A 230,686-nucleotide genomic window follows, 5' to 3' on the forward strand; every position below is an offset into this window, starting at 1 on the left:
CAACCTTCATGCATAGACTTTTTATACAGTAAAATGACCGAATGACAAAAATGGTCACATAGTATTTAGGAGATGATAATTTGTTAAAAGCAGAATGGTTGAAAATTTTTAAAACGAGAAAAATGCTTATTCCAATCATTGCGATTCTATTCATTCCTGTTTTATATAGTGGTATGTTCTTATGGGCATTCTGGGATCCTTATGCTAATCTTGATAGCATTCCAGTAGCCATTGTAAATGAGGACAAAGGAGCTGTATTGGAAGGGGAAGAACTTAATCTTGGTGATACACTGACAGAGAATCTCATAGACAGTGCACAGTTTGATTTCCAAGAAGTTGATGCAGATAAAGCTGAAAAGAAATTAAAGAAACAAGATTATTATATGTTAATTAAAATTCCTGAAAACTTCTCACAACATGCAACAACATTACTTGATGAAAAGCCTGAAAAGTTAACAATTGAATATGTTCCAAATGAAGGTTACAACTTTTTAAGTGCTCAAATCGGTGATACAGCAATGGAGCGCATTAAAGCAGAGGTCAATAAACAAGTATCAAAAACCTATGGAGAAAAATTATTTGCTTCTATTACTAAATTAGGTGATGGAGTAACGGAGGCAGCAGATGGAGCAACAAAGATTGATGATGGTGCTCAAAAAATTACATCTGGTGTTGAAGATGTACATGGTTATTTAGAACAGCTTGCAGCAAGTACAATTGAGCTTTCTGATGGCTCTAAGTCATTACAAGAAGGTACGCAATCAGCAAATGACGGTGCGAACCAATTATCTGATGGTCTTAAACAATTACAAAATGGTATGGCTCCATTATCAGAAGGTGCAAATGCAGCAAAAGATGGGGCTACTCAATTGAAACAAGGTATAACAGATTATACTAATGGCGTAGCTAGCATAGCTGAAGGACAACAACAGGTTACAGCTGGAGGCGAGAATTTAGCTACTAATTTAGAGAAGTTAGCTCAAGGTACAGCTGGTCTTGATGATAATATCGCATCCCTAAAAAATGGATCACAAAGTGTTACAGCAGGCTTAGATCAATTATCAGCTGCTCTTCAACCAGTGCTAGCTAATTTACCTGAAGAAAGTAAACAACAAATTGAAAAATCGTTAGTTGAACTTCAAACAGGCAGTGCACAAGTAAGTGGAGGGTTATCGCAATTAGCGGAAGGGACAGCAGGAATTGATGATAATATTGCAGCTTTATCAAAAGGTGCATCAGATTTAAACAATGGTCAGCTTGAAATTGCTGCTGGTATTAATCAATTAAAAAATAACTCTGCTGCTTTAGTAAAAGGAGCTTCAGATTTAGCGAGTGGTAATGAACAATTAGCAGCTGGTATTCAAAAGGTAGCAGCAGGTACAAATAGTGCTGCAAATGGTGCAAATTCGTTATCAGATGGTCTAAATCAATTAGTGAATGGTACTACTAAATTATCAGATGGTACATCTCTATTATCAGAGAAATCAAATGAGCTTGCACAAGGTACAACAACATTAGTAGAAGGTTCTAAAGAATTATCTGATGGGACATCTGCTTTAGCAAGTAAATTAACAGATGCTAGTGGAAAAGTTGATATGAATGTTTCTGATGACAACTATGATATGTTAGCGCAACCGGTTGAAGTAGAGAAATCGTCCGTTAACCATGTTCCAAACTATGGTTCTGGATTTGCTCCATACTTCATTTCATTAGGGTTATTTGTTGGTGCATTATTAGTGTCAATTGTCTTCCCATTAGTGGAACCAGCTATTCGCCCAACAAGTGGATTTAAATGGTTCTTAAGTAAAGTATCTGTATTAGCTGTAATTGGTATTATTCAATCAGGTATTACAGCGTTTGTTGTGATTAATTGGTTAGGTTTAGAAGTAGATAATTTACTATTGTTTATGGGTACATCATTTATCACAAGCTTTGTATTTTTAGCTTTAATTCAATTGCTTGTATCTATTATGGGAGACCCAGGTCGTTTCGTAGCAATCCTAATTTTAATCTTACAATTAACTACAAGTGCTGGTACGTTCCCAATTGAGCTTGTACCAAGTCAATTACACATCTTTAATGTGTTCTTACCAATGACATTCTCAGTACAAGCATTTAAATCAGCTATTTCAACTGGTGATACTTCATTCTTAATGTATAACTGGTCAATTTTAGGTATATATCTTGTTGCTTGTCTAGTGTTAACTTTAGGATATTTTGCTTTAGTATTTAACAAACGATATTCAAAACAAGCTGAACAAGCATAAAAAAGATTCGCAAAGCATTGCTTTGCGAATCTTTTTTCTATTTACTCTGCATTTGGATAAATCATTTTCTTTGGATCTACATATTCAGTGAATTGTTCTTCTGTTAAAAGACCAAGAGAGATAGCTGCTTCTTTTAAAGTAGAACCTTCTTTATGAGCCTTTTTCGCGATTTTCGCAGCATTTTCATAACCGATATATGGGTTTAATGCTGTTACTAGCATTAAAGAATTTTCTAAGTTTTTCTCAAGCACTTCCATGTTTGGTTCAATACCAATTGCGCAATTATCATTAAATGATTTCATTGCATCTGCTAATAAACGAGCAGATTGTAAGAAGTTATAAATTATAACAGGTTTGAAAACATTTAGTTCAAAGTTACCTTGCGATGCAGCAAAAGCAATCGTAGCGTCATTACCAACAACTTGTGTAACAACCATTGTCATTGCTTCACTTTGAGTTGGGTTTACTTTACCAGGCATGATTGAACTTCCTGGCTCATTTTCTGGAATTGTAATCTCCCCAATACCACTACGAGGACCACTTGCTAGCCAACGAACATCATTAGCAATTTTCATTAGGTCTACGGCTAATGCTTTTAATGCTCCGTGTGCAGAAACGATTTCATCATGACTAGTTAACGCATGGAATTTATTTTCGGAAGAAGCAAAGTTCTTACCTGTTAATGAACTGATTTCCTCAGCTACCATTTCCCCAAATTTAGGGTGAGCATTGATACCAGTACCTACAGCAGTACCACCAATAGCAAGATCTTTAAGGAATTCTGTGTTCACCTTAATCATTTTTTCACTTTTTACAAGCATATGGTGCCAACCACTAATTTCTTGACCTAAAGTTAATGGTGTAGCATCTTGTAAATGGGTACGACCGATTTTAATAATGTCGTTAAACTTCTCTGATTTTTCCTTTAATGTTGTTTTTAATAATTCTAGTCTTGGCATTAAATAATTCTCAACGATTTCAACTGCTGCAATATGTAAGGCAGTAGGGAATGTATCGTTAGAACTTTGAGATTTATTTACATCATCATTTGGATGAACTCTATCACTTACACCTTGTGCCTCTAGTAATTGATTTGCACGGTTAGCAATTACCTCGTTTACATTCATGTTGGATTGTGTACCACTTCCTGTTTGCCATACAACAAGAGGGAAGTGCTCATCCCATTTACCTTCTAAAATTTCATCTGCTGCAGCTACAATCGCATCTGCCTTAACTTCAGCAAGTTTACCTAATTTCTTGTTTGTAATGGCTGCTGCTTTTTTTAAGATTGCAAATGCGCGGATGATTTCATAAGGCATTTTTTCTTCCCCAATTTGGAAGTTTTCTTTACTTCTTTGTGTTTGGGCGCCCCAAATTTTATCCGCTGGTACTCGTACTTCACCTAAAGTGTCTTTTTCAATACGATAATCCATTTTATCTACTCCTTTGTATAGTGTATGTAAGCGAGATATTAATATAGAATTTATAATATAAGTGGCAAATCTATTATAGATTTGCCACGTTTAGAGAAATTTATTCGAGAATCTGAGGGGTTCTCTCGAATGAAGAGGTTATACGATAATGATAATCATTATCACTTATTTTGTCAAACGGAAAATGGGATTTTTTGTTTTTACGTAAAAAATTAAACACCGCTTGTTTGATAAGCTGCTTTTGCTTAACGAAACAGGCGGTGTTTTAGTTGGTATTCACCTTATATGTCACCTCTAAAGTATTAAATTATTTTAACGTAAAAGTCTTTACCGTTATAAATACCATTCACATTCATGTTTTTCCGATTTTGATAGTAGTTTGCAATAGACCTACCCAAACTAGAATGACCGTTTAAATATGCACCAGGCTCAATTTTTTTCCCAGGATTATGGAAATCGAAATACAGCCTCGTATCATGACACATGTTATCTAGAATATCCACAAAATCTTCATGGGGAATATGGATTCCTCGTGTATAACGACATTCTCTTCGATACGTATCATGCGATACATTAACTGGGGTAGTCTCATTAACAATTCTTAGTTGTGGCATAAAATCATCTCCTTTATCTATAAAAATATTATACCAACAAAATGCAAAAAAGTCAGAAAATTTAATCTGGAATTTACCAATCTTGTTGCTGCATCTCTTCTGCAACCATTTGGAGGTCGTATGCATTAATCTCAATGATTTCATAAGAATGTGTTTCACAAAAGCGTTGAGCTAACTTTTTTACGTATTTTGGTGATGCCTCATTGTCTTCGTCATATATAAGAAGTAGGGCATCTGTGTTTTGAATAATAAATTTATCCTTTTCGATAAACTGCCAAGTTGCTTCATAAGGTCGCTTTGAAACGCTTGTGACAAAATCAGCTTGTGCAACGATGGATTGGTATTTTAATTGTTTAATTTCATTCCAGTTTTTCTCTTGGTCTAAAAATGGGGTAATAATGGAGTATTTTATATTATATTCCTGTTTTAGTTCGATTATGACTTCAGCTGCCCAAGTTTCTACACCTTGTTGACCACTAATTACTACCCATTCAAGTCCATCATCTAATAAAATGCGTAGCTGGTTTTCAATGGCCTTTTTAATAATGGGTATTCCTGGATGTTTGTCATTAAAAATCCCTAGCTCGTGGGGTCTATATCCTGTTAAATAAATTGTTTTCATACCTTTCACCTCAAGCCTTATCATAACGTAAAAAAGGAAGCATCCGAAACAAATCGAACGCTTCCTTAAATTGTATATAATTGTCAGAATTGTTTGTGTACCGGGTACACGATTTTAAGCAAATACTTTTCGGATTCGCTCTAATGCCCAATCGATATCTTCTTTAGAAATGATTAATGGAGGAGCGAAACGAATTACGAAGTCATGTGTTTCTTTACACAATAATCCTAATTCCTTTAATTCTTCACAATATTTACGTGCTGGTTCGTTTAATTCCACACCGATAAATAATCCACGACCACGAACTTCTTTGATAGAAGGGTGGTTGATTGTACGTAATTGTTCTTGGAAGTAGTTTCCGAGTTCAAGGGATCTTTCAGTTAAGTTTTCTTCTTCAAGTACTTCTAAAGAAGCTAAAGAAACCGCACAAGCTAGTGGGTTACCACCAAAAGTTGAACCATGAGAACCTGGGTTTAGTACACCAAGAATATCGTTATTTGCTACAACAGCTGAAATTGGGAATACACCGCCACCTAATGCTTTACCAAGAATAATGATGTCAGGTGTTACTTCTTCCCATTGGTGAGCGAACATTTTACCAGTACGTGCTAGACCTGTTTGAATCTCGTCTGTAATGAATAAAACATTATTTTCTTTACAAATTTGTTCTGCAGCTTTTAAGAAGCCTTCTGGTGGCATAACAATTCCAGCTTCACCTTGGATTGGTTCAAGTATGAATGCAGCAGTATTTGGCGTAATAGCTGCTTTAAGTGCTTCAATGTCTCCATAAGGAATTAGTTTAAATCCTGGTAACATTGGTCCAAATCCGCGTTGGTATTCTTTTTCAGATGAAAGGGAAACAGCACCCATTGTACGGCCATGGAAGTTACCGTTACAGCCGATAATTTCAGCTTTGTTATCTTCAACACCTTTTACTTCATATGCCCAACGACGAGCAACTTTGATAGCAGATTCAACAGCTTCTGCACCTGTGTTCATCGGTAATACCATGTTTTTACCAGTCAATTTTGTTAATTTTTCATACCAAGGACCAAGTTGATCATTGTGGAAAGCACGTGAAGTTAAAGTAACACGGTTTGCTTGATCAATTAATGCTTGAATAATTTTTGGATGACGGTGACCTTGATTTAGTGCTGAATAAGCAGAAAGCATATCCATATATTTATTGCCTTCTGGATCCTTTACCCATACACCTTCCGCTTCAGAAATAACAATTGGAAGTGGGTGATAGTTGTGTGCACCAAGGTTTTCAGTTAACTCAATTACTTGTTTTGATTTTGTAGTCATTTAATTTCCTCCTTATTATGTGAACGTTAAATTTCATTGCCGCTTTCGACATTGCTGATTAACAGAAATCTTTTATTAACTTAATAATACCCCATCAATCGCAAATTATAGAATTGTCTTAAATATGCAATCCTTTACACTTTATATAAGCAAATTTCATGCCAACTATTAAATGCAATAGAATTGAATAATAGTGTGTCGTTTGCAAAATAATTTTGCGCAAAAAAATTAAAGATTGGACTTTTCGCAAAATTATTTTGCTGTATGATAGAGTTAGAGGTGTAAGGATGAATTTAAAAAAATCAATTTTAACTAACTTGTATGAAGAAATTATTGAACGTGTTAGTGTGGGCATTCATGCTGTAGATCATGAGGGAAAAACAATTATTTATAATAAAAAAATGCGTGAAATGGAAGCGATGGATGAAGAAGATGTTTTATATAAAGATGTTCGCGATGTGTTTCAATTTCAGGAAAATCAAAGTAGTACACTCTTACAATCTCTTGAACAGGGTGAAGAAATTGTCAATGTAAAACAAACTTACTTCAATAATCGTGGGGTAGAAATTACAACAATTAATAATACATTTCCTTTAAAAATTCACGGTAAAATTTGTGCTGCAGTTGAGATTGCAACGGATGTTACAAAAATGGAGAAGCTTGTACGGCGAAATTTACGACAAACGAAGACGGATTTTACCTTTGAGCATATTATAGGGGCGAGTGATGAATTAAAGGAAGTTATTGCATTAGCTATGCGTGCAACTCGTACCAACTCCAACGTATTAATCATCGGAGAAACGGGTACAGGAAAAGAGCTATTTGCACAAAGTATTCATACAGAAAGCGATCGAGCGAATGGTCCTTTTATTTCTCAAAACTGCGCGGCACTACCGGATTCGTTAATTGAAGGTATACTCTTTGGTACAACAAAGGGAGCTTTTACGGGAGCTATTGATAGCCCAGGTTTATTTGAACAAGCACAAGGTGGAACGCTTTTATTAGATGAATTGAACTCATTAAATATTGCACTACAAGCAAAACTATTACGCGTTTTACAAGAAAGAAAAGTACGCCGAATAGGTGGGACAAAGGAAATTCCTATCGATGTACGTGTTATTGCGACAATTAATGAAGATCCAATTGATGCGGTTGCCAATAACCATTTGCGAAAAGATTTATATTATCGATTAGCAGTTGTGACCCTTTTTATTCCTCCATTAAGAGAACGCAATGGAGATATTCCAGTTTTAGTTGAGGAATTTATTAAGAAGTATAATCAATTATTTAATTTGGATGTACAAGGGGTTTCAAGTGAGGTACTCAAATTTTTCGAATCTCATAGTTGGCCGGGGAATGTACGAGAATTAGAGCATGTAATAGAAGCTTCTTTAAATTTACTCAACCATGAGCAAATAATTGAGTTCCATCACCTCCCATACCAATATCGTAAAAATGAGACAAAACAAAAATTTACTTCAGAATCAATTGAATTTAAAAATAATGCTAAAACAACTTTACTCGATCAACTAGCTTCCTTTGAAAAGCAATATATCGAGCAATCATTAAAAAAACATAACAACAATATTACGAAGACTGCCCAAGCACTAGGAATTAGCCGACAAAGTCTTCAATATCGAATGAAGCGTTTAAATATTAAAGTTTAGTTAGGGGGTGCAAAAGTGGATTTGTCGATGGGATTGCAACAAAAATTAGAAACAAAGATGGTCCTAACACCACAGCTAAAACAATCATTAGAGATATTGCAATATTCATTACAAGAGCTTGAAATGTATATTCGAGAAGAAGCGAATTCAAATCCACTAATTGAACTAAAAGAACCTTCAACGATACAGATGGCTCGTCTGCCTGAAGGTGATTATCCTAAAAATTATAACTCTGAAAATGATTACGACCCTTTAAATCGTATAGTAAGTAATGAAGATTCCATGGAACTGTACTTACTAGAACAACTTGCTATGCAAAAGGGGTTGACCCGTATTGAAAAAGAAGTACTTGTTTACTATATTCATAGCTTAAATGATATCGGGTACTTAGATTGTGATTTAGAAGAGGTAGCTGAACAATTCAATTTAACGATTGAAGAGTGTGAAAGCATACTGCAAATTTTACAAAGCTTCGATCCAATAGGGATAGGGGCAAGGAATCTAGTAGAATGCTTAACTTTACAATTACACAAAAAGGCAGATGCCCCCCCATTAGCGGTATTGTTTGTTCAAAATCATTTAGAGGATTTGGCAGATCGTAAATTTCAATTACTATCTGATCAATATGACATTGAAGTGAAAGATGTTGAGAAGATTTTTACATATATTCAACAGCTAAATCCACACCCAATAATTGATAATGTGCAACGAACGGAATATATTATCCCCGATATTATTGTGGAGAAGTTCAATGGGGAATATATCATTCGTGTAAATGATATTTCTTTACCGGAAATTTCTATTAACACTTATTATGAAGAATTACTAAGAGCAAATGCGGATGCAGAAACAAATCAATATTTAAAAACAAAACTGTCTGATGCTGTTCTATTAATGAAGGGAATTAAGCAACGTCATGAAACCCTCTATAAAGTAACGAATATTATCTTGAAAAAGCAAAACGACTTTTTAGAAATGGGCAAGAAGGGATTAAAGCCATTACGTTTAAAAGATGTCGCGAGTATTGCTGAACTCCATGAATCTACCATTAGCCGCTCAATACAAAAGAAATATATACAAACGCCAAGAGGTATTTTCCCTATTAAAGAATTATTTGTACGTGGTGTTGCCACAGAAAAGGGAGAAGCGGAGTCTACTATTGTAGTCAAAGATAAAATTAAATGGATTATCGAAAATGAAGATGCACATAAACCAATTTCAGATCAAAAAATAGCCAATCTATTATTAGATGAAGGGATACAAATTGCTAGAAGGACCGTTGCAAAATATCGAGAAGAACTTGGTATTTTGCAATCTACTAAGAGAAAAAAAGTTAAAAGTTAAAAAAGACCATCAATATAGATGGTCCTTTACGCTTTTGTAATAGCTTTAGCAGAAGGAAATAACTCATGAATATCATCAATAATGATATTGTAAGCTTCGATTTTCGCTTCGCAATAATGAGTTAACTCTTTATAAGTTGAAAATACATCTGCTCGATCCAAACATTTTTTATAGTATTCCTCTACGAACTTTTTCTTAAATTCTATTCGTCTTAAAAGTTCTTCAATATTTTTCTCCAATGCAATCAACTCCCTACACAAAATTATGAGTAAATATGTGGTAATTTATACAATTTATACAGAAAAATTTTCTATATAATAATGAAATGCTCTTTAAGGGAATACTAACTAGAAAAATAATGATAGGAGCGTAATCATGCCAAGAAAGTCTTCCCAGTCAAATGAAGAATCAGACATAGAGAAAGTTGTTCAAGTTCCTAGTAGCCAACAAGAAGAAATTGACAACCTAACACGTATGTTAGCTGCCGTGTTGGATTACTTAACAGACGAAGACAATGAGGAAATTGATGTTGAGTTTATGTTAGATAATACAGAAGGTCTTCGTGAATGGCATAAACAATATCGAGAAAGTAATAGAAAACTCATTGAAGAGGAAATTAAAGAATCCTTAGAAGATCTTTCTTTTGAAGAACTTCAAAAAATTCGTGAGCAAATTAAAGGTAGACCAAACTGAGTTAGAGAAAAGTTAATGTATATAGTTAATCTACGGCTTAGTTCTATTTGAATAGAATTAAGCCATTTTTATTTTCACTAAAACTATGAAAAGCATTTTAATGTAAAATGAGAGTATAAAAAAGAGGGGAAAGTAAATGAAGTTACAAACACAAAGGTTGATAATTAGACCCTGTACAGAAGAGGCGTTGCAAGAGATTTCCACAACGGATGAAGTTAAAATTGGTCCACATATAGATATGTATCTAGATGATTTAAAAAAGGATCCTTCTCTTATAGGCTGGGGCGTTTGGCTAGTTCTTAATAAAGAAGATAACAAAATCATTGGCGATATTGGATTTAAAGGAAAGCCTAATTTAGAAAACACTGTTGAAGTGGGATATGGAATAATTGCTTCTGCTCGAAACAAAGGCTATGCAACAGAAGCAGTTAGTGAAATTATTAAATGGGCTTTCTCTTTTGAAAATGTAGAGAGAATAGTAGCTGAATGTCTTAAGGATAATCATGCTTCAATTAAAGTTTTAGAAAAACTGCAAATGAAAAGAATAGAATCCGATAATGAAATGTTGAAATGGGAATTGAATAGATCTTCAATAACGAAAGATGTATAAAGTGGGGCCTAGTTCCCTGATAAAGAAAAGAAGCCGTATGAAAACGTACGGCTACTCCTTTAATGGACGTAAAGCGTTCGTATGCTCAATGTAAATAAAAGCATCGTACCTACTGCCAACTCTAGAAGGGACGTAATTTCCATAAACTTCAAATTCAGGATCATAGACAACACCAATTGCACGATGGCCAATCCAATCATTAAATAAATCCCGATTTTCTTCATTAAAAATCAATATTTTATCTTCTTTGCTAGCAGCATGAAGCTGTCCTTCCCAGGTTCTAAGCTTTGAGGGTGGGACATCAATCACTTTATACGGGTCTCCCCAACGATCTGCGGCGATAACTGTACCGTAAAAAGTACCGAAACCTACGGCAAATGTATTTTCTTTCCCATAGTGTTCCCTGATCAATTGGCCCACATTGATCATGCCATCCTCTTTCATAGAGGTTTCAGAAGCATCACCAATATGCGTGTTATGCTCCCAAATGATAATTTTGGCATCTTCTCCGTGATATTTTAATAATTCATTAATGGCTTCAACCATATGCCTGTCCCGAGTATTCCAAGAAATCGCATCTTTCATCATCTCTCGATAATATGCTTCGGCATTTTTGGCAACAAGGGCATTCATTATAAGGTTTAAATCTTCTTCGTGTTGATCAGAATACCGTTCTTCGTTTTTGCGTAATGATGTCAATAAACTGGATACTTCATTGATACATTCATCCGAAAAATGCGCGGTTGAAAGGGCATAATGTTCTGGCATTCTATTATATGGTTCGAAACAAGTGAAAGCTTTCTTTGCGTGTTCCAAGTCTACTTTATACTGTGGATTTTTTGATAAAAAGTTCAACACTTCATCAATTGATTCAAATAAACTATACAGGTCGATGCCGTAAAAACCGACTTTTTTATCTAATGAAGCATTCTTTTGTTTTAGCCATTCTGTAAACTGTTCCACTTCTTCATTTGCCCACATCCATGTTGGCCAACGATCGAAAGAATTTAGTAGTACATTGCGAGCCGTAGTATTTCCATTTCCATAACCTTTAACATAGCGATTTGCTGCTTGTGCTGAGGGCCAATCACCCTCAACTGCGATAATATTAAAGTTTTTTTCATTAATTAATCTCTTAGAGAGTTCTGCGCGAATAGAGTAAAATTCGGAAGTGCCATGGGATGCTTCACCAATCATGACAATTTTGGCATTGCCAATTGCTGCAATAATCTTGTCCAATCCATGATCGTTCAATGGATGGGCATGTTCTTTAATGGCTGTGATTAGTTTTCTTGGCATGGTTTTGATACACTCCTCTTACATTTAGCTTAACCAAGTGTCCTTACTATCATGTGAACGAGAGAATTTGAGAAGTGATCTAAACCATCTATTAAGCTGAACGAGGTTGTCTCCAAAATAGAGAGATGATAATCCCAAATACGAGAACGATTGTTGCAAAATAATAGGGGAAGTTAAAGTTAAAATCAAACAACAAACCACCAATGACTGGTCCAAAAATATTCCCCATACTTGTGAACATAGAATTCATGCCACCAATAAACCCTTGTTCATTATCAGCTACTTTTGATAAATAGGTCGTAAGGGCGGGGCGAATCAAATCAAAACCGATAAACACAATACAAGATGTAATCATGACTGACAAGTAAGAGTTCACTACGGTCATTGCAAAAACTAATAATGCTGAAATTATAAAACAGTACAATGTAAGCTTTATTTCCCCAAAGTTTTTCGTTAACCAATCAAATAATACTACTTGAGCAATCGCACCAACTAATCCTCCACCAGTTACAAAGATTGCAATATCTGTCGGTGTGAATTGAAACTTATGGTCAACAAATAAACTGAATAGCGATTCAAATGAAGCTAAACTAAATGAACTAAAGAAAAGTAACAGAAAAGCAAAAATATAGATGGGTGCAAATATACGCTTAAAACTCGTTTTATTTTTAATAGTGTTTGTTTCCTCATATATATGTCTTTCAGGTTCTTTTAAAAATACAAGGGAAATCACAACGGCAACCCCACCTAATATGGCTGCTGCAAAAAAGGGAGCACGCGTGCCGAAACCTACTAAAAACCCACCAATTCCTGGACCGAAAATAAAGCCGGTATTAATTGCTGCAGACATATAACCCAAGGCTTTAGAACGTTGTTGTTCTGAAGTGATATCTGCAATAAATGCTGTTACAGCTGGCATGATGAAAGCACCGCTTATTCCACCTAATATCCGAGAAATAAACAACACTTCCACGGCAGTCCCTAAACCGAACAATAACTCTGAAAGACTAAAAATGATTAAACCAATAATAATCATAATTTTTCGTCCATATCGATCTGTCCATTTTCCAGCGATAGGCGAAACGATTAATTGAGCAATGGCAAATGTAGCAACCATATAGCCCATAATGGAGCCATTTAAATCCATTTCATTCATTATAGTTGGCATGACAGGTATTACAAGCCCGATTCCAACAAATACAATAAATAAATTGCTTAATAAAATGGCTAATGAAAATTTTGTATTTTTAGCTATCACTACAGAATCTCCTTCAAAAACTATGTATGTCACTAACATAACAGAAAAAGGTAACAAAGCATATTATGGTGCTGTTTAGGCATTATCAGTTGGATAGAGGTTTTTTGTTTAATATGGAGTAGAGTATAGGAAGAGAATTCATTACATCTTATCTTATACACTAAAAAACAGTTGCTCTAAATTAGAACAACTGCTAAGACAGTGAAGAAGGATTATTGGATATTTCTGTTATTGTTGCGGGTTGTTTTCGATCATTTAACCCTTTCCCAATAAGTAAAATGGCTAAGCCGAGGACAACGATTATCCCAGCAAATGCTAAAGGAGCTTTGAAACTATTAAAATAGGATTCAAATTTACTTGCAAAAATTGGTCCAATAATTTGTCCAAGGGCGTATACAGTAGTGAGTGCGGAAACAACAGCACCACTTTGCTTTGGAAAGAGCTCGCGAGCATATCCTGTTGAAAGTGAAACGATACCGATAAACGTAAAGCCAAACAAAAAAGCAGATAAGAAAACACTCCATGCCGTTTGGAAAAATACCGGTAGTAATATCCCGAAAATTTGTAGGATATATGCTATAGAAAGAACTCTAACTGTAGAAAATTTAGAAATCAGCATACTCCAAATAGGGGAAGCAATAGCTGCCGCAATTCCCGTTACAACCCAGCTATAACCGGCAAATTGACGCAACCCTTCAATATTGTAAATAATATCAACTAAGAAAGTTCCCGTTATGATATAACCAAGACCTTCAAGACCATAGGCTAAAATTAGCCAAGGCATAAACCCTTGAAATATTTTTGTATCATTTGATTTTTGAACTTTTTCACTATCCTTTATGGAAACTTTTCTCCATAACACAATGGTCGTTACAAGAAACAGCGCGGATAGAATTCCTAGGCCAATCCAAGTGCCCTCCCATTGATAGAACATTTCAATAAATGGTACAAGTAAACCTGATAGAGCTATACCAAATCCAATACCTGTAAATAAAAAACCTGACCATTTTGTTAAGAAATGTGATGCCAAGTAATCCATCAAGATGCTTGAAGTAAGAACAAAAATATATCCCCCTGTAGCACCAGCAATAAAACGTAAAATAATCCACAGCCAAAACGAGTGCGTAAAGCCCATAAAGAAAATAGATGCTACATTTAATAGTACATTTAACAATAAGATATTTTTTTTATTTCGAAAAACAAACCCTGCACCAAGAGCCCCAACAAAGTAGCCAATGTAGTTACTTGAAGCAAGATAACCACCTGTTTCAAAGCTAAGTCCTTCATCAATTCTCATAAATGGTAAAATCGGTGTAAAAGCAAATCGACTAATCCCCATGGCTACCGCCAATAACAATAATCCCCCAATAAGCACCCCTAAGTGTTGACGAGTCATATAACAACCCCTTCAAATATCTATAAATTTAGAAAACTTTGTTTATAATTTTAACATTCTAAAATTTGGAATCAAGATTAATATTATTAATTAGAACTTGAATTATTCTACACTTCGTTTGATTACACCCAGAAAAAGTGGTGCAATAGTTGTAGAAACAAACAATAGAGAAGAGGAAAATCCATGATAATAAAAGAAGTTATGATACGGCATTTAAAAATGCAGTTAAATAGCCCGTTTTCCACAAGCTTTGGCACAATTACAGATAAAGAATTTTTACTTCTAGAAGTAAAGGACGAACTTGGAAGAATCGGCTGGGGTGAGTCGGTTGCCTTTGTTGCCCCTTGGTATACTGAAGAGACTCTAAAAACGACTTGGCATATGCTAGAAGACTTTCTTATTCCCCTCATATTAAATAAAGAAATTAAACACCCTGATGAAGTGGGTAGGTTATTTGCGACAGTTCGTAAAAATTATATGGCTAAGTCTGCAATTGAAGGAGCAGTATGGGATCTTTATGCGCAATCAAAAAATCAATCTTTAACAGAAGCTCTTGGTGGGAAAAAGGACAAGATTGAAGTTGGGATAAGTATTGGCATTCAACCAACAATTGAGCAACAAATAGCCGTTGTGAATCAAGCAATCAAAGATGCTTATAAACGAATTAAAGTAAAGATAAAACCAGGTTGGGATGTAAATGTTATACGAGCTCTAAGAGAGGAATTCCCAAATCTCCCGATGATGGCTGATGCAAATTCTGCCTATACTTTAAATGATGTTGATTTATTAAAAGAATTAGACAAATACAATCTTATGATGATTGAGCAACCTTTAGCTCATGATGATATTATCGATCATGCTATTTTACAAAAACAAATAAAAACGCCAATATGCTTAGATGAAAGTATTCAATCATTAGAAGATGCTAGAAAAGCCATTGAATTAGGCAGTTGTAAAATTATCAATATTAAAATTGGACGTGTTGGCGGAATATCTGAAGCAAAAAGAATCCACGATTACTGTGAAGACAAAGGGATCCCGGTATGGTGTGGGGGTATGTTGGAATCAGGTATTGGACGAGCACATAATATAGCGCTAACTACACTATCGAACTTCTCATTACCTGGTGATACAGCAGGATCTAGCCACTATTGGAAACGAGATATTATTCAACCAGAAGTGATTGTTGAAGATGGGTATATTAATGTTCCGAAAAAGAGCGGAATTGGTTATGAACCCGATTTAGAAGCAATTCATCATTATACTGTTTCAAATAAAGTATATAGATAGAAAAAATTCGAGAGTGCATTTTTCGACTCTCGGATTTTTTAGGTCCACCATGCAAGTAATAGAAAATACCTAAAACTCAACGTATGAATAAAAAAAGAAATCATATCCATAAAGTAAGGGCTTTTTTTAGAATTTCTAAATTTGGAAATGAGGGAATGAGTGAAAAAGAGTTTTCAAATTGGTGCCGCCTTTGTTGGTCTTGTAGTAGGTGGCGGCTTCGCTTCTGGACAAGAGATTATGCAATTCTTTACTGGCTTTGGTTTGTACGGGATATTAGGAGCAATTATAGCCACCATTGGATTTGCCTTTTTAGGTATGAACATTGCTCAGTTAGGCTATGAATTACAAACTACATCCCACAAGGAAGTTGTATATCATATTGCTGGTCGCCCATTTGGGACAATCTTGGACATTTTAATCACATTTTTCTTATTTGCTGTAACAGTAGCAATGTTTGCGGGTGCTGCATCCACCTTTAAACAAATTTTTGGTATTGACCCATATTTCGGAAGCTTATTTATGGCAGCAATTACTGTTTTTACTCTCATGTTAAATGTTAATAGTATTATTAATGTCATCGCAGTTGCCACGCCTTATTTATTCATCGTAATGTTACTGATTGCCATATACTCCATTTTTACAATGGATCTATCACTCGCTGAACAGTCCGCGCTTGCACAACACCAATCAACCGCAGCACCGAATTGGTTAATGGGTAGTTTTCTTTATGTTTCGTATAATCTCGCCACAAGTGTTGCAATGCTAACAGTCATTGGAAGTACCGCGCACAGTAGAAAATCAGCAGGAATGGGCGGAATCATCGGAGGTATTTTATTAGGGTTTTTAATTTTAATAATTAACGGTGCAATGTTTGCCAAAATGGACATCGTTTCTGGTGTTGATATGCCGATTCTTGAAATTGCAAAAAGTCTCCATCCAATAGTGGGGATATTAATGGCTATTGCTTTACTTGGAATGATTTATAATACGGCAGTTGGACTTTTATATTCATTTATTATTCGTTTTGTCTCACCAAAAGATGATATTTATAAGCCAACTGTTATTCTTGTTGGCGCGGTTGGATTTATAGCGAGCTTTGTTGGCTTTACAACATTAGTAGGAAAAGTTTACTCACTAATGGGATACTTAGGATTTGCACTTATGTTAGCGATTATTATTTCTTGGATTAACAGACGTTAATTATCCCTCGAAGGCACCCTTTTCTAAAAAAGTGCATTAACTATGGAAAGAACCTTCAGAAAAGGGGAATGGTTATGAATAATATGTTTCCATATATGCAATTTATCGTTGCAAGTAAGATGGGAGACGTCACAGGTGATGGAATTCCAGATTGGATTTACTTGACTGCATTAAAACAAGATCCAAATAGCCCGTATTGGGTAAATATTACGTTGCATATTAAAAATGGACGAACAAATCAAATAACGACTTTACCACTTACTGAAAATCAAGGTTATAATCCTACAATCTGGTTAGGGGATTTCACTGGTAATGGTGTAAACGATATCCTTGTAGCCATCGACTCAGGTGGAAGTGGAGCAATAATTTTTGGCTATGTATATTCCTATATATATGGAAGAATGACAAATATTTTTGATTCTATTCGCTTTAATGAACAACATCCATATACAGTGAACTATGCAAATAATTATAAAGCGAATGTAATTAGCGAAACTCCTCATAAAAAATACACAATAGATCTTCAGTATAAAGGTCAGGAATATTTAAATGAAATTTATCATCCAGATGGTACGTTAAAAAAACCAATTGAAGGTTGGGTTGATCCAATAAGTGGACTTTATCCAATTGATATTGCGAGAAATGGTAAATATTATTTACAAACTCTCCAGCTCATCGCAGGTCAGTATCATGCAGATGGATTAGGTTTGGTTGAAAATTTATTGAATTGGAATGGTTCTCAATTTGATATTGTGCGTCAGACAGTTGCAATTTATGGGGAAGATTTAAAATAACTTCGCGTATAACCTCTTTAAAACAACACAAACTACCTCTATCAAGTTTAAGGAGGTTATTTTGTGAAGAAGTTTTTAGCAATTCCTTTTGCATTCCTTTTAGCAGGTGTTCTAGCTGCTTGTGGTATGACAGATAATGCAGGTGAAAATGATAATGGTGTTATAGACGAAGATTTATCAGATATGAACGACAATGCAGATTTAAACAATGGCATTGAAGAAGATGGTGCACTAGATGGTACCTTAAATAATGATGGAGCTATTGAGACAGAAGATGGAATGGGAACAAATAATAATGGTAATACAAATGGTACTATGAATGGTACAGGTGGAGACGCTACTGGTGTTCCTGACACTGGTGCAGGTACTGGTGGAATGGGCACTGGTGGTAATGTAACAGATGAAAATGTAAATAGTGATGATCACAACCGAAAAAAATAAAGAAATAATTTAATTAAAACTGTAGTTATGCTCAATAAAATTGAGTTGAACTACAGTTTTTTTCATTCTAAATAAAGGGATAACTCAGTATCTTAAAGAAAGAGATATTAGGAAGTGGGGGAATTACATGATTACATATCCAGTATTATCAGAGCCAGTAAAAATTGGGGTAACTGCACCATCTGCGGGATTACATTTTGATCAGTATTCTTTACTTGAAAGAGCAGTAGAGAGAATGATTAATAAAGGATATAAAGTAGAGATAGGCAATACATGCTGGACACAATTTAAAGGGAAATCGGCTCCAGCAAAAGTCAGAGCGGCAGAACTAAATCTATTGTTACATGATGACACGATTCAATTCATTTTTCCTCCCTGGGGTGGCGAATTATTAATTGAGATTTTAGAGTATGTTGATTTTGATTTGAAAAAACCAAAATGGATTTTAGGATACTCGGATACAAGTGTTTTACTCCTTGCTATGACAATAAAAACAGGTCTAGCCACTGCTCATGGAGTTAACCTAGTGGATTTAAGAGGAATACGATCAGATCCTACTACAGCTATGTGGGAAGAGGTTTTACATACAAAACCAGGTGAAGAAGTAATTCAATATCCATCAGAAAAATATCAGTTATATTGGCAACATAATATCGAAACCGATTGGATTTATCACCTTACAGAACCTACAAAGTGGAAAACTATTACCAATGAGCCGATGTATATAAAAGGTCGTTTATTAGGTGGTTGTATTGATGTAATACGACATTTAATCGGTACGCCATATGGTGATGTTCGAAACTTTCAAAATCAATTTATTCAAAATGAACCAATTATTTGGTACTTTGAAAATTGCGAACTAAACGTTACAGACTTACGAAGATCCTTAGTACAAATGAAGTTAGCAGGATGGTTTGATAATTGTAGTGGTATTCTTTTTGGTAGAAGTGGAGCCAATGAGAAAATGGGAGATTATCATGTAATGGATGTTTATCTCGAACTTGCAGAGGAGTTAAACATTCCAATTGCTTACGACATCGATTGCGGACATATGCCACCACAACTCACATTTGTAAATGGAGCTTATGCAGAAGTTAGAATATACCATACAGGGGGAAGTGTGGTATTGCAGAAGTTCATTTAATTTAATAGTAGCAATAGCACTTGAAAATGGACAAGTTAAGAGGGGATACTTTGTGCATTTATAGATGTAGAAATTCGAGCAGCAATAGAGAATAAAAAAGCATTCCTAAAAGATTAGGATATATATATGAAGGTACGCTTAGACAAGCAGAATCGCTATACGATCATTATGTAGATCACGCTGTTTATGGTATCTTAAAGAGTGAATGGTTAGAAAGGAGTTGTCTGAAAAGTCATTTTTGAGACAACTCCTTTGCGACGAGGATAGTGGAAATTTATTTCGACTACTGCAGGAGCATTTTTACTGTGGCGAGGATGGTGACAACCACCGCAGGAACAATAATTCATAAGAGATATTTATCAAGAAAGAAAGGAGGTGTCCAAAAAATTATTACTTTTTGGACACCTCCTTTTGTGTCTTATTTGACTATTAGCGCTGGGCAGTTAACACGCTTCATTACCTTGTGACTTACACTACCTAAAACCATCTCTTGTAACCCATTTAGGCCACGACTTCCAATGACGACTAATTCAACTTGTTGTTCATTTGCGTAGCGGACAATCTCTGGACCAGGAGTACCTCTTAAAATTTTCACTTTATATGTTACATTTGCTTCTCGAAGAAGTTGTTCTACGGGAGCGATCTTTTTACGGCGTTGCAATTCTAACGCTTCACTTGAGGATGAATGTAACACGTCAGATTTTGATTTTTCAAAGTCTGCAACATAGACAACTTCTATCATTCCATCAAAGCATGTTGCAATCTTTATCGCTTCCTTCGCTGCGCGGATTGCATTTTCAGAACCATCTGCAGCCAATAAAATATGTTTATACATCGAAATCCCCCCTATATCCCTTGTAATTTTGAAACCAGTTCCTTACTTGGTGCATCTAATTCCGCTACATCTACGTCTATTCCTTTTTCTCGCAATAATTCTTGTACTTTCACTAATGCACCTACACCCGATTCGTCCCAAATGCGGCAATTAGAAAAGTCTAATTGGATTTTTGTACGATTTATTTCATTGTATTTAAAATAATCCACAAAAGAATCGGTCGAGGCAAAGAATAATTGGCCGGAAACAAAATATCGGTTATCTTCATGTTTTATCTTCACGGAAGAAATCTTAACAACAAAGAACACAGCACTTAAAATAACCCCAGCTATAACGCCTTTTGATAAGTCATGTGTCCAAACAACAATGACAACGGTTGTTAACATAACAATGGCATCAGTTCGAGGTGCCTTTACTAAATATTTAAACGAACTCCAATCAAATGTACCGATACTTACCATTACCATAATGCCGACTAATACGGGCATTGGAATTTTTACAACTAGCTCACCTAGAACTATAATTAAAAAGATTAAAAATAACCCGGCAATTAGTGTAGATAATCGGCCACGGCCTCCTGATTTAACATTGATGACTGATTGACCAATCATTGCACATCCAGCCATTCCGCCAAAGAAACCATTGATCACATTAGCAATACCTTGACCGCGGGCTTCACGGTTTTTATTACTTTCTGTTCCTGTCATGTCATCTACAATTTGTGAAGTTAATAAAGATTCTAATAATCCTACTATTGCTAGTGAAATGGAGACTGGTAAAATGATTCGCAATGTTTCTAAGTTAAAAGGAACGTCTGGAATGATGAAGGTTGGTAATGTTTGTGTGATTGTTCCTAAATCCCCAATTGTTCTTAACTCCACACCACTATAAATTGCAATGACAGATAATAATACAATTGCGATTAATGGAGCTGGTATCACTTTAATAAATCGTGGTAGTGTGTATACAAGTATTAAAGTGAGGGCAACAAATACATATGTCATAGTTGAAATACCGATAAAATGCGGTACTTGGGCCATAAAAATTAATATCGCAAGGGAATTAACAAAGCCGATCATGACAGCATTCGGAATAAACTTCATTAGTTTTGCAATTTTTAATATACCGAAAAGAATTTGTATAAACCCTGTTAAAATAGTTGCGGCAAATAAGTATTGCAAACCATAATCTCGAACTAATGGTGCTATTACAAGTGCCATCGCGCCAGTAGCAGCAGAAATCATTCCGGGACGGCCGCCAGCAAATGCAATAATTACCGCTATAATAAATGATGCATATAATCCTACCATTGGATCAACGCCTGCAATGATTGAGAAGGCAATTGCTTCAGGGATAAGTGCGAGTGCTACGACAATACCTGATAAAATATCGCCACGCACATTGCCAAACCATTGTTGTTTTAAACTTTGCATGGTAATCTCCTTTATATATTCATTTGTTTTTATACGAATAAAACCTTGATTATCATAACACTTGCATTCCCAAAAAGGAACCTTTTTGGGAATGATTTTGGGAGCGATAAAATGATTTATGGGTATATGAGACCTTTATATAATGATAAGCAATGTTTGGACCAGCTAAATTCGTTAAAACCAGTTTGTGACAAAATATTTCAAGAAGAGCACGGTGCACCCAAAAAGCGAACAGAGCTGGAATCGTTACTAATGCAATTAAAAGCTGGGGATGTCATTTTAGTGCAAAGAATGTTCGCGCTTGCTGACACAACAAGTCATTTATTTGAATTACTAAAATTATGTGAAAGAGATCAAGTGACCATACAGTTCTTACTAGAAGGGATTGTCACAAATGACAAATTACCGTTTAACCTCACTGAACTGGTAAAGGAGTTTTTAAGTTTCCAATCGGACATCGTAAAACAATCAACCACTTTAGGGATTGCCGATGCAAAGGCGCAAGGCAAGTCTATTGGTCGACCAAAAAAATCCGATGATAACGTGAAAAAAGCAATATCCATGTATTACTCTGGAAACTACACACTACTGGATATTAAGAATGAGACAGGTATCAGCAAATCCACGCTTTATCGATATTTAGAAGCAGTGGAAGAAAAAGAATAGTAGTTTATAAAAGTGGCTAAAGCTATGCTGAAAGAGTGGGGATAATCGTAGCCTTTCTTGCAGGAGTGAGGGATATAGTTTAATTAATTAGCATGATGAACACCAAACTGGCTATGAAATTTGGTTGTAGTGACTTTCATAGAGGCGATGAAGGACAAATTAGCTGATGATTTTGATTGAAGTGTCTTTCATACGGCTGATAAACGGCAAACCAGCAAAGAAAATTGATTGAATTAACTTTCATATGCTGGATGAAAGCGAATACTACTGTGAAACTAGATTGAAATCTTTCTCATCCACCTAATATTCAACAAATACATTAAAAGACTTGGCCGCTAAACCAAGTCTTTTAAAATACTTATTGATAAACACTTCCACTAGAATTTTTGAATTCCTCTGCTTTTTCTTGCATACCTTTTTCGATTGCCTCAGCAGTATCTAAGTTATTTTCTTTAGCGTAGTTTCGGATATCTTGTGAGATTCTCATACTACAGAACTTTGGTCCACACATTGAGCAGAAATGCGCAGTTTTTGCTCCTTCTGCAGGAAGTGTTTCATCGTGATATTCGATCGCACGTTCTGGGTCTAATGATAAGTTAAATTGATCTCTCCATCTAAATTCAAAACGGGCTTTTGATAAAGCGTCATCTCTAATTTGTGCTCCAGGATGCCCCTTTGCTAAGTCAGCAGCATGAGCAGCTATTTTATAAGTAATAACTCCTTCACGAACATCGTTTTTATTCGGTAGACCAAGGTGTTCCTTTGGTGTTACGTAGCAGAGCATGGCTGTACCGTACCACCCAATCATGGCTGCCCCGATAGCAGAAGTAATATGATCATATCCAGGGGCAATATCTGTTGTTAACGGTCCTAATGTATAAAAAGGTGCTTCCTTACATAATTCTAGCTGCTTATCCATGTTTTCTTTTATTAAATGCATTGGTACGTGTCCAGGTCCTTCAACCATCACTTGTACATCATGTTTCCATGCGATTTCTGTCAATTCACCTAAAGTTTCTAACTCCGCGAATTGTGCTTCATCGTTTGCATCTCGGATGGATCCAGGACGTAACCCATCACCTAGAGAGAATGCAACATCGTAGGTTTTCATAATTTCACAAATTTCTTCAAAATGTGTATAAAGGAAGTTCTCTTTATGATGGTATAAGCACCATTGAGCCATGATTGAACCACCACGAGAGACAATACCTGTCAGACGATTTGCTGTTAAAGGAATATAATGTAATCTTACTCCAGCATGAATCGTGAAGTAATCTACACCTTGTTCTGCTTGTTCAATTAAGGTGTCGCGGAAAATTTCCCATGTTAAGTTTTCTGCAATACCATTTACTTTTTCTAGTGCTTGATAAATAGGAACCGTACCAACTGGGACAGCTGAATTACGGATAATCCATTCGCGAGTTGTATGAATGTTTTTACCAGTTGAAAGGTCCATTATCGTATCTGCACCCCAACGAGTAGCCCAGGTCATTTTTTCTACTTCTTCCTCAATTGAAGAAGAGACAGCTGAATTCCCAATATTTGCATTAATTTTTACGTGGAAATTGCGTCCAATAATCATCGGTTCTGTTTCAGGATGATTAATATTAGCTGGAATGATTGCTCGACCACTCGCAACTTCATTTCGTACAAATTCCGGGTCCATATTTTCTCTAATTGCGATAAACTCCATTTCAGGGGTAATAATGCCTTTTCTTGCGTAATGAAGTTGTGTAACATTTTTTCCTTTCTTTGCTCGTAATGGTTTGCGTTTTAAACCTGGGAACACCTTTTGATTTGCACGAGGGTCATTGATATCCTTAAAACCATTATCCTCTGGTTTGATTTCCCGACCTTCATACTCCTCAACATCCCCGCGCTCAAGTATCCAGTTGTTTCTAATAGCAGGTAAACCTTTCGTAATGTCTACCGAATAATTACTATCCGTATAAGGACCACTCGTATCGTATACACGTACAGGTGCATTTTTTTCATCACCGAAAGTTCCTGTAGTAGGACTTAGTGAAATTTCACGCATTGGTACTTGAATATCAGGACGTGAACCACTAACATATACTTTTTTACTTCCTGAAAAGCTAGACATAATGGAAATATTTTTTTCGTTTAATGAGGTTTGTGACATTTGACCAATCTCTCCTTTTGAAATAAAGGACAAGACCTAGATAGTAGTGGATGAAAAAACGAAGTACATAAAAAAGCCGGACCCTAAAAAAGGTAGGACCCGGCTAAAAATGTAGAAGTTCGTATTAATAGTTTTCTAACTTCCCCACGCTGGTATAATCCAGATCAGGTCCAAAGAGTCAAGAAACTTAAACGCGTTTCTTTCTCAGCCCAAGCTATTGGGCACCCCTAGTTATTTCGATTATTAAATTACAACGTTAGTATACATGAACGGTTTTCGAAAGAGAAGGGAGTTTTGTCCTGTATTCTCATAAATTAAAATAAAATTCAGAAATCCGCTATAATGGTAATATCAAAAATACTGATAGGGGATAGGTTATGTGGCGTTATGAACATCCAACAGAAATCATATTTGGAAAAAGTGTATTGCAAAATTTAGGGGACTATTTAGAACAAAACAATATTCAAAAGGCACTTCTCATTGCAACGAATTCATCGGTGAAAAATGGAACAACAGCAGACATTGTGAATAAAAGTGCTGGGAGAATATTAGATGTCGTAAGTGGAATTGAGCCAAATCCAACCATCGAAAACGTAGAAATGTGTGCAAAAAAAGCAAGGGAATTAGAAGTAGATTACATTATTGCACTAGGTGGGGGAAGTGTAATAGATTGTGCGAAGGCAGTTTGCGCGGTTGTGGCGGAAAACTGTACAGCTATAGACTTGATGGAAGGAAAGAACATCACAAAAGCGTTACCACTTATCGCCATACCTACAGTCAGCGGAGCAAGTAGTGAAGTAACGGGTACTTCGGTTATTAGTTGGAAGGAAAAAGATTTAAAAAGATCTTTTACTTCGCCATTGTTATTTCCCAAAACAGCTGTTATCGACCCTGAGCTTACATATAGTTGTCCAAAGCATGTAACAGCAATTTCAGGAATCGATATCATTGCGCATTCTCTTGATTCTTTAGGTAGTGTGAAGTCAAATCCATTAACAGAACATTTTGCTGTTCAAGCTGCGAAACTAGCATTTGAAAACTTGGAAGCTGCTGTTAATGGGAACGCTGAGGCAAAAGATCAATTGGCATTTGCAGCAGTATTAGCAGGTTTTGCATTTTCACAAACTGGTACAACTGCATCTCACGCTTGTTCTTATATTTTAACGGCCAAATACGATATCCCTCACGCAGAAGCATGTGCTTTTACATTAGATAGTTGGTTTAAAATAAATGCAGAATATAAACCGTTACTAGAAATTCATGCAAAAAATATTGGGTTTAGTAATGTTGATGAATTAGTAAATGCATTAAATGATTTAAAAATTAAATTAGGGTTACGCACTATTTTAGGAGAGTTAGAAATACCAATAGAAGATTTAGAAATCATTGTTCAACATTCTTTAGACGCAGCAAATATGAAAAATAACATTGCACCTGTTGATGAAAAAATGATTCGAAATGTTTTTCTATCCAAATAAGGTAAAGGGTCATTCAATTTGAATGACCCTTTAATAATTAGTAAGCTGTCCAACCAGCATCCGCAGTAATAACTTGTCCATTAATGAAGCTTGCCTCATCAGATGCTAAGAATAGCGCTAAGTTTGCAATTTCTTCGGGTTGCCCTGAACGAGGGTTAATTGCCATTCCGAGTTGTTGACGTGCAAAACCTGTTTGACTAAGATTTGTCATTGTACTTCCGATATTTGTAATTACCCCACCTGGAGCAATTCCGTTACAACGTATATTTTTATCTGCATACATAAATGCTGTATTTTTTGTTAAGCCAACAACAGCATGTTTTGAAGCCGTATATGCAGCGCCAGCACGAGCTCCGTATAAGCCGCCAGCAGAAATGTTGTTCACAATTACACCGTGACCTTGTTCAAGGAAGAGATTTATTGCAATACGCATTGATTGCATTACTGCTTTTGTATTTACAGCAAATACTTTATCCCAACGCTCATCAGAAATTTCTCCCACAGGCTCCATGCCATCCATAATACCAGCGTTATTGACTAAGATGTCTAATTTTCCATAAGCGTTCTTTGTTTCATCAAACAATCTGTTTAAATCATCTAAAGAGGCAACATTCGTTTGCACAGCAATTACTTCGCCACCGTTTGCTCTAATGCCTTCCACTACGGCTTGTACTCCTTCTAAGTTTAAGTCAGAAGCAACAACCTTTGCACCTTCTTTAGCATAGACTTCTGCAATGGCTTTACCCATACCAGATGCAGCACCTGTAACAATAGCAACTTTATCTTGTAATCTCATTTGTAAAACCTCCCAATAATTTATAGAACAGCTGTATAATACTCAGTATAAATAGCTAGAGTAAACGCTTTTAATAAGCAGAAATTATAGAAGTGTTCAATATTAAACACATTTCGTAAAAACTGTTCAGTAAGAGGTGAAAAATGTTGAAGACGGATCTACGTGTCATGAAAACAAAGGAAGCACTTCAACAAGCATTAATCAATTTATTAGAAATTAAACCATTAGAATCTATTTCAATTGCTGAATTATGTAGAGAAGCAAAAGTGAATCGAGGGACATTTTATTTACATTACGGTCAAATAGAGGATTTATTTGAAGAGTACTTTCGTGAAATTATGAGAGATTTAGCTAGAAGTTATCAAGAACCGTACCGTCATGTGGTGAAATTAAAAACAAGTGAATTGGATCCTAAAACAATTAAAATTTTCCACCATATTGAAAAATATAAACCTTTTTATCGCATCGTTTTTTCTAAAAATATGCCTCTTACATATTATTACTTATTGTTTGAAGAAATTAAGATCCTCTTGAAAAAGGATCGGGAAGCGAATTATCAAGTGGATAATACAATTAATCTAGAATACTTTTCTTCCTATCAAGCTAATGCAATTTTAGGAATGATTATTCAATGGAGTATGAATGATTTCGAACAGCCAGCACACTTTTTAAATGAACAGCTTGTAAAGATTATTAATCTCGAATGATAAAGATTTTTAAATAGAGTATGAATCGTGTAAAATGGGGAAGAATATTCGGATTCCGAAATGAGGAGGCTTCTATGCTATCAAAATTTTTCTCCTATTATAAACCGCACAAACGCTTATTTATTATAGATTTCGCCAGTGCGATTATTGTAGCGATTTTAGAGTTAGCTTTTCCTATCGCTGTACAATGGTTTATTGACGAACTACTGCCAACAAATGAGTGGAATACCATTGTCAAAGTGAGTATTCTATTACTTTTAGTTTATGTTTTAAGTACAATACTCAATTTCATCGTGAACTATTTAGGACATAAATTAGGAATTAATATAGAAACTGATATGCGACAGGATTTATTTAACCATTTCCAAAAGCAATCCTTCCGCTTTTTTGATAACAACAAAACTGGCCATTTAATGAGTCGCATTACAAATGACTTATTTGACATTGGGGAATTTGCTCACCACGGACCAGAAGATTTCTTCATTGCTGTCATGACGTTCATAGGAGCTTTTGCCATCATGTTTAATGTTAATCCAACATTGGCTTATGTTGCACTAGTGGCAGTTCCATTGTTAATTGCTTTAGTTACGTTTAGTAATAAAAAGATGAACGCCGCATGGAAAGAAATGTACGGAAAAATTGCAGATGTCAACGGACGAGTTGAAGATAGTGTCGCTGGGATTCGTGTAGTTCAATCCTTTACTAATGAACAATTTGAGATGGAACGTTTCCGTGAGCAAAATGGATTCTTTAGAGCAGCAAAGCTTTATGCATATAAAGTGATGGCTGGAACCCATTCTGGTATTTATATGATGACCCGTCTTTTAACATTAGTTGTGTTAGTAGTAGGGGCATGGTTAAGTTTTAATGGAAAACTTTCTTACGGTGAGTTAGTCAGCTTTGTCCTTTATACAAATGTGCTAATTAAACCAATTGATAAAATTAGTGCATTACTAGAATTGTATCCAAAAGGAATGGCAGGTTTTAAAAGATTTCAAGACATGTTAAATGAACAACCAGAAGTACAAGATCGACCAAATGCTATTGATGTTCCTTACTTACAAGGTGATATTACTTTTGAAAATGTTAATTTTAATTATGAAAAAGATAAAACGATTTTAAAGGATATTAGCTTTGAGTTAAAAGCAGGGGAAATGACGGCATTTGTTGGACCTTCCGGAGCAGGGAAAACAACCATTTGTTCTCTTATTCCACGCTTCTACGATGTAGATAGTGGTTCTATTAAGATTGATGGAATAGATATCAGAGACATAACAAAACGATCGCTGCGTGAGCAAATTGGGATTGTTCAACAAGACGTGTTTTTATTTACAGGTACGATAAGGGAAAATATTGCCTATGGAAAACGTGGTGCAACAGAAGAGGAAATAAGAGATGCTTTGAAAAAGGCACACTTAGAGGACTTTGTGAATAATTTACCTGAAGGATTGGAAACGCAAATAGGTGAACGGGGATTAAAACTTTCTGGTGGTCAAAAGCAACGATTAGCCATTGCACGAATGTTTTTAAAGAACCCGCCTATCTTAATCTTAGATGAAGCTACATCGGCATTAGATACAGAAACAGAGAGAATCATTCAAGAGTCTTTATCTGAACTTGCAGAAAACCGAACAACACTTGTCATCGCCCACCGCTTGGCAACAATCAAAGATGCCGATCGAGTGTTAGTAATAACGCCAAATGGAATAGAAGAAGATGGATCTTACAATGAGTTGATTCAAGAGAATGGTATCTTTGCGAGACTACATCAGTATCAGTATAATTAATTAGGAGAAAGGAGTTGTCTGAAAAGTCATTTTGAGACAGCTCCTTTGTAACTGACGCTACCGCTTTCGTCACAGATAAATTGCGACGAGGATAGTGGAAATTTATTTTGACTACCGCAGGAACAATAATTCATAAGAGATATTTATCAAGAAAGAAAATAGGTGTCCAAAAAATTATTACTTTTTGGACACCTCCTTTTTTTGCACATCGAAGGAGGTAAAGATGAACAAAAATTCAAAAGTACCAAAAGTTAGTATAAAACCGTTTATTTCACTAATAGCTGCAACAAAAATACCGAAAGCACCCCTTATTTTTGGGTTGATTTTGAGTATTTTTACAACAATAGTTGGACTTGGAATTCCTCTTTTAACGCGAGAACTTGTTGATGGATTTTCCTTTGCATCATTAAGTGTGCCACTTATTTTAGCTATCATCGCATTTTTTATTGTACAAGCAGTTTTTGATGGTGTATCGATGTATTTGCTTGCTTATGTTGGGCAAAAAGTGGTGGCAAGACTCAGAGAAATGATGTGGCTTAAACTAGTTCGCTTGCCTGTTTCGTACTTCGATAATCAGAAAAGTGGGGAGTCTGTTAGTCGACTTATCAATGATACAGGAATCGTAAAAGATCTAATTACACAACATTTCCCACAATTTATTTCAGGTTTAATCTCAATCATAGGTGCAATTATTATTTTGCTAATTATGGATTGGAAAATGACATTGATTATGTTAATTTCAGTTCCAATTACTGTTGCGGTTATGATGCCTTTAGGATCTAAAATGGCGAAAATCTCTCGTGGCTTGCAGGATGAAACAGCAACCTTCACTGGAACGATTCAACAAACAATCAGTGAAGTACGATTAATGAAATCTTCCAATGCAGAAAGCTTTGAAGAGACAAGAGGAATTCAAGGGATCAATACTTTACTAAAGTTCGGATTAAGAGAAGCAAAGATCTTTGCTCTGGTAGGGCCAATTATGCATACGGTCATCATGATTGTTATTGTTATGATCATTGGTTATGGAGGAATCCGGGTTGCTAACGGAACAATGACAACAGGTTCACTGGTGGCGTTCTTGTTGTATTTATTCCAAATCATTTTCCCAATTACATCCTTTGCGATGTTCTTTACTCAGCTACAAAAGGCTAAAGGGGCAACAGAGAAAATTATTGAGATTTTAGAGCTCCCATTGGAACAGGGACAAGATGGAATTGAAATGGATATTAAAGATAAACCTATTCGCTTGCAGGATGTTTCGTTCTCTTACGATGGGGAAGAACCAGTGATTCAAAACGTTACTTTCGAGGCGAATCCAGGGGAAATGGTGGCTTTTGCAGGCCCAAGTGGTGGCGGAAAGACGACTTTGTTTGGGTTATTAGAACGTTATTACGAACCAACATCTGGTGAAATTTTTGTAGGAGATACGCCGATAAGTAAATTGTCACTAGTATCTTGGCGTAAACAAATCGGTTACGTTTCTCAGGAAAGTGCCATGATGGCAGGGTCGATTCGTGACAATCTCTGTTACGGGTTAACAGAGGAAGTATCAGATGAAAGACTTTGGGAAGTTACAAAAATGGCCTATGCTGATCAATTTATTAAAGAATTTGAGAATGGATTAGACACAGAAATTGGCGAACGTGGTGTTAAACTTTCAGGAGGACAAAGACAACGAATTGCCATAGCCCGTGCATTTTTAAGAAATCCTAAAATTTTATTAATGGATGAGGCAACAGCAAGTCTAGATAGCGAGTCCGAAAGTATTGTTCAGCAAGCTTTAGCTCGACTTATGAAAGGACGTACAACGTTTGTCATTGCTCACAGATTATCTACTATTGTCGATGCAAATAAAATTATCTTTATAGAAAAAGGTAGAATTACTGGTGTTGGAAGTCATGAGGAATTAATAGAAAATCATGAACTTTATCGAAAATATGCAGAACAGCAACTAACATAAAAATGAAAGCTAAAGAGGCACTTGCTTCTTTAGCTTTTTTCTATAGTAATTTATCCCTAATTTGCAGAATTGGAAAATAGATGCAAAATCTTAAAATTTTCTATCAATTTATATGTTATAATTTCTATATAATGCACCAATTGGTATCAGATACATAATTATACATTTATAGTTTCTGAGATTGGCGTAATAAATTTATAAGGAGGAACACATGAAGAAGTCAAAAATCTTTTCGGTACTTTTTACGTTAGTTTTACTTTTATCTTTGCCTCTTCAAGGATTAGCTGCAACATCATTTACTGATGTGAAAGGAGATTTTTGGGCAGAAAAAGAAATTAGTAATTTTGTAGATTTAGGGATTGTAAAAGGATACCCTGATAAAACATTCCGCCCGGAAAACACAGTAACACGTGGACAAGCTGCTATTATGATTGCACGCGGTTTAAAACTTGATGTATCTAATGTTGGCGCTGTAAGCTATGAAGATATTAAAGATGCTTCAATTAAAGAAATTGCTGCTGTAACAAAAGCAGGAATTATGAAAGGTACTAACGGTAAATTTGAACCGAATAAACCTCTTACACGTGCTCAAATGGCTACAATTTTAACAAACGCATTTAAATTAAAAGGTGATGGTTCAACAACTTTCACTGATGTAGCGAAAGATCACTATGCGTATGAAGCAATTGATGCAATTGTATCAAACAAAATTGCAACTGGTTTAGAAGATGGTTCATTCAAGCCAGAAGAAGCAACTACACGTGCTCAATTTGTAGTATTCCTTTCAAGTGCTTTAAATAAGCAAACGGATGTGACAGAAGAGCCAGCAGTTGAAGAAGAAACTGAAGTAACAAATGAAGCAATTACAGAATTATTAAAAGAAGTGTATGCAAATGAATTAGCTTTAAATAGTTATGAGTTTGATGGAAGTATGAATTTAGGTCTTAAATTCCCTAAATCATTAACTTCAACTCCTGAAGATGCTGCAATCTTTAAAATGTTTGAAGATATCAAAGTAGATATTAAAGGTGCTTATCAAAAAGATCCAATGAAAATGGAAATGACAATGGATCTTACACTTCAAGGTGAAGTTGAAACAAAATTCAGCATCCCAATGATTATGACAACTGATAAAATGTGGATTAAATTACCGCAATCACCACTTCTACCTTTACCAGAAGAGCTTAACGGTAAATATATTGAATTAGATCTTAATGAACTAACTGAACTTTCTGGACAACCAAGTGTTTCAATGGATTTAGCTTTACAAACAGAATTTACAAAAGCTATTTATGATATCTTCTTCGATGAATTTGGTAAATATTATGAAGAAGTAGATCAACAATCAGTTGCAGTTCCAGCTGATATCAAAGTTGATAAAGTATTAAAATTCGAATTATCAAATGAAGATTTAAAACCATTTATCGAAACATTATTTAATAACGTATTACCAAAGTTCCTAACATTATTAGAGAACCCAGAATACGTGAAAGCTTTAGGTTTAACTAGTGAAGACATCGCTTTACTAAAAGAAGGATTAGCAAGTGCTGATGTATCAATTGGTGAAGTAGCAGGGGAAATTAGTAACTTCGTAGATATTAATGAACTTAGCGAATACATTGCAATTAATGAAGATAAATATATTGGATATGACAAATTCAATTTAGATATCACAATTACAATGGAAGGCGAGTCTCTAGGTCTTAAATTATCTTATGATTTAGGAAAATCAAAAGTAAATGAGACAGTTGATTTCAAACTTGGTACGCCAAAAGCTTCAGAGGTAATTCCATTTAATAAATTAATGGAAATTGAAGCTGAAGCTGTGGATGCAGTACTTCCACAAAAATAAAATTTTAAAAGCTAAAGAAGCGACTATCGTTTCTTTAGCTTTTTTTGTATCTTTTAAAATTAATTTAAATAAGGTAACACTTTTTCTTCAATTACTTGTTCTCCTACACTAATCCATTTGTTTTTATCCTCAATGGATCCATCTTTATCAATCGGTTCTTGGAATTGACTAAATCCTGTTGCATCCATCATTGAACTGCCATCATGTTCTAACCCTAAGTTTGCAATATGTTTAATAACATAAGGAGTTTCAAAACGAATGTATGCATTTGGCGAATCGAGCATACCTTGAGTCACGATAAACGGCAGTCGTAAATAAATTGTTTCACCTTGATCTTTAGAAAGGATTGCGTCAAAAATTCCGCGATCATAATCCCAGTATCCTCCTAATGTAAAACCTGCATCTTTAATGGCGTTTTGTATCTTTCCAAATTCAGTATATTTACCCTCTATATTTGATTCTAATTGTAACATTTTGAAGTCTCTCCTAATGCTTTTTTTCTCAGTTTAGACAGACAACCAAAATGTAATACGGTATTTGTAAAAATTAATCAGTTAAAACTAATGAGTGCTCTAATATTTGGCATTGAAGGGATCTTAATGCGTCCACTGCACTGTTAAAAGGCTCTCTTATAATTAAGAGATGTTCAATATACTCTATTAACGATGGTGGTAATTGTAGTTCTTCTTGCCAGCTCCGTTCTTTCTTTTGAGTGGGTGAATAGTTTGAATAAAGAAGGAATAGGAGGAAGTGCCCGATAAAATAGAGGTCACTTATATGATTTTCAGCTCTTTTAGGGTTGTCAATTTCGTTGAAGTCAACATCACACTTCATATAGACAGCTAATCCAAAGTCGATAATGTATAATTGTTCGTCTTTCATTAGGATATTTGGAATACGTAAATCTCGATGCACAATTCCTTTTTGATGAAAAAGAATAACATTTTCCAGCAGTTGACTAGCAATTTTTAATGATTGTTCAACAGAAAAGGTATTCCCTTCTATAAATATCGACTGCTCAAATGTCTGTCCGCCTATATAATCCATAATATAAAAAGGAACTTCTTCAATAACACCCTGTGAAATAACAGAAGGAGTATTAGGTAAACCAATCTCCTGAAGTAGTTGAATCTCTAAATGGAACTTTTCTCGAAGCTTGCGACTTTTTCGATGTTTTGCCTTCATTCTTTTCAGTACAAATTTTTCTCCTGATGAAAGCTCTTCAATTAAATAAGCAACTCCATAAGATCCACTACCTAATTGTTTAATAAAGCGATAACGGGTTTTGGTTTCAATATAGTTTTTAACCAAGGCATCATATTTATTTTCCTTTAATGAGTTAAACATGTTTAACTACCAAAGAAACTACCTGAGCTGAAAAAACTTTTTGAACTGAAAAATCCAGAACGACTTTTATAACTTCTTTTATAATGTTTATGGCCATAGTAGTTGTGTTTATTAGAGTATTTTCTTCTGCTACTACTATAATAATGGCGTTTACTATTGCTTCCGCCTAACAACTTCTTTAAAAATTTATCTAACATCAAATCAATCCTTTCTAGAATGAATAAAAACAAAGGTAAACTTACTACTAATGTATTTTACGATTTAGGTTAGTAGAAGTTTCAAATGGGATGGAAGAAGACAAAGAAAAGTACCAGATACAGAAACAATTTTGAATTGCTTCTGTACCTGGTACGTTAAAAATTACTCATTCATATATACTTCGCCGTCTTTGTATGTCATTTGCTCTGGATAGCGTAAGTTAATAACGGCATCTTGAATTTCTTGTGAAGGTGGCTTCGTTGCAAGGGATACGATGATATTTGCAGCAAATGCAGCAATTGCACCGAATACCCCAGCTCCTGTATCAATAATACCGAGTATAGTAAATCCACCATATTTAGCTGCAAAAATGTAGGATAATGTTACAGCTAAACCTACAAGTAAACCAGCAATTAAACCTTGCGCATTCGCTCGTTTCCACCATACACCAAGTACTAAAGCAGGGAAGAATGTACCGGTTGCAATGGCGAATGCCCAAGCAACTATTTGCGTGATCGCACCTGGTGGGTCAAGGGCAACGATACCAGCAAATAACGTTGCAACTACGATTGTAATACGTCCAACTTTAAGACGTTGTTTATCTGTTGCATCTGGTTTTAAAACTCGATAGTAAATATCATGCGCAAAAGCTGATGAAATAGCAATTAATAAACCACCAGCTGTTGATAAAGCTGCAGCCATCGCACCAGCTGCTACTAAACCAATAACGAAGATTCCTAGATTTGCAATTTCAGGTGTTGCCATTACGACAATATCGTTTGCAATAATTAATTCATTCCATTGAAGAATTCCATCGCCACTTGTATCTGCAACTTTTAATAATCCTGTATCTACCCAAGTTTTTGTCCAAGCAGGGAGATCAGCAATTTTACTACCAGCTACTTGTGTCATTAAAATGAAGCGTGAGAATGCCGCATAAGCAGGTGCAGAGAAGTATAATAACGCGATGAATAAAAGTGCCCATGCTCCTGACCAACGCGCAGCCTTCATTGTAGATACTGTGTAGAAACGAGCAATTACGTGTGGAAGCCCTGCAGTACCTGCCATTAAAGTGAACATAAGCGCAAGGAATTGCCACTTAGTTCCTTTTTCAAAAGGAGCAAAATACTCAGAGAGCCCCAGTTCACGATCTAATTCCCCAAGCTTACCAACAATTTCACCGTAAGAAAGCCAAGGTAGAGGATTACCTGTAATTTGTAATGACATGAAGATTACAGGAACAAGGTATGCCACAATTAATACAATGTATTGTGCAACTTGAGTCCATGTAATCCCTTTCATTCCTCCGAATGCTGCATAAATTGCAATTAAAACTACACCGATCATTGTACCTAGTTTCGCATCAATTTCAAAAAGTCTTCCGATTACTACTCCAGAACCTGATAACTGTCCGATTGAGTAAGTGAAACTGATGATCATTGTACAAATTGCAGCAATGATAAGTGCAGTATTACTTTTGAAGCGATCACCGATAAATTCAGGAACTGTATAACTTCCTGACTTTCTTAATTGAGGTGCAAGTAGGAATGTTAAGAGTAAATATCCTCCTGTCCACCCCATGATATATGCTAAACCATCGTATCCTAGCATCATAATAGTACCGGCCATACCAATGAAGGAAGCCGCACTCATCCAATCGGCACCAATTGCCATACCGTTCCAAACTGGTGGTACTCCACGACCCGCTACATAGAAATCAGATGTTTCTTTCGCTTTATTATAAATTGCAATAAATATATACAAAGCAAATGTGGCTAAAATAATGGCTAACGATGTTATAAATTGCGTATCCAAAAATCATCCCCCTTTATTTCAAGATTTACTTTAATGGTCTACCGTTGTAGATCTACCAATTTCTTCATTTCGTTTTTCATCAATGCCGTACTTTTTGTCAATTTTGTCCCCCACAAATGCATTAACAAAAAGTAAAATAATAAATACTGCTAAAGCCCCTTGAGCCCCCATAAAATAGTGGAATGGGAAGCCATTAAAATAAACATCACTAAGTGGCTCTGCAAATAATACGACCCCATAAGAAACAATCGCCCAAATGATAAAATAGATAATCATATAGGTGTTTTTCTCACGGAAGTATGCATCAGCCTTGCTTTTATTGATCTTTTTCACCATTTCACCCCTGTTCTAAATTTCCCCAATCAGCAAATGTTACAGATTACACAAATAAAGAGCTGTAAATTACTCCTCCTTTTTATAAGAGCTTATATATTGCTTTGTCTCTTAGAGGAGACAAAGTAATCACAGAATTAAGCGGAAAGAAGGTTAATAGGATAATTTAAATAGTTGTGAATTAGAAGGGATAGTGATAATTTGTCCAAATCAAAAGGATAAGAAATAAGCTATTGTAGACTAAAGATAAACTTAATTGTTTCTAATAGTGGAGCTGGAACGAGGAGAATTTCAACTATAATATAAACTACGATTACAACTACTGGTACTAGTAATAAAATGAATCGCTTTTTCCATAATGCAATAGTAAGACAAATAAGAGTAATTATGAGAAAGAAGTACTGAATGTTCATTACCTCCTTTACCTGTGATTATCATATTTTTTTTTTTTAAAACTTATGTATAAAACTTTAACAATATTATCGATTTATTAAGAAAAATTTACCTATTTTAATAAGTGAATGGTGATTTTAATAGTAATTCATTCCCTTAATACAAGTTCATTTTGGAATTTATTCCGGGATGAAAGGTACATTTTAGAATAAAAGAAGCTGTGCAGTAAGATAGACTTTCTGCACAGCTCTTTCAAATACTCATTAAATAAACCTAAAAAATATTCCTCCTGGGTGATGAACACAATCCACGTTGTAAATTAACTTTGAGGAAAGTTTAAGCGTCAGTCACAAAAGGGGCATCTCAAAATTCTTTTGAAGTTGCCTCTTTATTCAGGAGTTAAATAATATATTCCATAAAGTATTCTGCCATTTTAGGTAAGGGGAGATTTAGTTTCATCATAAGGGCAACACAATTTGCAATGATTATTTCAGCCCCTTCTGAATGTTCTAATTGTATTCCGTATTCTGATTCGATAAAGTTAGTAAACTCCCATTTTTTTAACGAATTTCTATTTTCACCACGATAATAACTGTCCATTTCCGAATAAAGGTTATCTAAGAAATCTTCAAATAATTCACTTTGTTGGATTAGTTGCTGATAAATCGGATCATCAACAGGTGCTTTTGATGCATAGATATCATTTGCCACAAGTTGAATGATATCTTCCATAGCAATTTGCTCATTTGAAGATTCTTCTATTTGCCAAATGGAGTTAGTGAAAAATGGGTGAGCATCAATCGTTATCATATTCTTCATTTTTCTTCGAATAAACTTTTTAAGAACAATTCCTTCTTCACAAACAAAAAGTACTTCATAATTAAATGTTGTATCGAAATTATATGAATTCGATTCTTCTAAAATTGCATAACTTTCACCATAAAGAGTATCGATGTACATTTGAATTGGTTCAAATTTATAATAAATATTTCCTTTAGTTGTATGACCTGAATATTTTAAATAAACTTCTTGAACATCCTCTTTACTAGGATTTACAAGACAAAGACTGTACTTTTCTTTTGAAATAACAAATTGAAGCAAGAATTCAGCTCCTTCTATGTTGTTAAGCCAATAGGAGGGAGATTGGCAATTGAAAAAACATGGTCGTTAAAAGATATTCATAAAAATACATATTATTCGTACTCCGATAGGGGATAAGGCTTTTGTATTAATCATTGGGAATTTTAAAAGGGGTCAAAAACAAGAGTTATTTATAAATATCAATTCTTATAGGGATGGACAACCTACACGTGCTCCTTTTTTCTACATACATTGTAGGTAGTTTATTATGAAGGGAGGATTTAAGTAGTGAATCCTTTTGATTTTACTGGTAATCAATTTGATGAATCCCCACGCCGTAGAAGACGCCAACCTGGATTCCCTGGAGGAGGGCAAGGGCAATTTCCTGGCTTTCCAGGCGGGGGTCAACCACCATTTGGTATGCCAGGTGGAGGTATGGGACAAATGCAACCTCCGACAGCACCACCACCAAGTTTTACACCGCAAATGACAACATTTCAACAACAAGAATTTTCTCGCAGAGGCGGAGTAGGAAGCATTAGACGTTGTATGTTCCGAAATACCTTTATTTGGTTGAGAAATGGAAATGCATTTTGGTTCTTCCCTATGTTTGTTATAGGAAATCAAATTATTGGTTTCCGTTGGAGAGGGAATAGAGGTTGGGTTTATGACTCTCTAAATCGAAATAGTATTATGTTCTTCCAATGTTATTAATATTGAATAATTCAACACCTTCGTTAAGTTAATATAACGAAGGTGTATTTGATTTTATATACATATATAGAGTAAAAGGAAGAAGTGATAAATGATAGAGGGATTGTGTTTAAAACAAAGTAAAGAAGGAATAGTTTACTTATATATGGAATGTATAGAGATAGATAAGGTTTAGATGTGTCTTTTAGTTTTAAAAATATATTTAACACATAACGTGAGTACAATAGATAATTGTAGGTAAATAATAAATACAAAATATTTTTCAAAGAAAGGCGAATTAGATGACAAACATTTTATTAATATTATTACTTCAACTGGTCTATGTACCTTTGTTAACGTTACGAACAATTTTCTTAGTTAAAAATCTAACACTGTTCGCGGCCATCTTTGGAATATTAGAAATGTTGATTTATGTATTTGGATTATCTCTTGTCTTTAATGGGGATCAAAGTTTATTGGCAATGATAGTTTACGCAGTAGGGTTCGGCCTAGGGATGTTTTTAGGAACGAAAATTGAAAATAAACTAGCAATTGGCTATGTGTATATCACAATCAATACACAGAAGAAAAATCAAGAACTTATTGATACATTGCGTACAAACGGCTTTGCCATTACAACTTATGTAGGTGAAGGTAGAGACAGTGAACGCTTTAAATATGAAATTCTAGCAAAACGAAACAGGGAAAAAGAGCTCTTTGCTTTAGTTGAATCCATCGAACCAAAAGCATTCATCATATCCTATGAACCGAAGTCCTTTAAAGGTGGATTCTTAGTGGATCGAATGAAGAAACAAGCTAGAGAGTTTAAAAAAACACTAAAATAAATGTCTAGTTAAGGGGCTGTGTAAAGAAATTGCACAGCCCTTTAGTTGTAATATAAAAACTGCACCTCTTCAAAAGAAAAAGTGCAGTACATGTTATCTTATGATATTGATATATTTAGCGTAAACATAACCTTTCTTTTTACCATATTGGACATAATACCATGTACCACTATTATTTAAGATAAGGACAGTATTATCTATTTGAAGCTTCCCAATAGAAGGGGAATTTGTTGAAGCGTTTTGTCTTATCAATACATCAGTGCCACTTACTTTACCAATATTTGTTTTTAATAAAGTGAACGCATGTGTTTTTGTTGATTTGTTCTTTGCTAAATCTTCAGCAGTAATAACAAATGTATAGTTCCCATTAGCAATTTTTGATACATCCCATAAAACAGTTTGTTTTCCTTTAGTCTTTTCAGTGTTGGTTTCTAACTGCTTTACAAGTGTTCCTTTAGCATTTTTCACATATACTGAAATTTTTGCTGGTTCATTTATCGTATAATTGAACGATACATTTTTCGTACTAATGTTATAGGTTGTCCCTATATTAGTAATGGAAGGTGCTATTACATCTTTTGGGATATTTAATGTGTGCTTATGAATTGCAGAGGAAGTATTGCCAGCTAAATCAGTTGTAATAATTCCAAACGTATACGTTCCGTTTTTGATAGAAGAAACATCCCAAGAAATTTCATACTTACCTGGAGCTTGCTCTAAATTTTTGATGAGGTATTGTAAAATTACTCCATTTGAATCTTTTACATAAATGGATGTGTTGGTCGTTTCATTGATTGCATAAGATAATGTTATTTTTTTATTCGCATTGTAACTGGATGCTAACTCGCTAATGGAAGGTGCAGTTCGATCGATATAGTTATCAGCATCTGTGCCACCTCCAATACCTCCAATAGGTTGTTTGATTGGCTCGATTGGGAATGGGCTTATTATATTAGCGATTGGATTATATACTTTTAAAATTGATATGTCTTTATAATAAAACTTTAATATTTCATCATAGGTTTTACCACCAATATTAGCCATTTTTTGAGCTCCCCATTGACTCATCCCAACACCATGACCATCTCCACGCCCTGTTACTCGAACTACATCTGTATCTGATTTCACTTCATCCACCAGGTAACTCAACATAACACGATTTCCAATCATTGCGCGGATTTTTGTAGCGTTGCCGTTTGTAAAGGTTACACGTTGCGGAACTAACTTCCCGGTTTTATCTACTAAATCCTTAACTAAAAATTCCACAGTAATAGATCCGTTTTTTACACGGCCACCAGAACCAGGATTTGAAAGTGAAAATGTAGGAATAGCGGTAATTTTCAACTCTTTATCTGTATATCCATTTTTGTTTAACCAGGCTTTAATATTTGAGGCAATTAGCGGATCTCTTTCTTTTGTAGAAGTCCACCAAGTTGAATACTTTGATAAATCTAATTTAGTTAAATCGATTTGAGTTTTATTAAAAGAAAAATTCCAAACAAACTTTGGGTCATAAGGGTCTTCTTTTATTGGTAAATAGGGTACTTGTGTGTTTCCCCAAGCATTGGCGTTACTTTCAGTCATTCCACCGTTACTAGAAGAATAGACAGCATCGATTAAACGGCCGTTATAGTGGAGGACTTCTCCTTTCGTTTCATCCACAGCTCTTGTTGTATTTGGTGTCCATACATAACCACCATAAACTTGATAAGAAATCGTGTCATTAATAATTTCCCGATTTAAGTAGCTTGTTGCATATGTTCTTGCTGCAACAGCTTGTGTTTTTAAAGCTTCCACATTCCAAGAAGGATACATTTCGTTTGGAACAACGCCCTTTAAATAATCCTCCATATAAATTGAGTTAATTGGTCGAACGTAATTGTTTTCAACTATAAAATCAAAACTTCCTAAATAAGGACGATTGTTTATTGAAAGTTGACTAGTAGTAAAACTTGGCATAGCGGAAAAAGTTTGATATGTACCTAACAATAGACCTTCTTTATATAAAGAGAGTTTTCCGCTAACTTGTTTTAATGTATATGATTCATTAGCCTTTAAGACGATGTTTCCATCACTTGTTAAGTAATTACCGTTTGGCTTTAAAGTAATTTCTTTCTTATCCCCCAAATAGTTAACCAATTTGACTTTTACAATTGGTTCAACTTCCTGGGCATTACTTTTTTGAATCGGAAGTAAAAGCATAGAAATAGTAAGAAATAAGAGTAAAAGCAGTGCTTTTTTCATTTAATGTTCCTCCGAATCTATTAAACTACTATTAAATAGTAAATTAACAGAATCAGAGGAACAATGCTAAATTGTTTCCAATAAAGTTGAAAACTACTATGTTAATAAGGAGTTGTCTAAAAACTTGTTTTGAGACAATTCTTTGCAATTGCCGCTATCGCGCTTTCACCGCAGGAGCATTTATTTACTGCGACGAGGATGGTGACAACCACCGCAGGAGCAATAATTCATAAGAGATTTTTATTAAGAAAGAAAAGGGGTGTCCAAAAGTAAAATCTTTTTGGACACCCCTTAAAGTTTAATTTCTAATTATATTTGGTTCAATTTCCGACTTAAAAGCTTGTATTAATTGTTGAAGTCGTTCTATGTTGGCAGGGCCTTTTGGATTTGGGTGGTAATAATCATTATCCTTTGATAGTACCCCGAAATACGGAATGCCACTTTCTTTAATTAGCTCCAACCATTTTTTCTTTTCTAATTCATAAAATCCAGAATTTTTCCCTTTCTCAACACCCCATCCAATTAAAATCCAGGGATGGCTTTGAATTTCATTTAAAGACGGTCTTGTAATAGTAGGGTAGTTTCCAGTTGACTTTAAAGATTCAAATAGTTCGATGGCTTCTTTGCTTATTGTATTTTTTACATAGAATAAATTGTAAATATATAGTCTACCATTTAACTTGGAATGAGTTGCTTTCATAAACTTTACAAGTTGTTTCATTGTACGATCTAAAGAGACTTCATCTGTATGTGAGCCAGTATGGATAAGCTTTCTTCTTACTTCACCATTTAGTTTTGCTGAACCAGGATTTAACATTACTGCGGCACCTAGGGATTGATTAGAAGTACCAAACTGAATATACGTATTCGTACGGTAAACTTCTTCCCCGATTTGTTGAAAAGTTGCAATTGCTTTCACATTTTCCAAAAAGCAAACCCCCAGTAAAATGTAGTGTGATTCATAATATTCTTTAATAGGGGGAAATATTAGTTTTGTAGTTTAATATATTGAATATCTATTACTTGAAATTATTTAAGGGATATGGAAAAATAAAAATGTTTCAAATTCGAGATATAGGAGAATGAGAAATGGTATTATTACAGGACAAAATAAGTAATTTTTATTCAGCTGTAAAAGAAAGACGTACATACTTATCAATTAGTAATGATCCTATTTTACCGAACGAGGAGCTGGAAGAATTAATCAATTTATCGGTATTGCATGCACCTTCTGCTTTTAATTCGCAAGGTGATCGAGTAGTTTTATTACTTGGAGAACATCATACAAAACTTTGGGACATTACGATTGATACTTTAGGCAAAAAGCTGCCTGCGGATAGGTTTGCGATTACTAAAGAAAGATTAAATGGATTTAAAAATGGTTATGGAACAGTATTATTCTTTGAAGATACGGATGTTTTAAAAGATACTCAAGAAAAATTCCCTACGTACAAAGACAGAGTTCCATCATGGTTCCAACAAAACTCAGCGATTTTACAGTACATTATTTGGACAGGCTTAGAGCAAGCTGGTTATGGTGTATCCATCCAGCATTATAATCCATTAATTGATGAGGAAGTTCGTAAACAATGGAACATCTCAACTAATTGGAATCTAATTGCTCAAATGCCATTTGGAAAACCAATCGCTCCACCTAAGAAAAAAGAATATCAGAGCCTAGATCACAGAGTTAAAGTATTTAAATAAATGATTGATTGACCTTTAAGAGAAATCTTAAGGGTCTTTTTTTGTTAAAAGGAATTTTTATGTTGACCAATAACAAACAAATTGCTATATTGTTTAAGTGTTAATAAACGTATATGAAAATTGTTTGTTTTAAATATAAACAAAACAGTGTTTTGTTGTTGGGAGCGTTGTGTAATGAATTTATCCGATGTTTTTTGGAATGCATCACTTGAAGAAATAAAATGTGGATATATTGAGGATTCTAATCAATTTACATGCCTGTTATGTGGTGAACCTGTAGAAAAAGGTGTGATATATCCTCAAGATAATGTTCTGTATGAGGCTAGTCGCTATATACGTTTACATGTTGAGCAAACACATGGTTCTGTATTCGAGTACCTTCTTAGTTTAGATAAAAAATTAACAGGTTTAACAGAACATCAGACAACACTTTTAAAACATTTTTATGAGGGGAAAAGCGATAAAGAAATACAGCAGGAAATGGAAATTGGAAGTAGTTCGACCATTCGTCATCATCGCTTTGTGTTAAAAGAGAAAGAACGTCAGGCAAAAACGCAACTTGCCATTATGGAACTTTTAAAAGAAAAAGATCAATATGCACCTGCGTTTGTCGCACCTCATAAACATGCAAAAATGGTAGACGACCGTTATGCAGTTACTACGGAGGAACAAGAGAAGATATTAGAGAAATATTTCTTACAAGGTTTGGATGGACCTTTAAGTAAATTCCCTCCAAAGGAAAAGCAACGGCTAGTAGTATTACGTGCCATCGCAAGTCGACTTGATAGCAATAGCACCTATACAGAAAAAGAGATAAATGACGTTTTAAAAGAGATTTATGAAGACTATGTATTAATACGACGCTACTTAATTGAATATGCCTTTCTTGAGAGAAAAGCGGATGGCAGTTCATATTGGGTGAAGAAATAGAGGGGGAGTCATTGATGGATAGAAAAAAGGAGTTAAAACAACAATTTCTAGAAGTAGAAATACAAGCAGGAGTATATCAAATAAAAAACATGGAAAATGGAAAAGTACTTATCGAAAGTACAAGGAATTTAAAAACCATTAACGGTGTAAAATTCACGTTAAATAACAATACGCATTTTAACAAAAAATTACAGGAAGATTGGAACATATTTGGAAAAGATGCGTTTGTAATTGAAGTATTGGAAACTTTAGAAAAGGAGGATTCTCCATATTTTAATGAAAAAGAGGCATTAAAAAAATTAGAAGAGAAATGGCTTGCTAAATGCCAGCCATTTGGTGATGCTGGGTACAATTAAATAAAAAAATGGAGAAAATCAATATGGATTTAATATCAGAACAAGCAAAACCTTCTATTTCCCTTCAAAAGATGATGGTTCTCTTTCTTATTCCAGTTGCATTTTCTAGTGTAATCCAATCCTTTGGGCAAGTAGTAAGTACGATTATTGTTGGTCAAACATTAGGGGAGGATTCTCTAGCTGCTATTTCAGCTTTCTTTCCATTGTTCTTTTTCCTAATATCCTTTGCGATTGGGATTGGTTCTGGAAGTTCGATTTTAGTTGGTCAAACATATGGTGCGGGTAATATTTCAAAAATGAAAGAAGTAGTCGGGGTAACACTTGCTGTAACATTACTTCTATCTGTTATCGTAGCTATATTTGGTGGTTTATTTACAGAATCCATTTTAAAATTGATGGGAACTCCTGAAAACATTTTAGCGGAAAGTGCGAGTTATGCAAAAATCTTATTTTTAACTCTCCCAATTATGTTCCTATATATGAGTTACACAACCTTTATACGCGGAACAGGGGATTCAAAAACGCCGTTAATCTTTTTAATTGTTAGTATCGTAATCAATGTTGCGTTACTACCAATGTTAATGTTTGGGTGGTTCGGTTTACCGGCGTTTGCGTTAAACGGGGCCGCATATGCATCTGTATTATCGAACTTAATTACCTTTATTTTATTACTCGTATATTTACACAAAAAAGACCATGTGATTAAGCTAGATAAAGAAATTATTAAAAACATCCACTTTAAAGGGGATATTATTAAGACTTTATTAAAATTAGCAATTCCATCGAGTATTAGTATGGTGGCAATTGCCATGGCAGAAGTGGCTGTAATTATTTTTGTTAATAGTTATGGCTCAGAAGCAACAGCGGCTTATGGAATAGTGAATCAAATTGCGATGTATGTACAAATTCCAGGGATGAGTGTTTCTATAGCCATTTCTGTATTTGTTGCACAAGCAATTGGTGCGGGCAATCAAGAAAATGTAAGGCAAATAACTAAACTTGGGCTAAAGTTAAGCTACTTATTTGGTGGAGCATTAATTCTTATTGTTTATTTGCTTTCAGAACCCATTTTAAAACTATTCCTAACAAGTGCTGACACAATTGGAATAGCTAAAGGTTTAATTCTAATATCATTCTGGAGTTATTTACTATTAGGGCACGTGCAAGCAATTTCGGCAACAATGCGTGCAACAGGCGTTGTACTATGGCCAACAATCTTTTTAATCGGTAGTATCTGGGTAGTCGAAGTGCCTGCAGCTTACTTATTATCAAACTTCACTAGTTTAGGAATTAATGGAGTGTGGTTAGCATATCCGATTGCCTTTGCGGTTAACTTAGTTGCCCAGTATTGTTACTATCACTTTGTTTGGAAAAAGAAAACGATAAAAGCTTTAGTATACGATTAGAAATTGAGTCTAGGTTCTTTTAAGAATCTAGGCTTTTTTATTCATTACTTTTAAAAGGAGTTAGTAGTATATAGAAATGTCACATATGTAAAAAGGAGTGTATATTCCTTTGAAACTTTTTCATTTACTTTTAATAGCCTTTTGGTTCCTAGTAGGTGGTTGTATGGAATTAGTGGAAGAGATAGATGTTGAAACGGAACCAGATGTAATACCTGTTAATGGATTACCTGAAGAAGTAATTCCTGAAGAAAATAAAATGGATGAAACGATTACTTTACTAGATAACGGTTGTTACAGTAATGAGGTCTATTTAGAGGAAGAAGAAACATGTTCTTTAGTGATTAACTGTAAAAATGAAAGAGACTGTATTAAATGGGGAAATGAATTAATAGAACTACTGGAATTTGAATATGGATCCCTCGTATTAGAAGAATCCGTTGCAACAGGTGAAGAAGGAATTACTGTTCTTACTACATATGATATTGACAATGAAGAAGAAGTAATTTACACAGATGCTGAAATATCAGATGAGGAATTGGAGTACCATGAAAATTTGTGGTTTAGCTTTAGTTGGCTTATACCTGAGAGTGAACGTAGAGAGATTACTCAATTTGAAGTATTCGAAAGTGGTAATACACTTGCATATGTTACTCTACATGATGAGAATGGGGAATATTGGACACTGGGCATGAACAATAAAAATATTGAATTAGCTTCTGAAATATTAGTTACATACTTACATGAATATGCCCATTTTTTATCATTGAACCAAAATGAAATTGATTATTGGAAAGACGAAGCAGGGTGCGACACATTGTACTTACAAGACTCAGGTTGTTTTTATGAGGATGCCTATTTAACTAGTTTTTATCGGGAGTTTTGGGAGGTGCCAGGGTATGGGGATATAGATGAATTCTTCGTTTCTAATTATGCTCGGGAATCCCCGGAAGAAGATTTTTCAGAGTCCTTTGCGCACTTTGTGTTAACCCAAACGCCAGAAGGGGATACAGTACGAGAAGGGAAAATTCTATTCTTCTATGAATTTGAAGAACTTGTACAATTACGTACAGAAATTTTATCTCGTGTAGCAACTTGGCTCGTTAGATTATAAAAAAAGTGGAGTCCCGAGGGTGAGGGAGCTCCAAAATTGAGGTATGAATGATGGGTCGAAATTGGTACAAATAAAACTATGATGTGGCTTTATTCAAGAAAGAGGGGAGTTCTCCTAAAGGAGATGTATCTTTCTTTAGCCTTAGCATATTCATTCTGTTATTGCCTATTAAGGACGGAAGCGGAGGTAGGGAAATAATTTAAAAAACCCCATCAAAATATGATGGGGAAAGTTACTATCTATTAATAAACTTTTCAATCGTTGGAACAAGTTCTTCATGTAAAGGTAATGATGGGTCTGTATAAGTAGCAAGGTTGGCATTAACATCAGATGGCGAATCCTTTAATATGTGGTTCATACCTTCAATAACTACTGTTTTATCAGCAGTTTGACGTAAAGGTTCAACATCTTTTTCGGTTACTTGAAGATCTGTTGTACCGTGAATAACGAATATAGGAACTGAGACTTTCGCTAACTCTTCTTTAGGGTCGTATTTTATCCATGATGTTAAATAAGGTTGACTTTGTACTGGGAAGATCATCTTTAATTCATTTGACATTTCTTCCACGGTTTCGCCAGCTTTCACTTTTTCTAAAATTTCCTTACTTTCATCAACAAGTGCAGGTGATAATTGTGCACTTAATTGATCAATCATCACTTCATCTATCCTGCGACCAGTTCCTGATAGAAGTATTAGGGAATCGATTGGTTGTTCCTGTGCTGCTAATATACTAAGGAAAGCTCCTTCGCTATGCCCAATTACATGGACTGAAGTAAATGACTCTTGAGAGTTAATGTAAGCAATGATACTAGCAATGTCCTTTGCAAAATCATCGAATCGTACTGCATTTGGATCTTTCACTAATAGCGTATTTTCACCAATCCCACGTTTATCGTAACGAATCGTTGAAATATTCTTTTCTGCTAATTGCTCTGCTAACATTTTGTAGCTATCGGAGTTCACACCCATAACGGAATTCCCGTTTTTATCTGTTGGGCCACTTCCTGCAACAATAATTGCAACGGGTGATGGTTCACCGCTTTTTGCTTTTTGAAGGGCAACTTTCAATTCTCCACCATCGACAGGAATTAAGATTTGTTCGTAAGTAATTTCTTCTTTTGAAGTATTGTCGTAGTGTGTAAAAGTGACTGGGAAAGTGGCACCATTTTGTGTAAATGTACCTTCAATCTTTTCATCTGCAAATTTCCCTTTAATTGAAATTTTTTGACCTTGTAGATTGATTTGAATATCAACAGCATCTTCGTTATAACGGACACTTTCAAACGGATAGTTTTCTAACCCTTGCATTGGTACAGAAAATGTCCCAGTCGTTTCTTCAAGCTTAATAATAATTGGTAGTGGTGAGTTTGGTATTTCAATATTTCCTGCCCATTCCCCGAAAAATTGTGTTGTCATTGATTTTTCCTCCTCATTTTTGGAATTTCCATTTTCCGTACTTCCCGCATTACAACCTACAAGAATTAATAATGTAAATAAGCTTATTACAAACAATCTTTTCATTGAAATAACTCCTTATGGTAAGTTCAGTTGATGCTTAAGGTTTAAAATAAATGCTTTATAATCTTGACGTCCTTGTAGTGGAGCAAAAATAGGGTGGTCAGTCACACCTGATAAAATATCCTTTTTAATAGATGCTACATCTCTTGGCGAGACATTCCCAATTGTTATTTCTTTTTTCATCCAATTTTCAAGTAAGTCAAAAAAGGCATCTCCTTTTAAATAAATAGGGAATTTTAAATAACTAACAACTCTTCCATAACTTTGAAGTGCCTTCATTGCTTCTTCATGACGTTGTTGCATCATGTAGCAATAAGCAGCTTTTAAGTAAAAGACAAGAGCGGAATTCGCATTTAAAAGTTCAATTTTAAATTCTTTAATGATGAATTCCATCCTTTTAACTGTTTCATCAAAATGTTCAATATTGTCAACTTCAAGCACTAAAGTATCTGTCGCACTAGAAAGGAGCCCGAATAAGTGCTGGTACATACTAATTTGAAGCGTTTCTCGTGCTTTCTCTGGTTGATTCATCATCGTATGGGCTGTGGCTATAATGTTTTCAGTACCGAATTCAATTTCGATATGATCTCCTAATAATTCGAGAACTTTTTCAGGTTCATTCATCATTAAAAAAGCTGTGGCTTCTACAAACTCTGCTTTATGAACGTATTTATACTCTTGGGCTTGATTGCGTACACGCTGACACAATTCCACAACCCGGTTTAAAATTGCTTCAGGATGTTCCGCATGTTTATGATAATTTAGATATAATACAGCAAGTTCTATTAGTAATGGAAAGCACGAATAATATTCTTTTACATAGTCTTCTATTTCTTGTTGAACATCCGAAAACGGTTGAACACTAAATTTCTCGGCTAACTGAGCATATAATTTTTGTATATTTTCTTTAGTCATTTGTGGTTCATATCCAAGAAGTGAATCAATCGATAAATTGAAAAATGTTGCAAGTTTTGGTAGTAGAGTAATGTCTGGATAACTAAGTCCTGTTTCCCATTTCGATACTGCCGCTTTTGAAACACCTACATATTGAGCGACTTGTTCTTGTGTAATACCTATTTCTTTTCGTAATGTACTAATGCGTGTTGCGAATTGAAAACCTGTCATATATCCCATCCCTTTCTACGTCCAGTATATGGGATAATTATAAGAGAAACGAACGAGTGATAGTTAATAATAGTTGATTAAATCAACTGAAGGTAGATATTAATTTTTATAAACGCAAAAAATCCCCTTCGCCTAATGCGTTGGGGATGTTGTTTTCGTAAAACCGTTTATTTAATTGATTTTATAATTCCCGGTAATAGAAAAAGAATGTATGTTAATTTAAACCATTGATAAAGTTTTCAATTTCTTCTTGTGTCTTACGATCTTTGCTCACAAAACGGCCAATTTCTTCACCATTATTAAAGGCAAGGAAACTTGGTATTCCGAAAATATCCAGTTGAGCGCATAAATCGATATATTCATCACGGTCCACTTTGATAAAACGATAATTCGTATATTTTGCCTCAACTTCTGGCATAAAAGGATCTATAAAGCGGCAATCTTTACACCAATCTGCAGAAAACACGAAAATTGTACGACCTTCTGATTTTAATTGTTCAAATTGATCAAGTGATTGTAAATTCTCCATTAAATAATTCCTCCATTTTCTATCTCTTTTATAAAAAAACAAAGTTTAAGCCTTTTTACAATAATATCTCATCATTGATTGAAATTGAAATACAAAATGTTGAAGTCATGGTTTTGTATTTTTCGGACATTATAAAAAAAGAAAGGAGGCTTATTATTGGTTCGACATTTGATTCCATTATGTGTTTTATTGATTCTTTGTAGTACCATTTCGCCTGAAGTTGTACGAGCAAAAGAAGAACCTTCTAGAGAAGAAATTTTACAGAAGCGGATGTCTATGTACCTACAATTTCAGGATTATATTGTTCCGTGGTATTACCTAGCAGCTATTGATCAATATGAACGAAATATACAAGATGTCCGCAAAGATATTCCGAAACGGGACAGTACTGTTGCCATTCAATTCTCTAAGGAATATTGGGCAGGTGCAATGAATCCTGTTCCGGATGATACATCGCCGTTTACAATCAAGTATTTTGGCGGGTTAGGTCTTGATGGTAATGGTGACGGGCTTGCAAGTGCAGACGATGATGAAGATGTACTGTTTACTATGAGTAACTACTTGAGCAAATTCGGACCAAGTGAAGAAGATTTTAAAATTGCATTATGGGAATACTACCAAAGTGAAATGGTTGTAAAACAAATATTATCAATAGCAAAAATGTATAAACATTTTAATTCAATTGACTTAGATACACATGTTTTCCCAGTTCCTGTACGAGGCTACAATTATAGCTATAGAGGAACATGGGGTGCCAATCGTGGCTGGGGCGGAAGACGTATACATGAAGGTACCGATATTTTTGCGGGATATAGTACGCCCGTAGTATCAACTTCATACGGTATTATAGAAGTGATGGGATGGAATGAATTTGGAGGTTGGCGCGTTGGAATTCGTGACAACCATAATACTTATCATTACTATGCTCATTTAGCTTACTTTAATAAAGGATTAAAAGTAGGCGATATTGTAGAACCAGGTACACTACTAGGTGGTGTGGGAAGTACCGGGTACGGTAAAGAAGGTACTTCAGGAAAATTCCCACCACATTTACATTATGGTATGTATAAATTTAATGGTCGAACTGAATGGGCATTTGACCCATACCCTTCATTAGTACAATGGGAAAAATACAGTAAACAGCTTCTTAAGAAAAAATAATGTAAGGTTGTTCCGAATTGGGGCAACCTTTTATTTTAGGGTTTATTATTGTTGGGGCATTAGTAAATTAAGATGAAAAAAATTTAATAAATATATTGACTTTAATTTTTAATGTGTGTATAGTAATACAAGTCGTCACCACGACAAAGCGAAATAAATAACTTCTAATTTATTAACAATAAATCATCTTGTTTATTAATTTTAAAAAATATTGACATGTGATTGAGAAGTTAATATAATGAAAAAGTTGATTTGCGAAGTTGATAAAATGCTTTGAGAAAAGTAAAAAATATGTTGACACTAGAAGTTGAAAATGTTAATATATAAAAGTCGCTTGCGCGAATGGAAAATGAACTTTGAAAACTGAACAACAAAACGTTAATGAATATAGTTTCTCATTAAATTGAGAAACGAAATTTTGGACATCAATTTTGATGCCAGCAATTTTTGAGCTTTATCAAATTCTTTTATGGAGAGTTTGATCCTGGCTCAGGACGAACGCTGGCGGCGTGCCTAATACATGCAAGTCGAGCGGACCTTTAGAAGCTTGCTTCTGAAGGTTAGCGGCGGACGGGTGAGTAACACGTGGGCAACCTGCCCTATAGTTGGGGATAACTCCGGGAAACCGGGGCTAATACCGAATAATTCATTTCATCACATGTTGAAATGATGAAAGATGGTTCTGCTATCGCTATAGGATGGGCCCGCGGCGCATTAGCTAGTTGGTGAGGTAACGGCTCACCAAGGCGACGATGCGTAGCCGACCTGAGAGGGTGATCGGCCACACTGGGACTGAGACACGGCCCAGACTCCTACGGGAGGCAGCAGTAGGGAATCTTCCACAATGGACGGAAGTCTGATGGAGCAACGCCGCGTGAGTGAAGAAGGTTTTCGGATCGTAAAACTCTGTTGTAAGGGAAGAACAAGTACAGTAGTAACTGGCTGTACCTTGACGGTACCTTATTAGAAAGCCACGGCTAACTACGTGCCAGCAGCCGCGGTAATACGTAGGTGGCAAGCGTTGTCCGGAATTATTGGGCGTAAAGCGCGCGCAGGCGGTCCTTTAAGTCTGATGTGAAAGCCCACGGCTCAACCGTGGAGGGTCATTGGAAACTGGAGGACTTGAGTGCAGAAGAGGAAAGTGGAATTCCAAGTGTAGCGGTGAAATGCGTAGAGATTTGGAGGAACACCAGTGGCGAAGGCGACTTTCTGGTCTGTAACTGACGCTGAGGCGCGAAAGCGTGGGGAGCAAACAGGATTAGATACCCTGGTAGTCCACGCCGTAAACGATGAGTGCTAAGTGTTAGGGGGTTTCCGCCCCTTAGTGCTGCAGCTAACGCATTAAGCACTCCGCCTGGGGAGTACGGTCGCAAGACTGAAACTCAAAGGAATTGACGGGGGCCCGCACAAGCGGTGGAGCATGTGGTTTAATTCGAAGCAACGCGAAGAACCTTACCAGGTCTTGACATCCCATTGACCGCTATGGAGACATAGCTTTCCCTTCGGGGACAGTGGTGACAGGTGGTGCATGGTTGTCGTCAGCTCGTGTCGTGAGATGTTGGGTTAAGTCCCGCAACGAGCGCAACCCTTGTTCTTAGTTGCCATCATTTAGTTGGGCACTCTAAGGAGACTGCCGGTGACAAACCGGAGGAAGGTGGGGATGACGTCAAATCATCATGCCCCTTATGACCTGGGCTACACACGTGCTACAATGGACGGTACAAACGGTTGCCAACCCGCGAGGGGGAGCTAATCCGATAAAACCGTTCTCAGTTCGGATTGTAGGCTGCAACTCGCCTACATGAAGCCGGAATCGCTAGTAATCGCGGATCAGCATGCCGCGGTGAATACGTTCCCGGGCCTTGTACACACCGCCCGTCACACCACGAGAGTTTGTAACACCCGAAGTCGGTGAGGTAACCTTTTGGAGCCAGCCGCCGAAGGTGGGACAGATGATTGGGGTGAAGTCGTAACAAGGTAGCCGTATCGGAAGGTGCGGCTGGATCACCTCCTTTCTAAGGATATTAACGGAATATAAGCCTAGGGCTTATACCATTAACGTTTTGTGTTCAGTTTTGAAGGTTCATTAGAAAAGCGGAAAACACCGCTTAGCTGAACCGGATACTGGAAGTCTTGAGTAGAAATGCTTGCATTTCGCACGAAAGACTGAAGTAGACGCGTCAGCTGGTGTTTGGAGCTAGACATTAATAGAACTTTCTTTATATTGTTCTTTGAAAACTGGATAAAACGACATTGATAGCAACAAACAAAATTCAAGTAATTTATTGTAAGTTCTTAAAATCTTCTCTGTTTGAGAAGTGTAACTAACTTTTAGGTTAAGTTATTAAGGGCGCACGGTGAATGCCTTGGCACTAGGAGCCGATGAAGGACGGTACTAACACCGATATGCTTCGGGGAGCTGTAAGTAAGCTTTGATCCGGAGATTTCCGAATGGGGGAACCCACTGCTCGTAATGGAGCAGTATCTTGACGTGAATTCATAGCGTCATGATGGCACACCCAGGGAACTGAAACATCTAAGTACCTGGAGGAAGAGAAAGAAAATATTCGATTCCCTGAGTAGCGGCGAGCGAAACGGGAATAGCCCAAACCAAGAGGCTTGCCTCTTGGGGTTGTAGGACACTCTATATGGAGTTACAAAAGAATGGATTAGGCGAAGCGATTTGGAAAGATCCGCCATAGAAGGTAAAAGCCCTGTAATCGAAAGTCCATTCTCTCTTGAGTGTATCCTGAGTACGGCGGAACACGTGAAATTCCGTCGGAATCCGGGAGGACCATCTCCCAAGGCTAAATACTCCCTAGTGACCGATAGTGAACCAGTACCGTGAGGGAAAGGTGAAAAGCACCCCGGGAGGGGAGTGAAATAGAACCTGAAACCGTGTGCCTACAAGTAGTTAGAGCCCGTTAATGGGTGATAGCGTGCCTTTTGTAGAATGAACCGGCGAGTTACGATTACGTGCAAGGTTAAGTTGAGAAGACGGAGCCGCAGCGAAAGCGAGTCTGAATAGGGCGAAAGAGTACGTGGTCGTAGACCCGAAACCAGGTGATCTACCCATGTCCAGGGTGAAGGTGAGGTAACACTCACTGGAGGCCCGAACCCACGCACGTTGAAAAGTGCGGGGATGAGGTGTGGGTAGCGGAGAAATTCCAATCGAACTTGGAGATAGCTGGTTCTCTCCGAAATAGCTTTAGGGCTAGCCTCGTGATGAGAATACTGGAGGTAGAGCACTGTTTGGACTAGGGGGGCATCTCGCTTTACCGAATTCAGACAAACTCCGAATGCCAGATATTTATACACGGGAGTCAGACTGCGAGTGATAAGATCCGTAGTCAAAAGGGAAACAGCCCAGACCACCAGCTAAGGTCCCAAAGTAATCGTTAAGTGGAAAAGGATGTGGCGTTGCTTAGACAACCAGGATGTTGGCTTAGAAGCAGCCATCATTTAAAGAGTGCGTAATAGCTCACTGGTCGAGTGACGCTGCGCCGAAAATGTATCGGGGCTAAACGATTCACCGAAGCTGTGGATGTGCATCTAAGATGCACGTGGTAGGAGAGCGTTCTAAGGGCGTTGAAGTCAGACCGGAAGGACTGGTGGAGCGCTTAGAAGTGAGAATGCCGGTATGAGTAGCGAAAGATGGGTGAGAATCCCATCCACCGTATGACTAAGGTTTCCTGAGGAAGGCTCGTCCGCTCAGGGTTAGTCGGGACCTAAGTCGAGGCCGACAGGCGTAGACGATGGACAACAGGTTGATATTCCTGTACCACCTCCCCGCCGTTTGAGTAATGGGGGGACGCAGTAGGATAGGGTAAGCGTGCGATTGGTTGTGCACGCCCAAGCAGTAAGGCGTGGAAGTAGGCAAATCCGCTTCCTGTAACGTTGAGCTGTAATGGGGAGCTCTTTAAGAGCGAAGTACCTGATTTCACACTGCCAAGAAAAGCCTCTAGCGAGGCGGGAGGTGCCCGTACCGCAAACCGACACAGGTAGTCGAGGAGAGAATCCTAAGGTGTGCGAGAGAACTCTCGTTAAGGAACTCGGCAAAATGACCCCGTAACTTCGGGAGAAGGGGTGCTCTCGAAAGAGAGCCGCAGTGAATAGGCCCAGGCGACTGTTTAGCAAAAACACAGGTCTCTGCAAAACCGTAAGGTGACGTATAGGGGCTGACGCCTGCCCGGTGCTGGAAGGTTAAGAGGAGGGGTTAGCGTAAGCGAAGCTCTGAATTGAAGCCCCAGTAAACGGCGGCCGTAACTATAACGGTCCTAAGGTAGCGAAATTCCTTGTCGGGTAAGTTCCGACCCGCACGAAAGGCGTAACGATCTGGGCACTGTCTCAACGAGAGACTCGGTGAAATTATAGTACCTGTGAAGATGCAGGTTACCCGCGACAGGACGGAAAGACCCCGTGGAGCTTTACTGTAGCCTGATATTGAATTTTGGCACAACTTGTACAGGATAGGTAGGAGCCAGAGAACTCGGAGCGCCAGCTTCGAGGGAGGCGTCGGTGGGATACTACCCTGGTTGTGTTGAAATTCTAACCCGTACCCCTTATCGGGGTAGGAGACAGTGTCAGGTGGACAGTTTGACTGGGGCGGTCGCCTCCTAAAAGGTAACGGAGGCGCCCAAAGGTTCCCTCAGAATGGTTGGAAATCATTCGTAGAGTGTAAAGGCACAAGGGAGCTTGACTGCGAGACCTACAAGTCGAGCAGGGTCGAAAGACGGGCTTAGTGATCCGGTGGTTCCGCATGGAAGGGCCATCGCTCAACGGATAAAAGCTACCCCGGGGATAACAGGCTTATCTCCCCCAAGAGTCCACATCGACGGGGAGGTTTGGCACCTCGATGTCGGCTCATCGCATCCTGGGGCTGTAGTCGGTCCCAAGGGTTGGGCTGTTCGCCCATTAAAGCGGTACGCGAGCTGGGTTCAGAACGTCGTGAGACAGTTCGGTCCCTATCCGTCGTGGGCGTAGGAAATTTGAGAGGAGCTGTCCTTAGTACGAGAGGACCGGGATGGACATACCGCTGGTGTACCAGTTGTCTTGCCAAAGGCATCGCTGGGTAGCTATGTATGGACGGGATAAGTGCTGAAAGCATCTAAGCATGAAGCCCCCCTCAAGATGAGATTTCCCATTACGTAAGTAAGTAAGATCCCTCAAAGACGATGAGGTAGATAGGTTCGAGGTGGAAGTGTGGCGACACATGGAGCTGACGAATACTAATCGATCGAGGACTTAACCACTAACTTGAATGGTCGTTAGTCAATGTCTTTATCCAGTTTTGAGAGTACAAGCTCTCAAAAATGAAATAGGAACTTCGCCTAAGAGCGCAACATCCATGTTGCAACGGCGAAGCCAGTACATCCATGGACAAGTGAAGTGATGATGGCAAAGAGGTCACACCCGTTCCCATACCGAACACGGAAGTTAAGCTCTTTAGCGCCGATGGTAGTTGGGGGCTTCCCCCTGTGAGAGTAGGACGTCGCTTCGCTTGTTTCAAAAATGGAGGATTAGCTCAGCTGGGAGAGCACCTGCCTTACAAGCAGGGGGTCGGCGGTTCGAGCCCGTCATCCTCCACCATATATGCCGGTGTAGCTCAGTTGGTAGAGCAACTGACTTGTAATCAGTAGGTCGTGGGTTCGACTCCTATCGCCGGCATCCTTTCTGGAGGGGTAGCGAAGTGGCTAAACGCGGCGGACTGTAAATCCGCTCCTTCGGGTTCGGCGGTTCGAATCCGTCCCCCTCCACCATCTTATAGAGAGCCATTAGCTCAGTGGTAGAGCATCTGACTTTTAATCAGAGGGTCGAAGGTTCAAGTCCTTCATGGCTCACCAGTTTTATTAAAAACTTGCCAGAAAATCAATGCACATGCGGAAGTAGTTCAGTGGTAGAACACCACCTTGCCAAGGTGGGGGTCGCGGGTTCGAACCCCGTCTTCCGCTCCAAATGTGCCGGGGTGGCGGAACTGGCAGACGCACAGGACTTAAAATCCTGCGGTAGGTGACTACCGTACCGGTTCGATTCCGGTCCTCGGCACCATTTATATGCGCCCGTAGCTCAATTGGATAGAGCGTCTGACTACGGATCAGAAGGTTGTGGGTTCGACTCCTGCCGGGCGCGCCATATATACGAGAAGTAGCTCAGCTTGGTAGAGCACTTGGTTTGGGACCAAGGGGTCGCAGGTTCGAATCCTGTCTTCTCGACCATTTTAATTGGGGCCTTAGCTCAGCTGGGAGAGCGCCTGCCTTGCACGCAGGAGGTCAGCGGTTCGATCCCGCTAGGCTCCACCAATAAAATCAAATAAAAATATGGCGGCGTAGCTCAGCTGGCTAGAGCGTACGGTTCATACCCGTAAGGTCGGGGGTTCGATTCCCTCTGCCGCCATTTAGTAAAGTGGAGGAATACCCAAGTCCGGCTGAAGGGATCGGTCTTGAAAACCGACAGGCGGGTTAAACCGCGCGGGGGTTCGAATCCCTCTTCCTCCGCCATTTACTTGAGGTCCCGTGGTGTAGCGGTTAACATGCCTGCCTGTCACGCAGGAGATCGCCGGTTCGATCCCGGTCGGGACCGCCATAAAGTGGGTCGATAGCTCAGTTGGTAGAGCATTTGACTGAAGCTCAAAGTGTCGGCGGTTCGATTCCGTCTCGACCCACCATTTTATGCGGGTGTAGTTTAATGGTAAAACCTCAGCCTTCCAAGCTGATGTCGTGAGTTCGATTCTCATCACCCGCTCCATTATGGGCCTATAGCTCAGCTGGTTAGAGCGCACGCCTGATAAGCGTGAGGTCGATGGTTCAAGTCCATTTAGGCCCACCATAATATTCCGAAGTAGCTCAGTGGTAGAGCAACCGGCTGTTAACCGGTTGGTCGTAGGTTCGAGTCCTACCTTCGGAGCCACGGCCCGTTGGTCAAGTGGTTAAGACACCGCCCTTTCACGGCGGTAACACGGGTTCGAATCCCGTACGGGTCATATGAAGACGTATAGCATTTGCTATACGTCTTTTTGTATTTAATGAAAGTCGTTATGAGCCTCAGAAGTAGAGACCAGACCGAGAAATATGAAATTTATATTATGCTAGGTATGCAGAATATTTCAGCTTGATGATGAGAAGCTTAGATTGAAAGAATATAAATAGAGTATAAATGTCAACGTTAATATGTACATTTATGCTTGTTTAAGGGTGTACAAAATTACTCGTTTACTGGTTCGAGGTGTTGCTTAAGACGGTACGAATCACCAGTAATAGTTACGACACTTGCGTGATGTAAAATGCAATCTAAAATCGCATTTGCTAACTTCGGCTCTGGGAAAATTTCTTCCCATGATTTGAAGTTCACATTGGTTGTAAAAATCGTACTTTTCTTTTCATAACGTGCATCGATGAGTTGGAAGAATAGCTTCGCGTCCTCCGGATCGATTGGTAAATAACCGATTTCATCAATGATTAATAATTTATACTTTGTATAATGTTTCAAACGGCTTTCTAGACGATTTTCAATGCGCGCTTTTTTCAAGTTTTGAATTAAATCATGACACTTAATGAAATAGGTACTTGTCCTTTTTTTCGCTGCTGTAATGCCGATTGCCGTAGCTAAGTGGGTTTTACCCACACCACTTGGACCAAGAAATACAATGTTTTCGTTTTCTTGAATAAAACGTAAGCTCTGAAAATCACGTAATTGTTGCTGATTGACACTTGGTTGAAATTCAAAATCAAAATCTTTCATTTCCTTTAGATGTGGAAAGGCTGCGACCTTCACCATTGCGTGAATCATGTTTTGCTCACGTACATCTACCTCATAATTCGTTAATTTAATGAGCGTATCAATAAATGAAAGTTCATTCTTGATACTGAAGTCAATGACTTCACTTAAATGAAGCCCCATTTCCTTGAGTTTTAAATACTCCAAGTTTTGCAGGAGATGCTGATAGTTTGTGTTTGTAAACTGATTCATTTATAGATGTCTCCGATCGCTGCTAAATTTCGCTTGGCTAAATCATTAATATCTGGATAGTTTGGCATCGCTTTCGACAGTGTCTCACGATAGTGAGCCTCTTGATAATTGAGTTTTGCGTCACTAATTTTATGTTGCGCTATGAGTTCCATGTTATAATGAATCCATAATCGGTCATCATATACTTGTAAACTTACTTTCTTTCCTTGATACGCTGGTGGTACAGAGTATTGATTGGACTTGTAAGAAATCATGTTAGATGCATTGACTTTCACAAGTGTATGGTTGATTTTGAAGGAATCTCTTACTCGTTCAGTTGGTAGCTGGAGTAAGTGATTCTTTTCTTTTTGAAATTCAAGTAATGGAATCTTATTTGTCCCTTGATGAACTTCACGGTTCACACGATTACACAATTGTTCGATATAAATGTGTAGCTCTTCCATATTCAATTGCCCTTGATAAGCATGAATTTCATCAAGTAGCTTCATCGTTGTTTCAACTTTTCCCTTTGTCTTCGGACGTCCTGCGATACAAGGTCTCACTTTGAAACCAAAATCTTGCGCAAATTGGGCAAACTTCACATTCACTTTTCCTTTGGAAAATTCGGTTCTCGCTTCATCCATGACCGTTTTCATATTGTCTGTAACCAGTTCTTCAGGCACCCCACCCATTTTTTCAAACGTTTCCGTAAGGAAAGAAAATAGCACAGCTTGCGACTTTGAAATACTCATATAAAAGAATCGCATACGTGAATGGCTCAAAATTAAAACAGCTACGTTAATTTCTACTTGTTCACCATCTTTTGTTTCGTACAAAATACTTTCTTTCCAATCTAACTGTGCCTGTTTACCTGGACGTGTTTCGAAACGAATACCACTGTTTTTCATACTTGGAATCCGTTCATCTTTATCGAAATAAGCTTGGAATTCCGGTGTATTCGCAATATAAGTGCGGAACGTTGATTGAGCACAACCTAAGCCATGATTATCTTTTAAATACTGCCAAAGATTACGACGATAATAAAACACCTGCTTCGAATCCTCTGATAATAAACTTGCGATTATTGGATAAAACGCATCGATTTTAGATGGTTTGTTACGGTTCTTTTTGGGAACGAAACCGTTTAGATATTTGTCGATGGTACGACGATCTACACCCATGTCCCTTGCTAATTTACTTTTATTAATTTTCATTTTTAAATGCTCCATTATTTGTTTATATGCTGCTAAATCTGTAAGACTTTTCAGTTCGAATGTTGTCTCTACGTTTAATTGAATATACATTTCCAATCACCTCTAGATCAGTATGTATACCCCGAGCATTTTTGTACATTGTTATTCAAGCGGGAATGTACATATTTAAATTAGCATTTGTAATAGAGTTATAAAGTGTAGCATTAGGAGATAGGGGAGTAACCTATATAACAAGTAAGTAGAGGTACACATAGCAAATTAGAACGAATAAGAGAATTAGTAGTGTGTCCATGTAAGTGAAGCGAAGATTATTTACACTGTCATAAAGAACAATATGTTTACTTTAAGAATGTCTTTTCATAAATAAAAAACACCTTATCATAATGAATGATTAAGGTGTTAATAAAAGAAGCCTTGCTATACAGTATGTATGGCAAAGCCGCCTTGCCGTAGTTATTAATAGAAAGTTTTAAACCACCACTCCTCAAAGTGGGTGTTCGCAGAATAATTCCTGTATATCGTCATTCACCGTAGTGTGACGCTCGCCATTCCTTATTCGATTAAAACTCCCTTTTACAGTTCAAAGGTTAAAACTTAATATTTGTACGAACAACGCAGCTTTAATGTTATATTATACGATTGTATTTATTTGTGCAAGTAAGTATGTAACGATAAAAAAGTCAAATTTTTAATAAGTTAGAATATAAAAAATATATCCTAAGAAAGTGAAAAATAAAAAAGCCTTCCATCATAGGAAAAGCTTTATTTTTTATTTAATTTATTTAAAATTTCATGTGTTAAAGCTGCAACATTAATTTGAGTATCTTCCTTAATAACATCACTTAAAATTTCGTTTCTAAAATAACGCACACTCACTGGTAGCGGCATTTTCAAAAGATTTTTTAATGCTTGTTGATACATAATGACAAACTCTTTATCCGTATTTCCTCGCTTTAATTCTGCAAAGGACTCATAAAATTGATCGAGTTTATCAGAAAACTCAAGAAGACGACCTTCTAGGGTATTATCTTTTCCTTCTTTCATTCGCATAGAGAAAATTTCCTGAAATTCAGCAGGGATTTCTTCTTTAATGAAATTTTCCATCATTTTTTCCTCTACATGGGCAAGCATTTGTTTTAATTCAACACTTGCATGTTTAACGGGAGTTTTAATGTCTCCAATAAAGACTTCTGCAAAATCATGATTAATTGTTTTTTCATATAATGATTTCCAGTTTACTTTTGCACCGTTCATTTCTTCTAATGTCCCAAAAAACATGGCATATTGAGATACCTTCCATGAGTGTGCAGCAACATTATGTTCTTCAAACTTAAAGCGACCAGGTGCACGGAAAATTCGCTCTAAATCATTTAAGCTTGTGAAAAATTTATGGATACCTATAATGACCACCTCCGATTATTAGTATTAGCACAACTATGTATGCTTCTAATTTGAATAATATAAGGTATTATTTCTAGTGTGTTTGATTTTACAAATATCTAACTAGAAATTAACAGAGTTTACATAAGTAATAATTGTTTAATTTATATATTATGCTCTAAAAGTTGGATTATTACTTGCAATTGTCATGTTTTTATCAAAAAATAGCATTTACCGTGATGATATACTATAGACATTAGAGATGATTGGATGTGTAGAACAGTGTTACATACTATTTTCTTATATTTACATATATTAAGTGCTATTGGATCGATTGGACCGCTATTTGCATTAATACCTATGCTAAAGAAAATGGAAGTGACTGAAGAAGCTGATTTAAGTGGTTTTGTTCAATCATTTCAATATGCGATTAATGTAATTAAACATTTCGGACATGTATTAGTAGTTTCTGGGATATTTCTAATTATTTTAAGCGGTTGGACTTGGACAACATCATGGATCGTATTAACAATTGTTGGGATGATGAGTTCTGTTTTTTATTTAGCCAGAGCCTTTAAACCAACTTTAAAAACTTTTGGCACCACTGATTTTAATAAAGCAACTTTTATAGCTAATCTAAGGAAATCAACATGGTTATATATTGTAATTTTATTAATCGTATTGTGGCTGATGGTGGCAAAACCAAATTTATGGTAAAAATTGTATTTTAATTGTTTATTAAAATATCAAGAAAATGAAAAGGCATTTGTTAATGATTCATTTTAGAAAGCGCTAATTTTTAGCGCTTTTTTATGTCTACCCGATTAAAATGTATTTTTAGATGGGTAAAGTGTAATCCGTAGATATTATTATACTGATACGTCAATTACTGTTCCTTTGTACGGATGGTTTGCTGCAGAAGCTTGTTGTTGTGGTAATTGATTGAGCATTTCGACAGCACTGGCTGCACCCATATTCAATGCTTTATCCATAATAGATAATTGTACAGTATGTTGAAGCTGTGCTACTTGAGCAGACATTATAGAGCTAATATCCATTTGTTTCCCTCCTTTTATCTTTTATCGGTAATCTTTATATTTGGTGAATGGGAAATAAAAACATTACAAGAATATTTTTATACCCCCTTGGTAATACTCACAACGAGGAGGGTTAATAAATTATGTGGAAAAAATTTTTATTATTAAGTGGATTAGCAGTAATTCTAAGTGGATGTAATCTTTTTGGATTTAATAAAGATGAAGAAAAAATTTCAGTAGCTGCACCAGAAGCTTTGCAAGCAACAGCAACTATTATTGATACAAAAGGAAATGAAATTGGTCATATGGAAATGACTGAACGAGATGATGGTGTACAAATATCTCTAGGTGTGAAAGGACTTCCAGAGGGGGGACATGGGTTTCATATACATGAAGTAGGAAAATGTGAAAAACCTACATTCGAGTCAGCTGATGCCCATTTCAATCCAACAGGTAAAAAGCACGGGACTGACAATCCTGCTGGCCCACATCTAGGAGATTTACCGAATATTACACCTGAAGAAGATGGAAATGTTCAAGTTGAATTAGTAGCCAAAGATATAACTCTTAAACCTGGGAAAGAAAATACAATTATTGATGAAGATGGTAGTGCAATTGTAATTCATCAACATCCGGATGATTATGTTACAGATCCATCAGGGAATTCGGGAGATCGTATTGCTTGTGGAGTCATTACACTTAAAAATTAATTATTAAGCTGTAGGAAAAGGGAAGAACGAACCTTTTCTTACAGTTTTTTTATTTTGGAGTTGCAAATACTCTTTAAAAGTCAGTGCATCTGGTTATTCAAAATATGGGTGAGAATAAGATCACTTAAAATTATTGCACTACTTAATATTCTGATAATTATTGAAAATATTGATTTAAAGAGGTTATTTATTTGTTTTTAAGCTATTATTAAATTAGTAGAATATTAAAACATTTGACTTTCCATTAGAATAATAGTTAAATTTATACTGTATGTTACAAATATGTCAGAGGAGGGGTTTTTTTGAAGAAGAATAAGTTTTTATTTTTCGCAATCTTGAGTCTACTTTTACTAGTTTTAGTAGCATGTGGTGGGGAAGAGACGAAGGATACAGAAAGTACTACTGATAACACTACAACAGAGGGGACAACGGAAAAGTCTTCAGAGGAAACTAAATCTGATATTAAATTTTTAAGTTTAGTAACAGGTGGTACTCAAGGTACTTATTATGCTTTGGGAGGTACATTTGCTGACTTAATAACTGATGAAACTGGAATTAAAACAACTGCTGAAGTATCACAAGCTTCTGCTGCAAACGTAAACGCTTTAAAAGATGGTGATGCTGAAATTGCCTTTGTTCAAACAGATATTGCTTACTATGCGAAAAATGGTCAACTTATGTTTGAAGGCGCGGCTGTAGAAGACTTAGTGGCAATCGGTGGTTTATATCCAGAAACAGTTCAGCTTGTAACAACTGAAAAATCTGGAATTACTTCTTTTGAAGATTTAAAAGGTAAAAAAGTATCGGTAGGTGCTCCTGGTTCAGGAACATATGCAAATGCTGAACAATTATTAGAAGTACATGGATTAACGATGGATGATATTCAAGCTCAAAATTTAGATTTCGGTGAATCTACAGATGGATTACAAACTGGCCAAATTGATGCTGCGTTTATTACAGCTGGTTATCCAACGGCGGCTGTAGAAGCTTTAAGTGCAACTACAGACGTTGTAATCGTTCCAGTAGCAGCTGATAAGGCAGAAAGTTTAATTTCAAAATATCCTTATTATGCAACGGATACAGTTCCTGCTGGTACTTATGGGTTAGAAACTGATGTGCCAACTGTTTCTGTACTAGCTATGCTTGCTGTGAAAGCTGATTTACCAGAAGATGTTGCTTATGGAATTACAAAAGCGATTTATGATAACGCAGGTTCAATCAGCCATGCAAAAGGTGCATTTATTAAAGCGGAGACTGCTTTAGATGGAATTGGAATTGATGTTCATCCAGGTGCACAAAAATATTTTGATGAGCAATAATTAATCAGTTATTAAAATGGGGCTTGTAATTGCAAGCCCTATTTTTTTACTAACAATAGAGGTGGTTACATGAAACGAATAGTGGTGGTCATTTCGTTTGGTATTGTAGCTACATGCTTCTTTTTTTTACCAATAGATTTAGTCTTTTCATTTACGGAAACAAGAACAAACCAACCAGAAAAGGTTTATATAAACATCTCAAATGAAAACGAATTTCAAATTAGGTACACCCATTCAATTCATAGGACAGATGTTTTAGAAACCTATGAGATTACGAAGACAAAGGATCTAAAGCTTGTGTCAATGGAATATGAAGACGTATCGATAGGAATGCCTGCATACGCTGAAGAAGGAGAAAGGCTTACGTATGAAAATGGGAGATACATATTGTCTTATGAGGATAAGGTTTTATCAGATTTTACAATATATATAGGAAATATCGATATGGATTTATCGTTTATTTACAATCAACAATCATATAATTTAAAAAAACATTTGGAAAAGGGTAAATCGTACTTGTTCCAAGTCGAAAAAGTTTCGTTATTTGAAAAATGGAAAGGAGCTGTAATGGGAGATGGTAAAGCATAATGAACAGACGAAAGAAGAGCAATTTGAAACATTATCTGCTGAACAACAACAAGCACTCTTAGAAAAATACGACACCGAATCGAATACTCGGCAGTTAAAAGGTGTAGTACATTGGACTATCTTTATACTTCTACTATGTTTTTCATTGTTTCAATTGTATACAGCAATCTTCGGGCAATATACGGCGCCAATCCAGCGAACGATTCACTTAGGATTTGCTTTAACTGCGATATTTTTATTATTCCCAGCTCGTAAAAGGGGACCAAAAACAAAAGTAGCCTTCTATGATTATATTTTGGCTGTATTATCCGTCGTAGTAGGGTCATATTGGACGATAAACTACGATCGTTTAGTAAAAAGTTTAGGTACAATTTCTGATATGGACTTTTATGTAGGTTTAATTGCAGTCTTATTAGTTTTAGAAGCTGCTAGACGTGCAGTTGGCTTACCAATAACGATAATAGCTTCATTCTTCTTAATCTATGCATTTTACGGTCCATATTTCCCAGATTTTTTAGCCCATCGTGGTCAATCGATAGAAAAAATAGTGAATTTAATGTTTTATACAACAGATGGTATTTTAGGAACACCTATTAGTGTATCCGCAACTTATATCTTTGTATTTTTATTATTTGGTGCATTTTTAGTTAAAACAGGAGTGGGGCAGTACTTTAATGATTTAGCTGTTGCAGTTGCCGGAAAGCTTATCGGTGGTCCAGCGAAAGTTGCCATCTTCTCTTCAGCTTTACAAGGTACTATATCCGGAAGCTCTGTTGCAAACGTTGTTACATCTGGTTCATATACAATACCTATGATGAAAAAATTAGGTTATAAGAAAGAATTTGCGGGGGCAGTAGAAGCAGCCGCATCAACAGGCGGACAATTAATGCCACCGATTATGGGGGCAGCAGCATTCTTAATGGTCGAATTTATTGGGCGGGGTATTACCTATTGGGATATTGCAAAAGCAGCAGCAATTCCAGCACTCTTATATTTTACAGGTATTTGGATTATGACACACTTTGAAGCAAAGCGATTAGGTTTACGTGGACTGACTGATGAGGAATTACCAAATCGTAGAGAAGTGTTTAAAAAGATTTATTTATTATTCCCTATTGTATTAATTATCGTGTTAATGCTAGTTGGGGTACCTGTAATGCACGCTGCTCTTTATGGAATTGTTTCTTGTATTATCGTAGGGGCAATTAATAAAGATACACGCCTTGGGTTTAAAGATGTTATTGAAGCGCTAGTTGATGGTGCACGAACTGCATTAGCGGTAGCAGCAGCAACAGCCTGTGCAGGTATTATCGTAGGCGTAGTTGTGAAAACAGGTCTAGGTTTAAGTTTAGCTAATAGTTTAGTAGATTTAGCAGGCGGCAATATTTTATTAACGTTAGTTTTTGTAATGATTGCCTCATTGATACTTGGTATGGGTGCACCAACGACAGCTAACTATGTTATTACATCGACAATAGCAGCTCCAGCAATTATTACATTATTAGCTCCGGATATCGTATCTCAAGAATTAATTCCAATTACAGTATTATTATCAGCACATTTCTTTGTTTTCTATTTTGGTATCATTGCAGATATCACACCACCAGTTGCCCTTGCGGCGTTTGCAGCATCTGGAATATCAGGTGGAGATCCAATTAAAACGGGAGTTAACTCTGCTAAGTTAGCGATAGCTGCTTTTATTATTCCATATATGATTGTCTTTTCTCCAGCTCTGTTGATGATTGATGTAACCATCTTACAAATACTTTGGGTCGTGGTTACAGCAATTATGGGTATGATAGCAATCGGTTCAGCCGTAATTGGATACTGGTATAGGAAGTTGTTATGGTTTGAACGTTTAGTTTTACTTGCTGCTGGTTTAGCAATGATTTATCCAGAGTCACTATCTGATATTACAGGATTAATCGTCTTCGGAATTATGTTTATCGTTCAATTTTTAACGAAACATAAAGGTGAAAATGGCCAGAGAGAAACAAAGTTAGATGCAACTGCAAAATAAATTTTTTAGCTTGTACTTATCGTGCAAGCTTTTTTTATGCATAAAAATATTATTGCCAGAAACTATTCGATTATTGAGATATGTTTAATACTTTTTTTGCATATATAACAAATTTGTATTGTTTTCATTAATTAAAATGGGTAAGATATAAAATATCAGAAAATTCTAACTAAGGGGTGTTTATTATGACGAGTTTACTATTATCCAAGTTTGAAACGTATTTACTGGATGAAGAACAAGAGCAAGATAGTCGTGTGGAGTTAGAATTTGAAACTAAGGAACAATTAGTAGATGTTGAAGAATATCCTCAAGGCTTTTTTTCAAGTTTATAATAACTTATAACGACAAAACCCATAATGGAGTTTGTCGTTTTTTTATCTATTGACAAACATGATAAAAATATGTTAAATTTATTTCGAATTCAAGATAACTGAATTCAAGTGAATTTTTTTGAAGTTATTCGCCAAAAAATGATTTTAATTTCGGATAAATTTTTTTAAGTATATATCTCGAATTCGAGATAAAAATGGAGGAGAAAAATTGAAAGAATTAAAAGGTATTCATCATGTTACAGCCATTACTAGCAGTGCTGAAAAGATATATGAATTTTTCACATATGTATTAGGTTTACGTTTAGTGAAGAAAACTATAAATCAGGATGATATTAAAACATACCATTTATATTTCACCGATGATGTGGGAAGCCCGGGTACAGATATGACGTTTTTTGATTTTCCAGGCATTCCAAAAGGTGTTCATGGAACGAATGAGATATCAAAAACATCCTTCCGTGTACCAAATGATGAAGCGTTAGAGTATTGGGTTAAGCGATTTGATAAATATGAAGTAAAACATCAAGGAATCCAACAACAGTTTGGGAAAAAGATTTTACCGTTTGTAGATTTTGACAATCAAGCTTATCAACTTATTTCAGATGAAGCAAACGAGGGAGTAGAATCTGGCACACCATGGAAAAAGGGACCAATTCCATTAGAATTCGCGATTACCGGACTTGGACCAATTCATGTGCGAACATCATATTTTGATTATTTTAAAGAAGTACTCGAGAAAGTGTTTGTGATGCGTGAAGTTGCACAAGAAAATGCATTTCATCTATTCGAAATGGGTGAAGGTGGAAATGGTGCTCAAGTAATTGTTGAGTATAATACAGTTCTTCCTCAAGCAAGACAAGGTTATGGTTCTGTCCATCATACTGCATTCAGAGTAGATAATCGTGAAGACTTAGAAGCTTGGAAACAACGTCTACACAACTTTAAATTACCAAACTCAGGTTATGTTGAGCGTTACTATTTTGGCTCGCTATACACTAATGTTGCTCCTTCTATCCTTTTTGAGTTAGCGACAGATGGACCTGGATTTATGGGCGATGAACCATACGAAACTCTTGGAGAAAAGTTGTCCCTACCTCCATTTTTTGAAGAGAAACGTGAGCAAATTGAAAAGCTAGTGCGCCCAATTGATACAGTTCGTAGCACTAAACATTTCGAAAAAGAGTATTTGTAAGGAGGTGAATAATAGAAATGGGATTTTTAGATAAACTATTTGGTAATGACCATAAGGAGGAACAAACAATGACAAATTTAAATATCGGAATTATTTTAGGATCAACTCGTGAAGGACGTGTAAGCCCTCAAGTAGGTACATGGGTAAAAGAACTTGCTGAAAAACGCGGAGACGCAAACTATACAATTATTGATATTGCTGATTATAAACTACCATTCTTAGGTGAACCAGGTGGAGATACATCAGGTGTTGCTGCTTGGTCAGAAGCGGTTGCAAAACAAGATGGATTCATCTTTATCGTTCAAGAATACAACCACTCTATTACTGGTGCTCTTAAAAACGCTTTAGACTTCTTACGTGAAGAATGGAATAACAAAGCGGCAGGTATTGTATCTTACGGATCAGTTGGTGGGGCACGTGCAGCAGAACATCTACGTGGAATTTTAGGTGAATTATTAGTTGCTGACGTTCGTGTTCACCCTGCATTATCACTATTCACAGACTTTGAAAACGGTACAGACTTCAAACCGAAAGATGTGCAAGCAGATTCAGTAAATAAAATGTTGGACCAATTAATTCCTTGGGCTACGGCTTTAAAGACAATACGTTAATAAATACTTAGCAACATGTGCAATCGTAAATGCACATGTTGCCTCTTACATAAAGATTGAGCAAATCATTTAAAGAAGTTGAAAGATGTGCTGAGTCGTTATGAAGGAAGAAATTGAGGTGCGAAAAATGGTAAAAATCGCTGGACATCATCATATTTCAATGATTACGAAAAACATTAAAGTAAACAATGAATTCTATCAAACTATACTTGGATTGCGAAGAGTAAAAGTCTCTGTAAATCAAGACAATCCCTCCATGTATCATCTGTTTTATGGAGATTTAATAGGAAGTCCAGGAACAGGCTTAACTTTCTTTGAAATGCCACTTGTCGGAAGAACGCACCGTGGTACAAACGCTATTACTCAAATTGGTTTATTAGTATCTTCCTATGAAAGCCTTGTTTACTGGAAAAAACGTTTTACGCAACTAGGTGTTAAACATGGGGAAATTACAACATATGCAGAGATGGAGGCATTACATTTTGAAGATCCAGACGGCTTAAGGTTAGTTTTATTAAATCATAATGGTAAACCAATCCCACAGCATTGGACTGAATGGAACCATTCGAATGTATCATCCGAGCATCGAATATTAGGTATGGGAAATGTAGAAATCACGGTTCAATCGTTAGAGAGTCTATCAAGTATGTTACAGAATATTTTTGATTACACACTTGTTTCAAAATCTAGTCACCAAGCAATTCTTCAATCCGTTAAAGGGCAAGTATTTGGGGGAATTGTTATCGTTCAACAAGATGGACCAAAAGAAAGACCTGGTCGAGGAAGTGTACATCATTTAGCATTGCGTGTGGAAGATAAAGAACAATTACGATTTTGGGAAAAGAGAATTAAAGACTTTGGCTATAAAATTATGAACCTGACTGATCGCTACTATTTTGAAAGTTTATACTTTAAAGAAAAAAACGGCATTATTTTTGAATTGGCTACAGATGGTCCAGGATTTACAGTTGATACACCAATTGAAGAGCTTGGTAAAAGATTAGATTTGCCACCTTTTTTAGAACCAAAGCGAGCTGAAATTGAAGCGAAGTTAGGACCAATAGAATAAACGCGAGGGGAAATGAAAATGAAAAAACATACAACGGGGATACATCACATTACTGCTATTGTAGGACATCCTCAAGAAAATATTGATTTTTATGCAGGAGTTCTTGGATTACGACTTGTTAAACAAACGGTTAATTTCGATGACCCAGGCACTTATCACCTTTATTTCGGAGAAGAAAATGGAAAACCAGGTACTATCATCACTTTCTTCCCTTGGGCAGATGCTTATCAAGGAAGAATTGGCGATGGGCAAGTGGGAGTTACAACATATGTAGTTCCCGTTGGCGCGATGGATTTTTGGAAAGATCGTTTAACAAAATTTAATATCAGCTATTCCGAAACAGTTCGATTTGGTGAAACCTTTTTACAATTTGATGACCCACATGGATTACACTTAGAACTTGTTGAACGTGTAAGTGGTGAAGACAATGGTTGGACATTCGGAGGAGTGACAAAGGAAGTTGCTATTAAAGGTTTTGGCGGTGCAATACTTTATTCATGTCGTCCTGAAGAAACAGCAGAGACTTTAGTAGAGCTAATGGGTTTAGAGGTAGTTGGTCAAGAAGGTGACTATAAACGTTTTAGAGCAACAGCAGACATTGGGAATATTATTGATTTAAAGATGACAACAGGTGTTCGTGGTAGGATTGGCGTTGGAACAGTTCATCATATTGCTTGGCGAGCAAACGATAATCAAGATCATATTGAATGGCAACAATACTCAATGGATTTAGGTCAACATGTAACAGAAGTAAAGGATCGGAATTACTTTAACTCGATATATTTCCGTGAATCTGGAGAAATATTATTTGAAATTGCCACAGACTCACCAGGCTTTGCACATGATGAAACGCCTGAAACAATGGGAAGTGAATTAAAGTTACCTGCACAATATGAGCATTTACGTGAAAGGTTAAGAGAATCATTAATCCCAATCGAAGTTCGCCCTTTAGATTAATAAAAAAAGTGAGGATGAAATCAAATGCAACATATTTTTAAGCAGGGAACAGATCAAAATAAACCAGTACTTTTACTTTTACATGGAACTGGTGGCAATGAACATAGTTTATTACAGTTGGCAGAAATAATAGACCCAACTGCTCCAGTGTTAAGTGTGAGAGGAAATGTATTAGAAAATGGAATGCCTCGTTTCTTCAAAAGACTTGCTGAAGGGATATTTGACGAGGAAGACTTAATTTTCCGAACAAATGAACTGAATACAGTCTTAGATGAAGCTGCAATCAAGTACGAATTCAATCGGCAAAATATCATGGCGATTGGTTACTCAAACGGGGCTAATATTGCAGCAAGTTTACTATTCCATTATGAGACTGCAATAAAAGGTGCTATCTTACATCATCCGATGGTACCAAGAAGAGGGATACAATTACCGAATTTAGCTGGAACTCATGTATTTATTGCAGCAGGTACAAATGATCCTATTTGCCCGCAACAAGAATCCTTTGAATTACAGGCGTTACTAGAAGAAGCGAATGCATCGGTTGTAATGTATTGGGACAATCATGGACACCAGTTAACAATGGGCGAAGTGCAGGCAGCTAAAGAGTGGTATGAGCATTTATAAAAATTTGACGAAAGGCTAATCGTTATGATTAGTCTTTTATCCTTTTGGGAAAAAGCAAAAGATTAGTAAAAAAGAATGGCAAAATAAATCACTAGTATTCCTCCTTCTATAATTTAAGCTTGATAGGCGGAAGCTGTTAATATTTCTATCATTGTTATGTATAATAGAGAAAGAAATAAAAATTTGAGGTGCACTTATATGAGCCAAATAAAAACTTATGAAGAAGTCATCTATGGTTGGTTTGACTATTTTCATGAAAATCCAGAAGTTAGCTGGAAAGAATTTGAGACGACTAAAAAAATCGCTTCTATATTAGATGAATTAAAAGTTTCATATAAACTCTTTTCTGATGTTACTGGACTTGTTGCAGAAATCGGTGAAGGAGAGGAAATAATAGCAGTAAGAGCTGATATCGATGCTCTATGGCAGGATGTAGATGGTATCATGAAGGCGAACCATTCCTGTGGCCATGATGCAAATATTTCAATGGTTTTAGGTGCATTACTTCAATTAAAAGATTTACCATTAAAAAAACGTATTCGCTTTATTTTCCAACCTGCTGAGGAAACAGGTGGGGGAGCAATAGAAATGGTGAAACACGGTGTTGCTGATGGTGTTTCGCATTTATTCGGAATTCATTTAAGACCAATCGAAGAGCTTCCATTTGGAAAAGTTACTCCAGCAATTCACCATGGTGCCGCATTATTTTTAAATGGTACAATTCATGGAGTGGATGCCCATGGCGCAAGACCGCATCAAGGTAAAAATGCAATTGATGTAATTGTTGCAATACAGCAAATGCTTAAAAATATTTATATCAACCCATTTGAAGTATATAGTGCTAAATTAACGAAAGTGGTTGCAGACGGTGGAAGTACGAATATAATCCCGGGTAATGCAACATTTTCTATGGACGTTCGCGCACAGAAAAATGCGACATTGGATGAATTACAAAAGAGAATTGAAGAAGGCTTCAAGGCTATAATGAATATGTTCGGAACACAAATTCAATGGGATTGGATAGATAGAACTCCGGGTGCCGAAGTTTCAGAAGAAGCTGCGCATATTGTAGAAGCATCCATTATCGAGACTTTAGGAATTGAACACTTAGCAAAACCAATTTCTACTACTGGTAGTGACGATTTCCATTTCTATACAGTTTTAAAACCGGAATTAAAAGCAGCAATGATTGGTATTGGTGCTGATTTAGCGCCAGGTCTTCATCATCCTAAAATGACGTTTAACAAAGAAGCGTTAATTACAGGTGCAAAAGTATTAACAACAACATTAAAGAATGCAGCAAAAGGATAATAAAAAATACCTCAGTGTGAGACTAGAAAAGGATGTTATCGAATTATGAAAATTAAACAAGTTGAAATCTTTGAAGTTAACTTGCCATTAATTAAGCCATTTATTATAAGCTATGCGACTTACCCACATATTCGATCAATAATCGTAAAACTAACTACAGAGTGTGGTGTTGTAGGTTGGGGCGAATCAGTCCCAGACGAACATATTACTGGAGAAACACCGGAATCTACCTATGCCATGTTAAAAAATACATTGGCACCAGCAATTGTTGGACAAAACCCAATGGAATTTGAAAAAATCCATGAACTTATGGATAAAACGGTACACAGAGCACCTGCAGCAAAAGCTGCAATCGATATTGCATGTTATGATATCGCAGGGAAAAAGTTAGGTGTACCAGTTTATCAATTACTTGGTGGACGGTATCATGAAAAATTCCCGGTTACACATGTACTAAGTATAGATGAACCGGAGAAAATGGCTGATGAAGCTGAAGAAAAAATAAAAGAAGGATACCGTTCATTTAAAATGAAGGTTGGTCTAGATGTTGCAGGTGACGTGAAGCGTATTCAAGCTGTTCGCGAACGTGTTGGTGATGACATTGCAATTCGCGTAGACGTAAACCAAGGTTGGCTCAACAGTGCAAACACACTTCAAGCATTACGCAAACTAGAATCTCTTGATTTAGATTGGTTAGAACAGCCAGTAGTGCAAGATGATATCGATGCAATGGTAGAGATAAAGTCTAAAACATCTGTACCACAAATGATTGATGAAGGCATCCGTGATATGTATGATCTACGTCAAATTATTGCAAAACGCGCGGCTGATAAAATCAATATCAAGCTTATGAAATGTGGCGGAATTTATCCTGCTATGAAGTTAGCGCATATGGCGGAAATGGCCGGTATTGAATGTCAAATTGGTTCAATGGTGGAATCTTCAATCGGTTCAGCGGCAGGATTCCATGTAGCCTTTTCTAAAAAAATTATTAAGAGTGTTGAATTAACAGGTCCTGTGAAATTTACGAAAGATATTGGGGATTTAAAAGAAAGTTACATCATTCCTTATATTCAATTAAACGAAAAACCTGGTTTAGGTCTTAGCATAGATGAAACAATTCTTGCCGAGCTTACCCAAAATTCAGAGATAGTGGAGTAGGTGAGAATTATGAAGACTATTCATGAAGGATTATTAGGAGACAAGCCGTATTATGTATCTGTTTTAAATAAAAGCCATTTACCTGAAGTGTTGGAGTTACAAGATTTAGTATGTGAAGCTCTTACAGACAAAGACATACTACAACCACTTTCAGAAGAAGAATTTGAATTTATTTTAGAGGGCAATGGAATTATGATTGGTGCTTTTGCTGATGCTAAATTAATCGGCTTCCGTGCGCTTCTTATTCCTCCGATAGATGATGAACATTTAGGATATGATATTGGGCTAGAAAAAGAGTCGGAATTAAAACGAGTTTTATACCAAGAAATCTCAAGTGTTAATCCGAATTATCGAGGGTTTGGTCTACAAAAAACATTAGCTTCTGTTATTATGAAGCAAATTGATACAGATTCCTTCGATTACGTAGCAACAACAGTGATGCCATACAATATTCCAAGTTTAAAGGACAAGTTCTCTCAAGGATTCTACATTGTAGCTCTAAAATATATTTATGGTGGAAAATTACGTTACGTTTTTGCTCTTGATTTACGAGGAGAACCTCATTATGAAGAGGAAGTTGTGACTATCTCAATGGGCGATGTAGAAGCACAGCAAAGATTATTGAGTGAAGGATTTGTCGGTGTTCGAATGAAACAACTTGCGGAAGATTGGGTAGTAGAATATCAAAAAATTAAATAGTAATTAATAAGAAGCTATCTATTGGTAGCTTCTTATTATTTTTTCTCCTTTTGTTGCAATTTTTAAAGAATTCCTAAAATAGTTCTACCATATTCCATATTAAAATGATAGAATTTATAAAAATTAATAACTAGGAAAGTGAATACATTGGAGAATAAAACAACAGTAAACGAACATTATCTTAAAACGCTAATTAGTAAAATGACTGGATATTCAAAAAGCAATAGTCGTACCTCTGTTTCAGATGCTATGATTGCTGCGGTAGGGGCATTTTGCTGTGTATTGCCAGTCTTCGTTTTAACTGAATATACAAATTCAATTTGGTTTATCGCATCTTTTGGGGCAAGTATAATGCTTGTCATTGCGGCGTGGAATGCACCTGTAGGACAACCTCGGAATGTTATAGGAAGTTATCTCATTGCATCAATTATTAGTTTAACAATATCTACTCAATTTGGATCGTCACCAATTTTAATCAGCCTTGCTCTATGTTTGACCATCTTTTTCATGCTATTAGCGAGAACATTTCATCCACCAGCATGTGGGAATACGATAATCATAATGATGGGGGACTATGGCTGGGATTTTATTTTTCACCCAGTTTTACTTGGGACAATAATCATTGTTATTTTCGCTCTTATTATTAATAACTTACATCCAAAAAGGAAATATCCAATGTATTGGTGGTGAGGGTGCGTCTGAAAGTTTATTTTTGAGACGCACCCTTTGTGACTGTCGCTTCGCTTTCGTCCAGATAAATTGCGACGAGGATGGTGTCAACCACCGCAGGAGCACAATTTCTGTAACGAGTATTGTTAAAAACACCACAGAATAATACTTTTTAGAATTCATTTACATAAGTTATTGAAAAGGGATATGCAGAATCATAAACTCTGCACATCCCTTTTATTTTTACTTCATCGGACAAAACTCACAAGCAGTTAGTCCTGGTATATCCTTTGAAAAACAACAACTTTTTCGTAATGGTTGATTGACTAAACTTGAAGGATTCTTTCCACCTGTATATTGATAAAACAAGGACTTGCTAGAAAACAACTCCCAAGTTTCTTCATCTTCAAGTATTTCGATATCTTCAAATGCGCGGTCTGCTAATAAAGGATTTTCTAATAGTTCATGGTAATTCCATAACATGTAACCAAAGACATTTTCCCATAAAGTTAATGGGGACACAGAAGTTGCTTTTCGTAGCTGTTGAAAAACTAAATGACATTGAATTAATAGTTTTTTAATTACCGAACTTCTTTCTTTATCCTCCACATAACGAAAATCCTTTGGCGTAATAAAAGTTCCAAGTGTATTATTCCCGTATTCGTTAATAAGACTAAAACGCACATCATCTAATTTGCCGTCCCAGATTTCATCATAAACAGCCAACATATAAAATTGCATCGCTACAAACATTCCATAACGGCGGCCAAAATGAGAAATAGCAGCTGCTTCTGTTGTCGCCTGTGTAATGCCCATCATTAAATTTCTGAAGTCTTTAATAAAAAAGTCTTTATGTAAATTTTCTAATGTGAATAGTGTTCGTTCAGTATCTTCTGTAAAAACGCTATATGAATTCAAAATTCTTATTTGATCGTACGTTAACGCTGGCATTTCCTTCACCTTCCTTACCATTACTATATCATTTTTTAATAAATCGATGAATTTTTTTACTATACAAATAGAGGGAAATATAATAAAATAAATAAAACAAATTGGAAAGGTGGGGATTTAGGTGTCGCAAATACTATCTATACCACGTCCACTTGTTAGAATGAACCAATGGACAATATTTTTATCAGTTATTCTCACTTGGTTAACAGGAGAAGTTTGGATTCTTATTATTCCACTTATCGCAAATTTGATGGGTGTATTGTTTAACTATAATCCAGTAATGAAGTTTGCACGATTGTTTTTAATCAAAGAAGGAAAGAGCTATGTTCCTGAAGATGTAACACAACAAAAATTTAATGCTTGTATTGCAATAGCTTGTTTAGCTTTTGGATTATTGAGTTTTTTAATTGGATGGAATGTTTTAGGTTATGTATTTACAGTAATGGTTGCTCTTGCATCATTTATTGCGATTTTGGGATTTTGCATAGGATGTTTTCTATTTTTCCAAATTAAGCAATATCAATATAGAAGATCTTTAAAGAATTCCTAATAAAATGTGCTAAAAACAGTTGACTTTATAAATGAAAATGATTATCATTACCATATAGAAAGAAATAAACAAAAGATTTGAAAAGGTTTATCTCTAAACATAACATAAGGCAACGTTCCCCCCCTAATAAAACGTTACTTAAATGAAAAGGCCAAGCTCATCCTTGAAGCTCGGCCTGTTTTTCTTTTATATTGGATTTTTTCGCTACTAGCATTGTGTGGTAACTGTGGAGAATCATTCCAACAATAATAATACCTATACCTGTTAATGCAATTGCATTTGGGAGGGGGGCGCCTAGTATTAACATTTCGCCAATAATTACAAACAGCACTTGTGTCGATTGTGTTGCTTCTACCGCTGCCAGTTTACCTTGATCGCCTCTGGAACGATCTGTTGCAATAAAGAATAATACGGTTGCAATTACGCCCGAACTAACTCCGATTATAAGAGATTGCAATATTTGGCTAGGAGTAGGGAGGCCAACAGTAAACAATGCTATAACGCCTAGTACAATCCAACTTGGTAAGGAGGCAATGGTCATACCTAAAACTCGTTGAAACGTATCAAGTCGACCACCACATAATTCCATCATTTTTCTATTCCCCAAAGGATAAGCGAAAGCTGCAACTAATACCGGCAAAATTCCTAAAAGTAAAATACTAGGAGATACGGATTTAGCTTGTGGAATTTGAATGAATAATATTCCTATTAAAATAACACTTGAAATTAATAGAGAAGTAACAGGTATCTTTTGACGCACTTTTTTACCATTAATCATTGATGTGAAAAGTGGTGCTAATAAAACGCCCGCTACGATTGTTAATTGCCAAGTACCTGATACAAGCCAACCTGGTCCGAAAGCAGCTGCATAGGTGAGGGGAGCGTAAAATAGTACAAAACCTACAAAACTCCAAAGCAACCATTTAATTGGTTGACCTTTCATTTCATGTGATAATGGTTTTAACCCTTTTCGAGATAAGACAATCACGAATAAAAAGGGAAGCATAAAGAAATACCGTAGAGATGAACTCCAAAGCCAACTCCCGCCCTCCAATTCCATTGATCGATTTAAAATAAAGGTAACCGCAAAAAATATTGAAGCTAAAATACCTATAGTAATCTCTTTCAATCTATCAACCTACTTCCTAAATGTAATAGCAGGAATACCTTTCTTAAATAAACCTAAGTATACTGTAAGATAATAAAAAATTCTAAGGGTTCTGAATTTTATAATTAAAAAATAGCGAAGTAAGCTATATACTTACTTCACATAACTAATTATTTTCCTTGTGCTTCGAATAATTGAACAATTTCTAAAATAACTTTCGTTGCTTTTTCCATCGTTTCACCTGAGACAAATTCAAATTTGCCATGCATGTTTTCTCCACCAGCAAAAATATTTGGTGTTGGTAAGCCCATAAATGATAATTGAGAACCGTCAGTACCACCACGAACTGGTTCAACAATCGGTGTAATACCTAAATTCTCCATTGCTTTATGTGCAATATCTACAATTTCTTTTACTGGCTCAATTTTTTCACGCATGTTGTAATATTGATCTTCAATTTCTACTGTGATTGAATCTTCACCAAATCTTTCTTTCATAAACTTTTCTAATTCAAAGAAATGAGCCTTTTTTGCTTCGAATTTTTCTCGATCGTGATCACGAATAATGTATGAAAGTTGAGCTTCTTCAATTCGACCATTAAAGTTCATTAAATGAATAAAACCTTGATAACCTTCAGTCTTTTCCGGAACAGCATCTGATGGCATACCGTTTTGGAATTTAACTGCTAAAGTGATGGCATTGACCATTTTATTTTTTGCTGATCCTGGGTGTACACTCGTTCCTCGAATAGTAACCTTTGCCGCAGCTGCATTAAAACTTTCATATTGAAGTTCGCCAAGTGGACCACCATCCATAGTGTAGGCAAAATCTGCACCGAAAGCTTTCACATCAAATTTATGAGGACCACGACCAATTTCTTCATCAGGTGTAAATGCAACTCGGATCTTTCCGTGTTTGATTTCAGGGTGTTGAACTAAGTATTCCATTGCTGTCATGATTTCAGCAATTCCAGCTTTATCATCTGCTCCTAAAAGCGTAGTACCATCTGTTGTAATAAGTGTTTGACCAACATAGTTCTTTAAATTAGGGAAGTAATTTGGTGACATGATTAAGTTATCATTTAATTGGATATCCCCACCATCATAATTATCGATACGTTGAGGATTTACATTTGTACCAGAAAAGTCGGGAGATGTATCTACATGAGCTAAAAAACCTATTGTCGGCACTTCTTTATCTGTATTTGCAGGTAATGTTGCAAACAAATAACCATTTTCATCAAGTGTAATTTCTGTTAGACCAATTTCCGCAAGTTCATCTTTTAAAACATTTAATAAATCAAATTGCTTTTTAGTTGATGGAGTTGTGGAACTTTCCGGATCAGATGTTGTATCAATTTTTGCATATCGAATTAACCGTTCAATTACTTTCTCTTTCATGGAATGTCCTCCTTAAATGGTTGTTACATTTATTGTAACATTTTTACTTCGGATAACGGAATAATTTGTAAAGATGTATGAACACTTTAACATTATAAATTATTTAATTTTATATGAAACTAATTAGCTCCTAATTACGTAAATCAGTTAATTAAAAGAAAGGGTGGTTTAAGTGACTCAATTGTTATTAACAGCAGTAATAGCTGCGTTTGTCACGACACTTCTTCTTGTTCCGCTCTCGAAAAAGGTGCAAAAAGGGGAAATTAGCAGCAAACAACTGGCGAATTCATTTATTTTCGTTCTAATAGCAAGTTTTATATTAATTGTTGCAATTATTTACATTACTAAAATTGATCTGCATTGGACGATTTTTGCGTATGCATTACCAATCATCGCTCTCTTAGGAGCAATCATCTCATCAGGTATAGAACAAACATTTAAAGGTTTAATCTTTTTATTAAGTTTGATCGTTCTTGGCTATATGTTATCTGCTCCGGTTTGGAATGCGAATGATAAGTATGAATCTGCAAAAATGGAGGAAAAGGTTGAAATTGAACCATTTGATGAAACAAAAACTCCAGCAAGTGTACCACCACGTTTTGCAGAAAATAAAATGAAAAAAGCATTTGGGCAAGTCCCAAATACTAGTTACTATGAACTTGGTAATTTACAAATACAAAAGGTAAATGGTGAATTTGTTTATATTGCACCAGTTGAGTTTTCCGGATTCTTTAAATGGTTCACAGGAAAAACAACACCAGGCTATTTTACAATGAGCGCTACTGATTCAACAGACAATCCAAAGTTTGTTCAATATGAAATGACTTATGTACCTTCAGCATTTTTAAATAAAAATTTAGAGCGACATATTCGTTTGCAAAACCCAACGTTAATTTTCTACGGAGAACCACAGCTTGAAATCGATGACGATGGAAAACCGTACTATATCCGCTCTTATGGTAATTTCATTTCTGCTCGAAATGGTTTTGATGTGAAGGGAATCGTTATGGTGGATGCGGCAACTGGTGATTCAGAGAATTTAACAATAGATGAAGTACCAGAGTTTATTGATGGTGCGGTTTCACCAGAAGCGGTAAGTTTACAAAATAGCTATTTTGGTAAATATGTTCATGGCTTCTGGAATAGTATGTTTGGTAAAAAGGACGTGAAGTTACCTTCAGATGAAGGAACAGAAGCAAATGTTAGTCCTATCTTTAATGAGAATGGGGAAATGTACTACTTCACTGATTTCACGAGTCCAAAAGAGGGCGTAGATTCAATGCTTGGCTATTCTTTAACTCATGCAAGAACAGGTGAAGCAACGTATTATACAGGTAACTTGGAAGAATCATATATGGATTCTCAAGGTGCTTTAGATATTATTGAGAAAAAGTTTATTGAAAAGGAATGGCAAGGTGAAATGCCGATTCTTTATAACTTCTATGGCGAAGCAAGTTGGCTAGCACCAGTATTAGACTCAAACGGTTTTTTACAAAACTACTTTATTGTATCAGCTGCAAATCCTGAAATTTCCGCATATGGTGTAACACCGAACGAAGCGTTGAAACAGTATAAGACAGCGCTAAGAAGAGGTGGGGGATCTGTGGATGGAACTTCAAGTGCTGAAGAAGCTACAATTTCAGGTGAGGTTGTACGTGTTTATAAAGAACGTGTAGGGGATTATACAGTTGTTTCGTTCTTATTGAACACTGGGCAAAACTTTATAGTAAGTTCTCAAAATACACCACTTTCAATTTATTTACAAGAAGGTGACAAGGTTGTAGTAATATACTACAATACGAAAGAATTATTCCTCCCTGTAAAAGAGATGGAAATCGAAGGTGTTGTATCTAACTAAAAAAAGAGAAAAACCGGGCATTATCTTGTCAGGTTTTTCTCTTTTTCATTGAGATAATCTATCAATCGTTGTTTTCTTAACTGGACATGTTCTTTTGTGTAAGGTTTTAATTTATCAAACAGATCCTTTTTCTTTTGTAATATCTGTCGCTCATGTACAAAGCGACTTTCTAGTTCGTGTTTAAAAATATATTCTAAATGGAAAATTTGCATCAATGCCACTTCAGGGCTTTCCAAATTGTAGATAAATTTAATATTCCAAACCGTTGTATAAGAAATATATTGATTTACAAAATCAGTAATGTGTTTATAGGCTTCTTTATTAATTTTCAATTCTATATTTTTGTGAAGTTTTGCAAGTTCTAAATTAATGTCTGCTAAAACACGATAATAATGTCGTATTTTTTTATTCTGTTGTCTCTCTAAAGACAATGCGACCTGTCTATTTTGATACATCTATAACACCCCTTTAAACTTACAAATAATACTAGTAGTTTATCAAAGTTATCGGGGAATTATTAGATTACTATATTACCGTATTTATGTAAAAGAGAACCTACCATTTAACTATATAAACAGGTAAGTTCTCCCTATAAATTCTTATTTATTTCCAATTAAATCCTTTTGATGCTAAAAACTCTTTCATGTAAGGACGTTTTTGCTCAATTAAATAATCCGCCATCTGTTTTGTCCAATTAGACATCTTTTGGTTTGAACTGCGACTTGCATAGTAGTTCTCCATAATGGAATCGTATTCATCTAACAGTTCATTGTATTTTTCTGTATCGTAACTATTTTCATGAAGGATTGCTCCTACAGGTAATCTTGGTTTTGTTTCGTTGCGTTTTGTAGGTTTTCCAATTGTCATAGCAAAGAGTGGGAAAACGTAATCTGGTAAATTGAATAATTCACTAATTTCAGCAGGGTTGTTACGTGCACCCCCGATATAACAAATACCATAACCTTCTGCTTCTGCAGCGATTACGAAGTTTTGAGCAAAAATTGCTACATCTGCAACCCCAACAAGTACATTTTCAGCACTGTCTGCTACAATCTCAACTCCATGTTTTTGCCCCGCCATTTGAAGACGTTTAAAGTCTACACAAAATAAAAATGAAGCACCTGCTGTTTTAAACTGAAATTCATTCTTAGATAGTTCACCTAGTTTTTGTTTCTTTTCTTCATCAGTTACCCAAATAACACTATAGGCTTGAACAAAATGGGAACTTGCTGCCATTTGTGCAGTTTCGATTAGATCAATAACCGTTTCTTTCGGAATTTGTTCTCCAGTGTATTTTCGAACAGATGAATGACTACGTAATACCTCTTTAACTGACATACTAAAACTCCCCTTTGTATGTAATGTAGTAAATAGAATAATTTAGAGAAATATTCCCTATAAAGCTATATTAGACTATTTTGAAATGTAATACAAAATAGGGGATTGAGGGTAATTTCAAAATGTGTTTTACCGAGGAGGAAGGAGAGGTGAAAAGCCGTAAAGTTAATTTGAAGTTAAATTTACGGCATTTTTGTTAATTTATGGTTTTTTGTTAAAAGCAGACGTAATTTTTGGTTCTGTTCCTAAACGCATTCGGTTTAGATTTTCAACATGTAAGATGATTGCTATAATGAATAAAGATAATGTTATGAAAAATGGCCAGATTGTTGGTTCTTGTATGATAGCAGTTATAGCAAATATCAAATAAAGGGCAAATACACCGATAATTAAATAATTTGATATAAGGGAAATGACAATAAGAAGCAATACTGCAATTAACCCCATCTGCCAGTTAAGTGTAATGAATATGCCGATTAAAGATGCAGTACCTTTTCCACCGCGGAAATTCATATGGACGGGGAAATTATGTCCTAAAATAACAGCGGCTCCGATGGAATAAAGAAGTATTGAAATTTGCTCTGTGGTAAAGGTTGTATAATTTAAAAGTAAAAATTGACCAAGAATGATTGCGACGATCCCTTTACCAATATCAATTATTCCAACAAGTACACCATATTTCCATCCGAGAGATAATACTGCATTTGATGCTCCGGCATTTCCATGACCAACTTCTTTCAAATTTACACCGGATAATAATTTAGCGAAGTTAGAACCATGAATGCATCCGATTAAATAACCAACTATAAGAACGGAAAACAAAGTAACTAGCATTCTGAAAAACTCCTTTCCAATAGATGTTATTTCTATTATACTCTGAGGAAATGAAAGAAGTTTCAAAAAATTTAAAATTAATAGTTGACAGAGTTGATTACTATGCTTTATAGTAAGTACAACGATGGAACATGAATCAAATACCTTTATCCAGAGTGGCGGAGGGAATAGGCCCTATGATGCCCGGCAACCAGTGAATACATAAAGTGTTTACTAAGGTGCTAATTCCTACAGATTTTGATTGATCTGACAGATAAGGGGAGGAAAAATGCAACTAGCAGCCCTCTTCTTATATAAGAGGGCTTTTTGTTTTTCCCTAAATAAAGTCCTCCTTATTAAATGCGATCATCCATCGAATAAAAACTAGGAGGAAGATTACATGTCACAACAACGTCCAGAAACAATTCTATTGCACGGTGGACAAAAACCAGATCCAGTAACAGGTGCAATTGCTGTACCAATTTATCGCACGACTGCTTATGCGTTTCAAAATACAGAGCATGCTCGTCAACTGTTCGCATTAGAAACACCAGGTAATATCTATTCCCGAATTATGAACCCAACAGTCGATGTTTTTGAGCAACGTGTTGCCAAATTAGAAGGTGGAACTGCAGCAGTAGCTGTATCTTCAGGGATGGCTGCCATAGCGTTCTCCATTTTAAACATTGCAGGGGTAGGGGATGAAATTGTAGCTGCTGGTTCATTATACGGTGGAACATATAACCTGTTTGCAAATACACTGCCACGCTACGGAATTACAACAATATTTGTTGATGAATCAAACCCAGAAAACTTTGAAGCGGCAATTACTGAAAATACAAAAGCAATCTATGCTGAAACAATTGGTAATCCAAGTTTAAATGTTTTAGATATTGAAAGAGTTGCGGAAATTGCTCATGCGCATGGACTTCCGCTAATTATCGATAATACATTCCCATCCCCATACGGATCAAACCCAATCGAATTTGGTGCAGATGTTGTCGTTCACTCTGCAACAAAATGGATTGGTGGACATGGAACAACGATCGGTGGCATTGTCGTTGATGCTGGTAAGTTCGATTGGACACAAGGTCGCTTCCCAGGATTTACAGAGCCGGACGAGTCTTATCATGGTTTACGTTATGGAATTGACACTGCTGCAGCTGCATTTGCTACAAAATTGCGTGTTCAATTACTACGTGACTTTGGACCAACATTAAGTGCAGATGCTGCATTTAACTTCTTACAAGGTTTAGAGACGCTTCATTTGCGTTATACAAGACACGGTGAGAATGCAGAGAAAGTTGTAGAGTTTTTAGAAAACCACCCATCTGTGGAATATGTAAACTATCCAGGGAAAGAAAACTTCCCATCGCATGCATTAGCGAAAAAGTACTTAAAAAATGGCTTTGGTTCTATGCTTACATTTGGCATTAAAGGTGGACGAGAAGCAGGAAGCAAAGTGATTGATAATGTTCAATTATTCTCTCGCGTAGCAAACGTTGGAGATGCAAAATCATTAATCATTCATCCAGCTTCAACAACTCACCAACAATTATCTGCTGAAGAATTAAAAATTGCAGGTGTATCTGAAGAGCTCATTCGCTTATCAATTGGTTTAGAAGCCGTTGAAGATATCATTGCTGATTTAGAACAAGCTTTAGCTGTAGCTGTTGAAGGTGTTACCAAACAAATGCATAAAAAGTAATTTAGTTCGCTTGGTGAAGCTTGTCTGATTCACATCATTTCGTGAATAGGCTGGTTTTCGCCAACCAAACTAAAGGCCGTTCATTAGGCTACTTACTTTTTATTTTAAAACCTAGTAAATTCATTTGTTTTATTGACAATTAAGGTTATCGGTCTTATAATATAGGTAAATAATTGAAAATCGCGTTCAAAGCATCCCCTAGCTTTTGAATATATATGAAATTAGAAAACTGTAGCGGTTGTCCCCCAACAACTGCTACACCCCTAGAGAGATGAAGGAGTGTTGTAAAATGGGAAATATCTATAGTGCACAAAATATCGCAGCTTATTTTATTTTTGAATTAAACGAACAACATATTTTTATTAATGCTGATGCTTTACAACATCTATTAGCGGATGTTGCGACGGTGTGGAATAAAATATATGGTCATAACGCATTTTCTGAACAAGTACATTCTTTCGCTCAAAATGGGTATATTGTGAAAGAAGTGAAAGATGCATACGAAGAGTATGGAAAGAGTCATATTGATGAACCTGCGAAGGATTGGGAGCTAGAATTCGGTCAGTTCCAGTTAGTTTACAGAACATATGGTGTACCACGTTTTACGATGGAAGAAGAAAATATTATGAAAGAAATAATAAATAAGTATAAAGCGAGCCTTATTAGAAAAGTATCTTAATTAAACATTTCCCTTTATAACATCTCTTTTACTGCCTGAATGTGCATTTTAGGCAGTTTTTTATTTTCTTAAATAGTGGTTGTAATTGGGCATTATAAGAACATTATTTAATGTAAAGTTTAATGAATAAATATATTATGCATTAAAAGTAAATTGGAATTTTTCTGACCTTCTTAAAAAAACAATTGTCCATCATGAGAAGAATTTCCTTGAGTTCCGTCTGAATATAAGATAAAATTCTCTTAAGTTAAATTTTTCGAATTATTTGTTTTTATATTTGTAAAATAGGTTTATCTAACGAGCATATGAAATAGAAGGACGTATAGTAAAGATGGAGGCGAGTATAGGAATGGCAACAATAAAGGCGGCCATCTTAGGTTTTGGCACAGTAGGGCAAGGGATATATCATATATTAAATGAAAAAAGAGAGGAGCTTCGAGATAAACTAGGTATTGAATTAGAAGTAGCAAAGATTTTAGTTCGTGATACAACGAGAGAACGTGTACCTGGTACAGCACACTTGCTAACAGATAGTATAGATGATGTTCTATCAGTCAAAGGAATTCAAGTAGTATTTGAAGCAATCGTAAATGAAGAACCTGCCTATTCTTATTTAAAAAAGGCTGTAGAACATAAGTGTCATGTAGTTACAGCAAATAAAGTGATGTTTGCAAAGCGCGGGTTAGAGTTGCAGGAGTTAGCAAAGCAAAATGGTGTATTCGTTGGTTATGAGGCAACAACTGCTGGCGGTGTTCCTGTTATTAAAACAATGAAAAACATTTTACTAGTTAACGATGTTACTAGAATTCAAGGTATCTTAAATGGTACGTCAAATTATATTTTAACAAAAATGCGTGCAGAAGGTTGGTCTTTTGATGAAGCGCTTCGTGAAGCACAAAACTTAGGTTATGCAGAAGCTGACCCATATAATGATGTATCAGGGCAAGACGCGTTCAAAAAATTAATGATTTTATCAGCCTTAGCTTTTGGAGAACAACCAGATTGGGCTGATGTTGAAGTCGTTGGTATAGATGGAATTACTTCTGAACAAGTAAAAGAAGCGACAGAACAAGGATTACGTTATCGTCACGTAGCAGAAGTTGAACGTCTATCGGATGGGAAAATCATTGCGAAAGTTGGACCAATGGTAGTGGATAAAGAACATCCATTGTACCCAATTGATGATGTGTTTAATGCAGTGACAATGGAGACAAATTATATCGGGACTTTAACTTTAGTAGGACCAGGTGCAGGTATGTACCCTACTGCAAGTGTAATGGTAGAAGATTATGCAGAAATTATCGGCAAACGTGCGGGCTTTGTCGTGACAATATAAAAAAACCATCTTGTTGCGTTCGGTTTATCAACTTGACGCCTCAGGATGGTTTTTTATATACGCTTTAGCTGAATATGAGCGGAATTTTAATCCTCATCTTTTACATCAATGTCTTCTGGGATTGGAGTGTTTCGCCAAATTTCGATCTCTTCCTTTATGCGTGCCAATTGCTCATGATAAGTATCAAATTGCGAGCTATTGATCAAATACTGCTCACCATCGTAAACCGCTTTAATTCGTCCAGCATAAATATAGCGGAGTACTTGATCTTCCGGCATTGAAATATCTTTTGCAGTTTCAGCTACAGTTTTGTACATGTTTAAGCTCTCCTATCAAACTCATTTCCGTTGATTTTCTCTATTATAACATTCTACGTAACCTATTTTGATATACCTCTAAAAAATGGTAGTATTGCAATATAGAGTAAACTATGAATTTAAGGGGATGTTCTCATTTGAATTTATTGCCATATATATTTGTGTTACTTGCTGCGATTCTCTGGGGAACGGTAGGTACAACACAAACGTTCCTGAAAGAAGGGATATCACCGATTGCCGTAGCGGGGGTACGTTCACTTATTGGGGGAGGGGTACTCCTGATAGCAGCATTGTTCATGCGTAAAATTAATTTTCGCAAATGGTCGTGGAAATGGACAATTCTCGCTGCATTAACTATTGCTTTATTCCAATCTTTATTTTTTACATCTGTACGATTTACTGGAGTCGCTGTTGGTACAGTTGTTACAATTGGAAGCTCTCCAGTTTTCTCGGGAATCATTGAGTGGGCTATTTGGAAGAGCAAACCAAATAGAGTTTGGGGAATTGCAACTATTCTCGCTATCGTTGGTTGTATATTGCTCTTTGTTAACCGTGGAGAAGCTACAGTGCATCCGATAGGAGTTCTTCTCGCTTTATGTGCAGGGTTTATGTTTGCGCTTTATACGAATTGTAGTAAGCAGTTAACGGAAAATGAAGAAACATTACCAGCAGTAGCAATGACTTTCTCTATTTGCTCTATTATGTTATTACCTTTCTCTGGTGATGGAGTGTCTTGGGCAATGGACAAGCAAAACCTATTTCCAATCGTATTTATGGGTTTAGCAGCAACTAGTGTAGCTTATATATTATTTTTAGGTGGTTTAGAGAAAATTAGCTCTTCATCTGCGGTTACATTATCCTTAGCTGAACCACTAACAGCTGCACTTCTCGGAGTCTTTCTAGTCGGGGAATATTTAAGTCCTACATCATGGGTAGGCGTAGCGATGTTATTAGGTGGGATTATTGTTTTAACATTAGGTAGTAGAAAAGCACATAATGCTATAAATGAGGAAATTGAACCCTCAAGTTGATAGGATAAGGACATGCAAACTTAGCATGTCCTTATTAAACTTATTAAATGTTACATACAATCTTAAGAATTTCTTCAGAATTATAATAACCAGTTATTAAGATTCAAAAACTATGATGGAAACATAAGAAAAAGGGATGAGGTGAGGTCAGTGGAGAAAAAATTAACGGTACTTGTGACAGATGATGATCAAGACATTCGAGATGGCATAGAGATCTATTTAAAAAATGAAGGATATAATGTTTTAAAAGCTGCTGATGGACTTAGGGCATTACAGTTGTTAAAGGAAAATGAAGTTCATTTAATCATATTAGACATAATGATGCCAAATATGGACGGAATTACGGCAACATTTAAAATACGAGAAGAAAAAAATATTCCTATTATTATGTTAAGCGCTAAGGCAGAGGATTCTGATAAAATCCACGGGTTATCGGTTGGGGCAGATGATTATGTTACAAAACCTTTCCACCCGTTAGAATTACTAGCACGTGTTAAATCGCAATTACGACGATATGTCCAGTTAGGAACGTATGATGGACAATCCAAATCAAAAGTTGAAGTGAATGGGCTATCCCTTGATGTGGATGCAAAAGAAGTCCGCTTAGATGGGGAACTTGTAAAACTAACACCCATTGAATACAAAATAACAGAGCTTTTATTAAAAAATGCTGGACGAGTATATTCAATTAACGAGATTTATGAATTGGTATGGAATGAAGAAGCTTATAACGCAGAAAATGTAGTGGCAGTGCATATCCGAAAAATCCGTGAAAAAATCGAAGCTGATCCTAAAAATCCAAGGTTTTTAAAGGTTGTGTGGGGCATTGGATATAAAATTGAAAAATAAAATTGAGACTTACATTACCATTACCTGCCTAATAGCGAGCATTATTGGGATGGGGTATATCGGATTTGCCACATGGAAGTTTTTAAGTTCACATTATGATAATGCAATGCAATTATTAATAAAACTATTTTGAGGAGGAAAATATAAATGAAGTTAAATGCTAAATCACTCCTCTCTCTTTTTCTAATTACGTGGGTAGTTTTTTCTAGCGTGCTCTTTATTCTCAATGCACATAAATATATAGGCAGCAACTATTTCGAATCCTCTAATTTTGAAATGACGAAGGAAGACTTTAAACAACAGCTTGGACGTTATGTGTTGCAACCGTTTGATGAGAAAAAAGCAAAAGAATCGATTACAGTTACACAAGAAGAAATTGACTTTCATCGTAACTATTACGGTACATTATCCGAACAAGTAGCAAATATTCGCGAGCAATATAGTGATCGAATTTTACAAGCGGATGAATCTGGGGACGCACAATTAAAAGAAATATTAATAGCAGAACGTGATGCTAAGATAGAAGATATAAAAGAGAATTTCTCCGATGATAAACATGTGGAAGAAAAAATAAGAAAACAAAAGGAACAACTCATTGAAAAGTTTGCAAAAGAAGAGAAGTTAGCAGCGAAGGAATTTTTAAATAACTATGGTTATTTCTCTTATAATTTGGTCAATGTAGATACTGGTGAACACTTTGATTCAGGAAATTCTAATGTAACAATTTTTTCCGAAAAATATGGTAATCAAAAACCGTATTTTACAGTAAATAATTATTTTTATGTTGGTTCTGATGGAAACTATGATAGTGTTACATTAATTAATCAAATGGAGTTTAATTACGAAACAGTTCAATTTGAAGGGAGTATTAGTATTCCTAAAAGTATGTTAAATGCAACTCAATTTGGTACAGAGTATAAGTCATTTACAGTGGCTAAAATTATTTTTTATTCCATTTGGGCTACTGGAATTTTAACAATAATAGCTTTGTTTACTATTGCAAAACCTTCTTTTAAAAACTTTAATTTCTCATCAAGATTAAAAGAGTGGTTTTTACGAGTACCGATTGATGTTCGAATTGTCATCGTATTGACTTCAGCTTTATTTGCTTATGCATTGATAGATTCGATGAGTAATCTTATCAGTAATGTTACTTACTACTATAATTTAACCAATTATGTAGTAGATGTACTATTTAATTTTATACTACTTTTTATTTCAATTACGATTGTTGTATTAGGAGTAGTATGGATTAAGGAATGCTTAAGCAATGCACAAAAATTTAAACAAGAATTTAAACAAGCGTTTTTATATAGATTAGCAGATGGAATACAAGATTTATTTTTAAATCGTTCAATTGGTATACAATCTGTCATAATAATGGTAATTACATTTTTATCAGGATTAGGCTTTGCTGGAGCAATGTTGGACGGTGGATTACTACTTGTATATGTTGTTCTACTATTCTTTATAGGATTACCTGCTCTGATAATCTTCCTTCGTCGTATGGGCTACCTAAACTTGATAATGAAACAAACGAAGGACATGGCAGAGGGCAGATTAACGACTCCAATTAAAGTAAAAGGGAAATCACCATTAGCAAACCACGCAGAAAACTTAAATCATTTACGTGAAGGAGTAAGAAAATCCTTAACAGAACAAGCTAAAAGTGAACGATTAAAAACAGAACTTATAACAAATGTAAGTCATGATTTACGTACACCATTAACGTCAATTATTACGTATACAGATTTGCTAAAAAATCCTAATTTATCTGAAGAAGAGCGTAATAAGTACATTGATGTACTTGATAAAAAATCGGCGCGATTAAAAACATTAATTGAAGATTTGTTTGAAGTGTCAAAAATGGCAAGTGGAAATATAGAACTCAATAAACAACGTATTGATTTAACCCAACTAATGCAACAAGCAGTTGGAGAACATGAAGAAGCATTCCGAGATGCAAATTTAGATCTTCGCATAACAAAGCCAGATGTACCACTTTATGCAAATGTGGATGGCCAAAAATGGTGGAGAGTGCTGGATAACTTAGTAGTCAATGCATTGAAATATTCTTTAGAGGGTACTAGAGTTTATATGACGTTAACTCAAAAGGGTATGGATGCAGAGTTTACGGTAAAAAATATTGCGAAATATGAGCTGGGTGAAAATGTAGAGGAATTAACTGAACGATTCAAACGAGCAGATACTTCAAGACATACAGATGGCTCAGGTTTAGGGTTAGCTATCGCACAATCAATAGTTGATATGCACAATGGCAGATTAAAAATTGATGTAGATGGTGATTTATTTAAAGTAACTATTACAGTACCTGTGAGTTAGTAAGTGTATAGGGCTGTGCAGAAATGTAGATTTCTGCACAGCCTTTTCCAATACTTATTAGTGCTAATATCAGTGGTTGAACCATCCTCATCACATGGTGGCGTCTCAAAATAAATTTTCAGATGCCACCTTCAATGAACATCGTCAATTAGCATGATATACTTTGTAAAGATTACGTCTTAGGAGGAAATTTATGGGGCGTCTTGCGGGTATAATCATTGCTGTATTAATATATGGTGCTATAAGTGCATATTTAGGTTGGAATTTAAAAAAGTGGATAGGATCTTTTCGTCCATTTAGATGGCCGGTAGTATTTTGGATTGTCTTTTTTGTAATAGCATTTAGTCCTTTTTTTACCCAAGTTAGTTGGCTATCTCCATTAGCTATTGTGGGGAACTATTGGATGTTCTTTTTTGAATATGGCCTTATACTTTGTATGATTGTAAACATCATTATCTTCATAACACCACTAAAAAATGTAAAGATTATGGGTTCAATTGTTGTTGGTTTATTCGTTATTTTATTTGGTGTTGGTACATATAATGCTTACTCGCCTGTTACACGACATTTAGAAATATCTATCGATAAGAGTGGAGAGCCATTACGTTTAGTCATGGCATCTGATTTTCATTTAGGTATTTTATCGAATAAAGGGCATCTACAAAGATTTGTTGATTTAGCAAATGAAGCAAAACCAGACGCTATATTACTTGTCGGCGATATAGTAGATGATGATCCGATTTGGTTTGTCGAAGAGGGCATGGATGAAGTGATGAAACAGTTACATGCAACATATGGTGTTTATGGGGTGTTAGGAAACCACGAATATTATGGTGGAAAAATTCCGTTATTTATTGAAGAAATGAAGGGTGCAAATGTACAAATATTAATGGATGAAACCATTTTAGTTGGCGACCGTTTATATTTAACAGGACAAGAAGATGCAACGAACAAAGAACGAAAACCAATTGCTTCTCTTAAACCAACTGACGAAGAATATCCGTGGATTGTCATGAACCATACACCTTATGATTTAGAGCTTCCCCAAGAAGCAGGAGTAGATCTCCATTTATCCGGTCATACGCATCTTGGACAACTTTGGCCTAATAACTTGATTACGGATAGAATTTTTGAACTGGATTATGGCTATATGAAAAAAGGCAATATGCATACTTTAGTTTCTTCAGGTTTTGGATTTTGGGGTCCACCAATGAGAATTGGCAGTCGCTCGGAGTTATGGATTGTTGATATTAATTTTGCAGGAGAGGGCAATCAAAAAAATGATTAATGCCTGATAGACAATCAACCTTACATCATGTAATGTAATTGTGAACTTATAGAAAATAATAAGGAGATATTTATGGAATTATTTGATTTAATAAAAGCTATCATCCTTGGATTTGTAGAAGGGATGACAGAGTTTGCTCCTGTTTCATCTACAGGGCATATGATTATTGTCGATGATCTATGGTTAAAAACACAAGAATTTTTAGGTTCAGGATCAGCGAATACATTTAAAATTGTTGTTCAACTTGGTTCAATATTAGCGGTAGTAGTTGTTATGTGGAAGCGAATGCTAAGCCTTGTTGGACTATACAAAATAGAAGGACAAACAACTTCTCGTAAATTTAATTTAGGACATGTTATTATTGGGATTATTCCAGCAGGTATTTTTGGTGTTTTGTTTGAGGATTTTATTGATGAAAATTTATTCTCTACTAAGACTGTAATCATTGGTTTAATTATAGGGGCTTTCCTGATGATCTTTGCGGACAAATTTGCTCCAAAAAGACCAGCCATTAAATCATTAGATGACCTATCTTACGGGAAAGCGTTTAAAGTGGGATTAATCCAATGTTTATCGCTGTGGCCAGGGTTTTCCCGTTCTGGTGCAACGATTTCTGGTGGGGTATTATTAGGATTGGACCATAAAACGGCAGCTGATTTCACATTTATTATGGCAGTTCCAATAATGGCTGGTGCAAGTGGTATATCACTTCTGAAAAATTGGGATCAAATTAATGCAGATCACATTTCTTTCTATGTAGTTGGTTTTATTAGTGCATTTGTATTTGCATTAATAGCGATTAAGTTCTTCTTAAAATTAATCTCTCGAGTTAAATTAGTACCATTTGCAATATATCGTATTATTTTGGCGGCTATCTTAATTGTTGTATTATATCTGTAAAATTCACTATTGTTGTATAATTTAATTGCTAATAGAATAATAATTTCAGGAGTGATACTCTTGAATATTAATCTAATAATTAATCGTAAGGGCTATGCAGAAGGCAATCTGCATAGTCCTTTTAAAATTCCTGTTTTAATAAAATTACGCAATATTACCAATTATTCCTTTTTAATAGTGACAATATACCTATTATCATTTAATGTGTTCAATAATCCGTCAATATTTAAGTCTAATTTCATAAATAACTTGAATAAATGATAGATATTGCATATATTGTAAATAGGTTAAAAGTTCGTATATATTAAAATTCTACTAAAATAATTATATTTTCTAGAGTCTTTAACCCTAAAATTGGGAGTGAGTAATTTGTTTGCTATTAAAAAAAAGGAAAGTCGAAACTCAATTTTAAATGAAAGATTTTCAAATGTAGGTATATTTGTAGAGGATCCTAAACTTCAGTTGCAATTGGATATAATTGGTTTAACTGAAGAGGACTTACAAACAATTCGTGCGGTTAAGCCTTTTATTGATCCAAGAGTAAAAGAGGTAGTAGATGCTTTTTACGGAACAATAGGAAATGTACCAGAGTTTAAACAGATGATTGAGAAATATAGTACATCAGAAAGACTAAGCCATACTTTAAGACATCATCTTATTGAAATGTTTGCAGGCCGAATTGATGAAAACTATATTGAAGTTAGAAGAAGAGTAGCAAATAAACATGTTTTAATTGGATTAACAACAAAATGGTATTTAGCTTCATTCCAAAAACTAGAAGGAAAAGTGCAAGAAATTGTTTCTGACTTAAATTTGCTAGAAGTAGAGCAGAAAAAAATATTCCAAGCTATAAGGAAAGTGTGTAATCTAGAACAACAAATCGTATTAGATGAATATGACCGTGTTGCACAAAGTGTTTCTGTTAAGGAACAAGAAAAGGTTAGAAATGAAGTGAAAGAAATTATCGGGAACATTTCAGTAACCTTAGAAGAACAATCATTTGCTACTAATGACGCAGTATCAGAACTATTTACTAATACGAAAAGTGTGAATGAATTATTGCAAAATAGTATTCAAGATGCCCAGGATACTAGACAAGCTTCTAGTGAGGGCTATAAACAACTTCAATATTTAAGTGATCAAACGAAAGAAATTAATGATAGAACCATTCAAATGACTAAAATGGTACAAGACTTAAATCGATCTTCTTCAGAGATTCAAGCTGTTGTTGAAATTGTTAAAGACATTGCGGGCCAAACTAATTTGTTAGCGCTTAACTCAGCAATCGAAGCAGCAAGAGCAGGGGAACACGGAAAAGGTTTCGCAGTAGTTGCAAATGAAGTTCGGAAACTTGCAGACCAAACAAAACAATCAGTTGAAAAGATTGCAACTTTAATCGGTATGTCTAGTGAAGTAACTTCTGAAGTTACTCAATCCATTCATCATATTCAAGAGTTAGTTCAAAATGGAATGGAGCAAAACGAAAAATCCCTTGAATCCTTTGAGAAAATATCATCCACAGTTGTAACAACGATTTCAGATTTTGAAAGTGTTGGTCAACAGGTTGAGGAGTTATCACAAATCGTTGAACGAATTGGAAATACAACCGAACAACTTGAAGAAGCTGCATCTAAATTAAAAGAAACGATCGTTGCATTCTAAACAAAAAAAATGGGAGACCTAATTGACTTAGGTCTTCCACTTTTTTGTTAGTCGTTAAACAGATTAAATAAACCACCAATGCCGCCTTCTCCAGCATTTTTACCGCCTCCGCCTTGTTTCACAGGAGCAGCAGCAAATACGCGACTTGCTAAACGGCTAAATGGTAATGATTGAATCCAAACAGTACCTGGGCCTCTTAATGAAGCAAGGAAAATACCTTCTCCACCGAATAGAGCAGTTTTAATGCCACCAACAGTTTCAATATCATAATCTACATCTTGAGTCATCGCAACTAAACATCCAGTATCTACAAGTAATTTTTGCCCTGGTTGTAAATCTACACGGTGAATCGCACCACCAGCATGAACGAAGGCCATACCGTCACCTTCAAGTTTTTGCATAATGAAACCTTCTCCACCGAAGAAACCAACACCAACTTTGCGTTGGAACTCTACCCCAACAGAAACACCTTTAGCAGCAGCTAAAAATGCATCCTTTTGACAGATAATTTTCCCGCCATATTGGCTTAAATCCATAGGAATGATACTTCCTGGATATGGGGAAGCGAAGTAAACATGCTTTTTTCCTGAACCTTCATTAGTGAAAGTCGTCATGAATAAACTTTCGCCGGTAATTAAACGTTTTCCAGCACCCATTAGTTTACCCATTAGACCGCTACCATGTCCTTTTGATCCATCCCCAAAAATTGTTTCCATTCGAATTGAATCGTCCATCATCATTAAACTTCCAGCTTCAGCAATGACTGTTTCTCCTGGATCTAACTCTACCTCTACAAATTGCATGTCATCTCCATACAATTTGTAATCAATTTCATGATTGTTCATTATGGTATAACCTCCTAAAGTTACTAATATATATATACCATTTCAAATTACGATTTACCTCTAAAAAAAGATTCATATTCATATAATCTTTATAGAATAATAATTTTTAGAAAAAAAGGGATTTAAATAGAAAATGTCGAATATTAATACAATATTATCGCAATTTCGATTGGGATGAGGAGGGTGTTATGCAACTAAAAAATTATATCGACGGTAAATGGATAGAGATTGATGGCCTTCAATATATTCCAGTTATCAATCCGGCAAATGGTGAGCATCTTGCAACAGTACCACTTTCAACAAAACATGAGGTGGACAAAGCGGTAGAAGCAGCAAAAAAGGCACAAAAAAAGTGGGCTCTCGTTCCTGCACCAAAGCGAGCGGAATTTCTATATGAAATTGGCTTTAAATTAAAAGAAAAGAAAGAACATCTTGCTCAAATTTTAACAAAAGAAATGGGTAAGGTCATTGAGGAAGCTCGAGGAGAAGTTCAAGAAGGTATCGATATGGCATTTTATATGGCTGGTGAAGGAAGAAGGTTGTTTGGGGAAACAACACCTTCTGAACTAGCAGATAAATTCGCAATGAGTGTTAGAGCACCAATTGGGGTAGTTGGTTTAATTACGCCTTGGAATTTCCCAATTGCTATTGCAACTTGGAAATCGTTCCCTGCAATTGTCGCTGGCAACACAGTTGTATGGAAACCTTCTATAGAAACTCCTTTAATGGCTTATGAGATGGCTAAAATATTTGAAGAAGTAGGATTACCTGATGGGGTAGCCAATATTGTGTTTGGAACTGGGCCTAATGTTGGATCTGCAATGGTAGAGCATCCAGATATAAAGGTAATATCATTTACGGGGTCAAACGCTACGGGAAGCAAGGTTGCTGAACTAGGTGGTAAGCATTTGAAAAAAGTTTCCCTTGAAATGGGCGGTAAAAATGCGGTTATCGTTATGGATGATGCAGATTTAAATCTTGCTGTGGAAGGAATAATTTGGAGTGCTTTCGGTACAGCTGGACAACGCTGTACAGCATGTAGTCGCGTTATTGTTCACAAAGACGTGAAAAATGAATTAGAAGAAATGCTTGTTTCAGCTTTAAGTAGTTTAACAATTGGTGATGGTCTTGACCCTACGGTAAAGGTGGGGCCGGTAATTAATAAAGCAGCATTAGAGAAAATTAATCATTATGTACAGATTGGTAAAAAAGAAGGTGCTACTTTACTAGCTGGTGGGAAAGCTTTAACGTCACCACCTTTTGATAAAGGGTATTATTTTGAACCTACCATTTTTACAAATGTAAAAAATGAAATGATCATTGCACAAGAAGAAATTTTTGGACCAGTTGTGAGTATTATTGAAGTTGCTAGTTTAGAGGAGGCAATTGAAGTAAACAACAGTGTCAAATTCGGCTTATCAAGTTCTATCTTCTCACAAGATGTTAATAAAATATTTAAAGCCCAAAGAGATTTAGATACGGGTATCGTTTATGTAAATGCAGGAACAACAGGAGCTGAAATCCATTTACCTTTTGGGGGGACAAAAGGTACAGGCAATGGCCATCGAGATTCAGGTCAAGCTGCTCTAGATGTATATACAGAGTGGAAAAGCATTTACGTCGATTATAGTGGTAGGTTGCAAAGAGCACAAATCGATACAGAAAACTAAACATAAAAGGGGATGTGTGTGATGAAAGTTGTAGTTTTAGGTGCTGGTTTAATGGGGAAAGAGGTAGCACGTGACTTAACGGCTAGCGACAAAGTAGAAAAAATCTATCTAGCAGATTTAGATACTGATACGGCACAAGCATTTGTTGATTCCTTAAATACACAAAAAGTAGAAGTGGTTAAACTTGATGCTAATAATGATGAGGAATTAAAAAATGTTATGGCAAGAGGGGACGTAACAGTAAATGCTCTTTTCTATGAATTTAATAAAAAGGTTGCAAATGCAGCAATTGAAATAGGCGTTCATTCTGTCGATTTAGGAGGCCATATTGGAGACGTAACAGAAGAAGTTCTAACATTGCATGAAGCCGCAAAGGAAAAAGGTATTACGATCATTCCTGACCTAGGAGTAGCACCAGGGATGGTTAATATACTTGCAGGATATGGTGCTTCAAAATTAGATTCAGTTGAGTCGATCAAGCTATATGTTGGTGGTATTCCTACAAAACCAGAACCACCGCTTAACTATACTCGAGTATTCTCATTAGAAGGTGTGTTTGACCATTATACTGAACCATCAAAGGTAATTCAGGATGGAAAATTAAAAGAAGTTAATTCACTTTCTGGTGTTGAGCCAATTTACTTCAATGAGTTTGGAGTGTTGGAGGCGTTTTACACGTCTGGAGGAATTTCCACTCTCTACAAAACATTCCCTAATGTAAAAACGTTAGAATATAAAACAATTCGCTATAAAGGGCATGCTGAAAAGTTTAAACTGCTTGCTGATTTAGGTTTCTTTGATAAAGAAAATAAAGTTGAAGTTGATGGTAATGAAGTAAAAGTACGAGATGTCGTACGAGAAGCATTAAAGAAAAAATTATACTTAGGCAATAAACAAGATGCTGTTTTACTTCGAGTAATTGTTTCAGGTGAAAAATCTGGTGAGCAAGTCACTTATGAATATGAAATGAATATAAAACGAGAAGATACATCTTCAATGACAGCGATGGCACGTGCAACAGCGTGTACAATTGCAGCAGTAGCAGTCATGCTTGGAAGTGGTACGATTACGGAAAGAGGAGTATTCCCTCCAGAAACAGTTGTACCAGGAAAAGAATATATAGATAAAATGGCAAATCGTAATGTCGTAATAAAAGAAACATCTCACCGTTCATCAATTGTGAAATGGTAAGGTGATGCATATGAACTTTGATTTCTCAGAAGAACAACAGCTTTTGCGAAAAACAGTTCGTCAATTTGTTGATGCAGAAATAATGCCTCATATTGCAAAGTGGGATGCTGAAGGTGGGTTTGATCCTACCATTTGGAAACGATTAGCATCATTAGGCTTAATGGGGGTTTGTATTCCCGAAAAGTACGGTGGAGCAGGAATGGACTATAATAGTTTAGCTATAGTCTGTGAAGAGCTTGAACGCGGGGATACTGCTTTTCGAACTGCAGTTTCTGTGCATACGGGGTTAAACTCTATGACATTATTGCAATGGGGAACAGAGGCTCAAAAGCAGAAATATTTAATACCACAAGCGCGCGGTGAGAAAATTGGTGCCTTTGGGTTAACTGAACCAGGGGCAGGTTCTGATGTGGCAGCTATTGATTCCTATGCAAAACGTGAAGGTGATGTCTATATTTTAAATGGACAGAAAACGTGGATCTCTTTATGTGATGTAGCAGATCACTTTATTGTCTTTGCTTATACGGATAAGTCGAAAAAGCACCATGGAATAACTGCTTTTATCGTTGAAAGAACAATGCCTGGTTTCTCGTCTAAGGCGATAAAAGGAAAGTACGGTATCCGTGCAGGAAATACAGGTGAATTATTTTTCGATGATGTGAAAATACCAGTGGAAAACCGTCTTGGGGAAGAGGGAGAAGGCTTCAAAATCGCCATGTCTGCTTTAGATAATGGCCGATTTACTGTGGCTGCTGGTGCAGTAGGCTTAATTCAAGCATGTCTTGAAGCGAGTGTGAAGTATTGTAAAGAACGCAAAACATTTGGGAAAGCGATTGGGGATCATCAGCTTGTAGGACAAATGCTAGCTAAAATGGAAGCAGGCTATCATATGAGTAGGCTACTTGTTTATCGCGTGGGAGAATTAAAAAACAAAGGGGTTCGGAATACACGCGAAACATCGTTAGCCAAATGGCAAGCATGTGATTTTGCAAACAAGGCAGCAGATGATGCTGTACAAATCCATGGTGCTTATGGTTACTCAGATGAATATCCTGTTGCTCGCTATTTAAGAAATTCAAAAGCACCTGTCATATATGAAGGTACTCGTGAAATTCACACAATCATGCAGGCGGATTATGTATTGGGTAAACGTCAAGATAAACCATTATCGAAAATGTTACCTAAATGGCCATTCGAATAAGGGAGAAGATAAACGTGGAGAATAGGGGGTTCTCCACGTTTTTTATATTATTTAAGAATGTAGAAAAATTTTTTGAAAAATTGAAACGAAATAATGATTGCCAAGTCTAATCCATTAAAGAAGGTTAAAAGGAGCGAAGAATTATGAATGGCAGGCATTATGCAGGGGGAATATTTCTACTGATCGTTATTTTAGTAGCAAGTTCTCTAATGTTATTTGGAAAGAAAATAGAAGTAAATGCGGCATCCACAGTTCTTGTTAATCAACCATACATCGTTCATTTTTCAGAATCACTAAAACAAGACAGCGTGAATAAGGGGGATGTGTATTTAGAAGATAATCAAGGTCAGCGAGTAGAAGCCACAATATTATTACATGAAAATAGAAAATCGATTTCAATTGCTAATACTAAACCAGGAAAATATGTCTTGCTTGTAGAGAAAAATGCATTTGAGGAGTCAAAAACAAAGGCAAAAAAGCAGAAAATTGAGTTTACAGTAATTGAAGAAATAGAACAAATTCAATCAATGAAAGATCTTGAAAATTTCTTTAAAGTAGCCTTATCTCGGGAAAAACGAAATTTAGAAAAAACTGAAATGACAATAGCTGAAGAAAGCGCTAATGTGGCTGCAGATAGAGGAAGTGGAGGCACGTCCCACTCCACAACGAATAATCAAGTTGAAGATATCGAAGAAGGAGACATTGTTGTAACAGACGGCCGATATATTTATTCAATCATTGAAAACGAAATTGTTATTACGGATGCTAAAAATCCAAAATCATTAAAAGTAGTTAATAAAATTTCATTAGAGAAGAACAGTTATCCTACCCAATTAATGATTAAAGAAGATACATTAATCGTTATTATTGATCAATATCTCGAAATGAAAAAAGAGGATTATATTTCAGGAATTAGCATGACAAAAGCGGCATTTTATAATGTGAAAGATGCAAGTAATCCAAAATTAGTAAGGGAAGTAGCCCAAGATGGATACATGAATGGGGTTCGTTTGACTGATGGCATTTTGTATATCGTTACAAATAAAACACCTGATTATTGGATTATTGCGGAGAAAGAGGATGTTGAACTACGACCGTACGTATACGATAGTGCGGAAAGTGAATCCGTTCAACCAATGGATATAAAACAGTTATCCATTTTACCAGGCTCAATGGAACCAAGTTATACGATTATATCTGCAATAGATGTAAAGAATTTCGAAAAAAGTGAAGTGAAAACAAAAGGATTTTTAGGGGGAAGTTCAACCCTTTATATGTCGAAAGAAGCGTTGTACTTAACAGCATTCAATTATTTACCAGCAACAACTTTCAAATCTTCAAAAATGATAGCAACAGATATGATGATACTTCCAATGGCTACTGACACAGACATCTATAAATTTGATATTAATGGGATGGATGTGAAGTTAGCAGCTACAACAACAATTAATGGAAGTATCCTTAATCAATTTTCAATGGATGAACATAATGGCTATTTCCGAGTTGCAGTAACTGAAGGTAATAGTTGGGGGGCAGGTGAACAAACTTCTAAAAATCATTTGTTCATATTTAACGACCAGTTGAAGAAAGTTGGAGAAGTAAAGGATTTAGCAAAAGGAGAGAAAATCTATTCTGTTCGTTTCATGGGCGAGAAAGCGTATATCGTTACCTTTAAGCAAGTTGATCCACTATTTGTTATTGATTTAGAAAATCCAGAAAACCCTAAAGTGTTAGGGGAGCTAAAAATCCCTGGCTTCAGTAATTATCTACATCCATTAGATGAAAATCATTTAATAGGATTTGGCTATGAAACGGAGTCGAGAGTTGATAGTTTTTCAAAGGAACCAATCGTAACAACTGCTGGAATGAAAGTGTCATTATTTGATGTAAGTGACTTCTCCAATCCGAAAGAGCAAGATAGCGTTGTAATTGGCGGTCGTGGTACGTATTCAGATATCCAATATAACCACAAAGCGTTATTTAGAAATGCTAACTTAAATTATTACGGATTCCCTGTAACACTTTATGAAGCAAAAGGTGAGTATGAAGTTGCTTATAAAGGAACAGGGGCACTAATCTATGAGATTACAGCAGAAAAAGGGATTCAATTAAAAGGAAATCTCATTAAAAATGCACAAAAAGATGAGCAATATGAAGACTACAATTCAATGATTACACGCTTACTTTATATAGAGGGAGCTTTATACACAATCTCTCCAAAAGAAGTAAACAGTTATGATTTGAAGAGCTTTAAGAAACTGGGGAATGTAAAGATAAAATAAAAAGAAGCCGAATTGCAAGATTAACACTTGCAATTCGGCTTTTTAGCTTACTTCTGGCTAGCAAGAATTTCACTAACTGTTACACATTCATATCCTTCTTTTTGTAAGTAGGCTAACACACTATCTAATCCATCTGCTGTAGATTGATGAATATCATGCATTAAAATGATTGCGTTGTTGTGTAAGTTGTTCTTCACCATTGGAAGTAATTTATTGGCATTTCGGTGTTTCCAATCCAACGTATCAATTGTCCACATGACAACAGGGACATCGATTAAATCGGTTACTCGTTTGTTTTTAGCCCCATATGGAGGACGGAAAACCGTTGGATATTGACCTATTGCTTTATAAATGGCATCGTCCGTTGAATCAAGTTGTGACATTACTTGTTTTGAAGTCAGGCTAGTCAGTTTTGGATGATTCCATGTATGATTGCCAATTTCATGACCACTATTATAGATATCTTTTACTAGTTTTGTATTGTTTGGAACACGACGCCCTACCATAAAGAACGTAGCTTTTGCATCGTATTTGTTCAATGTTTTTAAGATTTGTCTTGTAACTTTCTCATGTGGACCATCATCAAATGTTAAAGCAACACGTTTACCTGTTCCAGTTGGTTTAACAGGTATGATAGTTTCTGTACTTATCGCACTTGTTCTAAAGGAATCTGCCAATATTGGATTTAAATAAGACATAGGAACGATAACCGTTGGAGTGCCGGCTGAAGGATCAGCAATTTCTCCACTATTATAGTAAACAACCAAACGGTCATTAATAATAGCTAAACGTTTATAGTTTTTCCAATAAGGAGCAGTACTACTATCCAGTTTATCTGTATAAACGTTCTTGCCTAAGTTTTTAGTAAGTTGTTTTTTCACGTACTTTGAAAAAACTTCTAAATTCTCAGTTTTCTGATTGAATAATTGATAAGTGCTAACAAGCTCACCTGAATGGTTATTGAAAATATAAGTTTGATATGAAATGTCATAGTTAGCTTGATCGACTGTTAATTTATTTTTAAAAACAATAGAATAGTAGCTGTTATTATGTTCGTGAATGTCTAAAAATAACTGATATTTACCTACGACATCTTTATCCGGATGAGCATTTTTATAAAGTCGAACGGCATTAAAATAATTTTCCTTTGATTTAGTTATGTATTGTGAAATCTCTTTATTTACTTGTTCGAATTTCGTTTTTGGATAGTAAAGAGTATAAGGCATTGTAGGATCTTCAGAAGTCTCTGTCACAATTTGAATATCTTCAAATTCAGATTTAGTTTCTGATAATAACTTTTGTGTATCATTAACGATTTCACCTTTTGTCTTGGCAGAAATGGAACTCTGAAACTTTGAATCTCCGTTTGTAAAAATAAATATTCCAATTAAAACCGTGAGTGTGAAGATTGAGCTAACCAATACATAATCTACCCACGAACGATGCTTTTTTTGACGATCGTTATTCAACGAAACTACACTCCTTTTGTTTTATTGTTGTCAGAATTCCTACACTTAATTAAAATTGAGAAAAGTATGTAATGAGATTTACGTTTCTGTTCGATAATATGAGCATGGAGAAAAAAGGAGATTAACACACGCAATGGAAACTAAAGAACAGAATTATGAAATGGCTCTCGATACGTTTTTGCTAGCGGGCAAAATTATGATGGAAAGCGGTGCGGAAACATATCGAGTAGAAGATACAATGCTCCGAATGGCACGCTCCCAATCAATCGAGGATGCACAAAGTTATGTAACACCAACAGGAATTATCCTATCGCTGGGAAGAAGGCAGATTACGAAAATAACTTCCATTTCGACTAGAATTACTGATTTACACAAAATAGCCAAAGTGAATAGTGTTTCTCGTAAGCTCTCAAGTAAAATAATAACATTAGAAGAAGCATATGACGAGTTGCGAAAGATACAAAAAACAAATTATTTTTTACCCGTCCATCTTCAAATTTTAGCCGCGGCGATTGCAAGTAGTTGTTTTATGGTTTTATTTAATGGATTGTGGTCAGATATACCTGCAGCTTTTGTCGCGGGTGGGGTAGGATACTTTGTAGTAATAATTATTCAGGATATGACAAAAGTTAAGTTTTTCTCAGAATTCTTTGCCTCCCTCGTAGTAGGATTCATCGCCTCCTTAGCTGTTCATTTTGATTTAGGAAGTGAAATGGATAAAATCATTGTCGGTAGTGTAATGCCACTTGTTCCAGGGGTATTAATTACAAACGCAGTACGAGACTTGATGGCTGGCCATTTTACAGCGGGTATTGCAAAAGGTACTGAGGCATTTCTGACTGCATTTGCAATCGGTTCGGGTATTGCGATTGTGGTAGCATTTTAAGGAGACGTTGCAATGGAAATCTTTCTACAATTATTATTTAGTTTTATTTTCACAGCATGTTTTGGTGTGATTTTCAACGCACCTACAAAGGCGATTCCTTATTGTGGATTAGTAGGGTCAATAGGGTGGATAGTATACTACGTTCTAATGGACTATGGGGTAACAACAGAAGTGCAATCATCTTTTATAGGAGCATTTATTGTTGCAATTGTTGCTCAGGTTTTTGCTCGTCGATTTAAAATGCCTATGATAATCTTTAACGTATCAGGAATTATACCTCTCGTTCCAGGGGGTATCGCTTATAATACTATGCGAAATATAGTAGAACTAGACTATAACCTAGGTATTCAAAATGGTATGCGTGCTTTTATGATTTCAGGCGCAATTGCAATGGGACTCGTTTTTGCTGAGGTAATTATTCAATTAGTAATGCGTATGTTTAATAAAGGGAAAACGTCAATGCAAACTTATGCAAGAGCTAAACGAAGAGAAAAAGGGGGACATCTATAATTGAGATGTCCCTTTAATAATGGAGTAAGGTTTAGCGCATATTGAGCCTTAGCAAAGTATATTTTTAAACCGTAGCTAAAAGATTTCTTACTTCTAATTCAGTGATAGGTTTACTAATTAGGAAGCCTTGTATCGCATCGCAACCATATTGTTCTAGTAAATTTCTTTGTTCAATTGTTTCAACGCCTTCTGCTAAAACAATTAAGTTCATAGATTTACCAAACTGAACCATCCCGTTAATTAATCGTTGTGTCTTCTCAGATTGTAACAAGGAACCAATAAAGGCTTGGTCAATTTTTAAAATACTTATTGGTAAGAGCTGCATATAACGGAATGAGGCATAACCAGTTCCAAAATCGTCTAGTACAAATACAATTCCTGCATTTTCAAGTTTACGCATTTGATTAATGATGGATGTTTCAGCCTCAGCTTCTAATGCAAACTTTTCAGTAATTTCAATTTGAATTAAATTTGCAGGACAACCTGTTTTCTCCAAAGTGTTTAATATTGACTTTGCCATGTTTTTATCACGGAATTCGCGAACAGATAGGTTAATACTTACCTTTAAATTTAACCCCTCATTTTTCCATTTAGCAGCTTGCTTACAAGCTTCTTCAATTACAAAGGAACCAATATTATTAATTAAACCTGACTCCTCTGCAATCGGGATTAATTCATCTGGGGATACTACGCCAACTTCTTCATCTTCCCAACGAACAAGGGCTTCTACAGCGATAATATCTCCAGTTTGAAGATCCACTTGTGGTTGGTAAAGTACTTTAAGATTTTTCTGATCAAGTGCAAGTAATAATCGTTTCTCAATGACAGAACGACGATTTAAAGCTTTATGTGTTTCGCTTGATAGTGAAAGTATACTGTCTCCACCGGCTTCACGGACGTTTGCTATTGTTGCAAGGGAAGCTTTCATTAATTGCGCAAAGTTCGATTGATCTTGAGGTGAATGAGTAATACCGCCACTAATAGAAATAGGGACTGCCATATTTTCAATATAAATAGGGTTTTGCTTTAGGTATGTTAAGAACCCTTGAATAAACCATTCGCCTAAAGGAGTAATCACTACAAAGTCATTTTCATTAATGCGAGCCATTAAACTGTCTTGGAAATAAATTTTCATACGTTTTGTAAACTCAACAATTAAATTATGATCTAATTGATTACTATGGAGTTCTCGCAATGTATAAAATTTATCGATACTCAGATAAACAAATAAGAAATGACGACCTTCTTCAATCATATCCGTCACGATATTTTCAAGACGATGAACATTCATAAGTCCTGTTTCTGTATCAATATAAGCGATTTTTTCCAACTGTAGTGTTAATTTCTTTTCATTTGTAATATCTTTTTCGATTAAAATGTAACGGTAATTTTGCTCTATATGAGAATAAGTGGGGATTGCTGTTAAATGGACCCAATACGATAGACCCTCCTTTGTAATCTTTTCGACTTCGCCTTCCCATATTTCTCCTGAATTTATTGTCTGCCAAATAGTTTCAACGATTACAGCATTTTCAGCTGTCTCGGGAAAGAGTTGCCAAAACGTTTTTCCTATTATGCGTTTAGGTGTCCAATGACTTGTTTTTAAAAAGGCTTGGTTACCATGTGTAATAAATCCTTCTGCATCCAAGTTGACTACCATAAAAGTAGAATGAAGGCCATTTTTTAAATCTATTAACTCCTGTGATGTATCATCTGCACGAGTCATCATTTCATCTAGTAAGCATGTGACTAAAATAGAGTATTCATTTTCTAATTCACATGGTGTTGTAATTAACGTAGCCATCATAAATGTATCGTCACTTGTTACCAATTGAACTTGTTCAAAACGAAGTTGTTCTTTTCCAAGTAATATTCGATTCCATGATTCATCATGTAAGGATGATAATAAACTATTGTTCAGATAATCTTTTGCGAATTCATTATCAGAATAACCGAAATATTTAGTGCATAGATCGTTTGAAACAGTTACTATTCCTTGTGTATTTAGTACAAAAGTCGGGAAGGGAGCAAATGTTACTATTTCTTTACTAATTTTATAAGATGTATTTTCACGGCTCATAACTAACCTTCTCCTTAAAAATCGTATATTCATACTATTATTATAAAGTTATTGTAGCGAATAGTCATTATCTATCTATTATTAAGATTTTGATAATAATTGAATGAGGTACTAAAGTACTGAGAGTGTTCCTAAATTGTTAAATAAATGTCATTTTAAAATACGATTTTAGAATAGGGGGTGAATTGGATATAGGGTGGAGGAGGATATTATTAGTAAGTCTTATATTGCGATTATAGGGTCTATAGAACTATTTGTTTGAAAGAAGGAATTGGAAATTTTAAGTATATATGTATCGTATTAAAGCTTTGATTCTTAACGATAAAAGATAGTTACATACGGTGTTATAATCAGAAAAAATAAATGTAATATATTCTTGCTTAAAGTTATTATTTCTATCTACGTTTTCAATGGAATAAAACGATTAGTTGTATGGGTATAGGCAGAAAATTACAATTTAGTTTTTAAATATGAACAAAGTGTAAACGAAGATAACTATCAATTCACTACACGTTTTCTATATTAAAAGGTGTATAGTTGGTTTATAATGCGTGTTTATCTATTGGGAGTGAGATAGTGAGAACAGTATTTTCATTTATAAAACCGTATAAAGTACCAGCAATTATAGCGCTATGTTTAATGTTAATGGAGTTAGCAGTAGAGCTTGTACAGCCGCTAATCATTGGGAAAATTATTGATGACGGTATCGTGGCGAACGATATGAATAGCATTGCTATCTGGGGCTTAACCTTACTTGGCTTAGCATTTTTAGCCTTTACAAGTGGTGTTATTAATTCGTATTTCAGCGCCCATGCAGCACAAAGTTTTGCTTTTGATTTAAGAAATGCACTTTTTAGTAAAATACAATCCTTTACAATGGCAACTTATTTGAAGTTTCCTACATCAGGATTAATTACTAGATTAACAAGTGATGTACAACAAGTACAAACCGTCTTTTTTATGAGTTTACGGATTATGATGCGTGTACCACTCATGGTAATCGGAAGCTTAATTATGGTGTTTTTCGTAAATACAAAAATGGCATTATTTTTAATGATTGGTGCACCAATATCTTTTTTATTTTTATTCTTCATTGTGAAAAAAGGCGTACGTTCTTTTGCGCAAGTTCAAAGAAGATTGGATAAAGTTAATCGTGTTTTACAGGAAAATTTACAAGGCATTCGGTTAGTAAAAGCTTATATGCGTTTAAGTTATGAAGGTAATCGTTTTGAACAAGTTGCAGGCGATTTAAAAACGGATACAGTAAAAGCTTTACGAATTATGGAAATCATTATGCCTGTGCTACTTTTTGTTATGAATGGAAGTCTTCTTATTGCCATTTGGTTTGGGGCAATTGATGTTAAAAATGGCCATGCTCAAGTTGGGGAGTTAGTTGCAGTTGTTAACTACGCTTTACGTATGACTGGTTCATTTTCAATGTTTGCCTTCATTATTAATGCGTTTTCTCGTGCGAAAGCTTCTGCAGAGCGTATGGAGGAAATATTAATTGTAGAACATGGAACGGAAACTAAATCCTTTGAAGTAAACAACTTGGTGGAACATAAAGTAGGGTCAATACAATTTGACAAAGTTTCTTTTAACTATCCAAATTCAGATCGGCAAATATTAAATAATGTGTCCTTTACTGTAATGGAAGGGGAAAAACTCGCCATTATGGGAGCAACAGGGTCAGGAAAGTCTACATTATTAAATTTACTGCCACGTTTCTATGATGTCACATCAGGAACCATATTCATTAATAGTCGAGACATAAAAGAATGGCCTTTAGAAAGATTGAGAGCTATGTTTGGTTATGTACCTCAACAGTCGATGCTCTTTACAGGTACCATATCTGAAAATGTTCGTTGGGGTAAACAAGATGCAGAACTAAATGAAATCATAAATGCAACGACTAAGGCGAAAATTCATAACACACTAGAAAATCTTCCGAATAAATACGAAACTCGGGTTGGACAAAAAGGCGTTAATCTTTCGGGAGGACAAAAACAAAGATTATCCATAGCCCGGGCACTAATTCGCAAGCCACCAATTTTAATACTGGATGATAGTACGAGTGCATTAGATATAAAAACGGAGGCTGCTTTTTGGGAGGATATAAGGGACGAACAGGCTACGATGTTTGTGGTTACTCAAAAGGTGCGTACTGCAAAAGAAGCAGATAATATTTTATTGCTAAATGAAGGACAAGTTATCGCCTTTGGAACCCATGAGAAATTAATGCAAGTGAGTGAAGAATATAGACAAATTGCAAAATCTCAAGCAGAACAGGTAGGTGAAGCGTAATGAACTTTTTCCAAAAGCCCTTTGGATATGAACCAATATTATCGAAAGAAGACTTAAAGAAATCTGGGAAAAAGAAGAAGGGCCCCCGTGCAAGTGATTGGAAAAGAACCCTACTAAATATTTGGAGAATAGTAGATGAACAACGCGCTTTACTTATTGTTGTGTTATGTCTTGTCATTATTAGTTCTACCATGTCATTGCTTGGCCCATTATTAATTGGTCATATTATTGATGACTACGTACTAAAATTTAACTTTGATGGTTTATCAACAATGATTATTATGCTAATTTTCATCTACCTGTTATTAGCATTAGCATTGTTTTTCCAAAATTATTGGATGATAGGTATTGCCCAACAGACAATTTATCGAATGCGTACAGGGGTTTTTCATCAATTGCTGAGATTACCTGTTTCGTTTTTCGATAAACGTCAACACGGAGAATTAATGAGTCGAGCAACGAATGATATCGAAACAGTTAGTTCAACATTGAATACGTCCTTTATTCAAGTGTTTTCTAGTATTTTGACACTAACTGGTACGTTTGTGGTCATGCTGTATTTAAGTCCTATATTAACTTTGTTAACAATGTTAATTATTCCGTTAATGTTTATTACTACACGTTGGATTACAAAGAGAACAGGGAAACTATTCAAAGAGCAACAAGCTGCTTTGGGTGCATTAAACGGAATGATAGAAGAAACCATTTCGGGGCAACGAATTGTTAAAGCATTTTCCCAAGAAGAAAGAGTTAAGCAAGAATTTCGGGAAAAAAGTGAGCAACTAAAAAGAACTGGTTTCTGGGCGCTTACTTATTCGGGATATATTCCAAAAGTGATGAACTTATTGAATAATATGAGCTTTGCTATTGTGGCAGGTATTGGGGGAATTTTAGCTTTTAATGGATATGTTTCAATTGGAACGATTGTGATTTTTACTGAATATGCTCGACAATTTACTCGACCATTAAATGATCTTGCAAACCAAGTGAATACGGTATTATCTGCTATTGCTGGTGCAGAAAGAGTATTTTCAATTATGGATGAGGACAAAGAAGATGATATTGGTAAAGTAGCTGACACTCATCAACTTCTTGGTGAAGTGGAATTTCGAAATGTACATTTTAAATATGAATTAGCTGAAGAAACACAGACCTTAAAAAATGTTAGTTTTCATGTTTATCCAGGACAAACCGTAGCGCTAGTAGGGGCAACAGGTGCTGGGAAAACAACCATTATGCAATTGATTGCACGGTTTTACGATGTTGAAAGTGGAGAGGTTTTATTTGATGGAATTAATGTAAAGGATTTAAAACGTTCTACATTGCGCAATCAGATGGCCTTTGTTTTGCAAGATTCTTTCTTATTTGAAGCAAGTGTCTATGACAATATCCGATACGGTAAGCTAACTGCTACAAATGAAGAAATTGAAGAAGCTGCAAAAAAGGCAAATGCCCATGATTTTATTATGAAACTACCAAATGGCTATAACACCATTTTAACAGCAGATGGTAGTGGAATTTCACAAGGGCAAAAGCAATTACTTTCAATTGCGCGGGCACTTGTAGCGGACCCTAAAATATTATTACTTGATGAGGCGACAAGTAGTATCGATACTTTGACAGAAATTAAGATACAAGAGGCGTTGGAAGTATTAATGAAAGGCAGAACAAGTTTTATCATTGCCCACCGATTAAATACGATTCGTCATGCGGACATTGTTTTAGTAATGAAAGAAGGGCAAATTGTTGAATCTGGTACTCAACAACAATTATTACAAAATAGGAATGGAATTTACGCTAATATGCTAAAACAAACTGGTATTTTATGATAAGGGAATAACATGTAATTAGTGATTTGACCTTGCTACCTTGATAGTGTTCCTCTAAAATTAGAAGATATTAAAATAGGCTTTAGGAGCGAGAGTAATACATGAACTTTTCAATTATCACAGCATCCTTTCCAATAGATTCGGAAACATACAAAGAAATAAAAGCTTTGTGTGATGATGCTTGTAAAATAGATCAATATAATTATAGTGTTTTATTAAATTTACCTATTTCTCAAAATACAAATGTCAGAGGATTTTTTGTTCTTGCATATGATGATGATAAGGACGAGTTAGTCGGAGTATCAAGTGCAGTGGATCAAATGGGGTTGAATACATATGAGTGGTCAATTCTAGTTGCTCCAATGTATAGAGAAATTGGGATTGATGAAGCTTTACTTAAAGTGTTAGGTGATGGACTACATCAACGTGGTGCTGAAGGAGAGCTTTCGTTAGTCATTCAAAATGATAAATATAGAAGAAAATTTGTTGAAAAATACGGCTATACTTATAGCTTTTCAGAAGCAACCTTTGAAGCAAAGCCTCAAATTTTCGATGAGAACGACCGTATATATATTCGACCTTACTTTGAAGCAACTGATAAAGAACGTTTAATTGAAATCTACGGTGAAGCTTTTGGTGATTTAATGGAAGAGTCACTAGAACTGATTTCTTACAATACGACAACAGAAGGTAGAATTTTGTGGATTGCTTTATTGGATGATAAAATTGCTGGAACTGTTACGTCTGTAAAAGAAGGCGATGTCCAATGGATTACAGCACTTGCAGTTCATCCGGATTTTCAAGGGCAAGGTGTTGCAACAGCACTTCTTAATTGGGTAAAAGACTTTGCTTTGAGAAATGGTGAAAATTTAATCATGCTTGAAGTAGAAATTGAAAATGAAAGAGCACTTGCTGTTTATGAAAGAGCAGGGTTTATTAAGTCTATGCAAGTAGATTATTTTGTATATAATGGTTAAGTTAAAATTATGAAGTCCCAGATCAATTTTGGTCTGGGTCTTTAATTTTCGTTAAGGTATTTTCTGAATCCAAAAGTTACTCATTGAGCAAATAATGGTTTTTGTTATAATGTAAAGATGTGAACTTAAAGATAAGGATGTTGAATAGATTCATGGAACAGGAAAACTTGAGTCCAGTAAAATTAATGTGGAAAATGACTCGACCACATACATTAACGGCAACCTTTGCACCTGTTATTTTAGGAACTGTTATTGCTCTATTTGAAGCCAAAATAGATTGGTTGTTATTTATTGCAATGATGCTTGCTTGTCTAGCATTGCAAATCGCAACGAATTTGTTTAACGAGTATTATGATTTTAAACGAGGACTAGATACTGCCGATTCAGTTGGAATTGGTGGTGGAATCGTTCGTCATGGTTTAAAACCTAAAAATGTACTTACGGTTGCATTGCTTCTATATTTAATAGCAATGATTATCGGTGTCTACATTTGTATGAATAGTAGTTGGTGGTTAGTGGTAATTGGGTTATTTGGAATGGCGGTAGGTTATCTTTATACAGGTGGGCCAATTCCAATTGCTTATACACCATTTGGCGAACTGTTTGCAGGAGCTTTAATGGGGACAGGCTTTGTATTAATCTCCTATTTTATTCAAACAAACACGTTATCGACGACAGCAGTGTTAATTTCGATTCCTGTTGGGATTCTAGTTGGTGCTATTAATATGGCAAACAACATACGTGATATCGAGGAAGACACAAAAGGTGGACGTAAAACCCTTGCAATCCTTTTAGGTAGAGAAAAAGCAGTGAGTGTTTTAGCATTTTCGTTTATTGTTGCTTATTTATGGATTATTGTTCTTGTATTAATAGGAAGTATTAGTCCATGGGCACTTATCGTACTATTAACAATTAAAAAGCCTATATCTGCAGTGAATGGATTTAAAAAAGGTGAAAAAGAACCACAATATATGCGTGTGGCAATGAAGTCTACAGCAATCACAAATACTTTATTTAGTTTTGTATTATCTATTGGATTATTTATTAGTTATATCATTTAATATTGCAAAAAAAGTTGAAGGGCAGCTCATGTTGCACCTTCTTTTTTTGTTTAGAAGGTTTCGGTCAAATTATTTGGATTATCGAATTATTTTCAGACGTTAAACCGTAGATATAAGAAGTTAAAATGGAAAAGTTAGAGGTTATATAGTGAAGAACGATGATCGGATGAATGTCGAAATAAGTAATTGCATTTATCACAGGATATAATAAATGATTTATCCAGTAATTTTCATTAGAAGAATGAGATATTGATAAAGTAAATGGCACCTTATAAATTTTTGTCAACCTAGATGACATTTTCGTTATATTGTTGCAGTGAAGTTCCTCGAATTTTGTTATTGAATAAAAACTATAGTTTAAAATCTCTTTTCAAAATACATAAATTAAAAATAGAGAGATTGTTCCCTTAATATCAAATAATATTAATTGTTTTTCAGTCAACTTAATTGACGAAAATGTTATTGTTACTGACATAGAAATGTTGATTTTTTAAGATAAATGGCGAAAAGTAATAATGATTTGTGATTTTTTCAATATCTTGTTCAACAGTTGAGAATATAGAGAGATTAGAAAATTTTTTTGTAAACTAAGTTGACTAACTTGATATTCTTGAAAAATAAGTTTGTCAGTGTAAGTAAATGTTTGTCGCCAATAAGAGTAAAATAAATGAATTCAAGATATTTTTCAAAAAAACATACAAACGCTTTAATTACAATATAGGCTACCTGTTTTTTTGTAAACTAAGTTGATGATTAAAATATTCTAAACAAATAAACGATGTAAATTAATAGCTGGACTTGTCGGAATTTGTATCTTGCAAGAGCGCTTATTATAATAGAGTTTTCTATGATGTGTAAATTTATGAAATAATGAGCTAGAAATAGAGTCTCATAATATAGCAGATGAATTAATATGATGTGATGATAGTGGATTTTTAGATGAAATGCTGCAATGGGACAAGGTGGTAGAAATATTGAAACTAGCACAAGCTTTGTTTATATTTGTTTTGATTTATATTGCATCTTTTATTCTTTTGTATGACGGTTCGGTATTAGAAACTCTCCAGTATTCGATTATTATGTGGACAATCGTTATGATGATTAAAAGATAGCTTCATTTTAGGGTCCTGTGAGGTAGCAGGATCTTTTTTTTGTGTTATTTGAAAATATGAAAATGTCAATGTGGTTGACAAAAATAATAACCAACAAGTTTTATATATGAAAGATTATAGAGATAACAAAAATATTGATAAAAATTAATTATTATACTTGAAAATTGATGCAAATTAGCAATAATTTACGATAATTATATAAAGAAAGTTTTCATGTCAATTAAGTTGACTAAAAAGAGTGATATTAACCCTAAATTGTTAAATTTAAGAGCTGTTTACACAATAAAATTAGTAAATCTAATAACTTTATTAATAAAGTAACTGATATCCAGATGATAAAGGATATCCTTATTAAAGGGTTTATTATTACTTAAAAGTAATATCGTCAACATAGTTTACATAAAAATCTCCTTTAATTGTTTATTTATTGATTATAGATACACGCTCTATGGAAAATCTCTAAATCAATAACTTATTTCAATAAAACATAACCTATCAAAAGGGTGGTTGCTTTTGTACAAAAGTACAATCGTCAACTAAGTATACAAAAAATCCCTTATTGAATGTTTCGTCAATAAGGGATGGTGAAATGTATGTGATTAGTAAATTGATAAACAACATTATTTTAATAAATTAAGACGGTGTTGCAACAAATCAATAGGTATAAATAAACCGACCCGGCCATAATCGTCTGTCTTTGTGGTCGCAAAGATAATACCGATTACCTGACCTTCATTATTAATAACCGGACTACCGCTGTTACCACGATAGACAGGCGCATCTAACATAATGACTTGTTCATTCCAATCATTAAGTAAAATGTAATCAATGACTTCACCTTTATTGGCAATGCCAGAGAAGTATAATGGGTTACCAATAAAATAAATGGCTTCATTTTTAATAGGTTCATATGTATCTGCTAACGTAAGGTGGGGGAGGTTTGTACCTTCAATTTTTAATATTGCTAAATCGATATCGGGGTAACTTTCAATAACCTCACCTTTATATAGACCATCATCTGGAAATGTTACTGTGATTGTAAGTGCATCATCAATGACATGTTCATTTGTAACGATATATCCATCCTCTGAAATTGAAAAACCCGTTCCTTTTCCACTATTCGTTTTCACTTCAACTACTGATTTTTTATAGTTCTTTATTTCTTCTTTTGAGGAAAGAGATGCGGATGTTTTTAAAAATTCAATTGCAGGAATTGAGTAAATCTCAAAAATAACTGCAAAAGTACTAACCATTAGCATCAAAGCCATAACCCAAGCAATCACACGGACAAATGGCGGTTTCTTTTTTGTAGGTTGGACACCGGATAATCTTTGTTGTCTTGCTTTTTCAAGCGCTTCTTTTTGGGCTTCTAGGACTAATTCGATAAGCTCTTCTTCACTAATTGGATCTTGCTTATCTTTATGATCATTCTCCATTTCAACCCCTCCTAACGGTAATTCCTCATTCTATCATAAAGGACCAAAGGAATATTTGGAACAAAATCACACTAGTCTACTATGCTAATATTGAATTTCAATTAAAGATGTGAAATAATAATTTCAATTGTATATTATTTAAAGTTTTCTAGGGTTCCGCATAGAGATGGTCTGGTCCGAGAGAAAACCACAAATGTTTTGTGACACGGAAGGATAAAAGCCTGGGAGATACTATTATTAGTAATCTCTTTAGGCTTTTTTATTTTGATTGGAGGTAAATTTAATGAATGTACATTGGATAAAGGTACTTGTAGCAGCCGTTTTTGAAGTCTTTTGGGTTATTGGGCTAGCTCATTCGAATGACTTTTGGTCATGGACGGGTACAATTATCGCGATTATCGTTTCGAACTATTTGTTAATAACAGCTGCCCAAACTTTACCAGCAGGGACGGTATATGCAGTTTTTGTTGGGTTAGGTACTGCTGGAGCAGTAATATCAGAAATTCTATTCTTTGGCGAACCTTTTAAATTAGCTAAAATTCTACTTATTCTACTTTTACTAGTAGGAGTAATTGGTCTAAAGCTGGTGACAGATCAAGACGAGCAAAAAGGGGTTGAAAACTAATGGCATGGATGGCGTTGATTTTGGCGGGACTATTTGAAACTTTCGGTGTTGCAATGATGAATCAGTTGAGTAAAGATAAAAACTGGAAACCTCTTGTATTATTTATACTCGCTTTTTGTATGAGTCTGTTTCTACTTCAATATTCAATGAATACCATTGCAATGGGGACAGCTTATGCAATTTGGACGGGCATTGGTGTTGTAGGGGGTACTATTGTTGGCATATTTTTATATGGTGAATCAAAAGACTTGAAAAGAGTGCTTTTTATCTCAATCATTTTAATCTCGGCTATTGGGTTAAAACTAATTGATGGATAGTTTACTTTAGTTCGGAAAGTATATTAATGAAAAAGTTTAACAGGGGTGAAACAATGGCAGATAAACATCATTACTTTTTTGCAGTAAAGCTTCCAAACGATGTGAAATCATTTTTACATAATTGGATTGAGCAAAATAGAGAGAAATTCCCATTTAAGCGTTGGGTACACGAAGCGGATTATCATATCACATTAGCGTTTTTAGGTTTTGCTGAGGAAGAAATGAAAATAAAATCGATTCAATCCGTGTCTTCTGCAATTTCTGATATAGGGCCATTTTCTTTAACATTAAGTAATATAGGTACATTTGGATCACCGAAAAGTCCACGTATTTTTTGGGCTGGTGTAAATGAATCGCAAATTTTAAATAATTTACAAAAACAAGTGTATCAACAGTGTATAGAGGTCGGTTTTCAATTGGATAAAAAACCTTTCCGCCCCCACATTACATTGGCTAGAAAATGGGAGGGAGAACAGCCTTTTGATATAAATTCTCTTATCCCAATACTTTCTGAAGATGGTAAGGAAGTTTCATTTGAAGTGAATGAAGTTGTGCTATATGAAACACACTTAGATAAATCCCCTAAGTATAAAGAATATGCAGTTTTTTCATTAAAATAAGAGATAAAGGGCTGTACAGAAAGGAAATTTCTGCACAGCCTTTAAAAAATTTGTGTAGAAGACACATAATTTATCTCATATTTTATATATTAAGATAAAGGAGTGATATCCAATGAGAATGCCTGCATTGCCACAACCTACAGTAGTTGAAAAAAGACCAAGAAAATCCGTATTTCATTATTTTAAAAAGGTGTTTTGGAACAAAGTTTTGAAGAAACGTTCCTTTGTAAAGGTTCCTCCTAGTCAATAGCTGTCCTGTGCTAATTTCTGTTGCATAGGATAGCTATTTTTTGATTTCATCTAACAAAAAAGACTCCATATTAGGTCCTACTAAATACAATTCATGCATTGCTCTAGTTAAGCTCACATACAACAATTTCCGATCAATTGGTGTATCAAAATAAGGTGTATCAAAGGCAACAATAATAACCGCATCAAATTCAAGACCTTTTGCTAAGTAACTTGGAACGATTAGCAATTGAGTTTTTCCAAGAACAGAATCCTCTTTTAAAACGGCTGCTTCAATGCCGGATTTATTCAGTATTTTTGAATACAATAAAGCTTCTTTAGATGTCTTACAAATAAGTGCAATAGAGCGATGTCCTCTTTGAAGTAACTTTTCATAAATTTCTTCAATTATTCCTGCGCTAAATTTTTCACTTTCTACAAAAGTAGGGATGTTTCCATGACGTACAACAGGTTCAACTAACGGAAGGTCTTCAACCATTTTAGATAAAATTTTGTTTGCAACTTCCATTATTTCAATCGTTGTACGGTAACTTTTTTGCAATGTGAAATAGTTTGCACGGGGGAATAGATTTAATACGGAATCCCACTCGGTAACCGAACGATAACTATGAATCCCTTGAGCTAAATCTCCTACCATAGTAAACATATCGGTTTCTAAACCAGCTTTTAATGCTGCTAATTGGAATAAACTATAATCTTGGACTTCATCAATGAAAACAACTCGCATTTTCCACTGCTCGGGAATTCCTTTAATTTTCGCATGTAAGTAATATAGGGCTGCTAAATCTTCAACTGCCCATTGTTCTTTTTTGTGATATTGAAGAAACTTTTCTTGTTCTTCCATTGTCCATTCGGGTGCTAATTCACTTAAAAGAATGCGATCAGTCAAAAACATACGATAGAATGGTTTAATTTTCACTTTTTCAAATCGTCGCATGTAGGCTGTAGCTGTGGATTTTGCTTCAGCTTTAATCTTCGGTAAGCGTTCGTCACGTTCATCAATAAACTTTGTAACCATCTCTCTTCGTTTATCAGGGTCCCGAAGTCCGCTAAGTGCTTTTCCTATCATATCTTCATAACGTTTATTTAAAGTATCCACGACTGACTTCGATTTTCTTTTTACTTCTGCTTGAATCACTTTCTTGATTCGCTCTAAACGCTTTTCAATGGGCATATAGGAAAATTCAATTAAGAACAGTTTTTTTAAATGGCTACCTCTTATAATTTTATATTTTTCGATAGCGACATCTTCATCAAAAAGACTAGCAAGATGTTGCTCATGCTTAGTTAAGTAACGGTCTAAAATATCTCGGTAAAATAGGGTACCTTTTATTTTGGGAATATTGAAAGTAGGAAGTGTATCAATTCCGTCTTCAACAATAGTTTCAAGTTGCTCGTTCGGGTTTTGTAATTTCAATTTAATGCCAATAGCCTTTTGAACATATTCTTCGTAGGTTGTTTGACAAATATGTTCAACACCAAGTTCAGGTAAAACATCCCCGATATATTCAATAAACAATTTGTTTGGTGCAAGTATCATAAGTTGCTCTGGGTTAAAATGTTCTCCCATTGTATATAAAAAATAAGATATACGGTGAAGTGCAATGGTTGTTTTTCCACTTCCCGCTGCACCTTGAACGAGTATAGGTTGACGAAGGTGGGCTCGAATGATTTCATTTTGCTCTTTTTGGATAGTTGCAACGATCTCTGTTAAACGAACATCGGCTTTCCCAGAAAGAGCATCTTGTAAAAGTTCGTCATTTGTTGTTAAGTCTATATCTTGGAAACTAAGAAGTTCTCCATCTTCTATTTTATATTGGCGTTTTGAATAAAGATGTCCGGAATAAACTTCATCTCGAACAGGATATGTAATCTCTCCAAGGCGTCCATCATAATAAACGTTAGCAACAGGAGAACGCCAATCTACAATAATGGGTTCAAGTGTCTCGTTGTGAAATAATGATGTCTTCCCGATGTATAAAAGTTCTTCAGCTTCTCCAGTTCTTTGAAAGTGAATCCGTGCAAAATAGGGTTTCTTTTTAACAGCCTCTAGGCTATCTTTTTGATTAAGAGCCATTTCGAAAAAACGAGAATTTGTTAAAATGTTAATATAGCTATCACTGGAATCAATATATTCAAGGTTAGCCATGGATTCTTTAATTTTTTCTTGAACGGCTTTTAAGTCTCGTTGTGAAGCTTCCAGAATTTGCTCCATATATTGTTTTGTGTAATTTAATCGATCGACTTCCTTCTCAAATTCTGGATGTTGGAAAGATTCCTGTTGTTTTTTAGACACATTAAAACCCCCAATCTATATTTACTTAAAATTTAGATATTAATCTTACTAAAATCCCTATAAAAAGTGAAGTTTCATTACATTTTGTTGTATATTTTTTACAATTAAATGGCATTATAGGAATGTACTCCTAGTAGAATAGGAGCCCTAGCTGATATACTTTTTTAATATTTTGAAACATAATGTAATCAATTAATAATATATTAAAAATACTTTAATTAAAGATAATTATCTGGGGGTAGGTTTCTTGGAAAGTTTAATTTATTCCACAATAGATTTAGAAAATGAAATATACAATTTACGTAAACGCATGATCGAAATAGGCAGAAATAAAGGACTTCTACACCCAGAGACAATAAAATGTAGTCAAGAATTAGATGTAATTATGAATCAATTTCAAAATTTAAAACCAAATTAAAATTCTATATGGAAGCTAATTACTTCAAGTAATTAGCTTCTTATTTTTTTGTAAATACTTCGATTGACTATAAAGTTGTATCATACATATACTATATTCAAATATATGTTTGAATAAGAGGTGGCTGGTTTGCCCAAAGAAAAAGATTTTTGTGAAGTGACCTGTGTAGATGAAGAAAAGGTCTTAAAAATTCAAAATAAATTAGATGAAGAACAACCCGTGGAAGTGTCCAAAGTATTCAAGGTATTATCCGATGAAACAAGAGTGAAAATTGCCTATGCGTTAACGATTGAAGATGAACTTTGTGTTTGTGATGTCGCAAATATAGTTGGAGCTTCAATTGCCACTGCATCTCATCATCTCAGGTTATTGCGAAATTTAGGGTTAGCGAAATATCGTAAAGTGGGAAAATTAGTTTATTACTCATTAGATGATGATCACGTTAAACAACTGATAGAAGTCGCTTTTGCTCATCAAAAGGAGGTGGCAAAAGTTGGATGAGACAAATGAACAGAATAAAACGGTGTATCGAGTAGAAGGTTTTTCCTGTGCGAACTGTGCTGGGAAGTTTGAACGAAAAGTAAAAGAGCTTGCTGGGGTACAAGATGCAAAGGTGAATTTTGGTGCCTCAAAAATAAGTGTTGTTGGTCATACCACGGTTGAAGAACTTGAAAAGGTAGGGGCATTTGAGAATTTAAAGGTATATCCTGATAGGCCGAAAAAACAAAAAGTTTATCGAGTAGAAGGTTTTTCCTGTGCAAATTGTGCAGGGAAATTCGAACGTAACGTAAAACAATTACCAGGCGTACAAGATGCAAAAGTAAATTTTGGCGCATCGAAAATTAGTGTTATAGGCGAAACAACCATCCAAGAGCTAGAAAAAGCAGGAGCCTTTGAAGGCCTTAAAGTTATGCTAGATAAACCTACAGCAGTAATTGAGCCGAAAACAGAGAAGGTTCCGTTCTATAAAAAACATCAAGTTCTCATTTTTTCTGCTCTACTTATTGTACTAGGTTATCTTTCTTCTTATATAAATGGTGAAAAGAACGTAATCACAATATTATTATTTTTATCTGCAATAGTCATTGGTGGCTATTCTCTATTTAAGGTTGGTCTAAAAAACTTAATCCAGCTTGATTTTGATATGAAAACATTAATGACTGTAGCGATAATTGGTGCAGCCATAATCGGTGAATGGGCTGAAGGGGCAGTTGTCGTTATTCTCTTCGCAATAAGTGAGGCATTGGAGCGCTACTCAATGGATCAAGCGCGGCAATCCATCCGGTCATTAATGGATATTGCACCAAAAGAAGCACTCTTTAGACGTCACGGCCAAGAAATGCTAGTTCCCGTTGAAGATGTTGCAATTGGAGATATTATGATTGTGAAACCAGGTCAGAAAATTGCAATGGATGGCATCGTGACTAATGGAAACTCCATCGTTAACCAAGCCGCGATAACAGGGGAATCTGTACCTGTGGTTAAAACAGTAAACGATGAAGTATTTGCTGGAACGTTAAATGAAGAAGGCTTACTAGAAGTACGAATTACGAAGTTAGTTGAAGACACTACTATTTCGAAAATTATTGAACTTGTAGAAGAAGCACAAGCCGAACGAGCACCATCTCAAGCGTTTGTTGATAAATTTGCAAAATATTATACTCCCATCATTATGGTCATTGCTGCATTGGTAGCAATAGTGCCACCCCTTGTATATGCAGGAGATTGGGGAGAGTGGATTTATCAAGGTTTATCCGTTCTAGTGGTTGGTTGCCCATGTGCTTTAGTTATCTCAACCCCCATTTCAATTTTATCTGCCATAGGTAATGCTGCGAAAAAAGGTGTGCTTATTAAAGGTGGCGTTTATTTAGAGGAAATGGGGAATGTAAGAGCGATTGCCTTCGATAAAACAGGTACAATCACGAAAGGAATTCCAGTTGTAACGGAATTCGAGGTGTTAAATGGAGAAAATGAAGAACAAATTTTATCATTCATTGCTGCACTTGAATATCGTTCAGGTCATCCTCTTGCCAGTGCGATCATAAAAAATGCCGAAGATAAGCAAACTTCTTATTTAGATATTAACGTTGAAGATTATACTTCCATCACTGGCAAGGGTGTTAAAGGATCCATAGATGGAATTATGTACTATGTTGGAAGTCCACATCTTTTTAACGAAATAACTTTAGTGGAAAGTGAAATTAGTCAACGAATTGATACCCTTCAGAATCAAGGGAAAACTGTAATGCTTTTTGGGAATAAGCAAAAAGTGTTGGCAATTATTGCCGTTGCTGATGAAGTGCGTGAATCAAGTCGTAACGTAATAAATTCTTTACACGAGCTAGGCATTAAGAAAACAGTGATGTTAACTGGGGATAATACAGCTACAGCCAAAGCAATTAGTAGAGCTATAGGGATTTCTGAAATAAAAGCCGAACTAATGCCAGAAGATAAATTAAATTATATAAAATTGTTAAGAAGTGAGTATGGAAAGGTCGTAATGGTAGGAGATGGAGTAAATGATGCTCCAGCTTTAGCAGCTTCAACAGTAGGGATTGCGATGGGTGGAGCAGGTACGGATACAGCATTGGAAACAGCAGATGTTGCCTTAATGGCTGATGATTTAAGTAAACTACCATTTACTATCAAATTAAGTCGTAAAGCCTTAAGGATTATTAAATCCAATATTACTTTCTCATTAGGAATCAAGCTACTAGCCTTATTGCTAGTCGTACCAGGATGGCTAACTTTATGGATTGCCATATTTGCCGACATTGGTGCCACATTAATTGTATCACTAAATAGTATGCGGTTAATGAGGGTTAAAGAGTAAAGGTGCCGTCTGAAAATTATTTGAGACGGTACCTTTGCGATTGCCATTAGCACTTTCATCGTAGATAAATTGCGATGAGGATGGCATTTTTATGTGACCACCGCAGAAGAAATCTGCTTTTTCGAAAAAGTTGATTGGAATGGAGTGTGGCAGACTCCTGCGGGAACAGCGCGAGCTGAAGATCCACTTTTTTCGCGCACTCGCGAAAAAAAATAGCTGAAGCCGTGCCCGCGGAAAGCCTCCACACGGAATGGAAATCAACTTACTTCAAAACATCTCCTTTCTATATTGAATCTTTTAGGAAACTTATTTGTATACAAAATAAATGCAATTATGGAAAAAACGTTAAATTTATTTGCAAGAAGGAGAAAGAGTTTATTTTGTATCATTGACTGAAAAAAATATTATTTTTAGTCTATTTTATTACCATTACGGAAGCATATTATTCTACGATTGTTATTGAAGAACCAAAGATGCCTCCAAGATTTCAAACGATGCAAGTTTCTATACAATCTGACATATCAATGGTTCAAATGCGGTAGCAAAGACTAGTTGATATAATGAGCCTTATTCGCATTCGCATGAAAAAAGATAGCTATCACTTACATTTTGGTGATAGCTCCTTTCATTACGATGTCACTTTTTTGGGAAAGATAAAGTACGATAGACAGATAATCGCATCAATTAATAACACTAAACCCCATACTCTCCATATACCATTTAAAGCTTCGGTTGCTTGTGAGCCTACAAAAGTAATAATTCCCCAAAATAGCAAACTTCCAATTGAAAAGGCAGTAACGTGTCTTGCCCACATTTTTAACTCGTGAATTGCTTTTGCCATGCCTGTTAATGTCTTTTTACTAGACGGTTTTTTTAAGAACCATGATTGGAACTTCTCATCTGCCCAAGCAATCATTGTTTTGCCATATGCAATGGATACCCCAATATAAATGACCGAAAGTCCGTGCGCGGTAGTGGCTGTAGCACCATTCCGTAAATCAATTACCGTCAAAGCTACTAATCCAAGGTCAATTAATGGCGTTAAGAGGAAAAATAGAATGCTTACTTTATTCCACTTCAACACATATCTTGAAAAGAGTCCTGCAATAATCACAATCCAAAAGGCAACTTCAGCAGCAATAATCCATTTTATCATGTAAAAACTCCTTTGGTTTTATTTAATACGTTTGTATTAAAATAATAGCACGTCATTTTAAATAATACAAGTGTATTATTTAAAAATTGAGTTATAATAGAGTCATGCCAAAAATAGTGAATCATGAAGAAAGAAAAGCGTTAATCGCAAAAGCAACGTGGAATGTTATAGCCAGAGATGGACTTGGTGGGGCGTCTGTTCGTTCAATTGCAAAGGAGGCGAATCTTTCACTTGGAGCTGTTCGACATTACTTCAATACACAAGAAGAGTTGCTTGAGTTTGCCATGCAACTAGTTGAAGAGCAAGCAACGGAAAGAATTATGGAACACGCGAAGCAGCAGTTACCACCAAAAGAAGTCACATTGAACATGTTAATGGAACTCATTCCACCAGAAGATCGAGTTGTTGAAATGCAAGTGTGGTTAGAGTATATCTCCTATAAATTAAGAAAAAAGGAGTTAAAGGAAGACTCAGTTCATCAAGGAATAATTTTAATTATGAACAAGTTGAATGATGCAGGTTTATTAAAAGTGGATATTAATCTAGAAGAGGAGATTATCCATCTGCATGCATTAATTGATGGGATAGCATTACATCTTTTAATGGGCTTTATAACCATTGGTAGAGATAGAATTCGTGCGTTAATTGAAAGGGAATTAGATCGGATATTTATATAATTTTATGTGAGGAAGGTATGAATGAAAATTTTTGCCCACCGTGGGTATTCCGGAAAATATCCTGAAAATACGATGGCAGCTTTTCAGGCAGCTGCAAAATTACCGATATTTGGTGTGGAATTGGATGTACATTTAACAAAGGATAACCAAATAGTTGTCATCCATGATGAAACCATTAATCGTACTTCCAATGGTAGTGGGTTTGTGAAAGATCTTACTTTAGAGGAACTACGAAGATACGATTTTGGTTCTTGGTTTGGTGAGGAATTTTCAGGCGAGAAAATCCCGACTTTATCTGAAGTGTTAGAGCTATTCTGTAAAACGAAGATCATGGTAAACATTGAATTAAAATCGGATATTTTTGTGTATGCAGGGTTAGAAGAAAAAGTATTACGAGAAGTAGAAGCATATGGTATGGAGGATCAAGTAATTATTTCATCATTTGATCATGAAGCGGTGAGACGTATCGCTCACATTGACCCTAATGTTGAGAACGCAGCTCTGTTTGCCAATATGATATTAAACGTAGTGAATTACCAAAAAGAAATTCCTGCAAAGGCACTCCATGTCGCTTTACCAACAGCAGTTCGCAAATCGGTTTTAGAAGCAATTCAACAGAATTCAATTGTTCGTGTATATACGGTAAATGAAATTGAACATGCAGAAATACTATTAAATATTGGTGTAGATGCTATTTTTACAGATGAACCTGAGAAAATGCTGAATTTTATGAAGCAGAGAAACCAAAGGAAAGAACTTTAAATAAGTACGATTTTTACGCATCAAAATTGTATTCATCCTATTATTAAAATAACGAGTATTCCTACGAATCCTAAAAAGCATTTAAAAATCCGGGCATGAAGATAAGCCCGGATTACCACTTTGCAATATGTTCTTCTATACACCCTAGCATTTGTTGAATAAAGAGGGTTTCCCCATTATCTAGTTTAACTTGACCGCTATAATAACCGACCATCTGATGGATTTCTGATTTGACCAGTTTTGCATTGGTTTCTGAAACTCGTTCAAAGAATGGGTGAAACGTTAATACCACTTGATCAGTGAATTTCGTAGTAACATACCAAGGTTTCATTAGATTAGATCGATCATATGAGAAAATCACATCTTCGTGGATTTTGGTCATGTGTCCATTTACGAATACCGCATTTTCTGTCATTCCTGTTCCATCTGTCCACTTTCCTCCAAAATTTAAACCAATCCGTTTATCACGATTTCGTTGGGAAGCCATGCCCCAGTTCCAAGTAACTTCTCTTGGCCAAACACCACGTCCGAAATCTAAAACTGTAAAACAGTCTTCAACGTTAAAATTAAATATTCGATTTCCAATTCTTACAAAACCACTTGTTGGCAATGTATGGTGCTTTGCAGTAAATTGGAAAGTTTGACGATTCCACGGAATAACAACATTTAACGTATCGTCATCTTTTGGATGTTGAATAATTAGTTCCGTTTGTAGTGTTTCGTTATCGAAGTTATTAGAAGATATGTTTAAGAATGTTTGATTTTGATAATGGGTAATGTCTAATTTAACTTCATTATTTGAAAAACGTAAAGGCTCTAATACTTTCGTAGGCATTTTTAATTTACTACCAATCCCAAGTGGAATCGTAACGGTTTTTTCATAAAATCTTTGTGATTCGTATTCTAAAAAATAGATGGAGCAAAGAGCAGCATAATCAAAATGACAGACAGTAACTGAAAATAAAATTTCCTCACCATATACACACCAGTAATTCCATTTTTTCTTCCTTAAGAAGTGTCCACTTAAATTACAATCAATAATTGGTTTTCGAGCATAACCAATTGCCTCGGGATTTAAGTTTCCCTTTTTGTCACATAGCATTGTAAAGTCCACAATTTCTTTTTCAGCGTGCTGTGTCAAAGCCAACATCCTCTCACTCTCATTCTATCTATTTTAAATTCCTCATCTATTTGAAAGTAAAATATGATAGTGCACTGACAAATATATCGTTTAATGGGTATTTGTAATAATTGTCTTATATTTAGATACCCGAATATTCATTAAATTCATTGTATCAAAAAATTAGTGCAATTGCTTATTTGTAATAAAGTTGACATGTTGATTAACAGATACTTCATAGGATAAATAAAGGAGGTCTAAACATTACAATCTATTATAATCGTGCCGCGGCTGTTCAGTATGCTCGTACGTGGTGGAATGGAAGAAATCCGAATTATCCTTCATTTTCAGATGATTGCACGAACTTTATTTCACAATGTTTGCGTGCAGGGGGAGCCCCAATGTCCGGATATCCCAATCGAGCTCGAGGCTGGTGGATTACAGATGGATGGAAAAGCGGTCGAAATGTAGGTGGATATTATTCCAATGAAACTTGGAGTTACAGCTGGACAGTATCGAATAGTTTGCGTTGGTATTTAGAGACTGCAAAGACGGGGCTTACTGCAAAACGTGTACAATCTGCTTCAGAGTTAGAAATAGGGGACGTTATTTTTTATGATTTTCAAGGAGACGGGCGCATTGATCATAGTACAATTGTGACGAGCATTGTAAATGGAGTTCCCTATATTCATGCACATACTGTTAATAGTGCAGATCGGCATTACGACTATACTAATTCATATGCTTATACCCCAAATACGAAATACTACTTTTTTAAAATAGATGATGTGTTTAACTGAAATGATAAGCAATATTTAAAATCAAAAATATTTGTGTTAAGGTTAAATTGAATATAACCAATACAATGAGTCTAGATTTTTTATAAGGAGAGACACAAACAATGCACGAACAATCGTTAACTGTAAGAGAAGCAATTATAGGAAGACGTTCTATTAAAAAATTTAATGGCCAACCAGTAGACCGAGATGATTTAATGCGTATTATTGATGATGCGGTATGGGCACCGAACCATCAAAACAGAGAACCTTGGAGATTAGTAGTAGCGTGTGGTAAAGAAATTTTCCAATTATATAAGGTATTACGTGATATAACAATACCAAAATGGAAAGAGCTTAGTGATGAAGCGTTAGATAAACAAATGCAAAAATTTACGACAGTTGGGGCATTTGTTTTTGTTATTGTACCGGAAGATGTACGTCAAAAACAAAGACTAGAGGATTTTGCAGCAGCAAGTACATTTATTCAAAACATCCAACTTCTTGCATGGGATTATGGAATTGGTTCATGTTGGAAAACTCCGGATTATTTAGATTCTCCTGTTTTCCGTAATGCAATTGGTGCAAAACCTGGTGAGCGAATTATTTCTATGCTTCAATTAGGCTATTTTGACGAGCTTCCAAAAGCGGTAGAACGTAAGAAAGCGAAAGAAATTGTGACGATTTTTGGACAATTTAATGAAGAAGAAGAAAAAGAGATAGAGTAAATCACCCTAGAACATTATCTTTTCTATAACATTATTGATTAGGACTATCTTTGTAATAACATAGATAGTCTAAAAAGTTACTCGCTAATTCTTTATCCTATACTTAATAATTTCGCAAACCTTTTCTAAAAGCCTAATTCAAGGCAATGAATTGAGAATCGGTATAAAATTAAACGCAAGGATGTTTTTATATCTTTGCGCTTTTTTTATTTTCACAAAAGAGAAAGAAGGGATAAAACATTGTCAAAACACCTAATGGAGAAGTTGGGAAATTTAGTTGGGAATAAATATTCTCGATGGGTAACCCTAATAGTGTGGATTTTAATAGTTGGAATATTATCAATGTCATTCCCACAAATCAACAGTGTTGATAACTATAGTGGTAGTGATTTACCTGAAGATGTAATGAGTGAACAAGCAAATGCTATTATAGAAGAACAATTTCCATCAGATTCAGGGTTACCTTTGCTGATTGTATGGTATAAAGAGGCCGGGTTAGGGATTGAGGACATACAAGGAATTCAGAAACTCTATAAAGAGTTAGCAAATAATCCATTAGAAGGGCAAACTACTCTTCCGCCATTTGGGGATCTCCCACCGGAAGCTCTATTTGCCAGCGTTTCTGAAAATGGCTCATCAATTGTAACGCCAGTATTCTTCGAAGAAACGTTAGATGCAGAAGTTGTAAAAGAAAACTTTGCAAAGATTAAAGAAATTACTGAAGAGGCAATTGGTGAAAATCCATATGATACGAATTTAGAAGATGATGTTTTACATGCACGCTTCTCAGGTCCAGCAGGGATTTCAGTAGATGCAACAGACCTGTTTATGCAAGCAGACGTTAAACTTTTAATTGCAACGGTTATTTTAATTTTAGTCTTATTAATTGTCATTTACCGTTCACCTATATTAGCTATCACACCAATCATTGTAGTTGGTATCGCTTATGGTGCAATTAGTCCATTATTAGGCTGGTTCGCTGAAAATGGATGGATTAATAAAGATGCACAAGCAGCATCGATTATGACCGTATTATTATTTGGTGCTGGAACGGACTATTGTTTATTTTTAATTACGAGATATCGAGATAAATTATTAGAAGTAGAGAATAAATATTTAGCGCTTAGCCTTGCAATGAAAGAGTCAGGTGGAGCGATTTTAATGAGTGCTTTAACTGTATTCATCGGATTAGCAACATTAGGCTTAGCAGACTTCGGAGCATTTGAACGTTTCGCTGTACCATTTAGTTTTGCAATCTTTATCATGGGAATTGCAGCTTTAACAGTTTTACCAGCAATTTTAGCTCTTATGGGTCGTGCAGCATTCTTCCCGTTTGTTCCTCGTACGGAAGAAATGCAACGTAAGAGAGCAGAGAAGAAAAATAAACCATATAAAGAACCAAAACCAAAACATCCAATCATGTCTAAAATCGGCACATTTGTAACGAATAAACCATGGTTAGTTATTATTGTAACGTTGGTGGTTCTTAGCGGATTAGCTCTAACTTCAACGCAAATTAAATATAATTATGATTTATTATCTTCTTTCCCTGAGGATATGCCTTCGCGTGAAGGGTTTGATATTATTGCAGAAAACTTCACTCCAGGTGAATTGGCACCAGTGAAAATTCTTGTAGATACAAAGGGTGAAGAGATTAATTTAACTAGTCAAATAGAGTCGCTTTCATACATTGATTTAGTTAATGAACCTGTAACAAGTGAAAAAGACTCAAACATTCAGTATTATGAAGCTGATTTAAATGTTAACCCATATTCAAACGAAGCGATGGATTTAATTCCTACATTAAAAGAAGATATGAAAACAATGCTTACAGATGCTGGTGTTGAAAATGCTGACGAAAGTTACTGGATTGGTGGAGAAACGAGTTCACAAGTTGACAAAAAGACTGTACAAGAACGAGATGAATCGATTATTCAACCTGTAATGGTAGTTATTATTGCACTTTTATTACTGGTTTACTTACGTTCTATAGCAGCAACTATTTACTTAGTAGGAACTGTTTTAATCTCATTCTTTGCAGCATTAGGATTAGGATGGTTAGTATTAACGAACTTCTTTGGAGCAGAATCCATTGCAAGTGCACTTCCTTTGTATTCATTCGTGTTCTTAATAGCACTTGGGGAAGATTACAATATCTTTATGATCTCAGAAGTGTGGAATAATCGAAAAACACAAAGTATAAAAGAGGCAGTGAAAAATGGGGTAACACAAACTGGTTCTGTAATTACCTCTGCAGGGTTAATTTTAGCAGGTACATTTGCAGTATTAGCTACATTACCAATTCAATTGCTTGTTCAGTTTGGTGTTATTACTGCATTAGGTGTATTAATTGATACATTTATTGTTCGTCCATTACTTGTTCCAGCTATTACGGTTGTATTAGGTCGCTATGCATTCTGGCCAGGTAAGTTGTTTAAGAAAGAAGATTAATTTAGAAGAATAGCTTATTCTCATGTAAAAGTGAGGTAAGCTTTTTTGGTTATTAACAAGTAAAGTATTATGCTTACATTAAATAGGGTGGGTATACTTAATTATAATTTGATTAACCGACAATACAGTTTAACAATAAGAAAGTAGGAGAGTTTTAATGACAATCATTGAGAAGGCTATTAATTTTGCGGCAAAAGCTCATAATGGACAAATGAGGAAATCGACAAATATTCCATACATTACACATCCATTTGCAGTAGGGATGCTTTTACAACAGCTGAACTGTTCAGATGATGTAATCGCTGCTGGAATTTTACATGACACCATTGAGGATACAGACGCTACCTATGAACAACTTGTACAAGAGTTTGGTGAAAAGATTGCAAAACTTGTTCTAGCAGCATCTGAACATGATAAAAGTCTCCCTTGGGAAGAGCGGAAACAAAATACAATTGATTCCTTAAAAAATGCTTCTTTAGAAGAAATTCAAATTATCATAGCAGATAAATTACATAATTTACGAACTATTCGTGAGGAGCTTGTAAGTCAAGGGGATGTTGTATGGTCTAGATTTAATCGAGGAAAAAAACAACAACATTGGTATTACAGTAGTATTGTGAAAGCTGTTTTAACCCATAAAGGAAAGTATAAATTAATCGAGCAACTAGAAGAAGAAGTAATAACTGTATTTGGAAAAGTTCAAGCATAAGAAACGCTGAAAAAAGTTAAAGCACTCATGGAATCACGAGTGCTTATTTTATATCGCTTATGTGCTTTATATTATTTTTGACTGAAAGCAATTTTTAACCCGATTAATGTAAATAGACTTCCTTGAATAATATTAATCTTTTTAGATAATGAAGTATTTTTTCGTAAATAGTTTCCAACTTGCCCTGCAAAAATACTGATGACTGTGAAAATCACCAAAGTTTGAATTAAAAATAAAACTCCGTAGATAAGCATTTGCAAGGATACACTTCCACTTTGATAGTTAATAAACTGTGGGAAGAAAGCTAAGAAAAATAAAGAAACTTTTGGGTTTAATAGGTTCATTATAACCCCTTTTTTGTATAAAGATTTGTGGTCTAAAGTGTCATCACTGTTAATATTAAAACTTGAACTTTTTTCTTTAAAGGACTTATATGCTAAATATAACAAGTAAGCCGCTCCTGCATATTTTACGATAGTAAAAGCAAAAGCTGATTGATAAATGATGGCTGAAATTCCGATTGTTGCAGCTGTAATATGACCTAATAATCCTGTGCAAAGGCCTAATGTAGTATAAATACCAGCACTTTTTCCTTTAGCAATACTTTGTGCTAAAGTGAATAAATTATCTGGCCCCGGCATTATGGTAAGGACGATTGCCGCACCTAAAAAAGATAAAACGGTAAGAAAATCCACGATTTTGCCTCCTTTTTTTATTTCAACTAACTTTATACCATTAATATTTTTAATAGTTTGATTAGCTTTATTTCAAACTCTCCAAAACAATTATAATTTCTATATTATCAAATATTAGTAGAACTATATAAAATGATAAGCGCTTTTTTATTAATACCTTACAAAATTCGATATATAAATAAAAAATATAGAAATATTTCCCGAGAAATGTTTAATTTTGCGATATATATCGAAAAACATATTTCGAAAATTTAGTGCTCTGAACTCCTGTGATATGGTAGAATCTTCTAGATAATTGGGTAGAGGAGATAAATATGAGGGCTAAGGTATTCATAATGGTTCTGCTTATTGTTCTGTTTCTAGTGGGATGTGATTCAGAAGAGGAAGTGGATCGTAAAGTACAGGATTATATAAAAGAGACATATGGTTTTGAAGTGGACATTACTTATCGAGAATCCCTTAATGAAGGAAATATGGGAGACAGAATATACCAAGTACAACGCACGGATGATCCCAAAGTAGAATTTACAGTAGACCTTATGGGAATGTTGGATACAGAAATTGAGGGTGATAACTATATAATCCAGGAGAAAGCTTTTTTATTAGGTGAAAACTTCTTAAAGAAATATGGCAAGGAAGTACCAAAATTAAATATCTCTAATGTAGTATTTAGGAAAAGTAGTGGTCTCAATATTGAAGCAAACTATAATTCAACAATTTCCACCTTTAAAGAGGAAACAATACAACCATTAATGGAGTTTATTAACTTATTAAATCGTTATCAGGAATCTGAAAAAATTGAAGAGAGCTTTGATGTGTTAAATATTCTCTATTTAAATGAAAAATCAGTTCAATTTAACCAAATTTCTGAAGTTAAAACGATGGAACAGTTAAAAGAACAGCTATATCATGATTTGGATATATCCAATGAATCGTTAAAAGAAAGAGATGAACCGTTATTTATCGAATTAGAAGATAATCTAAAAAATTTAGGCTATCAATATGAATATGGTTTGAAAAGTAATGATTGGAGATTTGAATCCTTTGGTTGCTTTCAAGAATACTATGAAAATGGCGAATGTAGTGAAGGGTATCGGTTGTATTTAAAAGGCGATAATTTGGATAAAGACAAAATATTTGAATTGATTCAGCTTTTAAATAGTCATCCTTCTCTAACTTTCCAAGATATTGTAGTCTCAAATTTAGAAGATGATGAAAGAATACTATTTGATGATATTAAATTAATTAAAAGCATGACAGATATCGAAAAGGTATATTCTGGTGAAAATGAATCGTTAGGGAGAGTAATGTCAAACAAAGGGGAATAATATGACAATATTGAACAGATTAGCCTCACAATTAGATAGAAGAGATGAAGAACCGAATATTGAATTAGCGCAAGAACTTGTAAGTGAAAACAATATCGTTGGAATCCATGAAATTATTCAAAATCTATCGAGCAAGGATAAAAAGATAAAACAAGATTGTATCAAAGTAGCTTATGAAATCGGCAAATTAAAACCCGAACTAATTAGTGAATATGCTCTAACCTTTATTACACTATTAAAAAGCTCGAACAATCGATTAGTTTGGGGCTCGATGCAAGTATTAGCAACAATTGCAAAAGAAGTGCCAGAGATTTTAATGGAACACCTTCATTCGATAAAACTGGCTATAAAAAATGGTTCCGTTATTACTGTTGATAAAGGCATTCTAACTCTTGCTAAGTTAGCTTCAGTAAATAATGAAAACAACGAAAAAATCTTTCCATTTTTAATGGAGCACTTAAAAACTTGCCGAACAAAGGAAATCCCACAACATGCTGAGAGTACGTTGATAGCGGTAACAGAACTCAACAAGGCAGAATTTCTTGCTATACTACAAGAACGAGAACCGTACTTAACAAAACCACAGCATAAAAGGGTAACGACAATAATAAATCAATTAACATCATAGGAGTTACAAAATGAATATTAGACAACAAATTAAACAATATAAACCATTTAACGCACAAGAAACAAAAGATCAAGAAATGCTATTAAGATATATGGATACATTTGATAATCTATTAACTCGTGAAAATGAATTTGCACACTTTACTGCATCAGCTTGGCTTGTTAATGAGGATTTTTCAAAAGTGTTAATGGTATATCATAATATTTATCAATCTTGGTCTTGGGTTGGTGGACATGCAGATGGGGATTCGGATTTACTTCATGTTGCATTGAAAGAAGCAAAAGAAGAAACAGGACTATCTAATATAAATCCTGTCATGGAAGACATCTACTCTATAGAGATTTTAGGTGTACCTGCTCATGAGAAAAAGGGAAAACACGTATCAACTCATGTTCATTTAAATGTTACTTACCTATTACAAGCAAGTGAAAATCAATCGATACAAATTAAAGCTGATGAAAATAGTGATATTGGCTGGTTTGGACTAAATGATGCTATTGAAGCAAGTACTGAACCAGAAATGAAAGTAGTTTATAAAAAATTAAATGACAAGTTGAAAGAAATTCAAATAGGATAATTTACTTTGAGGTATCTAAAAGGTACCTCTTTAATTTTTTCAGACTTAGGACCCCTTCACTTAAATGAAAATTAGTCTATCATATAAATTGATAGAATATTTACATAATTCCGGTGGGACAAAGGGGGATAATTCATGGGGAAACAATATAGAGCAACAACTATGTCGACGAAAGGGATGGTTACAACTCCACATTATTTAGCATCACAAGCGGCAATGTATATTCTTCAAAGGGGAGGAAATGCGATTGAAGCTGCAATTGCAGCAGCATCAACAATTGGAGTAGTGTACCCTCATATGAATGGCATTGGGGGAGATAATTTCTGGTTAATTTATAATACAAAAACAAAAGAATTAAAAGGACTTAATTCAAGTGGACGATCAGGAGAGAAGGCGACAATCAAATTTTACAAAAATCAAGGGTTATCGAAAATTCCATCAAGAGGAGCGTTGGCTGCAAACACGGTACCAGGTGCTATTGCTGGATGGGGGCAAGCATTTGAGTACGGAAAGAGTGAAATGGATGGTACCTTATCTTGGAAAAGTTTGTTAGAGTCTGCAATTACTTATGCAAAAGAGGGATTCCCTGTAACTCCAAGTCAAGCCTGTTGGACAGAAGTAAACCTTGATGAAGGGGATAAGGAATTTCGAGCACTTGGGAGATTTGAAGAATTTAAAAAAGTTTTCTTAAAAAATGGAAAGCCTTATCAAGCTGGAGAAATAATGAAACAAGAAGATCTTGCCCGCACACTGGAGCTGGTTGCTGAAAATGGATCAGACTACTTTTACAATAGTGAATTAACAGAACGAATTATTACTGATTTACAAAAGTATGGTGGTATTCTCACTGTTGATGATTTTAAGCGACATACAAGCGATTGGGTTAATCCGATATCAGTGAACTATCGACAATATACAGCTTATAATTTGCCGCCAAACACGCAAGGCATGGCGTCATTGTCCATTTTAAATATATTAAATCATATTGAGTTGAGAGACATTGAAGAGGGTTCATCTACGTATTATCATGTACTCGTAGAAGCGATTAAACATGCTTTTAAGGACCGTGATCAGTATTTGTCAGATCCTGAATTTGTAAATATACCAGTTGATGTTTTATTGAGTCCACAACATGGGCTGAAATTAGCGGAAAAAATTAGAAATAGTGAACGTGCTAAGGAGTTACAACTCCTTGATGCAAAGGGAGATACAGTTTGGTTTGGCATTGTAGATGAATACGGCAATGCTGTTTCAATGATTCAAAGTATTTATCATGAATTTGGTTCAGGTTTTATCCCAAAAGATACGGGAATTGTACTACAAAACAGGGGTAGCTATTTCTCACTAGATGAAAATCATGTAAATGCATTAGCTCCTTGTAAAAGAACATTCCATACATTAAACCCTGCGATGTTATTGAAAAATGATAAACCTGCACTTGTTTATGGAACCATGGGTGGAGAAGGGCAACCACAAACACAAGCTGCATTAGTTACGAGAATTGTAGATTATGGAATGAATGTGCAGGAGGCAATTGAAGCTCCGAGGTGGCTTTATGGGCGTACTTGGGGAGCAGCATCAAATAGTTTGAAAGTAGAAAGCCGTATCCCTCAAGAAGTTTGCAATGAATTGAAGAAAATGGGGCATGAACTAGAAGTGCTAGAGGAGTTTACAGACATTATGGGGCATGCTGGTGCAATTTTCATTGATGAACAAACAAATGTGAAATATGGTGGAGCAGACCCAAGAGGAGATGGGATGGCAATTGGTTACTAAAAAAGAAACAATTCCGTTCTCGGAAAAAGACAAAATTACAAAACAAAAAGATATTTTTATTGCGTTTTTCCGATCGGGAATTCTTGGATTTGGAGGGGGTCCCTCTACAATCCCTCTTGTTCAAAAAGAAGTAGTAGACACATTTAAAATGATGACCGATGAAGAATTTTCTGATGTGTTATCAATAGGAAATACCTTGCCGGGACCAATAGCTACAAAAATGGCAGGATATATTGGATATCGTGTTGGTGGTTGGTTAGGATTGGTGACAGCACTAGTAGCGACGGTGGTTCCGACTGTCCTTTTAATGATAATTCTATTAGTAACTTTAAAAGAGTTTAAGGATTTCGATTTTGTTAAAGGCATGACAAAAGGTGTAGTACCTATTGTAGCTGTTATGCTGGGTGTTTTAACATGGGATTTCTTAAAAAAATCAAAAAAGTCCCTCGGTTGGAAGGTTGGTACCCTTATTCTTGTATGTTCGTTTGTAGGAATATTTTTATTAAAACTACATCCAGGTGTAATCATCGGTATATTATTAGTACTTGCATTAGCCCTTCCGATTAAAAAGAAAGAGGAAGGTGAAGAAAAATGATTTATCTTCAAGTTTTTTTAGCTTTCTTTTATACTGGTATTCTTGGGTATGGAGGAGGACCTTCCTCCATTCCATTAATTGAGCACGAAGTTGTTGAAAAATATGGCTGGATGACAACAAGTGAGTTCAGTGAAGTCCTTGCACTTGGGAATGCATTGCCGGGACCAATTACAACTAAATTGGCGGGTTACATTGGGTATGAAGTAGCTGGTATACCAGGTGCGATTATTGGATTGTTTGCTCAAGTAGGGCCATCATTAATTGCCATGTTAATTTTATTAAATATTTTATATCGTTATCGAAATTCTCAGCGTGTAAAAAGATTATCTAGTTTCGTATTACCAGCAATTGCAATTCTTTTAGCGGATATGACTTTAGATTTTTTCAACACTTCATATAACGCAATAGGGTTAATTGCAACGATTCTATTAATTGTATGCTCATTTATTGCCTTAGAGAAGATGAAAATTCATCCTGCCTTTGTAATAATGGGAGGTCTTTTGATAGGTGGATTTTTCTTATAAAACGTTGCCTATTCATTCAAAAACGAGTGAATAGGTTTTTTTATATTATAAGAGAGACAATAATTACGGGTATAAAAGCTATAAGGATGTTCATTAATAAATGTATTGGATTTGCATTACTATAATTAGTTAATCAAAATTAGTGGAAATACGAAAAAAATAACTTTTTTTGTTTCGCTTTACATACCCTATATAGGTATGTTAAATTGTATTTCAGTGAGGTGGTTATACTGATGGAAGACCTATCGAAAGAAGTAGAGTGCCATACTGAAAGTGACACTTGCAGGAAAAGTCATCATCCAGAACGTGTAAAGAAGGATTTAACAACGCGTTTAAACCGTATCGAAGGTCAAATTCGAGGTATTAAAGGTATGATAGAGAGAGACGTTTACTGCGATGATGTCATTACTCAACTTTCTGCCACACAATCCGCTTTAAATAGTGTAGCTAAAATCCTTTTAGAAGGGCATGTTAAGGGATGTGTCGTAGATCGCCTTTCAAATGGTGATAATGAAGTAATTGATGAATTAATCGTCACGATTCAAAAGTTAATGAAGAAATAATTTTTTTATATTCTATATACCCTAGTAGTGTATATAAAACTTATTTAAAGGAGAGAAAAAATATGCAAACTGTAACATTAAACGTTCAAGGTATGTCTTGTGGGCATTGTGTAAATGCTGTAGAAGGTAGTGTTGGTAAATTAGAAGGTGTAAACGAAGTAAAAGTAAATTTAAGTACTGCTCAAGTAGATGTTTCGTTTAATGAATCTCAAGTATCGATTGAGAAAATTAAAGAAACAATTGAAGAACAAGGTTATGACGTAAAATAAGAGTGCTCTTGTAGCACTCTCTCATTTTCATAAAATTATACCCTGTACAGGTATATAGAGGGAGGGGAAGAAAATGGGTACTGAAGCTAGTAATGTAAAAGAAACTAGTATTCAAATTACAGGGATGACCTGTGCAGCCTGTGCGACACGAATTGAAAAAGTATTAAATAAAATGGATGGTGTTGAAAAGGCTACTGTTAACTTAGCTCTTGAAAAATCAACTATTCAATACGATCCTTCAAAGCTAAGTGAAATTGACTTTGAAAAGAAAATCGAAGCAATAGGCTATGGTGTAGTTAAGCAAAAAGCTGAGTTTGAAATTACAGGAATGACTTGTGCAGCCTGTGCAACGCGGATAGAAAAAGTATTAAATAAAACGAATGGTGTTGCTAGTGCAAGCGTTAATTTAGCCCTTGAAAAAGCAACAATTAAATTTAATCCTTCTGAAATAACAATTGCTGATTTAATTGCAAGAGTAGAAAAACTTGGTTACGGTGCACACCAAAAGCAAGAAAATAAAGAACAAGTAGATTACCGTGAAAAGCACATTAAAGAACAACAACGTAAGTTCATTATTTCAGCTATTTTATCATTGCCGTTACTTTGGACTATGGTAGGTCACTTTGCCTTTACATCGTTTCTATATGTACCAGATTTCCTAATGAATCCATGGATACAACTGTTTTTAGCAACACCAGTGCAATTTATTATTGGGAAACAATTTTATGTAGGAGCATATAAAGCACTTCGTAATGGCAGTGCGAACATGGATGTACTGGTCGTGATGGGTACATCCGCAGCGTATTTTTATAGTGTTTATCAAACAATCATCACTGTAGGAACACATCATGCACCACATCTTTATTTTGAAACAAGTGCGGTTTTAATTACGCTTATTCTTTTAGGGAAATTATTCGAAGCAAAAGCAAAGGGACGTTCATCTGAAGCAATTAAAAAATTAATGGTTCTTCAAGCGAAAACTGCCATTGTTGTTCGAGCTGGTGTGGAAAAAGAAGTTCCAATAGAAGAAGTAGTAATTGGTGACATGATTCTAGTAAAACCAGGTGAAAAAATTCCAGTTGATGGAGAAGTAATAGAAGGAATAACTGCCGTTGATGAATCGATGTTAACGGGTGAAAGTCTACCTGTAGATAAAGAAATTGGCGACACTTTATATGGGTCTACAATTAACAAAAACGGTTTTATTAAAATGAAAGCGACAAAGGTTGGTCGTGACACAGCGCTAGCTCAAATAATAAAAGTTGTAGAAGATGCACAAGGATCAAAGGCACCAATTCAACGAATGGCAGACCAAATTTCAGGTATTTTTGTACCTATCGTAGTAGGGATTGCTATTCTAACTTTCTTAGTTTGGATTATTTGGGTTAACCCTGGTGAATTCACTTCAGCTCTTGAAGTATTAATCGCTGTATTAGTTATTGCTTGCCCATGTGCTCTTGGTTTAGCGACACCTACTTCTATTATGGCAGGATCTGGCCGGGCTGCAGAATTTGGTATTCTGTTTAAAGGCGGCGAACATTTAGAACAAACACAAAATATTGATACAGTAGTAGTAGATAAAACAGGTACCGTGACACATGGTAAACCGGTATTAACGGATATCTATGTAGCAAATGGTCAAAATGAAGAAAATTTCTTATCTTTAATTGGTGCAGCGGAGAAACAATCCGAACATCCATTAGCTCAAGCTATCGTTCAAGGTATTCAAGAAAAAGGGGTAGAACTGGGAAATATTCAATATTTCGAAGCGATTCCTGGTTTCGGTGTGCAAGCAACAATTTCAGGTCAGGGTGTAGTCATTGGAACACGGAAATTAATGGCTCAATATGGAATTGATATACAACATGTTCTTTCACTGATGGAGAAATTAGAACGTGATGGAAAAACGGCAATGCTAGCAGGAATTAATGGACAATATGCAGGTTTAGTAGCAGTGGCAGATACGATAAAAGATACTTCCCGAGAAGCGGTACAAAGACTGCAAAAAATGGGTATTAAAGTCATCATGATGACAGGTGATAATGAACGTACAGCTCAAGCAATTGGTAAAGAGGTAGGAGTAGATGCAGTTATAGCGGAAGTGCTTCCAGAGGGTAAAGCCGAAGAAGTAAAGAAACTACAACAACAGGGCAAAAAGGTAGCAATGGTCGGTGACGGAATTAATGATGCGCCTGCATTAGCTACAGCAGATATCGGTATGGCAATCGGTACAGGTACAGATGTTGCAATGGAAGCTGCTGATATTACATTAATTAGAGGCGACTTAAATAGTATTGCAGATGCGATTTTAATGAGTCGGAAAACGATGCGTAATATTAAACAGAACTTATTCTGGGCTTTTGCATACAATACACTTGGTATCCCAATTGCTGCAATTGGTTTACTTGCCCCTTGGGTTGCTGGTGCCGCCATGGCGTTTAGTTCCGTATCTGTTGTATTAAATGCATTGCGCCTACAAAGAGTGACATTAGAAAAGTAACATAGTATACAGGGCTGGCTTAATTTCAAAACGAAATTAAGCCAGTTTTTTAGAAATAAAAGTTAATGCACTAGATGTATCCTATAAAAAACTATACATTTAAAGTCTACCTTAATATAAACACCAATTTGTCACATGAATTTGCGACAAACGGTGTTTTTTTATTTCGCCTAAAGAAATCTCGAGTTTTCAATGTGTTAAAGAGCTTCTGCATGAGCGAGAAAATTCCATACAATTGTAAAAAAATCACCACATTTTTGAGTGCGATTCTATTATACTATTATTAAAAGAAATGGAATATTTAGTAAAAACAAGTGCACTTATACACCCCACTACATTATAAGAGAGGTGAAAGGTTACAAATCCAGGTTACTTTAAGATATCTCGAGGTTTGTAGCTGCGTATGGAAAAAAAGCAGAAACGTATTGTGAAAACATCTATTAATGGAAAATTAGGCTTTGCCTTTTTGGTTGCATTACTATTACCAAGTTTATTAATTGCTTCAACATCATTTATTGCTTCAAAAGAAGAATTAGAAAATCAAATACATGGTAGTGCCAATCAGAGTGTTGTCACCATTGATGGATTTATAAATAAACATTTCGATCCAATTGTTAAGAGTGTTGATTATTTTTCTGACCAACTGACTCAAGAAGATTTACAAAAAGAAAATTGGGATAGTACTTTAAATATATTTAAAAATTACTTTGAAACAAGTGAAGGCATTCTTTCTACTTTTATTGGAACAGCTAAGGGAGAAATGATTCAATATCCGGATTTAGGTCTCATGAACAATGCTGAGTTTGATCCTACAACCCGTGATTGGTATATAAAGGCTAAAGAAAATTCTGGACAAGTGGTTATTTCTGATCCACATCAAGCTGCTTCAACAGGTGATTGGGTAGTAACGGTTTCTAAAACGCTTAGCAATGCAGACGCTGTATTTGCTGTAAATTTAAGAATGGATAGTTTATATGAAATTATTAATTCCATAAAAGTTGGTCAAACAGGTTACCCGTTTTTAATGACAGCAAACCAACAGATCATAGCTCATCCAACATTGGAATTAGGTTTAGATGTTTCCCAAGAAGAGTGGGCTAAGCGAATGATAGAACCGGATATAACATCATTTGACTATATATTTGAAGGTAAAGAGAAACAAATGTTTGTTCAAACAAACGCATTAACTGGATGGAAAATTGGCGGAACAATGTTTACAAGTGAAATTAGCGATGCCACAAAACCAATTCTAAATTCGACGATTTATGTTGTAATCGGATCACTAATTTTACTTAGTATCTATTTAATAGTTATCATCCGTTCGATAACGAAGCCTTTAAAAGTAATAACAGATGCCTCAGTAGAAATGAGCGCGGGAGATTTACGGACGAAAGTAGATATTTTAAAAAGAGATGAGATTGGTATTCTTGGAAAGTCATTTAACAAAATGTCGACGATGCTAGCCTCTATTATTTCACATATTCATAATAAGTCTGAGGTTATTCTATCATCTTCTGAAGAGTTAAGTTCAACAATTGATGAAAGTACAAAATCGTCAGAACAAATAGCAGCTGCTATGGGGTTAGTTCAAAGAGGGTTAGAAAATCAAACGGATAAACTAAATCAAAGCTTTGCCTCTTTAAAGGTTGTATCAGAGGATATTCAGAAAATTTATCAGAATACGAATACAGTCACAATGAAAGCAGAAGAGGCTGAATTTAAAATTGACGTTGGACATGAGATTGTTTCCTCTACTCAACAGCAAATGAAAACAATCGAAGGAACCTTTAATATGTTATCTGCGGATATTAGTACTGTAAATAATTATGCTAATGAGATTAATGAAATTGTGAATGTAATTACATCGATTTCAGAACAAACAAACTTACTAGCGCTAAATGCAGCGATAGAAGCAGCACGTGCTGGAGAACATGGTAAAGGCTTTGCAGTAGTTGCTGAAGAGGTACGTAAACTTGCAGAACAAACAAATAATTCTTCCAACCAAGTACAAGAAATTATTACGGCAATTCAAAGAGAGTCTTCGAAATCTGTAGAATCAATGAATTCAAGTCGCCTTGAAGTTACAAAAGGTTTAGATATGTTTATACAAACAGAAAAGAACTTCATGGAAATTAAAATGTTGATAGAACAAATTACAGATCAACTACAGCAAGTTGTTGAAAGCACTCACCAAATTGCGCAAAATAGCGAAAAAGTCGTTTCAGATATGACGGTTGTAGAAGATATATCAAATTCCTCAAAACGTGAAATTGAGAAAGTTTCTATAGCGACAGAACAACAATTAAGTTCTATGGAGGAAATTGCTGCGACAGCAGAAGCCTTAGAACATATAGTAGAGGATCTATTAAAAGAAGTAGAAACATTTAAACTTCCAGATTATGATGAAAAATAAAAGCAGGAAGCTGGGATAAAACTGAAAAGACACCATTTTCTCACGTGAAAATGGTGTCTTTTGATATGAAGGACGTTGATTTCCATTTCGTGTGGACGCTTTCCGCGGGCATGGCCTCAACTAATTTTTGCCGTCTATGGCCGGCAAAAATGGATTTTCGGCTCATGCTATTCCCGCAGGAGTCAGCCACACTCCATTCCAATCAACTTTTTCTAAATAGCAAATTTTCATCACTAATATTTCTAAATAAATTTGAAAAATCGATTTTTGTTCCAAATTCTTTTTATTATGGGATTAATGTATACAGATTAAGAGACAATCAGTGTCTTCTTTTATTTCTTTGACAAAGAATTAATATAAATGAGGATATTCGTCAAAGATTTCATTTTATTTCCCGAGAAATGTCTATAAATGCGTTTATTGATTTCCAGTTTTGTTAATGAAAATAGTAAATCTATCATAAATTGTAGATAACAGTTATCGGAAAGGGGCGAGCGACTATTGGCTATTGTAATTTCTACAATTAACTTAAAAGGTGGCGTGGCAAAAACTACAACAACAGTTGGCCTTGCAGAAATGCTTACATCAGAATTTAAGAAAAAAGTATTAGTTATTGATTTAGATCCTCAAACGAATGCTACTTTAATGTTGATAGGTGAAAACAAATGGAAAGATTTAAACGAGGACGGTTATACAATTGCTACAATTTTTGAAGAAGCATTAGACCCCGATGAAGTAAAATTTATTTTAGAAAAAACAATACAAAAAAGTGTTTCAAATATTTCATCTATAAAAAACTTAGATTTACTACCATCAAGTTTGGATTTAATGGATGTTCAAGAGCGTATTGCAAAAATGGCGACAGGACCATTTCATGAAACGAATCCAATAGAAATTCTTAAAAAAGCTATCCGTCCAATAAATTATCATTATGATTATATTTTAATTGATTGTCCTCCAAACCTTGACATCATTACTTTAAACGGCTTACGAATTTCAAACGGCTATCTCATTCCAACCGTACCTGATATCCTCTCTACATATGGAATTCCCCAAATTGTTAAACGAGTTAAAGAGTTTGCTAGAAATTTAGATATAAAATTAGAATCATTAGGTATTGTAGTGACAAAATATAAAGAAAATTCGAAAATTCATAAAAGCACTTTAGAGTTATTAAAAAATGAATCCGATGCACCTTTATTTGATTCAATTTTTAAAGAAAACAATCAGATGGCAAATGCAGCAGATTTTACAAAGTATTATAGTACCTTTAAAGAAAAATGGGGGTATGATAGCCAATCACAAGCTTTTTATAATCTGGCAAAACAAATTGTCGAAAGGTATGAAAGAAAATAATGATTCATTTAAGATAGCCTGTATCATTATGTTTAAAAAATTATGTAGTAGATTATTGTAAATAAAACCATAGCTTTTCCTGAGATAAAATCGTCTAATTGGGACAAACTATTTTATGAAAAGCAGACAATCTATTTTGGTCTTGTCTGAATTTTTCATTCAAATCAATGAGGAGGATAGCTATGGCAAATAAAGAAGCGAACAATAAAAATAACAAAGTAAATGTTTATGGTGCAAAAAATAATCAGAATCAGAAGGCCAAAAACAACAATGAAGAGTTTGCTTCTGAATTCCAAGTAGACAACAATCGGCGGCCTGAAGCAGCTTTCGATCGAAATTCGTTCGAACAGGAAAGACCTGTAAGTGAACGAACTGCATGGAACTAACTGTTTGGTAGCTATACAGAGCATTGATTTTAAGGCTAAAGAGGAAACTCTTTAGTCTTTTATTAATTATTCTGTCCCAACTAAGCAAAAATATGATTGAGATTTGAGCACTATTGACAATAATTAGTCACATCTTAAAATAAAATCAACAACATTATAAATTTCTTCCAGAAAAACTTGGCTAATAAATAGGGCATTAAAATTATTTATAGTAATAACACTAGACAATACTAAAACTATAAAATAGTATACATAGTGATGTTTTTACTAGATATATAAATAAAATAAGGAAATTTTGTTTAATGAAAAGAAAAATAATCTTAATTCTTTCTACTATTCTTATACTTGTTTTTACAAGCCTTAGTTTTCTTGCAATTAATTTCCGAATGAAAGTCACAGTAGAAGATGCAGTCGTCAATCATAATTTAGAAGTTGCTAAAGGACTGGCTAGTGATTTAGATATAGAAACTTATAAAAAGTTCCTGGAGAATCAAGAAGAAAACCAATACTATTGGAAAATTCGGAGTGAGTTGAACGAATTTAGGGATAAAGTAGGTGCACTATATGTTTATACATTGGACATAGATAATCCTGAAGTTTCGAAAACCTTAATTGTTGGTATGCCTAGAAATATTCATTTTCCAATAGGAACAAATTGTACTGTACCAAAAAAATATGTAGAACGAGCATTTTTATATAACGAACCCTATGTAACAAAAGAAATTCATGATCCTGAATATGGTACATATATGTCTGTTGGAGTACCGATTAAAGATGAATCCGGAGATGTATTAGGGTATTTGGGTATGGATATTAGTTCAGCATCGATTAATCATATTGAGAAAGCGGTTATTAAAGATCGTGTTGTTATCTTTATATTTATTGGGTTGTTCATAATTATTATCATTGTATCTTTTTTATATTTACAAAGATGGTATCAAAAAGAAGTTACAAAAGAAGTAGGGTATGCAGAAAATACATATCAATCAGAATTAAGCACGCTTATTGCATCTGTTTCTTCATTTAGACATGACTATATTAATCATATCCAAGTCATTCAAGGGTTACTTCAAATTGGCGCATACGATAAAGCATTAGAATATGTAACATCCCTTAATAAAGAAGTTAGTATGATTGAAAAGTTGAAACTAAATATCGACCATCCTGGATTAGCGATTTTATTACAGACGAAAAAAATAGCTGCGGAAAACTATCAAATAGATATGGATTTTGATATTTCTCAAAACGCCTTTGACCATATCAAGTCAATTGATTTGATAAAAATCTTATCTAACTTAATAGATAACGCCATTGAAGCAACAATGGAACTTCCAGAGAGTAATAGAAAAATAGAGGTAATTTGTACTGCTGAGGCTACGAAATATATTTTTCAAGTAACAAATACAAGCATAAAGAAAATAGAACCCGATCTTATTTTTAAACAAGGCTATACAACGAAAGATAGGGACGTTAAAAAGATAAGAGGGCAAGGGTTGTACATTGTTAAAGAAATTGTTAAAAAGAATAAAGGATTCATTTCAATTAAATCAACTGACGATGATATGAAGGTAATCGCAAAAGTTGAAATTCCGATTAAGTAGTGACAATTTCTAGTTTTGAAATAAACTTATAATTTTTACTCAAATAGCTAAAAATAAGGGAAACCTTTTTTTGAAGAGAGTGAGTATGAATGAAGAGAGTAGTACTGGGATTAATTTGCCTTCTTATTTTTACAACGGCTTGTACTGATAATGGGGATGAAACACCCGTTGAGGCAAATTCAACAAATTCAGCAGTTAATGCAGGTCTAGAAGTTTAAAACCTTTCTATGTATATACAAGGGATTGGAAATAGGGCATTCGGAATGTGTGGACATTCTGAATGCTTTTTTATTACGGGAGATATATTAAAAAGGGCATGGAAATGTATTTCACACCCTTTTGTTTCAAGTTTTTATTGTTTATTAGTCTTCCTTGTAAAATCTTTCACCAGTTTCGGGGTTGAAATAAACGACTAATTTTTTTCCTGTAGTTGGGTCAATTGATATTTCATTTGTACGTACAAAACCTTTAGGTACTTGCTTCCCATGTTTTTTCTTGAAGCGGCGATCATAAATTAGATAAGATAAAATAATTAATAAAATGAGAATGACAAGTTGAACACCGTAAAATCCTATAATCCACTTCATTTGTTATGCCTTATCAATTTTAACAGCCGTTCCATAGGCGATGATTTCACTCATGTTTTGGCCGATTTCACCAGAGTCAAAGCGCATCATTACGATTGCATCAGCTCCCATTGCTGCAGCATTTTTTACCATGCGATCGATGGCTTGTTTTCTTGCATCTTCAAGCATTTCCGTATATTGATTAATTTCCCCACCAACTAGTCCCTTTAATGAAGCGACAATATCTTTTCCAATTCCTCTAGCTCGTACTGTTAGCCCAAATACTGGACCTAAAACTTCAGTTACTTTGTAATTTGGAATATTTTCTGTTGTAACGATAATCATTTAGATTCACTCCCCTTAATTTAGTCAATACATTGTTATTATATTACTTATATGGTTGGGTAAACCACATTATTATAAAATACACTTCTCTCTAACAAGATTGAACAGGGAATTAGTATAAACACTTTGATATTGGATGAAAATGTAAGATGAACATAAACTAGTAATCTAAAATAAACTGCCCCGTAAAAGTTAGACAAAAATCTAATTTTTACGGGGCAGTTCAAATATAGTGCTGGCTTTTTTATTCTATAGTTCATCTTAATTTATTTAATATTGTTACCCGATATTTTTTGAATAGAAAAAATGTCATGAAGTAAATTAAGATTGAGGAGAGTACTATATTTATTATTGCACCAGTTAGAAATAGCACTCCACTCGTATGAGATTTGAAAAATCCTGAAAGTGTATGTTGAATAGCTGTTGAATACTCTACTTCTTCAAGTGTATCAACTTTAGGTTTTCTATCTAATAGAAAGCCTCCAATCATGTAATTTAATATAAAAAGTAGTGGCCAAATTGGAGTACCTATCACACCGCCTACAAATGCTGAAATGGGATTTGATCTAGTTAATTTTGCTAGACCAATAGAAAGTACAGGGCCAAAACCAAACAGTGGAATCCAACTTGGTATAAAACCCATAGTAAGGCCTAAAGCTACTTGATGTGGACTAGATTTTAAGCGAAATAAACGAATAAGGTAATATTTAATTCTCCTTCTTATTTTCATTCTTTGATTATCCCTTCTTATTATGCAGAAAATGGAATTTTGTATTTCGCAATTGAATTGTGAGCCACTTCGCAACTAAAAAAATGAGCCATTTTCATGGACAAGATAAAGTTAGTAGCAAGTTTATCAGTAGGCTTTACATGGAGCCTCTGCGGGCATGATTCGCGCTTAAAGGGCGTAGTAGCAAGGATTTAACGCCCGCACAAGGGTATCATGCCCGCCACTCCAAATAAAGCCGAGGTGTTCTTCTGGAAAAGACAGAGTGTATTAAGTGGCTCACTGGCTCAATTAACAAGTGGTTCAATATTCGGTTGCGATATACAGAATTTTTCGTAAAAATAAACTACAACCTAAGGGAAAGTTGTAGCTGTAGACAATGGAATGTTTATTTTTTGTTTTTTACAAATTGATAAAGTACATAAATAATATACGTAGGTGCTGCAATATAGATTAAGTAAGGAAATTTCCCATAAGTATTTTTGAATAATATAAATAATAAACATCCTAAAAAAATCGTAACAATTGTACCGTACTTAGGTAAAGGAACATCTTTTAAACTTGGAATTTTAAGTTTACTAACCATTAAAAAGCAAAGCGCAGTAAAAATAACTGCTGTTATTATATTCGGAATCAGGTGGTTGAACAAGGACAATAATGCTAATATGCCACCAGCGGCTGTAATTGGAACACCGATAAAGTAGTGTTGTGATGACTTATTACTGCTAATATTGAATCTTGCTAATCGGAAGGCACCAAACAAAGGGAATAATCCAGCAATCGCTAATCCAAGTAATTCTAACTGGTAAAAGTAAGTATAATACATTAGAAATGATGGTGCGATTCCAAATGTAACGATGTCAGCTAAAGAGTCTAACTCTTTTCCTAAAGTACTATCGGCATTGAAGATCCTCGCTAATCTGCCGTCCATACTATCTAACATCATGCCTATTATTATTAATATTGCTGCGTTTTTATAATGACTATTTGCAGCAAAACCTATTGATAGAAAACCACAATACAAGTTGCCTAATGTTAACATATTGGGGATAGCCTTTTTAATGCGCAAACTCAATCACCTACTATTGAAAAAAATGGATATACTAACTTTACGAATCTTTAAATTTTAACATCTAAAATTGAATGTGTCGAGAAATGTCCTTGCGCTAAAAATGAATGGGTTCCCCATGACATCATATTGAAACGATGGATAGGATAGAACAAGACTAACACTTGTGATTTTTTAGTTCTTACATATCTTTTCTAATGCGGGAATATCAGCAGGGGCAAATTCAAGTTTCTTAAGTTTATCTCGTGCCACCCATCTTGCATCTGCGTGTTCCATTGCAATAGGTACTCCAGCGATTAAATTTGCTTTAAATGTTTGTAATCTTACAATGACATCCTCATATTCCCATGTTGTGTCTTCTACTTTTTCTCCAACATTAATAACACAGTCGAACTCTTCTTTAATTTCCCGAACTAATGCTTTTTCTGGAGTTTCACCATTTTCAATTTTACCGCTGGGGAACTCCCAATAATTTGGTAATGACATATTTGGTCCTCTTAGAGCACAAAAGACTTCATGTTGATCATTTTCAATAATTGCTGCAACCACATGGAGAAGTTTCTTCATGTATTTCACCTATTTCATAAATTGATTTTTGAAAATCAAAAGTAGATGTTTATTATAGACAATAATTATGTTCAATATCAAAAGTACGCAGGAGAATAACTATGGAGCTAATGAAAAAGGGGAGCAGTATCATACTGTAATCAACATAAGGAAAGGAGTTGTCTGAAAAGTCATTTTGAGACAACTCCTTTGTAACTGACGCTACCGCTTTCGTCACAGATAAATTGCGACGAGGATAGTGGAAATTTATTTCGACTACCGCAGGAGTAATAATTCATAAGAAATATTTATCAAGAAAGAAAAGAGGTGTCCAAAAAATTATTACTTTTTGGACACCTCCATATTAGTTCTTTTTAATATTTGAATTTAGATAGATTGCTTTTTAGAGCTTCAGCTAAAGTTGTGAGTGATTGCGCTGAGGAAGAAACGTTTTCCATTGCAGCCAATTGTTCTTCTGAAGAAGCAGCAATTTCCTCCGTAATGGATGCAGATTTTTGTGCCATGTCTGCTGCATCACTAGCAATGGTTGCATTGATTTGAATATTCTCTGCAAGTTGTTTTGCCGTTGCTGAAATTTCCTCCATTTGTGGTGTTATTTCTTTTGTACTTTTAATGATTTCATTAAATTTCTGGATTGTCTCTTGAGAAATTTGAACACCAGCTTGAACATCATTATTGACTTTTAACATTGTTTGTACGGTGTTTTCTGTGTCGTTTTGAATTGTGTGTACGATTGTATTTATTTCTTGTACCGATTTTTGTGATTGTTCTGCGAGTTTTCTAACCTCATCAGCAACAACTGAAAATCCTTTTCCATGCTCTCCAGCACGGGCTGCTTCAATTGCAGCATTTAATGAAAGTAGATTTGTTTGTTCTGCAATTTCAGTTATTACTGCTAAAATGGAGCTTACTTTTTTTGTACTTTCATATAAGGATTCCATCATTTTATTGGATTCAGTAACAGATTCATGAATAGAATTCATTTGTTCAACATTGTTTTCTACTACTTTTTCACCTTCTTCAGCTTGTAACAATGTATTATAGGATAATTTTGTTACAACGGAAGAAGAATTAGAAATTTCTACAGTATTGTGTAAAAAGTCGTTTAACAGTTCAGAACTTTGTTTCGCACCGTATGCTTGTTTTTCAACATTACTTGCTACCTCTTGAATAGAAGAAGCTACTTGTTGACTAGCAGCTGTTGTCTCCTCTGAAATCGCAGATAGTTGTTCAGATGAAGCAGCTACTTCCTCAGCACTCATCTCGACTTGTTGGACAAGTACTCGTAGACTATTTTGCATCTCGTTGAAAGCTGTTGCTAAATGACCAATTTCATCATTAGTTTTGATTTGGATTTGTTCCGTTAAATCACCTTTACTTACAGTAATAGCTTTTTCTTTTAAGACTTTTAGTGGTTTAATAATCGATCTGATAACAAAGTACATCGTGCAACCACCTAATATAAGTGCAATAACAATGATAATTATCATGTTATGTAAAATAGGAGCAGCTGCTTGCTTTATTTCTGAGTAAACTAAAGTTCCGCCAATTTTCCATCCTGTTAATTCATTTGTATGGAAACTCATATATTTCTTTTCGTTATCTTGAACAAAGTCAAAGGCACCTTCATTTGCTTCAAACATTTTTTTATAATATTCTTCTTCAGCTGGAGCGGCTGGTTCTTCGGTTGGATGAGCAATAAAGGTTTGGCTTTTATCGATAAGTAAAGCGTGGCCACTTTCACCGATTTGAACATTTTCAATTAAATCCTGAAGATGTTTAATATTAAGATCAAGTCCTACCACACCTTCTCCATCAGCGGTAGTTTTTGAAATGGTTACAACCATATCCCCAGTCGTTATATCTGGATAGGGCTCTGAAATAATAATTTGTCCATTATTTTCAACGGACTCTTTATACCAATCTCTTATTCTTGGGTCATAATCTGAAGTATCAGTAATAATCGGTTCTTCTATAAAATCACCTTCACTAGTTCCAACATAGATACTAAAAATTTCAGGATGCAACTTTGAGTACTGTGCGAGTTCTTTACGTAGCTCCGTAGTGCTTTCACCTTGATAGGAAGCAGTAGTAATTTCTTTTGAGAATGTTTCAATATCAAAAATGCTAGAATTGATTGTTTGATCAATAGAACTGTTTAGTAAGTTAAGGTTTGCATCAATATTATCGGTTATTGCTTTTGTAACTTCTTTTTCAGCTTTTAAGTAACCGAAAACCCCTACAGCTATCGTTGGAATAATAAGAAAGAATGAAAATGTTAGGATTAATTTGGTTTTAATATGATTAAGTTTTTTAAACATACTTGTCTTTTATTCTCCTTCTTTAAATTAACATTTGATATAGAAAACCATTATGTATATTAACACAATTAGTAAAGTAATAATAAGGAAATGTAGGGATTTTGCAGAAAAAAATAGTATTTTTAACGAAGCGTTAAAATTCAGAAAATACAGGGAAATGTATTCCTGATTCTTTAGAGAGTTGGATGTAGGTGAGGGTCAAATCCGTATTCTTTTTATTAAGGGGTAGTTATTGTATGATTGGCTTTAGTAATTAAATTGTTTTCAATGGGAAAAGTAAGGGGAGACCATATGCCAGCCGCTATTATTGTTTTAGTATTAGCCATTATTTCTGCAATTTTTTTAAGTCGTGGAAAAACTAATAAAAGGAAGTTCCTTATCTGGGGAATTGCAACGATTATTATCATTGCACCGCTTTTGTCGTGGGTTGCGGGTATATTATTTGGAATCAGTGTCGGTGATGGGTTTGCGGGAATGACCATCATGATTTATGGGTTTGTTTTTTTAGAAGTCGTTGGTTTTAGTATTTTATATTTCGGTATATTTAATCGTGAAAAATTAAAAGATATGTAATGAAGCGCTCTACAACATGGTAGAGGCGCTTTTTTATACATGATAAAAGCATTCAATATACATACTATTGTTTAATAAATTGGAATTTAGGTGAAACAATGGTGCGGAAAATTTTATTAATCATCGGTGCATTGTTGATTGTACTGATAGGTTTTGTAATGGCTTTATCCATCTCAAAGACTCGTGATATTTCTGATATCCAAATTACCTCAGATAAAAAACCGATTATTATTATTGCGGTAGATTCTTTAATGAGTAAACCTCTTCAAAAAGTGATAGCACAGGGGAAAGCTCCAGCATTTAAATATTTAATTGAAAATGGTGAATTCATTCCAAATATAGTTAGTTCTTATCCGACGATGTCCGTAACTATTGATAGTTCATTATTAACAGGTACTTTTGCTGATGAACATAATATACCAGGGCTAATTTGGTTTAACGAAGATGCAAATCGAATCGTTAGTTATGGGAGTGGACCTGGTGAAATTTGGAATACTGGAGTTCGTAATGTCGTTCAAGATAGTGTGATTCGATTGAATAATGAACATCTGAATTCTGAAACTACCACAATCTATGAAGATTTAGCAAAGCGTTCGATACAATCAGCCTCAATTAATGGTGTGATATATCGGGGAAGGGATGAGCATAAACTCAATGTTCCTGCACTAATATCAACAATGGCACTATTGCCAAAGGATGTGAAAGTTAAAGGGCCAGATATTCTATCCTTTGGCGTTTTATCACAATTAAGTCCAAATAATAACTTTCAAAAATTTGCTTGGGACAAGATGGGAGTTAGTAACGACTTTACGATTAATGAGTTCAAATTTTTATTAAAACAGAACCAACTACCACCTTTTACTTTAGCTTATTTTCCTGATGCAGATGCACGCATACACAGTAAGGGACCTGACAACCTGAAAGCCATTGAAAAATTGGATGAATCATTGCAAGAGATGCTTAATTCTTTTCCGACTTGGGAAGAGGCAATAGAGAAAGTAACTTGGATTATTGTTGGAGATAGTGGTCAATCTTATGTGAAAAAGGATAAGGATAAGTCATTAATTGATTTAAATAAACTACTTAGCAAATATTCATTTTGGGAACGGGACAATAAAAATGGTCAAATAGTTATTGCCGTAAATGAACGAATGGCCTATATCTATTTGAAAGATGAACAAATTGATTATAGAGAAGTTGTAAATATTTTGAAGCAGGATGAACGTATTGGTTTTATCTCTTGGAAGGAAGGTACACAAAACGTCGTAACAGCACCTCATAAAGAAGAGATGGTATTTTCTTCAAATGGTTCTTTAAAAGACGAATATAATCAAAATTGGGACATAAAAGGGGACACATCCATTTTGGATTTATCAGTTCAAAATGGAAAAATACAATATAACGATTACCCAGATGCACTTGCAAGACTAAACGGGGCACTCCATTCCCACAAAGGACGCTATATTATTGTGGATGCTTTACCTAATTATGAATTCATTGAAAATCACAGTTATGATCATGCAGGTGGGGGAGCTCACGGTTCATTGCACAAAGTAGATTCCCTTGTACCACTTATTATTACTGGAATAGATTCTAAGCCAAATACTCTCCGTATAGTAGATATAAAAAAATGGATTTTACAATTGCTGGAGTGAGTTAAATCTAAATTAAAATCGCGGCCTACAATCGTAAGCCGCGATTATTTTTAATTAAGTCTCTTTTTATCCTTACTCATAATAATTAAATCGTAAGGGTCGTTTCGAATATCTTTCGTTCTTTCATCATTTTTAAGAAATTGAGTGATTTCATTTTCAATTCTTTCAACAAGTTCATCAACATTTGGATCTGTTGATTTTATTGATGTTTTTAGTTTTATCATTAGAGGATAAGGATGGAAGGAATACGAAAAGCCGGTCACATTGAAATCCTTATTTTCCATTAATGCGCTACCGATAGCGTGAATATTTCCTCCCCAACGTAATTCCTGTTCTCGTGCCTTCATATCAATTTGTGTGATTCGCATTTTAAAATCATCGCCATATTTTGAAGAAGCTGTTTTTAATAACTCCTTTAATTGTTCCATTCTTTCTTTAGATTCCGTATTCGGGACAGCGACATAAATAAAATTCTGTACATTATTGACGCGGGCTTCAATTGGGAAAGCAGGTTCAAAATGATTTTCATCTAGAAGTGCCATAATCTCATCGTGTAAAGCTTCACTAGCTTTCTCCATTTGAACTGTTTCAGGGTCATCTTCTGGCCATGGAGTTACTTCACCAGCTTTTACATCGATTGAAAAGTGACCGAGATTTTTTTCTTGTAGGGCAGTATCTACATTTGACACTACTTCGTTTTTAATTACTTGAATTTCTTGATCTGTGCCAATTAACGTAATGGAAATCTTCTTCCCGTTAATTTGAAGATCTAGTAGTTGGTAGTTATGTTTATTCATCACATTATATACGGTATCATTTAAAGCAATGGTACGTTCTTGTTTATTAATAAATTCTGAAATATAAGGGATATTACTAACAACCTTAGCCATTGCAGGTGAAACATAAGTTGAAGCAATAAGTAGTGCAACCATTGCAAAGGTGATTGTTGCAGCTAAGGTCATTCTTTTAACAAACGTGTGGTGACTTTTTTTACTAGTTTCATGGATTTCTCCAACTTTTTTAAATACATATTCTTTATGCTTCTGCTCAAATTTAAGATCGTTTTGCTCTGGATAGTTCCATTTATTTTTCATCGATGATTTCCTCCTCTAACGTTACTTTTAAAGTAGCTCTTGCGCGGTGGAGTCTTGTTTTCACAGTGTTGCTTTTAATAGCTAAAAGTTCTGCAATCTCATCGATGGAAAAACCTTCATAGTAATAAAGAATTATGGACTCCCTTAACTTTGTTGGAAGTGCGAGTACTTTTTGAAACAATTCTTCATTTTCTTCACTTACTAAAAATTTTGACTCCGATGAATGACTACTACCTTTAAAAAATGATTGAAGTTTATCCCGATAATAAATATTTCGGTAAGACCAGCTTTTTAAATAATCTTTGCACTTATTAACCGTAATCCGATAAATCCATGTTTTATAAGTGGATCGTTGTTCGAAATTTTGAAGGTGCTTGTAACAACTTATAAATACTTCCTGCGAAATATCTTCTGCAATTTGTTTTTCTTTTACATACGTAAAGGCCAGTCTCATTACTAAGTCCCCATACTGTTCCATTAACCATTCCAGTTGTTCTTCCTTTGTCGCATGGTTCACTTCCTGGATGGTGGGGGATTTTAAATGTATTAATTTAGCATGCATTTTTAATTCCTCATTTTTGTTTTTATCAGTTAGACGGAGGTGGATAGAATACCGTTCCGTAAACATGTTATAGTAAAATGAAAAAAAGATATATTTGAAACTAATACCAAATCTGGCAATTACATTAATAGAGATATTAAGAGGGAATGTGAGGTATCGAATATGAAAAAACTTTTAGCCGTTAGCAGTCTAGTAGTTTTCTTATGTGGGTGTTCAGATCCTATTTCACTTCCAGAAGATTTAAAGTCAAATTTAGGAAAAGAAGAATTCGTTGAACCAGAGACATCAGAATACACTACATATGTAAAGTCGATTCGAGAATATATGTACTATAGAACACAAGCTGTATTAAATCACGACGTAAACTTGCTTTGGGATAGATATCCGGATTTAAAAAATAATATCGATCAGAAGACGGGAATTAATATCGAAAAAGACGAAATTGATTCGATGGATGATGTTATAGATGCTAACTATAGTATTGAAAGCTACGAACCAATTAAAGTTAAAAGGATTAACGAGCAAGAAGTAATTATACTAGTACATGGTAGCATTTCCTATGTGAAAAAAGACTTCGATGAAGCAGGTGGGGAATACTTGATAGAAGTTAATTTGCAAAAGAAAAGCGACCAATGGACAGTTGTAAAAACGGATGAATACCTCGAACATGAATATAAAGAATGGTTGGAGGAAAGGGAAAAATAACTTGGAAGTAAATTTTTTCTGACATTTACAAATACGTCGCTATCAACTATACTTCACTTTAGAACAAAAATGAATACGATACATATAGGTTTCTTAAATATTCGATTAAGAATGATTTAAGACTAAGAGGGAAGTTGGTGTAAATCCAACACGGTCCCGCCACTGTAAGCGAGTAGGAAGGTTACGCAATATCCACTGTGTTTTATAACATGGGAAGGAGTAACCGACTGTTGATTCGTAAGTCAGGAGACCTGCCTATTATGTAGTTTAAACTTCCTCGAGGAAAGGAATGTTTAAAGCGCAGGTAACCGAACTTAATTTTTGGTTATATACTTCTACATAAACTGCCTTTTTACAAAACGCTTTCCAAGAGGGATGGCGTTTTTTTTATTGTTCTAACGTAGAAGGAGGAATTTGAAATGAAAGAGATTTTCAAAAAGTTGGGACTGTTCACCGCGTTTCTACTGTTAAGTATTGGGTTACTTGCAGGGTGTGGTACGGACGATACTAACACACAAGATGACGCGGATACAAACGCAACTGAAGAAGCTAATGAGAAATCGGGAAATGTGTTCCCAGTAACGATAACAGATGATGCAAATAGGGAAATAACGATTGAAAAAGCACCTGAATCAATTGTTTCCATTCAAACAAGTAATACAGAAATTGCCTTTGCATTAGGGCTTGGAGATAAAATTATTGGTGTATCAGATTATTGTAACTATCCAGCTGAAACAGCCAACATTCAAAAAGTTGGTGGACAAGATATTAATGCAGAGCTTGTTTTAAGTTTAATGCCAGATATGGCGCTTGTAACAGATTATCACTACAATACCCATCCAAAAGTATTGCAACAATTTGAAGATGCAGGAATTAAAGTCATCGTAGTTGGAAGTGCAAGTTCATTTGATGATGTTTACGAGAAAATTAAAATGATTGGTACTGCTACGGGTACAAGTGATAAAGCAGAAGAAATTATTACGGACATGAAAGATCGTCACCAAGCAATCAAAGATAAGGCAATAGCTTCAGTGAAAGAGAAAAAACGTGTTTGGGTAGAAGTTTCACCAGCTCCAGATATTTTTACAACAGGTAAAAATACATTTATGCACGAAATGCTTGAGTCAATTCAAGCAACAAATGTTGCCGAAGACCAAGAAGGTTGGGTGAAATTAAACGAAGAGGAAATCGTTAAATTAAATCCAGATGCCATTATTACAACGTATGGATACTATATTGACAATCCAAGTGAACAAGTGCTTGCGCGGGAAGGATGGGCGGAAGTACCTGCTGTAAAAAACGGAGAGGTATTTGACGTTGATAACGATACGGTTACAAGACCTGGTCCTCGTTTAATTGAAGGAGTCGAGACACTTGCAAAACTTATCTATCCGGAAATTTTTAAACAATAAAACAATTTGGTTATACATTTTTAGCGGAGGGCTCCTACTTTGTACGGGCCTTCTTGGCTTATTTTTAAGTAGTGTGACAGTACCAATAGCAACAATTTTACATATCATTTCAGAAAAAACATTGGGTATGGGTTGGCTACAAGTTATTCCGAAAAATGAAGAAATGATTATTTGGAATATCCGTTTGCCCCGTGTCGTTCTTGCTTTTTGTGTTGGTGCTTCTTTAGCACTAGCAGGGGCAGCTTTCCAGGGGCTATTACGTAACCCATTAGCAGATCCTTATACCATTGGAGTTTCATCCGGGTCCTCACTTGGCGCGGTTCTTGTTTTGTTTTTCCAAGTATCTATTATTGGTTTAGGTAGTTTTACACTGCCAGTAGTTGCCATCGTAAGTGGTTTAACTACTCTACTTGTTGTATTTGGGTTAGTGCAATTAAGTAGTAGAAGTTTGGCAATTGAAACGATTATCTTAGCCGGTATTATTGTTAGCTCCTTTATTGGTGCACTTGTTTCCCTCATTATTTCATTAGGTGACAGAGATGTTATGACACAAATTATTTATTGGTTATATGGAAGTGTCGGTATGAGAGGGTGGGAATACGTTCAACTCATTATTCCATTCATGATAATTGGATCGATTATTTTATTTTATCATTATCGTGAACTAAATGCGTTAGCTCTTGGGGAGGAAACTGCCGATCATATTGGTGTGAATGTAAAAAGAGGAAAAGCTTTTATATTAGTAGGTGCGTCTTTATTGACCGGCTCAGCAGTAGCTGTTTCTGGGTCAATTGGATTTGTTGGACTTGTTGTTCCTCACTTAGTACGTCTTATAATTGGACCAAATCATCGCCATGTATTGCCGTTATCCTTAATAACTGGTGGTAGCTTTCTAATTTTAGCAGATTTACTGTCTAGGACAATAATTGCACCAACAGAACTTCCAATTGGTGTCGTTACTGCCTTAATTGGCGCACCTGTTTTTGCATTTTTATTAATTCGAGAAAAAAGGGGGAGAAGAGGATGATAAAAATTGAGAACTTAGTAGGTGGATATTCAAATGCTCCTGTACTGACAGGAATTAATTTAGAAATTCATAGAGGTGAGTTTTTTGCTCTACTTGGTCCAAACGGTAGTGGAAAAACAACTCTTTTCAAAATGATTACAGGGCAATTGCCAATCCAAAGTGGTAATGTTTTATTATCCGATAAAGAAATCTCCTCATACTCAAAAATTGAAAAAGCAAAAAAGGTAGCCGTTCTTACACAAGAAGTTCAAGTATCTTTTGATTATACGGTAGAGGAGATTATTAGTCTTGGTCGTTATCCACACCAAAAGGGATTATTAAAAAGTCTTTCAAAAGATGACCAACGTATTATTGAAGAAATGATGGATATTACAAAGATTAGTCATTTCAGAAAAACACAATTTAAAAAACTGAGTGGCGGTGAAAAGCAACGAGTTTTACTAGCAAAAGCTCTAGCCCAAGAACCAGAAGTTTTACTTTTAGACGAACCAACTAATCACTTAGATATTAAACATACATTTCAACTTTTAGATTTACTGAAAGAACGCCAAAAAACAAAAGGATTAACGATCTTTTCAATACTGCATGATTTGAATGTGGCAGCACTTTATGCAGATAGATTTGCCTTATTGCATAATGGAACCCTTAAAGAAGTGGGTGATGTGGAGTTATTACGGAAAGCGGAACAATTACAGGATGTGTACCAAGTGAAGGTGAATGCTCAATCACATCCAACTGTACCTAAGCCTCAACTGTTAATGACGCCAGAGTACTCAAAAGATATAGAGAATATAAGTTTCAAAGACTCCTATGAAATAAAAAAGAATGAAAACGTAACACATATACAATTTTCAAAACCGCTTAGAACAATGTCTAATGGAGCATTTGGTGAAGGAATCCAATGGTTTAAGCATTTCTATTTTACTGATAATACGGAGAAACACGGAATATCAAATGACAAGCAAGCTTGCATCGTTCCAACAGAAAATATCATGATAACGGAAAATTCACAAATGATGGCAGTAGTAGGTATGGAAAAGGGCTCATATAAAATATTGCTCTTTTTAGATGGTCATTTTTCAGACGGTGAACTTATCAATGGTTTTATGGCATTAACTGAAGGGAAGATGCATGCTGTAAAATGCTTAGATTCAAATTCGTTAGATACACAGCTCCTTGCGGTAACACAACAAGGAAGAAAAATAACTGCTCAAGAAATTAGAGAATTTATCTATAGTGCAATAACTAAAGCAACGGGTATGAAGTTGCGTTTAGAGGTGGGGTGAAATCATTGACACAACGAAGAATAGTAATAGCAGGTACCGGAAGTGGTGTAGGGAAGACTACCTTAACAATTGGATTGATGGCTGCCTTAAAAAAGCGTGGGCTAGTTGTTCAGGGATTTAAGTGCGGTCCAGATTATATCGATCCTTCCTATCATACTGCTGTAACGGGTCGAGTATCTCGTAATTTAGATAGTTGGATGTTAATGAAAGATAGAGTGTTAGATATTTTTCATCATGGAACTAAGGGTGCAGATATTTCAGTAATTGAAGGGGTTATGGGCTTTTATGATGGGAAAAATCCCGAGACCAATGAAGGTAGCACTGCTGAAATTAGTATGATAACGCAAAGTCCAGTCCTACTTGTGGTTAATTGTGCAAGTATGGCTAGAAGCGCGGCAGCAATTGTGAAGGGATTTCAATTATTTGCTGAAGGGTCAAACATCGTTGGGGTTATTGCCAATAAAGTGGGAAGTGAAGGTCACTATCAACTTGTTAAAAAGGCGATAGAACAAGAATGTGGAATTCCGGTGATTGGCTATTTGAAAAGAGAACTAGATATTGAAATTCCAGAAAGGCATCTTGGGTTAATTCCATCGCTGGAAAGAGGCGAACTTGACGGCTTTTTTGAACAATTAAGTTCCCTCGTTTCAGAAACGATAGATATTGATCGATTACTTGAAATTTCTGTAGCGAACCTCTTAAATGTGGCAAATGATTCACTATTTAATGAGCAAAAAGAGCCAATCGTAAAAATAGCAGTGGCAAAAGATGCAGCTTTTAATTTCTACTATCCTGAGAACCTAGAAATGTTGAAATCAAAAGGTGCTGAAATTACTTATTTCTCACCACTTGCCAATGAAGAAGTACCACAAGATGCTGATGGTTTGTATATTGGTGGGGGATTTCCAGAAGAGTTTGCAGATACTCTTGCAAATAATGAACAGGTAAAAGACTCGGTAAAACAAGCGATTGAGAGTGGTATGCCAACCCTTGCTGAATGTGGTGGCTTTATGTATTTAACAGAATCCATTGAAACGACAGACAACAATAAATTTGAAATGGTCGGAGTTATTCCAGGTGCAGTGCAAATGCAAACAAGACTTACAGCACTAGGCTATAGAGAAATAACTGGACAAAATTCAAACTTCCTATTAGATAACTTAAAAGCAAAAGGACATGAATTTCACTATTCAACGTATCAACCAACAGAAGAACCAACATTCGCCTACGAAACAAAGGGTATGCGAGGAGTAAAAAAAGAGGGATATTTAACACATAATCTAGTAGCGGGGTATACCCATTTTCATTTTGCATCTTGCCCGGAGATGGTGGACAACTGGATTAATAAATGTTTAGAACGTAAAGGAGAGATTACTACATGAAAAAGGGACTCACACTAGTTTATACAGGCGATGGCAAAGGGAAAACAACTTCTGCTTTAGGACTAGCTTTGCGTGCAACAGGGAGAGGCTTAAAAGTAAAAATCTATCAATTTATCAAATCTCCAGAGCGCACTTATGGTGAGAAAATTGCGTTACAAAAGCTAGGAGTAGAAGTGGTTCAACTTGGCATCGGATTTACTTGGACAAAAACACCTGAGGAACATCGTGAAGCATTAAAAAAAGCGTGGCCAATTGCTCGTGATACCGTAATGAGCGGAGAATATGATTTAGTCATTTTAGATGAATTAAATAATGCGTTAGCAATCAATTCATTCCCTATTGATGATTGTATCCCACTTAAAGAAGTACTAGAAGTCATTAAAAATAAACCATCCCACGTGCACTTAGTCATTACAGGAAGAGATGCAAAACAAGAGATAAAAGATATTGCAGATCTGGTATCGATCATCGAACCGGAAAAGCACTATTATAATGAGGGTATTCCTGCAGTGAAAGGAATTGAATTTTAAATGGAGAGAGCCATTCCTTTAATGATTCAAGGAACTCATTCAGATGCAGGGAAAAGTGCCATTGTTACGGCGTTGTGCCGAATTTTTAAGCAAGACGGTTATAAAACAGCACCTTTTAAATCTCAAAATATGGCTTTAAATTCCTATATAACGGTGGATGGGAAAGAAATTGGTCGTGCTCAAGGTGTACAAGCTGAGGCAGCTGGAATTGTTGCAACAACTGATATGAATCCAATCTTAATCAAACCAACTGGTGAATACCAATCGCAAATTGTTGTTCATGGAAAGCCATACCGTAATATGAAAGCTGGCGAATACCGTCAAAATTTTTTTGAAGAAGGCTATAAGTTAATTTCTGAATCTTACAACAGATTAGTAGAGGGTTTTGAGCGAATCATTATCGAGGGTGCCGGAAGCCCTGCAGAAGTGAACTTAAATGATCGAGAGCTAGTCAATATGCGAGTTGCTCAAATTGCAAATGCCCCTGTAATTTTAGTGGGAGACATTGAAAAGGGTGGCGTTTTTGCAAGTTTAGTAGGCACGTTGCAATTACTTACGCCGGAAGATAAAAAACGGGTAATTGGTGTAATCATCAATAAATTTAGAGGCGATGTATCACTACTTCAGCCTGGATTGGATTGGTTTGAAGAATATACAGGAATACCTGTGTTAGGTGTCGTCCCTTATATTCATAACTTACTAATTGAAGCAGAAGATTCGGTCGTTTTAAGTAAATATTCCTCTGTACAAAATTCAACAAAAGATATCGATATTGCAGTAATAAGGCTTCCATTCATATCAAACTTTACAGATATTGATCCGCTTTTTGAGGAAACAGATTGTCATGTTCGTTTTGTCAAAAACATTGAAGAACTTGGAGAACCAGATTTAATTATCTTACCTGGTAGTAAAAATACAATTGAAGACATGTTGTTTTTGCATAATACGGGCCTTGCCAATAGAATTTTAGATTTAGTCTACAAGAAAGATAAAATGATTTTCGGCATTTGTGGTGGGTATCAAATGTTAGGGGATCAAATTACCGATCCTTATGAAGTAGAATCATCACTTAAGGAAATCCATGGTCTCGGTTTAGTTCCAATGAAAACAACGATGACGCTAAATAAAACAACGGTACTTTCTAAAGGAATTGCCCATTTTGGAGATGTGAGAATTTCTGTAGAAGGGTATGAAATTCATATGGGCGAAACTTACTTAGAAGAGGATTGGAATCATCTAATTCATTTAAAGGATAGAAGTGAAGGGATTATTACTTTAGATAAAAAGATTATCGGCACTTACTTCCATGGTATATTCCATAACGATCTTTTCCGTGAAGTTGTGTTGAATGAATTAAGAGTGACAAAAGGGTTAGAACCAATCGAAAATCGAGCGTCTTTTGAGCGGAAAAAAGAGGAAGGCTTCGATTTATTAGCTGAAGTTGTACGTGAAAATATTCAATTAGATCGGATTAAAAAATTGATGGAGGAGTACTATGCGAATCATATCCATTTGTCCAAGTAACACAGAGTTAGTTGGATACTTAGGTTTGAAAAATAATCTAGTCGGTGTAGATAACTACTCAGATTGGCCAGAAGTTGTGAACTCGTTGCCAAGAGTAGGTCCAGACTTAGAGATTGATATGGATAAGGTAGAACAGTTGCAGCCTGACATTGTATTAGCGTCTCTTACAGTACCTGGAATGGAACGAAATATTGAGGAGTTGGAAAAAAGAAAACTTCCTTATGTGATAGTGCCTAATCCAAAGACGTTGAAAGAAGTAGGTGAAAGCCTTCTATTTGTTGGAGAAGTGACAAATACTACTGACAGAGCAAAGGAATTAGTTGATAAGTATAATACTTTTCTTGAAAAATATCGAGGTTTATCTAAGCAAATTTCAGAGCCTACAAAGATTTACTGGGAATGGTGGGCAAAACCGATTTTTACGCCAGGTGCTGAAAACTGGTTAACTGAAATTAGTACCCTTGCTGGTGGGCGGAATGTTTTTGATGATGTGCCTGTTTCAAGTGTAAAAACAGATTGGGAAGACGTGAAAAGTAGAAATCCTGAAGTAATCTGTGTAGTGTGGGTAGGGGTACAGAAAGAAAAAGTGAATCCTAAAGTGATTGTGAAGCGTGGCGGGACAGAACAGATGCAACTTCATATTTTAGAAGAGCATTTGTTTTGTAGACCTTCTCCAAAATTATTAATAGGGTTGGCGAAGATTGCTAGTATTCTACACCCAACTATTTTCCCTAAATTTGATGAAAACAAGGATCCTTTGTTGTAATTTCATGTAATAAGATATAACATGGAATAAAATTTACTAAAGGTGTGTGTTTGTATGTCCCTAGAAATTACGTTTAGAGATGCAACCCTTGAAGATTTACCAACGATTGTAGCGATTTATAATACAACGATTGCGAGTCGCATGGTCACTGCAGATACAGAACCCGTTACAGTGGAAGATCGGCTGAAATGGTTCCATGAACATTCACCGGCTAAACGCCCATTATGGGTAGTAGAGACAGATGGAAAGATTTGTGGTTGGGTTAGCCTTCAATCTTTCTACGGAAGACCCGCTTATAATGCTACGGTTGAAATTAGTATTTATCTCGATGAAAAATATAGAGGGCATGGTCTTGGAAAAACGGTATTGGCAAAAGTAATCAAAGAAGCTCCAAAGTGTGAAGTAGACACGTTACTTGGATTTATCTTTGCTCACAATGAACCTAGTATCCGCTTATTTAACAGCTTTGGATTCGAAAAATGGGCACACCTTCCTGAAGTTGCAACATTAGATGGTGTAAAACGTGATTTAGTGATATTAGGTAAAAAGCTACGCTAGCGTTTCTACTTAGGTAGAAGCGTTTTTTATAGGTGTGATTCGAAATCCGCCAAAGTTGTGATTAATTCCGCCAAACTAGGCAAAATATCCGCCAACTTTCGGGCTTTTTCCGCCAAAAATTTTAATTTATCCGCCAAACAATAATCCCGAAACCTTCTTAGTACTCAATCGTATATGTATTAACAACATAAATGGGAGGATCTCATATGAATGAAAAAGGGTGCGTGAAGTGCGGTAGCAAAGATGCAGCAACGAAAGAAGTGGCGATGACAGGAACGGGGTTGTCTAAAATGTTTGATATTCAACATAATCAATTTGTAGTTGTCTACTGTAAAAATTGTGGCTATTCAGAGTTCTATAATAAGCAATCTTCTACAGGTTCAAATATTCTTGATTTATTTTTCGGATAAACTAATGGAGGTGTCAAAAAAGTAATAATTTTTTGGACACCTCTTTTCTTTCTTGATAAATATCTCTTATGAATTATTGTTCCTGCGGTGGTCGAAATAAATTTCCACTATCCTCGTCGCAAAGGAGTTGTCTCAAAATGACTTTGAACTGCTCCCCGTCAAGTAGACAGTGTAAATAATAAAAATGATTTAAGCGGCTTGAGACCTAAATTCTAAAGGACTTAAGCCGTTTAATCTTTTTTGGTAACGTTTATTGTTATAAAAATCTATGTAAACTTCAATTGCTTTTTTTAATTCGTTATACGTTTTAAACTTTTTTAAATAATACATTTCACATTTCAACTTGCCCCAGAAGCTTTCAATCGGACTATTATCGATACAATGTCCCACACGTGACATACTATGGCTCATTTTAGCTGTTTCTAAAATGGTTTTAAATTTCCTTGATGTATATTGATAACCTCGATCACTATGTATTAACGGTGCTTCACCTGGATTTAACTGTCGAATAGCTGCTTTTACATTTTGAAATACAAGTGGATTATTGTTCGATTTTCCAATAGTGATGTCGACAATTGAACCATCATATAAATCAAGGATGGCGCTTAAATATGCTTTTTGTCCGTCCCCGTATTTGAATTCTGTGACATCTGTACACCATTTTTGATTTGGCTTTTCCGCCTTAAATTCTCGATTTAAAATGTTTTCTGCCACATGGTCTGCAGGAGACTTTTTATATCTTTTCCGCTTACGACGAATAACCGCCTGTATACCAAATAAACGCATTAATCGATAAATACGCTTCTCATTTACTACTGGTTGATTGTTAATAGTTCTTTCTCGATTCAATGTAAGAGTTATGCGGCGATAGCCATAAATACCATTCACTTGGCTATGTAGAAGGCGAATCGATTCTAATAATTCTTCATTCTCTAATTGTCGCTTAGATGGTTTACGGTTTCTCCATTTATAAAAGGCGGCACGCTTAATTTCGGCAACCTCACACAATAAGACAATCGATATTTGTTCTTCTTGATGAACCGCTTCAATGGCTTCATAACATTGTTGTGATCGATATTGTGTTAACGATGCCTCCTCTCCAGCTCCTCTAACTTTTTTAGTAATAAATTCTCCGCACGTAACCGTTCATTTTCACGTTCTATTTGTTTAATTTTTAGTTGTAATTTCTCTGATTCTGTTCGTTCTTCTTCTGATTTTTTTCGTCCACGTCGGTCCTCTAAAGCATGTTCACCAGAAACTTCATATTTTTTCACCCATTGATACACCTGTTGATAAGAAACTTGGTACTTCGTTGCGATTTCTTGATAATTCTTTCCGTTCATTAAACATTCTTGTGCGATTTGAATTTTTTCTTCTACAGTTTTGCGTCCTTTGGTCATAGTTTGGCTCATTCCTTTACCTGAATCTTTTAATTCTCTATGACCAGTATACTTTTTTACCCACTTCATTAAAATCGTTCTGCCGGAAATCTGGTGTTTCATCATCAATTCATACAAGGAATAGTCACCAGTTAAATAATCATTGACTGCGAGCAGTTTCTGTTCCTTTGTATATTGACGTTGTGGAAAACGATCATCAAATACGCATTCTCCAAAAACTTCAAATTTTAAACACCATTCTTTAATGGTACTTTTATGAATTTTAAATTGCGCTCCTAGCTGTTCAAAAGAATGATTTCCCGCCATATATAAACGGATGATTGATAACATCACTTCTTTAGGATACTTAAAAAATCCCATACAAAATGCCCCCAATAAGGTAAGATGATTTTTTTATTTCATCTATCTACCTAATTGGGAGCATATCAAATGACTTTTCAGACAACTCCTTTTTTACACTTTAATAAAGTAAAGTGTGACTGTAAAATATAGTTAGATAAATAGAACTGTGAGGGGAAATTATGATCGGCACAATTATCAATACTTTAGCGATACTAATTGGGAGTGCTGTAGGGAGTATTTTAAAAAAGGGAATTAAAGATGAATATCAATCGGCTTTATTTACTGCAATGGGTTTCGCTGCAGTGGCACTTGGAGTAAATGCAGTTGTACAAAATATGTCCAATAGTATCTATCCTGTATTATTTATTGTTAGCTTAGCGATTGGCGGGTTAGTTGGTACGGTGATTGACGTTGATGCAAAGTTTAACAATCTTGTTAATCGCTTTTCGAAGTCGAATTTAAGTAAGGGGCTATCAACTGCGATATTACTTTTTTGCATTGGAACATTATCAATTTTAGGTCCAGTTGAAAGTGCGTTAAATAATAACCATACATATTTATTTACAAACGCTACATTAGATTTGGTCACATCGATGGCTTTAGCTGCAACATACGGGTTTGGAATAGCCTTTGCAGCAGTTGTGTTATTTATATGGCAAACCTCAATTTATTTAAGTGCCCAATACATTGAACCATTTTTAACTGATGCACTGATGACAGAAGTTTCAATTGTTGGCGGCATTTTAATCTTAAGTTCGGGGTTAGCGATTTTAGGGATAAAAGAAACGAAATCATTAAATATGTTACCTGCACTCTTTATTCCAGTGATCTGGTTTGTCGGACTAGCCTTGTTTACATAGAAGGATAATACAATTCTTTGTGGAATTTATTAATAATCATCGTTCTGAAAGGGGCTTTACCATGTCAACATTTGATGCACTTGTAGTAAATAAACAGGATGAACAATTTTCTGTAGAAGTTCAAAAGTTAACATTTGAAGATTTACCAGAAGGAGAAGTCCTAATAGAAGTTAAATATTCTGGTATAAATTATAAAGATAGTCTTGCTACGATTCCGAATGGGAACATTGTGAAAACTTATCCATTTGTTCCGGGAATTGATTTAGCTGGTGTAGTTGTTTCTTCAGAAGACCCACGATTTAAAGAGGGGGATGAAGTCATTGCAACTAGCTATGAGATTGGGGTTACTCATTTTGGCGGATATAGCCAATTTGCTCGAATTCCATCTAAGTGGGTAGTTCCATTACCTGAAGGACTTACATTAAGAGATGCAATGATCTTTGGAACGGCTGGTTTTACTGCAGCTCTTTCTGTACAACGTTTAGAAGACAATGGTATCTCACCTGACAAAGGAAAAGTCCTTGTAACAGGAGCAACTGGAGGTGTAGGGAGTATAGCGGTCGCACTTCTCGCTAAGCTTGGTTACGAGGTCGAAGCGAGTACAGGAAAACTATCAGAGCAGGATTATTTGAAAGAACTAGGTGCATCTTCCATTGTTTCTCGTGAAGAGGTTTTGGATGGAAAAATAAGAGCTCTAGGTAAACAAAAATGGGCGGCTGCCGTAGATCCTGTTGGGGGAGAGCCTTTAGCAGCATTATTAAGTCAAATTCAATACAGTGGTTCTGTAGCTGTGAGTGGATTAACAGCTGGGACGAATGTACCTACAACAGTGTTCCCATTTATTTTAAGAGGCGTTAATTTATTAGGAATCGATTCTGTATATTGCGATATGGAGAGCCGCTTGAAAGTTTGGAAGCGTATTGCAGACATAAGTAAATTGTTAAATCTCGAGCAATTTGTTCAACAAGAAGTAACGCTACAACAACTCCCAGAAGTTTTACCAACACTACTAAAAGCACAAGCAAGAGGAAGAATATTGGTGAAGTTATAATGATTAAGGCAAAGTAGAAGCTTATACTTTGCCTTTTATTATTGAGTTAGTTGTTTTTTATTGAGAGAAAAGCTCTGAAAAGTGCCTTCCTAGAAATGATGAAGTCCAAATTCCAGTGAAAAAATGAAGGAAGTGACGTTCGTAAGCCGGATGAAGGACAAAACTCCGTGAAAAAATGAAGGAAGTGACCTTCATAAGCCGGATGAAGGACAAAACTCCGTGAAAAAGTGAAGGAAGTGACCTTCATAAGCCGGATGAAGGTCACTCAGTAGTAATACATTCAATCGCGATTAACCAACACTCAACATAAACGAAAGATATAAGCAAACCACAAGTAGAACGCTCATCAATAAAGATAATAAAACGGGGGCTTTCCTAATAAAAGATAAGATTGTCATAGCTAAAAAAAGCACAGCCAAAATAATAAACATAATACTATTTAAGTTTATTGATAGATGCAAAGATTCTTGAACTGGCACCTTGGAGAACATGGTAAACAGTTTCGATACAGTATCGGAGCTAATCACTGTCTCTTTGGGAGGTGACTGTTCGCCGAGTACTGCAGTTTCAGAAAAAATAAATAATATAATAATACTTTCAACTTTTGCCCAAGGGCGTGGGTCGAAATCGATATTCTTCTTCATTTCGCGTCTAATAATGATACCATTTAGGAAGGCGTAAAATAGTAGAGGAACAATGAACAGATGCTTTATTAATAGTGCCTGACCATATGGAATCATCCAAGAAGTTACATAATCATCCACGACAAAACTCATCAAAATAAGTCCACTAATCCCTGTAACGATAAAACAAAGAATGGCTACGGGCGTAAACCATTTTAAGAAGGCTAACCAATTCGATGAATCTTTAGAAAACCAGCTAACCACGATTAGAATGCCAATCCATAAACAGACAGCGGTTAAATGAGTAGTATCACTAATAAATCCCCATGTTGAATCAATTGAACTAGCATGACTTGACCAACCAACACCGACAATCGAAAGGCAGATAAGGACAATGCCAAAAAATCCATATAACGCTTCTTTACGATAATCTATTAAAAGAACAAAAATGAATAAAATAGTAGATAAAGTAAAAACAAACAGCCACGCTTTTCCTATTTCAAAAGTGAATACTACATTTTGAAACGATTCATAAAATCCACTAGTAGGAATTAAATAAAGAATGATTTGCAAAACTGGTATAAATGAAGAAATTGGAATTCCTATAATACTTAATAACAAGATCCTTTTTGGAGCAGTAATATCAGGTCGATAATTTTTAGGAATAAGAGAAAGTAAAAAACAACCAAATGTGATTGAAAGGCATAGGTATAAGAATACTTGACTAATAATTAATAAAAACATACATTATTTTTTTCTTCTCATGAACAAGAAACTACCAATAATAATGACAATTAATACAACTGCAATAATCAAAATGCTATTATTAGATTTTTCTTGCTCTGGTTCTTCGTTGTTTGCATCAATCACGGTTGTTGCTTCATTTTCTTCCACAGCTTGCTCTACCTCAGTTGTTTCTTCTACAGTTGTCTCTTCCTCAGGCACATTTACAGAAAAAGAAATTTCCCCCTCGATTAAATGACCATCCGCACCGATAATGTTCCAATTTATTTTGTAATCACCATTTTGTAATGGGGTTGGGATATCACCAACCAATTGTCGCTCTACAACTGAGATGTTATCAACAGGAATCGTTTCACCACTCGAGTTTTGAAGTGTGAAAGTACTGCCTTGTTCAATTTTTGTTTCAAAAGTTAGTTGTATTTGTTTAAGCTCTTCTTCAACGACTTTTCCTTGTTGAGGTGAGGAGGTTTCTAATCCAGTGTGAGCAAATGCATTCCCTATAAATGTGAGTAAAAATATAAAGCTAAAGAACAATATTTTTTTCATAACCAATAATCTCCTAATCGTTTTTAATATTAAGTTCAACCAATTATGGAAAAACTATTCATAAGGGCATTATATAAGTTAATTGTGAAGTTTGAATGAAAAAAAGCCCTGCAAATGCAGGACTTTAAGATTATTCTTCTTCTTGGAAGTAAATTTTATAATATTTTCGATTTGTAGATTCATCATAACCAACTTCAATTAAATCATCCACTTGCTCAATATCTCGTACATTCACTTGTATTTCAATATGAGAATCTAGTTTAATTTTTCTTTTATATTGTTTTTCCGCTTTTTCAATAGCACTATCAGAGATAATCGTCTCGTATGGTTTTACGGTATTGATGATAACATCTTTCTGAACTGCATCTGCTTGGGTAAATACAGAATCGATATAGTTATTCACCTGAAATTCTTCTTCATTTCTGAAATAATCAAGGGTTTTGTTTAACAAACCTAGTTTCTCAGTATTTGTAAAGCTTGCCTCTTTTAAAATATATTTTTTACATTCAGTTAATGCTAAGTTTGTTTTATGATAGTGTTCATCGGCAACTTTCACTTTTAAGAAACGTTCTTGCCAGTAAACGACATCTTCTTTTCTCTTCGTTTTAATAAAGATAGCAGGGGGCTCATCTGCACCCATATCTATAATAACCGCCATATTATTAATCTTCTTTACATTGATTCCATCGATGCCGTTTACCACCATTTTGTTCTGATCATTCTTCACATCTAAAAATATTTCTTTTTCATCAATTTTGACGATAGAAATTGCTTTTTTACTTTTGTTGTTCCAGATACATTGATCGAAAAGACCAACAAACAATTCACCGCCTTTTATATTCGGATGTTGAGAAGCACTATATAAATGTTTTGCAATATTTTTTGATTGTTCTAGGAAACTAGTTTCATTTTCAAAAATCGATTTTACATATGTATATATTTCGTTTAAACCAATATCAGATTCGTGGAAAAATTCGTATTGCTGGTCCAAATCAATTTTGTTAAAGGCTAATTGAGTGAATGCAGCTTCAAGCAATACTTCTGGATGGGCGAATTCCTCTTCCCCTAAGATGAGTGCATCACTTACATGGTGAACTATATATTTTAATAATTTACTATCGCTAACTTCAAGCATAAATCTTCACCTTTCATGAGTACTAGATAATTTACCTTATCATAGATGGGGTATTCTTTTCATGTATTTTTAAATAGTAATAATTGAAAGGATTTCCTATCAAAATACTTGAGAAATATTTGTAGAATGGTATGATAATGACAATCGAATATTTAACACTAGGGGCGCCATTCGGCTGAGAAGTACCCTTTGAACCTGATTTAGTTCGTACTAACGTAGGGAAGTGTACAATGATTTGCAACTTAATCATTCTGTTCATTTTCCCTATTTACATGTTTTGTGTAAATAGGGTTTTTTTATTGGGGAATGGGGGTACGCGCGCCGCTAGTGTAAGTAAAAAGGAAAGAGGGTTTTAGTGTGAACAAAACGAGGAAACTTACTTACACTGCAATTATTGCAGCAATTACAACAGCGTCAAGTACATTAATTTACATTCCATTAGGATTTGCAAAGGCTTTTCCAATTCAACATTTAGCAAATGTTATTTCTGCTGTTATGTTAGGTCCTGCCTACGCAGTTTTACAAGCAATTTTAACATCAACAATGCGTAATCTTTTAGGAACGGGTAGTTTGTTTGCTTATCCGGGCAGTATAATAGGAGCGTTACTGGCAAGTATTTTATATGCTAAAACGAAAAATTTAGAGCTAACGGCATTGGGAGAAGTGATTGGAACTGGAATATTAGGGGCAATGGCAACTTATCCAATTGGCATCTTATTTTTAGGTCAGGATGCGACACTTTTTGGGCTAATTCCAGCATTCACAGCTAGTTCATTTGTAGGTGCACTACTTGCCTATGTTGTTTTAAAGGTATTAGTTCGAAATAAAGCTATTGATCAAGTAATGAATTAAAGCAACCATAATAATATAAATATCGTTATAGATGCAACTAATCTATAATCTAATAAGAGATTGAGATATTGAGAGAGTGGGTGCTGTATGTCCGTTAGTATTTCACAAATAATCATTCTTCTTGTTTTTGTAGGTGGACCTTTATTTTACCCACTTCTAAGAAGGAAATGGGCTTGGAGTCTTACCGTTATTTTAGGCTACTTGCTCTATGGATTATGGGGATGGTTTCTTCATTCTACATCTGACATAACGGAGTATGGAACAGGTTATGGTATGTTCATTGTTCCGTATTTAATCATCATTACGATGATAGGGGCATTCATACAACGAAAAACAACTAAGTAGCGAGTAGACTTTGTACTACTCGTTTTTTTATTGGATTTTATCCCTTTTTGCAGTAAGAAGGACTTACTACTAAATGTAACGAACATAATTAAAGAAACTAAAATCATAGGGAGTTTAACGATGCTAACAAATGTACTAACGAAATTATTAAATATTGAATATCCAATTATACAAGCTCCAATGGCTGGTGGAGTTACAACTTCAAAGTTAGTAGCCAGTGTTTCCAATGCTGGAGGATTAGGGATGATTGGTGCAGGTTATATGACACCTACTCAAATGCGTGAACAAATTAGAGAATTAAAGCAGTTAACTTCAAATTCCTTTGGTATCAATTTGTTTGTCCCTAACGAATTTGAAGTTAATGAATATGAAATAAGATCAAGTAATCAAATAATGAACAGCTTTCGTGATGAGTTAGATTTACCACGAAAAGAAAATATAGAAGTACCTAATTTCAATTCTGTATATGAAACATTTATGGAGCAAATTCAAGTAGTCATTGAAGAGAGAATTCCAATCTGTACTTTTACATTTGGTATTCCTTCTGCTGATGTTATAGAAGAATTAAAGAAACATAACATCATTCTCATGGGAACAGCCACTACGTTACGAGAAGCAGTTGCAAATGAAAAAGCAGGTATGGATATCGTTGTTGTGCAAGGTAGTGAAGCAGGTGGGCATCGAGGCAACTTTATTGATAAAGATCAAGAGAGTTTAGTTGGTTTAATGTCACTAATTCCACAAGTTGTAGATAATGTAGGGGTTCCTGTTGTTGCTGCTGGGGGTATTATGGATGGTAGAGGACTTATGGCTTCGATTTGCTTAGGGGCAAAAGGGGTACAAATGGGAACAGCTTTCTTAACTTGCATCGAAAGTGGTGCACATCAGGTACATAAAGAAGCGATTCTTAATGTAGAAGGAGATACTACTGTTTTAACACGTGCTTTTTCTGGTAAATGGGCAAGGGGAATAAAGAACAGTTTCATTTCTGAAATGCAAGCACATCAAAACAATTTACCAAGTTTCCCAGTTCAAAATACACTCACTCAAGACATTCGCAAAAAATCAGGGGAACAACATAATGCAGAATTTATGTCACTGTGGTCTGGTCAAAGTGCAGCATTGGCGAAAAGTCAATCCGTTGAAACATTGATTCAAAATATAATTGAAGAAGCTAAGAGATTGAAAAATAACTAATAAAAAATACTAACATTAGTAGTACAAACCAAGGCCATGGTTTGTGCTACTATTTTTTTATAGTAGAAGTGAAGGAAAGTCGAACAGCTCCAGGGACCGTATGAGAGTCCGTAAAAAAAACCGGCTAACTTCACATCCTTATATGAATCAGTTTAGTATGTTGGGTCCAAGAGATCGTGTATAAGAAAGTGGAATCGATAAGGCAATGTGAGGACTTCTATGATTGGCTAAAAAGGAGAATAGAATGATGAATCATGTCATTGCGTTAGATGTGAGTAAAGGGAAAAGTTCGGTAGTTATGTATAATCAATATCGACAATGTGAATATGAAGGTGAACTAAATCATACCCGAGTTGATTTTGAACGATTACATAATCGTATTGAAGAAATAACGAAGTTTGATGGACAAGCACCTGAAATTGTCTTTGAAGCAACTGGTGTCTATTCGAAATCGGTAGAAGCATTTTTAAAAAATCATGGTTATACATATAGTCGGATGAACCCGCTTGAAGCGAACCTACAAATGGCAAAAATGCGACGTCATAAGACGGATGTAAGTGATGCACACGAATTAGCGAAAACACACTTTAAAATGGAGCGTGAAACGACATACGTTCAAGAGGATTATTATGAACAGATGCGAGCTCTCACACGTTATTACGATGAAGTGGATGAAGAAATAATTTTACTTAAAAGTCGGATGCATGCGATTTTGCATATGAGCTTCCCAGAGCTTGAAAAACTCATTACACCAAGTTCTGCTTTATTCTTAAATATCGTGCAGCTGTATCCACATCCAGCACTTGTATTAGCCCATTCAAAAACAGTAATTAAAAATCATTTAAAGGCAAATACAAAAAAGAACCTTTCACTTACTCGTGCAGAGAAAAAAGCAATTGAGCTAATCGAAGCAGCGCAAAATAGTTATCCAGCCATTAAACCGACAGATGTTCGATGTGATCAAGTAAAGGATTACGCCATACGGATTGCAGAATTGAAAGATAAAAAAGAAGCGCTTGTCCAACAGATGAAGACGTTATCAAAAGAACGTCAAGAATATCTTGTATTACGTTCTATTCCTGGTGTGGGCGATTCAACCGCTTGTCGTCTGATAGGTGAAATCGGTGATATTCGCCGTTTTAAAAATGCGAAACAATTAAATGCATACGCAGGAATTGATATTATGCGTTATCAATCTGGCAACACACAATATCGGGACCGAATCAATAAGCGTGGGAATAAACATTTGCGAAAAATTTTATATTTCATGATACAAGGGATGCTTATGTTAAAAGAAAAACCCAATCATTTTGCGGATTACTATTATAAATTAAAAAAGCAACCTCAGAGAAAGCCTCATAAGGTTGCGATGATAGCTTGTGTTAATAAATTTTTGAAAGTGACCTTTCAGTTATTAACACGAGGAATCCTATACGATTATGAGTCCGCACTACCAGCTCAGAAATCGTAATAAAACGTAATACAACTATATCATATAGACCTTTCGAAAAAAATAAAAATCGTTAGGTTTTTTCGGCATGAAAAAATTAGTTTTAGAAGGGAGGGGTACCCCTCCCTTCTAAAACTAATTCATTAAAATAAAAGAAATAACTTAAATATACTTGACTAATCGTAAGAAAAGGAGTTGTCTGAAAATTCATTTTTGAGACAACTCCTTTGTGACGAGGATAGTGGAAATTTATTTCGACTACCGCAGGAACAATAATTCATAAGAGATATTTATCAAGAAAGAAAAGAGGTGTCCAAAAAATTATTACTTTTTGGACACCTCCTTTTTGCAATTAATAGTATGGTGAAATCAATAAATAAACCAATACACCAGTAAGACTAACATATAACCAAAGTGGCATTGTCCAACGTGCAATTTTTTTATGTTTTTCTACCTTCATATTTAATCCTCTACCAAGTGTGATGAGTGCAAGTGGCACAATCACGGCTGCTAAAACAATATGTGTTAGAAGGACGAAATAATAAATATATTTCAAAATACCATCTCCGCCATAGCTAGTAGACTCGGCTAGAGAGTGATACGTTAAATAAGAGACGCAGAATAAAAATGTTGAAACAAATGCTGCAATTATAAAATTGCGGTGAACTTTAATGTTTCCCTTTTTAATCATGAACAGTGCAATTGATAAAAAGATAAAAGTAAAGCTATTCAAGATTGCATTCGCCAAAGGAAATACTGTTAATTCGACACCCCAAATTGTGTTATCTGGACTTTTTGGTATAAAATACGTTGCAAAAATAACACCAATAATTACAATGGATAAAATCCAAATTAGCGGATTATAATTGCGTTGGTTAGTATTGTTAATATTACTATTCATACGTTTCCCACTCCTATATTTAATGCCTTTAAATTAGCATAAGAAAATTATCTTCAAAGAGCAATATAAAAGGATTCGAATTCCTTTGAAAATGGAAAATGTCATCCTTTCGACAAACTTTGCATGAGTGCGGTGCTGCTAAGTATTGTGCTTTTTCTATGCCTCGTTTATTGATTTATAAATACGTATAAAAATAGAGGACATAGACAACATGAATACTGGTTCTAAAAGCTTTTATTGTATCTCTACCCTGTTTAAAGAATATATAATAGAAAATTTTTCACAAAAATAAAAAGTTTTACATTTTTATACTTTTGATTTTTCAAATAGGGTAGATACTTTTATAATAAATATTGTAGCAATTCAATTTTGTATACATATATTCTAGGTCGAAACGAGGAAACTTAATGGGAAACACAAAACAAAAACCCAAAGTAGTTAAAATCATATCAAAATCTGTAATGATTATGCTTGGGGCATTTATCGCGGCTTATGGTTTAGAAGCGGTACTCATTCCTAACAACGTATCTGATGGAGGAGTAACAGGCTTAAGTATCGTTGGTTCACAACTTTTTGGTTTACCATTAGGAGTTCTAATTGGTATTCTAAACATTCCTTTTATATGGTTAGGATATAAGCAAATCGGGAAAAGCTTTGCCATTTATTCAGTTTTAGGAATAGCAACATTAGCGGTAGGAACATCATTAATGCATCATATCCCAACGATTATTGAAGGGGATACTTTATTAGTAACCGTTGTTGGGGGGATTATCTTAGGTTTTGGTATGGGTTTAGCTTTACGTAATGGTGGAGCACTTGATGGAATTGATATGTTGGCAGTATTACTGTCGAGAAAATTACCATTTGGGACAAGTGATTTAATTTTATTCTTAAATTTATTTGTTTTCATCGTAGTTTCTACAGTATTTGGTCTTCAAGGAGCGATTCTATCGGGTATTGCTTACTTCATCGCATCAAAGGTTATCCATATTGTTGAAGAAGGTTTAAGTGGTTCTAAAACCTTTAAAATTATTACTTCACATCCAGAAGAAATGGTTGAGACGATTCGAGACCGTTTAGGAAGAAGTGCTACATACAATATTGTTCGTGGTGCATATTCAAATGAAGAATTTAAAGAGATTACTTGTGTTATTAACCGTTTAGAAGATAGCAAAATGAAAGAAATTATTCATGAGCTTGATCCAAATGCTTTTGTTACTGTTTATGATGTAGCAGAGGTAAGAGGCGGTAACTTTAGAAAGAAAGATATCCATTAATGCAAAAAACTAGTGAACTCCTCACTAGTTTTTTCTTATATCTAAGGGCTAGGGGGATGTTTTATGTTTTTAAAAAGAGTTGAATTAAAAAGAGAATTAATCTCATCTTATAAAGAATATCCGTTTTCAATCCCATCAATTAGGAGTTTGGAGCAAATGGAGATTGAAAACAATGTTACCTTCTTTGTTGGTGAGAATGGGTCAGGGAAATCAACCCTGCTAGAAGCAATTGCAGAAATGTGTGGATTTAATACAGCTGGTGGTGGAAGAAATAATATTTATCAAGTGCACCGCGCAGAATCGGCCCTTGGTCAATATATCCGCCTTTCTTGGTGGCCAAAAGTTACAAATGGTTTTTTCCTTCGAGCAGAATCTTTTTATAACTTTGCAACCCATATTGATGAGATGTGGGAGGAAGATAAAGTGAATTCATATAAAGCTTATGGAGGAAAATCGTTACATGAACAATCCCATGGTGAATCTTTTCTTTCTCTTTTCTTGAACCGATTTAGGGGTGGTGCTATCTATTTATTGGATGAACCTGAGGCAGCATTATCACCTCAAAAGCAATTATCATTTTTAAAAATTCTACATGACCTTACTACGAATGGAAACTGTCAATTTATTATTGCTACCCATTCGCCCATACTATTAGGATATCCAGGTGCTACAATATTCAGTTTTGATGATGGAGAGATTAAAGAAGTTAATTATGAAGAAACAGATCATTATCAAATTACACGATACTTTTTAGAAAATAGGGAAAAATTTTTGCGAGATATATTAGAAGAGGAGGAGTAAAGAGTGGTAAATCGTTGTGCATGGGTAACAAAGGAGCAATTGTATATTGATTATCACGATAAGGAATGGGGAGTTCCTGTCTATGATGATCGCCATCTTTTCGAAATGTTATGTCTAGAAGGTGCTCAAGCTGGCCTTAGTTGGTGGACAATTTTACAAAAAAGGGAGAATTACCGAAAGGCATTTGATAATTTTGATGCGAAAAAAATTGTTTGCTATACAGAAGAAAAACTTGAAGCATTGAGACTAGATGCAGGAATTGTAAGGAATCGATTAAAAATTCAAAGTGTTGTAACCAATGCGGAGGCCTTTTTAAGAATACAAAAAGAGTACGGTTCTTTTTCGAATTACATATGGGGATTTGTCGATCATACACCAATTATTAACCATTGGAAAACGATATCGGAAGTTCCAGCTTCAAATGAACTTAGCGACAAGATGAGTAAACGATTGAAAAAAGATGGTTTTAAATTTGTTGGTAGTACAATTTGCTATTCATTTATGCAAGCTGTTGGGATGATAAATGACCATACTTTAGATTGCTTCTGTCATCCAACAAATAAGTAAGATTAATAAATGATTGAACTCTTCCTATATAATTGCATTTCATATGGAAGGGGGAGTACTTGAAGAGATTCCCATTTATATTATTGTTAGTTTTAATCATAGTGACCGCCTGCTCCTTAAAAGAATTCAATGAAGATAAAGTTAAAATAGAATTAACTCAACAATTTATAAATGAATATTTCATAGGGTATACAATTAAATGTAACGATTAATTCTAATGCTACTCTTATTTAATAATGTAAGCTAATCTCCCGATAAGGACAAAAGAGGGGACAAAGAATTATAGTTTTGTTTTAGTGGGTGTCCCGAACAAAGAAGAAACGATTAAGCATTCAAAGTTTACACACTTTGAATGTTTTTGTTTTATTTGCAGTTTATTAAACATATATCATGTAACTATAGTGAATACAAATTATTTACAAAAAAATGCAGATAAGACATAATAATATACTAATTTATTCCTATAAATGGTATAGGTACAAAGGTAAAAGTATTAATTTTCTTAGTTTGTTCACAACTATATACCTACTATGAGTTAATACTTTGGTAAAATGTAATAAATTAGAGAAGTTAACACGATTATGGACGGTATGGCAAGTCTTTATTTGGCTAAGGAGTAAACAATCATGAAGATAATGAAACAAATGATTGATGAATCAAATATTGAAGAGATTAAAGAGCAGTTGAAAAAACTGCTGGATATAGAATATGCACTAGATAAGTCATCCATTATCGCGATTACAGATCAAACAGGCACTATTAATTATGTAAATGATTTATTTTGTGAATTATCCCAATATAGTCGAGAAGAATTAATGGGTCAAAACCATCGAATCTTAAATTCTGGCTACCATTCGAAACAATTCTTTAAAGATTTGTGGAAGTGTATCGGCGAGGGAAACATCTGGAGTGGGGAAATCAAAAACAAAAGAAAAGATGGAAGCCTTTATTGGGTTCACGCCACGATAGTTCCATTCCTAAATGAAAAGGGAAAGCCCTATCAATATATTTCAATTCGGACAGATATAACGAAGGAAAAGGAATTAGAGGAACAGGTTATTCAAAGTAACGAAAAATATCGTTTGATTGCTGAGAATACAGTTAACCTAATTACGTTAATTAGAGAAAATGGTAACATCGAATATGCTTCACCATCATTTCAGAATGTATTACACTACGATTTAAAGGAATTGGAACAAGGGAATTTGTTTGACTTGATTCACCACGATGACTTGCCTTTTTTACAAAAAGATTTGGATTTCTTTTTAGAAAAGGGACAACAAAGCTTAGATTGCGAATTTAGGTTACGTACAATAAAGGGGAACTATATTTTTGTAGAGGCAGTTATCAGTAAAACAAAGCATACAGATGGTTCCTTTAAAGACCTTATTTTAGTTGTGATGAAGGATATTACAGGTAAGAAAGAAGTAGAAAAGAAAATCTTCCATTTAGCTTATCATGATGCTTTAACGGATTTTCCAAATAGACGTTCTTTCATGAATCAACTCCGCAACGAATTAATTAATCGACATAAATCAAAATATAAAATGTCTATTCTATCTATAGATTTAGATAACTTTAAATCAATTAATGATCAAGTAGGTCATGATGTGGGAGATATTGTACTGAAGAGAGCTGCAGAAAATATCCAAAAGGCAATTCGCCCAATTGATATCGCAGGTCGAATGGGTGGCGATGAATTTATCGTCATGTTAAATAAGGTAAAAGATATACAAGAAACTGAAGCTATTGTAAAACGAATACTAAGCAACTTTAATGAAGCAATTAATATTGAAGGACAAGATTATTTTGTGACATGTAGTATTGGTGTAGCAAATTATCCTGAGCACGGAGATTCGCCTGAAGAACTTATAAAAAATGCAGACAACGCTCTTGCTCATGTGAAAAGCGGCTCGAAAAATGATTTTTTAATTTTTAATAAAACAATCGAAAATCAATCTATTGAACGTCGCTTACTTGAAAGTGCTATGAGAACTGCTATTAAAGAAAACCAATTTTATTTAGAATATCAGCCGAAAGTAAATCTTCAAACAAACAAGATCATAGGTATGGAAGCGCTGGTTCGTTGGCATCATCCGGATCTAGGTACGATTTCTCCTGGTAAGTTTATCCCACTAGCAGAAGAAACCGGATTAATCGTTCCTTTAGGGGAATGGATTTTAAAGGAAAGTTGTAAACAAACTAAAAAATGGCATGATATTGGTTATACTGATATAACAGTTTCAGTAAATGTGTCTGTTCGTCAATTGGAAGATCCTTTGTTCATTGATAAAGTAAAAAATGTATTAATGGAAACAAAGCTCAATCCAGAGTGGTTAGAAATTGAAGTGACAGAAAGTATTCTTGCAGATGTAGAGAATATTGTTAAGATTTTACGAGAGATACGTCAGTTAGGTATTCAAATCTCTTTAGATGATTTTGGGACAGGGTACAGCTCCTTAAGTTATATTAAAAACTTACCGATTGATATTTTAAAGATAGATCAATCATTTGTGAAAGATATCCACCAAAATGAGGAAAGTAGCGCGATTGTACAAGCAATACTAAAAATTGCTGATTCCATAGGGCTTCAAGTAATTGCAGAAGGAATAGAATTACAAGACCATGTTCTTAAGCTATCAAAAGATGGCTGTAGATTCGGACAAGGTTATTTCTTCAGCCGACCATTAAAGGTGGATGCTTTTGAGCAATTTATGGATCGTCTACTTGTAACAATATAAAAGTTCATTTTTAAAGGACGTTTAAGGAAACTTAATCGTTCTTTTTTGATTTTTAGTAGCTTTCGTTGAAGTAGATTTTGAGCAATGAAGGGTAAAACTGCAATTGGAAAAGTTCTAATGATTTTCATAATGCAGATAAAAGATAAAAATCTGAAGTTAATTGCTAAGTTTTATCTAAAAAGTTCATTCCATCATAAGTTCAAAATAAATTGAGAATATTAAAATATTGGAGAAACGATTCTATTCAAATGGAGGAATTAAGATGAGAAGCGCAAGCCCGTATGTTTTTGTGGACAATTGCATTGAAGTGATAGAATTTTATCGCAATCTATTTGGTGGTGAAATACGAAATATTCAACAAGATGATGATGGGAAATGCTTATATGCTGAGCTGTCTTTTGGTTCAAGTAGTATTCATTTTTCTGATACTTATGGACAAACTCAAAAAGGTGATAACGTACGCATTTCTTTGGAATGTGAAAGTGAGGAAGAAATTAGGAGGGTTTATCAATCGCTTATAGTTGACGGGAGTATAACCTTTGAGCTTCAGCAAACTTCTTGGGGTGCGTTACATGCCAATGTTGTCGATCAATTTGGGGTAGGGTGGCTTTTAAACTTACAGCAATCATGACAGTTTTATTACGATTGGTATGAAGTACTGTTTTTTCATTAGTGAAAGAAGTATTATAAACATGTAAGTAAAATACTTCTTTAATGGAGGCAAGCATAATGGAAAATAACGAAAAAGCAGCCCGTCTACAAATCATGTTAAGTGAGGCATTACAACCAATGCTTGATAAAATTGATTCTTTAGAGCAAGAAGTAAAAACATTAAAAGAGTCACAAGAAGAATTGAAAAAATTAATATTAGAAAAAGTATAATTCCTCTTACTTTGCACAAATTATAGTTAGACTGATAAGCACATAACTCACAACCCTCTTTCTTAAGCCGATTTCCTTCAATCAAAGGATTTCGGTTTTTTTATCATTTTATGGTAATCTTATAGAAAAGTAGAGGAGTACGGTTTGTGCATTTTAAATCAATTGGTTTGGTTGTGCTTATTAGTTTAATTGGTGTTTTTTGTTTTAATCTAACTGGTCTGCCAGTACCTTGGATGTTAGGGCCATTATTTGCTGTCTTAATTAGTCAGTTCTTAATAAAATATGAATTATACTGGCCAGTCAAATTTCGGAATTTTGGGTTAATAATTGTGGGAATCTCCATTGGTCAAGCTTTTCAAATGAATTTACTAGCTGGAGCGGGTTGGCTGGTTACATTCATGCTTCTTTTAAATATTGTGCTCGTAATTATTAGCATCTTTATGGCATTGGGTATACAAAAAATAGGTAACATATCATTAAAGACAGCATTAACTTGTACTGTACCGGGTGGTTTAGCACAAATTACAGTGTTTGCTGAGGAAGAAAAAGATATCGACTTAGCAGTTGTTGTTTTCTTCCACGTAGTTCGAATCATTAGTATTGTATTCCTCGTGCCTTTTTTTCTCTCGGGTCATATTATTCAGGCAAGCGGTGGAGATAGTCTCGAACTGGGATCCATCATTCCAATAATTTTATTAATAATTGCCTCTTACGTTAGTGCGATTGTAGGGTTAAAATTGAAAATCCCGGTATCATTCTTTTTGTCGCCAGTATTATTATTGGTGATCCTTAATGTTTGTTCAATTGATACACCAGAATTACCAAGCATATTACTTCATATTGCACAATTATTTATGGGAGCATACATCGGACTTCAATTGAAGCCAGAAATGTTGAAGTTAGGAAAACGGGTTTTAATTTTAGGTATTGGTAGTGCATTGTTCCTGTTAGCTGTGACATTTGGTCAAGCATTACTATTAAAATACTTTTTACATTATTCATTAGCAACAAGCTTTTTAAGTACTGCAGCAGGTGGACTAGATCAAATGAGCTTGCTTGCTACAGCAGTTGGTGCAGATGTGTCTGTAGTTACAGTGTTCCAAATGTTTAGATTGCTATTTGTTTTTCTCGTTGTACTACCGTTATTGAAAGTAGCATGTTCTATGATAGATAAGAAAAATGATATTAGTATTGTTAAAAGTTAATGTATTTAACAAAAATTTTACAGGTTTGTTATAGTAAATCTCTATTTATATAGTTAAAATGATAGAAATGAATAATATATCAGAAAACTATATATTGGAGTTGAAATCATGGCTAAAAACAAGAAGCGGCTTTCTATTTTTTTAGCAACTGCACTTGTACTCTCTCAATTTTCGGTAGTTTCCGCGAATGAAGAAATAAGTTTAGATGAAGAAAATGCTGTAAATGAAGAGTTACCGGTAATTAATCAAGAGTTGGATTCTACAATTAATGAAACTCAACCTACAGAGTCTACAGAGCAACCACCAAACGAGGCTGAAGAAATAACCGTACCTACAGAAGAAGATGGAGGAACTTCAGAACCCTCAGAACCATCCGATGTAGAACCATTACCGGAATTAGAACCTGAAATTTCACCTTATACAAATGGAAATGGGAAAGTAATAAAAACTACTCCTTATTATTTTGTTTCATCCGGCGTATTTAAAGAGGTTGGAACGTTAGAAGAGGGAGTAGTGATTACACCAACGAGAGTGACGACAAATTATTTAATTGTGAAAGCAGGAAGTAAGTACTTTTATATTCCAAGAGATGCTTTTACATCAACCGATGAGAAATCTAATTTAGAAGCACATATACAAGGAAGTTTTCCAAGAACAATTGTTGCTGAAAAAGACTCGCCAATTACTGATAAAGCTGGTAATAGTATTGGAACAATTGTAAAAGGAGAGCAAGTGAAATTACATATGGTCACTGGTGGCCGAGGTGTTATTGAGTTACTTGGTAAACGAGTGTATGTAGACTTAAGTAACTTCCAGCATTTAGATCAGGTAATGCCGAAGAAGAATATTACTTATAAGGAAATGGAGTATTATTTGAAAGTATTTTCTTATATGTATCCTGAATTTACCGAGCTTGTTAAAATTGGTACATCTGTACAGGGAAGAACTTTGTATGCATTAAAAGTGGGAACTGGTAAAAAAGAAATATTAATGGATGCTTCGATGCATGCAAGGGAACATATGACAACGAATGTGTTGCTCGAAATGATTGATCAATATACATATCATTATGTAAAAGGAACAAAGTTTAATGGCTATCAAGTTAAAACATTATTAGACCAAGTAAGTATTTGGTTTGTACCAATGATGAATCCAGATGGTGTAACACTTGTACAAACAAAAGAAAATGCCAGTGCTTCTACTAAAAAATTAAATAATGGTAGCACAAACTATAATCGTTGGAAAGCAAATATTCGCGGAGTAGATTTAAATCGTAACTTTGATGGGGGATGGGCGACAAAGGCTACAGCAAAAGCACCTTCCTATAAAAATTACAAAGGTACCAAAGCATTTTCTGAGCCAGAATCACAGGCATTAAGAAATTTTGTAGCAAAGCATAAGTTTAAATCCTACATTTCTTATCATAGTTCAGGATCTGTCCTTTATTATTATCATCACCAAAAAGGTACTCAATTAACTCGCGACCTTTCTGTTGCAAAAATGATTAGTAAGGTTACAGGTTATCGAGTGTTACCGCCAACTGGGGAAACTGGTTCAGGAGCCTCAACTGATTGGTTTATTATGAACTATAAAATGCCGGGAATTACAGTTGAAATAGCACCAGCTGTAGGAGAAACAGTTGTGTCATTGAAATATTGGGATAGTGTATGGAAAAAGCACCAAACTATAGGCTTACTAGCAGCAAACGAAGCAAATAAAAGATAAATTAATGGGTGTCTCAAAATGTTGAGGCACCTTTTTAATATATGTAATAATCAAATCTCTATCAATTATATGCTGGCCAAGTGTTTAAATCACTGAATTTAATAGTATATTTCGAAGTTATTTAAATATGGCCTTATATGTACTATACTATTATTTGCGTTGTAGAGTTTGTATGTATAACACGGTATGCATTTTCTTTACAATTAGCCATTTATATTTCAAAATTAATATGATTGTTGTATATCCTATTTAAGTGGTATGATAGAATATAGTGCTTATCTACGTGAGCCTAACAATGAGGAGAATTAGACACACTATGCAAAACTATATGAACTTATGGGCGAAGACAGTAAAAACCGGAATTATTAAGTCCAACTTAGTTCCGATGATAGCTGCACTAATGCTCGCTCTATATACGTATGAACTAAGTTTTGTTGAACATATACCACATATTTTATTTGCCTTTATTGGTACGGCCTTAATTATCGGGGCTGCAGGATCTTTTAATAATCTATATGACCGTGATATTGATGCAATTATGCAACGTACGAAATCACGTCCTACAGTAACAGGTGAGTTAAATTCAAAAAATGTATTAATTGTTGGATTTGTAATACTCATAGCAGGACTAATTGCATTGTACTTAACAACGCCGCTTGCAGCATTTCTTGGATTTTTAGGTGTTTTCTTTTATGTGGTTCCATATACAATGTGGACAAAAAGAAAGACTATCTGGAATACTGAGGTAGGAAGTATTTCGGGAGCAATGCCACCGTTAATTGGTTGGGCAGCTGTTGCTCCAGATATATGGCATCCAGCAGCATGGGCATTGTTTATTATTATGGTTATTTGGCAAATGCCACATTTCTATGCCATTGCCATCCGTAAAAGAGATGACTATGGTGCAGCGAATATCCCTATGTTACCTGTTATTAAAGGTATGAGAAGAACATATATTCAAACAAATATATATCTTATACTTATGATGTTTACTAGCTTATTATTTATTCCATTAAGTTTGGGATTAATGTGCGCTTCTTTAGTTTTAGGTGGTATTTGGTTATGGATTAGTTTTGTTGGTTACCGCCAAATGGATGAGAAAAAATGGGCAAATAAAATGTTTGCATATTCTTTAATTTATATGACTGCTGTTTTTGCAACAGTTATTATATATGCATCGGTAGGTATTTTTCTTCAATAACAGATGGGGATGATGATATAAATGTTATCATCATCTTTGAAAGAGATGTGTATGATGCACATCTCTTTTTTATTTGATAAAAATTTAATATGTTATATATGTGCATGATAGAAGAAATAGGTGATTTGATAGGAATTTTGTATGTTTTATAAACAAATCATCTCAAATTTGTGAACATGATTGTGATAAAAATGTGACATGGTATTAGAGGGGATATTCAAGGGAATAAGTTGATGTTACACTTTAATTAACATAAAGCGTTAAACATTCGATAACGTTTTATGTAAGTCGCTCTTAAAGTGTCTAGTAGGCTATTTAAGAACCTAATAAAAGCTTTGACAACATATATAACCTCCCCTTTATATTATATAGAATAACGCTTTTTTAGGTCGTATTAAAACACCGTGCTGTTCGAGAGGCATGGTGTTTTTAATAATTAAAAAACCGATGAAATATAGATATATTTCATCGGAATGATATCAATGTTAGAATGCAATAAATGAATAGAATCCAAATAAAAATGCAATAGCCGCTAAAGTGGAGTAAAAAATGCTAGCATTTTTCTTTGGTGCTTGAGATTCGATAAAAGCCATAGCACTAAATAAGGGACCTGTTAAAATAAATGCCCAAGGAAGTAAGTGTGGACTGCCTGCTACAAAAGTATAAATTCCAATCAATAAAAGCAGTAAACCTACAACTGGTTGGAAATAAAATACTAAACCCCATTTTGTTTCCATTCTATCACTCTCCTAACAAATGTTTTTATTATCTAGCGTTTTATGGTATAAGTTCAATTCTACAAATATTTAGAAAATTCCTTTTAAATTAACATATGTAATATTTGTAATATAAATTGAGAGAGTTTGAAAATAGAAAAAAGTGACTCAAAAGATACCCTTTGAGTCACCAATGTGGTTATAGTTTTAAATTTGATACTTCGTGTAAATAATCACCAAGTACACGAAGGCCTTTATCAAAGTTTTCTAAATGGAAGTGTTCATTAGGTGCGTGGAAGTTCTCGCTATTTAGTCCAAAGCCCATTAACACTACTGGTAATGATAATATTTCATCGAATGCTGCAACGATTGGAATCGAACCGCCTCCGCGAATAAAAGCTGTAGGAACATTGTAGATTTTCTCATAAGATCGACCTGCAGCTTGAATAAGCGGATGATCAAAAGGAGTCATGTAAGGTGCACCTTTATCAAATTCAGAAACATTTACTGTTACGCCTTTTGGTTTATGCTTTTCAATATGTGCTTTTAGTAATTGAACGATTTCGTTTGGATCTTGATCTGGTACTAAACGACAAGTAATTTTTGCTCCTGCTTCTGCGGGTAGTACTGTCTTAATTCCTTCACCAGAGAATCCTCCAAATACACCGTTAACTTCTAATGTAGGACGAGCCCAAGTTTGTTCAAGATAAGAATAGCCAGCTTCACCAAACAATTCTTGAACACCAATTTCTTCTTTTAGTGCTTCTTCATCAAATTGAAGGTCGCGGTATGCTTGACGTTCTTCATCTGAAAGAGGGCGTACTTTATCATAGAAACCTTCAACTTGAATTGTGCCATGTTCATCACGGAAGGAAGCAAGGATTTCTGCTAGTGCATGAATTGCGTTTTGAACGCCACCACCATATAAACCTGAATGTAAATCTCCCTTTGCTCCACGCACGTCTATTTGAACGCCTGTTAAACCGCGTAATCCATAACACACGGCAGGTTTTCCTGGAGCATAAAGGCCTGTATCAGAAATTAAGATTAGGTCTGCAGCTAACTTTTCTTTATTTGCTTCTACATAGGCTGGTAGATTAGGGCTACCGATTTCTTCTTCACCTTCATAAATGAATTTTACGTTTACCGGAAGTGTACCTTCTGTAGCAAATAATGCCTCAATCATTTTTAAGTGCATATACACTTGGCCTTTATCATCAGATGCACCACGAGCAAACAGTTTGTTGTCTCGTATTTCAGGTTTGAAAGGTTCAGAATCCCATAAATTTAACGGATCTACTGGTTGTACATCATAGTGTCCATAAAATAGTATGGTTGGTTTACCTTCAGCGTGTAGCCATTCCCCGTAAACGACTGGGTGTCCTTTTGTAGGGTCTACCGAAACGTTTTCGATATTTAGTTTACGAAGTTTATCTGCTAGCCAATTAGCAGCTGTCTGCATGTCTTCTTTATGCTCTGAAAGGGAGCTAATGCTTGGAATGCGAAGGAAATCAAACAATTCTTCTAAATGCTTCTCGCGGTTATCCGAGAAATACTTATCTAACTTTTGTAAATGACTCAATGCGAATCCCTCTCTTTTCAAAATTTTCAAGTAGCAGAAATAGTATAGCACATCAAGGCATATCGTATTGATGGTGAGCTTCTGAAGAGCAGGAGTACCCGGTACACAAACAATTCTGAATATTTCCAGTGCCAGGTACACAAACAAACACAAACAATTCTGAAAATTTAAGTCAACTGTTGTACAAACAATTTCAAAAATTACAAGTGATGGGTTTGAATCTTACAGGAATGTAATGAAATTGAAAGCAAATACGATAGAGTGTAATCCAATAATTTGGGAAAATGATAACAGAAGTTAGATAATGGAGGAAATTAAAAATGACTAACTGTTTATCGGCAATTTACGAGGAATTTAATCGTTATATATATCACTTATGTTTAAAATTAACACGCAACACTGCAGAAGCTGAAGATTTAATGCAGGAAGTGTGGGTAAAAGTTGTTCGTAATGAAGAACAAGTAAAGCAGGTTGACCATGTAAAAGCTTGGTTAACAACAATTACAATGAATACATTCCGCGACCGTTATCGCAAAAATGTGAGAAGAAGCAAATATATGATGAGTCAACCTGAAACATTAGACGTACCGATTTTAGATTTGGTTCCCAATAATGACATATCAACTGAAGAACAAATTGAAAAGGACGCCGTAACAAAAATTGTACAGGAAAAAATGCTACAATTGGACGGCATCTATCAAAAAACGTTATGGTATTTTTATGTGGATCAATATTCACTTGCTGAAATCTCTACACTTATGAAGGTTTCAATTGGAACAGTCAAATCTCGTCTATTTAGAGCAAAAGCACGTTTAAAAGAAATCTTATTGTCTGATGACAATATTGCAGAAGTGGTACTTCCTGCTTAAAAATATACAAAATAAAAAACGCAAGGTGCAGATTGAGCATCTTGCGTTTTAATTATTAGCCATAAAAACTCTGGGTAGAAAATCAAATTCTCTACTCAAGTTTACCTTGTTGGCCATTTCCACTAACTAAGCATTTTTCAAAGATAGTATGTAGCGTTTTAATTTCATCAGTAGAAAGCATGCCAAACATAGAGTTTGCCATTGCGGTTACTTGAGCTCGAGATTCTACAAGGACTTTTTCTCCTTCTGATGTAATCGCAATTTGAGCAGCACGGCGATCGGCGCTATTCTGAGTTTTCTCGATTAATCCGCTTTTGATTAGCTTCGTTGTAAGTACTGTAACACCACCAGTAGTTACTTTTAACCGTTCTGCAATGGCTGAAGGTCGTTTTGGTCCTTCTTTTGATAATAAATCTAAAAGCAGAATATGAGATTTTGAAAATCCTAAATTATTCTGTTGATTCCATTCATTTGCCCATTTTCTCTCTAATGAAGCTACAACTTCAAATAGGGAGGAAAGAGTTTCATATCTTTGGCTATCCATAATGTTTTCGCTCCACTTACATAAATCATATCGCATGTCTGGTGAAATACTTCATTCACGAGACAATTAAACTTGTGATACAAGTTGTTGCATCGCGTTTAATTCATAAGCACGTACTTTACGTGGAATGAAGCGTCGAATGTCCATCTCGTTATAACCAACTTGAATTCTTTTTTCATCTAGTAAAATAGGACTTCTTAACATACGTGGATGTTGTTGAATTAAGTTATATAAATCTTGAATAGAAAGTTGGTCAATATCAATATCAAGATTTTTAAAGTCGTTAGAGTTAGTAGCGATGATTTCGTCAGTACCGTCTTCTGTCATTCTTAATATATTTTTAAATTCTGCTAATGTTAAAGGTTGAGAAGTAATTCGTTTTTCTGTGTAGTCAATCTTGTTTTCTTTTAACCATTTAATAGCTTTTCTTGATGAAGAACAGCTAGATTGAGTATAAATTGTAACTGTCATTAAAATCTCCTCGCTTTCATTTGTTTTGTAATAGCTTATTAGTAAGAGATTTTGTCGTTATAAATATCTTACCAGTAAGCTAATTGTAAGTCAATAGTCACTTTATATTTAAGTGGGCTTCACATATATCTATAACCGTTTTTCTATAAATATATACGTAGTAAAGGAGAAAAAAGTTTCAAAAATTTGAGAATTGATTTGAATAATTGGCAGAACAAAATTGAAAGGTCAATTGTATTTTTGTTGTTAAAATAGTTAGATTAAAAGAATTTTTTAATAGGGGATTGAGTAGGGGAGGGTTCAAAAAAATATACCAATGACATTAAGTAAATAGTTTGCGAAATAAAAAAACGGTTGAACATCCTATTAAGATGTTCAAACCGATTTGATTTTATAAATCTGTCTTCCCAGAAGTGAACCAATCTTGAACGTTCCATACTTTTGTTGCTAAACCTTCGTAAAATTCTGGTTCGTGGGATACTAATACGATTGTTCCTTTATATTCTTGCATAGCACGTTTTAATTCTGCTTTTGCATCAACGTCTAAGTGGTTTGTTGGTTCGTCAAAGATTAGCCAGTTTGATTCTTCCATCATTAGCTTACATAAACGTACCTTTGCTTGCTCGCCCCCAGATAATGAATTTAATGGACGTGAAATATGTTCATTTTTCAAGCCAGCTCGTGCTAATGCCGCACGTACTTGATGTTGGTCCATGCTTGGAAATGCATTCCACACATCATCGATTGGTGTAATGTTTCCAGCTTTAACTTCTTGCTCAAAGTAGGAAGGGAATAAGAAGTCCCCACGGCGTACCGAACCACCTAGAGCATTAATTTTACCAAGCATTGTTTTGAGTAAAGTAGATTTCCCAACACCGTTCATCCCGATTAATGCGATTTTTTCTCCACGTTCAATCGTAAATGTAAGAGGTGGTAATAAAGGTTTTGCTGGATCATACCCAATGGATAAATTTTCTGCTTCAACAACATAGCGACTTGAAGCACGGGATTCTTTGAAACTAAATTCAGGCTTAACTGCAGTTTCTGGTCGATCGATTCTCTCTAAACGCTCTAATTGTTTTTGGCGAGACTTAGCACGACCAGTTGTTGAGTAACGAGCTTTATTTTTTGCAATAAATTCTTCTTGTTTTTTAATGAATTCTTGCTGCTTTTCGTAAGCATCAATATGTTGACGTTTATTAATTTCCGCTAGCTCTAAAAATTTCTCGTATGTTGCTGTATAGCGAGTCATCTTTGAAAACTCTAGATGGAAAATAACATCTACAACACCGTTCATAAATTCTGTGTCATGGGAAATTAAAAGAAAAGCATAAGGATAATCTTTTAAATAATTTGAAAGCCATGTAATATGCTCTTCATCTAAGTAGTTAGTAGGCTCATCTAGTAATAATACTTTTGGTTTTTCAAGTAAAAGTTTTGCTAATAAAACTTTAGTACGTTGACCACCGGAAAGAGCAGCAACATCTCGTTCTAATCCAATTGCATCTAACCCTAATCCTCGTGCAACTTCTTCTATTTTAATATCTAGTGTATAAAAATCGCCCGCATCTAAAGCGTCTTGAACATCTGCCATTTGCTCTAACAGAACTTCTAATTCTTCAGGTGTGGCATCTGTCATTTTAGCTGTAATTTCATTTAGTTCTTCTTCTTTTTTATAAAGAGGTAAGAATGCATCGCGTAGGACATCTCGCATAGTACGTCCTGCACTTAATACAGTGTGTTGGTCAAGGTAGCCGTAATGTGTACCTGGAAGCCATTCTACTTTTCCTGTATCGTGAATGATTTGTCCTGTAATAATCCCCATTAATGTAGATTTTCCTACACCATTAGCACCGACAAGTCCGATATGATCGCCTTCTACTAAACGAAAGGAAACATCTTTAAAAAGGGTACGATCCCCAAAAGAGTGACCTAACTTTTCAACAGTTAATATTGCCATATATAAATTTTCCCCCGATAATAATTGAATTATTGTAAAATCTTAATTTTAATTTGAGAATTTGACAGTGGAGAGCTCTATTTTTCAGCATTTTTAACGTGAAGGAGCCAGAGCGAGAGACCTCCGCATTTCTTAATGTCTAGCTGCGAACGCTAGCTCTTTCGGACACTTCGACTTCCTCCTGCGTGTACAAGTACACTTGTCAGAAGTCTCCAGTTTCTTTCACGGCTGAACAAACGCGCTCCGCTTTTCTATTTGTCCAGCTGCGAACGCTAGCTCCTCGACAACTTCAGAATCGCCTTCAAGGGCAAAAAAGCACCCTTTTGTCGATTCCTCCAGTTGTTGTCGGAGCTGGGCAAGCGTTCTCCGCTTTTCTATAAAAAAACTCGCGGCATTTTTACAACGCCGCGAGCTGTTTATTCAGTTCAGCAAGTTGTTTTTCCATGTTGGCAAGGCGCTCTTCCGCTTTTGCAACAGACTCAATATGTCCTGTATTTTCAAGTTTTTCGATATCACCTTGTAAATTTATATAATCCATTTTAAGTTCTGCAATTTTTTGTTGAAGCTCTGATTTTGTAGACATAAAAATGCTCCTTTAAAAAATCGGAAAGTCCCGATTTTGTGATTTCGTTTATGTAATTCTAGATGTTATTGTATCATAACAAGATGGATTTTATCATTAATAATAAGTTTAAAAAGGGGATAATGAGGGTAATTATGGTTGAACACACAAAATAAAAAGCTCTGGACAGTGTAGGCCGTACAGAGCGATTCTACTATTATTTATACAGTTTGAGTTCCAGCTGCAGACTCAATTTTTATGTTCGTTGTGTCATCTGATAACACTAATTGGAATGTACCTTTTGCTGTAACAACGTTTACTGTGAATAACTCACCTGAAATAGAAGCATTCTCAATAATTTGTTGAGGGTTCATGTTAAGCTCAGTACCCCAGTTAGACATGTTTACTAAGTAAATACCGTTATGTAAATTTAAAAATTCACTTACGGCATCCTTTGCGAATGCATCAACTTGAGTTAATTCTTCTTCAGCATAAATAGAAGCGATATATAATAATGTTTGATCGTCTGTACTAATACCAGTGAATAGTGGAGCTGCACCAATAATATCTTGTTTAATTAACCAGTTACTCGGTGTGATATTATTATCCTCTGAAACTTCAAGATACACTTGATCATCAATAAAACGAATCATATTTTTTGCAAATAATGATAAGTAGCGTCCATATTTAGCTGCTTTCTCTTCATCTGACACTAGAAGTTGTTGAACTAATGCATCGATATTACCGTTGCGAATTGCTTCAAATTGTTCATCAGATAAGCTATTTTCTTTCTTATATTCATTTAGTGCTGCACCGAATTCGTCGATTGTCATGTACTCGCGATCAACAAGTGCCTGTGCTAAATAAAGATGACTTTGTTTTTGGTGAGAGATTAGTGCTTCAACTTGTGATTCTGTTAAATAACCAAGCTCTACCGCGATTTCACCAAAGCGTTTATCCATTTGGCGTTGTTTTTCGTGAACTTCTTCAACTTGAGCAGTCGTCATGAAACCTTCATCTACAGCAATTACCCCAAATTTTACGTGAACTGTTTTTTGATATTCTAAAGCATCTGCTAATTGCTCACGTGTAATAAGACCGCGATTTAACAAATAATGACCGAAGTATTGGCTAAACATTGGCACTTTCCTCCTTCAAAACTTTCTCAATAAGTAGAGTCACAGATTCAAGAGATATTGGTTTTTGAATAAAATCAAATGCACCATTTGCAAGAGCTTCTTTTAGATGATCGCTTGTCCCTGCTGAAGAGGCCATTACAACTTTTGTTTCTGAATTAAATGCTTTAATATCTTTTAATGCTTCAATACCGTCTTTATCTGGCATTACGATATCCATAAAAATTAAATCAGGATTGTGCTCTTTTGCTAGCTCAACAGCAATCACACCATTTTCAGCTTCGATAATTTCTTCAATTTTACACTTCTCTAAAACAGATCGTAGTTTTTTTCTAATTAAAATTGAATCATCACAAATTAGAACTTTTAGGTTTTGTTTCATGATTTACAACTCCTTTTGCTTAAAGCTTTTTTTCTTGTTTTATGATTCGACATCTCTATATCTAATTCCTTTTTATCATATAGAGAGGGAATAAATAGTACCTATTGTATAAAAAATTGTAACAAAGTAGTTAATTTCATAAAAGTAGGGTGATGGAAAAACTACCAACAATTCTGTGAATTAAAAAAACCAGTCGAAATGACTGGTTCGATGATACTATTTTTAAAATGTGTGCTAAGCAAATGTGAACGCTAGTACTTTTTGAATCTTTTCTTTCTTGTCAGCTAGTACTTTCAAGAGCTGTGCAGGCGTTCTCTGCTTTTCTAATTGTCTAGCTGCGAACGCTAGCTTCTCGACAACTTCAGAATCGCCTTCAAGGGCAAAAAGCACCCTTTTGTCGATTCCTCCAGTTGTTGTCGGAGCTAAACGAGCGTTCTCCGCATTTCTAATTGTCTAGCTGCGAACGCTAGCTCCTCGACAACTTCAGAATCGCCTTCAAGGGCAAAAAGCACCCTTTTGTCGATTCCTCCAGTTGTTGTCGGAGCTAAACGAGCGTTCTCCGCATTTCTAATTGTCTAGCTGCGAACGCTAGCTCCTCGACAACTTCAGAATCGCCTTCAAGGGCAAAAAGCACCCTTTTGTCGATTCCTCCAGTTGTTGTCGGAGCTAAACGAGCGTTCTCCGCATTTCTAATTGTCTAGCTGCGAACGCTAGCTCCTCGACAACTTCAGAATCGTCTTCAAGGGCAAAAAGCACTCTTTTGTCGATTCCTCCAGTTGTTGTCGGAGCTAAACGAGCGTTCTCCGCATTTCTAATTGTCCAGCTCCGAACGCTAGCTCTTTCGGACACTTCGACTTCCTCCTGCGCGTGTAAACACGCTAGTCAGAAGTCTCCAGTGCCGTCAAGAGCTGGGCGAGCGTTCTCCGCATTTCTATTGTCCAGCTTCGGCGGCTAGGCTCTCGCGTCACTTCGATTCCTCCGACGAAGGCAAAAAGCGCCTTCTTGTCGGAATCTCCAGTGCGTGTCGAGCCTGAGCGAGCCGCCTTCGCTTTTCTATAAAGATACGATGTTGTGTCTTTCGTAGGCGAAGTCTAATAGTAGGGATTTTAATACTTCATTGTTTTCGTGTATTTCTAGTTGGAACTGTTTTCGTACTGCTCGTTCTCGGCGGGCTTCATGAAGTAATAGTTCCATTACGGCATTTTGAATGTTTGATTGTTTCATTTTTCTCCCTAAACCTAGATGGATAAAGCCATGATGTTCTCTAGGGAACGCGTTGTTTAGCTCGCGTTCGTTTTGGGCGGCTGTAATACAAGGTATTCCGACAGAGGCCACTTTGTATGGCGTATAATTGGCATTACATATTACGATATCTGCCTCTGGAAGTAATTTTTCAAGGGCTTGTTCATCTTTTAAAAGTTTCGTGTTTCGACGACTAAGTACCATCATTTGTAAATCTTCTATTGAATGTTTATATTGAGAATCAATGGCAATTGTTATTTTTAAAGGTATTTGTAGTTGTGTTAGATGTCTAAGGGTGCGATAAGTTAAGTTGTTTTCATCTCCATCTTCATAAGCAACGACAATATGTGGTGGGTCGGATAGTTCGTTTGATACTCTAGAATCTGCTATAGATTTTAATGTGTCTTTTACTGCAAATGCATAGGTTCCTCCTAGTATATTTCGAGCTGTATTTTCTCGAACTTCTTCAAATAGAGCGTGAATATTGCCATCAGCTAATTCACCACCCTCGCCAAAGTCGTCAAAATGAACGAGGGTCTTACAGAATGGTCGAATTTGTTCAACCTGTTCAACAATTGTATCTTTACCATCTTGAACGATTAAATCTGGTCCAAGATTACGTAATTGAGTTTTTAATTCATCCAATTGGTCAAAGAGAATCGGAGAAAGTTGTAGATCTGTAAAAATTTCTATTGCTTCTTGTCCACATTGCTTTAAAAAAATATAAACTTCCTCTTCATCTTTTAATAGTTTTGCTAAAATTGCAGTTCTTTCCAGTGGATAATATCCTTTTACTACATTGAACTCAACAACAAAAGCAATTTTCTTTTTTGAAGTGGTAGTCACTAATTCATTTTGCATGTAATCCCATCCTTTCCCAACTATTAATTAAATTATGGTGAAAAAGAAGAAAGTATGTGTGAAAATTATCAATATAGAATTTTGTTTAATAGAAATATAGATTTTTAAGTGTATGCATTGGCATGTGAAAAAATGAAAGGTAGGGGATATAGTGTGAGAATGCGTTCTGCGATTGTAGTAGGGGCTACAGGTCTTGTGGGCACGGAACTTGTAAAACTCCTTTGTGAAAGTGATGAATATATCTCTATCACAGCAATTACCCGTAGAAAACTTGAATATGAACATCCAAAATTAACAATTAAAATACGTTCTTTTGATGAACTTGGTGAACAGGATTTTGATTTTGCCCATGATTTATACTGCTGTCTAGGGACAACAATGAAAAAAGCTGGTTCACGTCATGAATTTGAGAAAGTAGATTTTGAATATCCTTTACAGATTGCATCACTAGCGAAAAAAAAGGGAGTTATGCATTTCATTGTAATTTCCGCTATGAGTGCAAATGAGAAATCTTCTATTTACTATAGCCGAGTGAAAGGGAAGTTAGAGCAAGAATTAATAAAGTTGGATTTATCCCAGCTTTCTATTGTAAGACCTTCACTTTTAGTCGGGGATCGTAATGAATTCCGTTTTGGAGAAAAAATGGGCGAATATTCTTTAAAAGTATTAAATCCACTTCTCATTGGTCCACTGAAAAATTTCCGTTCAATTGAAGCTAAACAAGTAGCTCAAGCAATGATCGTAATTGCATTGCATGGCAAAAAAATACCGGTATCGATATATGAATCATCGGAACTGGCAAAATTAGAAATGCCTACAAAAGTACAAGAGGATGAAGAACCGATTTCGAGGGAGCAATTATTCAATTGGGATAAATTTAAGGAAGAAGAACCGTTACCTTTAGATGAAGAAGTTGTGTTTGATAAGTCCAAACTAAGGGATATTAAAGTAGACAACGATTTAAAATGAAAAATTTGAATGAAAGAATTCCCTCCGCAAATACTATATTTAGTAAAATGAAGAATTTAGTTTCAATAGTCGACCAAATCGTTATAGTTAGCTGTATCACCAATACAAGGCTAACCTTAAGTTCTTGTCGAAAGGAGATGTAATGATAATGGAATTAACCCTTTTTGTTATTGCAGCAGTTGTAGTGCTAGGTATTTTATCGCAATGGATTGCTTGGCGTTTCCGACTTCCCGCCATTGTCATTATGTCTTTAGTAGGTTTAATTGTTGGTCCCTTTCTAAACATTTTTAACCCTCATGAAAGTTTTGGTGGAGTTTTTAATCCATTAATTTCTCTTGCTGTCGCAATCATTTTATTTGAAGGAAGTTTGAGTTTGGATATACGAGAAATTAGAGGTTTCCGCCGTTCAATCTTTCGTATTTCTACAATAGGTGCATTTATTGCATGGATTACTGGCTCCTTTGCTGCTCACTATCTTGCAGGACTTTCACTAGATGTTGCTTTTGTAATTGGTGGATTATTTATCGTTACAGGGCCAACTGTTATTCTCCCGTTATTAAGACAATCCAAATTGAAAGAGCGACCAGCAGCTATATTAAAATGGGAAGGTATTGTTGTAGACCCTTTTGGAGCATTACTAGCACTTTTTGCATTGCAAATTGTTTTTTGGATTAATGAATTTATCTCTGGTACTTCACTTATATTATTCTTCGGTGCATCTTTACTCGCAGCATTAATAGGGGCAATTGCCGGATACTTATTAGGTAGATTATTAGAACTTGGTTATATACCAGAATATCTAAAATCTCCTGCAGTTTTAAGTAGTGTTCTTTTGGTGTTTGTTTTATCGGACATGATTATGCATGAAACTGGACTACTTGCAGTGACTGCAATGGGAATTGTCATGGCCAATATGCACCTAACCTCTATTCGCGACTTAATTCACTTTAAAGAAAATATATCTGTTTTGTTAATTTCAAGTGTTTTCATTATGTTAACGGCTTCTCTTTCAATTGAAACACTTCTTGAAATTCTGAATTGGCGCATGTTTATATTTGTCCTTGCCATGATGTTTATCGTTCGACCGTTATCCATTTGGGTTTCTACGATTGGTGTTGGATTATCCATTCAGGAGAGAACATTAATTGGCTGGATTGCGCCACGAGGAATTGTTGCTCTAACTGTGTCTGGTTATTTTGCAGGTGTTTTAACCGATTCTGGCTTTGAGGATGGAGATATTATTACAGCGTTAACACTTGCCCTTGTTTTTGCCACAGTTTTAGCACATGGGTTTTCTATTAGCTGGCTTGCCCGAAAACTTGGATTGCAAGCAACGGAAGAAGCAGGGGTAATGATTGTTGGAGGAACGGAATTTAGCGCGGTTCTTGCGGAAGCACTCCAATCCTTTAATAAACCAGTAATAGTAATCGATCGTTCATGGGGAGCTTTAAACCCTACAAGACAAAGGGGTATAAAAACAGAAGTAGGAGATATTTTAAGCGAACATACTGAATACCATGTCGACTTAACACCCTATGAATTCTTAATTGCAGCAACAGAGGAAGATGCTTACAACGCCTTGATTTGCCAACGCTTTGTTCCAGAATTAGGGAGAGAACATATATTTCAAACACCCATTCACATGGGAGATCCAAGTGATTATAGTAAATCATTAGGTGGAAAGATGTTTCTTGAACAGAAATATGATATTCATACATTAAATAGACACGTTGAAGAAGGCTTTATGATTCGAAAAACAACATTAACTGAACAATATACATTTGAAGATTTTCTACAAGATGATATTCATAAAACAATACCTTTATTTGCTGTAGGAAAGGATAATAATTTAATTTTTTCTGTCATAGGTGCTAAACGTAATTTTGAGCAAGGAACAACGATTGTCAGCTTAACTTCTCCAACTCGGAAGATTGAAAAAGCATTGGAAAAAGCAAATAATACCGAAAATATATCAAAGGAATAGAATGAAAGACAGCCCTTCGCAAATACTAAAATGCGTAAGGGCTTTAATTATTTGTGACATAAAAGTTTGGAGTTGTAAGGAGATGTAATGATGTTAGAATCGACACTTATCCAGATTACTGCAGTTGCAATGTTAGGTATTCTTTCACAATGGATTGCGTGGCGTTTTCGACTTCCTGCGATTGTCATTATGTCTCTTGTAGGTTTACTAGTTGGTCCTTTTTTTAATATTCTTCATCCACAAGAAAGCTTTGGAGAGGTTTTTCATCCATTAATCTCTCTAGCAGTGGCAATTGTTCTATTTGAAGGTAGTTTAAGTTTAGATATTCGTGAAATGAAAGATTCCAGAAAGGCTATTTTTCGAATTTCGACGATAGGATCTTTTATCGCGTGGATTGCTGGCTCTTTAACAGCTCATTTTATTGCCGGAATTTCTTTAGATGTTGCTTTTATCGTTGGTGGTCTATTTATTGTTACTGGGCCAACCGTCATTATCCCTTTGCTACGACATGCGAAGTTAAAAGAACGGCCAGCTACCATTTTAAAGTGGGAAGGTTTGGTTGTGGAGCCATTTGGTGCATTATTGGCCCTCTTTGCGTTAGAAGTCGTGTTTTGGTTAAATGATTTAATTTCAAGTACAGCTCTCTTTGTATTTTTTGGAGCATCTGTTTTATCAGTCGTTATAGGAATCGTAGTAGGATTTTTGCTAGTGAAGTTAATTGAACATGGATACATCCCTGAATATTTAAAATCACCTGTTGTTTTAGTAAGTGTATTACTGGTATTTGTGTTATCTGAAGAGATTATGCATGAGACAGGATTGCTAGCTGTTACGGCAATGGGGATTGTCATGGCTAATATGCATTTAACTTCTTTAAAGGATTTAATTCATTTTAAAGAAAATATCTCTGTTGTATTGATTTCTAGCGTGTTTATCATGTTAACTTCATCATTAACCATAAGTACAGTGATGGATGTCTTTAATTGGAAGATGCTTGCGTTCGTTTTAGTGATGTTATTTATTGTAAGACCTGTTTCAGTATGGCTTGCTACGATTGGTGTGGATTTACCAAAGAAAGAAAAACTGTTTATTGGATGGATTTCACCTCGGGGAATTGTTGCTTTAACAGTATCCGGTTTTTTTACAAGTAGATTAAGTAAAGCAGGGTTTGCTGATGCGGAAATTATTACTGCTTTAACGTTAGCACTTATTTTTGCAACAGTTATTGCCCATGGATTTTCGATTGGTTGGATTGCTAAAAAGTTTGGATTATGCGCAACAGATGAAACAGGTGTCTTAATTGTTGGAGGGAGTGCATTTTCGGCAATTTTAGGAGAGGCAATACAGTCTTTCAATAAGCCTGTACTCATATTAGATCGTTCATATGGTGCATTATATCGTGCTAGGCAGTTAGGATTAAAAACAGAAGTAGGGGATATTTTAAGTGAATATACAAAATATCGTATTGAATTAACTCCCTATGAAATTTTAATCGCTGCTACGGATGAGGATGCATATAATGCATTGATATGTCATCACTTTGTTCCTGAATTAGGGAGGGAACAAATTTTTCAAACCGCCATTCATACGGATGATCCAAGCGATTTTAGTAAGTCAATTGGTGGAAAGAAATTATTTCACCCGGAATATGATATTCATACATTAAATCGTTTTGTTGAAGAGGGGTACATGATTAGAAAAACCCCTTTAACGGAACAATATACTTATACCGATTTTTTACAAGATGATGCACATAAGATGATACCATTATTTGCAGTGAATGAAGATAACGATTTAATCTTTATTATTCATTCAAAAAATTACACTTTTGAACCTGGTACAACAATAATTAGTTTAACTTCTCCTTCACATAAAATGGAGAAAGCCCTTGAAAAAGCGAGTAATGTTGAAATTCCGACTAAAGACTGAAATTTTATTTTTTCAAAACTCGTTCCCTATTCGACATTTGTCGCATCTGTTACAATAACGGATGGAAATAGAAAAGGTGGAGGATAGACATAATGAAAATATTACTCGTAGACGGTACGGTATTCGGTGCAAAAACCGGAGCGCTTTTGCGACAAGTTCAACAATATATTAAAGAATATAATAGCGAATTAGAGCTTGAAATATTATATTTTTCAGATTTAAAACACCAAATTTTAGATGGTAGCCCACTAAATGAAGATATGCAAATGATGATTGATAAATTTGAAAAAGCAGATGGATATATTATTGCAACACCAATCTATCAAGCATCCATTCCAGGCGTTTTAAAAAATGCATTTGACATGATTAGCCCAAAAGCAATGCGATATAAACCAGTATCTATGGTTGCAAACGGTGGAACATATCAACATCATTTAGTTGTTGAAAATCAGTTGCGTCCGATATTAGATTATTTTAGATGTTTAGTAACACCAAATTACGTATATACCCATGCATCTCATTTTGATGCAGACAATAATATCGTTGATGATGAAATTAAAAATCGTCTCCGCGAACTTGCACGTGTATTCGTACAATATTGCAAACTTAGTCAATCATTACCGAAAGAACCGGTGGATAATCATTAATGTAAAAAGACTTCTCGAGTGGGGAAGTCTTTTTTGCTAGGATTACAAGAGCAAACTCTTCTTAAGGGTGATCCCAAAAAATGAGCAGGTTAAATATAACCCACTCATTTTACAAGTTCTTCTTCTTTAGGTGTCACTAGAGCAAATCGTTCCCATTTACGACTTTTCCATCTAAATAATACAATGATTGCACGAGTCCATTCATCGGCAGCAATAGCTAGCCAAACACCAGCCAAACCGAGATCAAGTACAAATACGAGTAAGTAGCCTAATGGTAGACTCATACAAACCATTGATAGAAAGCCAATTTTCACTGGGAAACGGGCATCACCTGCAGCACGTAATGTATTAATAATTGTAATATTAAAGGTTCTTCCTGTTTCAAGTAGCAAACTTAATAATAGAACAGAAGCTCCTATTTTGATGACTTCAGGATTATCGGTAAACAGTTTCATTAAGGATTCCCTGAAAATTGTAACAACTAATGCGATGGTTACAGTAAAAATAAGAGCTGCTTTCACACTAAACCATAACTGTTTATATGCTGCATCTTTCTCTCCTGCGCCAACAAAACGTCCTACAATAATTGCTGTCCCCATCCCAATTGCTATAGCAAACAAATAAGTAAACATAGAAATATTATTTGCATATTGTCGAGCAGCAAGGGATTCGGCTCCAAGATATGTTACATAATATAAGAAAACAATCTGACATACTTGATATAATATTTGCTCTAAAGCACTTGGCAAGCCGATATAAAGAATTTTACGAACATATTCCTTTGATAGAGTAAAATAATATTTTATCTCTACATTTACCTCTAAAGCCTGATATAAAAGCCAGAAGAAAACAAACATCGCTATTAAACGGCTCACAATAGATGATATAGCAGCACCTTGTACACCAAGTTCTGGCGCACCAAAATTACCGAAGATTAAAATGTAGTTCCCAACAACGTGAAGTACATTCATTCCGAGGGAAACATACATGGTTTGTTTCGTCCAACCGTGAACGCGAATAATTGCTGCTAAAGAGTTGATAATGGCTTGTAGGAAGATTCCACCGCCAACAATAATTAAATAACTTTGTGCATAGTGCAATACATCGCCTTGTAGATTCATCATGACCATTAACTGATTGGATGACAAAATAAAAATGACCGACATAAAAAGTCCGACACAGAGATTTAATGTTATTGCTAAAGCCGATATTTTAGCTGCTTCTAAATAACGGCGGGAGCCTAGATATTGGGAAACAACAATGGCAGCCCCATTTCCCACCACTTCTAATATGAGAATAGCAATATGGATATATTGATTAGCTGTACCTACACCAGATACGGCATTATCGGATACGGCACTCAACATAAAAGTATCGGCTAGTCCCATTAACATAAATAAAAAAACCTCTAGGAATATCGGCCAAGTTAAATGGAATAAACTTAGCTTCTCCTTAGGGTGTTGAATTTTATCACTCATGATGTTCCTCTTCCTTCTATTTACAATAAGAAATTATATTATCATAGTAATAGATATTTGTCTTATAGAATAATTGAAAAATCAGGATGAAACTTCCAAATTAAATTTTCGTTATGACAATGAAGGGAGATTTGTATGACATTATTTTTTCTTATAGGATTAATTTTTATTGCATTGATTTTATTTTTTAGAACATCACTTTTTTATTTAGTTAGTGAGAATAGTAGGTTTGTACGTTCATTACAAAATGCTAAGTGGTTTCAAAATGTATGGCTAGCTGGATTGTTTTTATTTTTAATAAATACAATCTTGTTTGGTTTTACGGGTTTGGTACTGTATATACTAACGTTATTTACCTTTCCATATATTCATTTTATTGTAATGATTTTTGCAGTAGTTGTGAGTATATTGTTTTGGATGGTTGTAAATAAAGCTTGTAGAGAAAATCGATTAAAAATAGCTGCAATTGGAAGTAGCTTTTATCTTCTGTTAACATTAATTATTCTGTATTTTTATGTTAATATTGAGCCTTTTTATCCTGGAGAAGACACTTTTATGCGAGCATTGGGGTTATCACTAGCAATGATGGTTACTTTTGTTGCGTGGATTAGTTGCTTTGTAATTACAGGATTGTCGAATAAAACTCAAGTATAATTCAAAAGGTGGGGCAGAAAATAAATAGAAACGTTTAGAAGAGAAGGGGATTAATAAATGGGAATAGGTTGGAACTTTGATAATAGTTATGCTCGGTTGCCGAATGACTTTTATGCTGAAATAGAATTAAATCCTGTTCGTGCACCAAAGCTAGTAAAGCTAAATAAATCCCTTGCAAAAGATCTTGGGTTGGATGTTGAAGAATTACAAAGTGATAAAGCAATCGCAATCTTAGCTGGAAATACTGCTCCGGAAGGCTCAAAACCAATTGCACAAGCCTATGCAGGACATCAATTTGGGCATTTTACAATGTTAGGAGATGGTCGAGCGGTACTTCTTGGCGAACAAATTACACCAAAAGAAGAGCGCTTTGATATCCAACTAAAAGGCTCAGGTCGTACCCCTTTTTCTCGTGGAGGGGATGGCCGTGCTGCACTTGGACCAATGTTGCGCGAATACATTATAAGTGAAGCGATGCATGCATTAGGGATCCCAACAACTCGAAGTTTAGCTGTAGTAACTACGGGTGAGAGCATTATCCGAGAAACTGAGCTTCCAGGGGCAGTTTTAACACGAGTAGCCTCAAGTCATCTTCGTGTAGGGACGTTCCAATATGCCGCAAACATGGGGTCATTTGAAAATTTAGAAGTATTGGCTCATTATGCGATTATTCGTCATTACGAGTTTATTCCAAACAGTGAAACTCGTTATTTGCGGTTATTAGAGGAAGTCATTAAACGCCAAGCAGATTTAATCGCAAAATGGCAGCTCGTTGGATTTATCCATGGTGTGATGAACACGGATAACATGACCATTAGTGGAGAAACGATTGATTATGGACCTTGTGCATTTATGGATACGTATGATCCGAAAACTGTATTTAGTTCCATCGATCGTCATGGACGTTATGCTTATGAAAATCAACCTGTTATTGGTGGTTGGAACTTAGCACGATTTGCCGAATCACTCATCCCATTAATTCATGAAGATCCGGAACAAGGAATAGAACTTGCACAAAATGAAATATCTAAATATATGCCGTTATATGAAGAAAGCTATCAAGAAGGTATGCGATCAAAACTAGGATTATTTAATGAAGAAGAACAGGATAAAGAATTAATCAATGAATTATTAGACCTTATGCATAAACATCGCGCGGACTATACCAATACTTTCCGTGGGTTAACAATAGGGGATATGACAGATACACCTTTATCAAACAAGGAAGAGTTTAAAAATTGGCATGAAAAGTGGCAAGCAAGACTCTCTAGACAAGAACAAACAAAAGATGAAATAACACAACTAATGGAAAGTTGGAATCCAGTAGTCATTCCACGTAATCACCGTGTTGAAGAAGCGTTAGAAGCTGCTGTTAATGGGGATTATAGTGTGATGGAAAAGCTGTTGAAAGTACTTGCGAATCCATACGACTATACTTCGGAACTGGCAAAGGAATATTGTTCATTGCCAGCACCATCGAACTTACCATATCGAACTTTTTGTGGAACATAAATTCTTTTGTATGAACTTTTAATTAAATGGCTATACAAGATGTTGGCGTTCAAAAATAGGTTGAAGGAGAAGTACTAATGGAAAAAATACAAGTAGGCGAAATTTTTACAATTACAGATGAAAACGATGAAGAGTTAGAAGTAGAGGTCCTTGCCGGAATTAATATAGAGGGCACAGATTATGTTGCCGTGAGCTTTGTTGAAGATTTACAAGAAGAAACAGAAGAAGATATAGATGTATTCTTCCTAAAACTTGATGATGATGGTGACTTCAGCGCAATTGATAGTGACGAAGAATTTGAAAAAGTTTCAAATGCCTTTGATGAGATTATGAAAGAAGAGGAATAAGATAGAACGTAAAGCCCTGTCAGAAATGGATAGGGCATTTTATTTAATATAGGAAAGCGGCCATAATTCTTAAAATAGCGCTCATAAACAGGGTAAAACCGCCCTTAAACTTTGAAAAAGCGCCCATAAATCCTAAAAAACCGCTCATATATCCCCGAAAAACGAACAAAAGCGCCTCCCATCCACTACAGGGAGACGCTTTTTTAGCCAAGTGCCACATCTAAAATCATCATAATTGTAAATCCGACCATCAAACTCATTACAGCTAAATCTTTATTGCCTTCTTCCTGAGAACTTGGGATAACTTCTTCCGCTACAACGAAAATCATAGCTCCTGCCGCAAATGCTAATGCAAAGGGTAGAAGCGGCTCAATAAATGCAACAGCTAAAAATCCAATTATTGCTGAAATCGGTTCAACCATTCCTGAAAACTGTCCAAAGATAAAGCTTTTTTTCCGAGAATAACCGTCCCTGAGTAGTGGCATTGAGACAGCTGCACCTTCTGGAATATTTTGAATGCCTATACCAATTGCTAACGCTAATGCACCAGCAAGAGATGCAGATGGAGAGCCAATAGCAAAAGCACCAAAGGAAACCCCAATGGCTAAACCTTCTGGAATGTTATGTAATGTTATGGCTAATACGAGTAATGTACTTCGTTTTCTCTCTTTAGGTCGTATGCCTTCTGCTGAATTCATAGGTGCATTCGGATGAAGATGGGGAAGTAATTTATCAACCGCAAAAAGAAAAGCTCCACCCATTAAAAAACCTACAGCTACTTGAGCCCATGACGGAATTCGTCCTCCTTCAGCCATTTCCAGAGCTGGAGATAACAGAGACCAGAAGCTCGCTGCTATCATTACCCCTCCAGCAAAACCTAACATCGCATCTAGGTACTTTTGATTAAATGTTTTAGTAGTAAAGACTAAAGCAGCTCCAAGTGCAGTCATTCCCCAAGTGAAAAGTGTGGCAATAATAACTTGATAAATGGGCTTAAGCTCTAATACAAAATCAAGCATTGAATCCACCCTTTAAAATTTTATTTTATACAGAATATAAAGCTTTAGTAAGAATATGTCAAAGTGTAATGAAATTCATTACTTTAACAATATTGTTTATACTAACTTCGAAGGCGGTGAGTTAGTGAACCGAATCTCCACAAAGATAACCATATGTTTTTATATCGTAGTTTTCTTTATAGAGATAATTCTGATGTTTTATTTATATCAAAATATACTTCATACAAGGTTGCAGGAAGAATTCGATCGGCTAATGGCAAATGGAAAAAATTATCGTGATGTTCTAGTAGAAAATTACTCGCAACTAACGATTCATCATATTGTCATGATGGAGAAAAATGAAAATCGAAATGTCATCATTACAGATAAAGATGGAAATATTATTGATCATTCGGAACATATCAAATTGCTAGAAGATAAACTTTCCATAGTAAATAACCAAAAAATTGATATGGACAAGATTATTATTAACGAATGGAAAGACTCTCCTTATATTGCAAGTGCACATCCATATGATATTGATGAAAATACTAATGGATATGTTGTAATGTTTCAAAGTACTAAAGATTTACTACAAATGGTTAAGGGTATGAATTTACATTTTGCCATTGCAGGAGTTACGAGTTCAATTGTTCTTTTAATTGTCTATGCAATTTTATCGAAAATCATAACTAAGCCATTTATTCGTATAAAAGATGCACAGATAACCGATGGAGACTAGAGGTGCTATTTAAAATAAAATAGCATCTCTTTACATTTATTATGGCCAAAAATCGAAACGCATGCATAGAAAGACATCAATAGCAAATGCTTAAATAAAGAAATATGTTCAAGGAGGATAACAATGAATTTTAAAATATGGCTACTTTCTATTTCCTTTGTTTCTGCACTATTCCTATCAGCATGTTCAACAAATGATACGACTAAAGATGATGAAAACGGAGCAGAAGTAACAAATAACATGGCAGATACGGATAAACAAGTTGGTGAAGAAGAACATGAAAGTGAGAATACGGATAATTTTAATAAAACAGGTTTAGTTGTACCACAAAAATTAAAGGAAAGTGAGAATCCTAAATATCCAGTTGGAAGTAAAGCATTTGTTCATGCTAGCCATACGTCTGGAATGGAAGGAGCAGAAGCAACGATTAAAGCTGCTTACGACACAATTGTTTATTCTGTATCGTATACTCCAACAAACGGTGATGAGTTTGAGGAAAATCATAAATGGTTTGTTGAAGGAGAAATTACTGGAATTGATGAGGAAGAGTTGGATGTAGGTTCAGAAGTAATTATTGATGCTGATCATATGCCAGGGATGAAAGGTGCACAAGGAACAATTGATACGGTAGAAGAAACTACAGTATATGTTGTCGATTATACAAATTCCCTTGGAGAAACAGTTGAAAATCACTTATGGTTAAAAGAAAGCGAATTAGTACCTGAATTAGAAGATGTTAAATAATTTAATTTATCCAACTAGTTTTTTAAGCTAGTTGGATTTTTTTATTAGCTAGTATTTGCGAAATTTTTCTACACTCTAATGTGAGACCATATTGGTGCTAAAAAAATACCCTTTGAAATTGTTGAAATAGTCTGATAAAATCGAGTAACACTGAATTTCGATGTTGATCGATTCAGCGACTATTTTATAAAAGAGGGAAAAATCATGAAATACTCTGACAAAATTTTAAACACTCCATCATCATTCATTCGAAATATACTAAAGGTGACAGATGCACCTGACGTCATTTCGTTTGCAGGAGGTTTACCAAATCCAATTTCTTTCCCGATTGATGAAATGCAAAAATCGATTAATCACGCAATTGAAGAAAATGGTGCAAAATTATTCCAATATTCTACTACTGAAGGGTACTTACCTTTACGTCAATATATCGCAACAAAATATAACAAAAGCTTCGGGCTAGATATCGCTCCAGAAGATATTTTAATTACAACGGGTTCACAGCAAGCACTGGAATTAATTTCAAAGGTACTCCTTAATAAAGGAGATGGTGTTGTAATGGAGGAACCAGGTTATTTAGGTGCCATTCAAGCCTTCACTTTATCAGAACCAACCTTCTACACAGTTCAATTAGAAGATGACGGATTAAATGTTGAGCAATTAAGACACACATTAGAATCAAACCCAAACATTAAATTTATTTATGTGGTTCCTAACTTCCATAACCCAACAGGTATTACATATTCAAAGGAAAAAAGAGAAGCAATTTACAATGTTGTGAAGGACTTTGATGTGGTGCTAATTGAAGACGATCCATATGGTGAGTTACGTTGGAGCGGAGAAAAGTTACCATATATCGGTGCAGGTCGCTTAGAAAACTCTGTGGTCCTTGGTTCATTTTCTAAAATTGTTACACCTGGTATGCGACTTGGATTTGTTATCACAAAAAATAAAGAATTAATGCATCATATTAACACAGCAAAACAAGCAACAGATTTACACACAAATATCTTTTCGCAAATTGTTGTCCATGATTATTTAGTAAATAATGATTTAGATGCACATGTTGCGAAAATTATTAAATTATACCAAGAACAAGCGAATACAATGCTAAATGCAATGGCAAAATACTTCCCGTCATCAATCAAATATACAAAACCTGAGGGCGGTATGTTCATTTGGGTAACATTAGAAGAAGGAACATCGGCATTAGATTTCTTTAACAAAGCAATGGAAGAAAAAGTTGCTTTTGTGCCTGGTGATCCATTCTACACTGGAAAATCAAATGTAAACACTTTACGTTTAAACTATACAAATTCATCACCAGAAATTATCGAAGAAGGCATTAAACGACTTGGGAAAATCTTATATGCCATTTCTTCTGAAAAACAAACAGTATAAATTTAATTTGCAGGCATCGTCTATTGAAGGCGATGCCTATTTTTTATGGAAAAAATACGAAACCTTTTGATTAAAAAACCTACTAATGAGAGAAAGGGGGATATTTATTTGTGGAAATGGCTTGGAATTCTTTTTAGCATCATTATGATTATAACGGGTTGTCAACAAGACCCCATGAAGCAAATCCTTACAGAAACTCACACTGAGATTGATTGGGTGGATTTTATCAAATGGGATGGAGAAGAATACTTAGGTGTTCATACGGGAGTACTTTCAAATGAATCATTTGTAGATGTAAAAATTGGTGAAGTGCAATTTAAAGTAGCAGATAATGTGTCCAATCCATCCTATCGATTAAAGGATGGGGATGCGGCTTTTCATGAACCAGGTACAGAACTTTTCTCCATTAAGGGTGAAAAGAAATTAATGGCAGTGAAGTCACCTTATTCAATTAATGGCTATCAGCTTTACTACTTAAATGATGGGGAAGGCTATAAATGGAATTTTAAAGATTTGCCATTAGAGTTAGTGAATAAAGTTGAAATTTACTTGGATAATACTCTTGTTAATGAAATAGATGATATTAAATCGTTTTTAGAGATATTGAGAAAGGGTACACTTCAAACGACTTTTCAACCTAATACAAACTACCAAGATCCAATCTATTATGAAATGGTGTTTTATGCTGAGGGACCAGTAGCGCATCAATATACGTTGTTCTTTGATGGAGAAACATATTATTGGCACCCATGGGATACGGAGATGTTATCAGATGAAATAGGTGCTTTTTTAAAATAAGATGGGAGCTATAAGATGAGGAATAAATTATTACTAATAGTAGGTGTTCTGTTTTTCTTGATAGGTTGTACAGAAAATGAAAATGAGATTACGTTACCTGATGGAATTCCTGATTTTGTTAAAGAAAGTGATTTTAGTTCCATCGATTGGGAGAAAAAGGCCGTTCCCTTTGGAGATAGAGGGATTGTAGGCAATGAAAACAAATCAGGAGTAATTGGGGCAGAAATGCCAAGCTTAAATGGTCAAAAATGGATGTGGCATTTATGGGATGTAGACAATCTAGGGGAGTTAACAGTTGTTGGGTATCATCGAGAAAGTAATAAAGTCCATCAAATTTTAACAACAGGTTGGTCAACACAACTTGGTGGAGGAAATAATGGAGCAGATGCACATGCCCCATCTTCAGTAAAAATACCAGAAAAAGGTGAGTGGGCGATCTTGCTTTATGTGGATGAACAACTTTTCGATATATTGGTGTTTGATATAAAAGAATAAGCTGGGGCAAATAACCCCAGCCTTTATATTGAATAATAAAGAGTTAATTGAGTTTAATGCTGTAATGCTACAGTTAACTGATTCCTCAGTTTGATGCGTCTGCGATTACTCGACGCAGATAAAAACCTTGTCTCTAAACCCGTGAGAGACAAGGTTTATTTTTGCTCCTGCGCTACGTGGTTGCTCGTCGCAGAAAAGATAAAATAAAAGCTAATCGAATTTAAGACCCTTTAAGGCTTCAGCAAGTGCATTATTTACAGTTTTGTGCGTCTGCGATTACTCGACGCAGAAAAGATAGAATTTAGTTATCAAATTTCAGACCCTTTAAGGCTTCAGCAAGAGCATTATTTACAGGTTCTTCTTGTTTTTGCTGCTTCAAGTATTTTTGTACGGTGCGTTTGTCTACTTTGCCGCCGCCTTCTTTTTTGCGTCTTGCTTCGAAGGCAGATAGTTTTTCACGGTAGCCACATTTACATACGAAAATTTGACCTTCGCCTTCACCTCGAAGCTCAAGTTTTTTCTTACATTGAGGACAACGGGCATTCGTGATGCGTGAGACATTTTTACGATGTCCACATTCTCGATCTTGGCAAACGAGCATTTTTCCTTTTTTCCCGTTCACTTCAAGCATTGGTTTTCCACAATCCGGGCAAGATTTTGTGGAAATGTTGTCGTGCTTATATTTTTTATCGCTCGATTTAATTTCTGAAACAATTTCCTTTGTATAGTTTTTCATTTCAGAAATGAACGTTTCTTTTTTCAGTTTCCCTTTTGCGATTTGTTCCAGCTTCATTTCCCATTCCGCCGTTAGAGCAGGGGACTTCAATTCTTCTGGTACTAAGTCTAATAATTGTCGTCCTTTCGATGTGATATAAATTTCTTTTCCACCGCGTTTTTCAATTAAGAAAGAGTTGAATAGTTTATCAATAATATCAGCACGAGTTGCTACTGTACCTAAGCCACCTGTAGATTTTAAAGTTTCCGCTAGTTGCTTGTTGTTCGTTTCCATAAATTTTGTTGGATTTTCCATAGCCGATAACAACGTAGCTTCTGTAAATCGAGCAGGAGGTTTTGTTTGGCCTGATGTTTGTGCAATTAGTTTAATGTTTAATGTTTGCCCTTTTTCAATGCGCGGTAGAATTTGTTCCTTTAAATCATCACTTGCATCATCATCTTCATAACGATTTTCGTAAACTTCTCTCCAACCACTAGATAAAATCGTTTTTCCACGAGCAATGAACGTCTCGTTCTCAATTTTTGCACGTAATGTTAATTGTTCATATTCAAAAGCAGGGAACAGTACCGCTAAGAAACGTTTTACAACTAAGTCATAAATTTTACGTTCTTTATCAGAAAAGCTTGAGTAGTTTACATAGCCTTCTGTTGGGATAATTGCGTGATGATCACTTACTTTGCTATCGTCAACAAAGGATTTATTCGCTTTAATCGGTTTTGTTAAAATCTTGTTTGCCAATTGACGATATTCACCAATACCACATGCTTTTAGTCGTTCTGGAATTGTAGAAACGATATCACTTGAAAGGAATCGGGAATCTGTACGTGGATACGTTAACACTTTATGTTGTTCGTATAACTTTTGCATAATGTTTAATGTTTCTTTTGCAGAGTAGCCAAATAGTTTATTGGCATCACGTTGTAACTCTGTTAAATCGTATAATCCTGGTGAAAATGACTTTTTCGCTTTTCGTTCAATTTCGTTCACGATTGCATTTTGACGACCAAGTTTATTCACGATTTTATCGATTTTTTCTTTATTAAAGCTTCGTGTATTCCCATTTTCATCTTGCCAAGTAAGTTTTAAGTTGTCAGTTGTTTGTGCTTCAATTCCGTAATAAGATTGAGGTTTAAAATTTTTTATTTCATCTTCTCGTGCAGCGATGATTGCTACTGTCGGAGTTTGTACACGACCACAGTTTAACTGTGCATTAAAACGTGTTGTTAAAGCACGTGTTGCATTGAGACCGATATACCAATCAGCTTCAGAACGTGCAACTGCGGAAGCATATAAGTGTTCGTAATTTTTCCCGGGTTTTAAATTTTTAAAACCATCTTTGATAGCCTTATCTGTTACCGATGATATCCATAAGCGTTTAATAGGTTTACGTACTTTAGATTTTTCAATAATCCAGCGTGCAACAAGCTCACCTTCACGACCTGCATCTGTTGCAATGATAATTTCATTCACATCTCCACGAAGTAATTGAGATTTCACCGCATTAAATTGCTTACCCGATTGTTTAATAACGGTTAATTTCAAACGTTCCGGTAACATGGGTAAGTCTTCGAGGTTCCAAGTTTTATATTTCACATCGTAACTTTCAGGGTCTGCTAATGTAACTAAGTGACCTAATGCCCAAGTAACGATATATTGATCGCCTTCTAGAAAGCCGTTTCCTTTTTTCGTACATTTTAAAACTCGAGCGATATCTCTAGCTACAGATGGTTTTTCAGCTAAAACTAAGCTTTTTGCCATAATAAACATCCTTTCTCATATCCATACGATTAAATATAGCACACGTTTAATATAGATTCAGTTTATTCCTAATGATGGGAGAACTTTTTAAAATACTATCAATAATTTAATGATATTTTGGAATACTGATTATGTTCTTATTTAGCTACTTCTATGGGAAAATTACCATAACCTTTAAGTATATTCCTTTTATATTGTTTCAATATCTAAATTTTGAACATTTTATTAAGCCATTGTAAATGTAGTGTAAATGTTATGTTTCAAGTTTGTAAGCTTATTTACATTATTTTTGTGTTTATGAATAATAGGGTTCGAGACAATCGAAAGGGTGAAAAATACAAGATGGATTGGCAATCGATGTTATTTGAATTCCTAGGGGGATTAGGATTATTCCTCTTTGCAATAAAATATATGGGGGATGGCTTACAAAAAGCTGCAGGTGATAGACTTCGGGAGCTTATAGATAGATTTACGACAAATCCTTTAATGGGGGTTCTTGTCGGCATTGTTGTTACGGTTTTAATTCAATCAAGTTCAGGTACCACGGTTATTGTAGTGGGGCTAGTAAGTGCAGGATTTATGACACTACGCCAAGCGATAGGTGTTATTATGGGGGCCAATATTGGTACTACGGTAACAGCATTTATCATTGGATTAGACGTAGGTGCTTATTCCTATCCAATAATGATGTTAGGTGCAATTTTACTATTTTTCTTTAAGAAAAGTTCAATTCAAAATATAGGACAAATTGTTTTTGGCTTTGCAGGACTGTTTATCGGTTTAGAAATGATGGGCGATGGGATGAAACCATTACGCGAATGGGATGCATTTATCGACTTGACTGTAAGTTTTAGTGATCATCCTATACTAGGAGTAGTTGCAGGTACGATTTTCACAGTAATCGTTCAATCCTCATCAGCAACGGTCGGGATTTTACAAGAATTATATGCAGGTCAACTGATAGAATTAGATGGTGCTTTGCCGGTATTATTTGGAGACAATATTGGGACAACGATAACAGCAATATTAGCGGCATTAGCAGCATCTGTAACAGCTCGTCGTGCAGCGGCAGCACACGTTATTTTTAACTTAATCGGGTCAATTATATTCTTACTCATATTACCACTGTTTGTAAATTACGTTGAGTGGATAAGTGGAATATTGAATATAGAAGAACGTATGCAAATTGCTTTTGCCCACGGTACATTTAACGTAATTAACACGTTAATACAACTTCCTTTCGTAGGGGTGATTGCGTATATCGTTACAAAAATTGTACCAGGTGAAGATCGAGCAATTGAGTTTGGTGCTAAACATTTAGATAAATCGTTAATTGAACAATCTCCATCAATCGCTTTAGGACAAGCAAAACAGGAAATTGTTCGTATGGGTGAATTTGCGGTAAATGGTTTACAAGAATCAATGAATTTTTTACTAACAAGCGATACAAAACATGTGGGGATGACGGTTCAGTTGGAAGATGCAATTAACAACTTAGACCGAGTAACGACAGAATATTTAGTTCAATTATCAAAAGAAGCATTATCGAGAATTGATTCAAGATTACATCACTCTTTATTGGAAAACATTCGTGATATTGAACGAATTGGAGATCATTTCGAAAACTTGGTAGAGTTAATTCAAGCTCGTGAATCGAATCGTGTAAAATTTAGTGATGAAGCAATGGCTGAGTTGAAAGAAATGTACGAGTTAGTACTTGATACAGTAAGTGAAGCAATTTTAGCTTTAGATAAACAGAGCAAAGACTTTGCAAGAGAAGTATTAAGTAAAGAAGATCGAATTGATGAACTAGAGCGGGTATTACGTAAACGTCATATTTACCGTTTAAACAAAGGAGAATGTTCTGGTTCAGCAGGGATACTTTATGCGGATATCATTAGTAATTTAGAACGTATTGGTGACCATGCAGTAAATATTGCAGAGTCCATAATAGATGAAAATCCATATCTGACTACGTAACAGGTTAGGGCTGTCCTTTTTAGGGCAGCTTTTTTAATGCTCTGAACAAAATAAATTGAAAATTCAAAACAAAATTGTTGTAAAAAATAAGTAAAATATTTACTATAAATGTAAAAATTTTTTGAAATGGGGTGATTTGGTTGAATAGGATTAACTTACTTAATGGAAACGATTTTAATATTGAAGAACGTAAACGTGCCATTCAAAGACGAGAAGCAAGTGATGCATACAAAAAGAATACAACTTATACCCAAAAAACAAATCCGTTGCTTCAAGCTTTAGAACAGTTGCTGTCTGGAAATAAAGAGAAAGAATTAAATGACGAACATTTGCTTTCTTTAATTGAAGAAGAGCTAAATGATTTTAACACAGTAAGTACTGATAATATGGATAGTCATGATGAGCAATCAAATCTTGAAGTAAATGATGTAATTGTTCAAAATGACCTAAATGCTTATAATGAAATCCAACAAACCAGATCACAAATCACGTCAACGAATGAAGATAGCGATTCTTTCGAAATTGACCGATTTAATTTCCGCACATTTGATACATTTGCCCTTCGTGGGAAGTCAAGTGATCGATATGGTAGAAACCTTGAAATCATACCTTTTGATAAAACATACAATATTGCAATAACGAAGTATAATCATCATATGCTAATGGTCAAAAATGGATATACGTTTAATCAACCAAAATATTCACTGACTGCCTAAAATGACTCCTTGTTCCAACAAGGAGTTTTAATTTTAAAAATCTTACAGGTTTACTATGATATAATGAAAGTGGAAGTGATTTTAATGAGTAAACAAAAAATACAAAAAACAAATGCAGTCCGATTATTAGACCAACAAAAAATACAATATGATTTAATTGAATATACAATTGAAGATAATCAATTGGATGGCGTTACAGTTGCCGAAAAAGTGGGGCATCCTGTTACTCATGTTTTTAAAACGTTAGTTACTACAGCAGGTAAAGGAAAAATCTTTGTTTTTGTAATCCCAGTAGCTGAAGAATTGAACTTAAAAGCTTGCGCTAAAATAGCGGGCGAAAAGAAAATTGAAATGCTACATGTAAAGGAACTTCTTGCAACAACAGGCTATATTCGGGGTGGCTGTTCTCCAGTTGGAATGAAAAAACAGTATCCTACATTTATTGATGAGTCTGCCGAAAGCTTGGAGTATATCCTTGTCAGTGCAGGGAAGATTGGTATGCAAATGAAGTTAAAACCTAAGGAGTTAATTCAAGTAACAAGGGGGACATTTGCGAAGTTAACATAGGTAGAAAGTAGGCTTTAAATTGAGAAAAGTATTTATATGGAAATGGCTTTTTTATTTTGTAGGGCTAGCTATTATGTCTCTTGGAATTTCCCTAATTATTGAAGGAAAAGCTTTAGGGGTAAGCCCTTGGGATGTTTTACATGTGGGATTGTATAAACAAATTGGTTTATCTGTAGGTTCTTGGACAATTATTTCAGGTTTATGCATTGTATTAATTACAACCCTTTATTTAAAAGAATGGCCAAAGATTGCAACGTGGTTGAATATGCTTTTAATAGGAAGTTTCGTAGATTTATTTACTTGGATTTTGCCTAATTCTAAAAGTCTACCACTAGATATATTTTATTTCCTTACGGGATTATTTGTTATGTCTATTGGATGTGCCATGTACATTTCACCTAGATTAGGTGCGGGTCCGCGCGATACCGTTATGATGATTATCGTTGAAAAGTTTGGTGGCTCGATTCGAATGGCACGTTTTTTAACTGAAACAATTGTCGCGATTTTAGGTTGGTTACTAGGTGGCCCAATTGGAGTAGGTACTGTCATTATTGCCTTATTTACAGGATACATTATACAACCTGCACTTCCATTCTTTGAAAAACTTTTAGCTAAAAGAATAACAATAGAAGAAAATGCGACGTTAATGTCTAACGACTCTTCTGAAAAACTCGTAAAAGAATCCTAACTTTTACGAGTTTTAATTTTTGTACCGTTCGATAAACTAAACAAAATATTTATGCTAAAATCTAGTTAACTTATGTAAAAGGGAGATGAGTTCATGTCAAAAATATTAGATGCATTCCTAAATGAAAACTTACAAATTTTACGTGATCAAGGTTTATACAACGAGATTGATGCGGTAGAGGGTGCAAATGGCCCTGTTATTACAATAAACGGGAAACAGCTAATTAACTTATCATCCAATAACTACCTTGGCTTAGCTACAAATGAAGAACTGAAACAAGTTGCAAAAGATGCAATCGATCGATATGGTGTAGGGGCAGGGGCAGTCCGCACAATTAACGGTACGATGGATTTACACGTAAAATTAGAAGAAAAGTTAGCAGAATTTAAAGGAACTGAAGCAGCCATTTCTTATCAATCTGGTTTTAACTGTAATATGGCAGCAATCTCTGCAGTAATGGATAAAAATGATGCAATCCTTTCCGATCAATTAAACCATGCCTCTATTATTGATGGTTGTCGTTTATCGAAAGCAAAAATCATTGCTTACAACCATTCAGATATGGAAGACTTACGTGCAAAAGCGAAAGAAGCAAAAGAGTCTGGTCTATACAATAAAATTATGGTCATTACTGATGGCGTCTTCTCAATGGATGGTGACATTGCCAAACTTCCTGAAATCGTAGAGATCGCGAAAGAATTTGATTTAATTACTTACGTAGATGATGCTCACGGTTCAGGTGTTACTGGGAAAGGAAAGGGTACAGTAAAACACTTTGGACTAGAGAAAGAAATTGACTTCCAAATTGGTACTCTATCAAAAGCGATTGGCGTTGTTGGTGGATATGTTGCTGGAAAGAAAAATTTAATCGACTGGTTAAAAGTTCGTTCTCGCCCATTTTTATTCTCAACTGCTGTTACTCCTGGTGATGTAGCTGCGATTACCCGCGCATTACAAATGATTATGGACTCTACGGAGCTACACGATAAATTATGGGAAAATGGAGATTACTTAAAGGCTGGGTTAAAGAAATTAGGCTTCAATATTGGTGCTTCAGAAACTCCAATTACGCCATGTATTATTGGTGATGAAAAGCTGACACAAACATTTTCTCGCCGTTTAGTAGAAGAAGGGGTATATGCAAAGGCTATCGTATTCCCAACTGTACCTAAGGGAACTGGACGTGTTCGTAACATGCCAATAGCATCCCATACGAAAGAAATGCTAGACAACGCTTTAGCTATCTATGAAAAGGTCGGTAAAGAATTAGGAGTTATTTAAAAAATATTAATAAAGCCCATGACACTTCTAGCTGAATGTCATGGGCTTTACTATTTAAACATGGGATGTTTTTATAATCCTGGTAACCATAATGATAATGCTGGCACATATGTTAATAGTAATAGAACAATCAGTGCAACGATTAAGAATGGCCATAAAGATTTTACTAAATCACCAATTGAAACTTTCGTAATCGAAGAAGCAATAAATAATCCTGAACCTACTGGTGGTGTTAAAATACCAATTGTTAAGTTAATACAAATGATAATACCGAAGTGAATAGGATCTACTCCGTAAGTTGGTAATAATGGCATGAAAATTGGTATTAAAATAATTAATGCAGCAATTCCATCCATGAACATACCAACAAATAGTAAGAAGATGTTTACCAATAATAAGAACACTACTGGACTATCAGATAAACTTACCATCCAAGCGGCGATTTGTTGTGGTACTTGTTCGAATGACAACATCCACCCGAAAATATTTGCCATCGCAATTAAAATAGTAATAACAGCCGTTGTAATTGCAGTTTGTGATAATACATTAGGGATTGAAGAAAGTTTTAATTCACGATACACAAATGCACCAACAATGATTGCAACTACACAGGCTATTGCTGCAGATTCTGTTGCCGTAAATACACCAGTTAAAATACCGGCAATAATGATAACTGGAACTGATAATGCAGGTAATACTTTACCAAGGGAAGTCATCATGTCTTTAACAGATGCTTTCTCCTGTACAGGCCATTGAGCTTTCATTCCGATAAATGCAATGATTATAATGAATGAGAGACTCAGTAATAATCCTGGAATTACACCGGCCATGAACATATCACCGATTGAAACTCCTGACCCCACTCCATATAAAATGAACATCATACTTGGAGGAATAATTGGACCTAATAAACCAGCAGCAGCAGTTGTTGCAGTACTAAAAGGTTTAGAATATCCTGCTTTCTCCATTTCAGGAACCATTGTACGACTCATCATGGCAATTTGGGCTGTTGCAGAACCAATAATCGCAGCTAACATTGTGTTTGCAATAACGTTTACATAAGCTAAACCACCACGGTAGTGACCGATAAACTTTTTAGCGACATCTACTAAACGTTTTGTAATACCACCAGAGTTCATTAGTTCCCCAGCTAACATGAAAAGGGGAATTGCCAGTAACCCGTAGTTTTCCATCCCAGAAAATAAACGTTGTGGTACGGTTAAAACGAGTCCTAAATTATCTGTAGCAAATATGTAAATTACTGTAGTCATTCCTAAAACATAGGCAATGGGTACACCTAAAAGTAGCAATATTGCAAATGAAATTAATGCGATTGTCACGATAGGTCACCTGCCTCATCTACTGTTTTGAAGGAAAGTAAAAGGTTGTTTAAAACATGTATTACCATGAAAACAAAACTAACGGGAATACTTAAGTAAAAATAAAACTTAGGCATATTCATCGCTGTAGAAGTTTGAATCATAATATTTGGCATGTTAATCCATTCAAATGCCAGATATAATATATAACCGACAAATACTAATAAAAGTAAATTACTAATAGCAAGAACGACCTTTTTAGCTTGTTTAGGAAGTAAGTCTGTTACGATTGTAATTGAAGGAGAAGCATTTTGTTTAAGCCCCATGCTACCACCGATAAAAGTTATCCATACTAAACAAAAAATCGCTAATTCATCTGACCAAAATAAAGGGGATTTTAAAGTACGGAATAAAACCCCAGCAGCTAATGAAACGAGCAACACTGACGCAAGAAGGATTGCTAATACTTTTTCTATGCTGAATACAATGTCGCTTATTTTATTAATAACTTTCAAAATTAACACCTTCTATCGTTAAATATTGGGAAGCCCTCCTTCAAGGAATAAACGGGACTTCTCAATTTATCGAGAAAGTCCCATTTATTAATTGATCGAAAGCTAATTATTTACTTTCAACTGTTTCGATAAATGATTTTACGATTTCAGATTTCTCTGAGAATTCTTTTTTCACTTCATCAGATACAGCTTGGAATGGAGCAGTATCAACTGTTTCTAATACTTCAACCCCAGCTTCTTTAAGTGTTTCTAAGTTTGCTTGTTCGCGTGTAATTGCTTCTTGAATTCCCCAATCAACCGCAGTTTTCATTGCTTGTTTTACGATATCTTGGTCTTCAGCAGGTAATTGATCATAAACAGCTTGGCTCATAACAATTACTGTTGGGAAAGTTGTTTGGTTTGTTAAAGTTAAATATTTAGCATTTTCGTAATATTTTTCAGTTACTAAAGCATCTAAGTCAATATCAATACCATCGATTACACCAGTTTGTAATGAAGTATATACTTCTGATAAAGGCATAGCTGTTGGACCAGCACCAACTTTTTCCCAGTAAGATTGCATTGCTGGGCTACCAATGATACGGATTTTTTTACCTTTTAAATCTTCAGGTTTTTCAGCAAAACCATCTTTCATAAGAACGTGACGGTTACCAGCAAACATAAAGTCAAGACCTAATAAACCTTGAGAGTTTAATGTTTCTAACATTTGTTTTGCTTCTTCAGAATCACGCATTGCAATTGCTTCTTCTAAGTTGTTGAATAAGTAAGGCATGAACCAAGCATTTAATGAATCTTCACGAGTACTCATATATGCATTTGTCATGAAACCAAAATCAACTGCACCAGTTTCAATTTGTTGTACCATATCTGCTTCAGCACCTAATTGAGAAGCAGGGAAGATTTGAACTTTTAAACGTCCGTCTGAAAGTTTCTCTAATTCTTCACCGAATTTAATCGCTGTAGCATTCCAAACGTGAGATTCTTGTACAACGTGTGCAATTTTAAATGTACGGCTTTCACCGCTTGTAGCTTCTCCATCAGAAGATGCTGGTGTTGACGTTTCGCTTTTATCCTCTCCGCCTCCACATGCAGCAAGGACTACTGCTAGAGCAGCCATAATTAACATGAACATATACTTCTTAAGTTTCACTTTCGAAGTCCCCCTCTATGTCTTTTTATATATAAAGACTACTAGGTTAGGCATGAACCAAAACTATGTATTTAGGTACTTGATCCCTTGTAGTCTATATACCGAGATTAATAGAAAATTAATAAGAATAAATGTAAATAATTGATATCCCCTTGTTGTTAAGTAAAACGTTTACATTTTAAACCCTTAAAATTCTCTTAATAGTGAACTTGTTACACTTATACTATAAAAATGAAAGGTTTGTGTCAATTACCAAAAGAGAAAAAATTATCAGAATCATAACTTTTTTATAGAAAAATGTAATTTATTAGCGAAAAGTGTCTTTATTTTAGAAAATCTTCAATAATTCTCTGATTTCTCTACACAATTTACTAGGTAATCAAAATTCTGACTTTTCTACTAGAAATAAATTGAGTATGGCAAAATATTATTTGTTATTAGAAAGTAGTATTACACATTATATTGTTATAAATGGATAGATGAAATAATAATTTTTAGGAGAGTGGAGTAGGGGAAGTTTTGAATCCTTATATTGGTATAAAACACTCTGAATTCGTGGGAAGGGGATATAGACGCTAAATTAAACCACCTTGAAAAATACCAGGTGGTTTAATATTTTTTTGATGAAATAAGAGCCGCTTCCGCTTTTCTAATGTCCAGTTGCAGCGGCTAGCTCTTCGACAACTTCAGAATCGTCTTCAAGGGCAAAAAGCGCCCTTTTGTCGATTCTTCCAGTTGTTTTCAGAGCTATACGAGCCGCTTTCGCTTTTCTAATGTCCAGTTGCAGCGGCTAGCTCTTCGACAACTTCAGAATCGTCTTCAAGGGCAAAAAGCGCCCTTTTGTCGATTCTTCCAGCTGTTTTCAGAGCTATACGAGCCGCTTTCGCTTTTCTAATTGTCCAGTTGCAGCGGCTAGCTCTTCAACAACTTCAGAATCGTCTTCAAGGGCAAAAAGCGCCCTTTTGTCGATTCTTCCAGCTGTTTTCAGAGCTATACGAGCCGCTTTCGCTTTTCTAATTGTCCAGTTGCAGCGGCTAGCTCTTCAACAACTTCAGAATCGTCTTCAAGGGCAAAAAGCACCCTTTTGTCATTCTTCCAGTTGTTTTCAGAGCTGAACGAGCCGCTTCCGCTTTTCTTAGCGGAAGTCTGCTTTGAATTCGCCTGTGATTTTTTGGTGACCGTTGTTTTCTTCTAAGAATTGTTCTTGTTCTAAGTCGAAACGATCCATGATTGGTAGGTCGTTTACAGAAAATAGGTAAGAATCTTCGCTTGCTACGTGCTCATACCAAGCCCAGTTTGGAACTACGAAGTAATCGCCTTTTTTCCAATCGAAGCGAACACCGTTAATTACTGTATAACCTGAACCTTGGTGTACTTGGTAAACAGTAGAGTGTGTATGACGTAATGCCTTTGTATGGAAATCTTTCGGTAAATGTTGCATACGAGTTCCTAATGTAGGGTTCGCTGATTTACCAGTAGATGGGTTGATATATTCAACTGTAAAACCATGGTGTGGGTTTGGATCGAATTCCATTAAACCTTTAATACCTTCTACTGTACGATCCCATTTATAGTTTGCAAGTGGAGCAACAGTATACTTGTCATCTCCTAATGGACGAACCATACCACCACGATAACGTTTTTCTGTAAAGTTATCTGGAATGTTTGGCTGTTCTAAACCGCCTTCGTATGGATCGAAGAATGTACCACCTATTGCATAAACAGTTGGGATATCTAAAGCATCCATCCAAATCATTGGCTCTGTTCCTAAATGCTCATGACCATGCCATAACCCTTTAGGAGTAATTAAGAAGTCGCCTTCTTCCATGAAAATACGTTGACCTTGAACGATTGTATAAGCACCGCTACCTTCAGAAATGAATCGCATTGCATTTTGAGAGTGACGGTGAGAAGGTGCTTTTTCACCAGGTAATAACATTTGAACTGCAGCATAAATTGTTTGAGTAGTTGAAGCCCAGCCCCAAGGTTGACGGTAAGTTAAACCAGGGTTTTGGAAGTAAATAGCGCGGCGTTCTCCACCACGTTCAGGTGTGAAAATTTGCGCAGCTTCTGCCATTTTCTTTTTAATTAACTCATCGCTCCAAAGATAAGCTTGAGCTTGTGGTTTTGGCGTATGGTTCATAATTTCTGGAATTGCTTCCCAAAGTGGACCAAGATTATACTGCTGAATATCTTTCGTGAAATCGGTTACAATTGTACTTTTCATAAACTCTTTAACTTCTTGACTTACTTCTGCCATTTTACATTCCCCTTTACTATTAATCTTTTTATAGAGAAAAAGGGGAGTAGTGCGAATCACTACTCTGAACCTTTTCTAAAACCCAATTATCTAACTGGAACTGCCTCTGTAGCTCTAACTTTATTTTCTAACACACCAATTTGGTCGATTTCAATTGTTACAACGTCTCCATCTTTTAAGAATGTTGGAGGATCCATTGCGACACCAACACCACCAGGAGTACCTGTTAATACAACATCACCTGGTTCAAGCGTCATTAAGTTTGATAGGAATGCTACTAATTTAGGAACAGAGAATACTAAATCTTCTGTGTTTGTATCTTGACGAACTTCTCCGTTTACTTTTAAAACCATAGATAAACCAGATGGATTTGTTAGCTCGTCAGAAGTTACTAAATATGGACCCATTGGAGCAGAACCATCTACAGTTTTACCTTGTAGCCATTGTAATGTACGGCGTTGAATGTCACGATACGTTACGTCATTTGTAATTGTATAACCAGCTACATAATCAAGTGCATCTTCTTCAGATACATTACGCGCTTGTTTACCAACAACAAAAGTAAATTCAGCTTCGTAATCTAATTGATCAGAAATTGGATAGAATGGAATATCGTCTTGTGGTCCTAAAATTGTGTTTGCAAATTTTGCAAAGATTACTGGATTTGAAGGGATTTCACGACCCATTTCTTGAATATGTTTACGGAAGTTGTGACCAACGCAAATAATTTTACCTGGTTTAATTACTGGAGCTTCTACTTTAACATCAGAAAGTTCGTGAACTAACTTTTTGTCAAAGCTATCTGGGTTGGCAAGAGCGAACTGGATTGCACCATTTGCTAATGCAATACTTTCTTTACCACCTTGGTATAATTCGTCTGTATTATTTGGAACAAATGCAGCTGCGATTTGTTCGTAACGGTATTTACCTTCTGCTTTTAGTTGTGCTTGGTATGCGTAGTTTAAGTCGATTACTTGGTTTTCAACGATTGCACCTGCACGTGTATGTCCATCTTTAGTAAAGTTAATAAGTTTCATTGTTATCCTCCTGTTTTTCACGAATGATGAATTTAGTTCACTATTTATAAAAAGATTAATAGCTTTCGAGAAGAATGTCAATATTATTTGTTTTCAGAAAATAAATTACATTATGAGTAAATAAAAAGCATTGAGTTCCGTAAACTCAATGCTCGTAGCGATTATTTAGTTCAATGTCTAGCTAAATAGGAGAGGAAAAATCCAACCATTTCACTAGATTCCTTTTAATGGCTTTCTTGTGTAACCGTAATATTCTGAAATCTCCCTTGCGATCCCTAATACAAATTGACCAGTTGTATCGTCTAATGTTTTTGGTACAGTCTCTGTAATTCCCACAACCGTAATGGCTCCTAATAATTCTTCATCAAAATTTAAAATTGGGACACTAAATGAAGAAACATGTGTCACTAACGGCTCTTTTTTAGTGGCAAAGTATAATTGCTTTGTTTTTTCCTTTGCTTCTTTAAATTGCTCCAACTCACTTTTACTAAATTTCATTAACTCTTCTAATTCCCATTCTTTCATAATCGTATTTTTTTCAAAACTAGAAAATATGATCCCTGTTGAGCAGTTGAGAGGTAAGTGAGTCCCCATTTGTGCTCCTATATTTATCCCATATTCAACACTACTTGAAATATAAGAAATTAATGGTCCTTGTGGCGAGGGAACCGCTAACAAGACGGTTAAGTTTGCTTGTTCATTAATTTTTTTGAAATACGGAATCACCATTTCTATTAAAGAAGTGTGGCCTAAAGCAATATTCCCCAACTGCACTAATTTATGTCCGAGTGTATATGTATTTGTATGTGGGTTTCGGTAAATCATTCCGAATTGACTTAATGTAGCTAAATATTTGTATAAGTTACTTTTGGTCATGGAAGTTAAATTTTGTATTTCTGTAAATTTAAGCGGTTCTTTTTCTTTTGCTAAGATTTCTAAAATATTTAACCCGATTTGTAATGATTGAATTACAGTAGTTTTGTTTTCTGTCGTCATTATACTCACCCTATTTTCATAATTAGAGGATATTATAGCAAAGATATTCGTTTATAAGAAATTTCAAAATTTTTAATATTTGTATTGACTAATCGTTATGGAATGAGATAAAGTTTTCATATACAGGGAACACAGTTCTCTATTTGTGGAATTCGAAAATAAAAACAATTTAGGGGGATATGAAATATGGCAAATGTAAGCGATATCATCGTAGTAGGTGGAGGTATTGGTGGTTTAGCAGCAGCTTTATCAATCACAAACGAAACAGGTAAATCAGTAGCAGTATTCGAGCAAGCACCGGAATTCGGTGAAGTTGGTGCAGGAATTCAATTAGCACCAAATGCTTTAGAAGTATTAGACCGTTTAGGAGTTAAAGAAGAAATTTTAAAATATGCAGTGTTACCAAAACGCTTAGTATTAAAAGATGTGTATACTGCTGAAGAATTAGCAACACTTGACTTAGGTGAAGATTTCCAAAAAGAATTTGGTCAGCCATACATCGTGTTACACCGTTCTGACTTACACAGAGTTCTTTATGAAGCTTGTCAAAAGAAAGGTACTATTCAATTCTTTACAAATCAGGTTATTCAAACTGCAGAGCAAGATGGCGATACTGCAACGATTATTAACCAAAATGGTGAGAAATTCACTGCAGAGGCTGTAATTGGTGCTGATGGAGTAAAATCAAACCTTCGTAAATTATTTATTGATGACACACCAGTTAACTCAGCATATGTAGCATACCGCGGAACACTTCCAATTGAGGAAATCGCAGGTGATGATAACTTTGATTTAGACGATGTAATTATGTGGGTTGGGCCAAACTTACACTTAGTTCAATATCCAGTTCGTCGTGGTGAATTATATAACCAAGTAGTAGTGTTTAAATCTTATGACACATCTGTTGAAGACTGGGGTACTCCAGAAGAGTTATCTCGTCGTTTCGAAGGTAGTCATTCACAAGTACAAAATGCATTAAAATTCATTAATCGTCAATTCCGTTGGCAAATGTTCGACCGTAATCCTATTGAAAACTGGACTAAAGGTAATATCACTTTATTAGGAGATTCTGGTCATGCAATGCTTCAATACCTTGCACAAGGTGGCGTTCAAGCTTTAGAAGATGCGTTTG

At 35.3% G+C, this 230,686-nt stretch carries 208 protein-coding genes, 17 tRNA genes, 3 rRNA genes, 1 other RNA gene, 1 pseudogene and 5 riboswitches (1 of these 235 running past the window's edge); of the genes and pseudogenes, 154 read left to right on the forward strand and 76 right to left on the reverse strand.

Features of this window, described 5'->3' with window-relative positions; all coding sequences use genetic code 11:
* Window positions 1-80: 80 nt before the first annotated feature.
* Entirely contained in the window at window positions 81-2,267 is a 2,187-nt protein-coding gene (locus NKR20_RS00935) for a YhgE/Pip domain-containing protein (RefSeq protein WP_253422848.1), read from the forward strand.
* Window positions 2,268-2,308: 41 nt separating this feature from the next.
* Here NKR20_RS00935 and fumC read toward each other — a convergent pair whose 3' ends face one another.
* The 4 genes from fumC to NKR20_RS00955 form a co-directional block, all read right to left on the reverse strand.
* Window positions 2,309-3,700, reverse strand: a complete 1,392-nt coding sequence (fumC, locus tag NKR20_RS00940) for a class II fumarate hydratase (protein ID WP_253422851.1) — start codon at window positions 3,698-3,700, stop codon at window positions 2,309-2,311.
* 302 nt (window positions 3,701-4,002) lie between these two features.
* The gene (locus NKR20_RS00945) at window positions 4,003-4,314 is read right to left on the reverse strand and encodes a hypothetical protein (protein WP_121213647.1); all 312 of its coding nucleotides are present in this window, start codon (window positions 4,312-4,314) and stop codon (window positions 4,003-4,005) included.
* A gap of 73 nt (window positions 4,315-4,387) precedes the next feature.
* Window positions 4,388-4,936, reverse strand: a complete 549-nt coding sequence (locus tag NKR20_RS00950; protein WP_253422854.1) for an SLOG family protein — start codon at window positions 4,934-4,936, stop codon at window positions 4,388-4,390.
* A 114-nt stretch (window positions 4,937-5,050) separates the two neighbouring features.
* Window positions 5,051-6,244 (reverse strand): ornithine--oxo-acid transaminase, encoded by a 1,194-nt coding sequence (locus tag NKR20_RS00955; protein WP_121213645.1) that lies wholly within the window; start codon window positions 6,242-6,244, stop codon window positions 5,051-5,053.
* 287 nt (window positions 6,245-6,531) lie between these two features.
* Here NKR20_RS00955 and NKR20_RS00960 point away from each other — a divergent pair, with 287 nt between their 5' ends.
* Both NKR20_RS00960 and rpoN read left to right on the forward strand, forming a co-directional pair.
* A complete protein-coding gene (locus tag NKR20_RS00960; protein ID WP_253422857.1) occupies window positions 6,532-7,911 on the forward strand; it encodes a sigma-54 interaction domain-containing protein in 1,380 nt (459 codons plus the stop codon).
* Between the two features lie 15 nt (window positions 7,912-7,926).
* Window positions 7,927-9,255, forward strand: coding sequence for an RNA polymerase factor sigma-54 (gene rpoN / locus NKR20_RS00965; RefSeq protein ID WP_253422860.1), 1,329 nt, complete (start codon window positions 7,927-7,929; stop codon window positions 9,253-9,255).
* A gap of 26 nt (window positions 9,256-9,281) precedes the next feature.
* Here rpoN and NKR20_RS00970 read toward each other — a convergent pair whose 3' ends face one another.
* Window positions 9,282-9,494 carry a hypothetical protein gene (locus NKR20_RS00970; RefSeq protein ID WP_121213640.1) on the reverse strand — a complete coding sequence of 71 codons (213 nt, stop codon included), beginning with the start codon at window positions 9,492-9,494 and terminating at the stop codon, window positions 9,282-9,284.
* A gap of 136 nt (window positions 9,495-9,630) precedes the next feature.
* Here NKR20_RS00970 and NKR20_RS00975 point away from each other — a divergent pair, with 136 nt between their 5' ends.
* Together NKR20_RS00975 and NKR20_RS00980 are read left to right on the forward strand one after the other, a co-directional pair.
* On the forward strand, window positions 9,631-9,948 hold the full coding sequence (locus NKR20_RS00975; RefSeq protein WP_253422864.1) for a hypothetical protein: 318 nt from the start codon (window positions 9,631-9,633) through the stop codon (window positions 9,946-9,948).
* Between the two features lie 136 nt (window positions 9,949-10,084).
* Window positions 10,085-10,558 (forward strand): GNAT family N-acetyltransferase, encoded by a 474-nt coding sequence (locus NKR20_RS00980; RefSeq protein ID WP_253422867.1) that lies wholly within the window; start codon window positions 10,085-10,087, stop codon window positions 10,556-10,558.
* A 51-nt stretch (window positions 10,559-10,609) separates the two neighbouring features.
* Here the strand turns inward: NKR20_RS00980 and NKR20_RS00985 are convergent, their stop codons facing one another.
* The 3 genes from NKR20_RS00985 to NKR20_RS00995 form a co-directional block, all read right to left on the reverse strand.
* A complete protein-coding gene (locus NKR20_RS00985) occupies window positions 10,610-11,857 on the reverse strand; it encodes an erythromycin esterase family protein (protein WP_253422870.1) in 1,248 nt (415 codons plus the stop codon).
* Between the two features lie 91 nt (window positions 11,858-11,948).
* Window positions 11,949-13,112: an MFS transporter gene (locus NKR20_RS00990; RefSeq protein ID WP_419095292.1), complete on the reverse strand. Its 1,164-nt coding sequence runs from the start codon at window positions 13,110-13,112 to the stop codon at window positions 11,949-11,951.
* 196 nt (window positions 13,113-13,308) lie between these two features.
* Complete coding sequence (locus NKR20_RS00995) at window positions 13,309-14,511, reverse strand: YbfB/YjiJ family MFS transporter (protein WP_253422875.1); 1,203 nt, start codon at window positions 14,509-14,511, stop codon at window positions 13,309-13,311.
* Window positions 14,512-14,694: 183 nt separating this feature from the next.
* Between NKR20_RS00995 and menC the strand changes: the two genes are divergently transcribed.
* From menC to NKR20_RS19575, 6 genes and pseudogenes are all read left to right on the forward strand, one after another.
* Window positions 14,695-15,801 (forward strand): o-succinylbenzoate synthase, encoded by a 1,107-nt coding sequence (gene menC, locus NKR20_RS01000; RefSeq protein ID WP_253422878.1) that lies wholly within the window; start codon window positions 14,695-14,697, stop codon window positions 15,799-15,801.
* A gap of 159 nt (window positions 15,802-15,960) precedes the next feature.
* Complete coding sequence (locus NKR20_RS01005; RefSeq protein ID WP_121213631.1) at window positions 15,961-17,001, forward strand: YkvI family membrane protein; 1,041 nt, start codon at window positions 15,961-15,963, stop codon at window positions 16,999-17,001.
* Window positions 17,002-17,075: 74 nt separating this feature from the next.
* The gene (locus tag NKR20_RS01010) at window positions 17,076-17,795 is read left to right on the forward strand and encodes an FG-GAP repeat domain-containing protein (RefSeq protein WP_253422881.1); all 720 of its coding nucleotides are present in this window, start codon (window positions 17,076-17,078) and stop codon (window positions 17,793-17,795) included.
* A gap of 63 nt (window positions 17,796-17,858) precedes the next feature.
* Entirely contained in the window at window positions 17,859-18,236 is a 378-nt protein-coding gene (locus NKR20_RS01015; RefSeq protein WP_121213629.1) for a hypothetical protein, read from the forward strand.
* A gap of 127 nt (window positions 18,237-18,363) precedes the next feature.
* Entirely contained in the window at window positions 18,364-19,380 is a 1,017-nt protein-coding gene (locus NKR20_RS01020; protein WP_253422884.1) for a S66 family peptidase, read from the forward strand.
* Between the two features lie 66 nt (window positions 19,381-19,446).
* Window positions 19,447-19,622 (forward strand): annotated as a pseudogene (locus NKR20_RS19575) (GNAT family N-acetyltransferase); the annotation flags it as partial.
* A gap of 176 nt (window positions 19,623-19,798) precedes the next feature.
* On the opposite strand, the gene NKR20_RS01025 reads toward NKR20_RS19575, so the two are convergent.
* A complete protein-coding gene (locus NKR20_RS01025) occupies window positions 19,799-20,215 on the reverse strand; it encodes a universal stress protein (RefSeq protein ID WP_121213626.1) in 417 nt (138 codons plus the stop codon).
* Between the two features lie 11 nt (window positions 20,216-20,226).
* The gene (locus tag NKR20_RS01030; RefSeq protein ID WP_253422887.1) at window positions 20,227-21,648 is read right to left on the reverse strand and encodes a SulP family inorganic anion transporter; all 1,422 of its coding nucleotides are present in this window, start codon (window positions 21,646-21,648) and stop codon (window positions 20,227-20,229) included.
* A 111-nt stretch (window positions 21,649-21,759) separates the two neighbouring features.
* Here NKR20_RS01030 and NKR20_RS01035 point away from each other — a divergent pair, with 111 nt between their 5' ends.
* The gene (locus tag NKR20_RS01035) at window positions 21,760-22,314 is read left to right on the forward strand and encodes a recombinase family protein (protein WP_253422889.1); all 555 of its coding nucleotides are present in this window, start codon (window positions 21,760-21,762) and stop codon (window positions 22,312-22,314) included.
* Between the two features lie 358 nt (window positions 22,315-22,672).
* Here the strand turns inward: NKR20_RS01035 and thiC are convergent, their stop codons facing one another.
* Window positions 22,673-24,457 (reverse strand): phosphomethylpyrimidine synthase ThiC, encoded by a 1,785-nt coding sequence (thiC, locus tag NKR20_RS01040; protein WP_253422892.1) that lies wholly within the window; start codon window positions 24,455-24,457, stop codon window positions 22,673-22,675.
* 124 nt (window positions 24,458-24,581) lie between these two features.
* Window positions 24,582-24,696: riboswitch (TPP riboswitch) on the reverse strand.
* Window positions 24,697-24,834: 138 nt separating this feature from the next.
* Here thiC and NKR20_RS01045 point away from each other — a divergent pair.
* Window positions 24,835-25,935 carry an iron-containing alcohol dehydrogenase gene (locus NKR20_RS01045; protein ID WP_253422895.1) on the forward strand — a complete coding sequence of 367 codons (1,101 nt, stop codon included), beginning with the start codon at window positions 24,835-24,837 and terminating at the stop codon, window positions 25,933-25,935.
* Window positions 25,936-25,972: 37 nt separating this feature from the next.
* Here NKR20_RS01045 and NKR20_RS01050 read toward each other — a convergent pair whose 3' ends face one another.
* Entirely contained in the window at window positions 25,973-26,731 is a 759-nt protein-coding gene (locus NKR20_RS01050) for an SDR family oxidoreductase (protein WP_253422899.1), read from the reverse strand.
* Window positions 26,732-26,874: 143 nt separating this feature from the next.
* On the opposite strand from NKR20_RS01050, the gene NKR20_RS01055 reads away from it, so the two are divergent.
* The 4 genes from NKR20_RS01055 (at window position 26,875) to NKR20_RS01070 (ending at window position 33,040) form a co-directional block, all read left to right on the forward strand.
* Complete coding sequence (locus NKR20_RS01055) at window positions 26,875-27,438, forward strand: TetR/AcrR family transcriptional regulator (RefSeq protein WP_253422902.1); 564 nt, start codon at window positions 26,875-26,877, stop codon at window positions 27,436-27,438.
* Between the two features lie 74 nt (window positions 27,439-27,512).
* The gene (locus NKR20_RS01060; RefSeq protein ID WP_121213616.1) at window positions 27,513-29,225 is read left to right on the forward strand and encodes an ABC transporter ATP-binding protein; all 1,713 of its coding nucleotides are present in this window, start codon (window positions 27,513-27,515) and stop codon (window positions 29,223-29,225) included.
* A 223-nt stretch (window positions 29,226-29,448) separates the two neighbouring features.
* Window positions 29,449-31,188: an ABC transporter ATP-binding protein gene (locus NKR20_RS01065; protein ID WP_253422904.1), complete on the forward strand. Its 1,740-nt coding sequence runs from the start codon at window positions 29,449-29,451 to the stop codon at window positions 31,186-31,188.
* A gap of 211 nt (window positions 31,189-31,399) precedes the next feature.
* Window positions 31,400-33,040, forward strand: a complete 1,641-nt coding sequence (locus NKR20_RS01070) for an S-layer homology domain-containing protein (protein ID WP_253422907.1) — start codon at window positions 31,400-31,402, stop codon at window positions 33,038-33,040.
* A 59-nt stretch (window positions 33,041-33,099) separates the two neighbouring features.
* On the opposite strand, the gene NKR20_RS01075 is transcribed toward NKR20_RS01070, so the two are convergent.
* The 6 genes from NKR20_RS01075 to NKR20_RS01100 all read right to left on the reverse strand — a co-directional run bounded on the left by NKR20_RS01075 (window position 33,100) and on the right by NKR20_RS01100 (window position 38,227).
* On the reverse strand, window positions 33,100-33,513 hold the full coding sequence (locus NKR20_RS01075) for a YugN family protein (RefSeq protein WP_253422909.1): 414 nt from the start codon (window positions 33,511-33,513) through the stop codon (window positions 33,100-33,102).
* A 73-nt stretch (window positions 33,514-33,586) separates the two neighbouring features.
* On the reverse strand, window positions 33,587-34,387 hold the full coding sequence (locus NKR20_RS01080) for a serine/threonine-protein kinase (RefSeq protein ID WP_253422911.1): 801 nt from the start codon (window positions 34,385-34,387) through the stop codon (window positions 33,587-33,589).
* 360 nt (window positions 34,388-34,747) lie between these two features.
* Window positions 34,748-36,400 (reverse strand): sodium:solute symporter family protein, encoded by a 1,653-nt coding sequence (locus NKR20_RS01085; protein WP_253422913.1) that lies wholly within the window; start codon window positions 36,398-36,400, stop codon window positions 34,748-34,750.
* A gap of 30 nt (window positions 36,401-36,430) precedes the next feature.
* On the reverse strand, window positions 36,431-36,733 hold the full coding sequence (locus tag NKR20_RS01090) for a DUF4212 domain-containing protein (protein WP_253422915.1): 303 nt from the start codon (window positions 36,731-36,733) through the stop codon (window positions 36,431-36,433).
* A gap of 230 nt (window positions 36,734-36,963) precedes the next feature.
* Window positions 36,964-37,146, reverse strand: coding sequence for a hypothetical protein (locus NKR20_RS01095; protein ID WP_253422919.1), 183 nt, complete (start codon window positions 37,144-37,146; stop codon window positions 36,964-36,966).
* A 379-nt stretch (window positions 37,147-37,525) separates the two neighbouring features.
* Window positions 37,526-38,227 (reverse strand): hypothetical protein, encoded by a 702-nt coding sequence (locus NKR20_RS01100; RefSeq protein WP_253422922.1) that lies wholly within the window; start codon window positions 38,225-38,227, stop codon window positions 37,526-37,528.
* A gap of 267 nt (window positions 38,228-38,494) precedes the next feature.
* Here NKR20_RS01100 and NKR20_RS01105 point away from each other — a divergent pair, with 267 nt between their 5' ends.
* The gene (locus NKR20_RS01105; protein WP_253422924.1) at window positions 38,495-38,920 is read left to right on the forward strand and encodes a hypothetical protein; all 426 of its coding nucleotides are present in this window, start codon (window positions 38,495-38,497) and stop codon (window positions 38,918-38,920) included.
* A 281-nt stretch (window positions 38,921-39,201) separates the two neighbouring features.
* Complete coding sequence (locus NKR20_RS01110) at window positions 39,202-39,744, forward strand: DUF2179 domain-containing protein (RefSeq protein WP_121213601.1); 543 nt, start codon at window positions 39,202-39,204, stop codon at window positions 39,742-39,744.
* 93 nt (window positions 39,745-39,837) lie between these two features.
* Here NKR20_RS01110 and NKR20_RS01115 read toward each other — a convergent pair whose 3' ends face one another.
* Complete coding sequence (locus tag NKR20_RS01115) at window positions 39,838-41,988, reverse strand: SpoIID/LytB domain-containing protein (protein ID WP_253422926.1); 2,151 nt, start codon at window positions 41,986-41,988, stop codon at window positions 39,838-39,840.
* A gap of 298 nt (window positions 41,989-42,286) precedes the next feature.
* Complete coding sequence (locus NKR20_RS01120; protein WP_419095293.1) at window positions 42,287-42,907, reverse strand: DUF1643 domain-containing protein; 621 nt, start codon at window positions 42,905-42,907, stop codon at window positions 42,287-42,289.
* A gap of 170 nt (window positions 42,908-43,077) precedes the next feature.
* On the opposite strand from NKR20_RS01120, the gene NKR20_RS01125 reads away from it, so the two are divergent.
* From NKR20_RS01125 to NKR20_RS01145, 5 genes are all read left to right on the forward strand, one after another.
* A complete protein-coding gene (locus NKR20_RS01125) occupies window positions 43,078-43,695 on the forward strand; it encodes a nitroreductase family protein (RefSeq protein WP_121213595.1) in 618 nt (205 codons plus the stop codon).
* A gap of 174 nt (window positions 43,696-43,869) precedes the next feature.
* Window positions 43,870-44,625: a DUF2087 domain-containing protein gene (locus tag NKR20_RS01130; protein ID WP_121213594.1), complete on the forward strand. Its 756-nt coding sequence runs from the start codon at window positions 43,870-43,872 to the stop codon at window positions 44,623-44,625.
* A 14-nt stretch (window positions 44,626-44,639) separates the two neighbouring features.
* The gene (locus NKR20_RS01135; protein WP_121213592.1) at window positions 44,640-44,981 is read left to right on the forward strand and encodes a GIY-YIG nuclease family protein; all 342 of its coding nucleotides are present in this window, start codon (window positions 44,640-44,642) and stop codon (window positions 44,979-44,981) included.
* 23 nt (window positions 44,982-45,004) lie between these two features.
* Window positions 45,005-46,387 (forward strand): MATE family efflux transporter, encoded by a 1,383-nt coding sequence (locus tag NKR20_RS01140; protein ID WP_121213591.1) that lies wholly within the window; start codon window positions 45,005-45,007, stop codon window positions 46,385-46,387.
* A gap of 109 nt (window positions 46,388-46,496) precedes the next feature.
* Window positions 46,497-47,498, forward strand: a complete 1,002-nt coding sequence (locus NKR20_RS01145; RefSeq protein WP_121213590.1) for a hypothetical protein — start codon at window positions 46,497-46,499, stop codon at window positions 47,496-47,498.
* Between the two features lie 235 nt (window positions 47,499-47,733).
* Here the strand turns inward: NKR20_RS01145 and NKR20_RS01150 are convergent, their stop codons facing one another.
* The 3 genes from NKR20_RS01150 to NKR20_RS01160 form a co-directional block, all read right to left on the reverse strand.
* Window positions 47,734-49,020 carry an alpha/beta hydrolase gene (locus NKR20_RS01150; protein WP_253422931.1) on the reverse strand — a complete coding sequence of 429 codons (1,287 nt, stop codon included), beginning with the start codon at window positions 49,018-49,020 and terminating at the stop codon, window positions 47,734-47,736.
* Window positions 49,021-49,032: 12 nt separating this feature from the next.
* On the reverse strand, window positions 49,033-50,142 hold the full coding sequence (locus NKR20_RS01155) for a helix-turn-helix domain-containing protein (RefSeq protein ID WP_253422932.1): 1,110 nt from the start codon (window positions 50,140-50,142) through the stop codon (window positions 49,033-49,035).
* Between the two features lie 214 nt (window positions 50,143-50,356).
* Complete coding sequence (locus tag NKR20_RS01160; protein ID WP_121213585.1) at window positions 50,357-50,671, reverse strand: thioredoxin family protein; 315 nt, start codon at window positions 50,669-50,671, stop codon at window positions 50,357-50,359.
* A gap of 156 nt (window positions 50,672-50,827) precedes the next feature.
* Here NKR20_RS01160 and NKR20_RS01165 point away from each other — a divergent pair, with 156 nt between their 5' ends.
* From NKR20_RS01165 to NKR20_RS01265, 21 genes are all read left to right on the forward strand, one after another.
* Window positions 50,828-51,832 carry a M23 family metallopeptidase gene (locus NKR20_RS01165; RefSeq protein WP_414674146.1) on the forward strand — a complete coding sequence of 335 codons (1,005 nt, stop codon included), beginning with the start codon at window positions 50,828-50,830 and terminating at the stop codon, window positions 51,830-51,832.
* Window positions 51,833-52,298: 466 nt separating this feature from the next.
* Window positions 52,299-53,847: ribosomal RNA gene (locus tag NKR20_RS01170) — 16S ribosomal RNA — on the forward strand.
* Between the two features lie 319 nt (window positions 53,848-54,166).
* Window positions 54,167-57,084 (forward strand): 23S ribosomal RNA (locus NKR20_RS01175).
* A 132-nt stretch (window positions 57,085-57,216) separates the two neighbouring features.
* Window positions 57,217-57,332: ribosomal RNA gene (gene rrf, locus NKR20_RS01180) — 5S ribosomal RNA — on the forward strand.
* The 16S, 23S and 5S rRNA genes sit together here with 17 tRNA genes alongside, the layout of an rRNA operon.
* Window positions 57,333-57,345: 13 nt before the next feature.
* A tRNA-Val gene (locus tag NKR20_RS01185) sits at window positions 57,346-57,421 on the forward strand.
* Window positions 57,422-57,426: 5 nt separating this feature from the next.
* Window positions 57,427-57,499: transfer RNA gene (locus NKR20_RS01190), tRNA-Thr, on the forward strand.
* Between the two features lie 8 nt (window positions 57,500-57,507).
* A tRNA-Tyr gene (locus NKR20_RS01195) sits at window positions 57,508-57,591 on the forward strand.
* 9 nt (window positions 57,592-57,600) lie between these two features.
* Window positions 57,601-57,675, forward strand: a tRNA-Lys gene (locus tag NKR20_RS01200).
* A 36-nt stretch (window positions 57,676-57,711) separates the two neighbouring features.
* Window positions 57,712-57,786: transfer RNA gene (locus NKR20_RS01205), tRNA-Gly, on the forward strand.
* A 5-nt stretch (window positions 57,787-57,791) separates the two neighbouring features.
* A tRNA-Leu gene (locus NKR20_RS01210) sits at window positions 57,792-57,880 on the forward strand.
* A 7-nt stretch (window positions 57,881-57,887) separates the two neighbouring features.
* Window positions 57,888-57,964: transfer RNA gene (locus tag NKR20_RS01215), tRNA-Arg, on the forward strand.
* Window positions 57,965-57,970: 6 nt separating this feature from the next.
* A tRNA-Pro gene (locus NKR20_RS01220) sits at window positions 57,971-58,047 on the forward strand.
* An 8-nt stretch (window positions 58,048-58,055) separates the two neighbouring features.
* Window positions 58,056-58,131: transfer RNA gene (locus NKR20_RS01225), tRNA-Ala, on the forward strand.
* Between the two features lie 20 nt (window positions 58,132-58,151).
* Window positions 58,152-58,225, forward strand: a tRNA-Met gene (locus tag NKR20_RS01230).
* An 11-nt stretch (window positions 58,226-58,236) separates the two neighbouring features.
* Window positions 58,237-58,329: transfer RNA gene (locus NKR20_RS01235), tRNA-Ser, on the forward strand.
* Window positions 58,330-58,338: 9 nt separating this feature from the next.
* Window positions 58,339-58,414, forward strand: a tRNA-Asp gene (locus tag NKR20_RS01240).
* Between the two features lie 6 nt (window positions 58,415-58,420).
* Window positions 58,421-58,496 (forward strand) — tRNA-Phe (locus tag NKR20_RS01245).
* Window positions 58,497-58,502: 6 nt separating this feature from the next.
* A tRNA-Gly gene (locus NKR20_RS01250) sits at window positions 58,503-58,576 on the forward strand.
* A gap of 4 nt (window positions 58,577-58,580) precedes the next feature.
* A tRNA-Ile gene (locus tag NKR20_RS01255) sits at window positions 58,581-58,657 on the forward strand.
* Between the two features lie 6 nt (window positions 58,658-58,663).
* A tRNA-Asn gene (locus NKR20_RS01260) sits at window positions 58,664-58,738 on the forward strand.
* A gap of 1 nt (window position 58,739) precedes the next feature.
* Window positions 58,740-58,811, forward strand: a tRNA-Glu gene (locus tag NKR20_RS01265).
* Window positions 58,812-59,032: 221 nt separating this feature from the next.
* Here NKR20_RS01265 and istB read toward each other — a convergent pair.
* The 4 genes from istB to NKR20_RS01285 form a co-directional block, all read right to left on the reverse strand.
* Window positions 59,033-59,797 carry an IS21-like element helper ATPase IstB gene (gene istB / locus NKR20_RS01270; protein ID WP_253422936.1) on the reverse strand — a complete coding sequence of 255 codons (765 nt, stop codon included), beginning with the start codon at window positions 59,795-59,797 and terminating at the stop codon, window positions 59,033-59,035.
* Window positions 59,794-61,080: an IS21 family transposase gene (istA, locus tag NKR20_RS01275; protein WP_253422939.1), complete on the reverse strand. Its 1,287-nt coding sequence runs from the start codon at window positions 61,078-61,080 to the stop codon at window positions 59,794-59,796. The genes istB and istA overlap by 4 nt, the downstream gene beginning before the upstream one ends.
* A gap of 342 nt (window positions 61,081-61,422) precedes the next feature.
* Window positions 61,423-61,614, reverse strand: a non-coding RNA gene (gene ssrS, locus NKR20_RS01280) — 6S RNA.
* Between the two features lie 138 nt (window positions 61,615-61,752).
* Window positions 61,753-62,400, reverse strand: coding sequence for a YfbR-like 5'-deoxynucleotidase (locus NKR20_RS01285; protein ID WP_253422942.1), 648 nt, complete (start codon window positions 62,398-62,400; stop codon window positions 61,753-61,755).
* 240 nt (window positions 62,401-62,640) lie between these two features.
* Here NKR20_RS01285 and NKR20_RS01290 point away from each other — a divergent pair, with 240 nt between their 5' ends.
* Window positions 62,641-63,087 carry a hypothetical protein gene (locus NKR20_RS01290; RefSeq protein ID WP_253422945.1) on the forward strand — a complete coding sequence of 149 codons (447 nt, stop codon included), beginning with the start codon at window positions 62,641-62,643 and terminating at the stop codon, window positions 63,085-63,087.
* A gap of 152 nt (window positions 63,088-63,239) precedes the next feature.
* Here NKR20_RS01290 and NKR20_RS01295 read toward each other — a convergent pair whose 3' ends face one another.
* Complete coding sequence (locus tag NKR20_RS01295) at window positions 63,240-63,428, reverse strand: putative motility protein (RefSeq protein WP_121213406.1); 189 nt, start codon at window positions 63,426-63,428, stop codon at window positions 63,240-63,242.
* Between the two features lie 122 nt (window positions 63,429-63,550).
* Between NKR20_RS01295 and NKR20_RS01300 the strand changes: the two genes are divergently transcribed.
* From NKR20_RS01300 to NKR20_RS01365, 14 genes are all read left to right on the forward strand, one after another.
* Window positions 63,551-64,117, forward strand: a complete 567-nt coding sequence (locus NKR20_RS01300) for a superoxide dismutase family protein (protein WP_253422948.1) — start codon at window positions 63,551-63,553, stop codon at window positions 64,115-64,117.
* A 302-nt stretch (window positions 64,118-64,419) separates the two neighbouring features.
* A complete protein-coding gene (locus NKR20_RS01305) occupies window positions 64,420-65,436 on the forward strand; it encodes a TAXI family TRAP transporter solute-binding subunit (RefSeq protein WP_253422951.1) in 1,017 nt (338 codons plus the stop codon).
* Between the two features lie 69 nt (window positions 65,437-65,505).
* The gene (locus NKR20_RS01310; RefSeq protein WP_253422954.1) at window positions 65,506-66,024 is read left to right on the forward strand and encodes a DUF1850 domain-containing protein; all 519 of its coding nucleotides are present in this window, start codon (window positions 65,506-65,508) and stop codon (window positions 66,022-66,024) included.
* Window positions 66,011-68,044, forward strand: coding sequence for a TRAP transporter permease (locus NKR20_RS01315; protein WP_253422957.1), 2,034 nt, complete (start codon window positions 66,011-66,013; stop codon window positions 68,042-68,044). Before NKR20_RS01310 ends, NKR20_RS01315 begins: the two co-directional genes overlap by 14 nt.
* A 185-nt stretch (window positions 68,045-68,229) precedes the next feature.
* On the forward strand, window positions 68,230-68,376 hold the full coding sequence (locus tag NKR20_RS01320; RefSeq protein ID WP_253422959.1) for a hypothetical protein: 147 nt from the start codon (window positions 68,230-68,232) through the stop codon (window positions 68,374-68,376).
* A gap of 208 nt (window positions 68,377-68,584) precedes the next feature.
* On the forward strand, window positions 68,585-69,568 hold the full coding sequence (locus tag NKR20_RS01325; RefSeq protein ID WP_253422961.1) for a ring-cleaving dioxygenase: 984 nt from the start codon (window positions 68,585-68,587) through the stop codon (window positions 69,566-69,568).
* Window positions 69,569-69,585: 17 nt separating this feature from the next.
* Window positions 69,586-70,179, forward strand: a complete 594-nt coding sequence (locus tag NKR20_RS01330) for an NADPH-dependent FMN reductase (protein WP_253422964.1) — start codon at window positions 69,586-69,588, stop codon at window positions 70,177-70,179.
* Window positions 70,180-70,306: 127 nt separating this feature from the next.
* Window positions 70,307-71,248: a ring-cleaving dioxygenase gene (locus NKR20_RS01335; protein WP_253422967.1), complete on the forward strand. Its 942-nt coding sequence runs from the start codon at window positions 70,307-70,309 to the stop codon at window positions 71,246-71,248.
* 18 nt (window positions 71,249-71,266) lie between these two features.
* The gene (locus NKR20_RS01340) at window positions 71,267-72,205 is read left to right on the forward strand and encodes a ring-cleaving dioxygenase (RefSeq protein ID WP_253422969.1); all 939 of its coding nucleotides are present in this window, start codon (window positions 71,267-71,269) and stop codon (window positions 72,203-72,205) included.
* Window positions 72,206-72,229: 24 nt separating this feature from the next.
* Entirely contained in the window at window positions 72,230-72,832 is a 603-nt protein-coding gene (locus NKR20_RS01345; protein WP_253422971.1) for an alpha/beta hydrolase, read from the forward strand.
* 198 nt (window positions 72,833-73,030) lie between these two features.
* Entirely contained in the window at window positions 73,031-74,143 is a 1,113-nt protein-coding gene (locus tag NKR20_RS01350) for an amidohydrolase (RefSeq protein WP_121213422.1), read from the forward strand.
* Between the two features lie 45 nt (window positions 74,144-74,188).
* Entirely contained in the window at window positions 74,189-75,304 is a 1,116-nt protein-coding gene (locus NKR20_RS01355; RefSeq protein WP_253422974.1) for a mandelate racemase/muconate lactonizing enzyme family protein, read from the forward strand.
* Between the two features lie 9 nt (window positions 75,305-75,313).
* Window positions 75,314-76,003 (forward strand): GNAT family N-acetyltransferase, encoded by a 690-nt coding sequence (locus tag NKR20_RS01360; RefSeq protein ID WP_253422977.1) that lies wholly within the window; start codon window positions 75,314-75,316, stop codon window positions 76,001-76,003.
* Window positions 76,004-76,150: 147 nt separating this feature from the next.
* The gene (locus NKR20_RS01365) at window positions 76,151-76,693 is read left to right on the forward strand and encodes an HPP family protein (protein ID WP_121213428.1); all 543 of its coding nucleotides are present in this window, start codon (window positions 76,151-76,153) and stop codon (window positions 76,691-76,693) included.
* A gap of 222 nt (window positions 76,694-76,915) precedes the next feature.
* On the opposite strand, the gene NKR20_RS01370 is transcribed toward NKR20_RS01365, so the two are convergent.
* Complete coding sequence (locus NKR20_RS01370; RefSeq protein ID WP_121213429.1) at window positions 76,916-77,623, reverse strand: Fe-S oxidoreductase; 708 nt, start codon at window positions 77,621-77,623, stop codon at window positions 76,916-76,918.
* Window positions 77,624-77,744: 121 nt separating this feature from the next.
* Between NKR20_RS01370 and NKR20_RS01375 the strand changes: the two genes are divergently transcribed.
* Window positions 77,745-78,173, forward strand: coding sequence for a DUF4395 domain-containing protein (locus tag NKR20_RS01375; protein WP_121213431.1), 429 nt, complete (start codon window positions 77,745-77,747; stop codon window positions 78,171-78,173).
* 157 nt (window positions 78,174-78,330) lie between these two features.
* Here NKR20_RS01375 and NKR20_RS01380 read toward each other — a convergent pair whose 3' ends face one another.
* On the reverse strand, window positions 78,331-79,302 hold the full coding sequence (locus NKR20_RS01380; RefSeq protein ID WP_121213432.1) for a DMT family transporter: 972 nt from the start codon (window positions 79,300-79,302) through the stop codon (window positions 78,331-78,333).
* A 149-nt stretch (window positions 79,303-79,451) separates the two neighbouring features.
* Window positions 79,452-80,681, reverse strand: coding sequence for a peptidase T (pepT, locus tag NKR20_RS01385; RefSeq protein WP_121213434.1), 1,230 nt, complete (start codon window positions 80,679-80,681; stop codon window positions 79,452-79,454).
* Between the two features lie 172 nt (window positions 80,682-80,853).
* Between pepT and NKR20_RS01390 the strand changes: the two genes are divergently transcribed.
* Window positions 80,854-82,539 (forward strand): hypothetical protein, encoded by a 1,686-nt coding sequence (locus NKR20_RS01390; RefSeq protein WP_253422980.1) that lies wholly within the window; start codon window positions 80,854-80,856, stop codon window positions 82,537-82,539.
* 20 nt (window positions 82,540-82,559) lie between these two features.
* Here the strand turns inward: NKR20_RS01390 and NKR20_RS01395 are convergent, their stop codons facing one another.
* From NKR20_RS01395 to NKR20_RS01405, 3 genes are all read right to left on the reverse strand, one after another.
* Complete coding sequence (locus tag NKR20_RS01395) at window positions 82,560-82,994, reverse strand: hypothetical protein (protein ID WP_253422983.1); 435 nt, start codon at window positions 82,992-82,994, stop codon at window positions 82,560-82,562.
* Window positions 82,995-83,142: 148 nt separating this feature from the next.
* Window positions 83,143-83,877, reverse strand: a complete 735-nt coding sequence (gene nfsA, locus NKR20_RS01400) for an oxygen-insensitive NADPH nitroreductase (RefSeq protein ID WP_253422986.1) — start codon at window positions 83,875-83,877, stop codon at window positions 83,143-83,145.
* Window positions 83,878-84,078: 201 nt separating this feature from the next.
* The gene (locus NKR20_RS01405) at window positions 84,079-84,711 is read right to left on the reverse strand and encodes a glycerol-3-phosphate acyltransferase (protein WP_253422989.1); all 633 of its coding nucleotides are present in this window, start codon (window positions 84,709-84,711) and stop codon (window positions 84,079-84,081) included.
* A 143-nt stretch (window positions 84,712-84,854) separates the two neighbouring features.
* Window positions 84,855-84,971, forward strand: a riboswitch (SAM riboswitch).
* Window positions 84,972-85,090: 119 nt separating this feature from the next.
* Between NKR20_RS01405 and NKR20_RS01410 the strand changes: the two genes are divergently transcribed.
* From NKR20_RS01410 to NKR20_RS01420, 3 genes are all read left to right on the forward strand, one after another.
* The gene (locus tag NKR20_RS01410) at window positions 85,091-86,398 is read left to right on the forward strand and encodes an O-acetylhomoserine aminocarboxypropyltransferase/cysteine synthase family protein (RefSeq protein WP_253422992.1); all 1,308 of its coding nucleotides are present in this window, start codon (window positions 85,091-85,093) and stop codon (window positions 86,396-86,398) included.
* 289 nt (window positions 86,399-86,687) lie between these two features.
* The gene (locus tag NKR20_RS01415; protein WP_121213445.1) at window positions 86,688-87,077 is read left to right on the forward strand and encodes a hypothetical protein; all 390 of its coding nucleotides are present in this window, start codon (window positions 86,688-86,690) and stop codon (window positions 87,075-87,077) included.
* Between the two features lie 349 nt (window positions 87,078-87,426).
* On the forward strand, window positions 87,427-88,413 hold the full coding sequence (locus NKR20_RS01420) for a homoserine dehydrogenase (RefSeq protein ID WP_121213446.1): 987 nt from the start codon (window positions 87,427-87,429) through the stop codon (window positions 88,411-88,413).
* Window positions 88,414-88,499: 86 nt separating this feature from the next.
* Here the strand turns inward: NKR20_RS01420 and NKR20_RS01425 are convergent, their stop codons facing one another.
* Window positions 88,500-88,730 (reverse strand): MerR family transcriptional regulator, encoded by a 231-nt coding sequence (locus NKR20_RS01425; protein WP_121213447.1) that lies wholly within the window; start codon window positions 88,728-88,730, stop codon window positions 88,500-88,502.
* 137 nt (window positions 88,731-88,867) lie between these two features.
* On the opposite strand from NKR20_RS01425, the gene NKR20_RS01430 reads away from it, so the two are divergent.
* The 6 genes from NKR20_RS01430 (at window position 88,868) to NKR20_RS01455 (ending at window position 96,803) form a co-directional block, all read left to right on the forward strand.
* Entirely contained in the window at window positions 88,868-89,761 is an 894-nt protein-coding gene (locus NKR20_RS01430) for a DMT family transporter (RefSeq protein ID WP_121213449.1), read from the forward strand.
* A 150-nt stretch (window positions 89,762-89,911) separates the two neighbouring features.
* A complete protein-coding gene (locus tag NKR20_RS01435; protein ID WP_121213451.1) occupies window positions 89,912-90,610 on the forward strand; it encodes a response regulator transcription factor in 699 nt (232 codons plus the stop codon).
* 276 nt (window positions 90,611-90,886) lie between these two features.
* On the forward strand, window positions 90,887-92,953 hold the full coding sequence (locus NKR20_RS01440; protein ID WP_253422995.1) for a HAMP domain-containing sensor histidine kinase: 2,067 nt from the start codon (window positions 90,887-90,889) through the stop codon (window positions 92,951-92,953).
* Between the two features lie 193 nt (window positions 92,954-93,146).
* The gene (locus NKR20_RS01445; RefSeq protein WP_253422997.1) at window positions 93,147-94,241 is read left to right on the forward strand and encodes a metallophosphoesterase; all 1,095 of its coding nucleotides are present in this window, start codon (window positions 93,147-93,149) and stop codon (window positions 94,239-94,241) included.
* 72 nt (window positions 94,242-94,313) lie between these two features.
* Window positions 94,314-95,141: an undecaprenyl-diphosphate phosphatase gene (locus tag NKR20_RS01450; protein ID WP_121213456.1), complete on the forward strand. Its 828-nt coding sequence runs from the start codon at window positions 94,314-94,316 to the stop codon at window positions 95,139-95,141.
* Window positions 95,142-95,501: 360 nt separating this feature from the next.
* Window positions 95,502-96,803 carry a protoglobin domain-containing protein gene (locus NKR20_RS01455; protein ID WP_414674144.1) on the forward strand — a complete coding sequence of 434 codons (1,302 nt, stop codon included), beginning with the start codon at window positions 95,502-95,504 and terminating at the stop codon, window positions 96,801-96,803.
* Between the two features lie 47 nt (window positions 96,804-96,850).
* Here NKR20_RS01455 and NKR20_RS01460 read toward each other — a convergent pair whose 3' ends face one another.
* On the reverse strand, window positions 96,851-97,648 hold the full coding sequence (locus tag NKR20_RS01460; RefSeq protein ID WP_121213460.1) for a TIGR00266 family protein: 798 nt from the start codon (window positions 97,646-97,648) through the stop codon (window positions 96,851-96,853).
* Between the two features lie 188 nt (window positions 97,649-97,836).
* Between NKR20_RS01460 and NKR20_RS01465 the strand changes: the two genes are divergently transcribed.
* From NKR20_RS01465 to NKR20_RS01480, 4 genes are all read left to right on the forward strand, one after another.
* Complete coding sequence (locus NKR20_RS01465; protein ID WP_121213462.1) at window positions 97,837-99,318, forward strand: aldehyde dehydrogenase family protein; 1,482 nt, start codon at window positions 97,837-97,839, stop codon at window positions 99,316-99,318.
* 21 nt (window positions 99,319-99,339) lie between these two features.
* A complete protein-coding gene (locus NKR20_RS01470; protein ID WP_253423000.1) occupies window positions 99,340-100,509 on the forward strand; it encodes a saccharopine dehydrogenase family protein in 1,170 nt (389 codons plus the stop codon).
* Between the two features lie 10 nt (window positions 100,510-100,519).
* Entirely contained in the window at window positions 100,520-101,710 is a 1,191-nt protein-coding gene (locus NKR20_RS01475) for an acyl-CoA dehydrogenase family protein (RefSeq protein ID WP_121213466.1), read from the forward strand.
* Window positions 101,711-101,853: 143 nt separating this feature from the next.
* Window positions 101,854-103,992, forward strand: a complete 2,139-nt coding sequence (locus NKR20_RS01480; protein WP_253423003.1) for a beta-propeller domain-containing protein — start codon at window positions 101,854-101,856, stop codon at window positions 103,990-103,992.
* A gap of 47 nt (window positions 103,993-104,039) precedes the next feature.
* On the opposite strand, the gene NKR20_RS01485 is transcribed toward NKR20_RS01480, so the two are convergent.
* A complete protein-coding gene (locus tag NKR20_RS01485) occupies window positions 104,040-105,461 on the reverse strand; it encodes a polysaccharide deacetylase family protein (RefSeq protein ID WP_253423005.1) in 1,422 nt (473 codons plus the stop codon).
* 133 nt (window positions 105,462-105,594) lie between these two features.
* Here NKR20_RS01485 and NKR20_RS01490 point away from each other — a divergent pair, with 133 nt between their 5' ends.
* Together NKR20_RS01490 and NKR20_RS01495 are read left to right on the forward strand one after the other, a co-directional pair.
* Window positions 105,595-106,347 carry a threonine/serine exporter family protein gene (locus NKR20_RS01490; protein ID WP_121213469.1) on the forward strand — a complete coding sequence of 251 codons (753 nt, stop codon included), beginning with the start codon at window positions 105,595-105,597 and terminating at the stop codon, window positions 106,345-106,347.
* A 12-nt stretch (window positions 106,348-106,359) separates the two neighbouring features.
* Window positions 106,360-106,857, forward strand: coding sequence for a threonine/serine exporter family protein (locus NKR20_RS01495; protein WP_121213471.1), 498 nt, complete (start codon window positions 106,360-106,362; stop codon window positions 106,855-106,857).
* A 64-nt stretch (window positions 106,858-106,921) separates the two neighbouring features.
* Here the strand turns inward: NKR20_RS01495 and NKR20_RS01500 are convergent, their stop codons facing one another.
* Complete coding sequence (locus tag NKR20_RS01500; protein ID WP_253423008.1) at window positions 106,922-108,937, reverse strand: putative bifunctional diguanylate cyclase/phosphodiesterase; 2,016 nt, start codon at window positions 108,935-108,937, stop codon at window positions 106,922-106,924.
* A 576-nt stretch (window positions 108,938-109,513) separates the two neighbouring features.
* Here NKR20_RS01500 and NKR20_RS01505 point away from each other — a divergent pair.
* The 5 genes from NKR20_RS01505 (at window position 109,514) to NKR20_RS01525 (ending at window position 116,220) form a co-directional block, all read left to right on the forward strand.
* Window positions 109,514-111,241, forward strand: a complete 1,728-nt coding sequence (locus tag NKR20_RS01505) for an ABC transporter ATP-binding protein (RefSeq protein ID WP_253423011.1) — start codon at window positions 109,514-109,516, stop codon at window positions 111,239-111,241.
* Window positions 111,241-113,070, forward strand: coding sequence for an ABC transporter ATP-binding protein (locus NKR20_RS01510; protein ID WP_253423014.1), 1,830 nt, complete (start codon window positions 111,241-111,243; stop codon window positions 113,068-113,070). The genes NKR20_RS01505 and NKR20_RS01510 overlap by 1 nt, the downstream gene beginning before the upstream one ends.
* A gap of 101 nt (window positions 113,071-113,171) precedes the next feature.
* Entirely contained in the window at window positions 113,172-114,047 is an 876-nt protein-coding gene (locus NKR20_RS01515) for a GNAT family N-acetyltransferase (protein WP_121213479.1), read from the forward strand.
* A gap of 152 nt (window positions 114,048-114,199) precedes the next feature.
* The gene (locus NKR20_RS01520; RefSeq protein WP_253423017.1) at window positions 114,200-115,108 is read left to right on the forward strand and encodes a 1,4-dihydroxy-2-naphthoate polyprenyltransferase; all 909 of its coding nucleotides are present in this window, start codon (window positions 114,200-114,202) and stop codon (window positions 115,106-115,108) included.
* 974 nt (window positions 115,109-116,082) lie between these two features.
* Window positions 116,083-116,220 (forward strand): hypothetical protein, encoded by a 138-nt coding sequence (locus tag NKR20_RS01525; RefSeq protein WP_170148379.1) that lies wholly within the window; start codon window positions 116,083-116,085, stop codon window positions 116,218-116,220.
* A 620-nt stretch (window positions 116,221-116,840) separates the two neighbouring features.
* On the opposite strand, the gene NKR20_RS01530 is transcribed toward NKR20_RS01525, so the two are convergent.
* Window positions 116,841-117,656 carry a S1C family serine protease gene (locus NKR20_RS01530; RefSeq protein ID WP_253423020.1) on the reverse strand — a complete coding sequence of 272 codons (816 nt, stop codon included), beginning with the start codon at window positions 117,654-117,656 and terminating at the stop codon, window positions 116,841-116,843.
* A gap of 137 nt (window positions 117,657-117,793) precedes the next feature.
* Window positions 117,794-117,886: riboswitch (guanidine-I (ykkC/yxkD leader) on the forward strand.
* A gap of 53 nt (window positions 117,887-117,939) precedes the next feature.
* On the opposite strand from NKR20_RS01530, the gene NKR20_RS01535 reads away from it, so the two are divergent.
* Genes NKR20_RS01535 through thpR form a run of 3 tightly spaced genes read left to right on the forward strand, consistent with a single transcriptional unit; the run spans window position 117,940 to window position 119,218 of the window.
* On the forward strand, window positions 117,940-118,281 hold the full coding sequence (locus NKR20_RS01535; RefSeq protein WP_121213484.1) for a DMT family transporter: 342 nt from the start codon (window positions 117,940-117,942) through the stop codon (window positions 118,279-118,281).
* The gene (locus NKR20_RS01540; RefSeq protein ID WP_253423022.1) at window positions 118,281-118,598 is read left to right on the forward strand and encodes a DMT family transporter; all 318 of its coding nucleotides are present in this window, start codon (window positions 118,281-118,283) and stop codon (window positions 118,596-118,598) included. The genes NKR20_RS01535 and NKR20_RS01540 overlap by 1 nt, the downstream gene beginning before the upstream one ends.
* Before the next feature lie 53 nt (window positions 118,599-118,651).
* A complete protein-coding gene (thpR, locus tag NKR20_RS01545; protein WP_121213488.1) occupies window positions 118,652-119,218 on the forward strand; it encodes an RNA 2',3'-cyclic phosphodiesterase in 567 nt (188 codons plus the stop codon).
* Between the two features lie 283 nt (window positions 119,219-119,501).
* Here thpR and helD read toward each other — a convergent pair whose 3' ends face one another.
* The gene (gene helD / locus NKR20_RS01550) at window positions 119,502-121,682 is read right to left on the reverse strand and encodes an RNA polymerase recycling motor HelD (protein ID WP_253428004.1); all 2,181 of its coding nucleotides are present in this window, start codon (window positions 121,680-121,682) and stop codon (window positions 119,502-119,504) included.
* A 328-nt stretch (window positions 121,683-122,010) separates the two neighbouring features.
* Between helD and NKR20_RS01555 the strand changes: the two genes are divergently transcribed.
* The 3 genes from NKR20_RS01555 to NKR20_RS01565 all read left to right on the forward strand — a co-directional run bounded on the left by NKR20_RS01555 (window position 122,011) and on the right by NKR20_RS01565 (window position 125,014).
* On the forward strand, window positions 122,011-122,181 hold the full coding sequence (locus NKR20_RS01555) for an aspartyl-phosphate phosphatase Spo0E family protein (protein ID WP_253423025.1): 171 nt from the start codon (window positions 122,011-122,013) through the stop codon (window positions 122,179-122,181).
* Window positions 122,182-122,310: 129 nt separating this feature from the next.
* Window positions 122,311-122,682 (forward strand): ArsR/SmtB family transcription factor, encoded by a 372-nt coding sequence (locus tag NKR20_RS01560; protein ID WP_253423028.1) that lies wholly within the window; start codon window positions 122,311-122,313, stop codon window positions 122,680-122,682.
* Window positions 122,675-125,014 (forward strand): heavy metal translocating P-type ATPase, encoded by a 2,340-nt coding sequence (locus tag NKR20_RS01565; protein ID WP_253423031.1) that lies wholly within the window; start codon window positions 122,675-122,677, stop codon window positions 125,012-125,014. The genes NKR20_RS01560 and NKR20_RS01565 overlap by 8 nt, the downstream gene beginning before the upstream one ends.
* Before the next feature lie 628 nt (window positions 125,015-125,642).
* On the opposite strand, the gene NKR20_RS01570 is transcribed toward NKR20_RS01565, so the two are convergent.
* Entirely contained in the window at window positions 125,643-126,170 is a 528-nt protein-coding gene (locus NKR20_RS01570) for a hypothetical protein (protein WP_121213494.1), read from the reverse strand.
* 116 nt (window positions 126,171-126,286) lie between these two features.
* Between NKR20_RS01570 and NKR20_RS01575 the strand changes: the two genes are divergently transcribed.
* Both NKR20_RS01575 and NKR20_RS01580 read left to right on the forward strand, forming a co-directional pair.
* Window positions 126,287-126,847 carry a TetR/AcrR family transcriptional regulator gene (locus tag NKR20_RS01575; protein ID WP_253423034.1) on the forward strand — a complete coding sequence of 187 codons (561 nt, stop codon included), beginning with the start codon at window positions 126,287-126,289 and terminating at the stop codon, window positions 126,845-126,847.
* 21 nt (window positions 126,848-126,868) lie between these two features.
* Window positions 126,869-127,609, forward strand: a complete 741-nt coding sequence (locus NKR20_RS01580; RefSeq protein WP_121213498.1) for a glycerophosphodiester phosphodiesterase — start codon at window positions 126,869-126,871, stop codon at window positions 127,607-127,609.
* A 112-nt stretch (window positions 127,610-127,721) separates the two neighbouring features.
* On the opposite strand, the gene NKR20_RS01585 is transcribed toward NKR20_RS01580, so the two are convergent.
* The gene (locus tag NKR20_RS01585; RefSeq protein WP_121213500.1) at window positions 127,722-128,750 is read right to left on the reverse strand and encodes a DUF2804 domain-containing protein; all 1,029 of its coding nucleotides are present in this window, start codon (window positions 128,748-128,750) and stop codon (window positions 127,722-127,724) included.
* A gap of 242 nt (window positions 128,751-128,992) precedes the next feature.
* On the opposite strand from NKR20_RS01585, the gene NKR20_RS01590 reads away from it, so the two are divergent.
* The 4 genes from NKR20_RS01590 (at window position 128,993) to NKR20_RS01605 (ending at window position 133,393) form a co-directional block, all read left to right on the forward strand.
* The gene (locus tag NKR20_RS01590) at window positions 128,993-129,529 is read left to right on the forward strand and encodes an amidase domain-containing protein (protein ID WP_121213502.1); all 537 of its coding nucleotides are present in this window, start codon (window positions 128,993-128,995) and stop codon (window positions 129,527-129,529) included.
* A 101-nt stretch (window positions 129,530-129,630) separates the two neighbouring features.
* Entirely contained in the window at window positions 129,631-130,233 is a 603-nt protein-coding gene (locus NKR20_RS01595; protein WP_121213503.1) for a nitroreductase family protein, read from the forward strand.
* Between the two features lie 240 nt (window positions 130,234-130,473).
* A complete protein-coding gene (locus NKR20_RS01600) occupies window positions 130,474-132,684 on the forward strand; it encodes an MMPL family transporter (protein ID WP_253423038.1) in 2,211 nt (736 codons plus the stop codon).
* 157 nt (window positions 132,685-132,841) lie between these two features.
* Window positions 132,842-133,393, forward strand: coding sequence for an HD domain-containing protein (locus NKR20_RS01605; protein WP_253423041.1), 552 nt, complete (start codon window positions 132,842-132,844; stop codon window positions 133,391-133,393).
* Between the two features lie 71 nt (window positions 133,394-133,464).
* Here the strand turns inward: NKR20_RS01605 and NKR20_RS01610 are convergent, their stop codons facing one another.
* Window positions 133,465-134,088, reverse strand: coding sequence for a LysE family translocator (locus NKR20_RS01610; protein WP_253423044.1), 624 nt, complete (start codon window positions 134,086-134,088; stop codon window positions 133,465-133,467).
* A 314-nt stretch (window positions 134,089-134,402) separates the two neighbouring features.
* Between NKR20_RS01610 and NKR20_RS01615 the strand changes: the two genes are divergently transcribed.
* The 14 genes from NKR20_RS01615 to NKR20_RS19365 all read left to right on the forward strand — a co-directional run bounded on the left by NKR20_RS01615 (window position 134,403) and on the right by NKR20_RS19365 (window position 148,822).
* A complete protein-coding gene (locus NKR20_RS01615; protein ID WP_253423046.1) occupies window positions 134,403-135,416 on the forward strand; it encodes a hypothetical protein in 1,014 nt (337 codons plus the stop codon).
* A 1-nt stretch (window position 135,417) separates the two neighbouring features.
* Entirely contained in the window at window positions 135,418-136,044 is a 627-nt protein-coding gene (locus NKR20_RS01620) for a hypothetical protein (RefSeq protein WP_121213512.1), read from the forward strand.
* A gap of 10 nt (window positions 136,045-136,054) precedes the next feature.
* The gene (locus tag NKR20_RS01625) at window positions 136,055-136,621 is read left to right on the forward strand and encodes an NUDIX hydrolase (RefSeq protein ID WP_121213514.1); all 567 of its coding nucleotides are present in this window, start codon (window positions 136,055-136,057) and stop codon (window positions 136,619-136,621) included.
* A 135-nt stretch (window positions 136,622-136,756) separates the two neighbouring features.
* Window positions 136,757-138,397, forward strand: a complete 1,641-nt coding sequence (gene ggt, locus NKR20_RS01630; RefSeq protein WP_253423048.1) for a gamma-glutamyltransferase — start codon at window positions 136,757-136,759, stop codon at window positions 138,395-138,397.
* Entirely contained in the window at window positions 138,375-138,992 is a 618-nt protein-coding gene (locus tag NKR20_RS01635) for a chromate transporter (RefSeq protein ID WP_253423050.1), read from the forward strand. Before ggt ends, NKR20_RS01635 begins: the two co-directional genes overlap by 23 nt.
* Complete coding sequence (locus NKR20_RS01640) at window positions 138,989-139,516, forward strand: chromate transporter (protein ID WP_121213518.1); 528 nt, start codon at window positions 138,989-138,991, stop codon at window positions 139,514-139,516. Before NKR20_RS01635 ends, NKR20_RS01640 begins: the two co-directional genes overlap by 4 nt.
* A 233-nt stretch (window positions 139,517-139,749) precedes the next feature.
* The gene (locus tag NKR20_RS01645; protein ID WP_121213520.1) at window positions 139,750-140,079 is read left to right on the forward strand and encodes a metal-sensitive transcriptional regulator; all 330 of its coding nucleotides are present in this window, start codon (window positions 139,750-139,752) and stop codon (window positions 140,077-140,079) included.
* Between the two features lie 62 nt (window positions 140,080-140,141).
* Window positions 140,142-140,348 (forward strand): copper chaperone CopZ, encoded by a 207-nt coding sequence (copZ, locus tag NKR20_RS01650; protein ID WP_121213522.1) that lies wholly within the window; start codon window positions 140,142-140,144, stop codon window positions 140,346-140,348.
* Window positions 140,349-140,421: 73 nt separating this feature from the next.
* Window positions 140,422-142,848 carry a heavy metal translocating P-type ATPase gene (locus NKR20_RS01655; protein ID WP_253423052.1) on the forward strand — a complete coding sequence of 809 codons (2,427 nt, stop codon included), beginning with the start codon at window positions 140,422-140,424 and terminating at the stop codon, window positions 142,846-142,848.
* Window positions 142,849-143,251: 403 nt separating this feature from the next.
* On the forward strand, window positions 143,252-145,261 hold the full coding sequence (locus NKR20_RS01660) for a methyl-accepting chemotaxis protein (RefSeq protein WP_253423055.1): 2,010 nt from the start codon (window positions 143,252-143,254) through the stop codon (window positions 145,259-145,261).
* Window positions 145,262-145,762: 501 nt separating this feature from the next.
* Window positions 145,763-146,617, forward strand: a complete 855-nt coding sequence (locus NKR20_RS01665; protein WP_211330866.1) for a ParA family protein — start codon at window positions 145,763-145,765, stop codon at window positions 146,615-146,617.
* 182 nt (window positions 146,618-146,799) lie between these two features.
* A complete protein-coding gene (locus tag NKR20_RS01670; RefSeq protein ID WP_253423057.1) occupies window positions 146,800-147,003 on the forward strand; it encodes a hypothetical protein in 204 nt (67 codons plus the stop codon).
* Window positions 147,004-147,305: 302 nt separating this feature from the next.
* Window positions 147,306-148,604, forward strand: a complete 1,299-nt coding sequence (locus tag NKR20_RS01675) for a sensor histidine kinase (protein ID WP_253423059.1) — start codon at window positions 147,306-147,308, stop codon at window positions 148,602-148,604.
* A gap of 89 nt (window positions 148,605-148,693) precedes the next feature.
* Entirely contained in the window at window positions 148,694-148,822 is a 129-nt protein-coding gene (locus tag NKR20_RS19365) for a hypothetical protein (protein WP_301285875.1), read from the forward strand.
* A gap of 144 nt (window positions 148,823-148,966) precedes the next feature.
* Here NKR20_RS19365 and NKR20_RS01680 read toward each other — a convergent pair whose 3' ends face one another.
* The 6 genes from NKR20_RS01680 to NKR20_RS01705 form a co-directional block, all read right to left on the reverse strand.
* Window positions 148,967-149,191, reverse strand: coding sequence for a hypothetical protein (locus NKR20_RS01680; protein ID WP_253423062.1), 225 nt, complete (start codon window positions 149,189-149,191; stop codon window positions 148,967-148,969).
* A gap of 3 nt (window positions 149,192-149,194) precedes the next feature.
* Complete coding sequence (locus tag NKR20_RS01685; RefSeq protein ID WP_121213534.1) at window positions 149,195-149,515, reverse strand: YbjQ family protein; 321 nt, start codon at window positions 149,513-149,515, stop codon at window positions 149,195-149,197.
* A 256-nt stretch (window positions 149,516-149,771) separates the two neighbouring features.
* A complete protein-coding gene (locus tag NKR20_RS01690) occupies window positions 149,772-150,245 on the reverse strand; it encodes a DUF2062 domain-containing protein (protein WP_121213535.1) in 474 nt (157 codons plus the stop codon).
* 385 nt (window positions 150,246-150,630) lie between these two features.
* On the reverse strand, window positions 150,631-151,311 hold the full coding sequence (gene pssA, locus NKR20_RS01695; RefSeq protein WP_121213537.1) for a CDP-diacylglycerol--serine O-phosphatidyltransferase: 681 nt from the start codon (window positions 151,309-151,311) through the stop codon (window positions 150,631-150,633).
* 174 nt (window positions 151,312-151,485) lie between these two features.
* Window positions 151,486-151,878 (reverse strand): (deoxy)nucleoside triphosphate pyrophosphohydrolase, encoded by a 393-nt coding sequence (locus NKR20_RS01700; RefSeq protein ID WP_253423065.1) that lies wholly within the window; start codon window positions 151,876-151,878, stop codon window positions 151,486-151,488.
* Between the two features lie 353 nt (window positions 151,879-152,231).
* A complete protein-coding gene (locus NKR20_RS01705; protein WP_253423068.1) occupies window positions 152,232-154,199 on the reverse strand; it encodes a methyl-accepting chemotaxis protein in 1,968 nt (655 codons plus the stop codon).
* Window positions 154,200-154,439: 240 nt separating this feature from the next.
* On the opposite strand from NKR20_RS01705, the gene NKR20_RS01710 reads away from it, so the two are divergent.
* Together NKR20_RS01710 and NKR20_RS01715 are read left to right on the forward strand one after the other, a co-directional pair.
* Window positions 154,440-154,772 carry a hypothetical protein gene (locus NKR20_RS01710; RefSeq protein WP_253423070.1) on the forward strand — a complete coding sequence of 111 codons (333 nt, stop codon included), beginning with the start codon at window positions 154,440-154,442 and terminating at the stop codon, window positions 154,770-154,772.
* A gap of 98 nt (window positions 154,773-154,870) precedes the next feature.
* Window positions 154,871-156,427, forward strand: coding sequence for an alkaline phosphatase family protein (locus NKR20_RS01715; protein ID WP_253423072.1), 1,557 nt, complete (start codon window positions 154,871-154,873; stop codon window positions 156,425-156,427).
* 50 nt (window positions 156,428-156,477) lie between these two features.
* Here the strand turns inward: NKR20_RS01715 and NKR20_RS01720 are convergent, their stop codons facing one another.
* Both NKR20_RS01720 and NKR20_RS01725 read right to left on the reverse strand, forming a co-directional pair.
* On the reverse strand, window positions 156,478-157,521 hold the full coding sequence (locus tag NKR20_RS01720; protein WP_253423074.1) for a DUF4030 domain-containing protein: 1,044 nt from the start codon (window positions 157,519-157,521) through the stop codon (window positions 156,478-156,480).
* Window positions 157,511-158,083, reverse strand: coding sequence for a sigma-70 family RNA polymerase sigma factor (locus tag NKR20_RS01725; protein ID WP_253423076.1), 573 nt, complete (start codon window positions 158,081-158,083; stop codon window positions 157,511-157,513). Before NKR20_RS01725 ends, NKR20_RS01720 begins: the two co-directional genes overlap by 11 nt.
* 162 nt (window positions 158,084-158,245) lie before the next feature.
* On the opposite strand from NKR20_RS01725, the gene NKR20_RS01730 reads away from it, so the two are divergent.
* From NKR20_RS01730 to NKR20_RS01775, 10 genes are all read left to right on the forward strand, one after another.
* Window positions 158,246-158,788 (forward strand): hypothetical protein, encoded by a 543-nt coding sequence (locus tag NKR20_RS01730; RefSeq protein WP_121213549.1) that lies wholly within the window; start codon window positions 158,246-158,248, stop codon window positions 158,786-158,788.
* A 70-nt stretch (window positions 158,789-158,858) separates the two neighbouring features.
* Window positions 158,859-159,061: riboswitch (cobalamin riboswitch) on the forward strand.
* Between the two features lie 146 nt (window positions 159,062-159,207).
* A complete protein-coding gene (locus NKR20_RS01735) occupies window positions 159,208-160,200 on the forward strand; it encodes an ABC transporter substrate-binding protein (RefSeq protein ID WP_121213551.1) in 993 nt (330 codons plus the stop codon).
* Window positions 160,163-161,227, forward strand: a complete 1,065-nt coding sequence (locus NKR20_RS01740; RefSeq protein WP_121213552.1) for a FecCD family ABC transporter permease — start codon at window positions 160,163-160,165, stop codon at window positions 161,225-161,227. The genes NKR20_RS01735 and NKR20_RS01740 overlap by 38 nt, the downstream gene beginning before the upstream one ends.
* Window positions 161,224-162,513, forward strand: coding sequence for an ABC transporter ATP-binding protein (locus NKR20_RS01745; RefSeq protein ID WP_121213553.1), 1,290 nt, complete (start codon window positions 161,224-161,226; stop codon window positions 162,511-162,513). Before NKR20_RS01740 ends, NKR20_RS01745 begins: the two co-directional genes overlap by 4 nt.
* 5 nt (window positions 162,514-162,518) lie before the next feature.
* On the forward strand, window positions 162,519-163,895 hold the full coding sequence (locus NKR20_RS01750) for a cobyrinic acid a,c-diamide synthase CobB (RefSeq protein ID WP_253423077.1): 1,377 nt from the start codon (window positions 162,519-162,521) through the stop codon (window positions 163,893-163,895).
* Window positions 163,892-164,425 carry a cob(I)yrinic acid a,c-diamide adenosyltransferase gene (locus tag NKR20_RS01755; protein ID WP_253423079.1) on the forward strand — a complete coding sequence of 178 codons (534 nt, stop codon included), beginning with the start codon at window positions 163,892-163,894 and terminating at the stop codon, window positions 164,423-164,425. The genes NKR20_RS01750 and NKR20_RS01755 overlap by 4 nt, the downstream gene beginning before the upstream one ends.
* Window positions 164,426-165,949 carry a cobyric acid synthase gene (locus NKR20_RS01760; protein WP_253423082.1) on the forward strand — a complete coding sequence of 508 codons (1,524 nt, stop codon included), beginning with the start codon at window positions 164,426-164,428 and terminating at the stop codon, window positions 165,947-165,949.
* Window positions 165,921-166,715: a cobalamin-binding protein gene (locus tag NKR20_RS01765; RefSeq protein ID WP_253423084.1), complete on the forward strand. Its 795-nt coding sequence runs from the start codon at window positions 165,921-165,923 to the stop codon at window positions 166,713-166,715. The genes NKR20_RS01760 and NKR20_RS01765 overlap by 29 nt, the downstream gene beginning before the upstream one ends.
* A gap of 54 nt (window positions 166,716-166,769) precedes the next feature.
* Window positions 166,770-167,273 (forward strand): GNAT family N-acetyltransferase, encoded by a 504-nt coding sequence (locus NKR20_RS01770; protein ID WP_121213561.1) that lies wholly within the window; start codon window positions 166,770-166,772, stop codon window positions 167,271-167,273.
* A gap of 206 nt (window positions 167,274-167,479) precedes the next feature.
* Window positions 167,480-167,683 (forward strand): zinc ribbon domain-containing protein, encoded by a 204-nt coding sequence (locus NKR20_RS01775; RefSeq protein ID WP_121213562.1) that lies wholly within the window; start codon window positions 167,480-167,482, stop codon window positions 167,681-167,683.
* Window positions 167,684-167,872: 189 nt separating this feature from the next.
* Here NKR20_RS01775 and NKR20_RS01780 read toward each other — a convergent pair.
* Window positions 167,873-169,443, reverse strand: a protein-coding gene (locus NKR20_RS01780) for an IS3 family transposase (RefSeq protein WP_419095282.1) whose coding sequence is annotated in 2 segments (ribosomal slippage) — window positions 167,873-168,804 and window positions 168,804-169,443 — 1,572 coding nt in all. Because the reading frame shifts where the segments join, the coding sequence is not laid out codon by codon here.
* A gap of 161 nt (window positions 169,444-169,604) precedes the next feature.
* Here NKR20_RS01780 and NKR20_RS01785 point away from each other — a divergent pair.
* Together NKR20_RS01785 and NKR20_RS01790 are read left to right on the forward strand one after the other, a co-directional pair.
* The gene (locus NKR20_RS01785) at window positions 169,605-170,285 is read left to right on the forward strand and encodes a DUF554 domain-containing protein (RefSeq protein ID WP_253423085.1); all 681 of its coding nucleotides are present in this window, start codon (window positions 169,605-169,607) and stop codon (window positions 170,283-170,285) included.
* Window positions 170,286-170,346: 61 nt separating this feature from the next.
* Entirely contained in the window at window positions 170,347-171,336 is a 990-nt protein-coding gene (locus NKR20_RS01790; RefSeq protein ID WP_253423088.1) for an NADPH:quinone oxidoreductase family protein, read from the forward strand.
* Window positions 171,337-171,626: 290 nt separating this feature from the next.
* On the opposite strand, the gene NKR20_RS01795 is transcribed toward NKR20_RS01790, so the two are convergent.
* The 3 genes from NKR20_RS01795 to NKR20_RS01805 all read right to left on the reverse strand — a co-directional run bounded on the left by NKR20_RS01795 (window position 171,627) and on the right by NKR20_RS01805 (window position 174,384).
* Window positions 171,627-172,703 carry a copper resistance D family protein gene (locus NKR20_RS01795; protein ID WP_253423090.1) on the reverse strand — a complete coding sequence of 359 codons (1,077 nt, stop codon included), beginning with the start codon at window positions 172,701-172,703 and terminating at the stop codon, window positions 171,627-171,629.
* Window positions 172,704-172,706: 3 nt separating this feature from the next.
* Window positions 172,707-173,249, reverse strand: coding sequence for a copper resistance CopC family protein (locus tag NKR20_RS01800; RefSeq protein WP_253423092.1), 543 nt, complete (start codon window positions 173,247-173,249; stop codon window positions 172,707-172,709).
* 130 nt (window positions 173,250-173,379) lie between these two features.
* Window positions 173,380-174,384: a nucleoid-associated protein gene (locus NKR20_RS01805; protein ID WP_253423094.1), complete on the reverse strand. Its 1,005-nt coding sequence runs from the start codon at window positions 174,382-174,384 to the stop codon at window positions 173,380-173,382.
* A 150-nt stretch (window positions 174,385-174,534) separates the two neighbouring features.
* A riboswitch (TPP riboswitch) is annotated at window positions 174,535-174,623 on the forward strand.
* A 118-nt stretch (window positions 174,624-174,741) separates the two neighbouring features.
* On the opposite strand from NKR20_RS01805, the gene thiW reads away from it, so the two are divergent.
* The 4 genes from thiW to NKR20_RS01825 all read left to right on the forward strand — a co-directional run bounded on the left by thiW (window position 174,742) and on the right by NKR20_RS01825 (window position 178,249).
* Window positions 174,742-175,236 (forward strand): energy coupling factor transporter S component ThiW, encoded by a 495-nt coding sequence (thiW, locus tag NKR20_RS01810; protein WP_253423096.1) that lies wholly within the window; start codon window positions 174,742-174,744, stop codon window positions 175,234-175,236.
* Window positions 175,237-175,323: 87 nt separating this feature from the next.
* Window positions 175,324-175,581: a hypothetical protein gene (locus tag NKR20_RS01815; RefSeq protein ID WP_253423099.1), complete on the forward strand. Its 258-nt coding sequence runs from the start codon at window positions 175,324-175,326 to the stop codon at window positions 175,579-175,581.
* 120 nt (window positions 175,582-175,701) lie between these two features.
* Complete coding sequence (locus tag NKR20_RS01820) at window positions 175,702-176,778, forward strand: NAD(P)H-dependent flavin oxidoreductase (RefSeq protein WP_253423102.1); 1,077 nt, start codon at window positions 175,702-175,704, stop codon at window positions 176,776-176,778.
* Between the two features lie 247 nt (window positions 176,779-177,025).
* On the forward strand, window positions 177,026-178,249 hold the full coding sequence (locus NKR20_RS01825) for an IS110 family RNA-guided transposase (RefSeq protein ID WP_121216054.1): 1,224 nt from the start codon (window positions 177,026-177,028) through the stop codon (window positions 178,247-178,249).
* 331 nt (window positions 178,250-178,580) lie between these two features.
* Here the strand turns inward: NKR20_RS01825 and NKR20_RS01830 are convergent, their stop codons facing one another.
* Window positions 178,581-179,129, reverse strand: a complete 549-nt coding sequence (locus NKR20_RS01830) for a DUF420 domain-containing protein (protein ID WP_121216021.1) — start codon at window positions 179,127-179,129, stop codon at window positions 178,581-178,583.
* A gap of 407 nt (window positions 179,130-179,536) precedes the next feature.
* Here NKR20_RS01830 and NKR20_RS01835 point away from each other — a divergent pair, with 407 nt between their 5' ends.
* The 9 genes from NKR20_RS01835 to cyoE all read left to right on the forward strand — a co-directional run bounded on the left by NKR20_RS01835 (window position 179,537) and on the right by cyoE (window position 189,528).
* Window positions 179,537-180,406, forward strand: coding sequence for a YitT family protein (locus NKR20_RS01835; RefSeq protein WP_121216024.1), 870 nt, complete (start codon window positions 179,537-179,539; stop codon window positions 180,404-180,406).
* A 63-nt stretch (window positions 180,407-180,469) separates the two neighbouring features.
* The gene (locus NKR20_RS01840; RefSeq protein WP_121215729.1) at window positions 180,470-181,207 is read left to right on the forward strand and encodes an AAA family ATPase; all 738 of its coding nucleotides are present in this window, start codon (window positions 180,470-180,472) and stop codon (window positions 181,205-181,207) included.
* Between the two features lie 3 nt (window positions 181,208-181,210).
* Window positions 181,211-181,774 carry a DNA-3-methyladenine glycosylase I gene (locus NKR20_RS01845; protein WP_121215728.1) on the forward strand — a complete coding sequence of 188 codons (564 nt, stop codon included), beginning with the start codon at window positions 181,211-181,213 and terminating at the stop codon, window positions 181,772-181,774.
* Window positions 181,775-182,400: 626 nt separating this feature from the next.
* On the forward strand, window positions 182,401-184,515 hold the full coding sequence (locus NKR20_RS01850; protein ID WP_253423104.1) for an EAL domain-containing protein: 2,115 nt from the start codon (window positions 182,401-182,403) through the stop codon (window positions 184,513-184,515).
* Between the two features lie 262 nt (window positions 184,516-184,777).
* A complete protein-coding gene (locus tag NKR20_RS01855; RefSeq protein WP_253423107.1) occupies window positions 184,778-185,146 on the forward strand; it encodes a VOC family protein in 369 nt (122 codons plus the stop codon).
* 98 nt (window positions 185,147-185,244) lie between these two features.
* Complete coding sequence (locus tag NKR20_RS01860; RefSeq protein ID WP_170148468.1) at window positions 185,245-185,397, forward strand: hypothetical protein; 153 nt, start codon at window positions 185,245-185,247, stop codon at window positions 185,395-185,397.
* A 146-nt stretch (window positions 185,398-185,543) separates the two neighbouring features.
* Complete coding sequence (locus NKR20_RS01865; RefSeq protein ID WP_253423109.1) at window positions 185,544-186,602, forward strand: AbrB family transcriptional regulator; 1,059 nt, start codon at window positions 185,544-185,546, stop codon at window positions 186,600-186,602.
* A 108-nt stretch (window positions 186,603-186,710) separates the two neighbouring features.
* On the forward strand, window positions 186,711-188,327 hold the full coding sequence (locus NKR20_RS01870) for a M14 family zinc carboxypeptidase (protein WP_253423111.1): 1,617 nt from the start codon (window positions 186,711-186,713) through the stop codon (window positions 188,325-188,327).
* A 316-nt stretch (window positions 188,328-188,643) separates the two neighbouring features.
* Complete coding sequence (cyoE, locus tag NKR20_RS01875; protein ID WP_245987644.1) at window positions 188,644-189,528, forward strand: heme o synthase; 885 nt, start codon at window positions 188,644-188,646, stop codon at window positions 189,526-189,528.
* Between the two features lie 485 nt (window positions 189,529-190,013).
* Here the strand turns inward: cyoE and NKR20_RS01880 are convergent, their stop codons facing one another.
* Window positions 190,014-190,265 carry a hypothetical protein gene (locus NKR20_RS01880; RefSeq protein WP_121215722.1) on the reverse strand — a complete coding sequence of 84 codons (252 nt, stop codon included), beginning with the start codon at window positions 190,263-190,265 and terminating at the stop codon, window positions 190,014-190,016.
* Between the two features lie 178 nt (window positions 190,266-190,443).
* Window positions 190,444-191,826, reverse strand: coding sequence for a dipeptidase (locus NKR20_RS01885; RefSeq protein WP_121215721.1), 1,383 nt, complete (start codon window positions 191,824-191,826; stop codon window positions 190,444-190,446).
* A 320-nt stretch (window positions 191,827-192,146) separates the two neighbouring features.
* On the opposite strand from NKR20_RS01885, the gene NKR20_RS01890 reads away from it, so the two are divergent.
* Entirely contained in the window at window positions 192,147-192,695 is a 549-nt protein-coding gene (locus tag NKR20_RS01890) for an RNA polymerase sigma factor (protein ID WP_121215720.1), read from the forward strand.
* A gap of 91 nt (window positions 192,696-192,786) precedes the next feature.
* On the opposite strand, the gene NKR20_RS01895 is transcribed toward NKR20_RS01890, so the two are convergent.
* The 9 genes from NKR20_RS01895 to NKR20_RS01935 form a co-directional block, all read right to left on the reverse strand.
* The gene (locus NKR20_RS01895; RefSeq protein WP_253423113.1) at window positions 192,787-193,239 is read right to left on the reverse strand and encodes a MarR family winged helix-turn-helix transcriptional regulator; all 453 of its coding nucleotides are present in this window, start codon (window positions 193,237-193,239) and stop codon (window positions 192,787-192,789) included.
* Between the two features lie 66 nt (window positions 193,240-193,305).
* On the reverse strand, window positions 193,306-193,710 hold the full coding sequence (gene spxA, locus NKR20_RS01900; protein WP_121215718.1) for a transcriptional regulator SpxA: 405 nt from the start codon (window positions 193,708-193,710) through the stop codon (window positions 193,306-193,308).
* A gap of 391 nt (window positions 193,711-194,101) precedes the next feature.
* Window positions 194,102-195,670: an ABC-F family ATP-binding cassette domain-containing protein gene (locus NKR20_RS01905; protein WP_253423115.1), complete on the reverse strand. Its 1,569-nt coding sequence runs from the start codon at window positions 195,668-195,670 to the stop codon at window positions 194,102-194,104.
* 397 nt (window positions 195,671-196,067) lie between these two features.
* A complete protein-coding gene (locus tag NKR20_RS01910) occupies window positions 196,068-196,253 on the reverse strand; it encodes an SE1832 family protein (RefSeq protein ID WP_121215716.1) in 186 nt (61 codons plus the stop codon).
* Window positions 196,254-196,453: 200 nt separating this feature from the next.
* Window positions 196,454-197,371 carry a cyclic di-GMP-binding domain-containing protein, MshE-related gene (locus tag NKR20_RS01915; protein ID WP_121215715.1) on the reverse strand — a complete coding sequence of 306 codons (918 nt, stop codon included), beginning with the start codon at window positions 197,369-197,371 and terminating at the stop codon, window positions 196,454-196,456.
* Window positions 197,364-197,750 carry a response regulator gene (locus tag NKR20_RS01920; protein ID WP_211330980.1) on the reverse strand — a complete coding sequence of 129 codons (387 nt, stop codon included), beginning with the start codon at window positions 197,748-197,750 and terminating at the stop codon, window positions 197,364-197,366. Before NKR20_RS01920 ends, NKR20_RS01915 begins: the two co-directional genes overlap by 8 nt.
* A 234-nt stretch (window positions 197,751-197,984) precedes the next feature.
* Window positions 197,985-198,140, reverse strand: a complete 156-nt coding sequence (locus tag NKR20_RS01925) for a hypothetical protein (RefSeq protein WP_253423117.1) — start codon at window positions 198,138-198,140, stop codon at window positions 197,985-197,987.
* Between the two features lie 276 nt (window positions 198,141-198,416).
* Entirely contained in the window at window positions 198,417-198,599 is a 183-nt protein-coding gene (locus tag NKR20_RS01930) for a hypothetical protein (RefSeq protein ID WP_253423119.1), read from the reverse strand.
* 204 nt (window positions 198,600-198,803) lie between these two features.
* Window positions 198,804-199,853, reverse strand: a complete 1,050-nt coding sequence (locus NKR20_RS01935) for a PseG/SpsG family protein (RefSeq protein ID WP_121215092.1) — start codon at window positions 199,851-199,853, stop codon at window positions 198,804-198,806.
* A gap of 159 nt (window positions 199,854-200,012) precedes the next feature.
* On the opposite strand from NKR20_RS01935, the gene NKR20_RS01940 reads away from it, so the two are divergent.
* The 4 genes from NKR20_RS01940 to NKR20_RS01955 all read left to right on the forward strand — a co-directional run bounded on the left by NKR20_RS01940 (window position 200,013) and on the right by NKR20_RS01955 (window position 205,382).
* Window positions 200,013-200,822 carry an NAD-dependent epimerase/dehydratase family protein gene (locus NKR20_RS01940; RefSeq protein ID WP_121215090.1) on the forward strand — a complete coding sequence of 270 codons (810 nt, stop codon included), beginning with the start codon at window positions 200,013-200,015 and terminating at the stop codon, window positions 200,820-200,822.
* Between the two features lie 148 nt (window positions 200,823-200,970).
* Window positions 200,971-202,806: a cation:proton antiporter gene (locus NKR20_RS01945; RefSeq protein ID WP_245987581.1), complete on the forward strand. Its 1,836-nt coding sequence runs from the start codon at window positions 200,971-200,973 to the stop codon at window positions 202,804-202,806.
* A 90-nt stretch (window positions 202,807-202,896) separates the two neighbouring features.
* Window positions 202,897-204,735: a cation:proton antiporter gene (locus NKR20_RS01950; RefSeq protein WP_121215089.1), complete on the forward strand. Its 1,839-nt coding sequence runs from the start codon at window positions 202,897-202,899 to the stop codon at window positions 204,733-204,735.
* Window positions 204,736-204,827: 92 nt separating this feature from the next.
* Window positions 204,828-205,382: an NADPH-dependent FMN reductase gene (locus NKR20_RS01955; RefSeq protein ID WP_253423122.1), complete on the forward strand. Its 555-nt coding sequence runs from the start codon at window positions 204,828-204,830 to the stop codon at window positions 205,380-205,382.
* Window positions 205,383-205,486: 104 nt separating this feature from the next.
* On the opposite strand, the gene NKR20_RS01960 is transcribed toward NKR20_RS01955, so the two are convergent.
* Window positions 205,487-206,860, reverse strand: a complete 1,374-nt coding sequence (locus tag NKR20_RS01960; RefSeq protein WP_253423125.1) for an MATE family efflux transporter — start codon at window positions 206,858-206,860, stop codon at window positions 205,487-205,489.
* Between the two features lie 135 nt (window positions 206,861-206,995).
* Here NKR20_RS01960 and NKR20_RS01965 point away from each other — a divergent pair, with 135 nt between their 5' ends.
* The 3 genes from NKR20_RS01965 (at window position 206,996) to NKR20_RS01975 (ending at window position 209,373) form a co-directional block, all read left to right on the forward strand.
* A complete protein-coding gene (locus NKR20_RS01965; protein WP_121215085.1) occupies window positions 206,996-207,514 on the forward strand; it encodes a hypothetical protein in 519 nt (172 codons plus the stop codon).
* Between the two features lie 57 nt (window positions 207,515-207,571).
* Window positions 207,572-209,026 carry a protein adenylyltransferase SelO gene (locus tag NKR20_RS01970; protein WP_253423128.1) on the forward strand — a complete coding sequence of 485 codons (1,455 nt, stop codon included), beginning with the start codon at window positions 207,572-207,574 and terminating at the stop codon, window positions 209,024-209,026.
* A gap of 77 nt (window positions 209,027-209,103) precedes the next feature.
* A complete protein-coding gene (locus NKR20_RS01975; RefSeq protein WP_253423131.1) occupies window positions 209,104-209,373 on the forward strand; it encodes a DUF1292 domain-containing protein in 270 nt (89 codons plus the stop codon).
* Window positions 209,374-209,576: 203 nt separating this feature from the next.
* On the opposite strand, the gene NKR20_RS01980 is transcribed toward NKR20_RS01975, so the two are convergent.
* Complete coding sequence (locus tag NKR20_RS01980; RefSeq protein WP_253423134.1) at window positions 209,577-210,392, reverse strand: ZIP family metal transporter; 816 nt, start codon at window positions 210,390-210,392, stop codon at window positions 209,577-209,579.
* Window positions 210,393-210,645: 253 nt separating this feature from the next.
* Between NKR20_RS01980 and NKR20_RS01985 the strand changes: the two genes are divergently transcribed.
* The 5 genes from NKR20_RS01985 to NKR20_RS02005 all read left to right on the forward strand — a co-directional run bounded on the left by NKR20_RS01985 (window position 210,646) and on the right by NKR20_RS02005 (window position 214,551).
* Window positions 210,646-211,113 (forward strand): hypothetical protein, encoded by a 468-nt coding sequence (locus NKR20_RS01985; protein WP_253423137.1) that lies wholly within the window; start codon window positions 210,646-210,648, stop codon window positions 211,111-211,113.
* A gap of 123 nt (window positions 211,114-211,236) precedes the next feature.
* Window positions 211,237-211,857 (forward strand): YdhK family protein, encoded by a 621-nt coding sequence (locus NKR20_RS01990; protein ID WP_253423140.1) that lies wholly within the window; start codon window positions 211,237-211,239, stop codon window positions 211,855-211,857.
* 204 nt (window positions 211,858-212,061) lie between these two features.
* Window positions 212,062-213,258 carry an aminotransferase-like domain-containing protein gene (locus NKR20_RS01995; protein ID WP_121215077.1) on the forward strand — a complete coding sequence of 399 codons (1,197 nt, stop codon included), beginning with the start codon at window positions 212,062-212,064 and terminating at the stop codon, window positions 213,256-213,258.
* A gap of 108 nt (window positions 213,259-213,366) precedes the next feature.
* Window positions 213,367-214,056 (forward strand): hypothetical protein, encoded by a 690-nt coding sequence (locus NKR20_RS02000; protein ID WP_253423142.1) that lies wholly within the window; start codon window positions 213,367-213,369, stop codon window positions 214,054-214,056.
* Window positions 214,057-214,071: 15 nt separating this feature from the next.
* Window positions 214,072-214,551, forward strand: coding sequence for a hypothetical protein (locus NKR20_RS02005; protein WP_253423144.1), 480 nt, complete (start codon window positions 214,072-214,074; stop codon window positions 214,549-214,551).
* Between the two features lie 301 nt (window positions 214,552-214,852).
* On the opposite strand, the gene NKR20_RS02010 is transcribed toward NKR20_RS02005, so the two are convergent.
* Entirely contained in the window at window positions 214,853-217,045 is a 2,193-nt protein-coding gene (locus NKR20_RS02010; RefSeq protein WP_121215073.1) for a DNA topoisomerase III, read from the reverse strand.
* A 342-nt stretch (window positions 217,046-217,387) separates the two neighbouring features.
* On the opposite strand from NKR20_RS02010, the gene NKR20_RS02015 reads away from it, so the two are divergent.
* The 5 genes from NKR20_RS02015 (at window position 217,388) to NKR20_RS02035 (ending at window position 222,277) form a co-directional block, all read left to right on the forward strand.
* Window positions 217,388-219,025 (forward strand): Na/Pi cotransporter family protein, encoded by a 1,638-nt coding sequence (locus tag NKR20_RS02015; protein ID WP_245987578.1) that lies wholly within the window; start codon window positions 217,388-217,390, stop codon window positions 219,023-219,025.
* A gap of 140 nt (window positions 219,026-219,165) precedes the next feature.
* Window positions 219,166-219,741, forward strand: coding sequence for a hypothetical protein (locus NKR20_RS02020; protein ID WP_121215072.1), 576 nt, complete (start codon window positions 219,166-219,168; stop codon window positions 219,739-219,741).
* Between the two features lie 84 nt (window positions 219,742-219,825).
* Complete coding sequence (gene ybaK, locus NKR20_RS02025; RefSeq protein ID WP_121215071.1) at window positions 219,826-220,308, forward strand: Cys-tRNA(Pro) deacylase; 483 nt, start codon at window positions 219,826-219,828, stop codon at window positions 220,306-220,308.
* Between the two features lie 19 nt (window positions 220,309-220,327).
* Window positions 220,328-220,996: a YczE/YyaS/YitT family protein gene (locus tag NKR20_RS02030; RefSeq protein WP_245987577.1), complete on the forward strand. Its 669-nt coding sequence runs from the start codon at window positions 220,328-220,330 to the stop codon at window positions 220,994-220,996.
* Between the two features lie 93 nt (window positions 220,997-221,089).
* Complete coding sequence (locus NKR20_RS02035; protein WP_253423147.1) at window positions 221,090-222,277, forward strand: glycine C-acetyltransferase; 1,188 nt, start codon at window positions 221,090-221,092, stop codon at window positions 222,275-222,277.
* 71 nt (window positions 222,278-222,348) lie between these two features.
* Here NKR20_RS02035 and NKR20_RS02040 read toward each other — a convergent pair whose 3' ends face one another.
* The 6 genes from NKR20_RS02040 to NKR20_RS02065 form a co-directional block, all read right to left on the reverse strand.
* Window positions 222,349-223,617, reverse strand: coding sequence for a TRAP transporter large permease (locus NKR20_RS02040; protein ID WP_253423150.1), 1,269 nt, complete (start codon window positions 223,615-223,617; stop codon window positions 222,349-222,351).
* A complete protein-coding gene (locus NKR20_RS02045) occupies window positions 223,614-224,111 on the reverse strand; it encodes a TRAP transporter small permease (protein WP_170148440.1) in 498 nt (165 codons plus the stop codon). The genes NKR20_RS02040 and NKR20_RS02045 overlap by 4 nt, the downstream gene beginning before the upstream one ends.
* Before the next feature lie 106 nt (window positions 224,112-224,217).
* Window positions 224,218-225,261, reverse strand: coding sequence for a TRAP transporter substrate-binding protein (locus NKR20_RS02050; RefSeq protein ID WP_245987575.1), 1,044 nt, complete (start codon window positions 225,259-225,261; stop codon window positions 224,218-224,220).
* A gap of 1,135 nt (window positions 225,262-226,396) precedes the next feature.
* Window positions 226,397-227,521, reverse strand: a complete 1,125-nt coding sequence (locus NKR20_RS02055) for a cupin domain-containing protein (protein ID WP_121215067.1) — start codon at window positions 227,519-227,521, stop codon at window positions 226,397-226,399.
* Between the two features lie 86 nt (window positions 227,522-227,607).
* The gene (locus NKR20_RS02060) at window positions 227,608-228,558 is read right to left on the reverse strand and encodes a fumarylacetoacetate hydrolase family protein (protein ID WP_253423152.1); all 951 of its coding nucleotides are present in this window, start codon (window positions 228,556-228,558) and stop codon (window positions 227,608-227,610) included.
* A 213-nt stretch (window positions 228,559-228,771) separates the two neighbouring features.
* The gene (locus NKR20_RS02065; protein ID WP_253423156.1) at window positions 228,772-229,554 is read right to left on the reverse strand and encodes an IclR family transcriptional regulator; all 783 of its coding nucleotides are present in this window, start codon (window positions 229,552-229,554) and stop codon (window positions 228,772-228,774) included.
* Between the two features lie 186 nt (window positions 229,555-229,740).
* Between NKR20_RS02065 and NKR20_RS02070 the strand changes: the two genes are divergently transcribed.
* Window positions 229,741-230,686: the 5' portion of an FAD-dependent monooxygenase gene (locus NKR20_RS02070; RefSeq protein WP_121215064.1), read on the forward strand. It continues 251 nt past the right edge of the window; the window shows 946 of its 1,197 coding nt (coding positions 1-946); it begins with the start codon at window positions 229,741-229,743; the stop codon falls past the right edge of the window.

The organism is Ureibacillus endophyticus (assembly GCF_024159215.1).
GTDB lineage: Bacteria > Bacillota > Bacilli > Bacillales_A > Planococcaceae > Ureibacillus > Ureibacillus endophyticus.

What these genes read in the sequence shown, in the direction of transcription:
- NKR20_RS01450 (WP_121213456.1), top strand. Translation starts at nt 94,314, where the DNA reads ATGGAATTATTTGATTTAATAAAAGCTATCATCCTTGGATTTGTAGAA.
- NKR20_RS01160 (WP_121213585.1), bottom strand. Translation starts at nt 50,671, where the DNA reads ATGGAGAATTTACAATCACTTGATCAATTTGAACAATTAAAATCAGAA.
- NKR20_RS01615 (WP_253423046.1), top strand. Translation starts at nt 134,403, where the DNA reads ATGAGGGCTAAGGTATTCATAATGGTTCTGCTTATTGTTCTGTTTCTA.
- NKR20_RS01570 (WP_121213494.1), bottom strand. Translation starts at nt 126,170, where the DNA reads ATGATAAAATGGATTATTGCTGCTGAAGTTGCCTTTTGGATTGTGATT.
- NKR20_RS02055 (WP_121215067.1), bottom strand. Translation starts at nt 227,521, where the DNA reads ATGGCAGAAGTAAGTCAAGAAGTTAAAGAGTTTATGAAAAGTACAATT.
- NKR20_RS01535 (WP_121213484.1), top strand. Translation starts at nt 117,940, where the DNA reads ATGAATGTACATTGGATAAAGGTACTTGTAGCAGCCGTTTTTGAAGTC.
- NKR20_RS01595 (WP_121213503.1), top strand. Translation starts at nt 129,631, where the DNA reads ATGCACGAACAATCGTTAACTGTAAGAGAAGCAATTATAGGAAGACGT.
- NKR20_RS01945 (WP_245987581.1), top strand. Translation starts at nt 200,971, where the DNA reads ATGGAATTAACCCTTTTTGTTATTGCAGCAGTTGTAGTGCTAGGTATT.
- NKR20_RS01415 (WP_121213445.1), top strand. Translation starts at nt 86,688, where the DNA reads ATGGGAAATATCTATAGTGCACAAAATATCGCAGCTTATTTTATTTTT.
- NKR20_RS01890 (WP_121215720.1), top strand. Translation starts at nt 192,147, where the DNA reads ATGACTAACTGTTTATCGGCAATTTACGAGGAATTTAATCGTTATATA.
- NKR20_RS01770 (WP_121213561.1), top strand. Translation starts at nt 166,770, where the DNA reads ATGTCCCTAGAAATTACGTTTAGAGATGCAACCCTTGAAGATTTACCA.
- NKR20_RS01790 (WP_253423088.1), top strand. Translation starts at nt 170,347, where the DNA reads ATGTCAACATTTGATGCACTTGTAGTAAATAAACAGGATGAACAATTT.
- NKR20_RS01095 (WP_253422919.1), bottom strand. Translation starts at nt 37,146, where the DNA reads ATGAACATTCAGTACTTCTTTCTCATAATTACTCTTATTTGTCTTACT.
- NKR20_RS01340 (WP_253422969.1), top strand. Translation starts at nt 71,267, where the DNA reads ATGAAAAAACATACAACGGGGATACATCACATTACTGCTATTGTAGGA.
- NKR20_RS01490 (WP_121213469.1), top strand. Translation starts at nt 105,595, where the DNA reads ATGGAAACTAAAGAACAGAATTATGAAATGGCTCTCGATACGTTTTTG.
- NKR20_RS01155 (WP_253422932.1), bottom strand. Translation starts at nt 50,142, where the DNA reads ATGACAGGTTTTCAATTCGCAACACGCATTAGTACATTACGAAAAGAA.
- NKR20_RS01370 (WP_121213429.1), bottom strand. Translation starts at nt 77,623, where the DNA reads ATGCCAGCGTTAACGTACGATCAAATAAGAATTTTGAATTCATATAGC.
- NKR20_RS01700 (WP_253423065.1), bottom strand. Translation starts at nt 151,878, where the DNA reads ATGAAGAAACTTCTCCATGTGGTTGCAGCAATTATTGAAAATGATCAA.
- NKR20_RS01755 (WP_253423079.1), top strand. Translation starts at nt 163,892, where the DNA reads ATGAAAAAGGGACTCACACTAGTTTATACAGGCGATGGCAAAGGGAAA.
- NKR20_RS01355 (WP_253422974.1), top strand. Translation starts at nt 74,189, where the DNA reads ATGAAAATTAAACAAGTTGAAATCTTTGAAGTTAACTTGCCATTAATT.
- NKR20_RS01470 (WP_253423000.1), top strand. Translation starts at nt 99,340, where the DNA reads ATGAAAGTTGTAGTTTTAGGTGCTGGTTTAATGGGGAAAGAGGTAGCA.
- NKR20_RS01295 (WP_121213406.1), bottom strand. Translation starts at nt 63,428, where the DNA reads ATGGATATTAGCTCTATAATGTCTGCTCAAGTAGCACAGCTTCAACAT.
- copZ (WP_121213522.1), top strand. Translation starts at nt 140,142, where the DNA reads ATGCAAACTGTAACATTAAACGTTCAAGGTATGTCTTGTGGGCATTGT.
- NKR20_RS01955 (WP_253423122.1), top strand. Translation starts at nt 204,828, where the DNA reads ATGAAAATATTACTCGTAGACGGTACGGTATTCGGTGCAAAAACCGGA.
- NKR20_RS01825 (WP_121216054.1), top strand. Translation starts at nt 177,026, where the DNA reads ATGAATCATGTCATTGCGTTAGATGTGAGTAAAGGGAAAAGTTCGGTA.
- NKR20_RS02015 (WP_245987578.1), top strand. Translation starts at nt 217,388, where the DNA reads ATGGATTGGCAATCGATGTTATTTGAATTCCTAGGGGGATTAGGATTA.
- NKR20_RS01785 (WP_253423085.1), top strand. Translation starts at nt 169,605, where the DNA reads ATGATCGGCACAATTATCAATACTTTAGCGATACTAATTGGGAGTGCT.
- NKR20_RS01290 (WP_253422945.1), top strand. Translation starts at nt 62,641, where the DNA reads ATGTGTAGAACAGTGTTACATACTATTTTCTTATATTTACATATATTA.
- NKR20_RS01350 (WP_121213422.1), top strand. Translation starts at nt 73,031, where the DNA reads ATGAGCCAAATAAAAACTTATGAAGAAGTCATCTATGGTTGGTTTGAC.
- NKR20_RS01715 (WP_253423072.1), top strand. Translation starts at nt 154,871, where the DNA reads ATGGTGCGGAAAATTTTATTAATCATCGGTGCATTGTTGATTGTACTG.
- NKR20_RS01135 (WP_121213592.1), top strand. Translation starts at nt 44,640, where the DNA reads ATGGATAGAAAAAAGGAGTTAAAACAACAATTTCTAGAAGTAGAAATA.
- NKR20_RS01070 (WP_253422907.1), top strand. Translation starts at nt 31,400, where the DNA reads ATGAAGAAGTCAAAAATCTTTTCGGTACTTTTTACGTTAGTTTTACTT.
- NKR20_RS01675 (WP_253423059.1), top strand. Translation starts at nt 147,306, where the DNA reads ATGAAAAGAAAAATAATCTTAATTCTTTCTACTATTCTTATACTTGTT.
- NKR20_RS01795 (WP_253423090.1), bottom strand. Translation starts at nt 172,703, where the DNA reads ATGTTTTTATTAATTATTAGTCAAGTATTCTTATACCTATGCCTTTCA.
- NKR20_RS01030 (WP_253422887.1), bottom strand. Translation starts at nt 21,648, where the DNA reads ATGCAAAGTTTAAAACAACAATGGTTTGGCAATGTGCGTGGCGATATT.
- spxA (WP_121215718.1), bottom strand. Translation starts at nt 193,710, where the DNA reads ATGACAGTTACAATTTATACTCAATCTAGCTGTTCTTCATCAAGAAAA.
- NKR20_RS01730 (WP_121213549.1), top strand. Translation starts at nt 158,246, where the DNA reads ATGAAAAAACTTTTAGCCGTTAGCAGTCTAGTAGTTTTCTTATGTGGG.
- NKR20_RS01905 (WP_253423115.1), bottom strand. Translation starts at nt 195,670, where the DNA reads ATGGCAATATTAACTGTTGAAAAGTTAGGTCACTCTTTTGGGGATCGT.
- NKR20_RS01940 (WP_121215090.1), top strand. Translation starts at nt 200,013, where the DNA reads ATGCGTTCTGCGATTGTAGTAGGGGCTACAGGTCTTGTGGGCACGGAA.
- NKR20_RS01920 (WP_211330980.1), bottom strand. Translation starts at nt 197,750, where the DNA reads ATGAAACAAAACCTAAAAGTTCTAATTTGTGATGATTCAATTTTAATT.
- NKR20_RS02065 (WP_253423156.1), bottom strand. Translation starts at nt 229,554, where the DNA reads ATGACGACAGAAAACAAAACTACTGTAATTCAATCATTACAAATCGGG.
- NKR20_RS01360 (WP_253422977.1), top strand. Translation starts at nt 75,314, where the DNA reads ATGAAGACTATTCATGAAGGATTATTAGGAGACAAGCCGTATTATGTA.
- NKR20_RS01425 (WP_121213447.1), bottom strand. Translation starts at nt 88,730, where the DNA reads ATGTACAAAACTGTAGCTGAAACTGCAAAAGATATTTCAATGCCGGAA.
- menC (WP_253422878.1), top strand. Translation starts at nt 14,695, where the DNA reads ATGATAATAAAAGAAGTTATGATACGGCATTTAAAAATGCAGTTAAAT.
- NKR20_RS01445 (WP_253422997.1), top strand. Translation starts at nt 93,147, where the DNA reads ATGGGGCGTCTTGCGGGTATAATCATTGCTGTATTAATATATGGTGCT.
- NKR20_RS01140 (WP_121213591.1), top strand. Translation starts at nt 45,005, where the DNA reads ATGGATTTAATATCAGAACAAGCAAAACCTTCTATTTCCCTTCAAAAG.
- NKR20_RS01010 (WP_253422881.1), top strand. Translation starts at nt 17,076, where the DNA reads ATGAATAATATGTTTCCATATATGCAATTTATCGTTGCAAGTAAGATG.
- NKR20_RS01975 (WP_253423131.1), top strand. Translation starts at nt 209,104, where the DNA reads ATGGAAAAAATACAAGTAGGCGAAATTTTTACAATTACAGATGAAAAC.
- NKR20_RS01315 (WP_253422957.1), top strand. Translation starts at nt 66,011, where the DNA reads ATGGTAAAGCATAATGAACAGACGAAAGAAGAGCAATTTGAAACATTA.
- NKR20_RS01075 (WP_253422909.1), bottom strand. Translation starts at nt 33,513, where the DNA reads ATGTTACAATTAGAATCAAATATAGAGGGTAAATATACTGAATTTGGA.
- NKR20_RS01950 (WP_121215089.1), top strand. Translation starts at nt 202,897, where the DNA reads ATGTTAGAATCGACACTTATCCAGATTACTGCAGTTGCAATGTTAGGT.
- NKR20_RS01860 (WP_170148468.1), top strand. Translation starts at nt 185,245, where the DNA reads ATGGAAAATAACGAAAAAGCAGCCCGTCTACAAATCATGTTAAGTGAG.
- NKR20_RS01020 (WP_253422884.1), top strand. Translation starts at nt 18,364, where the DNA reads ATGATTACATATCCAGTATTATCAGAGCCAGTAAAAATTGGGGTAACT.
- NKR20_RS01655 (WP_253423052.1), top strand. Translation starts at nt 140,422, where the DNA reads ATGGGTACTGAAGCTAGTAATGTAAAAGAAACTAGTATTCAAATTACA.
- fumC (WP_253422851.1), bottom strand. Translation starts at nt 3,700, where the DNA reads ATGGATTATCGTATTGAAAAAGACACTTTAGGTGAAGTACGAGTACCA.
- NKR20_RS01895 (WP_253423113.1), bottom strand. Translation starts at nt 193,239, where the DNA reads ATGGATAGCCAAAGATATGAAACTCTTTCCTCCCTATTTGAAGTTGTA.
- NKR20_RS01745 (WP_121213553.1), top strand. Translation starts at nt 161,224, where the DNA reads ATGATAAAAATTGAGAACTTAGTAGGTGGATATTCAAATGCTCCTGTA.
- pepT (WP_121213434.1), bottom strand. Translation starts at nt 80,681, where the DNA reads ATGAAAGAGAAAGTAATTGAACGGTTAATTCGATATGCAAAAATTGAT.
- NKR20_RS01805 (WP_253423094.1), bottom strand. Translation starts at nt 174,384, where the DNA reads ATGCTTGAAGTTAGCGATAGTAAATTATTAAAATATATAGTTCACCAT.
- NKR20_RS01685 (WP_121213534.1), bottom strand. Translation starts at nt 149,515, where the DNA reads ATGATTATCGTTACAACAGAAAATATTCCAAATTACAAAGTAACTGAA.
- NKR20_RS01580 (WP_121213498.1), top strand. Translation starts at nt 126,869, where the DNA reads ATGAAAATTTTTGCCCACCGTGGGTATTCCGGAAAATATCCTGAAAAT.
- NKR20_RS01440 (WP_253422995.1), top strand. Translation starts at nt 90,887, where the DNA reads ATGACGAAGGAAGACTTTAAACAACAGCTTGGACGTTATGTGTTGCAA.
- NKR20_RS01420 (WP_121213446.1), top strand. Translation starts at nt 87,427, where the DNA reads ATGGCAACAATAAAGGCGGCCATCTTAGGTTTTGGCACAGTAGGGCAA.
- cyoE (WP_245987644.1), top strand. Translation starts at nt 188,644, where the DNA reads ATGCAAAACTATATGAACTTATGGGCGAAGACAGTAAAAACCGGAATT.
- nfsA (WP_253422986.1), bottom strand. Translation starts at nt 83,877, where the DNA reads ATGTCAGTTAAAGAGGTATTACGTAGTCATTCATCTGTTCGAAAATAC.
- NKR20_RS01515 (WP_121213479.1), top strand. Translation starts at nt 113,172, where the DNA reads ATGAACTTTTCAATTATCACAGCATCCTTTCCAATAGATTCGGAAACA.
- NKR20_RS01705 (WP_253423068.1), bottom strand. Translation starts at nt 154,199, where the DNA reads ATGTTTAAAAAACTTAATCATATTAAAACCAAATTAATCCTAACATTT.
- NKR20_RS01300 (WP_253422948.1), top strand. Translation starts at nt 63,551, where the DNA reads ATGTGGAAAAAATTTTTATTATTAAGTGGATTAGCAGTAATTCTAAGT.
- NKR20_RS01815 (WP_253423099.1), top strand. Translation starts at nt 175,324, where the DNA reads ATGTCCGTTAGTATTTCACAAATAATCATTCTTCTTGTTTTTGTAGGT.
- NKR20_RS01670 (WP_253423057.1), top strand. Translation starts at nt 146,800, where the DNA reads ATGGCAAATAAAGAAGCGAACAATAAAAATAACAAAGTAAATGTTTAT.
- NKR20_RS01035 (WP_253422889.1), top strand. Translation starts at nt 21,760, where the DNA reads ATGATTTATGGGTATATGAGACCTTTATATAATGATAAGCAATGTTTG.
- NKR20_RS01060 (WP_121213616.1), top strand. Translation starts at nt 27,513, where the DNA reads ATGCTATCAAAATTTTTCTCCTATTATAAACCGCACAAACGCTTATTT.
- NKR20_RS01065 (WP_253422904.1), top strand. Translation starts at nt 29,449, where the DNA reads ATGAACAAAAATTCAAAAGTACCAAAAGTTAGTATAAAACCGTTTATT.
- NKR20_RS01465 (WP_121213462.1), top strand. Translation starts at nt 97,837, where the DNA reads ATGCAACTAAAAAATTATATCGACGGTAAATGGATAGAGATTGATGGC.
- NKR20_RS01985 (WP_253423137.1), top strand. Translation starts at nt 210,646, where the DNA reads ATGGCAAATGGAAAAAATTATCGTGATGTTCTAGTAGAAAATTACTCG.
- NKR20_RS01510 (WP_253423014.1), top strand. Translation starts at nt 111,241, where the DNA reads ATGAACTTTTTCCAAAAGCCCTTTGGATATGAACCAATATTATCGAAA.
- NKR20_RS00955 (WP_121213645.1), bottom strand. Translation starts at nt 6,244, where the DNA reads ATGACTACAAAATCAAAACAAGTAATTGAGTTAACTGAAAACCTTGGT.
- NKR20_RS00975 (WP_253422864.1), top strand. Translation starts at nt 9,631, where the DNA reads ATGCCAAGAAAGTCTTCCCAGTCAAATGAAGAATCAGACATAGAGAAA.
- NKR20_RS02035 (WP_253423147.1), top strand. Translation starts at nt 221,090, where the DNA reads ATGTCAAAAATATTAGATGCATTCCTAAATGAAAACTTACAAATTTTA.
- NKR20_RS01335 (WP_253422967.1), top strand. Translation starts at nt 70,307, where the DNA reads ATGGTAAAAATCGCTGGACATCATCATATTTCAATGATTACGAAAAAC.
- NKR20_RS01625 (WP_121213514.1), top strand. Translation starts at nt 136,055, where the DNA reads ATGAATATTAGACAACAAATTAAACAATATAAACCATTTAACGCACAA.
- NKR20_RS01460 (WP_121213460.1), bottom strand. Translation starts at nt 97,648, where the DNA reads ATGAACAATCATGAAATTGATTACAAATTGTATGGAGATGACATGCAA.
- NKR20_RS01045 (WP_253422895.1), top strand. Translation starts at nt 24,835, where the DNA reads ATGTGGCGTTATGAACATCCAACAGAAATCATATTTGGAAAAAGTGTA.
- NKR20_RS01840 (WP_121215729.1), top strand. Translation starts at nt 180,470, where the DNA reads ATGTTTTTAAAAAGAGTTGAATTAAAAAGAGAATTAATCTCATCTTAT.
- istA (WP_253422939.1), bottom strand. Translation starts at nt 61,080, where the DNA reads ATGTATATTCAATTAAACGTAGAGACAACATTCGAACTGAAAAGTCTT.
- NKR20_RS01410 (WP_253422992.1), top strand. Translation starts at nt 85,091, where the DNA reads ATGTCACAACAACGTCCAGAAACAATTCTATTGCACGGTGGACAAAAA.
- NKR20_RS01775 (WP_121213562.1), top strand. Translation starts at nt 167,480, where the DNA reads ATGAATGAAAAAGGGTGCGTGAAGTGCGGTAGCAAAGATGCAGCAACG.
- NKR20_RS01915 (WP_121215715.1), bottom strand. Translation starts at nt 197,371, where the DNA reads ATGTTTAGCCAATACTTCGGTCATTATTTGTTAAATCGCGGTCTTATT.
- NKR20_RS01765 (WP_253423084.1), top strand. Translation starts at nt 165,921, where the DNA reads ATGCGAATCATATCCATTTGTCCAAGTAACACAGAGTTAGTTGGATAC.
- NKR20_RS01320 (WP_253422959.1), top strand. Translation starts at nt 68,230, where the DNA reads ATGACGAGTTTACTATTATCCAAGTTTGAAACGTATTTACTGGATGAA.
- thpR (WP_121213488.1), top strand. Translation starts at nt 118,652, where the DNA reads ATGGCAGATAAACATCATTACTTTTTTGCAGTAAAGCTTCCAAACGAT.
- NKR20_RS00980 (WP_253422867.1), top strand. Translation starts at nt 10,085, where the DNA reads ATGAAGTTACAAACACAAAGGTTGATAATTAGACCCTGTACAGAAGAG.
- thiC (WP_253422892.1), bottom strand. Translation starts at nt 24,457, where the DNA reads ATGTCACAAACCTCATTAAACGAAAAAAATATTTCCATTATGTCTAGC.
- NKR20_RS02010 (WP_121215073.1), bottom strand. Translation starts at nt 217,045, where the DNA reads ATGGCAAAAAGCTTAGTTTTAGCTGAAAAACCATCTGTAGCTAGAGAT.
- NKR20_RS01530 (WP_253423020.1), bottom strand. Translation starts at nt 117,656, where the DNA reads ATGGAGAATGATCATAAAGATAAGCAAGATCCAATTAGTGAAGAAGAG.
- NKR20_RS01500 (WP_253423008.1), bottom strand. Translation starts at nt 108,937, where the DNA reads ATGAGCCGTGAAAATACATCTTATAAAATTAGTAAAGAAATAGTAACA.
- NKR20_RS01330 (WP_253422964.1), top strand. Translation starts at nt 69,586, where the DNA reads ATGGGATTTTTAGATAAACTATTTGGTAATGACCATAAGGAGGAACAA.
- NKR20_RS01345 (WP_253422971.1), top strand. Translation starts at nt 72,230, where the DNA reads ATGCAACATATTTTTAAGCAGGGAACAGATCAAAATAAACCAGTACTT.
- NKR20_RS01680 (WP_253423062.1), bottom strand. Translation starts at nt 149,191, where the DNA reads ATGAAGTGGATTATAGGATTTTACGGTGTTCAACTTGTCATTCTCATT.
- NKR20_RS01130 (WP_121213594.1), top strand. Translation starts at nt 43,870, where the DNA reads ATGAATTTATCCGATGTTTTTTGGAATGCATCACTTGAAGAAATAAAA.
- NKR20_RS01495 (WP_121213471.1), top strand. Translation starts at nt 106,360, where the DNA reads ATGGAAATCTTTCTACAATTATTATTTAGTTTTATTTTCACAGCATGT.
- NKR20_RS01965 (WP_121215085.1), top strand. Translation starts at nt 206,996, where the DNA reads ATGACATTATTTTTTCTTATAGGATTAATTTTTATTGCATTGATTTTA.
- NKR20_RS01870 (WP_253423111.1), top strand. Translation starts at nt 186,711, where the DNA reads ATGGCTAAAAACAAGAAGCGGCTTTCTATTTTTTTAGCAACTGCACTT.
- NKR20_RS01540 (WP_253423022.1), top strand. Translation starts at nt 118,281, where the DNA reads ATGGCATGGATGGCGTTGATTTTGGCGGGACTATTTGAAACTTTCGGT.
- NKR20_RS01970 (WP_253423128.1), top strand. Translation starts at nt 207,572, where the DNA reads ATGGGAATAGGTTGGAACTTTGATAATAGTTATGCTCGGTTGCCGAAT.
- helD (WP_253428004.1), bottom strand. Translation starts at nt 121,682, where the DNA reads ATGGAGCAAATTCTGGAAGCTTCACAACGAGACTTAAAAGCCGTTCAA.
- ybaK (WP_121215071.1), top strand. Translation starts at nt 219,826, where the DNA reads ATGAGTAAACAAAAAATACAAAAAACAAATGCAGTCCGATTATTAGAC.
- NKR20_RS01990 (WP_253423140.1), top strand. Translation starts at nt 211,237, where the DNA reads ATGAATTTTAAAATATGGCTACTTTCTATTTCCTTTGTTTCTGCACTA.
- NKR20_RS01960 (WP_253423125.1), bottom strand. Translation starts at nt 206,860, where the DNA reads ATGAGTGATAAAATTCAACACCCTAAGGAGAAGCTAAGTTTATTCCAT.
- NKR20_RS01660 (WP_253423055.1), top strand. Translation starts at nt 143,252, where the DNA reads ATGGAAAAAAAGCAGAAACGTATTGTGAAAACATCTATTAATGGAAAA.
- NKR20_RS01645 (WP_121213520.1), top strand. Translation starts at nt 139,750, where the DNA reads ATGGAAGACCTATCGAAAGAAGTAGAGTGCCATACTGAAAGTGACACT.
- NKR20_RS01110 (WP_121213601.1), top strand. Translation starts at nt 39,202, where the DNA reads ATGACAAACATTTTATTAATATTATTACTTCAACTGGTCTATGTACCT.
- NKR20_RS01760 (WP_253423082.1), top strand. Translation starts at nt 164,426, where the DNA reads ATGGAGAGAGCCATTCCTTTAATGATTCAAGGAACTCATTCAGATGCA.
- NKR20_RS01405 (WP_253422989.1), bottom strand. Translation starts at nt 84,711, where the DNA reads ATGCTAGTTACTTTGTTTTCCGTTCTTATAGTTGGTTATTTAATCGGA.
- NKR20_RS01055 (WP_253422902.1), top strand. Translation starts at nt 26,875, where the DNA reads ATGTTGAAGACGGATCTACGTGTCATGAAAACAAAGGAAGCACTTCAA.
- NKR20_RS01640 (WP_121213518.1), top strand. Translation starts at nt 138,989, where the DNA reads ATGATTTATCTTCAAGTTTTTTTAGCTTTCTTTTATACTGGTATTCTT.
- NKR20_RS01820 (WP_253423102.1), top strand. Translation starts at nt 175,702, where the DNA reads ATGCTAACAAATGTACTAACGAAATTATTAAATATTGAATATCCAATT.
- NKR20_RS01720 (WP_253423074.1), bottom strand. Translation starts at nt 157,521, where the DNA reads ATGAAAAATAAATGGAACTATCCAGAGCAAAACGATCTTAAATTTGAG.
- NKR20_RS01475 (WP_121213466.1), top strand. Translation starts at nt 100,520, where the DNA reads ATGAACTTTGATTTCTCAGAAGAACAACAGCTTTTGCGAAAAACAGTT.
- NKR20_RS01850 (WP_253423104.1), top strand. Translation starts at nt 182,401, where the DNA reads ATGAAGATAATGAAACAAATGATTGATGAATCAAATATTGAAGAGATT.
- NKR20_RS01980 (WP_253423134.1), bottom strand. Translation starts at nt 210,392, where the DNA reads ATGCTTGATTTTGTATTAGAGCTTAAGCCCATTTATCAAGTTATTATT.
- NKR20_RS01125 (WP_121213595.1), top strand. Translation starts at nt 43,078, where the DNA reads ATGGTATTATTACAGGACAAAATAAGTAATTTTTATTCAGCTGTAAAA.
- NKR20_RS01855 (WP_253423107.1), top strand. Translation starts at nt 184,778, where the DNA reads ATGAGAAGCGCAAGCCCGTATGTTTTTGTGGACAATTGCATTGAAGTG.
- NKR20_RS01395 (WP_253422983.1), bottom strand. Translation starts at nt 82,994, where the DNA reads ATGTATCAAAATAGACAGGTCGCATTGTCTTTAGAGAGACAACAGAAT.
- NKR20_RS19365 (WP_301285875.1), top strand. Translation starts at nt 148,694, where the DNA reads ATGAAGAGAGTAGTACTGGGATTAATTTGCCTTCTTATTTTTACAACG.
- NKR20_RS01800 (WP_253423092.1), bottom strand. Translation starts at nt 173,249, where the DNA reads ATGAAAAAAATATTGTTCTTTAGCTTTATATTTTTACTCACATTTATA.
- NKR20_RS01830 (WP_121216021.1), bottom strand. Translation starts at nt 179,129, where the DNA reads ATGAATAGTAATATTAACAATACTAACCAACGCAATTATAATCCGCTA.
- NKR20_RS01690 (WP_121213535.1), bottom strand. Translation starts at nt 150,245, where the DNA reads ATGAAAATAAGAAGGAGAATTAAATATTACCTTATTCGTTTATTTCGC.
- NKR20_RS01620 (WP_121213512.1), top strand. Translation starts at nt 135,418, where the DNA reads ATGACAATATTGAACAGATTAGCCTCACAATTAGATAGAAGAGATGAA.
- NKR20_RS01635 (WP_253423050.1), top strand. Translation starts at nt 138,375, where the DNA reads ATGGGATGGCAATTGGTTACTAAAAAAGAAACAATTCCGTTCTCGGAA.
- NKR20_RS01480 (WP_253423003.1), top strand. Translation starts at nt 101,854, where the DNA reads ATGAATGGCAGGCATTATGCAGGGGGAATATTTCTACTGATCGTTATT.
- ggt (WP_253423048.1), top strand. Translation starts at nt 136,757, where the DNA reads ATGGGGAAACAATATAGAGCAACAACTATGTCGACGAAAGGGATGGTT.
- NKR20_RS01995 (WP_121215077.1), top strand. Translation starts at nt 212,062, where the DNA reads ATGAAATACTCTGACAAAATTTTAAACACTCCATCATCATTCATTCGA.
- NKR20_RS00960 (WP_253422857.1), top strand. Translation starts at nt 6,532, where the DNA reads ATGAATTTAAAAAAATCAATTTTAACTAACTTGTATGAAGAAATTATT.
- NKR20_RS01080 (WP_253422911.1), bottom strand. Translation starts at nt 34,387, where the DNA reads ATGTTTAACTCATTAAAGGAAAATAAATATGATGCCTTGGTTAAAAAC.
- NKR20_RS00950 (WP_253422854.1), bottom strand. Translation starts at nt 4,936, where the DNA reads ATGAAAACAATTTATTTAACAGGATATAGACCCCACGAGCTAGGGATT.
- istB (WP_253422936.1), bottom strand. Translation starts at nt 59,797, where the DNA reads ATGAATCAGTTTACAAACACAAACTATCAGCATCTCCTGCAAAACTTG.
- NKR20_RS01835 (WP_121216024.1), top strand. Translation starts at nt 179,537, where the DNA reads ATGGGAAACACAAAACAAAAACCCAAAGTAGTTAAAATCATATCAAAA.
- NKR20_RS02060 (WP_253423152.1), bottom strand. Translation starts at nt 228,558, where the DNA reads ATGAAACTTATTAACTTTACTAAAGATGGACATACACGTGCAGGTGCA.
- NKR20_RS01310 (WP_253422954.1), top strand. Translation starts at nt 65,506, where the DNA reads ATGAAACGAATAGTGGTGGTCATTTCGTTTGGTATTGTAGCTACATGC.
- NKR20_RS01150 (WP_253422931.1), bottom strand. Translation starts at nt 49,020, where the DNA reads ATGAAAAGATTGTTTGTAATAAGCTTATTTACATTATTAATTCTTGTA.
- NKR20_RS01735 (WP_121213551.1), top strand. Translation starts at nt 159,208, where the DNA reads ATGAAAGAGATTTTCAAAAAGTTGGGACTGTTCACCGCGTTTCTACTG.
- NKR20_RS01725 (WP_253423076.1), bottom strand. Translation starts at nt 158,083, where the DNA reads ATGCATGCTAAATTAATACATTTAAAATCCCCCACCATCCAGGAAGTG.
- NKR20_RS01935 (WP_121215092.1), bottom strand. Translation starts at nt 199,853, where the DNA reads ATGCAAAATGAATTAGTGACTACCACTTCAAAAAAGAAAATTGCTTTT.
- NKR20_RS00945 (WP_121213647.1), bottom strand. Translation starts at nt 4,314, where the DNA reads ATGCCACAACTAAGAATTGTTAATGAGACTACCCCAGTTAATGTATCG.
- NKR20_RS00985 (WP_253422870.1), bottom strand. Translation starts at nt 11,857, where the DNA reads ATGCCAAGAAAACTAATCACAGCCATTAAAGAACATGCCCATCCATTG.
- NKR20_RS01520 (WP_253423017.1), top strand. Translation starts at nt 114,200, where the DNA reads ATGGAACAGGAAAACTTGAGTCCAGTAAAATTAATGTGGAAAATGACT.
- NKR20_RS01115 (WP_253422926.1), bottom strand. Translation starts at nt 41,988, where the DNA reads ATGAAAAAAGCACTGCTTTTACTCTTATTTCTTACTATTTCTATGCTT.
- NKR20_RS01880 (WP_121215722.1), bottom strand. Translation starts at nt 190,265, where the DNA reads ATGGAAACAAAATGGGGTTTAGTATTTTATTTCCAACCAGTTGTAGGT.
- NKR20_RS01910 (WP_121215716.1), bottom strand. Translation starts at nt 196,253, where the DNA reads ATGTCTACAAAATCAGAGCTTCAACAAAAAATTGCAGAACTTAAAATG.
- NKR20_RS00995 (WP_253422875.1), bottom strand. Translation starts at nt 14,511, where the DNA reads ATGACTCGTCAACACTTAGGGGTGCTTATTGGGGGATTATTGTTATTG.
- NKR20_RS01050 (WP_253422899.1), bottom strand. Translation starts at nt 26,731, where the DNA reads ATGAGATTACAAGATAAAGTTGCTATTGTTACAGGTGCTGCATCTGGT.
- NKR20_RS01605 (WP_253423041.1), top strand. Translation starts at nt 132,842, where the DNA reads ATGACAATCATTGAGAAGGCTATTAATTTTGCGGCAAAAGCTCATAAT.
- NKR20_RS02005 (WP_253423144.1), top strand. Translation starts at nt 214,072, where the DNA reads ATGAGGAATAAATTATTACTAATAGTAGGTGTTCTGTTTTTCTTGATA.
- NKR20_RS01025 (WP_121213626.1), bottom strand. Translation starts at nt 20,215, where the DNA reads ATGTATAAACATATTTTATTGGCTGCAGATGGTTCTGAAAATGCAATC.